This window comes from Streptosporangium oxazolinicum (genome assembly GCF_039537505.1).
In the GTDB taxonomy this organism is placed as follows: Bacteria; Actinomycetota; Actinomycetes; order Streptosporangiales; family Streptosporangiaceae; genus Streptosporangium; species Streptosporangium oxazolinicum.
In genome coordinates this window covers 56662-287347 of record NZ_BAABAQ010000004.1, presented here as the reverse complement: position 1 = coordinate 287347, position 230686 = coordinate 56662, and the positions used below count along the sequence as shown (strand labels likewise).

Sequence of the window (230686 nt, the reverse complement as noted above, 5' to 3'; positions counted from 1 at the left end):
ATCATCTCCTACCTGGTCAGCGCCTACTACTCCGCGGCCGTCCTGGTGCCCGACGCGCTCGGCATCCTGGAAGACGTCGAGATCGGCCACTGAGACGGGGCGAGCGATTCACACACCTTCGGACCGGCCGCTGAGCGAGGGAGAGCAAGCATGACGACCATCGAGACGTCGACGGGCGGGCGGTCCGCGGGTGAGGTGCTGGCCTGGAGCCGGGACATGGTCGGGGCGACCCTGCGCCCGGCGGCCGACACGCTGCCCGCCTCGATGAGGCGCATCGCCGGATACCACTTCGGCTGGTGGGACGAGAAGGGCAGGCCGTCCGCGACCGGCGGGGGCAAGGCGATCCGTCCCGCGCTCGCCCTGCTGTCGGCCGAGGCCGTCGGAGGTCCCGCCGTCGCGGCGCTCCGGCCGGCGGCGGCCGTCGAGCTGGTGCACGACTTCTCCCTTCTGCACGACGACGTGATGGACGGTGACCGGACCCGCCGCCACCGCCCCACGGCCTGGACCGTCTTCGGCGTCAGCCCGGCCATCCTGGCCGGTGACGCGCTGCTGACGCTCGCCTTCGACGTGCTCGCGACCGGAGGACACCCGGTCACCGCCGAGGCGACCAGGATCTTCAGCACCGCGGTCCAGGAGCTGCTGGACGGCCAGAGCGCGGACGTCGCCTTCGAGGAGCGCCGGGACGTCGGGCCGGCCGAGTGCCTGAGCATGGCGGTCGGGAAGACCGGGGCCCTGCTGGGGTGCGCCTGCGGACTCGGCGCCCTGTTCGGCGGCGGCGCCCCCGAGCAGGTCGAGCACCTCGTCGCCTTCGGCAGGGACCTGGGGCTGGCGTTCCAGCTCGTCGACGACCTGCTCGGCATCTGGGGAGACCCCGCGGCCACCGGCAAGCCGGTCCACTCGGATCTGCGCAGCCGTAAGAAATCCATCCCGGTCGTCGCCGCCCTGACGTCGGGCACCCCGGCCGGACGGGAGCTGGCCGGGCTCTACCACCGCGAGCAGCCGCTGTCGGACACCGAGCTGGTCCACGCGGCCAAGCTCGTCGAGGCCGCGGGCGGGCGGGACTGGACCCAGGTGGAGGCCGACGAGCTGCTCGCGCGGGCCCTGCGTCACCTTGAGGCCGTGGGCGCGCGGCCCCGGCCCGCTGCCGAGCTGGCCGCACTCGCCCGTCTCGTCACCCGTCGCGACCACTGACCGGCGCCGTGGTGCGTCGTGCTCGTCTTCCCGGCGGGGCGTTCAGACGAAGTCGCGCTCGTCTCCCTGACGGATCGTTCAGGCGAGGGCGGCCCGTGGCGCTTATCCGAAGCGCGCTCGTCACCCGCCGCGACCACTGACCGGCGCCGTCGTGCGTCGTGCTCGTCTCCCCGATGGGGCGCCCAGACGGAGGTGGTCCGTGGCGCTCGTCGTGCTCGTCCCAGTGGGGCGTTCAGACGAAGGCGCTCGTGCCGGTGATCGCCCGTCCCACGATCAAGGTGTTGATCTCTCGCGTCCCCTCGTAGGAGTAGATCGCCTCGGAGTCGGCCACGAACCGGCCGACGTCGTAGTCGAGGACGATGCCGTTGCCGCCCAGGATCTCCCTGGCCCATCCCACGGCCTCGCGCATCCGAGCCGTGCAGAAGGCCTTGGCCATGGCCGAGTGCTCGTCCTTGTAGACGCCCGCGTCCTGGAGCTGCGCGAGCCGCACCACCATGCCCAGCGAGCAGGTGACGTTGCCCAGCATCCGCACGAGCAGGTCCTGCACGAGCTGGAATCCCGCGATCGGCCGCCCGAACTGCTCGCGCGTTCCGGCGTACTCCAGCGCGAGCTCGTAGGCGCCCGTCATGCACCCCACCGCCTGCCAGGCCACGCCGCCCCGGGTCTGCCGCAGGATGGTGCCGGTGTCGCGGAAGCCGTTCGCCTTCTGCAGCCGGTTGGTCTCCGGCACCAGGCAGTTGGTGAGCGTGATGTCGGCGTTCTGGACCGTGCGCAGGGCTATCTTGTTCTCGATCTTCGTCGCGGCGAAGCCGGGCGTGCCCTTCTCCACCACGAATCCCTTGACCTGGCCGTCGGCCTCGTCCTTGGCCCACACCACGATCAGGTCGGCGAAGGTCGCGTTGCCGATCCAGCGCTTGGCCCCGTTGAGCACCCACACGTCGCCTTCGCGCCGGGCCGTCGTGCGCAGCCCCGCCGCGACGTCGGAACCCCCCTCGGGCTCCGTCAGCGCGAACGCCCCGATCTTCTCCATCGCCGCCATCGGCGGCAGCCACCGCTCCCGCTGCTCCTCCGAGCCCAGCCGGTCGATGCTGCCCATCGCGAGGCCGTTGTGGACGCCGAAGAACGTGCCCATCGACGGATCCACCCGGTTCATCTCCAGGACCACGAACCCGGTCAGCAGGCTGCGCGCCCCCCGGTAGGCCAGGCCCGCGATGTCGAGCTTGGCGAGCTCGGGAATCAGCTGGTGGGGGAAGCGGGCGTTGGTCCACGCCTCGTTCGCGATGGGCGCGACCTCGCGCGCCATGAACTCCCGTACCCGGAGCACGATCTCCTTCTCGTGCTCCTCCAGCAGTTCGGAGTAGTCGTAGAAATCACCCGTCGTCATCGGCGCGGCTTCCCTCCGGTCGTCGTACCCCTTCGCTGCCCGAAAGCCGGAGGATCAAGCGGGGTACGCCGGAAACGACGGAGGCCCGGGTCGCCCCGGGCCTCCGCGTCGGTCGCCGTCCGGCACCGTCCGGCCGTGGTGCGGCCTCAGGTGGGACTACCAGCGGCGGGTGTACACGCGCACCCCGTCGGACCGGCTGCGGCTCTCGGCGAGCTTGTCGGTGCCGTCGAAGATCGCGCGATACTCACCGCTGCTGTACGCGCGGGCCTTGGCGCGGAAGGTGCCGTTCCAGCCGGTGTCGGGGGAGGTCACGAACTTCCAGGTGTTGGAGCCGCGCTTGCGGAAGTAGATCTCCACCTCCTCGCCCCGCACGCCCTTCCAGCGGTCGTCGTCGACCTGGAGACGGCCGGTGAAGTAGACCCAGCGGCCCTTGCGGACCTTCTCGGGGCTCGCGGAGAACCGGTAGACGCGGGTCTCGGCCTTCTCGTCCTCGTGGACGACGGAGAAGTTGACCTCGTCGGTCACCTTCTTGCCGTCCTTGTCGTACGCGTCGGCGATCGCGACCCAGCGGCCCTCGAAATCGTTCTCGTCGAAGCTGGTGGTGAAGCGCCACAGGTCACCCTGGTGCAGGAGCCTGGGCTCCTGGGCGGCCTGGGTGCGGGCCTGGTCGGAGACCGGCCTGAGGCGCAGCTCCACGCGGGTGGCCTCGGTGGTGCGGACCTCGATGGTGACCCTCGTGTCGTCGTCTCCCTTCACGACGACCGGGTTCGGGCTGACGTTGTCGATGCGCACACTGAGAGCGACTCGCTCCGCGGAGGCCGTTCCCGCGGACAGGAGCAGCGGGCCGCTCACCGCCGCCGACAGCAGACCGATGGCGATTCGTTTCATCAAGACGCTTTCCTCTTCTCCCCGTTCTCGGAGGCGGCCAGGGTTGACCGTCCCCGTTCCATAAGACGGCACAGAAGCGACTGATGTTGCCTGAAGTCCGCAAAAAAGGGAGTTTAGATCTCCGTAAGGTAACGTTTTCCGGTGGGAATAGCCAGGTCAACCATCAATAATCGAGTCCCGGAAATTTTTTCTCCGACACATACGATATGTCCGATTTGTCGGGAATAAGGTTTGAGGGGGAGGGGGCCCGGTCCGCGACGAGTCGGAGTTATTAACCGGACTTAACGGACATATGGCGCGAGGCGCCGGGGTGTCCGCGGGCGGATAGCGTTCGGGTATGAGTGCCACCATCGTCACCAAGGATCTGGCCGCCGGGCACGGCGACCGAGCGCTTTTCGCCGGGCTCGACCTGGTGGTCGCCCCCGGCGACGTCGTCGGCCTGGTCGGGGTGAACGGCGCGGGCAAGTCCACCCTGATGCGGATCCTGGCGGGGCTGCTTCCTCCCGAGCACGGCTCCGTGCGGCTCAGCCCGCCCTCGGCGTCGGTCGGCTACCTTCCCCAGGAGCGCGAGCGTCGCGCGGGGGAGACGATCGCGGACTTCCTGGCCCGCCGTACCGGGGTGGCCGCCGCGCAGCGCGCGCTGGACGCCGCGACCCAGGGGCTGGTGGAGGGCGCCCCGGGCGCCGACGACGACTACGCCGTCGGCCTGGAGCGCTGGCTCGCCCTGGGCGGTGCCGACCTGGAGGACCGGGCCGGGGAGGTCGTCGCCGAACTCGGCCTCGCGGTGGAGCTCGACCGGCCGATGACGGCGCTCTCCGGCGGCCAGGCCGCGCGGGCGGGCATGGCCTCCCTGTTGCTCAGCCGCTACGACGTCTTCCTGCTGGACGAGCCCACCAACGACCTCGACCTGGAGGGGCTGGAGCGGCTCGAACGCTTCGTCACCGGCCTGCGCGCCGGGACCGTCCTGGTCAGTCACGACCGCGAGTTCCTGGCCAGGACCGTGAACCGGGTCGTCGAGCTCGACCTCGCCCAGCAGCTGATCAGGGTGCACGGCGGCGGCTACGAGGCCTATCTCGCCGAACGCGAGGTCGCCCGCAGGCACGCCCGCGACGAGTACGAGGAGTACGCCGACACCGTCGCCTCCCTCAAGCGGCGCGCGGGGATGCAGCGCGCCTGGATGGAGAAGGGCGTCAAGAACGCGCGGCGCAAGGCGTCCGACAACGACAAGATCGGCCGCAACCTCCGTACCGAGACGACAGAGAAGCAGGCCGCCAAGGCCCGCCAGACCGAGCGGCTGATCGAGCGGCTGGACGAGGTCGAGGAGCCTCGCAAGGAGTGGGAGCTCCGCATGGAGATCGCGGTGGCCCCGAGGTCGGGGGCCGTCGTCGCGACGCTGCGCGACGCCGTGGTCCGGCGCGGCGCGTTCACCCTCGGCCCGGTGAGTCTGCAGGTCGGCTGGGCCGAGCGGGTGGCGGTCACCGGCGCCAACGGCTCCGGGAAGTCCACCCTGCTGGCCGCGCTCCTGGGCCGGCTCCCGCTGGACGAGGGCGACGCCTCACTCGGCCCCGGCGTGGTCGTCGGCGAGGTTGACCAGGCGCGCGAGCTGTTCCTCGGCGACGAATCCCTGGTGGACGCCTTCGCCGCCGCCGTACCCGACATGGTTCCCGGCGACGTCCGCACGCTGCTCGCCAAGTTCGGGCTGCGTGCCGCGCACGTGCCGCGTCCGGCCGCCACCCTGTCGCCGGGGGAGCGGACCCGGGCCGCGCTGGCGCTGCTCCAGGCGCGCGGGGTGAACCTGCTCGTGCTCGACGAACCGACCAACCACCTGGACCTGGCCGCGATCGAGCAACTGGAGTCCGCGCTCGCCTCCTATCCCGGTACGCTACTGCTGGTCACCCACGATCGCCGGATGCTGGACGCGGTGCACACCACCCGGCGGATCCACGTCGACGGCGGCCGGATCACCGAAAGGTGAACGGGACGGCCACCCGGACCTGACTGCTGACGCAACTTTCGCAAGTCGCTGCAAGTAATTGCTTCTCTTGCCTTATAGTTTCATCATGACGCGACGGCTTGCAGAAGTGGCCAAGAAGGTCGGGATGAGCGAGGCGACGGTCAGTCGCGTGCTCAACGGGAAGCCCGGAGTGTCCGAGGCGACCCGTGAGGCCGTCCTCACGGCGCTCGACGTGCTCGGCTACGAGCGGCCGACCCAGCTGCGGGGTGACAGGGCACGACTGGTCGGGCTGGTCCTCCCCGAGCTGCAGAACCCCATCTTTCCCGCGTTCGCCGAGGTGGTCGGGGGTGCGCTGGCCCAGCAGGGGTTCACCTCCGTGTTGTGCACCCGGACCCTGGGCGGTGTCTCCGAGGCGGAGTACGTCGACCTGCTGCTCCAGCAGCAGGTGTCCGGCGTCGTCTTCGCCGGGGGGCTGTTCGCCCAGGCCGACGCCCCCCACGAGCACTACGAGCTGCTGCGGGAGCGGCGCCTGCCGACCGTGCTGGTGAACGCCGCGGTCGCGCACCTCGCGTTCCCGCAGGTCTCGTGCGACGACGTGGCCGCCGCCGAGATGGCTCTCGGCCACCTGCGGTCGCTGGGCCACGAGCGGATCGGCATGGTGCTCGGCCCCCCCGACCACGTGCCCTCGCGGCGCAAGCTGGACGCGGCGGACCTCGACCCCGAGTTCATAGAGCACACCATGTTCTCCCTGGAAGGGGGGCACGCGGCGGCCGCGCGGCTGATCCGCAGAGGCGTGACCGGCGTCATCTGCGCCAGCGACGTGATGGCGCTGGGCGCGATCAGGGCGGCCCGCAGGGCGGGGCTCTCCGTGCCCGACGACGTCTCGGTGATCGGCTACGACGACTCCGCGCTGATGAACTGCACCGACCCGCCGCTGACGACGCTGCGCCAGCCGATCGACGCGATGGGCCGGGCGGTCGTCGACCTCCTCGCGGCCCAGATAGACAAGGCGCTGGTCCCGGCCGACGAGTTGCTCTTCGAACCCGAGCTGGTGGTCAGGGCCTCGACGGGCCCGGTCAAGCGCTGAGAGGCCCGGCCGGGAGGCGTGTTCTTCGCCGGTGAGGGGGGGTGGGTGACACCGGCCCTTTCACCGGCCGGGTGACACCGGCCCCTTCACCGGTCGTCCCGGCGCCTCGGGCACGCGGGACCCGAGATGGCGACCGCCGCGACGCGGGACCCGCCTCCGGCCGCGTTCATGGATGATCTAACATCCCGCGTCGTTATCTTCCGAATTCGCATTCATCTGTTACCAACATATGTCACGAATAAGAAGCCAGTGTGTCCTTGGCTTCCTGAGCTGACACCCCGGCAGTGGCTCCGCGGCGGCCTCGAACCGGCTCGCGTGACGACCCGAGTTTTCCGGGAACTCCCCGAAATCGTGCCACGTGACCCCTTTGTCCCCTTCCGGGGCTTTGGTCGTCACAGGAACATCTCCGGGTCTCCCGTTTGCCGTTTTCGTCACTCTGAGTAGTTGGGGATCTCTTAGAGTTATCGCGACAAGTGTGGAAGATCACTCACTTGCCACCCCCCGAAGACATGTCTCGTCATTCGGAAGGAAGAGATCTTGCGTAAGAGATTCGTCGTGCTCACCTCGGCGGGCGTAGGCGCTCTGATGTTCATCCTGGCGGCACCCGCGGTGGCCGCCCCCACCGCCGACACCGTCGTCACGTTCTCCGTGGAGGCGGGAAGCCTGGACATCGTCGCGCCGGCCGGCCCGATCGATCTCGGCTCGGCTCCCCCCGGCGGCACGATCACCGGGCAGATCGGCCCGGTGTCGGTCTCCGACACCCGCGGTGGGGCCGACTCGGTCTGGACCGCGACGGTGTTCGCGACGGACTTCACCGACGCCGAGCTGACGATCCCCTTCACCTCCGTGGAATATTGGTCCGGGCCGGCGACGGCCACCTCCGGCGGCGGCGTCTTCATCCCCGGTCAGCCCACGGCGGACGACGCCGTCCCCCTGACGGGTACGACGCAGACCGCCATCCCGGCCATGGCCCACACGGGAGGCACGGGAGGCAGCACGGCGACGTGGAACCCCACGCTGATCGTGAACGTCCCCATCACGGCCCAGGTCGGCGACTACACCGGGACGGTGACACATCAGGTGGCGTAGCCGGATCGCTGGAACGCTGACGCTGCTGGCCGCGCTGTGTCCGGGCGTGGCCGGTGCGTCGGCCAACGCGTCGGCCGGTGCTTCGGCCGGCGCGAGCCCGGTCGCCGACGATCGCCGGGGCATGATCGGCGTCCGCCTTCTCGAAGCGCCGGTCAGTCGCCGCGGCGATCCTCGCGCGCTCTCCTACATCGTCGACCATCTCAATCCCGGCACCACCATCCGGCGAAAGATGGAGATCTCCAACACGTCCGGAAAACCCCAGCACGTCAGCCTGTATCCGGCCGCCGCCGACGTCGTCCGGAACAGCTTCAACGCGCCGCAGGGCCGCCCCCGGAACGAGCTGGTGAGCTGGATGTCGCTCGACCGCCACTCGGCCGACCTGCCGCCCGGCGGCACGTCGACCGCCCAGGTGACGATCAAGGTGCCGCCCGTCGCCTCGCGTGGCGAGCGGTTCGGCGTCGTCTGGGCGGAGGTCGCCGCCGAACCCGACGACCTCCACCCCGTGCGCGTCGTCAACCGGGTCGGGATCCGCGTCTACCTCGATGTCGGGCCGGGCGGGGAGCCACCGTCGGACTTCCGCATCGAGAGCCTGACACCCGCGCGCATCCCGGATGGGAGCCTGCAACTGCGGGCACTGGTCCGCAACACCGGCGAGCGGACCCTGGACATGAACGGGTCACTGTCGCTGACGGACGGCCCCGGCGGCCTGCAGGCCGGGCCTTTCCCCGCCGACCTCGGGGTCACACTGCTTCCGGGATCCATCGCCCCGGTGACCGTGACCATGGACGGGCGGATGCCCGACGGTCCGTGGAAGGGCAGGCTGGTCCTGATGAGCGGCATGGTGAAACGGGCGGTCACCGCCACCCTCACCTTCCCGGCGAAGGGCGAGGGCCCTTCCGTCGAGCCCGACGAGAACTACCTGCCCCTGGTGGGGCTGGTGGCCGGGCTGGTCGTGCCCGCCACCGCCCTCGGCGTCATGGTGCGCCGCAGGCGCAGGGCCGCCGCCCCGGTGAGCTGACGCTCCCGTCGAGGCGGCGGCCCGGTGGCCGTGCCGGGCGGGGAGATCCCGCCCGCCACTCACTTCGAGGTGTAGAGGACCTTCCAGCTGCCCGCGTACAGGCAGTTCAGGGAGGGCTTGGAAGCCTTGGCCTCGGAGCAGACCTTGAGCTCGACCTGGTAGAGGTCGTGCTGGGTGAACGTGAACGGCTTCGGGGTGCCGTACGAGCAGTCGACGACGCTGCGGTGCTTGAACGGCAGGTTCTTGCCGTCGGGGGTCCGGTAGGTGAGGCGGAAGACCGCCCAGCCGCAGGAGGGGCCCCTGGTCAGGTCGTAGACCTTGCCGGAGATCCTGCCCGTCTCGGCGGCGGGGATGACCGCGTGGTCCTCACCGGAGACGGTGAGCGATCCGTTCGCCTTGGCCTTCCTGCCGGGGGCGTAGTAGGTGCCCCACGGGCCGGCGTCCTGCGCGGCCGTCGGGCCGGTGGTCACCGGGCCGGTCGCCGCCTGGGCGGTCGCCGGTGCGATGGAGACGAGGGCGGCGGTGAGGGCGAATCCTGTGAGGAAGCGGCTGATCGTCATGGGAGGAGTTCCTTTCCGGCTGCGAGGACCACAGTGTGTGATGAACCGCTTTCAGCCGGGTTGACCGCTCCTGCAAACGAGTATCAGTCGCCTATCACGGGGAAGGGGGAGTCAACAGGAGGTAAGCAATGGAAGCGCTGGGAATCGACATCGGTGGGTCGGGGATCAAGGGTGCGCCGGTGGACGTGGCGATGGGGCGGCTGACGCGGGAGCGGCTGCGCATCCCCACGCCGGATCCCGCCAGGCCCGAGGCGGTGGCCGAGGTGGTGGCGCAGATCGTCAAGCACTTCGCCTGGGACGGGCCGGTGGGGGTGACCTTTCCCGGGGTCGTGGTCGACGGGGTCGCCAGGTCGGCCGCGAACGTGGACAAGGACTGGATCGGCACGGACGCGCAGAGGCTGTTCTCCAGGGCGACGGGGCTGTCGACGACCGTGCTCAACGACGCGGACGCGGCCGGGCTGGCCGAGGTGGCGGCGGGCGCCGCCAAGGGCAGGAGGGGCGTGGTGATGCTGCTGACCTTCGGCACCGGGATCGGCAGCGCCCTGCTCATCGACGGCCGCCTGGTGCCCAACACCGAGCTCGGCCACCTGGAGATCAGGGGCAAGGAGGCCGAGAAACGCGCCTCCGACCACGCGCGCGAGGCACACGACCTCGACTGGGACGAGTGGGCCGAGAAGGTGCAGGAGTATCTGGAGCACCTCGAGGCGCTCTTCTCCCCGTCGCTGTTCATCATCGGCGGAGGGGTGAGCAAGAAGGCCGACAAGTTCCTGCCGTTCATCAAGCTGCGCACCCCGATCGTCCCCGCCGGTCTCCAGAACGAGGCGGGCATCGTGGGCGCCGCCATGGCGGTCATGGAGTAGCGGCGGCTCCGCTCGGGGACGCGTTTTCACGCAGACCGGGGATCTTGCCCGGGTATGTGCTTTCACGCAGGTCGGTGGTTCTGCTCGGGTGCGCGTTTTCGTGCAGGGTGGTGGTTCCGGCCGGGTACGTGTTTTCGCGCAGGTCGGCGGTTCTGGCCGGGTAAGTGTTTTCGCGCAGGTCGGCGGTTCCGGCCGTGTACACGCTTTCGCGCAGGCGGCTCGGAAGGCCGGCGCGGGCGAGGACTGGCGTGAGCGAGGAGTGGCGCCCCTGCCCGGGGGCGCGCTTTCCACCGGTGGTCGGGAGACCGGCTCGCGCCCGGCGTGGGCGGTGCCGCCGGAAGGCTCCCGGGGCACCCACCGGCGGTTACCACGCACCGTCCGGGAGCGGCTTCGGAGAGGAGTCTGAAACTTTCATCCCGCCGGAAATCCGTTCGGTGAGGTCAGGGGCTGGGACGGTCCCATTCAGGGGCCCCCGACGTGCAACAAGCTGTACACATCCGTGAAACATCCGGACTATGGGAGCGCTCCCACCATCGTCCTGGAGATGATCACGAATGACAGTCAATCCGCGCCGCCATACCTGGCGCAACCGGGTGGCGACCATGGCGGCCATGCTCATGGCCGCCGCCGGTCTCGCCACCGGGCAGGCCGCCACGGCGCACGCCGCGGTCGCCTGCGACGTCGCCTACACCACCAACGACTGGCAGGGCGGATTCACCGCCAGCGTCACCCTCAAGAACCTCGGTGACCCGCTCACCAGCTGGACCCTGGGCTTCGCCTTCACCGCCGGGCAGACCCTCCAGCAGGGCTGGTCGGCGACCTGGTCCCAGTCGGGCACCCAGGTCACCGCGAGGAACCTCTCCTGGAACGGCGCCCTCGCCACCGGCGCCTCCACCAGCCTCGGCTTCAACGGATCGTCGACCGGGAGCAACCCCAAGCCCACCGCCTTCACGGTCAACGGCGTGACCTGCGGCGGGCAGCAGCCGGGCAACCAGCCCCCCACGGTCAGCCTGACCAGCCCCGCCTCCGGCTCCTCCTACCAGGCCGGTGCCGCCGTGCCGCTCGCGGCGACCGCGAGCGACGACGGCTCCGTCAGCAAGGTGGAGTTCTACGTCGACGGCACGCTGGTCAACACCGACACCAGCGCCCCCTACTCCTACTCCGCCACCGGTCTGGCGTCGGGCTCTCACACCGCCAGGGCGAGGGCCTACGACAACGCCTCCCCGGCGCTCTCCACCGAGACCGCCGCGGTCCCCTTCACCGTGGGCGGCGGCACCTCGACGCCGTCGATCGTCGCCTCCCCGACCTCCCTCAGCGTCCCCGAGGGCGCTTCCAGGACGGTCGGTTTCCGGCTCAGCCAGGCGCCGAGTGGCAACGTCACCGTCAACCTGACCAGGACGGGTGACACCAGCATCACCATCGCGCCCGCCACGCTGACGTTCACCACCGCCAACTGGAACACGGCGCAGAACGTGACGGTCTCGGCGGCCCAGGACAGCGACCAGGTCAACGGCACCGCCACCATCGCGGCCACCGCCACCGGCCACACCGCCGCCTCCGTCGCGGTGACCGAGGCCGACGACGACGGCGCCCCGCCGAACGGCGAGCACGTCGACAACCCGTACGCCGGAGCCGACGGCTACGTGAACCCCGACTGGTCGGCCAAGGCCGCCGCCGAGCCGGGCGGCAGCGCGGTCGCCAACATCTCCACCGGCGTGTGGCTGGACCGCATCGCCGCGATCGCGGGCTCCTCCTCGGCGATGGGCCTGCGCGCCCACCTGGACGAGGCCCTGGTGCAGGACGCCGCCAACGGCAGCAGGCCGCTGACGATCCAGTTCGTCATCTACAACCTGCCCAACCGCGACTGCTCGGCGCTCGCCTCCAACGGTGAGCTGCTCATCGCTCAGAACGGTCTGAACCGCTACAAGACCGAGTACATCGACCCGATCGCCGCGATCATGGGCGAGTCCAAGTACGCGGGCCTGCGGATCTCGACGATCATCGAGATCGACTCGCTGCCGAACCTGATCACCAACCTCAACGTGCCGAAGTGCCAGGAGGCCAAGGACAGCGGCGCCTACGTCGAGGGCGTCCGCTACGCCCTGAACAAGCTGCACGCGATCAGGAACGTCTACACCTACATCGACGCCGCGCACCACGGCTGGCTTGGCTGGGACACCAACTTCGGCCCGGCCGCCGACCTGTTCGCGAGCACCGTCTCCGGCACCACCGCGGGCTTCGACAGCGTGGACGGCTTCATCACCAACACCGCCAACTACTCGGCGCTGCGCGAGCCGCACTTCACCATCAACACCACTGTCAACGGCCAGAGCGTCCGCCAGTCCCGGTGGCTGGACTGGAACTTCTACGTCGACGAGCTCTCCTTCGCCCAGGCCTTCAGGACCACGCTGATCCAGAAGGGCTTCCGGTCCACCATCGGCATGCTGATCGACACCTCCCGCAACGGCTGGGGAGGCTCGGCCCGCCCGTCCGCCCCCAGCACCTCGACGGACGTGAACACCTTCGTCAACCAGTCGCGCGTCGACCGCAGGATCCACGCCGGAAACTGGTGCAACCAGAGCGGCGCCGGACTGGGCGAGCGCCCGCAGGCCAGCCCCGCCACGGGTCTGGACGCCTACGTCTGGATCAAGCCCCCCGGCGAGTCCGACGGCTCCAGCAGGGAGATCCCGAACAACGAGGGCAAGGGCTTCGACCGGATGTGCGACCCGACCTACGGCGGCAACGAGCGCAACGGCAACAACGCGAGCGGTGCCCTGCCGGACGCGCCGATCTCCGGCCGGTGGTTCTCCGCCCAGTTCCGCCAGCTGCTCCAGAACGCCTACCCGGCACTCCCGTAACCCACTGATCCCGGGGCAACCCGCCGATCCCCAGTCCAACCGCCGATCCCCAGTCCAACCGCCGATTCCGGGTCCCGCTCTCGCGGGGCCCGGGTGAGCCCCGGCGCGACGGCCCCGTCACCCCGACCCCGGGGGGCGGGGCCGCTTCCTTCTCCTCCGGGTTCGCCATCTCCTTTCCCCGGTTTCCCGCCGCCGTGGAAACCGAATACGGGGGCCGGGAGAAGGGACCGGGAGCGGGCCGCCGTACGGCCGGATATTGGGATGCGGTGGCGCGGCGACTCGGGCAGCATGGGCGGTTGGGCCTTCACACAGGGGCCTTCAGGTGTGCGGCCTCACCCGCGTCTTCACGACCGCGGGTGAGCCTTCGCGCGTGGGCCGAAAGTATCCTGGGTTCAGTATGGGAACGCCTTCTTTGACATCGCCTCTCTCCGAGCTGCACGCGCGTCTGCCCGAGCTCACTCTGCGTGACCAGCGGCGGCTTCGCCGCAGGCTCGACGGGGCTCGCAGGGTCAGGAACCGCGCCGCGCAGCAGAAGATCGCCGCGGAGATCACCTCCGACATCGAGCGGGCCGAGCGGCGCGTCGCCCAGCGCCGCGCCGGTGTCCCCGCGATCACCTATCCGGAGGCGCTGCCGGTCAGCCAGCGCAGGGACGACATCCTGGAGGCGATCCGCGACAACCAGGTCGTGATCGTCGCCGGGGAGACCGGTTCCGGCAAGACCACCCAGTTGCCGAAGATCTGCCTTGAGCTGGGCCGGGGCGTCAGGGGCCTGATCGGGCACACCCAGCCCCGCCGCATCGCGGCCCGTACGGTGGCCGAGCGCGTCGCCGAGGAGCTCGACACCCCGCTCGGCGACGCCGTGGGCTACAAGGTGCGCTTCACCGACCAGGTGGGCGACGGCACCCTCGTCAAGGTCATGACGGACGGCATCCTGCTGGCCGAGCTGCAGAGCGACCGCGACCTCGACCAGTACGACACGCTCATCGTCGACGAGGCGCACGAGCGCAGCCTCAACATCGACTTCATCCTGGGCTATCTCAAGCAGCTGCTGCCGCGCCGCCCCGACCTGAAGGTGATCATCACCTCGGCGACCATCGACCCCGAGCGCTTCTCCAAGCACTTCGGCGGCGCGCCGATCGTGGAGGTCTCCGGCCGGACCTACCCCGTCGAGGTGCGTTACCGGCCGATCGCCGAGGACGACGACCAGATCCAGGCGATCGGCAACGCCGTCGACGAGCTGTGCGCGGAGGGACCCGGCGACATCCTGGTCTTCCTCAGCGGCGAGCGGGAGATCCGCGACACCGCCGAGGCGCTGTCGAAGCGCAAGGACGCCGAGATCCTGCCGCTGTACGCCAGGCTGTCCGCCGCCGAGCAGCACCGGGTCTTCCAGCGGCACACCAACCGCCGGGTCGTGCTCGCCACCAACGTGGCCGAGACCTCGCTGACCGTGCCGGGCATCAAGTACGTGGTCGACCCCGGATTCGCCAGGATCTCCCGCTACAGCCACCGCACCAAGGTCCAGCGCCTGCCCATCGAGGCGATCTCCCAGGCCTCGGCCAACCAGCGCAAGGGCCGCTGCGGCCGCGTCTCCGAGGGCATCTGCATCCGGCTGTACGAGGAGGACGACTTCGTCACCCGGCCGGAGTTCACCGACCCGGAGATCCTGCGCACCAACCTCGCCTCGGTCATCCTGCAGATGACCTCGATCGGCCTGGGCGACATCGGGGCCTTCCCGTTCGTCGAGCCGCCCGACCAGCGCCAGGTCAAGGACGGCTACGACCTGCTGCTCGAACTGGGCGCCTTCGACCAGGCCAGGAAGATGACCCCGCTCGGCCGCAAGCTGGCCGGGCTCCCGGTCGATCCGCGCCTGGCCCGCATGGTGCTGGAGGCCGACCACAACGGCTGCGTCCGCGAGGTCATGGTCATCGCCTCCGCCCTGTCGATCCAGGACCCGCGTGAGCGACCGGCCGACAAGCAGCAGGCCGCCGACGAGAAGCACCGCCGCTTCGCGGACAAGGAGTCCGACTTCGTCTCGTACCTGAACCTGTGGGAATACCTTCAGGAACAGCAGAAGGAGCTGTCGTCCAGCGCGTTCCGGCGGCTGTGCAAGGCCGAGTTCCTCAACTACCTGCGCGTCCGCGAGTGGCAGGACGTCTACGGCCAGCTCCGCCAGATGTCGAAGACCCTGGGCGTCACCCTCAACGGCACCCCCGGTGACGAGCAGAAGATCCACGTCTCCCTGCTGTCGGGCCTGCTGTCGCACGTCGGCGTCAAGGACATCGACAAGAAGACCGCCGACGCCGGTGGCGGACGCCGTCCCCCGAACGAGCCGCGCAGGCCCATGACAGAGTACGTCGGCGCGCGCAACGCCCGGTTCGCGATCTTCCCAGGGTCCGCGCTCGCCAAGAAGCAGCCGTTGTGGCTGATGTCCGCCGAGCTGGTGGAGACCTCCCGGCTCTGGGCCCGGGTCAACGCCAAGATCGAGCCCGAGTGGGTCGAGCCGCTCGCCCAGCACCTGATCAAGCGCACCTACTCCGAGCCGCACTGGGAGAAGAAGCAGGGCTCGGTGATGGCCTACGAGAAGGTCACCCTGTACGGCGTCCCGATCGTGGTCCAGCGCAAGGTCAACTACGGCCGGATCGATCCCGAGCTGAGCCGGGAGCTGTTCATCCGGCACGCCCTGGTCGAGGGCGACTGGGAGACCCACCACGCCTTCTTCAGGGAGAACCGCAGGCTGCTCGAAGAGGTCGAGGAGCTGGAGGAGCGGGCCCGGCGCCGCGACATCCTCGTCGACGACGAGACGCTGTTCGACTTCTACGACCAGCGCGTCCCCGCCGACGTCGTCTCCGGGCGCCACTTCGACTCCTGGTGGAAGAAGACCAGGACCGGCCAGCCCGACCTGCTCAGCTTCGAGAAGTCGATGCTGATCAGCGAGACGGCGGGCGACATCAGCCGGCGCGACTACCCCGACGCGTGGCACCAGGGTGGCCTGCGCTTCCCTTTGACGTACCAGTTCGAGCCCGGCACCGACGCCGACGGCGTCACCGCGCACATACCGCTCGCGCTGCTCAACCAGGTCAACGTCGAGGGCTTCGACTGGCAGATCCCCGGACTGCGCGAGGAGCTGCTCACCGCGCTCATCCGGAGCCTGCCCAAGCCCATCCGGCGCAACTTCGTCCCCGCCCCCAACTACGCCAAGAAGGCCCTGGAGCGGGCCGAGCCCACCCAGGAGCCACTGCTCGCGGTGCTGGAACGCGAGCTGCTGAACCTGACGGGCGTCCAGGTGCCGCGCGAGGCCTGGCAGCCCGACCTGGTCCCCGACCACCTCAAGATCACCTTCCGGGTGATCGACGGGCGCAAGCAGAAGCTGGCCGAGAGCAAGGACCTGGCCGGGCTGAAACGGCGGCTCGCCCCCAAGCTCCGCCAGACCCTGTCCAAGGCCGCCGACGGCCTGGAGAAGTCCGGCCTGACCGGATGGACCGTGGGCGCGCTGCCCAGGACGTTCGAGCAGCGCAGGATGAAGGCCTACCCGGCGCTCGCCGACGAGGGCGCCACCGTGGCCGTACGGATGTTCGAGACCGAGGCCGAGCAGCGCCGGGCCATGTGGGAGGGCACCCGCAGGCTGCTGCTGCTCAACACCCCGTCCCCGGCGAAATGGGTGCTCGGCCGCCTCGGCAACCAGTCCAAGCTCGCCCTGAGCCGCAGCCCGCACGCCGGGGCCACCGCGCTGTTCGACGACTGCATCGCCTGCGCCGCCGACCACCTCATGATCGAGCACGGCGGCCCGGTCTGGGACGAGCCGGCCTTCGCCGCCCTGCACGACAGGGTCCGGGCCGAGTTGTTCGACACCACCGCCGAGGTGGTCGCCAGGGTCGAGGGCATCCTCAAGGTCTGGCACACCGTCTCCACCCTGCTGCCCGGGTCGCGCTCCACCCCCGCGATCGAGGACATCCGTGACCAGGTGGCCAACCTCGTCTATCCGGGTTTCGTCACCGACACCGGCTACAGGCGTCTGCCCGACCTGCTCCGCTATCTCAAGGGGGCCGAACGGCGGCTGGAGAAGGTCCACGACGACGCGTTCCGCGACGGGGAGCGGATGAACAAGGTGCACGACATCGAGGACGACTATCACGAGCTGGTCGAGAAGCTCCCCCCGGCCCGCCGCTCCGACGACGACGTCCGCCAGATCCGCTGGATGATCGAGGAGCTCAGGGTCAGCTACTTCGCCCAGACCCTCGGCACCCCGTACTCGATCTCCGACAAGCGCATCCGCAAGGCGATGGAGAAGCTCTGAGCCCCGGGACTACAGGAAGATCGAGGTGTCGAGGTCGAAGTCGACGGGGGAGGGGATCCGCAGCGGCTTGCCCAGCTGGACGCGTGTGACGGTCTGGTAGGCGCCGCCCTCCGGGTCGCTCATGACCGTGACCGCCGGACGAGTGGCGATCGGGTCGACGAGCAGCATGATCGGCACTCCGCCCGCCGCGTAGACGCGAGGTTTGTCGTCGCGGTCGACGCGCGCGCTTCCGGGGGAGACGACCTCGGTGACCAGGATCAATCCGGAAGATCGTAGCTCCAGGGTGCCCCAGCGCGGGCAGTCGGCGGGGGCGAGCACGAAGTCGGGGACGAGGCTGTCGCGCGGGCCGTCGATGCAGACGTTCACTCCGCCCACGTGGGCGCGCCACTCGCGCTCCATGACGACCGGCTGCAACGCGTAGGACAGGAGCGTCGCGCTCCAGCTGTGCTCGGGGGTGCCCACGGGGCTCACGATCAGGTTCCCGTCGATGACTTCGGCGCGAAAGCCGGGGGTGGGGGGCAGGGTCTCCAGGAGATCCCGCGCCGTGCGGGCGGGGGGCGTCTCCTCCGGGGGAACGTGCCGGGCAGGACGTCCCCGTGTCGTCGTCACCATGAAGTGTCTCCCTCCGTGTCCGAACAGACACTCTAAGTGTCACATGGTGGCCCGGCTGGATGCGAGGCATATGCCCCGTGGTTATGGATCAGCTCGGCGGCGACGTGGCGGACACGCGGGTGTACGGGGCACCCTCGTGTGAGGGGCGCTCCGCGATGGTCCCGGCCGGTGTCGTTCCGCCCGGGCGGGCTACGATCGACGGGTTTGCACGGGAGGGGAGGCATCGTGGTCCGGGCGCTGGTGTTCGACGTGGGCGAGACGCTGATCGACGAGACGCGCATCTGGTCGCGCTGGGCCGACCGGCTGGGCGTGACCCGGTTCACCATGCTCGGCGTGCTGGGCGGCATGGCCGCGCTCGACAGGTCGTTCGAGGACGCCTTCCGGCTGCTGCGGCCCGGTTTCGACGTCGAGGCCGAGCAGGAGGCGTGGAGGCGCGACGACCCGGACGGGCTCCGCGTCAACTTCGACGCCGACGACCTCTACCCGGACGTGCGGCCCGCCCTGGCGGCGCTGCGCGACCTCGGCCACGAGCTGATCATCGCGGGCAACCAGCCGCCGCAGGCGCGCGACGCGCTCGCCGCGATGGACCTGCCCGTCGACGCGATACACACCTCCGACGGCTGGGGCGTCTCCAAACCGGCCCCGGAGTTCTTCGCCAAGGTCGTCGCGGTGTCGGGACGCGAGCCCGGAGAGATCCTCTACGTGGGCGACCGGCTGGACAACGACGTGCTTCCCGCGCGGGCGGCGGGCATGCGGACCGCGCTGATCCGCAGGGGTCCCTGGGGGCACCTCCACGCGGAGCGCCCCCGGGCCGCCGAGGCGGACCACGTCGTCGACGACCTGCACGCCCTGGTCGCGGCCCTCGCCCGCTGACCGCCGTACGACGGGAAGGTCAGGGGGCGCCCCACCGCGCGCCGACCCCGGCGCCCGGCCGTACCGAGGAGAGGACCCTGACGCCCAGTCGCACCGAGGAGGGGATCCCGGCCGGGGTCGTGCCCGGTGGTTCGCGGCCGGTGGTTCGCGGCCGGTTCGCGAGCCGCCGGGGTTCCCAGGGAGCCGAGGGTGCCGTCCGGTGGGTTCGTGAGGTGCCGGGATCCCCGACGGGGATCTCAGACGTCGCGATACTCGATGTCGGGTTCGATGTGGACGGCGCGCTCCTCGGTGGACAGGTCGCCGTCGTCGGGGCCGACGTCCGAGGCGTACTCCTCGGACGTCTCGTCGGGGCTCAGCCCCTCGTCCGGCGCCACCAGGCGGGTGTCCTCGCGCGGGGCCCGCTCGCGGTCCGGTGCCTCGCGCCGGAGGCGCTCGTCGAGGGTGTCCCGGTGCTCGTCGTCGTGTTCGACGATCTCGTGGTGGAGACCGAGGTCGTCGGTCCACTCCTCGACCTCGACCGCCTGCTCGTCGCTCAGACCCTTACGGTCCGGGGGTGTTTCGGTCATACCGCGGCCCTACCCGTTTTGTCGCCTTAAATCCCAGGTCGGATATCCCGGGGCCGTGACCGGGATTCTCAGCCGCCGGTGCCAGGAAGGCCGCCCGGCAGGTAGACGGGGCGCTGGTTCCCGCGGGCCAGGCGCCCCGCGGCGAGGCGCGGCGCGATGTGCGCGGGCAAGAGGGGAGCCGCGGTCTCCCAGGGCAGGAACGCCACCTCGTCGAGCTCCTCGACCTGCGGCCGGATGCGGGCGGGGTCGTCCAGGACGCCGCCGTCGAACATGAAGTTGATCAGTGCGCGGGGGCGGTCCCCCTCCGCCGGTATCCAATGGACCACGAGCAGCTCGCCCGCCTTGACGGAGACGCCGAGCTCCTCGGCCACCTCGCGCATGGCGCCGTCGTGGGGCGCCTCGCCCTCCTCGACGATCCCGCCGGGGAAGTTCCAGCCGGGCCGGTAGTTGGGCTTGACCAGCAGGACACGGTCCTCCGCGTCGGTGAGCAGCATGCAGGCCGAGACGAACGCGGTGGGCAGGGTGGCGTACCAGTCGGCGGGGTCGGAGTAGAGCTCGCTCATTCCCGTCACGCTACCTTCGCGGGCGGCCGGTCGAGGGCGGGACCCGCCGACGCGTTCCGCCCGCGCAGCCCCTCGCTCAGCCGAGCTTCCTGACCAGGAGTTCCATTTCCAGGTCCTCCCGGTGCGGCACGCCGACGCTCTCGTCCTCGTAGGGGAAGGGGATCGTCTCGCCGGTGCGGGTGTAGCCGCGGCGCACGTACCAGGCCAGGAGCTCCTCGCGCACCGAGATCACCGTCATGCGCATCTCGTTCACGCCCCAGGTCTCGCGGGCGAAGCGCTCGGCCTCGGCGAGGACCGCCCTGCCGAAGCCGCCGCCCTGCAGGGTGGGGCGTACGGCGAACATCCCGAAGTACGCGTGTTCGCCCCGGTGCTCCACCTGGCAGCAGGCGACGATCTCGTCGTCCACCTCCATGACGATCATGCGATTTTCCGGTTTTCCCAGCTCGGCGGTGACCCTCGCGGTGTCCGTCCGCCGACCGCTCAGCAGGTCCGCCTCGGTCGTCCATCCGGCCCGGCTGGACTCCCCCCGGTACGCCGAATCGACCAGGAGCACCAGCGTGGGCACGTCCGCGACGGTGGCCACGCGGAAGGTCGGCCGCGTGGTCCGGGAGGGGCGGTTCATGTGCGTGATCCTCTCAGCGGGCGGTGAGATGCGCGCGGATATCGAGTCGCCTGATCCTATGAATCATAGTCAAACGGGCTTTTTGTCCGGATTTTTCATACCGGGCTGAGGGTGCGGCGAGGCCGTGAGAAAGGCCCGGCCCGCGCGATACAGGACTCGCGCGGGCCGGGCCGGGGAAACGCCGTGGACCCATGCCCGGGTCCGGCGGCGGTTTAGCTCACTCGGCCGCCTGGAAGGCGCGGCCCGCCGGGGTGGCGACGCCGTTGCTCCGGAACAGGCCACTGTTGGGCTCGGTGTCGGAGGAGGGCAGTCCGAACCAGGCGAAGCGCTGCACGTACGGCAGGGAGTTCAGCATCTTGATGGACTCGGTGACGAAGGCCGCCTGCTGCGCGTCCGTGGGGAAGCGGACACCGTTCGAGAAGTCGATCAGGGCGTACTCGGTGAGCCAGATCGGCTTGCGGTAGCGCTCGTACACGGCCTGGATGTACGACTTGAGCTGGCCGGTCGCCGCCTCGGCGCGGAAGTCGCCGCCGTACCAGTGCAGCGTGATGAAGTCGACGCGGAGGTTCCTCTGGGCCGCTCCGGTCATGAACCGGTCCAGCCAGCCGCCCGCCCGGTCACCGCCCCAGGCGACGGCGGGGCTGCCGACCTTCAGGCCGGTCGCGGTGAGCTTCGGCCACAGCGACAGCGCCTGGTCCACGGTCATGTTGGACTGGTCGGCGAAGTCCGGCTCGTTGAAACCGAGCAGGTAGGGAGAACCGGCGTTCTTCGCCTGGGCGAGGTTCTGGTCGGTGACGCTGGCGGCCCCCCAGATCATCGGGACGAACTCCGTCCCCTGGGGAGTGGTGACGCCGTTGTGGTTCGTGGACCACGTGTAGTACCAGTTCGCGCCGGAGGCCTGGAGGGCCGCGCTGACGTTGGGCGCCTGCCACACGCCCACGCCCTTCTTGCCGGAGGCTCCCGTGGGGGGAACCTCGGGGACCGGCGTGGTCGGGGTCTTGCTGGGGGTGGCGCTGGGAGTGGAACTCGGGGTCTTGCTGGGCGTGGCGCTGGGGGTGGGGTCCGGGGTGCGGCTCGGGCTCGACGTCGGCGTCGGCCTGGTCGGGGTGGCGCTGGGAGTGGGGGTGGCCGAGCCCTTGCCGAAGACCTGGAACTCCCAGAGCGAGACCCCGTACTGGGTGGAGCGCTGGGTGGCGTAGAGCCGCACGTACCGGCCGGTGGCCGACACGTTGAGGGTCTGCACACCGCCCTTGCCCGCGGTCGTGCTGTGGATCGTCTCCCACTGGCCGCCACCGGAGGAGGTCTGGATCCGGAACGCGGTGGCGTAGGCGCGCTCCCAGTTCAGCACGATCTTGTCGATCGCGGTGGACTTGCCCAGGTCCACCTGCAGCCACTGAGGGTCACTGAACTTGCTGGACCAGCGGGTGCCGCTCTTGCCGTCGACCGCGGCCGCGGCGGACAGGTCGCCTCGCTCGATCGAGGAGGCGACAGCGGCCTGGCCCTGCGACAAAGGGGTCTCGGCCGCGCTCGCGGGGAGGGCTCCGTTCACCACGGAGGCGCCCATGACGGCCACGAGGGCGCCGACGAGCGCGGCGCGGCGTACCTGACGACCTGCCGTGCGACCTGCTGCGGTACCGCGCGGAACAGTCTCACTCATATGGATGAGGTCCTTCGTACGGGGAGTAGAGATCGGACATTGTCGACGTACCGGAGGAGGCATGCCAGGTGGGCCGGATCGCGGATCTTCTGTCGGTCGGGTCCGGTGCCGGACATATGCGCTCCTGTACAGGAGACAGGCGGGCGTGCCGGGGATAACAGAAATTCGAAAAAAGAACGTCATGAGTTTTCGCCGCCGCTGTCGGTCGCACCCTCCGGGGTGAAGGCGGGAGGGGACCTTCTGGGCCCGCCCGGATGGGTCGGCGATCCGAGCGTCTCGGGCCACGGGAAGTTATCGTCGATAACAGGACGTGGGGAGGCGATGATGCGACACACGCGTGCCACGGTGATGCGTACGGCGCTGCGGCTGCTCAACGAGGTCGGGCTCGACGGCCTGACCACGCGCAGGCTCGCGCAGGAGCTCGACGTGCAGTCACCCGCGCTGTACCGCCACTTCGGCAGCAAGCAGGAGTTGCTCGACCACATGGCCGCGACCATGGTCGAGGACGCGTTCGCGCACCTGGCCCGCCCGGCGCCGGATCAGGACTGGGCCGACTGGCTCGCCGAGCGGGGGCGGGTGCTGCGCCGGAGCCTGCTGTCCTGCCGCGACGGCGCGCGGCTGCACATCGGCGCCCGGCCGGTCGGGAACCAGGACGTGGTCTCCGACTCCGTGATCGAGGTGCTCGGCGAGGCGGGCTTCCCTCCGGCACACGCCCGGCGGGTGGCCCTGGTCATCAACCGCTACACCCTCGGGTGGATCGTCGAGGAGCAGGCGAGCGCCGACCGCCCGGTGCCGGGGGAGTCCCGCGAGACGGCCGACGCCGACTTCGAGTACGGGCTGAGGACGATCCTGGCCGGTGTCCGCGCGAGCCTGGACGGTGAGACACGCTGACGCTGACGCGGCCCCGGTCGCTCTTCCGATGTCCGGCGGCCATGCTGTGCGTCATTCGGCGCCGACGCACTCTGACCAAGGACCGAGTCGCACGGCACCGAACGGTCACCCGGAGCCACCAAATCTTCGCCGTACGAAGGAGACATGGCTGGTCAACCTCTGGGACTTCTTGTTCCGGGTTGCTCGGGTACTTGTCGGCACTATGTGACGTTGTTGCTGACCTGCCCCAGTACGTCAGAAGTTCAAGTCAGGTCGTGAGCAGCAGACCCTTGACTCTGTGCATCCAACGCGTGACTCTTGGGGCTCATGAGCGTAGACCAGGAGGGCGAAATCTCGTGCAATCCTACGATGATGGAGACGGTCTCTCTCTTACCTTCTACTGCAAGGACCCAGAATCCAATCAGGACAACGAGTGTGAGACGTTCTATCGGACCGATCGGGGGTCTTGGCTCGTACAGGTCAAGAAGCGCGGCCCCGGGGTAGGGGCGCAGCTCATCGGCCTCGGGGAAGATGAGACATTCGGGGAACTCTCCGAGCGCACCGTGAACGCGTTCGTCCAAAAGTACGTGAGGGAGCACTATGGAGTTGATCTCCCCGAAGGAACGGGCTGATCTGGTCAACGGCATCAGCCGGGAAGCGCTCCACGTCGAGACGCGCGACAACTACGGCATAGACGCTGATTTGTTCGCCAACTGGCGGGCAGGTGACCGTGAGGAGGTCCCTCGCGTCCTCAAGCCGTGGTGTGACCGGGTCAGGGCTGGGGTTGCGGAGGGGAAGATATACCGCCGCGTGTGCGTGGTGTCGGAACCTCTCTCGGCCTACCAGCGGTGGTGTTTCGAGGCGACGAACGGCCTCAAGGCCGAGGCCGGGGAAGACCTGCGTTGGGTGCCGCGACGGCTGACCTCCCCGTTGAGCCTGCCGGGGAACGACTTCTGGTTGCTCGACGGTGAGACGGTCGTGTTCAACGTCTTTGACGGAACGGACAAGCGCGCCGAGATTCAGCTCTACCGTGACCCTGCCATCGTGAAGCACTGTGCCGACGCCTTCTCGGCTCTGTGGGACCTGGCCATCCCGCACCGCGACTACCGGCCCGCCTGACAGCGTCCCGTCCTTGTCCGAACAAGATCAAGTACAAGCTGCCCGTAAGGCGTTCGGGCGGAGGCTTCGCGGCCTGCGCCTGGACGCCAACCTCAACGGCCGTCAGCTCTCGGCGCGATCCGGGATGCGCGACTCCAAGATCTCCCGGATCGAGCTGGGACGGCAGAATCCCACGGAAGCCGACATACGGGTTTGGTGCCGTGCCTGCGATGCGGAGGACCAGGTCCCCGAGCTGATAGCCGCGCATCGGCAGATCGACGAGATGTGGGAGGAGCACCGGCACGCGATGCGGGCCGGGCTCAAGCAGCAGAGCGAGCGGATCAAACCGCTCTACGAACAGACCAAGCTGATACGCGCTTATGAGCCTCAGACCGTCCCCGGCTTTCTGCAGAGGCCGGGATACACGCGAGCCGTGATCGAAGACGTGTCCCGATTCCACGGGCTGACCGACGACGTAGATCAGGCCGTCGAGGGGCGGCTGAACCGTTTGCGCGTCCTTGAGTCCGGCAAGTGCATGTTCTCGTTGGTCATCGAGGCCGGGGCGCTCTATGCCCAACGGGGCAGTGTCGCTGTGATGTTAGACCAGCTCGACTACGTCGAACGTGCGGCCGGCTTCGCGAATGTGGCGCTGGGCATCATTCCTCTTGGCCGACTTCGGACCATCTGGCCGGGGGAAGGGTTCTACGTCTATGACGAGTCGCTGGTTCGCAGCGAGCACTGGACCGGGGGTTACCGCGCCAGGCGTCCCAGCGAGATAGCGACATACCTACGGATCTTCAAGTTGTTGCAGTCCCAAGCCGTCTACGGTGACTCCGCACGAGCGGAGATAGACGCCGCACGGAGGTTGCTGCAATCTCGGGAAATTTCCTAGCCCCGGTTCTGGCTGGACTCCTACCGTCTGGGTTATGGCGTCCGGACAGACAGGGACCTTCGCCGGGAGGCGAGAGGACGACGAAACAGCGAGCCCCGTGGGGCGGGAACCTTCTGAGATGTTGGGTGATCTCGCGCGGCTGGTCAGGGCGCGAGGTGTTCGAACGTCGATCATTCACTATGTGGAGCTTCACCTTCGCGGCCACCGGCCGCTCCCGTTTCCGCGAGAAGACCGCTTCGAGCTGGTCACGCATAGCCGCGATGGCTGGGAGGTGGCGAGCGTGACCGTGGGAGGTCGCTCCGGCTGCTTCGTGGTCTCGCTGCCCTCAGTGGGGATCACGACCCAGCTGGTGAACGCCGACCAGCCGCACGCGGTGGTGGACCTGATCCTCGCCGCGCTGCCGAAGGTATCGGAGTCCGATGTGGTCGAGGAGTCAGACGGCACTCTTGGGGCACGCCGCATCTGGTGAATCAAGTTCCCCGGTAGGGCAATCCTTTCCCCGGATGGTCCATACCCGACCGCCGCCCTACCGGAGTCGCCCCCTGGTTGCTCGGTGCGTTCCCACGCCACCATCTCTCGCCCCTCGTGGAGGGCGAGGGAGCAGCCAGGGGGCTCAACGCCGAAAGTCGAATTATCTGTCGGTTTCTCCCAGCCAGACGAGATCGGAGTGGAGCCGGTACGCGGCGCTGTCGGCGCTCCGCCAGCTGCCGAATCCCCGGGCGGTCACGCCGACGGTGGCGGCCTCTCCGCCCGGCAGCACCAGCCCATACGCCACCACCTCCGAGAGGCCCTCTCCATCGGGGTCGTCGAACTCCTGGACCAGCGCGAACATGCGAGGCAGGCCACCGGCCAGCGCCCGGACCTGCTGGCTCTCCTTGATCTGTACGGTGTAGCCGACAGTGGACGGCGCGAGAGCTTGATGAAGCTCAGCCAGGAGGTCTGGCAGAAGGGCTGGTGGGATGGGTACGCCACTGAGGTCGCCGGTGCGTTCGTCGACTATGTGTGGCTGGAGTCCCGCGCGGCCTGGATTCGCGCCTTTGACAACACACTGCTTCTCGGGTTGTTTCAGACGCAGGAGTACGCGCGGGCGGTGATCACGGCAGCGGAGTTCGGTGCCGAAAGACAGCAGATCGAGCGATGGGTCGAGTTGCGCATGACTCGCCAGGAGATCCTCCGAGGTGACGACCCTCCGCGCCTGTCAGCGATCATCGATGAAGCGGTCTTGCACCGTGAGGTCGGTGGTCGGGAATGTCAGATGGGGCAGCTACGCCATCTGATCGAGTGCGCCGCCCGGCCGAATATCGAGATCCGGGTGCTCCCGTTCAGTGCTGGTGCGCATGCCAGCCCGACAGGGGCTTTCCGAATCCTGGCGATGAGGAATCCCTATCCTGAGGTCGCCTATGCGGAGACCCCGAAGGGCGCTATTTACGTGGAATCCCCCGATGCTGAAAGCTTCGTGCTGACATACGATAATTTGCGGAAGCTCGCCCTCGGCCCTGAAGACTCGGCCGAACTCATCTCCGCAATAGCGAAAGAAATGCGGTGAACGCGATGCAAGAGCACAGCAAGCCCAGCTCCGGTGAACTAGCCGATGTGGCCTGGCACATCAGCACGAAGAGCGAGAACGGCGGCGGGAGCTGCGTCGAGGCTGGGCCGTTGGGCGACGGTAGTAGGCGGGTCGCCGTACGGCACAGTCACCGGCCCTGTGGTGAGGTGATTGTCTACACCCGCGCCGAGTGGGAGGCGTTCATCGGCGGCGTCAAGGACGGGGAGTTCGACTTCTCCGCCACCACGTGAAGTCCGCGACGGCAGAGGAGTTGTCGAGATGAACGCGATGGAAGGGCGCGAGGTGCCCGGCCCCGGCGAACTGGCCGGTGTCGCCTGGCGTATCAGCACGCGGAGTGAGAACGGCGGCGGGAACTGCGTCGAGGCTGGGCCGTTGGGCGACGGTAGTGGGCGGGTCGCTGTGCGGCACAGCCACCGGCCCGACGGTGAGGTGATCGTCTACACCCGCGCCGAGTGGGAGGCGTTCATCGGCGGCGTGAAGGATGGGGAGTTCGACTTCTCCGTGACGTGAGATGCGTGACGGCGGCCTGAGCCCGCCGTGGTGCGGGCAAAAGTGAAGCAGGCCGACAGGACTATGGCGCTGCCCGCACCGCTCACGTTCCGGCCCGGAGGCAGGCTCGACCGAGGAAGTGCGTTCACGCTCACCCGAAACTACGCACACCCGGGATTACGTGCCTCCGGAATATCGCCCCGAACCCCTCAGATACGGCATAGTGATGCCGCTCGGGAGCAACGGGCGAACGGCCGAGGTCGCGCGGGGGGTACGGGTGGAGATCATCGAGGGGCCGTCGGCCGGCGCCAAGCCGGATCGGCACTGCGTGGGTATTCGGGTGGTCACGCCGTTCCGTGGCATGTTCGCCGTCCGGGACGAGCTCATGGAGGAGCTGTACGGCTGGCTCGACGAGCGAGGCGTCGATTTCGGGCACACCTTCTTCCGCCTGCATGTAGTCGACATGGCCGGCTCGATGGACGTCGAGGTCGGCGTCGTCACCGAGAAGCCGGTCGAGGGCGACGGCAGGGTCTCCTCCGGCGTGCTGCCGGCGGGCCGGTACGCGACGCTGACCTACGTCAACCACGCTCGCCGGGCGAACCGCGCCCTGATCGAGTGGGTACGGGGGCAGGGCCTGACGTTCGACTGCGTGGAGAACCCGGCCGGCGACCGGTTCGGCTGCCGGTACGAGGCGTATCTCACCGACCCGAGGTCCGAACGGATGAAGACCCGCTGGCGCGTCGAGCTCGCCATCCGCCTGGCCGACGGGCCCTCCCGGGAGTCGCCCGGCGAGCCTTCCTAGGAAGACGTCCCGATCGCCGCGAGGACCACCGCTCGTCCACGCGTCGCCGCCCGCCGCCTCGCGGCCGAGTAAAGGGCCGATCGCTGGAACGGCTGTCATGAAAAGCGACGCTGCGGCCAGTCCCGCGCGCACGTGCGGATGCTGGTCTTATGCGCACATGCGGACCCACGCCGAAGCATGGTGCCCGATCGCGTTGGTGACCACTACGTCGATTCGCACATCGCGGCCGTGAGCGCGGCCGAGTCGCAGAACGTGGCCGGTGAATCTCGCTTTAGGACGCCGCCCCTGCTACCCCTGCAGGCGCATGGAGTGACGCCACCCTCTACTCACACGTCTCATCACGCGACGCTTGCTCTCGACCCGACCGGTGACACCTGCCCGCACCTGGTCGATGGCTTCGCTATTGACACCACTATGGCTTGGCGTCACGTCCCTGAAAGCGTCATTGGCACCACCGCGGCCTAGCGCCATGTCCGTGAAAGCGTCAGCCCGCCGACCGCGCTCGCCGACGACGTCTGAGAGTCCCGGTGTCGGGTTTCGCGGTCATCGGATCTGATTCCAGTGCCAGTCTTTCCGAGCCCAGCATATTCCGGGCCTTAAGTAGAAATTCATCTTCTTGTAACCCTTCTGGCATCATCATGATACCTGATTGGTTCTTTTGTGACGATGCGAGAAAGTGGTACAAGCTATCGCGAGAAGTAATTACGTTGAACTATTGATCGTTTCTGCAAAATATGATCAACTCGACATCAAGCTACCTATGAAACGAGGCTTCCAGTGCGATTATCCAAGCTTTCGGTGTTGCTACTTGTCCTCATGCTCACGGTCAGTAGTATGGCCACTCCGGCGCATGCGCTCACGCTCTTGTCGGACGTTCCGCCAAAGCCTGGCGAACAGGTCGAGAAGGAGCCCTTCAGCTACCTCTCGCCCGAGACAAGAAAAAGGATGGACGCGCAGGAACCGCTTCGGCGGGCAGCCAAGCCGATCATGAATGCCGTGCTTTCCAGCACGAAAGACCTGGGGTTCGCCGGGCTCAAGCTTGAAGACGGCTTTGTTCAGGTCTGGTGGAAGGGAGATGTTCCCGCCCACATGGAGCCGGTCCTTGCCAAGGCGCGGTTGAACGCTCAGGTGAAGGTGGGTTCGGCTCGGTTCTCACGGGAGGAGCTCAGGGAAACCGCAGCGGCGATAAGGAAAGACCTGGCCGACAATCCTCGCGGGCCACTCCATGCTGTCGGTGTGGAGTCTGACGGCAGCGGGGTCTACGTCGAGACCGAGAACGCACAAGCCAAGAGTGATCTCAGTAGGACGTACGACTCGCTTGGCTCTTCTGTGCCCATTGAGGTCAAGATCGCCGAGCGGGCGGTTCCCGCTGGACGTATGAACGACACCTCGCCGTTCTATGGAGGAATGCGTATTCTAAGTGACGACGGTGCGATCTGCACCGCGGGGTGGCCGGTGGCGGCGACGAACAATGCCGCCTTTCATTACCTGCTCACCGCAGGTCACTGCACCGGCATGTATACGAACTGGCAAAACGGCAATCGCTCCATGAACATCGGTCAGACGATCCTCGAAAGAGCCGACCACGACCTGGCGCTGATTCACGCCCCGAATGGCACGGGAAGGTATATGTGGGATGGTGGAGTGCCGGGAGGGTGGAACACCTCAGGCGAGTTCACGAAGCAAATCGCAGGTTGGGACCACGTGTATGAAGGACAGTGGCTCTGCCAGTCCGGGCAGACGAGTGGCGCGGTCTGCAGCTTCGAGGTCGTGACCAGCGGAGATTATGCCTACTGTGGTAATGACGCATACGGTAACTATGAGTGCTACTACGACCTGTTCCGCGCCAATCAGTTCTACGGGCAAGGGTCGCGCGGTGGCGACAGCGGAGGGCCGGTTTTCTATCCGAACACGGGAGGGCAGGTTCACCCGGTCGGTGTGACCTCCGGGGCGAGTTCGGGCAGCCTGATATTCCAGGACATATACACCGCGCTGGCGGATTTCCCGATACAGATGCGAACCTACTGACGATCCGAGAGCATGTACGACCGGTATTGAAAATCTGCTGGAAGTGATGATCTCACGGCATTGAAACCGGCACAGGATTGCCGTGCTGATCGACCACGACCCTTCCCTCCAGTGGTTGATCGATTCGTACGGTTACGCTTCTCTGTATCGCGAAAGCCGGCCCATCGCAGTCGGACCGCGCGGTAATCGGTTCACCGGTAAAGATCACTACGGCGGACTGGAGTTGACCGGCTTCGAAATGATCGCCCCCCGCTGGGCCGCAGGGGTCCGGGGCGGCGATCATTTCGAAGGAAAGTGAAGTTTTCGACGAGTCCAGAGAGACACCGTCGATCGCCGTCGATCGTCTTATTTGACCCAGGCGCCAGAACGCGTCAGGCGTCACCGCTGGCCAGCTCACGGACCCTCCCTTGTCCGTGTAGAAGCTCCATGAGGGAAGTGACAGCGAGCCCCTGTCCGTCATCCATTCCAATTGGTTCAGGCGTGCTTCGACGACGGTCGTGGCCTCGCCGGGTAACCGCCGAAGCTGCTCAGAAAGACGATCGAAAGCGTCTGTGGCTGATATCTGATTAAGTTTTACCCTGTCTCCGTGGAGGAGGACCTCCTGGCTTTCCGGCGGATCGTCAGACAGATTCGCCCGTAAAGTGAACCGTGTTGCCGGTTTGGCGTTACCCAAAGATTTGGGGAGATCGTCAATGATGACTATCGGACGTGGGTCGCGTGCGTATGGAAACTCGCGCCACTGATCCTCTGCCACGCGAGAATCGCCGACTCCTGATTGCCCGGAACAGGCCGACATGAACAGAATCGCAAAGCACAGCAGGATCGTTTTTTTGGTGGTGTGAATGTCACCCATGCCCGGAACGCTACTTCATGGTGAGATGTCACGCCAGTGCGGGATAAGTGACGGTGTATGTCACGGAACGCACACGGTGTCCCGCGATAGGAAGCTTTTTCATCCTGGGCGACGGCATTGCCCGTCCGGTTGTGGCTCTCCGCCCGTCTAGGCAACGTTCGCTGACGGCGGGATCCGGCGGACACCGGCCACGTGGTTTGCTGTCTGGATGAACGAAGCGCGGATCACTCTATATCTGGACAGACTTGGCGTCACCCGGCCCGCGAAGCCGGATGTCCAGGGCCTGCGAGTCCTGCAGCTCGCGCATTTGAGGGCGGTGCCGTTCGAGAATCTGAGCATCCATCTTGGCGAGCCGATCGCCCTCGAATCGGACGCGCTGTTCGACAAGATCGTCAACCGCCGTCGCGGTGGCTTCTGTTACGAGTTGAACGGGTTGTTCGCCGAGTTGCTGACCGCGCTCGGCTACCGGGTGACGCTGCTGGCCGCCCGGGTCTTCGGCGGTGGCGTGCCGGGGCCGCTCTTCGACCACCTGGCGCTGCGCGTCGACCTCGACGAGCCGTGGCTGGTCGACGTCGGGTTCGGCGACTTCTCCGACGGGCCGCTGCGGCTCGGCGAGCGCGCGGAGCAGAAGGACGGCGGGGGCGTGTTCCAGATCGGGCTCGCTCCCGGCGACCACGGCGACCTCGACATCGCGCACAACGGCGATCCGGGGTACCGGCTGACCGCCCGGCCCTACGAGCTGGCGGACTTCGTCCCGATGTGCTGGTGGCAGGCGACCTCCCCGCGGTCGCACTTCACCGGGTCGCCGGTCTGCTCGATGCGTACGGCACAGGGCCGGATCACGCTCCGGGACCGCAAACTGATCCACACCGTGGACGGCGAGCGCACCGAACGCGCCCTGGACGAGAACGAGCTCCTGCCCGCCTACCTCGACCACTTCGGGATCGCGCTCGACAGGGTCCCGTCCGCCGGAGCGTGACGCGCCCGGGTCAGGCCGAGGCGAGGGAGCGGTCGCGGTTGACGAGGGCGGCGTAGGGGCCGTCGGCCGCGAGGAGCTCGTCGTGGGTGCCGCGTTCGACGACGCGGCCGTGGTCGAGGACCACGATCTGGTCGGCGTCGCGGATCGTCGACAGGCGGTGGGCGATCGTGACGGTGGTACGGCCGTGCGACAGGGTGTCCAGGGCCTCCTGGACGGCGCGCTCGGTCTGGGTGTCGAGGGAACTGGTGGCCTCGTCGAGGATGAGCACGGGCGGGTCGCGCAGCAGGGTCCTGGCGATGGCCAGGCGCTGCTTCTCGCCACCGGAGAAGCGGTAGCCGCGCTCGCCGACCACGGTGTCGTACCCGTCGGGCATTGACGCGATGTGGTCGTGGATCCGGGCGGCCCGCGCCGCCGCGACGATCTCCTCGTCGGTGGCCGACGGCTTGGCGAACCGGAGGTTGTCGGCGATCGAGGAGTGGAACAGGTAGGTCTCCTGCGAGACCACGCCGACCGTCTCGGCCAGGGCCTCGAAGGTCAGGTCGCGCACGTCCACCCCGTCGATCGTGACCCGGCCGCTCGTCACGTCGTACAGGCGGGGCAGCAGGTAGCTCAGCGTGGTCTTGCCCGAGCCGGTCTCGCCGACCACGGCCAGGGTGGTGCCCGCGGGGACGGTGAGGTCGACGTCGGAGAGGGTCGGGGCCTCGCCGTAGGAGAAGTCGACGTGCTCGAAGCGGATCTCGCCGCGTACGGTCTCCGGGGTGCGGGTGCCGGGGTGGATGTCCACCGCCAGGTCCAGATACTCGAAGATCCGGCCGAACAGCGCCAGGGAGCTCTGCACGTCGACGCCGAGCCGCAGCAGCGACACGGCGGGCCGGAACAGGTTCATCTGGAGCGTGGTGAAGGCGACGACGGTGCCGATGGAGACGGCCGAGGTGAGCCCGGTGGCCCAGTAGATCACCGCGGGCATGGCCGCCATGACGATCTGGATGGTGGACTGCCGCCAGCGCCCGGCCATGCTGGAGCGGACCTCCAGGTCGGCGAGCTCGTCCGAGGCGGCCGAGAACCGCCCGGCCAGCTCGGGGCCTCGGCCCATCGTCCGGCCCAGCAGGATGCCGCTGATCGACAACGACTCCTGGACCATCGACGACATGGCGGCCATCTTCCGCTGCCGCTCGGAGGTGATCCTCCTGCGTTCCCGGCCGACCCTGCGGCTGATCCCGACGAAGAGGGGGAGCAGCAGCAGCGACACGATGGTCAGCCGCCAGTCCAGCACGAGCATCGCGATGATCGTCGCCACCACTGTGGTCAGGTTGGAGACCATCGAGGCCGCGGTGGAGGTGACCACCAGCTGCATGCCGCCGATGTCACTGGCGATGCGCGACTGCACCTCGCCGGTCCTGGTACGGGTGAAGAAGGCCATGGACATGCGCTGCAGGTGACCGTAGACGCCGGTGCGCAGATCGTGCATGACGCGCTGGCCGACCCCGGTGGAGATCAGCGTCTGGACGACGTCGAGCACGCTGGTGACGACGGCGACCGCGATCATGCCGAGCGCGAGCAGGGTGAGCAGGCCGGTCCTGCCGTGCGGGATGGCGTCGTCGAGCACCGAGCGGAGCATGAACGGCGAGGCCAGCGAGACGAGCGAGGACAGTCCGATGAGGGCGCCCACGACGGCGAGGCGGCCCCGGTAGGGACGGAACAGGCCGATGACGCGCCGCAGGGGTGCGCGGGGTTCGTCGTTCACGTCAGGTGTTTCGTGCCGTATGGCACTTTTGGTTCGTTCCTCCACGGAACTCCTTTCTGATGTTTGCTCAAACAGAGGTTACCTCACATTCATTCCCCGTAGCACTGGGATAAGTTCGGCGCTGTGGAGACGGAACTGGCCGACCTGGTGCACGGCGTCGGCCATCGACTGCGGCAGGGGTACGGTGAGCGGCTCGGCCCGCTCGGCCTGAGTCCCGGCCAGGCGCGGGCGCTTCGGGTCATCGTCGACTCCGAGCCGCCGCTGAAGATGGTGCAGCTCGCCGAGAGGCTGCGGATCGTGCCCCGCTCGGTGACCCCGGTGATCGACGCCCTGGAGGAGGCCGGGCTGGTCCGCCGCGAGGTCGATCCGGCCAACCGCCGATCCACGCTGCTGGTGGTGACCGGCGAGGGCCGCGAGCGGTACGAGCGGGTGCGCGAGGCGCGCAGGCGGGTGGCCGAGGAGCTGTTCTCGGTGCTCACCCCCGAGCAGCAGGACCGGCTCAGGGAACTGCTGGGCGCGGTCGACGCCCAGCATTAGGGCTGGATTCAAGAAGGTCGCGTCGGCTCAAGTCGGCTGCTCAAGTCGGCTCAAGAGGGACGCGCCGGTCCAGGAGGGCCGTGGTCAGGCCAGGCGCCTGGTCTCCGCGTCGCCACTCTCGGGCTCGGTCTCGGCCTCGCTCTCGTCGAGGCGCCAGCGGGGACTGCCGCCCACGAAGGTGGCCACGCACCGTCCCGGCCCCTCGTGGAGCAGGGCGGTGTAGGCGGTCCGCTCGTCGGCCTCCACGGCGAAGACGGCGAAGTCGGCCCGGCCGCCCCGTCCCAGGGAGCCCAGGCGGCCGGGGCCCTCGGCCATGTCCAGCGCCCGCGCGCCGCCCAGCGTCACCGCCTCGACCAGGAGCCGGTCGTGGCCCGGGGCGTAGGAGAGCGCGCGGGCGACCGACAGCGGGTCACCGCCCGTACGGGTGCCGACGGCGATCGCGCTCCCCCCGTCGAGGAGACCCTCCGCGGCGAACGGCGACGAGATGGCGATCACCGTGCCGCGGACCCCGAGGAGCTTGCGGTCGGCCTCGTCGAGGGGGCCGGAGATCGCGATGTGGCAGCCCGCGGTGAGCACCCCCACCTCGTCGAGGAATCCGACCGGGTGGCGGCCGGGCTCGGCGTGGAGCCGGAGCCCGAACGTCCGCGACAGGACGGCGAGGTCCTCCATGACGAGGGGGTCGGGGGAGTGGGCGGCGATGCCGATGACGCCCGGGTGGTCGACCTCGCGGATCGCGGTGATCAGCCGGTCGCGCCCCTCGTCCTCCCACTGTTCCTCGTTCTCGCAGCGGGTCTCCAGGTAGGTCACGCCGCCCAGCCCTGCCTCGCCGAGGGTGGAGGCGGCGTCGAGGTCCGCGGCGATACCTCCCGCCGCGGTGACGCCGTGGACGGAGGCCGGGGCGGAGGTCCTGTCGAGCCGGAGATGCGCGTCGATCAGTCCCGGTACGATCATGCCCGGCCAGTGGATCGGGGTCAGGAGGGGGTGGGCGGCCTCGATCTCGGCGCGTGGCCCGACCCGTACGATCCGGTCGCCCCTGACGACGATCGCCCCGTCCCTGACGGGAGGGCTCGCGACGGGCAGGACCAGAGGTGCGCAGTGGATGGAGACGACTGCCCGAGCACGCGTGCCGATGGTTCGACCGGCCCGCGTCGACATAGGCACTCCTGGATGTTCGTCCCTTTTGGAGAGGTTAAGGGGACGGGGCGGAGATCTCAAATGCATCTCCGGTAAACGTCTTCTCCACCTTCCTGACAGAAGATTGTTGATCTATCTGAAAACGGTCGATACCGTCTTTTAATGTGATACGACCCCCCAGGTTGCTGAAAGTACTGCTTGCCGCGATCGTGCTGATCCCCGTCGGTCTCACCGCCGTTCCCGCCTCCGCCGATCCCGCCCCCGAGCCCGAACACCCCTGGCGTCTGGACCACTGGCCCCGGACCCAGCCCTGGCAGCAGGACGCTCCCGAGGCCGGGACCGCGCGGCGCGCCGACCCGGGTGGCCCGGCACCGATCGACCCGCAGAACTGGAAGAACCCGGACCACATGACGTGGGCCGACTACCGCAAGCCTCCCGGCACCAACTGGGCCGACCCCGCGGCCAAGGGGTCCAAGCGGACCTTCCGCGGCGCGCTCGTCCTCGCCGACTATCCCAACCAGCCGTTCGTGGTCACCCAGCCCAAGGGGTCGACCGTCTTCAGGAACCCCAGCGCCGAGGCCCACGACATCCCCCGCGAGCAGGTCGCCCAGTTCTACAAGGACTTCCTCAACACCCCCAACGAGCTCAACCGGGGGCACACCATCCACGAGTACTGGATGGAGGACTCGGGAGGCCGCTACGGCGTGGAGCTGACCTCGTTCGGCCCGTACCGGATGCCGGGCAAGTCGCACGAGTACGCGATGGAGTTCCAGGGAGGCACGGCCTGCCCGTCCGGCGACACCTGCACCAAGAACATCAGGACCGACGCGCGGGCGGCGTGGGTCGGCGCCGTCGGCCAGGAGGTCCCCGCGGGCTTCGACTTCGTCTTCTACCTGAGCGCGGGGCAGGACGAGTCGGCCACCTGGCAGGAGTTCGGCCCGATCAAGTTCCCGACCAAGGAGGCGGTGACCGACGACTTCGGCCCGCCGGACCCGGCCCTGCCCAACTGGGCCAGGACCCGCTACGTGGAGTGGACGTCCTGGGCCTCGGCCTCGTCCATCTGGCCCAACGCCGGGGGCGGCTCCTCCACCCAGGCCGAGAGCTCCGGGCAGGGCGTCTACGCCCACGAGCTCAGCCACATCCTCGGCATCGGCGACAACTACAACAACCCGTTCGGGGTGCCACCGCGCCGGGCGTACACCGGCGTCTGGGAGATGCTCAGCCGGGGCAGCTTCAACGGTCCCGGCGGACCGCACAGCCGCTGGCTGATCCCGCCCACCTCGGGCGGCTCGATGGGCGCCCAGCACATGCTCCGCAACAAGATCAAGCTGGAGATGGTGGACGAGGCCAACGTGCTGCGCCTGTCCAGGGAGGCGCTGGCCGAATCGGGGCTCGTCGTGGCGAAGGTGACCGCCCGGGTGGCCCAGCCGGGACCCACCGGCCTGTCAGGGGTGAACATCGCCTTCGGGAACGGCGACCGCAGCCCGGCCTGTGACGTGAACGCCGACCCGTTCTGCGACGGCGGAGGCTACGACAACTACACCGTCGAGGTCGTGGACCGGATGGGCGCCGACTCCTTCACCCCCGACTCCGGCGTGTTGCTGGCCAAGACCAAGAACGAGGACCGGGCGCCCTTCGAGTGGGTCGTCGACGCCAACCCGCAGGACATCGGCATGACCGACTACGTGCTGCCGGACGGCACCGCCGTGCCCATCACGGTCGGCGACTACCGCCAGCTGGCGGACGCGCTCTTCCACGCGGGCACCGGCTCGGGCTCGGAGTTCGAGTACGTGGACCAGGCCAACCGGCTCCACTTCTACGTCCTCGACCTCAAGCGCGACCGCAAGGGCATCCTGTCGTACACGGTGGCGATCCGCTCCCTGGACGGCGCCGGGCCGAACAGGCGCGGTGTGAAGCTGCTCCCGTCCGTCGGCGTCCCCTCGGGCAAGGACCTGACGTCCTGCCGCTTCCCGCTGTTCAACACCGGCAGGGCCGCCCCGGCGCGGGGACAGCACCCCGAGGACGTGAGCGCCTACCTCAAGGGTGACGTCTACCGGCTGTCGGCGACCGTCGACGGCCGAGGCTGGACGGCTTCGCTGCCCAACGAACTCGCGACCGCCGACTCCGGGGGGAACACCCTGGTCACCGTGAACGCGCGACGCGGAGCGGGCGGCGGACACCTCGCCAAGGTGACCCTCACCGCCACCTCGGAGAGCGACCCGTCGAAGAAGGCCACGGCGACCTGCGTCGCGCTGGGACGCTAGCGCCGCAGGGCGGCGGGAGAACCGCGCGTGTCACCCGGGCGCCACGAAGCGCCCGGGTGACACGGACGGGACTCCCGTGAAAAAGGACCCCTGTGAAAAAGGACCCCGTGAAAGGGGACGTCCGCGACAACGGGTTCACCCACTGTTGGCCGTGCGAGCGCGCGGCCACCGGCATTGCGTCTGGTTGAATCAATCTTGAGAGAACGCGCCGGCCGGGCGGGGGCCGCGGGCGTGCCGTGGTCTTCTCCAAGGGGGGTGGATGGCCGGGCCGTCGAACGTGCCTGATCAGCGCGGTGCGAAACCGCCGAGACGGCGGATACCGCTGGCGGCGCCCGCCGCGGCCGGGGTCGCCGCGGCCGTGGCCAGCGTCCTGGCGACCTCGCTGGACGTGTGGGACCTGCCCACCGAGGCCAAGGTCGGCGTCACCGCGGTCGCCGGTCTCCTGGTCGGCCTGCTCACCTGGGCGACGACCGGCTCGCGGTCCGAGGAGCGGGGCGTCGGTGTCGCCGGAACGTCGTGGCGCCCGCCCGACCAGTGGCCGCCGGTCTCCGCGCACTTCACCGGCCGCACCGAGTCGCTGGCCGAGCTGCGCGAGGTCTTCGCCGAGCGCCGCCGCTCCCGGGACCACGCGGGGAGCGCCTCGCCGCTGGTCGTCTCGGTGTACGGCAGGGGCGGGGTGGGCAAGTCCGTGCTCATCGCCAGGTTCGGGCACGAGATCGCCGGAAGCTTCCCCGACGGACGCCTCTACGCCGACCTGCGCGGCGAGGTGGAGGCCCCGGTCGGCCCCGAGGAGGTGCTGATCGGCTTCCTGCGCGCCCTCGGCGTGCGGCTCACCACCGACCCGGGCGGCCTGGCCGAGCTGCGCACGCTCTGGCTGACCTGGACCAAGGGCAGGCGCATCCTGATCTGCCTGGACAACGCCCACGACGGCGACCAGGTCAGGGACCTGATCCCGGCCGAGCCCGGGTGCGCGGTCATGGTCACGTCGAGGCAGCCGCTGTTCCTGCTCAACACCTACGACAAGCGGCTGTCGGTGTTCAGCGAGGCGCAGGGCGTCGAGCTGCTGGCGCGGCTGGCCGGGGACGACAGGGTCGCCGCCGACCTGGAGTCGGCCCAGGAGATCGTACGGATGTGCGACCACCTGCCGCTGGCCATCAGCATCTGCGGCGGCCGCCTGGCCACCCGGGAGAACTGGACCCTGCGCCGTCTGGCCGACCGGCTGAGGGACGAGCGCCGCCGCCTCGACCAGCTGGAGATCGGCCGCAGGCTCGACAAGAGCGTGCGCGCCTCCCTGCAGCTGAGCTACGACGACTGCACCGGGCTCCAGCGCCGCCTGCTGCGCCTGCTCAGCATGGTCAGCGCCCCCGACGCGCCCGGCTGGGTGGCGGGGGAGCTGCTCGCCACCTCCGAGCCCGAGGGCGCCGACCAGCTGGAGGCGCTCATCGACGCCCAGCTCGCGGAGTGCTCGGGCATCGACCTCTCCGGGGTGATGCGCTACCGGCTGCACGACCTCGTCAAGATCTTCGCCCGTGAGCTGGCGCTCTCCGACGACGACGAGAGCCACCGCAGGGCGGCCGTCGAGCGGGTTCTGTCCGGCTACCGCCGCCGCGCGGAGGCCGCGGCCGTGGCCCGCTGGCCCCAGGACTGGGGGCGCAGGGTCAGGCCCGTCGGCGCGGAGTCCGCCCCGGTGGCGGTGACGCGGGCGCAGATCTCGGCGGCCGACTGGCTCAACGCCGAGAGGCTCACCCTGGTCGCCGTGATCGGCCAGGCCAGGAGCATGGAGATGTGGGAGCTGGCCTGGGGGCTCGGCCGGGCCTTCTGCTCGCTCTGCCACTCCCTGCGGGCCTACTGGTCCGACTGGCGGGCGGTCGCCGAGATCCTGTGCGAGGCCGCGGACCGGATGGGCGACCCGCGGGCGCTGGGCATCGCGCTGCTGGACCGGTCGGCGGTGGCGGGCGGGCAGGGCGGTCACCACAGCGCCACGGCGGACGCGGAGCGGGCGCTGGAGATCTTCACCGACCTCGGCGAGACGTGGTGGGCGGCGCGGGCGATGCGCACGGTCGGCATGTCCCTGTTCAACGACGGCCACCTCGACCGCGCTCAGGGGTACCTGATCGGCGCCATCACCGCCTTCAAGGGCGAGGACGACCGCTGGTGGGCGGCGAGGACCCAGCGCAACCTCGCCGAACTCCGGCTCGCCCAGCGCAGGCCCGAGGAGGCGCGGGAGTTGCTGGAGGACGCCCTGGGGGTGTTCGAGCGCGACCGCAACCGCTACTCGGAGGCGCAGACGCTGCGCGCGTACGGCGAGGTGCTCGGCGCGACGGCGAGGGGACTGCACGCCGCGGGCGACGCCCGCGCCGCGAGCGAGGACTTCGCGCGAGCCGGTTTCAGCCTGGACCGGGCCGCGGAGATGTTCCGGCTCCGAGGGGAACTGTGGGAGGAGGCCCGGTGCCTGCGCGCGGCCGGGGAGGTCGGCAACCCGGCCAACGCGCTGCGCGAGCTCACCTACGTGCGCCGGGCCACCGAGATGCTCACCGCGCTCGGCGACTCGTGGGGCGTGGCCAGGTCCGAGCTGTCGGCGGGACGTGCCCACGGGCGGCTCGGCCGTACGCGCGAGGCGCAGGAGTCGCTGCTGCGGGCGGTACGCGACTTCGGGGAGCTGGGCGACCGGTGGTGGATGGCGAGGAGCCTGCGCTACCTGGGGGAGGCCCACCTGGAGGCGGGCGACCGGCAGGCCTCGGTCTCGGCCCTGCGGCAGGCCCAGGACATCTACCGCAGCCTCGGCAACCAGGCGGGGATGGGCCGCACCCTGGAACTCCTGCGCCGCGCGGAGGGGTGAGAGCGTACACCGACTCCGGTCGCGCGCCGGTCCGGGAGGCGGGTGACGCGCGGGGGAGTCGCCGCGGGATCCGGGCCGGTCCGTGGCCGGGAGGGCAGGGGCGGGGTCCGCACGCCGCGCCAAGGCCGGGACACGGAAATCCGCGCGCCGTGTCCGTGCCGCGCGGGGGGAGGCCGGGGTATTCAGGAGTCGGTGGCCGTCAGCAGGTGCCGGGCGGCGTCGCGCGCCTCGTCGATGCTCTCGTGGAACAGCTTCTTGACCTGCTGGGCCTGCTCGGTCAGGTGCTCCAGCCCGGGGAGGGCCAGGGAGTCCTCCGCGGTCTCGGCGACCAGGGCCTCGTAGCGGGGGGTCCGTTCCGCGAGCACCTGGAGCTGCAGGTAGGCGCGGTAGACGCCGTCGGCCTTGCGGACCTGCCGGGCGTACTCCTCCAGCGTGCGGATCCGCCTGGTCAGCGAGAGCTCGGCGGTCTCCAGGGCCTTGACGTAGGGGGTGAAGGCCTCGGCCACCTCGGGCGGGGGCGTGCCCGGTACGAGCCGGTTGTGCTCGGCCCTCATGTCCGACAGCCGCACCAGCTTCCTGGCGATCCGCCAGGTCTGGTCGGGCAGGGTCACCGCGTTGTCGATCGTGTCGAGCAGGCGCGCCCGGTTGATCTCGGAGGAGAGGATCGTCTCCGTGGCGTCCTGCGTGCGGCGGAGCAGGTCGCCGCAGCCGCCGTCGAGGTCCTCCGGCAGGATGAACCGGTCCCTGTGCTCCATGGCCACCCGGACGCGCCGCCGCTCCCGGCGGCCCTCGGGGTCGTTGCCCAGGCCGCGTAGCGCGGAGAAGGAGATCAGGACGAGGACGGCGATGAAGCCTCCCGTGGCGCTCAGGCTCGCCATGAGCAGCAGGAGTCCGGCGATCGCCACCACCTTGACGGGGTCGGGCCCCCTGCGGCGGGGGATCTGCCCCAGCCGGGCCGCGCGCAGCGCCTGCGGGCTGGCGCGTAAGGCCGAGGAGATCGGGGCCGGTAGGGCCGGATCGATCAGCAGGTGCGGGGGACGTCTCCTCGGATCCACACGACCTCCAGGTGATGGGGTACCGGCGGGTCCTTCCACTGTCGCTCATGGAGGGAGAAATGACGCATTTACGGATGCCGTATGAGGACATCGGTAATTACGGAAACCGGCGTCGGGTGTTAACTGCCCACGCGTAAAGGGATGTATAAACTCCAAGATGATGAACGACTTCACGCGTTGGATCGATCTTGAAGGTGCCGTCAACGTCCGCGACCTCGGCGGGCTCGCCACGGTTGACGGCGGGACCACACGCTTCGGCCGGATCTACCGGTCGGACAATCTGCAGGGGCTGACCGGACGGGATGTCCGGCGGCTCGTCGCCGACCTGAAGCTCCGCAACGTCGTCGACCTGCGCTCGGGCCCCGAGGTGCGCCTGGAGGGGCCGGGGCCGCTCACCGAGGTGGCGGAGGTGAACATCCACCACCTCACCCTGTTCGCCGAGGGCGGCGTGCACACCGACGTCGAGGCCGACACCATCGAGGGCGACAAGGTGCTGCCCTGGACGGAGGAGCGGATCGAGGAGGATATCGCGGAGCTCCGGGTGACCGGGTTCTACTACGGCTACCTCCGCGACCGCCCCGACTCGGTCCTGGCCGCCCTGCGCGCCATGGCCCTCGACGACGGGGCCGCCATCGTCCACTGCGCGGCGGGCAAGGACCGCACCGGTGTCGTGTGCGCGCTCGCGCTCGAGGTCGCCGGTGCCACCCGCGAGGCGATCGTCGCCGACTACGTCGCCACGGGCGACCGCCTGGAGGGCATCCTGACGCGGCTGCGCTCCAGCGACACCTACCGCGACGACCTCGACACCCGCCCGGCCGAGGACCACCGCCCGAGGTCGGAGTACATCGAGCAGTTCCTGGGCGTCCTCGACGACCGGTTCGGCGGACCGCTGGAGTGGCTCGCCTCGCACGGCTGGAGCGAGAGCGACTCACGGATCCTCCGCGCCCGCCTGCGCGACTAGGGATTCTCCGGGAGGACGCGCCCGCCTGTTTGATCAGGGACTCTCCGGGAGGACGCGCCCGCCTGCGTGGCTAGGGGTTTTCCAGGACGACGACCCGGCGTTCGGCGGCCGAGCGGCGGGCGGCCTCCAGCACGGTGAGGGCCTCGACGACCTCCTCCGGGGCGACCGGTGGCGGGGCGCCCCGCGTGAGGCACGCCACCACGGCCCGGTAGAAGCCCGCGTAAGAGCCGGGCTCCGTGGGGACGGCGCGGACACCGTCACGGGCACCGCCGGGACCACCGGGACCGCCGACGTCCGCGCCGAGGGTGCCCCAGCGCTCGGGCGGCTCCTCGCCGAAGCCGGGGGAGGCGGGCGTCAGACCGGCGCGCAGCTGCTCCTCCTGCACGTCCAGGCCGTACTTCAGGTATCCCGCCCGCGAGCCCAGCACCCGGAAGCGGGGGCCCGGCAGGGAGGCGACCGAGCTCGCCCACAGGTGGGAGCGGGCCCCGCTCGCGTGGGAGACGGCGATGAAGGTGTCGTCGTCGGCGTTCACCCCGGAACGGCGCACGTCCGACTCGGCGTAGACGTCGACGGCCGGGCCGAGCAGCCGCAGGGCCTGGTCGACCAGGTGGCTGCCGAGGTCGTACAGCAGCCCGGCGACCTCCTCGGTCCCGCCCGTCTCGCGCCAGCCGCCCTTCGGCACCGGCCGCCAGCGTTCGAAACGCGACTCGAACCGGTTGACCTCGCCCAGCTCGCCCTCCGCGACCAGGTGCCCGAGCGTGAGGAAGTCGCCGTCCCAGCGCCGGTTCTGGAACACGGTCAGCATCAGGCCGAGATCGCGTGCCAGGTCCGCCAGTCCGCGCGCCTCCTTGGCGGTCGCGGCGAGCGGCTTGTCCACCACCACCGGCAGGCCCGCCTTCAGCGCGGCCTCCGCCAGCGGGACGTGCGTGCGGTTGGGGGAGGCGATCACGACCAGGTCGACGGAGTCCCACAGCTCGGCGGCGTCCCCGGCCACCCGCGCGCCGTATTTGCCCGAGACCTCGGCGGCCCGCCGCGGATCACCGGTGACCACCGCCGACAGCCGCAGCCCCGGCGTCGTGGAGATCAGCGGGGCGTGGAAGAACGCCCCGGCCACCCCGTACCCGACGAGGCCGACGCGCAGGCCGGTCATCGCGCGTCCAGGGCGTCATGGACGTACCCGGCTCCGTGTGCGGCGGGACCGACGCGGAGATCAGTCACCGCGCCGCTCGTCACGCTCGGCCAGGAACGCCTCGAACTGGGCGGCGAGCTCATCACCGGTCGGCATCTCCGAGGGCTCGGCCATCAGGCTCTCGCGCTCGGAGCCCGCCGCGAACGCGTCGTACTGCTGCTCCAGGCCGGTGATGGCGGTGGACAGCTCCTGGGAGGCCTGGATCTGCTCGGCGATCTCGGCGTCGGTCTTCTCCGCGGCCTCGCGCAGGCCCTCCAGCGGGAACACCAGCCCGGTGCTCTTGGTGACCGCCTCCAGCGCGGTCACCGCGGCCGACGGGTATTCGGCCTGGGCGAGGTAGTGCGGGACGTGCACGGCGTAGCCGAGGGCGTCGCGTCCCTTGTCGCCGAGCCGGAACTCGATCAGCGCGGCCACACTGCCGGGCACCTGGACCCTGCCGAAGGCACTGCTCTGGCCGGTGACCAGCTCGGGGCGGCTGGCGTGGCCGGTGACGCCCAGCGGGCGGGTGTGCGGGACGGCCATCGGGATGCCGTGGGTGGTCACCAGCCTGCCGACGTTCAGCCGGGTGGCCAGCGTGTCGACGGCGGCGGTGAACAGCTCCCACTCGCGGTCCGGCTCGGGGCCGCTGAGCAGCAGGAACGGGGTCCCCGTGGTGTCGTGGGCCAGGTGCAGCAGGAGCTCGGGACTCTCCAGGGCCACCCACCGGTCGGTGTCGAAGGTCATGGTGGGCCGCCGGGAGCGGTAGTCCAGCAGACGGTCCACGTCAAAGGTCGCCACGACCCGGTGCTCCAGCTCGTCGAGCAGGTGGGCGATGGCGAGCCGTCCGGCGGCGCCCGCGTCCACGAACCCGTCGAAGTGGTAGAGCAGCACCGGATCGGTCAGCTCAGGGACGTCTCCGCTGAGCCGGTAGAGATCCGTCGGGTCGAACACCGTTTTCCAGCCTTTCGTCGGTCGTCTCTTCAGCTCAACCCGTATGGGGTCCGCTGAATTCCGCCTGCCCTCGGCGATCACACGGCACCCTACCGGGGCACAATGGGTCACATGCAGCCTGACCCTGAGCTTGAGGAGTTCGCAACCCGTCTGTTCGATCTGGCGAGGACCGGCGAGACGGAGCGGCTCCGCGCCTACGTCGAGGCCGGGGTCCCGGCCGATCTCACCAACGACAGGGGCGACACCCTGCTCATGCTCGCCGCCTACCACGGCCACGCCGAGACGGTCCGGGCGCTGACCGAGCTGGGCGCCGACCCCGGCAGGGCGAACGACCGGGGGCAGACACCACTGGCGGGCGCGGTGTTCAAGAAGGAACCCGCTGTGATCAGGGCACTTCTGGAGGCCGGGGCCGATCCGGACGCCGGTACCCCCTCGGCGGCGGACGCGGCCCGGATGTTCGGTCAGCACGAATACCTGAAATGGTTCGAGAGATAACTCAGAAACCACGATATCCAGGTGTTTCCTGACGTATAGGAAAACGGGCGTCCTTCGGCCATCCTTGGGGAGTGGGAACTACTACTACGCGTAGGTCAGGCCTACCTCTCCGCATCCCCCCGTTACCCTGTCCCTTCCCCAGCGAGGTCAACCCCCACGTCGAGCGGGTCAACGCCGAGACCCTCGACTGGCTCGTGGACACGGGCATCCTGGAGGATGCCGAGACCGTCGAGCGCTACCGCCAGGCCAAGTACGGCTGGCTGGGGGCCCGCACGTATCCCTATGCCGAACACCACACGCTTCGCCTGGCGACCGACTGGTGCGTGTGGCTGTTCGCCTTCGACGACGCCTTCTGTGAGTCGGGCCGCGGCGCCGGTGAGATAACCCGCGCCCTGCCCCGGCTGTTCACCGTCCTCGACGACCTGGAGGCCGGGGAGGAGGTCGACGACGTCTTCGCCAGGACGCTCCTGGAGATCAAGACCAGGATCTCCACGTACGGCGGCGACGACCAGCTCGACCGCTGGCGCACCGTTACCAAGGACTACCTCTTCGCCCAGGTGTGGGAGGCCGCCAACCGCGAGGCCGACGTCGTGCCGCAGGTGGACGACTACATCTTCATGCGGCGGCGCACCGGCGCCATGCTCACCGTCTTCGCCCTCATCGACGTCGCCAGCGGACGCAGCCTCACCCCCGAGGAGTGGCGCCACCCCGACGTCAAGGCGATCACCGAGAGCGCCAACGACGTCGTCGTCTGGGACAACGACATCATCTCGTACGCCAAGGAGAGCGACAGCGCCAACTCGCGCAACAACCTGGTGAGCGTGCTCTCCAGGCACCGGGGCTACTCGCGGCAGCAGGCCATGGAGACGATCGGCGCCATGCGCAACCGGGCCATCGCCGACATGGTGGCCCTGCGTCCCTCGCTGGAGGCACTCGGCTCCGAGGCGGTGCTCGCCTACGTGCGCGGCCTGGAGTTCTGGATCAGCGGCAGCGTCGACTACTCGCTGACCAGCTCCCGCTACACGGCCGCCTGGCAGCCCGAGACGCCCAAGCCCCCCGCCGCCGAATGACACTCACCCCTGAAGGACCTGACCGTCCTCGTGGTCTCCGAGCGCGAGGACGATCAGCTCCTCCAGGTTGAGCCTCCTGCCCTGGGCGAACGCCTTCTCGTGAGCCTCCTCGCCGAGGATGCGCTTGCACTCCTTGATGCAGCGGTCGTGCTCGGAGTTGAAGAACGGGGAGCCCAGCTGCGGCATCCCGAAGGTGCGCCAGTTGGCCTGGCCGCCGCCCATCAGCCGGGCCGCGAGCGCCGCCTGGCCGTCCTCCAGCGCCTGCTTGGCCACCACCTCGATCGCCAGGCCGATGCCGAGCACGTCGTGGAAGTAGCGCTTGAGCCGGAGCGCCTCACGCGCGTTCGACATGGCCTCGGGGGAACGGCCCATCGCCTGGTACACGCTGGCGAGCGCGTAGATGGCGTAGGAGCGCAGCCACAGCTCGCCGCGCTGGGTGCAGACCGCGATGCAGTCGCGCAGCAGCACCTCGGCCTCGGCCGGCTCGTTCTGGATGAGCAGCACCATGGACAGCTCGACGATGGAGGGCAGCAGGCCCGGGTTGAGCTCGCGCCCGCTCTTGTGGAACTCGATCGCCACGCCCAGCAGCGCGCTCGCCTTCTGCAGGTCGTTCTGCAGGAACGCGGCCGTGCCGAGCATCTTGGTGGCCAGGATGACCGCGCCCGAGTCGCCGACCCTGACGGCGTCGGAGCTGCACTGCTCCGCGGCCTCGATCGCGCCGGTGATGTTTCCCTGCGCGCTGTTGATGTAGGACAGCACCCACAGCGCCTTGCACCGGTCGGGACTCGGCTGACGCGCCAGCTCCAGGGTCTTCTCCAGATAGAGCCTGCCCTCGCGGGCCAGCCCGCAGGCCACCCACATGAACCACAGGGAGGACAACAGCTTCAGCCCCGACTGCACCTCACCGGGGTTGCTCAGGCAGTGGTCGAGCGCGACGCGGATGTTGTCGTGCTCGTGGCGCATCCTGACGTACCAGTAGACCTGGCGGGCGCCCGACCAGGCGTCCTCGCTCCGCTTGGCCAGCTGCAGGTAGTAGTCGCGGTGCCTCTCCCTGATCACGGCGGTCTCGCCGAGCTTGTCCAGCCACTCCTCGCCGTACTGCCGCAGGGTGTCGATCAGCCGGTAGCGGTGCCCGGAGGGGGTGCCGTCGCTCAGCAGGATCGACTTCTCCACCAGGCTGGAGATGAGCTCCATGATGTCCTCGGAGGGGAGGCTGTCGCCCGAGCAGACGTAACGGGCGGCGTCGAGCTCGAAGTCTCCGGCGAAGACCGACAGCCGCGCCCACAGCAGCCGCTCGGCCGGCTCGCACAGCTCGTGGCTCCAGCCGATCGCGGCCCGCAGCGTCTGGTGCCTGGGCAGCGCCGTGCGGCTCGCCCCCGCGAGCAGGCTGAACCGGTCGGCGAGCAGGCCGAGGATCTGCTCCACCGACAGGGCGCGCATCCGGACCGCGGCCAGCTCGATGGCGAGCGGTATGCCGTCGAGGCGGCGGCAGAGCTCCGCCACCGGGCCGATGTTGTGCTCGTCGAGCATGAAGTTGGGCACCACCGCGCTCGCCCGCGCGACGAAGAGCTGCACCGCCTCGTTGGTGAAGACGTCCTCGCCGGGGGAGTCGCCGGGGACGGCGAGCGGCGGGATGGTGACCGTGTGCTCGCCCCTGGCGTTCAGCGACTGGCGGCTGGTCGCCAGGATGGTCAGCCCCGCGGCATTGCCGAGCAGGTCCTCGAAGAGGGCGCCGCACGCGTCGACCAGGTGCTCGCACGTGTCGATGATCAGGAGGATCTCACGGTCGCCCAGCCACTCGACCAGCGTCTCGTCCGCCGAGCGGGCGGACTGGTCGGCGATCCCGAGGGCCGAGGTGATCGTGTGGCGGACCATCCCCGAGTCCTGGAGGCGGGCCAGGTCGGCGAACCAGACGCCGTCCTTGAAGTCGCTCCGCATCTGGTGCGCGATCCGCAGGGCGGTGCGGGACTTGCCGACGCCTCCGATGCCGGTCACCGTGACCAGGCGGTGCTCGCCCAGCCGCTGCCGGAGTGTGCTGAGCAACCTGGTGCGCCCCACGAAGCTGGTCAGCTCGTTGGGCAGATTGCCGTCTCGCCGCCATCCTGCTGGCGTTGTCATGGCGCCTCACGGGGGGATAGCCGGAACCTGCCACCGCATCGTACCGTCTGGGCCCCTGCCTGTCCCTGGCGTCGCGACGCGCGAGAGCGGGCTTTCCCGGAGGAAACGGGCTTTCCTCCGGGCCCTTCCCCGGGCAGCCGGGAGGCTCTCCACCTTTCTCCGGGAGGGGGGAGACACGGGCCGCGCGGGGGGCCGGTGGTGGCTAGCATGGGGCGCGTGACAGTGCGCGAACCCGATGACCTGCGTCCCGTCGACCTCGCCGACGACGGGCTGCCGATCCTGCCCGACCAGACCGCCGACGACACCGATCTCGGCTGGAACGAGTGGCGCGAGGCCGACGACGACGCCCGCCTGATCGAGGAGCGCCCTCCCCACTGGGGGTGACCCCGAGAGTCCGCGCCTCGCCGCGTGCCCGGCCTTTCCGGGGATGCGGCCTTTTCCGGTACGGCGTACGCGGTGCCGGGTACGCGGCACCGGGTCCTCACGTCCCTAAAGGCCGGATCCCGCCGGTGGGCGTCCCGTTAGGAGACCACGTCCTTGGCGCGGAAGCGGCGGAAGGCGAACGCGATCAGGATCGCCGAGTAGGTGACGGAGACGGCCACCCCCTTGAGCATGCCGTCGTACTCCGGCTGGGGGGCCAGGGCGTCCAGCCACGCGGTGTTCCAGAACGTCGGCAGAAACTCCCTGAGCCAGCCGAGCGCCTCGACCGCCTGCAGGATGTTGCTCACGATCACCAGGCCGACCGCCCCGCCGACCGCCCCCAGCGGGGAGTCGGTGCTGACGGAGAGCAGGAAGGCCAGGGCCGCGACCACGAACTGGCTGACCAGGGCGTAGCCGATCACCACCCCGAACCGGGGCAGCACGTCCAGGGCGGCGATCGTCTCGCCGGTCCCCGGCACCCGGACGTCGTTCCACCCGAAGGCGAGGGTCCCGGCGAGCAGGGCCATCACCGGCAGGCAGATCACCGCCGCCGCCGAGTAGCCCATCGCGACGATCAGCTTCTGCCGCAGCAGGCGGTCGCGCGGGATCGGGGCGGCCAGCAGGTAGCGCAGTGACGACCAGCTGGCCTCGCCGGCCACCGTGTCGCCGCAGAACAGCGCCACCGCGACGACCAGCAGGAAGCTCGCCGACACCGACAGGGCGAACGCCGCGAAGTTCAGCGCGCCCTCGGTGGCCAGGTCGGAGATGCGCAGCGTGGTGGTCGGCTGCCCGGACCCGGCGCCGACCTTGAAGGCGATCACCAGGATCCACGGCAGCGCGAGCAGCAGGCCGAACATCACCAGCGTGCGGCGCCGCTTGAACTGCCGGACGATCTCCACGGCGAGCGGCAGCGTGCGTCCGGGCGCGTACCCGCGCGCCGAACCGTTCTCCGCGACGCCGCTCTCCGTATCTCCGTTCCGTATGGGGCCGTCGCCCGTCGCGCCGGTCATGGTGCCACGGGCACCGTCGGTGTCGCTCACGCCTTCTCTCCGATCAGGTCCAGGAAGACGTCCTCCAGGCGGGTGCCGGAGCCGTTGACCGGGGTGCGGCTGCTCAGCAGCTCGGCCACGGTCCCGGCCGTGACGAGACGTCCTCGGTGCATGACCACCACGTGACTGCAGGTCTGCTCCACCTCGGCGAGCAGGTGGCTGGAGACGATGACCGTGCGTCCACCCCTGGCGTAGCGGATCAGGACCTCGCGCATCTCGCGGATCTGGGGCGGGTCGAGACCGTTGGTGGGTTCGTCCAGGACGAGCAGGTCGGGCAGGCCGAGCATGGCCTGCGCGATGGCGAGGCGCTGGCGCATGCCCTGCGAGTAGGTGCGGACGGCGCGCTCCAGGGCCTTGCCGAGCCCGGCGATCTCCAGGGCCTCGGTGAACCGGGCGTCCTCGGCGGGCCGGCCGGTCGCCTTCCAGTACAGCTCCAGGTTGTCGCGGCCGTTGAGGTGCGGCAGGAAACCGGGGCCCTCGACGAACGAGCCGAGCCTGGACAGGACCGGGGCGCCGGGCGCCACCCGGTGACCGAAGATCCGCACCTCGCCGCCGTCGGGTCTGATCAGGCCCATCAGCATGCGCAGGGTGGTCGTCTTGCCCGCCCCGTTGGGGCCGAGCAGGCCGAGCACCTGGCCGTGCTCGACGGTGAACGACAGGTCGTTCACCGCGAGCTCGCCGTTGCGGTACGCCTTGGTCAGGCCGTGGATCCGCAGCGGCACGGAGTCGAGCTCGGGGTCGTGCTCGTCGGCGGGGCGGCGGCGCCCGGCGAGCAGCAGGGCCGCCGCGACGGCGAGGGAGAGCAGCGGCAGTGCCCAGATCCACCAGGCCGGGCCGGTCGAGGGGGCGCGCAGGGTGGCGTAGGTGGGGACGGTCACGGCCGGTGAGACCAGGGCGACCTGGTAGACGGCCGGGGTCGCGGGGGTGCTGTAGCCCAGGTCGGTGGTGGTGAACGCGACGCGCAGCCGGTGCCCGACGTCGAACCTGTGGTCGATCGCCGGGAGGGTCACCGTGGCCTCGCCCGAGCCGCTCTCGGGGATCGCGATCCTGACCGGGGCGACGAGCCCCTCGGGCAGGATCGGCGCCTGGGTCGCGCCCGCGACGTCGTACAGCTTGGCGAACAGCGTCACCTCGTCCGACGCGCCGCCGTCCGGACGCGTGCCGCTCCCGGCCTCGCCGCTCTCCGCGCCGTCACCCGGCGCGCCGTCGCCCGCGTCGCCCGCAGCGGGGGACCCGGACCGTTCGGGCGTCACCCGCACCCGTACGGTCGAGCTGCCGGTGACCTGGAGCGGGGCGGTGAGCGGGGCGGAGTCGAAGGTGGCGCTCTGGCCCGCCATGTCGATCGACAGGTTCGCGGTGGCTCCGCCGCCGAGACCGCCGAAGCCGGGGACCGCGGAGATCGAGGAGGGGGAGCCACCGGGCGGGTTGGCCACCTGCTGGGCGGACCCGCTGAGCGGCACGGAGGTCTGGCCGGTGCCCGACAGTCCCGGATAGCGGCCGGCGACGGCGTGCAGCTGGACCGGGCGCCGGGTCCCGGGGTCGCGCCCGCCGTCGCGGGTGACGGTGAAGGAACCGGCCGCCCGCCCGGCCCCCTCGTCGTTCTTCAGGTAGCGGTCGAACCAGCCGAGCGTCTTGTCGTGCAGCCAGTCGACCTCGCCGTTGCCGCCGTCGTGGCCGCCGTCGAACCAGGCGACCTCCACCGGGGCGCCGGTGGCGGCGATCGCCCTGGCGTTGGCGTCCGCCTGGCCCAGGGTGAACAGCGAGTCGCGCTGTCCCTGGAGCAGCAGCGTCGGAACCTTGATCCTTCCGGGCACCGAGATCGGGCTGGACCTGCGCAGCGTCTCCACCGCGTCCGCCGTCGCCCGGCCGCTCTCCGCCACCTTCTGGTACATGTCACAGATCTCCGGCAGGAACCGGCCGCACCGGACCTCCTCCGCGGTGAGCGGCCGGGGCTGGGCGGGCGGCGGCTCGTCCCTGTCTCCCGCCTCTCCCGCGCCCCCGCTTCCGCCGAGGGCGGCCAGACCGGCCGCGCCCGGCGGGCCCGCGGTGGGGCCGCCCCGGCTGAAGAACAGCCCGGCCCACATGCGTTTGAACACCCCGCTCTCCGGGCCCTGCCCGGTGGCGTTGGGGAACAGCGCGTCGGCGAGGTCGTACCAGGTGATCTGCGGGGCGATCGCGTCGATCCTGGGGTCGTGGGCGGCGGCCATCAGCGAGATGGCCCCGCCGTAGGAGCCGCCCGCGACGCCCACCCGAGGGTCGCCCGCCGCGTCGAGCCGGACCTCGGGCCGCCTGGCGACCCAGTCGACCAGCTGGCGCACGTCCTTGACCTCGTAGTCGGGGGAGTTCAGCGCGATCTGTCCCGAGGAGCGGCCGAAGCCCCGCGCGGACCAGGTCAGCACGGCGTAGCCGTCCTGGGCCAGCCGTACGGCGGCGTCCCTGACGCTCCGCTTGCTGCCGCCGAAGCCGTGCGCGAGCAGCACCGCGGGGGCCCTGCCACCCCCGGCCGGGGGGAAGAAGCTCGTGTCCAGCGTGACCCGCTGGTCGTCGCCGGGGCCGTCGACCACCGTGATCATCTGGTTCTGGGGCCGTACGTCCGGATCGGACGGCCACACCAGCCAGGCCGCGACACCGACGATCAGCACGGCGGCCACGGCGATCCCCGGGACCCAGGCGGCCCGTTTTCCCCCACGTTGCATGACGAGAGCCTACTGATTCGAGCTGAGAGGCTCCTGAGACCGTTCTCAGGAGCGTTCTTGCCGGTCAGACGCCGGGGCCGAACACGAGGGATTACCCACGTGGGAAAAAGGGAGAGCCATCCCGATGCTCAGGGTTGTCCCCGATTGCGGAGCGAGGTAAAGGAGCGGCATCATTTCGACGCGTGAAGCCAGTAGAGAGCCTCCGAAGAAGAGCCACTCCCGTTATCGAGTGGGCTCTGCCGTATTGGACACGCGGGAAGGCCGGCAGGGAGACCCCGGAGGATCTGTTCAGGCTCCTCTACCTCGGGTGGCTGGTGGCTTTCTCGTTCAAGGTGCTCGGGGCGTCCTGGGACGTTTCCTGGCATTTCAAGTGGCTCCGTGACGACCTCGCCCCGCCGCACCTGCTCAACAGCGTCGGCACCGCCATCGCCCTCGCGCTCACGATCATCCACGTCTACACCGGTTACGGCGTGGACAGGCTCGCGCAGCGCCTCATCACCTGGGGCACGGGCGTCTTCCTGGTCGCGGTCCCGCTGGACCTGATCAACCACCGGATCAACGGGCTCGACATCACCTCGTGGAGCCCGTCCCACCTGATGCTCTACATCGGCACGCTCTTCATGGTCTGCGGCGTGATCCGGGGCTGGTTCGTGCGGGCGGTGCCGGGACGGACGCGCACGCTGGTCCTCGGCGGGCTCTTCGTGTTCCTCTTCGAGAACGTCTGGTTCCCGGAACAGCACCAGGAGTACGGCGTGTACAGCATCGCCGCCTGGGACCGGGGGACGCCGGAGGCCGAGCCGATCCTGATCAAGTTCGCCGCCGACCAGATCGGCCTGCCGGTGGACGACAGGGCCGTGGCGCTCCACTTCGCGCTGCCCGTGCCCGACCAGCTCTACCCGCTCTACGCGGTGATGGCCGCCCTCATGGTGGCCGTCTACGCCCGCGCGATGATCGGCCGGATGTTCTCCGCCACCGCCGTGGTCGGCGTCTACGTCGTCTTCCGCACCCTGATCTGGCCGCTCCTGGCCGTGGCCGATTTCCCGCGCTCGGCGATCCCTGTCTTCCTGATCGCCGGGGCGCTCGCCGTCGACCTGGCGTTCCTGATCAGGATGCCCGTGGTCAGGGCCCTGGTCGGCTCCCTCGGCGCGACCCTCCTCGTCGACCAGGCGCTGCGCTTCCAGCACGAGCTGTTCATGGCGCCCCCGCTGGTGCCCCCCGCGACCATGCTGGTCGGGGGGGCCGGGCTCGCCGTCCTGTGGCTGGCCGCCGAATGGTCGTTCAGCCGTCACACGCTACGGGCTCAGGACAGGGAGGCGCTGGTCAGAGCCACCGCGACCCCGTAGGCGAGTCCCATCACGGTGATCTCGGCCGCCGCCCACGCGACGACCGCCGTCGCCCGCCGCTCCGCGATGTGCGGCAGCAGGCGGAAGCGGATGTGGGCGGCGAACGGGATCAGCAGCGCCACGCACGCGACCTTGGCCAGCACCAGCAGGCCGTACTCGTTGGTCAGCAGAGCCCCCGGCAGCTCCACCCCGGGGGTGAGGGCCATCGTGGCCAGGCCGTTCACCAGCCCCGAGAGGCCGACGACGACGAGCGCCAGGGTCGCCAGCCTGGAGAACGCCGGAAGCACCCTGGACAGCAGCTTGCGGTCTCCGGCGACCAGCAGGACGATCGTGAGCAGGCCGCCGGTCCACGCCGCCGCGCCCATCACGTGCAGCTCCATCGAGATCATGATGGGGTCGTGCCAGACCGAGTCGACCGCGTGGCCGGTGACCGGGATCGGCAGCAGCCCGAAGAGGGCGATCACGATCCGCAACTCGGCCGGGACCTTCTCGCCGTACCGTACGGCCAGCAGCCCGATCCCGGCGTAGGACAGCGCGCAGGCGGCGCTGAAGAGCATGCCCTGCCCGGCGCCGACGCTGTCGACGTACTCGGCGATCATGCCGGGGGTGGGGATCAGGCCGGGGTTCAGCTCGGCCGTCTGGAACACGATGACGACCAGCGCGAGCAGCGCCCACGCCCAGGCGAAGGTCACGGCGAGCGGCCGGGCCCGGCGCATCACCGGCTCCGTGCGGTCGGGGTCGTCGAACCCGAGCAGCTTCGGCAGCAGGCTGAGCCCGACCACCGCCACCGCCGCCAGGTCGAGCAGCACCCGCAGCACCGGCAGCCCGTACTCCACGAGCGGCCCGGGGATGGCGATCCCCGGCACCGCCTCCTGGCGGGAGAGCGCCGTCGCGGTCAGCACGGCCACCAGGGCCCCGGACACGAGCCCGCCGACGACCAGCCTTCCGACGGTGCCGGTCTCGGCGGCCCGCTCGGCGGTCACGGTCATCCCGCGCCCCCCTGCTCCCTCGTACGGCGCATCGCCACCACGGTGGCCCCGCCCAGCAGGACGATGGAGCCCGCGATCCACAGCACGGCCATCCCGGCCCCGCCGTTCTGCGCGGCCTCGGCGGCCTGGGCGCCCAGATCGGGTCCCTGCGGGGCGGCGGCGGAGGAGGCCACCGGGGCGGAGGTGGCGGGAGCCTGGGCGGAGGCGCCCTGGCCGGGGGCGGTGAGGGTGAAGGTGATCTTGTTGGAGACCGGATGACCGTCGGAGGAGAGGATCCGGTAGCCCACCGCGTACACCCCGGCGGGGCCGAGGGGCTTCACGCCGACGCTGACCTTCGTCCTGTCGACGGTCGTCTTCCCCTCCTCCCACCGCGCGCCGTCCGGGCCGATCACGCTGATCTGCGCGAAGCCCTGCCGGACGGGCTGGTCGAAGGTGAGTGTGATCTTCTCGGGCCCGGTGGTCAGCTCGGTACCGTTCCTGGGATCGCTGCTGATCAGCACGTTGTGGGCCTGCGCCGGGGCGACCGCGCCGAGCAGCGCGGCGGACGCGAGCAGCAGGACCGTGAGTAGCCGCCTCACCGGTCGTGGCCTTCCTTTGGGATCGTCATGACGGATGCCATGCTCCCACCTCGGCCTTCCGCCCGGGAATCGCGTTCGGGGAGGGGGTCCGTCAGGGGGCGAGGCGCCCCGGCGGGGGTGGGGGCTTACGGGGGGTGGGGTCAATGACCAAGAGGATGACAAACATTCAAAAAATAGAGAATATGCCGATTTATCTGGTAAGAGGCTGCAAGGGGTAGTTTGTTGAGTTTTATCGCGCTGGAAAACACGCGTGAAACCTTGACGAATTCGGCGCGTGATCCTTAGCCTCGCTTCAAGCGGCGTACCGATTCACCGTGTTCACGCATGGTGGAGAGGCCGCCGTACCCGCGCGGTACGCAGGCGGACGTGTGGTCGGGACACGTCGCGCCGGGGCCGTTCGCACACCTCGGCGCCGGAGCCCTACCGCGCCGCGCGCGTCCTCGACGTCAGGGGACGCCGGTGGCGTCGGTGATCGAGCCACGAGCCTTCCTGGTGGAACGCCTGGCCGGGTACGAGATCCCGAACGGGTCGTCGTCGGTGCCCTGCCCAGGAACCTGTCAGGAAAAGTCATCAAAAGGGAGTTGCGGGGCCTGTTCGAGGCCGCCGCGACAGGCCGGACGGAAGGCATCTGAAATGTCGTCGCCGCTGACAGAGCAGTGGGTAGGGGCGTCCTTGGCCGCCACCCGCGTCCGGGACTCGGCTGTCACCCGCGTCCGGGACTTGGCCGTCGCCCGCGTCCGGGAAAGCACAGGCGCCGAGCTCTCCCACTGGGCGTTCACCGGCTCCGCGCCCCTCACCGGTTCCGCGACCCGCGCGGGCTCCCCGTCCCCCGGGGGCGTCGTCGAAGAGATCGGCCGGACCCGATGACGGCCGGTCTCGCGCGGCTGAGCGCGACGTCCGTGGAGTTCACCGGCGCGCGGGGCGGCGAGTCGCCGCTCAGCTGGGGCCAGCTGGCCATCTGGCGGCTTGTCCGGTGGCTGGACGACGACGACCCGTACTTCAACATGCCCTGGGTGCTGCCCGTCTACGGCAGGCGCGACCTCGACACCGTCCTGCGGGCCCTGCGCGTGCTCGTCGAGCGGCACGAGACGCTGAGGACGACGTACGAGGAGACTCCCGGCGGGCTGGTCCAGCGTGTGGCACGCCGGGGCCGGTTCACCGTCGAGGTGTACGACGCGGGGGAGGCCAGGCCGGTCGCCGCCGCCAGGGAGCTCTCCGCCCGGCTGGCCGTCACCGCGTTCGACTACGCGGCCGAACTGCCGTTCCGCTGCGCCGTCGTGACCGTCGACGGCCGTCCCAGGACGGTGGCCCTCACCCTGTCCCACCTGGCCGTGGACGGCGGGACCCTGGACGTGCTGGCGCGCGACTGGCGGGACCTGCTCGCCGGTGGCGAGATGCCCGCCCCCGCCTGGCAGCCGATGGACCAGGCCGCCTTCGAGCGCGAGGGAGCGGGCGCCGCCCGTGGCGAGCGGACGCTGCGTCACTGGCGCGCGGTCCTGGAGAGGGCGCCCCTGACCATGTTCGACTTCCCCCGCACGGCACCGGAGGAGCCGAGGTTCGTCAAGGTCGGCATGGAGTCGGCCGCCGTCGCGGCGGCGGCCGAGGCGCTGGCGGCGCGCTGGTCGGTCAGTACGGCCAGCGTGCTGACCTCGGCGAGCGCGGTGCTGCTGGGCGCGCTCACCGGCCACCGCGAGGTGGCCATGCAGCTCGTCGTGGCCAACCGGCACGATCCCCGGGTCGCCGCGATGGCGGGCAGCGCCGTGCAGGACGGGATCTTCGTTCTCACCCTGCCGGAGGGGACGTTCGCCGACGCCGCCCGCGCAGGGCACCGGCAGGCGCTGACCGCCTACCGGAACGCGCACTACCACCCGTACCGGATGATGGCGCTGCGCGAGGAGGTCGGCCGCGAGCGCGGGAGGCCCGTCGACCTGTCGGCCTACTTCAACGACACGCGGACCGTCGGCCACTGGCCCCACCTGCCCGCCGTGGAGCCACCGGGCGACCCCGCCGCGATCGCCGCCCTCACCGGGAGCACCAGGACCTTCCACGCCGGATCCTGGCCCGAGGTGGACGCCACGGCCCTGTTCGCCACCGGTACCGCCACCAACACCTGCGAGCTGTACCTGATGGCCGACACCTCCTACCTGCCGCGTCCCACGGCCTACGCGCTGCTGCGCGGGCTGGAGACCCTGCTGGTCGCCTCCGTGGCCGGGGACGTCCCGCTCGACGAGGTCCCCGGGCTGTGCGGCATCGTCCCGGTCGAACGCCCCGCAGGCCAGAACGGGTCCTCCGCCGGTTCGCCCGGCATCGGCCCGGTGAAGGTCGTGGGCGATCCCGGCGTGCCGGGACCGAGGGAGGTGGCCGATGACCACGTCTGACCATGTTGGTACGGCGCGCCGTGCTGCCGAAGCCGCTTGAGGGGACGCGAGAGCGGGAGGAGGGCGGCGAGGTTGTCGATAGGGGCCGTCGGCAGGGACTGTCGGCGGGGCGGGGAACGGCGTAGCATCGCACGCCTCACGTGATCGGGCGCCTGCTCGCTCGTCCTCGCGACGGTTCCTCGCAGCGGTTCCTCGCGACGGTGGGCCGGGAAACTCCGGACCGTGAGGGCACCGAGCCGTGAAGATCGTGAAGATGCCGGACCACGAAGACGCCGAGCCACGGAGATGCGAGGTTTCATGAGCGTCGTCCAGCCCGTCCCCGACCCGCGGGCACTCGCCGAGCCGACACACAGGGTGGGCCCCTGGTGGGTGGCAGGCATCTCGCTGGCCAATCTGGCGCTCTGGATGGCCTACTTCGGGCCGCTCCAGGTGCTGCTGCCCTCGCAGGTGGCGTCGATCGACCCGGTGGGCAAGGAAGGGTCGCTGGCGCTGGTCACCGGGGTGGGAGCCGCCGTCGCGATGCTGTTCAACCCCGTCGCCGGAGCGCTGTCCGACCGTACGGCCGGGCGCTTCGGCCGCAGGCACCCGTGGTCGCTGGGCGGGGCGCTGGTCGGCGCGGGGGCGCTGGTCCTGCTGGCGGGTCAGGGCTCGATCCTCGGCGTGGTGGCCGGATGGTGTCTCGCGCAGGCCGGGCTCAACGCGATGCAGGCCGCGCTCGGCGCCGGGGTGCCCGACCACGTCCCGGTCGGCCAGCGAGGCGAGGTCTCGGGCTGGATCGGGATCCCCCAGTCGCTCGGGGTGGTGCTCGCCGTGGTCCTGGTCACCATGGTCGCCACCACCACCGAATCCGGATATTTCCTGATAGCGGCGCTGATCCCGCTCTGCGTGCTCCCCTTCGTCCTCACCACCCCCGACCCCCGTCCGGCGGCCAGACCACCCTTCGAACCCGGTGCCTTCCTGAGGGGATTCTGGATCAGCCCCCGCGCCCACCCGGACTTCTTCTGGGCCTGGCTGACACGTTTCCTGATGCAGCTGGGCAACGCCGTCGCCACGCTCTACCTGCTGTACTTCCTCACCGACGCGGTCGGCTACGAGCGGCTCTTCCCCGGCGAGAGGGCCGAGGACGGCCTGCTCGTGCTGATCCTGATCTACACCGCGGCCGTCGTGCTCACCACCGTCGTCGCCGGTGTCGTCTCCGACAGACTCGGCCGCCGCAGGGCGCTGGTCACGGCCTCCGGCCTGATCAGCGTGATCCCCGCGGTGATGCTCGCGTTCTGGCCGCAGTGGCCGGTGGCGACGGTCGGCGCCGCGATCATGGGGGTCGGCTTCGGCATCTACCTCTCGGTCGACAACGCCCTGGTCACCCAGGTCCTGCCCACCGCCGAGGGGCGCGCCAAGGATCTCGGGGTCATCAACATCGCCAACTCGGGCCCCCAGGTGCTCGGCCCCGTCATCGCCGGTCCCATCGTGGCCGGTCTCGGCGGCTACCCCGTCCTCTACCTGACCTCGGCGGGCCTCGCCCTCCTCGGCGCCGTACTCGTCTGGAGGATCCGCTCGGTCCCCTGAGCGCCGGGCTTCCGTCGCCCGTCCCGGCGGAAAGGTCGGTGGGGGTATGAGGTCCCTCGTGCCGGTGTGGCGTCCTTCACTCAGCGTTGTATCCATACCACCCCCGATCCGCTCGGTGACCCTTTGGTCGCCGAGGGTGATGGAACCCTTCGGGTATGGCAGTGGTAGCTCCCCGGCCCGTCCTGGGAATCGTGCTCCTGATCTTCGTCAGTGCCGCCTGGGGATCGGCTTTCCCGCTGATGAAGGACCTCATCGTCCGCATGCCCGTGGCGGACCTTCTCACCGAGCGGTACGGCATCGCCACCCTCGCGCTGCTCGCGCTCCGTCCGAGATGCCTGCGGGGGCTGTCGGAGGGCACCTGGCTGACCGGCATCCTGCTCGGCCTGCTGTTCGGCGTGGGTCAGACGGCCTCGGCGGTCTCGCTGCACGATCTGCCCTCGTCGGTCTCGGGGTTCACGGTCGGCTCGTACGTGGTGATCACCCCGATTCTCGGGCTGTTCCTGCTCGGGGCCAGGACCCCGGGCCGCGTCTGGGCCTCGGTGGCGCTCGCCATGGCCGCGATGACGGTGTTCACCCTGATGAGGGGTGCGGAGGGTGACATCGCCCTGCCCGCGCTGGCCGCCACCCTGTTGTCGGCGGTCCTGTACGCGGCCCACACGCTGGTGCTCGGCAACTCCGCCGAGGCACGGCAGAACGCCTACGCGGTCACGGTGATCCAGCTCGGCACCATCGCCGTCATGACGGGCGTCCTCGCCGCGCCGGGCGGCCTCACCCTGCCCTCGGGGCCGGGTGACTGGGCGATCCTCGGCCACCTGTCGATCGTCGCCTGCGCCCTGGGCTTCCTGGCCCGCTCCTGGGGTCAGCTCCACGTCTCGCCGGTGTCCGCCGCGGTGATCCTGTCGGCCCAGCCACTCTGGGTGACCGTCCTCGCCGTGGCGCTGTACGGGGAACCGCTCACCACGGGCGTCTATCTCGGTGGGGGGCTGATCGCCCTCGCCATGCTCCTGGTCGTACTGCCCAGGGGAGTGCTCAGCTTAGTTCGGCGGGGGAGAGGCCCAGTTCCGCCGCCGCGGCCGTCCGGATGAACTCGGTCATCCGCGCCCGCGAGAGCACCCGCCGGTGCACCGTCACCTGCGTGGAGAGGCCGTCGATGAGGGACATGACCCGCCAGGTCACGCCCTCGGGGTCCGCGCAGGTGAAGATCCCGGCCTCGACGCCGTCGTCGATGATCGCGCGGAGTGCCTCCTTCCACCGCATGTCGATCCTGCGGGACGTCTCCTCAAGCTCGGCGTTGCGTATCGACTCCGCCCAGGCGTCGATCCACAGGGCCCACGACTTGGACTTCCCGCTGGGCGGGTAGAACCTGAGCAGGGCTCGCAGCCGGTCGAGGGGGGAGCCGCCCGACTCCTCCACCTTGCCGAGCGCGTCCAGGTTGAGCTGGGCGGCGTAGGAGAAGGCCTGGGCGAACAGCTTCTCCTTGGTCTCGAAATGGTAGAAGAGCAGCGCCTGGCTGACCCCGGCCGCCTGGGCGATGTCCGCGGTCCGCGTGTGACCGAACCCCTGGGCCGCGATGACATCGCAGGCGGTCCGGAGCAGATCTTCACGACGTAATCGCCCAAATCCCCTTGCCACAAGGGAACACTAGCGGGTCAGGGATCGTCGTCCAGGCCAGGGGGCAGGGGTTGGCGACCGCCGTCAAGGCCCGCGCCTGGGGGACGGGACCGCGGTCCGGAGTCACGTGCGGAGGGTGGGACCGTCGTCCTGGATGGGATGTGCGGCGAACGGGGAACGCGGTCAGGCGCCAGGTGTGGGAGGGCGGGGGGCGCCGTCCGGGCCGGGGTGCAGGGGGATGCGCAGGACGAACCGGGCACCCCGCGCGCTGTCCTCCAGCCTCAGGACGCCGCCGTGCGCGAGGGCGATCTCCCTGGCGATGGGGAGCCCCAATCCCGTGCCTCCCGCGTCCCTGCTGCGGGAGGCGTCCAGCCGGGTGAACCGCTGGAAGACCAGTTCCCGCTGCTCGGGCGCGATCCCGGCGCCGTCGTCGAGCACCTCCAGGACGGCCGCCTCGCCCTCCCGGGCCACCCTCACCGCGATCCGGGAGGCGGCGTGCCGCTCCGCGTTGTCCATCAGGTTCGTCAGCAGCCTGACCAGGCGGAGCCGGTCACCGGTGATCGCCACCCCGGGCTCCAGGTCCCTGCCGACCGGGACGCGGCGCCCGCGCCTCTCCAGCTCCTCACCGGCCAGCGCGCCCAGGTCGATCCGCTCGTACCGGGCGGGAACGCCGGAGTCGAGCCTGGCCAGTGTCAGCAGGTCCGCGACGATCGCCTGGAGCCGGTCCAGGCTGTCGAGCATCGCGCGGGTCTTCGGCTTCCAGTCGACGTCGTCGGGATAGCGCAGCGCCTCCTCCAGCTGGGCGCGCATGGCGGTGAGCGGGCTGCGCAGGTCGTGGGAGGCGTCGCAGGTGAACCTGCGCTGCTGTTCGGCCGACGCCTCCAACCTGTCCAGCGTCTGGTTGATCGTCTCGGCCAGTTCCTTGATCTCGTCCCGCGCGGCCGAGACCGGTACCCGGCGCCCGAGGTCGGTCGCGGTGATCTCCTCCAGCTCGCGCCTGATCGCCCTCACCGGTGTGAGGGCTCCCTTCGCCGTACGGTAGGTGCCGGCCGCCGTCATCGCCACGATCGTCAGGGAGGCGCCGACGAGGAGGGCGAACAGCTCCGGGTGGACGTACCAGGGGATCTGGCCGGCGGCGGCGTAGAGGATCCAGTCACCTTCGTCCTGGTAGATCCGGAAGGCCACGACATCCAGGCACCTGCCGGGGTACTGGGGGATGCCGCAGACCTCCTCGTCCCTCCTGACGCTCGTCGAGGAAGGGGTGAAGTGCGCCATCCGGGGGGCGCCGACCAGGTTGGGGGTCGACGCCACCACCTTGCCGTCCGCGTTCAGCAGTTGCATGCCGTCGGTCTTCCCCAGCGGTACCACCGCGGGCAGTTGCCCCCGTTTGGCCAGGTGGACGGTTTGCAGCGCGGCGCCCGCCGCCTCCTCCGTCTTGAAACCGCCCGCCAGGCCGTAAACGGAGAATGTCGCGATCGCGATGAGGGCGGTCCCCGACACGACGGTCATGGCGACGGCGGCCAGCGTCAGCCGAAGCCGTACCGGCCACCTGCTCCCCGTGAACACTTCACTCCCCAGACATCCGGTAGCGGCACCAGGCAGATTAATTACCGTTCTAAGGTGATTAATGGCCAAGGAGCCGTAGATATCCACATACCTCGGCTTGTGGAGTGCTGCTCTGTACGGTCAATCCGGTGCCGGTCGCACAGGTGAGCGGTGGTTCGGGCGGGGTGAACCCTTGGGGGGGCCGACGCTGGCCCGGGGCTCCGCTGAAGGTCGCCCCGGCGCGTCGTGATGACTTTCCGTCTTTTCGCATATCGAAGAATTAGGGTATTTCACGGGTTTGACCAAAACCTCAAACGCGAACTCCGGTCAATGCAACGGAGTGCCGTCCGGGTGGCACGACGCGGACGCCGTCCCGCCCCACCGGGCTCGCTCAGGCGGGCCTGCCCAGCTCGGCGCGGAACAGCCGGTGCACGTTCCCTCCGATGATCTTCACGATCTCCTCGTCGGCGAAGCCGTGCTTGAGCAGGGCGTCGGTGACCAGGGGCAGCCCGCTCGGGCCCGCCAGCCCCGGCAGGGCCGCGAAGGGGTCGACGCCGTAGTCCATCTCGCAGCACGGGGGAGTCACGTCGTGCAGGACCTCGCGGACGAAGTCGGGGCCGAGTCCCACGTGGTCGATCCCGCCGACGCTCGCGACGTGCTCGATGTGGTCGACCAGCCGGTCCAGGGTGTACTCGGCCGGATCCTCCGCGAGAAGGGCCGCCAGGAAGTTGACGCACACCACGCCGCCGGTCGCGGCGACCGCGCGGATCTGGTCGTCGGTGAGGTTGCGGTGGTGGTCGCGCAGCGCGCGGGCCGAGGAGTGGGTGGCCATCACCGGCCGGGTCGCCAGCTCCAGCACGTGTTCCACCCCGGAGGCGCCCAGGTGGGAGATGTCGAAGACCATGCCGAGCCGTTCCATCTCCCGGACCGTCTCCACCCCCGCCGCGGTGAGCCTGCTGCCGGTGGCGTCCTCGCCGCTGCCGTCGGCCAGCGCGGTACGGCCCCAGTGCGCGATCGAGGCGACCCGCACGCCGAGCCGGTGCAGCGTCGGCACCAGTTCCACGGCGGCGTCCAGGCCCGGCATGCTCTCCAGCGCCAGGACCAGGGCGATCCTCCCCTCGGCGAGCGCCTCGTCGATCTGCGTGCCGTCCACACAAAGGCGTACGGCGTCGGTGTTGCCCTCGGCCAGCACGTGCGCGCACTCGATCATGCGCAGGGTCTGCCGGAGCGCGCCCTCGGGGCGATACTGGTCGTCGATGAAGACCGGCAGCACCTGGAGGTTCACCCCTCCCTCGCGCAGTTGTGGAAGCCAGCGCTCGCGGAAGAAGGACGCCCACCGCCGAGGGGGCCTGGCGGTGACGGCCATCAGCAGGTCGTTGTGGGTATCGGCGACCACGGAGTCGCTGTGGAGGTCGGCGGACACGGGCGGGCCCTTCTGCGTGGACGGCTCTCGTTCGCCACGACGGTATCTGGCCTCCCGGCCCGTCTCCTACCTCTCCTACCTCCGCGCCTCCCGCGTCTCCGTACGAGGCGCGGCGCGGGTCAGCGCGCGAAGTGGAAGGACTCCGGGCGCGGGGTCCTGGTGATGCGGCGGTAGGTGGTCGTCGTGCCCGGCCAGTTGTTGGTCACCCGGCCCGCCGCGTTCTTGTACCAGCTCGTGCAGCCCGCCTGCCAGACCATGCCGCCCATGGCCCGGTCGAGGCTCCGCCGCCAGGTGGCCATCGCCTCCGGCCTGACCTCCATCGGCCCGCGGGCGGCCAGGTACGGCAGGCAGCCCATGACGTACCGGACCTGGCACTCGATCATGAAGACGATCGAGTTGTGGCCGAGGTTGGTGTTGGGCCCGTACAGCAGGAACAGGTTGGGGAAGTGCGGCACGGCGATGCCCAGGTACGCCTCCGCGCCGTCCTTCCACTCCTCGGCCAGACGCCGTCCCCCACGCCCGGTGACCTGGATGGAGCCCAGGAATTCGGAGGTCTCGAAGCCGGTCGCGTAGACGATCACGTCGGCCTCGCGGAGCCCGGTCGTGGTCTCCACGCCGCCGGGGACGATCCGGGTGATCCCGTCGGTGACGACGTCCACGTTGGGGCGGGTCAGCGCGGGATAGAAGCCGCTGTCGATGACGACCCGCCTGCAGCCGACCGGGTAGTCGGGGGTGAGCCTGGCCCGCAGCAGCGGGTCGGGGACCTGCTCGCGCAGGTGCCGTAGGGCCCGCTCGCGCAGCAGGTCCGTGCTCCAGCCTCCGGCCAGGGCGGGGTAGAGGGCGTTCTCCGCGTACCGGTAGACCCATTCGCGGTAGGCGCGCTGCAGGAACGGCACGCGACGGAAGGCCGTCCGCACGCGGGGGGCGAAGACGGCGTCCGCCTTGGGGATCACCCAGTTGGGGGTCCGCTGGAAGACGTCCAGGTGACCGGCGACCTCGGCCACCCTCGGGATGAGCTGCGCCGCCGACGACCCGTTCCCGATCACGGCCACCCGCCCGCCGGTCAGGTCGACGGAATGGTCCCAGCGCGCGGAGTGGAAGGCCGCCCCGTTGAATGTCGACATTCCCGGAATGTCGGGTATCCGAGGTTGGCTGAGCTGTCCCACGGCCGACACCACCACGTCGAACAGCTCGTCCCCTGCCGAGGTGCGGACCCGCCACTTGCCCAGCGACTCGTCGAAGGTGGCGGCGACGACCACGGTGTTCGACCGGATGCGGGAACGCAGGCCGTACTTGTCGGCGCACCCCTCCAGGTAGCGCAGGATCTCCGGCTGCCCGGGATAGCGGCGCGTCCAGCTGGAGTATCTCTCGAAGGAGAAGGAGTAGAGATGTGAGGGGATGTCGCAACCCGCCCCCGGATAGGTGTTGTCGCGCCAGGTTCCCCCGACGTCGGCCCCCTTCTCGAAGATCGTGTACGAGCGGATGCCGGCCTTCTCCAGCCGGATGGCCATGCACAGCCCGCCGAACCCGGCACCGATGATCGCGACATTAGGCCTCATACGCACGCCCTCCGAAGGTCAGTACCCACTTACGCTAGGCGATCCACCCACGCCGGGGAAGCCACCGGAAGTCCTGGTGGAAGCTGCGACGGAGGCCATCGGGAAGCCCCTGCGGAAGCCATGAGGGAAGCCGGTGGTTGAGGCCATCGGAAGTTTCTGCGGAAGCCATGCCGGAAGCCATCGGAAGTCCCTGCGGAGGCCGCGGTGGAAGCCATCGGGAAGCCCCCGCGAAAACCATGCGGGAAGCCGGTAGTAGAGGCCGTCGGAAGTCCCTGCGGAGGCCATGCCGGTAGCCGGGCGGTGGAGGCCACCGGAAGTCCCTGCGGAGGCCATGGTGGAAGCCACCGGGGAAGCCGCTGTGACGAGCCGTCCGGGGTGGGCCGGTAGTCTGCGCACGTGCCTACGCTTGCCGAGATCGTCACAGAGCTGGAGTCCCGCTACGACCCGCGATGGGCGGAGTCGTGGGACGCGGTCGGGCTCGTCTGCGGGGATCCCTCCGCCGAGGTGCGCAAGATCCTGTTCGCGGTCGACCCGGTGTCCGTCGTCGCCGAGGAGGCCCTCGACTGGGGTGCCGACCTCATTGTCACCCACCACCCGCTCTACCTGCGTGGCACCACGAGCGTCGCGGCCACCACCTTCAAGGGCCGCCTGATCCACACGCTGATTAGGAACGACATCGGGCTCTTCACCGCCCACACCAACGCCGACGTCGCCGACCCCGGCGTCTCCGACGCGCTCGCCCGCGCCGTCGGCCTGACCGGCCCGCTCGTCCCCCTCAGCCCCGCCGCCGACGACCCCCGGCGCGGCCTGGGCCGTGTCGGCTCGCTGCCCGCCCCCGTCCCCCTCGCCGAGTTCGCCCGGCAGGCCGCCCGAGGGCTCCCCGCCACCGCGGGTGGCCTGCGGGTCGCCGGAGACCCCGGCCGCCCCGTCCAGCGGATCGCGGTCAGCGGCGGATCCGGAGACTCCCTCCTCGGGACGGCTCGCGCCGCCGGGGTGGACGTCTTCCTCACCGCCGATCTGCGCCACCACCCGGCCAGCGAGTTCATGGAGGCCTCCGGCGGCCCCGCGCTGATCGACGCGGCCCACTGGGCCACCGAGTGGCCCTGGCTCGCCGACGCGGCACACCATCTCGCGTCCGCGGCGGCCGCCAGGGGGATTACTGTTGAGACGCGCGTATCCGAGACGGTCACGGACGCCTGGAACACAACAGCAAAGTGCGAGGATTTCACGTGAAAGCAGCCCCTGCGGCCCAGAAGCGTCTGCTTGACCTGGCCGAACTCGACTCCGCGATCGACCGGCTGGCCCATCGTCGCCGCACGCTTCCCGAACTGGCCCAGATCGACGAGCTCTCCGGGCGCATCGCCCGCATCGCGACCCAGGTGATCGCCGCCGAGACCGAGTCCGGCGACCTCGCCCGCGAGCAGACCAAGGCCGAGGCCGACGTCGACTCGGTCCGCACCCGCGCCGAGCGCGACCAGAAGCGCCTCGACTCCGGCCAGGTGTCCTCGCCCAAGGACCTGGCGAGCCTCCAGTCCGAGATCGTCTCCCTGAAGCGCAGGCAGGGCGATCTGGAAGAGGTCGTGCTGGAGATCATGGAGCGCCGCGAGTCGGCCGACGAGCAGGTCACCAAGCTTGTGGCCGAGCGCGACGAGCTCGCGGGCACCCGCGGCACCGCCGAGGACCGCAGGGACGCCGCCTTCGCCGAGATCGACAAGGAGAAGGGCGAGCTCCAGGGGAAGCGCGCCGAGGTCGCCGAGGACATCCCGGCCGACCTGCTCACCCTCTACGGGAAGCTCAAGGAGCAGTTCGGGGTGGGCGCCGCGATGCTCCAGGGAGCCCGCTGCCTCGGCTGCCGCACGAGCCTGTCCATCGCCGAGATCAACCGCATCAAGGCCGCCTCCCACGAAGAGGTCATCCGCTGCGAGGAGTGCCGCCGGATCCTCGTCCGTACCGCCGAGTCCGGTCTGTGACCCCTGTGGCCTCTGTGACCTCGTACGTCGTCGAGGCCGACGGCGGCTCGCGGGGCAACCCGGGCCCGGCGGGCTACGGTGCCGTCGTCAAGGACGCCGCCGACGGCCAGGTGCTGGTCGAGACCGCCGAGTCGATCGGCACCCAGACCAACAACGTCGCCGAGTACCGAGGGCTCATCGCGGGCCTGACCTCCCTTCTCGCCCTCGCCGGTGACGGTGCGAAGGTCGAGGTCCGGATGGACTCCAAGCTGGTCGTCGAGCAGATGGCCGGCCGCTGGAAGATCAAGAACGAGGGCCTGCGCCCGCTCGCCCTGGAGGCCGCGGCCCTCGCCAGGCGCCTCAAGGTGACCTGGCGCTGGATCCCCCGCGAGAAGAACAAGGACGCCGACCGCCTGGCCAACGAGGCCATGGACGCCGCCGCCAAGGGCCGCCCCTGGACCCTCTCGGCCTCCGCTGCCACGTCTGTCGCGGGACCGGAAGCACCTGGCGGCCGGGCTTCCGGAGGCGGTGCCACCGAGAGCGGCGCGTCGGGTGGCCGAAGCTCAGGAAGCGGCGCGTCCGGTGGCCGAGGCTCCGGAAGCGGCGCCTCCGGAAGAGGTGCTCCCAGCGGCGATTCCCCCGCCACCCGCACCGCTCCCGCCGAAGACCTCCTTCTCTTCGACACCGGTGACCTCGGCGCCGGTGAATCCGGCGGTTCCGATGGAGAAGAGGGCGGCGGGACCACCGCCCCGAGGCGGGCGGCCGGTGCGGTCACGCGGGACCGGCAGGTGGAATCACCGGAGCGGTCGGCGCGGGCGGACCAGACAGAGCAGCTCGGTGAGGCGAGCCGGACGATCACTGCCACGGGGCCGGGTACCGGCTGGCGCCCCGCCACCTCCGTCGCGACCTCGCTGTACCTGCTCCGGCACGGTGAGACGCCGCTCTCCGTCGAGCGCAGGTTCTCCGGGCTCGGAGACCCGGAGCTCACGCCCAACGGCATCGCCCAGGCCGAGGCCGCCGCGGTCAAACTGGCCGGGAAGCCGTACGGCATCCAGGTGATCGTCAGTTCGCCGCTCAGGCGCGCCCGCGCCACCGCGGAGATCATCGCGGCCAGGGCCGGGCTTGAGGTCCTCGTCGAGGAGGGGCTGCGGGAGACCGACTTCGGAGACTGGGAAGGCCACACGTTCACCGAGATCCAGCGCCGCTGGCCCGACGAGCTCGCCGCGTGGCTGGCGGACCCGTCCGCCGCGCCGCCGGGTGGGGAGAGTTTCGGGATGGCGGCGCGGCGGGTCCAGGCGACCGGGGACCTGCTGGTCGAGCGTTACGAGGGAAAGACGGTTCTCGCCGTCTCCCACGTCACGCCGATCAAGATGCTGCTGCGGTTCGCGCTGCTCGCTCCCCTTGACGCGCTGTACCGCATGCATCTCGACCTGTCGGCCCTGTCCCTGATCGAGTATTACGCCGACGGCCCGGCGGTGGTGAAGGCGTTCAACGACACCTCGCACCTACGCTGAACCGGCGGTCTCACGTCCACGACAGACCTCGGCCGCGGGGGCGGTGAAACACCCGCTCCCCAGGACGGCCGGTACCCTCGCGGCGTGCGGAACCGGCCATCCCGCCGGTCGTCGGTGCTCTCATCGGTTCCCCCGGTGCTCGTCTGTTCCGTCTTGCTTGATCCATATTTCAGCGCAGCCGACTTGCCGTTCGGTTGGAGTCCACTTGGGAGCCGTTAGGCTTGGAACACGGCGGACGAGCCGGCCGGGCGGCCGCGTCGGGTCTCTTGTGAGGCTCGCCGAGGAAGGTCCGGGCTCCACAGGGCAGGGTGGTCGGTAACGCCGACCCGGGGTGACCCGCGGGAAAGTGCCACAGAGAACAGACCGCCTCGTCGCAGGACGAGGTAAGGGTGAAACGGTGGTGTAAGAGACCACCAGCGCCCACGGTGACGTGGGCGGCTCGGTAAACCCCACCCGGAGCAAGGTCAAGAAGGGGCGCTCTCCGGAGCGTCCCGCGCGCGACGCTTGAGGGCTGCCCGCCCGAGCCGTGCGGGTAGACCGCTTGAGGCCGACGGCAACGTCGGTCCTAGATGGATGGTCGCCCCTTCACGCAAGTGAAGGACAAAACCCGGCCTACAGGCCGACTCGTCCGCCTTACGACTCTCTGACCTGCATGGATGTGCCCTCCCGGCAAGATCCAGCAGCCGAGAGGGCACAAATCGGGCACAACGTCAGTGATCAAGGACTCCGGCGAACGCGTAGCGTCGTTGCCCGGATGCTTCGGGTTGAGCGTCATCACATGAGCGCCGGGCCGACTGACGGGCATCTCGAAGATCGATCCGCTTGCTGTGAGCGCGGTCAGCGGCATGGCTCGTTATCGAGCACCGCGCGTTCATGGACTTAGTAGGGCCGGGCGTGCAAGCTGCCCACCCCAGGACGCTGTGGGGCGAAGCAAGCCCGACAGCCTGAGCGCTTCCACCAGAGTGTCACCGACGACAGCGTCACACCTGTGGGGACATCTCTGATGTTGACCCCTATTTATTTACGTGACTAAGCGATTATCGGCCTGACCGATTCCCTTTACGTGTTACTTAATAACTTAATTGCCTATATGGGTGATTTGTAGTGAGGGTGCAGATCGGTCAAAGTCCACACAATGGCTAAGTTTGGCATTTATGTGACAAATAGCCATATGGCTCCTGATCGCCCAAGCGCGGGGGTACCCTTACACCTCCTACGAAGAGGAGGCTTGGCATGGCCGGGCGGAAGTTTTGGGGAAGATCGCGAGCTTTGATCGGTATCGGTATCGTTCTCTTTCTCTTGGCAATTTTCGCGTTATGGCCGACCTCTCTGGCTGGCAATCTGCTTCAAGAATGGGATGCGCGATCAAGTATTTATAGTGCAGGCATGGCGGCGCTGGGTCTCGCAATAACAATTTACGGTGTTATTCTCAACCGTCGGATGCTTCCAGACGTGGCTACAGTTGAACGTTTTATTTCACATTTCCTTGAGAAGGAATATGGCGCGAAGTCCTATCTTCGGGGAATAGCAGACCCCGAGCCTTTGGTGATCCAGTGGGCGCCGGCCGCCCTTCAGCACGATGTCACCTTTAATTCGTCTCAAATCGTTAAAGGCGGCCGTGAGCGCAACCTTTCCACCCTTGCGGCGGGGTTTCTCGAGTTGAAAGAAAGACAGTTGGTGATTCTAGGTGAGCCTGGTAGCGGAAAGAGCGTGATGTGCCTCCTGCTGGCGCTGGAATTACTCCGGGCGAGAGGCCGTGAAAGCGGAGATTCTCAGATTCCACTGGTAGTTTCGCTGATTGGTTGGCGACCGTCGCACGAAAAGGGCGCCCAGCACTCATTCGGTGTTTGGTTGGCTGCGCAGCTGGAAGCGCAGTGTCCGCAGCTTAGGCGGGATTATGGTACTCGTGCCGCCATCACTTTGGTAGAGAATGGTTGCATCCTGCCAATTTTTGATGGTTTGGACGAGCTTCCTGAGCAAACTCGATTGGAGGCTTTGAAGGTCCTGGCGAAATCCGGAGCCGAGGGGCTCCCGTTGATCGTAGCCAGCCGACTAAAGCCATATCAGAAGGCAGTGAAGTCTTCCAAGTTCATGCTCAAGCGCGCCGCAGTAGTGGAGCTGAAGCCGTTGCACTATACGGCGACATTGGAATTTTTGGCCGCTGGAGAGAAGCGATCAGGCCGCTCGCGTTGGGATCGGGTAGAGAATCGAATCAAAAGCGGACAAGGGCCGCTGGCCAGCGTATTGTCGTCACCCTTGATGGCCTATCTCGCGCGCACAGCCTACGAATCGCCTGGCAGTGATCCGGAAGATTTGGTGAACAAAGGCCGCGAGGAAGAGATCATCAAGCATTTGTACGCCAGCTACTTGCCGGCGTTGTATGGTGATAGCCGCCGGGCGATGCGTGCCCAAGAACATTTCGGTCTATTGGCGGCTCACCTCCAAGCTTCTAATAAAGCCATCGACCTGGCGTGGTGGCGACTCTTCCTGTTAGTGCCGAATGTTCGTCCTATAAGTTCAATCACGGTCGGCTCTTTCGGCATGATAGCGTTTTGGGCTCAGTATGGATTCTGGGCGGGATTAATTGTTTCTGCTTTGCTGGCCGCACTTTGGAGCGAGCTCATGAAAGGGAATCCTCCTAGGCATCTTTGGTTTGATGTAAGAAGAATTCTCGGCTCCCTGCTCGCGGGGGGAGTTGTAGGAGCTTTGGCCAGCCTGCTGGTCGCGACGGAGCTACGGCCCATCGTCATAGTCACGATTGGTGCGACAGTCGCATTCGTCACCCTGTCCATGCTTAGCATGGTGGCCCCCAAAGATTCCTCTGCGGTCGAGCCTCGGGATATCTTGGCAAACCAACGCGCACTAGTATTTGGCATAATTGTCTTCTTGGGCCTTGCTGCGAGTGTGCGCTCGGGCTTTCAATATGATGCGACGCGCGCGGTCATCGACGGTATCCAGACGTTTACCCTTGGCGGAACGGTCCTGCTGACAATGTTCGGCGCCTCCTGGATCACATACACAATCGCCAAGATCTGGTTGGTGGTCAGATGGCGCTTCCCGCTCAGGTTGTTAACGTTTTTGGAGGAAGCCCATGAGCTGGGTCTGCTTCGTAGGTCCGGACCCTTTTATCAGTTTCGGCATCGTGAGATACAGCTCTATCTCGCGGAGACACGTGCTCGCTGAGCCCATAGCAAATTGACTGCGAGGCCCGGACTGCCACACCAAAATGGGAGTCGACCATGCTTCGGCTTCATCAGGAAAGTAGGGCACGCACGACATCAGTGATGGAGAAGCACGTGAAGCTGACGTGGTGGCGGACCGAGACTATAGGGCGGGTTCGGTCGCTTGCTTGGACGTGTGATTGCCAGCCGACTGTCTATGAGTTGTGCGCGGCCGGAGGGCAGACGTTCATCCGGCGTCGGCGCCGAGGGGTGACGTGCGAGACGCCTCGGATGTCGACCGGCGCAGGGCACGAGCTGTGGGTGTCATTGCGCGCCGGGCTCGTTCAGTAGGACAAGCCGAGGGCTGGTTACAACCTTCTTTACGGGTTCAAGCCGCCGCCCTGCGGGCGCCGGCGGCGCGGTACGGCCTGGCACGGCCGGGCATGCGGCCTCTTCGGGCCGGTCCCGGCCGCGCCACCTCCCCGCGCCCAACTCAGGGACGGCGGTTCGGCCACGTCACCCAGACGAGAACGAGAACTCAGGGGAGCGTCGACAGGGTGCCGTACCAAGCGTCTTTGTGCAGGCAACACCTACGCGGAATTAGAACCCGGCCTACAGGCCGACTCGTCCGCTCTGTCTTCCTCTAATGGAGTGGATCGAGAGGGTTCTACCTGTTCAGGAAGACTCGGTGGGGTCGCTGGCCGACTCGTGCCGTCGTTCTTGCGCTCACCCTTTGAGGCTCGCCGCTCTGTGTTCAAGTTTTCTGGCGAATTCCGCCCAGGCGGCGGCGCTCTCCTTGACGGCCTGGCAGGCCAGATCCACGCAGTGCTCGGGAACCGCGTCGACCAGCTGTTCCCGATCCGGTGTGAGGGCGATACTCATGCTGAGCATGCGCAGGAGGAGCCGGCCGCGCTCCCCTGATCGCAGAGCCGGATCCTTGATCAAAATATGCAACGGCAATGTCCGGCGCTGGTCGCGTCCCGGTCCGGGGGAGCGCGACTCAGGGGTGGTCTCCGGGAGAGGAACACCGGAAGTGGCAGGCTGTTTCCGCGGTGCCGCATCGGGCCGCGTATCAGCGGATCGCGATGAGCTCGGCAGCGGACCTTCCCCACGCTTGAGACGCTCGCGGACGTCTCGCACTGTATTCGGTGAGATCCCTGCCTGTTTCGCGATCCGCCGGAGCGAGGCACGCGGCTCTTTCGCCATCAGCTCAGCGGCGCGGATCCGGCCCGCGGAACTGTCCAGCGGGCGGACACGGCCGTCATTCCCCAGCCGTGACGCAGGCTGAGCGCTCCCGGTGAACGCGGAACGACGAATGTTGCTCACCGTCCGGGCGGACAGTCCCGCGACCTTACCGACCATCCTGTCGGACCAGTGCGGGTGCGAGCGGACGATCCGGTCGGCGGCCGCCGCACGGTCGGCGGCGGACAGCGGCAGGCCGTGCGTGGTGTTCTCCTTGACGGCGATCACGAAGGCGTCGCGCTCGTCGCCGTCGAAAAATCGCACGCGTATGTTCTTGTCCCCACGCAGCATCGCCCCCCGCAGCCGGTGCATCCCGTCCACGACCCGCATCGTGGGCCGGTGCACGATCACCGGGGGCAGTACGGTCTCCAGGCTGGACAGCAGACGTACGTGCTGCAGGTCCTCTCCCGCGCTCCGCGGTGTGTCCGCCGAGAGCAGCGAGCGGACGGGGACAGTCTCGACGTCCGAGAGCCTGGAACGGTAGTCCTCATCCGATGTTTCCTCCGCGGTCTGGTCTGCGTGCAACGAGGCGGTTGTTCCAGCCCGGTTAACCAACCTGTTTCCCCTCCGACGAAGCCTTTCGCTTCCCGTTCCCGCCCTGGGCCGCCGACAGCTCGCCGGTTGCCCTTCCCCGTCCTGCGTACCATCCCAGATCGCACTCTCGGACTTGTCCTATCAATTATCTCGATCTTGTTCTGCATGACCTGTTATCGTAGGGATGCCGCGGTGAACCGTTACGCTGCGAAGCTGGTATGTGGCGCAAAGATGCTTTTGTTTGTACGGCCATCGGCGATGGGCGCCGGGAATCTCGGAAGAGCCCGGGACGTCGTACATTCGGATCCGTATTCCGGACGCGCCGAGCAGTCCGAGATCGCGGCTCAGCCGTCCGAGCTGGAGTCCCTACGGGGCGTTTGGGCGAGCACAACCGGGTGTATCCGGTGGTTTATCTTCCGGCTGAAACGCAGGTGCCCCACGTTCGAGTATCTCGATCAGATCGAGTGTGGAAGAGATCAATTACGCTGGTCGTCACCGCGTAGCGACCGGTGTCCACGTTCGGGATGGGGCTCCCGCGGGTCCATCGGCTCTGGAGGAGGACGGCGTTGCGATTCCGCGTGCTGGGACCGGTGGAACTGTGGCGCGATGGACATTCGATTACCGTCGTCGGCGAGAAACAACGGACGCTGTTGGCGGTGTTGGTCATGAACGCCGGGAGGACCGTCTCCCAGGATCAGCTGCTGACCGCGTTGTGGGGAGCCGATCATCCGAGCTCGGCTCGGAAACGTCTGCACAACTACGTATGGTCGCTGCGCCGCCTGCTGAGCGATTCCGACGCCTTGCCGCGTATGCCCACCGGGTACCGCCTGCGGATTTCCCCGGATGACTCGGATCTCGAGGTGTTCCTCACCACGACCTCGGAGGGCCGGCGGCTGCTGGCGGCAGGCGACATCCCGCAGGCGGCACAGCGGTTTCATCACGCGCTGGCGCTGTGGCGGGGTCCCGCTCTCACCGGAACCAATGCCGAATTGCAGGCGACCGAGGGAATCGCGCTGGACGAGCAGCGATTGACCGTTCTGGTCGAGCGGATCTCAGCCGACCTGGCGTTGGGCCGTCATGGCGAGCTGATCGGCGAGTTGCGCCGGTTGGTGGCCGACCATCCTCTGCACGAACCGCTGCGCGGGCAGCTGATGCTCGCGCTGTACCGCGTCGGCAGACAGTCCGAGACACTGACCGTCTTTCGCGATCTGCGCCGGGCACTCAACACCGAACTGGGCACCGAGCCGGGTCCGGAGCTTCAGCGGCTGCACCAGCGCGTCCTGGCGACCGACCCGGAACTTCACCTGACCGCGCCCGCCACCCCTTCAGAAGTCGAGCGAACGGCACCGCACACCACCGCAGACTCGACGGCGCCCGCCGATGATCCGTCCCCTGCCGTCGAGGTGACCGGGCTGTGCCAGCTGCCGCGGGCCATCGGTGACTTCACCAGCCGGGAGGATGAGATCGAACGGCTGGTGCAGGGGGCGGTCGAGGACACGGACTCGGCAGTGGTCATCGAGGCGATCGACGGAATGGCCGGCGTGGGCAAGACCGCCCTCGCCGTACACGTGGCCCACCGGCTGGCCACCCGTTTCCCCGACGGGCAGCTCTTCCTGGACCTGCACGGCCACACTCCCGGCCGACGGCCGGTCACTCCTCTCGAAGCCCTGCATACCCTGCTGCGCGCGACGGGCATGGCGCGGGAGAAGATTCCCGACGACCTCGAGGAGGCCGCCGCTCTGTGGCGGTCGGCGGCGGCCCGCCGCCGGATGCTCGTCGTGCTGGACAATGCCGCCACCGCCGGCCAGGTGCGGCCGCTGCTCCTGGGGCGGCCGGGCAGCCACATCGTGATCACCAGCAGGCGGCGGCTGGCGGACCTGGACGACGTCACGGTGCTCTCCCTGGACGTGCTGTCGCGGGCTGAGGCCGTCGCTCTGTTCACCCGGATCGTCGGCGTCGAGCGCGCCCACGCGGAACGGCGGGCGGTCGACGAGGTCGCCGCTCTCTGCGGATATCTGCCGCTGGCGCTACGGATCGCCGCCGCCCGGCTGCTCCACCGGCCCGCCTGGACGGTACGAGACTTGGCCACCCGGTTGGGCGACCAGCGGGGCAGGCTGCGGGAACTTCGTACCGGTGACCGCGACGTCGCCGCGGCCTTCACGGTGTCCTACGAACAGCTGACCGCCGTCCAGCAGCGGGTGTTCCGGCTGCTCGGCCTCATTCCGGGGGACGACTTCGACGCCCATGCAGCCGCGGCCCTCACCGGCTCATCCCTCGTGGAGAGCGAGAGTGTGCTGGAGGAACTGCTGGACGCCCACCTGCTCCAGCAGCACACTGCCGGCCGCTACGGCTTTCACGACCTGTTGCGCGACTACGCCCAGCAGACCTGCCGGGCCACCGAGTCCGAAAATGAGCGCGGCGACGCCGCGAATCGCCTGCGCGCCTACTATCTGGCCACCGCGACCCTCACCGTGCGGATCCTCGGCTACAGCGGCTATCACCAATCCCTCTCCGAGCCCGTGGCCTCAGCGGAATCGCCTGCCATCACCACCTCTGATCAGGCAGCCGCCTGGCTGGATGCCGAGCGCGGTAACCTCCTGGCAGCGGCTCTTGTCGTTCACGACGCCTGGGTCGTCGACATGTCCATGACCCTGTGGCAGTACCTCTTCTATCACGCGCACTACGGCGAGGCGTTGACCCTCCATCGTCATGCCTCCGATGTTGCCCAGCAGGTCGGCGACCAGAAGGCGCACATCCAGATGCTCATCAATCTAGGCATCACGTTCTGGAAGAACGCGCGGTACGAGCAAGCCCTCCAGCACCATCGGCAAGCACTTGACCTCGCCCACCAAATCGGTGATCGCGACATGCAAAGCCGCGCTCTGATCAATCTTGGCATCACCTGTGCGGTGATGGGGGATTACGAGAAGTCGAACGGCTATCTGGAGCGAAGCCTTACTTTATCGCGCGAAAGTGGAAATCGTCGGCGAGAAAGTCGTAACTTGCTGAACATCGGTAACAATTACGAGAGGATGGGGCGTTACCGCTTTGCCCTGCGTTATCAGGAACAGGCTCTGGCCTGCGCACGCGGTATTGAGGACCAGGCGACCGAGAGCCGGGCATTGGGCAGTCTCGCCTACACCTACAGCAGGTTGGGATTTTATGAGCTCGCGGTGAGCCACTCCCTGCCGGCGCTCACTGTTGCCCGTCAAACCGGTGATCGCGGTTGGGAGGCCGATATGCTGAACAACCTCGGAGTCGCCTACGTAGGGCTGTGCCGTTATCAAGAGGCCCTGTCCTGCTACCGGCAGTCCCTCGCGCTCAGCCGTGAAATAGGGAGTCGCTCCAGCCAGGCCGAGACATTGGGTGAACTCGGCAACTTCTATCTGCAGCTGGGCCGTTATTCGGAGGCTCAAGATCATCACCAGCAGGGCCTGGCCATGGTCGATGAAACAGGCGACCTCGTTACCAAAACCGTCGTTCTCAACGGCCTGGGGCAAGCCGCGTGCGCCACGGGCGATCCGGCCAAGGCTCTTGACTATCATCACCAGGCCCTGGCATTGGCCGAAAGCGTCGGCCATCTTCACGGGCAAGCCCATGCTCATCGGGGTATTGGCGATGCCCTGTACCGGACGAAGCACCCCAAGGCCGCCGAGTCATGGCAGCAGGCACTGGACATCTTCACCGAGATAGGCGCTCCCGAGAGAAAGAGCCTGAGAGAGTACCTCGCGACCAAGAACGGCATCGACAGCTTCCGGGCACTTCGCGGGCCTTCGATGCCCGACAACGCCCAACAGTGAGATGGAACATGCTCGCCTGATGGCCGGCCATCCACTGTGGTGTGGCGCGACAGTCGTGGTGCGGCATGACATGCAACGACAATTGGGCTTCCTGTCCGACGGTGAACGGTGTCGCGTGTTGCGGCAGGTAGACGGGTGCGGGCAACCCCGGGAAACACCCATCGGCACCACGATGCGCCACAGGTAGGTCACCGGAGCCGGTCCGACGGCGAACCCGACGAACCCGACGATCGCGACGGCGACGGCGCTCGGCCCGTGGCCGGAGTCGATTCGGACGCGTGCCGGTCCTCGACGGCCAGGCGCGGACGGTCGCCGGGGCGGCTGCTGTGTCGTTGGACAAGAAGTTGGACAGGAAGCTGAAAGCTGAAGACCGTGCCCGTGACCGCGCCGGGTGAGCCGGGGCGTGAGGCGGGTTCTGAACGCGGCGTACGCTCCGGGCGCCGCTTCCTGAACGCGGCCGACGCTCCGGACGCCGTGTCCTGAACACGACGGCCTGCGCTCCGGACGCCGCGCCCGGGACCCGATGTCCTCAAAGGACCCGAGGTCCGCGAAGGGCCCGATGTTCTCGAAGGGCCCGAGGTCCGTGAAGGATTCGAGATTCTCGAAGGGTCCGAGATCCGCGAAACCTTCGCGGGGTCTCGGTGAATAACATCCAATCTATCGTGCGCGGTCGTCGTCTCCGCGTGGCGGAATCATGCGACGTGGACATGCCGATGTGAGTTCAGGCTGCGGTTATCTCGTCGTGGTGACATCCAGGTTGCCTGGCAGGTTCGATCTCCGGTCAAGAGACATCGGATGTGGGGTCTTGTTTCGTCCTTGTTTCGGTGCTATTTCCTTGTCTACCCCCCTCGTTGATCGGAGGAATTTGTGTGATCAAGTTCCCGCGCTCCAGACTGGGCATCGCGCTGTTAGGTGTGCTCGCGATGCTCGCCGGTATGAACGCGCCCATCTCGGCGCAGGCCATGGCTCTGCCCGCGACCGACGACCTGACCCTGTGGTACAACTCGCCGGCCACCAACTGGGAGACTCAGGCGCTACCGATCGGTAACGGCCCGCTGGGCGCCAAACTCTTCGGTGGAGTGGCCTCCGAACAGATCCAGTTCAACGAGAAGACCCTGTGGACCGGTGGTCCCGGCGCCTCCGGCGGCTACAACCACGGCAACTGGACCTCCCCCCGCCCGGGGGCGATCGACAACATGCAGGCGCAGATCGACCAGAACGGCAGGATCACGCCGCAGACCGTCGCCAACGCGCTCGGCCAGGGCAAGACCAACTTCGGCTCCTACCAGACCTTCGGTGACCTGTTCCTCGACTTCGCCAACCCGCCGTCGAGCACCACGGGGTACCGCCGCGAGCTGAGCCTGCGCGAGGCCGTGGCCAGGGTCGGCTACACGGCGGGCGGCGTCGAGTACACCCGCGAGTACTTCGCCAGCAACCCCGGCAATGTGATCGTGGCCCGGATCTCGGCCAACCAGACCGGCCGGGTCTCCTTCACGTTGCGGCACACCTCACCGCGTACCGACAAGACCGTCACCGCCTCCAACGGACGGCTCACCATCCGCGGCCAGCTCGCCAACAACGGCCTGCGGTTCGACGCCCAGGTGCAGGTGGTCAACCAGGGCGGCACCAGGACCGACTCCGGAGACCGTGTCACCGTCTCCGGCGCCAACAGCGTCATGCTGGTGCTGTCGGCGGGCACCAACTACTCCGACAGCTATCCGAGCTACCGGGGCGCCGACCCGCAGGCCGGGGTCACCTCGCGGGTGAACACGGCGGCGGCCAAGAGCTACGACGAGCTGAAGGCCGCGCACCTCGCCGACTACAAGAACCTGTTCGACCGGGTGAAGCTGAACATCGGCCAGACGAACCCGACGGTGCCGACGAACACGTTGCGCAGCAACTACACCGGCGGTTCCTCGACCCAGGACCGCGCGCTGGAGGCGATGTTCTTCGCCTACGGCCGCTACCTGCTGATCTCCTCCTCACGGGAGAACGACATCCTCCCGGCCAACCTCCAGGGCGTGTGGAACAACGTCGTCAACCCACCCTGGGACGCCGACTACCACGTCAACATCAACCTCCAGATGAACTACTGGCCGGCCGAGCAGACCAACCTGCGCGAGACGACCAGGCCGTACGACAGATACGTCGCGAGCATGGTCGCCCCGGGCCGGGTGACGGCCACCAACATGTACGGAGCCCGAGGCTGGGTGGTCAACAACGAGACCAACCCCTACGGCTTCACCGGCGTGCACAACTACCCGCAGTCGTTCTGGTTCCCCGAGGCCGCCGCCTGGACGACCCAGCACATGTACGACAGCTACCGGTTCAACGGTGACGTGAACTACCTACGCAACACCGCCTACCCGGCGATCAAGGGCGCGGCCGAGTTCTGGCTGGACTTCCTGCACACCGACCCGCGCGACAACCGGCTCGTGGTCTCGCCCAGTTACTCCCCGGAGAACGGCGACTTCTCCGCCGGGGCCTCGATGTCCCAGCAGATCGTGCGCGAGGTGTTCACCAACGCGCTGGCCGCCGCCCGTACGCTGGGCGTGGACACCGCGTTCCAGAACGAGGTCAGCACCGCCCTGTCCCGGCTCGACCCGGGGCTGCGCATCGGCCGCTGGGGCCAGCTTCAGGAGTGGAAGACCGACTGGGACTCCCAGACCGACACCCACCGGCACGTCTCCCACCTGTTCGCCCTGCACCCGAGCAACCAGATCCTCCCCGGCACCGCCGAGGCGGCGGCGGCCCGCGTCTCCCTGAACGCGCGCGGCGACGGCGGCACCGGCTGGTCCAAGGCATGGAAGATCAACTTCTGGGCCCGGCTGCTCGACGGCACCCGCGCCCACAAGCTGCTCAGCGAGCAGCTCAAGTCCTCCACGCTGGACAACCTGTGGGACACCCACCCGCCGTTCCAGATCGACGGCAACTTCGGCGCGACCTCCGGGGTCGCGGAGATGCTCGTGCAGAGCCAGCACGACACCGTGCACGTGCTGCCCGCGCTGCCGGCCGCGTGGCCGACCGGCTCGGTGACCGGCCTGCGCGCCCGGGGCGACGTCACCGTGGACACCACGTGGAGCGCCGGGAAGGCCCAGTCGATCACCCTGCGCACCGGCAAGACAGCCCCGATCAAGGTCAGGACCGCCGCCGCAACCGGCACCTACCAGGTCAAGGACGAGACGGGCGCGACGGTCACCGCCACGCGTACCGGTGAGACCCTGAGCTGGAACGCCACCGCCGGGAAGACGTACACGGTCACCTTCCAGCCGGGCGGCGGCACCGGCGGTCAGACCGTCGAGGGTGAGGCGTTCACCTCGCAGTTCGGTGTGCAGCGGGCCGACCACGCGGGTGCCAGCGGTGGCGCCACGGTGGGCTACATCGACAACGGTGACTGGACGGCGTACTCGGGGGTGAACACCTCGGGGTTGCGGACCTTCAGCGCCCGGGTGTCCTCCGGGGGAGCCGGTGGGACGATCCAGATTCGGTCGGGGTCGGCCACCGGGACGTTGCTGGGGTCGGTGGCGGTGTCGCCGACAGGTGGTTGGGACACCTATGCGACGGTGTCCACGACGTTGAGCGGATCGGCTTCCGGGCCGTTGTATCTGGTCTTCGTGGGAGGTGCCGGCAACCTGTTCGACGTCGACACCATCACCGTCGGCACCGGCGGCCAGACCGTCGAGGGTGAGGCGTTCACCTCGCAGTCGGGTGTGCAACGGGCCGATCACCCGGGCGCCAGCGGCGGCGCTTCGGTGGGTTACATCGACAACGGCGATTGGGCGGCGTACTCGGGGGTGAACACCTCGGGGTTGCGGACCTTCAGCGCCCGGGTGTCCTCCGCCGGGGCCGGTGGGACGATCCAGATTCGGTCGGGGTCGGCCACCGGGACGTTGCTGGGGTCGGTGGCGGTGTCGCCGACAGGTGGTTGGGACACCTATGCGACGGTGTCCACGACGTTGAGCGGATCGGCTTCCGGGCCGTTGTATCTGGTCTTCGTGGGGGGTGCGGGCAGCCTGTTCGACGTCGACACCTTCACCGTCACGACATGAGATCCGTCACGAGGTGAGATCCATTACGACGTGAGATGACGTCAGTCCATCCCCGGGCGGGTGACCGTCCGGGGATGGTGCTGCCGGGCACCGCGCTCCTCGCGGTCGCCGTCACCCCGGCGCGCCGCGCGCCAGGCCAGCGCGGAACTGGCCACCATCGACAGCGCCGAGGGCAGCGTGACGGCGGCGACGCCGGTGACCTTCCGCCCGTTCGGCCCGGACGCGCGCTCAGGGGGCTCCATCGAGTGGTCGGACATGCGGCACCCTCCATAATTACCTTTATTTTTAGTAGGGAAACTTAGTATTTGTTCGCCCGTCGGGCAACGCGCCGATCATCTGTGCCGACGGCCCGGCCCCGTCCGGGGACGGCGGCTCGTCGTGCACGCGTCGGGTAGGGGGCGGCAGCGGAAAACCCTTTGCGTGGCGGAAGGAGTGGCCGACACACTCTCGGGGTGGTCGAGAGTACGCACATCGATGGGCGCGCGGGCATCGACGCGGGGCTGGTGAAGCGGCTGGTCACGACTCAGTTCCCGCGCTGGGGCGCCCTTCCGGTGACCCCGGTCGAGGCCGACGGGTGGGACAACCGCACCTACCGTCTCGGTGACGAGATGACGGTGCGTCTTCCCACCGCCGCCGGTTATGCCCCGGCGATCGACAAGGAGCATCGATGGCTGCCGGTTCTCGCCCCTTCGCTGCCGGTCGCCGTTCCCACGCCCCTGGCGAAGGGGGTGCCGGGCGAGGGATACCCGTTCGACTGGTCGATCCGCGGCTGGCTGGACGGCGAGACCGCGCGTCCTGACCGCATCGACGACCTGCCCGGATTCGCGGCCTCGGTCGCCGGCTTCCTTCTCGCCCTGTGGCGCGTCGACGCGACGGGCGGGCCTCGGGCGGGCGAGCACAGCTTCTACCGGGGCGCGCCGCCGGCTCACTACGACGACGAGACACGCCGCTCCATCGCCGCGCTGGACGGCCACATCGACACCACCCGGGCGTCGGCCGTGTGGGGCGCCGCCCTCAAGGCGGCCTGGTCCGGGCCGCCGGTGTGGTTCCACGGTGACATCGCGAGCGGCAACCTGCTGGTCAGGGATGGGAAGCTGGCCGCCGTCATCGACTTCGGGACATCGGGCGTCGGTGATCCCGCCTGCGATCTGGTGATCGCGTGGACGATGTTCTCCGGCGACAGCCGGGAGACCTTCCGCGACGCCGTCGGTCAGGATCCCGCGATGTGGGCGCGGGCTCGCGGCTGGGCCCTGTGGAAGGCCCTGATCAGCCTGGTCGCGGAGATCGACGGGGACGAGAGGAAAGCCGGAGAGCACCGCCGCGTCATCGACGAGGTCATGGCCGACCACGATCGTTCCGGCTGACTCCGCCGGGACCGGCCTCCCAGGGGCCGGGGGGCAGAGGCAGGCGGGAAAGGTCGTCGTCGCGGCTCGGACCGGCACCGCCGACCCGCTTCTTCCGACGGCGGTGGTCTCCACGGGCGTTGATGTACCGGCAATAGTCGATATATCGGCAATGAAGCCGCATCGAGGGCATATCGCATCAGCAGGGAGAGGTGGGCGATGTCCAAATGGCAGCGGTGTTTTCGCAAAGCGGGAGCCATGTCTGCGGTTCCGGCCCAGGTGACGACGCTGCGAAATTAGAATCCGGTTTATAGGCCGATTTGTCCGCCCTTGGCCCGCTTGACCGGTGCAGAATGCCTTGGATGATTGCCGGCTTCGTGATTATTCGTGGTGGGTACGGAGGCGACCGGCGCCCGCCCGAGGTGACCCCGGTCGGCGGTCACCCGGTGCGGCCGGCGGTCCTCAGCGCACTCACGCCGTCCGAAGCCGGCCCCCACCCCCCGCACAGAGTCGCGTGGCTCATGTGGTCCACTGGCCAGGGGGAAATGGAGGATGAGCGCTAGACGCGGAATCTCGATAACGACCCGCATCACCCTGTTCACCGGTGTGGTGGCGGTCCTGCTGTGCTCGCTGACGGCCGCGGTGCTCATGTTCGCCCTGAACCGTTTCGTCACCAAGTCCCTCATCGAGGAGATCACCGCGGCCGGTGGCCGGGTGGCCGCGCAGATGGAACAGGGCAGCCTGGAATACCCCCTGGCCCGGCGCCAGTCCCGCAAAGTCCAGGTCGTCGACGTGCGGGGCCAGGTCGTCGCCTCGACCCCGCAACTGCGGGGTAAGCCGCGCATGGCGAGGTTCCCGCCCGAGGGTGCGATGGCCGCCACCTCCGTCGTGTGCGGCGGGGTGTTTGCCCGGGGCGAGTGCGACATCGTGGTCGCGCAGCGGGCCCAGCGGGGGAGTGAGAGATGGACCGTCTACAGCGCCTCCCCGACGATCCCTCCGCTGGTCGATCCACGGGTGGCCACGGTGGCGGGGAGCGGCACGATGCTGCTCGCCGTGGCCATCACCTACCTCGGCCGACGGATCGTCATGGCCTCCCTCAGACCGGTGGTCGCCATCCGGGCCGAGCTCGACGAGATCAACGCGACCTCTCTCGATCGCCGGGTGCCCGCGTCGGACAGCGATGACGAGATCCACGATCTCGCCACCAGCGTCAACCGCACGCTGACCCGCCTGGAGACCGCCATGGAACGTCAGCGGCAGTTCACCGCCGACGCCTCCCACGAACTCCGGACCCCCGTCGCCGGGCTCCGCGCCCAGCTGGAGGAGGCTCAGCTGCACCCCGGCGACACCGACCTGGGTGATCTGCTCGCGCACTCGCTGGCCGACCTCGACCGGCTGCAGGCGATCATGACCGACCTGCTCCTGCTGGCCCGGCTTGAGGGGGGCGTCCCCAAGCCCGACGAGAGGGTCGATCTGGCGACGGTGGTGCGGGCGGAGGTCTCGCGGCGGACGGACCCCCGGAAGATGCGACTCCTGCTCGCCCCGGAAGTGCCCGTCGATGTCGTACCCGGCCAGATCGACCGCGTGATCACCAACCTGCTGGACAACGCCGAGCGGCACGCCAGGAAAACGGTGGTCGTCGAGGTGCGGCCGAACGGTGACAACGCCGAACTCATCGTCGACGACGACGGGGAGGGGATCGCCGAAGCCGACCGGGAACGGATCTTCGAACGGTTCACCCGGCTGGACGCGGCCCGCAGCCGTGACCGCGGTGGCACGGGCCTCGGCCTGGCCATCGCCCGGGGCATCGCCCACGCCCACCACGGGACGATCGAGGTCACGGCCTCCTCCGCCGGCGGCGCGCGCTTCGTCCTCCGCCTCCCCCTGGCCACCTCAAGCAACAACGACCGAGAACAGACTCACCACATCTCCTCGTAGCCGAGCCGACGTGGCCGAGCCGATCGCGATGATCCCGGGCGCCCCCTCGTACCCCGGGGAACCGGGTGAACCCGGACCCGGTCCGGCTCCCGCGCTCCGGGCATGCCCGGCGTAGGCGGGCGACGACGGGTGAGGGCCGGGCGACGGCGGGCGATAGCGGGCGACGACGAGGTGCGGGCGATGGCGGGCCTCGGCGAGCGGCGGTTGGGGCCGGGCGGCGGCGGGTATCGGCGGGTATCGGCGGGTATCAGCGAGGGCCGGGCGAGATGGGCCGGGGATATCGTGGAGGCGATAGCAACCCCGCAGCCCTCGGCGGTCGCGCTTCCGGCCTGTTCCCGGCGTCGACCACGGATCGGAGGTCCTGATCGTCGCTGTCACCGGCCTCGTGGAGATCGTCGCTGTCATCGGTCTCACGGAACCCGGCTCCGGTCTCGTGGGAGCTGGCTCCGTGCTCACGGGACCTGTCTCCGGTCTCATCGACCCCGGCTCCGTACTCACCGGAGCCGCCTCCGGTCTCACGGGACCTGCCTTCGGTCTCACCGAACCCGGTTCCGGTCTCACGGGGCCTGTCTCCGCTCTCATCGAACCCGGCTCCGCCGTGCCCGCGAGCGGGATGGCCGCCCTCACGGCGGCCGGGGTCGCCGCCGCCTTCGTCGGCGCGGGTCTGGTCGCCGTCCGCGTACGCCCACGCAACCGGGTCGGGCCGCTGATGATCGTCATCGGCCTGCTGTGGCTCCTCACCAAGTTCGCGCCCCTGCCGGTGACGGCGGGTGATGTCCGTACGGCGCTGGCGGGCGCGTGGGCGGCGGTGCTCGCGCATCTGGTGGTGGCGTTTCCCACCGGGCGCCTCACCGTGCCGGTGGCGCGGGCCGTCGTCGGGACGGCGTACCTGAGCGTGGCCGGGGTCGCGGTGCTGGGGATGAGCGGGCTCGCGCCGGGTGCGGTGGTCCGGGGCGCCGCGATGGCCGGGGCCGTGCTGAGCGGCCTGGCCGTGATGGGCCTGCAGGTGAGCCGCTGGCGGGGCAGCACCGTGACGCGGCGCCGGTCGCTCAATCCCGTGTTCGCCGCCGCCGTGGTGGCGACGGCGCTGTTCGTGACGCTGAAGCCGGTGATGATCGCCGGTGTCGAGGTGCGGGGCCTGACGCCGGTGATGCAGGCGGCGCTCGCCGCCGTCCCGCTGGCGTACGTGGGCGGCCTCCTGCGGCGGCGCGTCGACCGTGGCCGGGTCGCCGAGCTGGTCGTCCACCTCCGTGGCGTCTCGCGGCCGGTGAGCCTCCAGCGGGTCCTGGCCGAGGTCCTCCACGACCCGACCCTGGAGGTCGGGTACTGGGCGCCGGAGCCGGGCCGGTACGTGGACGTCGACGGCCGGGTCGTGCTGCCGCCGGAGGGCGGCGATCGCGTGGCGACACGCGTCGACCACGACGGCGCCCCGCTCGCGCTGCTGGTGCACGACCCGGCGCTGCTGGACAACCCCGAGCTGGTCGAGGCCACCTGTGCCGCCGCCGCGCTGGCCCTTTCGAACGAGCGGCTGACCGCCGACCTGAGGGCGCGGCTGCACCAGCTCGCCGAGTCGCGCGGCCAGGTCCTGCGCGCGGCCGAGACGGAACGCCGGCGGCTGGAACGGGACCTTCACGACGGCGTGCAGCAACGGCTCCTGTCCATCCCCATGACGCTCAGCCTGGCCGAGTCGAGGCTGTCCACCCATCCCGACCAGGCGCGGGCGCTCGTCGGCGAGGCGAGAACCACCTCGCTGGCCGTGCTCGACGAGTTGCGGGCCCTGTCGCAGGGCATCCACCCGCCGGTGCTGACCGAACGCGGCCTGCGCGGTGCCGTCCGGGAGCTGGCCGCGCTCGCCCCGGTGCCGCTGCGGCTGTCGTTCGAGCTCCCCGCGCCGTTGCCGGTGGAGGTCGAGACGACGGCGTACTACGTGGTCGCCGAGGCGGTGGCCAACATCACCAAGCACGCCGACGCGCGGCGGGCACGGGTGCGCGCCGAGCACCGGGACGCGCGGTTGCTGGTCGAGGTGTCCGACGACGGCCGCGGCGGGGCGGATCCGGCCCTCGGGTCCGGACTGCGCGGGCTCGCCGACCGGGTGACGGCCGCCGGTGGAACCCTCCGGATACACAGCCCCGCCGGTGACGGCACGCTGATCGAGGCGGTGCTGCCGTGCGGGTAGTCATCGCCGAGGACAACATGCTGCTGCGCGAGGGGCTCGCCCGGTTGCTGGCCGAGGGCGGTTTCGACGTCGTGTCGGCCGTCGCGGACTCCGTGGCGCTGCTGACCGAGGTGGCGCGGCACCGTCCGGACGTGGCCATCGTCGACATCCGCCTGCCTCCCACCCAGACCGACGAGGGGCTGCGGGCGGCCCGGGAGATCCGCCGGCGCCATCCCGGCACCGGGGTGCTCGTCCTGTCCCAGTACGTCCGGGTCAGCTACACGGTCGAGCTGCTCGACGACGGCGCCCGCGGCGTCGGGTACCTGCTCAAGGACAGGGTGTCCGACCTGGCGGGGTTCGCGGCGGCGGTGCGGCAGGTGGGCGGCGGCGGTTCGGCGTTCGACCCGATCGTCATCGACCAGCTGGTCGGCCGCCACGACCGCCCCGACGACCCGTTGCGCGCGCTCACCGGCCGCGAGCGCGAGGTCCTCGCGCTGATGGCCGAGGGCCGCACCAACCAGGCCGTCGCGGAACGGATCGGCATCGCGGAACGGACCGTCGAGAAGCACTGCACGAGCATCTTCGCCAAGCTCGGGCTGTCGGCGAGCGCGGACGACCACCGCCGGGTCCTCGCGGTCCTGCGCTACCTCAACACCTAGCCGGTCGCGCGGGGGGACGGTTAACCGCCCCCCGAGGGTGCGGCGGGCACGGTCCCGGCCGGGTGCTGCCCGGCTTCCGGCTCCGGCGGCGCCGTCGCACACTTCGAACGTCGGACGAGACAGCGTCGGACGAGACAGTGCCGGATCGAACGAAGCGGAGGGCGAATGCCCACTATGACGACCGGAAACGCGATGAGAATCGCCCGGTGGACGATCGTCGCGCTGACGGTGGTGATGATCTACTACTTCGTCACCTCGAACGCGATACGTTCCGGGAACCCGTTCCTGGTGCCCGATCTCATCCTCACCGTGCTTCTGCCTGCCTCGGCGGCCCTGCGGGGGCGGGTCGCCGTGCCGGCGATGATATTCGCCTTCGCCTGGGCGTCGGCCGTCTGGACGGTGTCGCTCTGCACGTACATCACACGCGGGGCCTTCGCGGACGGAGCGAACCACCTTCTCCTGATCTTCTCCAGCGTCCTGGCCGCGGGGCTGCTGGCGATCACCGCTCTCGGTCACGGCGACCGGGAGCGGGGGGAGGGGGTGAGGGGGAGGGTGTGAGAACGTCAGGCGCACCGCGCACCGCGTGCCGCTGACCGGGGCCGGTCCCCGGGTCGGCGGTCGCCCGACGAGACGACGACGGTGGCCCGGCTCTCCTCGCCGCCGCCCGTACGGCCGGTCGCGAGGACGTGGTGACCCAGCGGCCGTGAGAGCCGGAGACGGGTCCGCCCGCCCCGCGCGCCGGTGGGGTCCTGCGGTGTCCTGCGGGGCTCCATTCGGGGCGGAGTCAAGGTCCGTGATCTTCGGCGGCGCTCCCGATCGTGCTTCACTTCGTATCGGGGCAGGTCGTGCGTTGCGAAACACCGCAATGACTCATGACAGGCGCTGCAAGAACCTAAGAGGTAACCGCAGCTATAGAGCAAGATTACGAAACTATTTCGCAGGAGCCTTGTGGAACGAGGCATCGGAGTCCTACTGTCACCTCACCCTCGTGGCGTTCGCCACGCCCCGAGCGCTTCAGGTGTTCACCCCCCGAGAGAAACGAGCATCCGATGTCACGGAGCATCACAGGAGCTGTGGCGAGATGGACCGGCAGGCCGCCGCGAAGGGCGTCGGCGGCGGTCGCGGCGGTGATCGCGGCCTCCGTCGGCCTCGGCGTCGTACCCGGCGCCCCGGCCCTCGCGGGCGCCGGCACGGGTGGAGCCCCGGCCCCCGTGGTGACGCGCGCCGCCCTCGACCCGTCGCTCGTCGCGGGGCGGGGCGCCACCGTCGCCTTCGCCGAGCAGGAGGCGGAGAACGCCACGACGAACGGCACGGCCATCGGCCCGGACCGCGCCGCGTACACGCTGGCGGGGGAGGCCTCCGGCCGTAAGGCGGTGAGGCTGACGCCGGGGCAGCACGTCGAGTTCACGCTGCCGAAGACGGCCAACGCGATCACCGTGCGCTACAGCATCCCCGACGCTCCCAGCGGCGGCGGCATCACCGCGCCGCTGAACGTCACGGTGAACGGCGGGGGCAAGAAGGTGATGACCCTCACGTCGCAGTACTCGTGGCTGTACAACCAGTATCCGTTCACGAACGACCCGAACGCCGACCTGCTGCACCCCGACTGGTGGATCACCGAGTGCGCCTGCGTGCCCAGCGCCACGACGCCCGCACCGACGATCACGAAGCCGTTCCGCCCGACCCACTTCTACGACGAGCAGCGTCTCCTGCTCGGCAAGACGTACCGCGCGGGTGACAAGGTGCGGCTCACGGTCCCGGCCGGGAGCAACGCGGCGTGGACGATCATCGACCTGCTCGACTCCGAGCTCGTCGGCGCGCCGCACGTCAGGGTCGTCGCGGCGAACGTGCTGGCGTTCGGCGCCGACCCGCTCGGCAGGCGCGACTCCGCCGACGCGATCGACAAGGCGATCGCCTTCGCCAAGCGCAACCGTCTCAAGGTCTACATCCCGCCGGGCGTCTACCAGGTGAACCGCCACATCATCGTCGACAACGTGACGATCGAGGGCGCCGGCAACTGGTACACGATCATCAAGGGCAAGGAGGTCGCTCTCCCCGCCCCGGCCCCCGACGGCTCGGTGCACACCGGCGTCGGCTTCTACGGCAAGTACGCGGCGGACGGCGGCAGCAGGAACGTGCACCTGTCCGGCTTCGCGATCGAGGGTGACGTCCGCGAGCGCGTCGACACCGACCAGGTCAACGGCATCGGCGGGGCGCTGAGCGACTCGACCATCGACGGCCTCTACATCCACCGCACCAAGGTGGGCATGTGGTTCGACGGGCCGATGCGGAACCTGAAGGTCACGAACAACATCATCGTCGACCAGATCGCCGACGCCCTCAACTTCCACGGCGGCGTCACGGACTCGGTGGTGTCGAACAACTTCACCCGCAACACCGGTGACGACGGCCTCGCCCTGTGGTCCGAGAAGATCGCCAACGCGAACAACACGTTCGACCACAACACCGTGCAGACGCCGACCCTCGCGAACGGCATCGCCGTCTACGGCGGCACGGACAACACCATCTCGAACAACCTCGTCGCCGACCCGATCCGCGAGGGCAGCGGCATCCACGTCGGCTCCCGCTTCGGTGCCGAGGCGTTCGCCGGGAAGCTGTCGATCAAGGACAACACCACGGTCCGGGCCGGGACGTACGAGCTGAACTGGAACATCGGCCTGGGCGCCATCTGGCTCTACGCCCTCGACAAGAGCATCGAGGCGGACATCCAGGTGGTCGGGAACCACTTCCTCGACAACACCTACAACGCGATCATGCTGGTCAGCGACTGGGGCGTGAAGGACCTGTACTCGATCACGAACGTCCACTTCAAGGACATCAGGGTCGACGGCACCGGCACCTCCGTGGTCAGCGCCCGGGTGAAGGGGTCCGCCTTCTTCGAGAACGTGGACGCCCGCAACGTCGGCGCGGTCGGCGTCAACAACTGCGGTTCGTTCAACTTCCCGCCGACCGGCTCGGAGTTCTCGCTGACGGACCTCGGCGGCAACGACGGGGGTGGCACCACCGGGGCCTGGCTCGCCCCGTGGATGCTGCCGAACACCATCACCTGCGACGACCGCCCGCCGGTGGTCGCGCCGCCGGCGCCGTCCCCGTGGTGATCCTCCGCCACGGCGCGGTCCCGCGTCGTTGATCTGAGCTGATCCGACAGGCCGGCCGTCCGGGGACATCCCCGGGCGGCCGGCCGTTCTCGTGCCCGGTGAGACGCGCGTCTCCGCCGAAAGCCACCCTCAGGCGGCCCGCGATCCCGGACCATGATTCTTCCTGAACCCACTTGCGATATATCTCATTTGGCGGCAAGCTCGTACATAACGCGATACATCGTGTTATGTACGAGCCTTCGCGGACGGGGGTTCGGGAGGAATCCGGCGTGACCCGGCACACGGGGGCGGTCACGCGGGGGCGCTTCCGAGCCCGGCGGACCGGAGGCGATCGGTGGCCGGTCTCGAAAACGGCCCCCGGGCGATGCGGCGACATCGCGCCGGAGGCGGGCGGGTCCCCGGCGGAGGCGAAACCCGGCCCCGTCACACGGCGGAGCTCACGCTGCCGGTCGACGCCTCCGCACCGACGAACGCGGAGGTCTCCATCGAACACCTCCGCACCGACGAACGTGGTGGAGGTCTCCATGCGGGAAACACACTCCGACAACCTTGCGGGGACGGGCGGCGGGACGCGGCGCGAGGAGCGCGTGCCGGTGCTGGTCGTCGGCGCGGGGTACGCCGGGCTCAGCGCCGCCGCGCTCCTGGCCTGGCGTGGCGTACCGGTGACGCTGGTCGAGCGGCACGTGAGCACGTCCGTCCAGCCCAAGGCGTTCGGGGTCAACTGGCGGGCGCTGGAGCTGCTGCGCCCCGTCCCCGGGGTCGAGGAGTCGCTCGGCCAGATCTGGGAGGGCATCGGCGACGGGATGCGCATCGCCATCGCCTCCAGCCTGAGCGACCCGGAACCGAACATGATCGTCGATGGCCGCCAGGACGACTTCGGCTTCATGACCGAGATCACCCCGGTCGCCAGTGTGGGCGCGCCCCAGTCGCGGGTGGAGGAGCTGCTGCGGGACAGGGCGGAGAAACTCGGCGCCGACCTGCGCTTCTCCACCGAACTGGTCTCCCTGGAACAGGACGCCGACGGCGTGACCGCGCTGGTCGCCGATCGGGTGACCGGCGAGGAGACGAGCGTGCGCGCCGACTACCTGGTCGCCGCCGACGGCTACCGCAGCCCTGTCCGCGACCGCCTGGGCATCCCCACCACGGGCAAGGGCGATCTGGGCCACGCCTGCGTGATCATGTTCGACGCCGACCTCGGCGACCTGGTACGCGACCGCGAGGTCACCCTCTGGTACCTGCGGAACGAGACCTTCACCGGCGCCATCGTCACCGGAACCGGGGTGGACTCGCACGTGCTGAGCGTGAACTACGACCTCGGCGCGGGGGAGAGCGAGGCCGACTTCACCGAGGAACGCTGCCGCGACCTCGTACGGATCGCGACCGGGCTGCCCGCGCTCGACGTGCGCCTGCTCGACCGGACGAGTTACGGGATGGCCCACATCCTCGCCGCCCGCTACCGGCAGGGCCGGGTGTTCCTCGCCGGGGACGCGGCGCACACGATGCCGCCGACCGGAGGCCAGGGCGGCAGCGCGGCCCTCCAGGACGGCTGCGACCTCGCCTGGCGGCTCTGGCTGGTGATCTCCGGGCAGGCCGGTGCGGGCTTCCTGGACAGCTACGACGCCGAGCGGCGCCCGATCGGCGAGCTGACGGCCGACGCCCAGCTCGCCAACCTCGGGGTGCGGATGCCCCCGGCGATGCGGGTCGGCTACCCGGAACCGCTCGACGACCCCATCGCCGCCATCATCGGCTACCGCTACCACTCGGCCGCGATCCTGGCCGAGACCGGCGACGACGGCTCGCTCCTGGAGGACCCCCGCGACCCGACCGGCCGCCCCGGCAGCCGCGCCCCGCACGTCGTGCTCCGCCGCGACGACCGGCCGATCTCCACCCTCGACCTGTTCGGGTCCGGTTTCGTGCTGCTCGCCGGACCGCGTGGGGAGGCCTGGACGCGGGCCGCCCAGGTGGCGGCGGACTGGCTGGGCGTGCGGCTCACGTCGTACCGGATCGGCGGGGAGCTGGAGGATCCGGCCGGGGCGTGGCAGGGACGGTACGGCGTGGGCGGCGACGGCGCGGTGCTCGTGCGCCCCGACGGCTACGTGGCCTGGCGGGCGTCCGAGGCCGTCGCCGATCCCGAGGACGTGCTCGACCGCGTCCTCACCGCCGTGCTCGCCCGCTCGTGACGGGAACCGCGCGGTCGGCACGTGACCGGCCCGAGGCGTGAACACGTACGAACAGGGACGCGTACGAACAGGGACGCGTACGGACGGGGAGGGACGCGCTCGCCGGTGACCGGCGGCCGGGACGTCAGACGCCGTGGCGCATCGCCCTGGTGCCCGTCGCCAGGCCCACCGCGGCGACGGCGCAGGCGCAGAGCGTCCCGTACAGCACTGACATGTCCGCGAAAAGACCGGAGAACAGCGCCCGCTCCGCCTCGACGACGTAGGAGACCGGATTCAGCGCGGCGGCCACCTGGAGCCACTCCGGGCCTGAGTCCATCGGCAGCAGCACACCCGACAGCAGCATCAGCGGGAACATCACCAGCTGGGTGACCCCGTAGAACAGGTCGCCGCCCGGACTGGACGCGATCGCGAGGGCGAAGGAGAGCGCGCCCAGGCCGATCCCGAACAGTGTCAGCACCGTCAGACCGGCCAGCACGCCCGTGAGGTGCGGGCGAAAACCCAGCGGCACCGCGAGGACGATGATGAGCACGGCCTGGGCCAGCAGGATGGCGAACTCCTTCATCGCCCGGCCGACCAGCATCGCCGTGCGGTTCAGCGGGGTGACCAGCATGCGCTCCATCGAACCGCCGATCAGATCCACCAGCAGGGAGTAGCCGGCCATCATCGGCCCGGACAGGCACATCATGATCAGGATGCCGGGCACGAACCACTGCCACGGCGAGCCCTCGCCCTCGAAACTCCCCGTTCCCCCGAGCAGCGGGCCGAACAGGAACAGGAAGAGCAGCGGCTGGCCCATGGTGAAGAGGAGGCCGAGGGGTTCGCGCAGCACGGGGGCGAACTCACGGGAGAAGACGGTCGCGGTGTCACGGAGGAATCGCACGCTCACGGTACGACCTTTCTGGCCTTTCCGGCCGGTGGGGGGATGGGGGTGGTCAGGCGCCGCTCATGTCGTCCGAGGGCTCGCCGGCCCCGCCGGTCTCGTCGCTCTCGCGCAGGCTGCGGCCGGTCAGCGCGAGGAACACGTCGTCCAGCGTGGGACGGGCGGTCTCGGCGGTCTCGACCTTCACGCCGGACGACTCCAGCGACCGGAGATACTCCGGCAGCGCCGCGCCCGCGTGGGGCACCCGCAGCCGCACCGTCGTCCCGTCGACGGTGACCGCGCCGGGACCGGCGAGCCGCTCGGCGATCCCGGCGGCCCTCGCCGCCCCCGGCTCGTCGAGGACGGTGACCGTGACGCGGTCACCGGCCAGGTCGCCCTTCAGCCGCTCGGCCGTCCCGTCGGCGATGATCCGGCCGTGGTCGATGATCACTACCCGCTCGGCCATGCTGTCGGCCTCCTCCAGGTAGTGGGTGGTCAGGAAGAGGGTCGTGCCGTGCAGCTCGCGCAGCCGCAGGATGTGCTCCCAGATGTTGGCGCGGCTCTGCGGGTCCAGGCCGGTCGAGGGCTCGTCCAGGAAGAGCAGCTCGGGCCGGTGGATGAGTCCCAGGGCGATGTCGAGGCGGCGGCGCTGGCCGCCCGACAGGGTGCCGGGCTTGCGGGTGGCCAGCGATTCCAGGTCCAGCAGGCCGAGGATCTCGTCGGCCCGCTTGCGCGCCTCGGCCCGGCGCAGGCCGTAGCAGCGCGCCTGGGTCACCAGCTCGTCGCGGACGCGGAAGTTCTCGCCCGAGCCGTTCTTCTGGCCGACGTACCCGATGCGGGCGCGGACCCCCGCCGGATCCGACACGACGTCGCGACCCGCGACGATCGCGGTTCCCGACGTCGGCGGGAGCAGGGAGGTCAGCAGGCGCAGGCTGGTGGACTTCCCGGCACCGTTGGGACCGAGGAAGGCCACCAGCTGGCCCGCCTCCACATCGAGGTCGAGGCCGCGTACGGCGTCGACGCTTCCCTTCCTCACCGTGAATCGCCGGGTCAGCCCTCGGGCATGGATCATCGTCCCCTCCTCGGGGTGGGCGTGGGCGGTTGGCGGCATGCCGAAGAAACCCCTGGTCGGGGGCTCGGTTGGAGATGGTTCATCTTTGACCACGTCATCCGGGTTTGGCAAACGTGAAAGGTACATTCATGTTCTGCCTGACCTGCGGAAACGTGCTCTCGCATGCCGTGCCGTACGACCCCGCCGGCCTACGCCCGCGACCGGTCCGACCGCGCTGACGTGGGCTTTACCCGGATCTCCCGGAAGGGATGGAAAAAATATGGATTTTCCGCCGTGAACACGCCGGACCCGGGGACGGCCGACGGTCAGTTCCCCCCGGAACGCACGGGGACGTCGACGTGGCCGGGCTCTGCGGAACCGTCGCGGCGGCGCCGGAGGAGGCTGTCGAGCGCCCACGGGCCCGCGCCCAGCACGGCGATGAGCAGGAACGACCAGCAGAACATCGCCGACGGCTCGCCACCGTTGCGCAGCGGCAGGAGATCCTGCGGCAGGTGCACCACGAAGAACGCGTACGCCATCGAACCGGACGCGAGGATCGCCGCGGGACGGGTGAGGAGCCCGGCGAGAACGAGACCGCCGCAGAGCACCTGGACGAGCGCGGCCCACCAGCCGGGCCAGACCGCGAAGCCGACGGCCTCGCCGGTGACGGGGTTGCCGCCGAACACGCCGAACATCGACGCCGCGCCGTGGCAGAGGAAAAGGAAACCCGTCACCATGCGGAAGAGCGAGAGCACCGGCCCGTCGAATCGGTCGATCTTCATGGAATCCCCCTGTTTTCACGATGCGAGGCCGGGGCCCCACCCCAGCCTCGCATCGCCCCCGCCCGTGAACGCGGCCCCGCGCGCCTCCTGGTGATCCCCTGTCAAGATTTGGCGTCCAGGCGCGCTGAGCGCGCTCGCGCACGCCCTCGCGCCGCGGGGTGTCCCGTCGCGGGATCGTCAGTCGGTCCGGGCGCGGAGGCTCCGCGCCAGGGTGGGGATCATCACCGCCGCGGGGACGAGGTGCAGCCCGAGGAGGGCGGTGACGGTGGCGGTGTTCGCCCCGGAGAGGAAGGGCGGGACCAGCGAGATCACGGTCAGCGACACCGCCGTCCACACGAACCGCTCGGCGGGGCGAGCACTCCAGCGAAGAAGAGCGACGGCGATGACGACGCCCACGACCGAGAAGAAGCCGGTCACCACGGCGACCCCGGGCAACGGGATCGTCTCGCCACCATCGGGGACCTCGAAGTCGACGCCGACGGCCTGGGCGAGCGCGGCGGCGAGGGTGGTGGCCGTCATCGCCGCGAGCGTGGCGACGAGGCCGGTGCCGGCGAGCCCGCGGAGCCGGTGGGGGCGGCCGGTCCGGCCCGGTGCCGGGCCCGCGACGATTCCGGTGTCATTCATGCTGTTCATGTCATCCTCCATCGTTCGGTGACTGTCGTAGGGGTGTGCCGACCGGCGTGTGACGGCCTTGGCCCCGGGGGTGAGGATGCGCACCCTCGCCGTGCGACGGCCGGGGTTTCGCAGCGCGCGGACGCCGGTGCCGCGGAGCCAGAACCCGGCGTCGCGTCCGAGGACCGGGCCGGGCTCGCCGTCGCGCAGCTCCAGCTGCACCCGCCCGCGGGTGACGACGCCGAACGCGTCGCACCACTCGGCCGCGACCACCGCGACACGCGCGCCACCGCGCAGCGCGAGCGTCCGCACCGGGACTACTCCGTGCCGTCCGCCGGCAGGCGCTCCGGCAGCCCGAGCCTCGGGAACCGGTCGTCGTGGAACGTGACGATCTCGGTGATCGCCCCGCCGGTGACGCGCAGGACGTCGACCGTCAGCGGCAGGTACGCGCTCTCCCGCTTCCGCCAGAGGTAGAAGGCGACGGCGGGCTGCCGGTTCACGGAGGTGGGGACGGCGCGCAGGTTCTTCATGTCCTCGAAGCCGCTCGCGACCCAGTCGTTCACCACCGCGTCGCGGCCGACGTACAGGCCCGGCGTGGGCGGCATCGAGCAGCGGACGTCGTCTCGCAGCAGTGCGGCGAGCCCGTCGATGTTCGTGGCCACGCTGGCGTCGGTATAGCGGCGCACCAGCTCGCGCGTCCCGGCGTCCTCCTCGCCGCCGGTCCAGTCCTGCCGCTCGGCGGGCAGGTGCTCCCGCATGCCGGCGCGGGCCCGCTGCAGCGCGCTGTTCACGGAGTTGACGGAGTCCCCGAGGAGCTCCGCGACGTCCTTCGCCGGCCAGCCGAGCACGTCCCGCAGGATCAGCACGGCCCGAGGGCGCGGCGCCAGGTGCTGGACCGCGACCAGGTAGGCCAGCTCGATCGTCTCCCGCGCGACGGCGACGGCCTCCGGCTCGTCCGCGTCGCCCGCGGGCAGCTCGTCGAGCAGCCGGTCCGGGTAGGGCTGCAGCCACGGCACCTCGCCGCCGGTCGCGGGCTCCGGGCGGCACTTGGCGAGCAGGTCCAGGCAGGCGTTGGTGGCGATCCGATACAGCCAGGCCCGGAACGTCGAGCGCCCCTCGAAGGTCTCCCGCCGCCGCCAGGCACGCAGGAACGTCTCCTGCACGGTGTCCTCGGCGTCCTCGAACGACCCGAGCATCCGGTAGCAGTGCACGTGCAGCTCCCGCCGGTGCCGCTCCGCCAGTCCCGAGAACGCCGGCTCGTCGACCTCGTCCAAACCGCTCACGCCCAGTTTCTCCAGCCGCGTGTCCGCACTCATCACGTCATCCTTTCGCCTTGTCGTGTCCTGTTGTAGGTGTGACGGATACGGGCGCGACAACTCATCACCGGGGTCGGTCGGCGTGGCCGGTCCGGTGGCGGAGCACGACGCGCGGCACGGCGAGGAGGGCACGGGTACGCGACCGCCCGGCGCGTGCCGGGGTCGCCCGGTTCACGACGACGCGGCGGGCATGGGCGTACGGGCACGGCGAAGAGGATGGGCTTGATCTTGGAGGCGGGACCTGGCTCACCTGGGGAGACACGCGCCCGAAGGGGTTCGCTCCGGACGTCTTCTATACGGACCTTCCTGCTTGGACGGCCCCGGTCATGTCAGCGCCGCCCTGGTGAGCGGGGCCGAAGGATCCGCTGACAGGTCGAGGCGGGAGGGTTCGGCGCCCGCGGCGATCAGCAGGTCACCGACCGCGGCGATCATCGCGCCGTTGTCGGTGCACAGCGACGGCGCGGGGATGCGCAAGGTGATGCCCGCCTCGGCGCAGCGTTCCGCGGCGAGCGCTCGAAGTCTGCGGTTGGCGGCCACGCCTCCGACGACCACCAGGGTGTCCACCCCGTGCTCCCGGCAGGACCGGACGGCCTTCCTGGTCAGCACGTCGACGACGGCCTCCTGGAACGACGCGGCCACATCCGGCACGGCCGGGCCGCCCTGGCCGACGTGCCTGGCCACGGCACTTTTGAGGCCGGAGAAGGAGAAGTCGAAGCCGCTGTCGAGCATGGCGCGGGGGAAGGGGAAGGCGGTGGGGTCGCCGTCGCGGGCGGCGCGGTCGATGGCCGGGCCACCCGGGTAGGGCAGCCCGAGAATGCGCGCGACCTTGTCGAAGGCCTCGCCCGCCGCGTCGTCGCGGGTGTCGCCCAGGTGCACGATCGGATCGCGGGCCAGGTCGCTCAGGAGCAGCAGCGAGGTATGGCCGCCCGAGACGATCAAGGCGATCGACCGTGGCGGCAAAGGGCCGTGCTCCAGGGTGTCGGCGGCCACGTGCCCGGCCAGGTGGTGCACGCCGTACAGCGGTTTGTTCCAGGCCAGCGCGTAGGCCTTGGCGGCCGCGAGCCCGGTCTGCAACGCGGTCGCCAGGCCGGGCCCCGACGTGACGGCGATGGCGTCGACGTCGGACGGGGCGATTCCGGCCCGCTCGAAGGCGGTGCTCACGCATGGCACCATCGCCTCCAGGTGCGCCCGAGCGGCGATCTCGGGCACCACGCCGCCGAAGCGGGCGTGCTCGTCCATCGAGGAGGACAGCGCGGCGCCGAGGAGCCGGCCGTCCGCGACGATCCCGACGCCGGTCTCGTCGCACGAGGTCTCGATTCCCAGGACGATCGCCATGCCACCCTCTAATCGCGAGATATTTGCAACTACGAATGATAGGCAACAATGATGGGTGTTGTCGGCGGTTGCGGATTCTGGAGATGAACGATGCGAACAGCAGAGGTCAAGCGGCGTTTCCTGGCCCACTTCGAGGCGGCGGGCCATGAGATCGTCCCCAGCGCGCCGCTGCCCACCGACGATCCGAACCTGCTGTTCGTCAACGCCGGCATGGTGCCGTTCAAGCCCTACCTGCTGGGTCAGGTCACCCCGCCGTACCGGCGTGCGGCCAGTGTGCAGAAATGCGTCAGGACCCTCGACATCGAGGAGGTGGGCAAGACCACCCGGCACGGCACGTTCTTCCAGATGAACGGCAACTTCTCCTTCGGCGACTACTTCAAGGAGGAAGCCGTCCGCCTGGCCTGGTCGCTGGTCACCGCTTCCGTGGAGCAAGGTGGCTACGGCCTGGACGCCGACCGGATCTGGGCGACGGTCTACCACGACGACGACGAGGCCTACGAACTGTGGCGTGAGGTGATCGGGCTGCCCGCCGACCGCGTCGTGCGGCGGGGCAAGAAGGACAACTTCTGGTCCATGGGGGTGCCGGGCCCCTGCGGGCCGTGCTCGGAGCTGTACTACGACCGCGGCCCCGCCTACGGCCCCGAGGGCGGCCCGGAGGTCGATGAGGACCGCTACCTGGAGTTCTGGAACCTGGTCTTCATGCAGTACGAGCGCGGCGAGGGTACGGGCAAGGAGGACTACCCGATCCTGGGTGAGCTGCCCTCACGCAACATCGACACCGGTATGGGCCTGGAGCGGATGGCCACGCTCCTGCAGGGTGTCGACAACCTGTACGAGATCGACGAGACCCGCCCCATCCTGGACGCCGCGGCCGAGCTGACCGGCACCGTCCACGGCGCCCGCTCGGGCCGCGCCGCCCCTCAGAGCCACCCGGACGACGTGCGGCTGCGCGTGGTGGCCGACCATGTCCGCACCGCGCTCATGCTGATCGCCGACGGGGTGACCCCGGCCAACGAGGGCCGCGGCTACGTGCTGCGGCGCATCCTGCGCCGGGCGATCCGCTCGGTGCGGCTGCTCGGCCACGGCGGCCCGGTGCTGCCCCACCTGCTGCCGGTGGCGCGTGACTGCATGGCGCCCTCCTACCCGGAGGTGGCCGCCGACTTCGACCGCATCGCCTCCTACGCCTACGGGGAGGAGGAGTCCTTCGACGCCACCTTGAACCAGGGCAACACCGTCCTGGAACGCGAGCTCGGGAAGACGGCGACGCGGCTGCCCGGCTCCACCGCGTTCCAGCTTCACGACACCTACGGCTTCCCCATCGACCTGACCGTGGAGATCGCCGCCGAGCGCGGCCTGGAGGTGGACGTCGAGGCGTTCAGGCAGCTCATGAGCGAGCAGCGCGAGCGCGCCAAGCGCGACGCCCAAGCCAAGAAGAGCGGTCACGCCGACACCGCCCTCTACCGCGACCTGCTCGACACCCACGGCCCCACCGACTGGCTCGCCTACCAGAGCCTCACCGCCGAGGCGAGCGTACTGGCCCTCTTCCACGACGGGCGGCCGCTTCCCGCCGCGGCCGAAGGACAGATCGTGCTCGTCGTGCTGGACCGTACCCCCTTCTACGCCGAATCCGGCGGCCAGGACAGCGACGCGGGCACTTTGCGGGGCCCCGGCGTCGCCGCCGAGGTGCTCGACGTCCAGCGGCCGGTCAAGGGGCTGATCGTCCACCAGGTGCGCGTCACCGGCGGCGAGCTGGCCGTCGGCGCCCGCGTCGCGGCCACGGTGGACGCCGAGTGGCGGCTCGGCGCCCGCCAGGCCCACTCGGGCACGCATGTCGTGCACGCGGCGCTGCGCGAGGTCCTCGGCCCGGCGGCCCTGCAGTCGGGCTCCTACAACCGGCCGGGATACCTGCGACTGGACTTCTCCTGGCGGGGCGGCCTGTCGGCGGCGACCCGCGGCGAGGTGGAGGAGGTCGCCAACCTCGCGATCCGCCGCGACCTCGCGGTCGCGGCCCGGTACCTGCCGCTGGCCGAGGCCCGCGACATCGGAGCCCTCGCGCTGTTCGGCGACCACCTCGCCCGGCTCCTGGGCCGGGATCCGGGCTCACCGCGGTGAGCGACGTGCTCGGGGGAGGCGTCGACGTCACCGGATACGGACGCCAGGCGGGCCTTCGTCGGCCCCGGCGTCAAAAGCCCGTCCTCGGCGGCCCGCTCATCGGTTGCCGGTCGCTTCCGGTGGGGGTCCAGCGAGGGCCGTTCGGGGTGTCCGCGACCAGCACCCCGCCGCGCAGCAGTGCCGTGCGCAGCGCGTCCGCGAGGTCGTAGCGTCCCTGGCGGCGCAACTCGCCGCGCAGCGCGAGCACGGACTCGACCAGGGAGGCGACCAGATCCCCCGGACATGGGGAGTCCGAGCGGGCGCCCAGCTTCGTGATCAGCAGTCGCAGGCTCTCCCGGGCCTGCTCGACACCACCCTCGTCCTGTTCGGTGTCGGCACCCCAGCGGGCGATCTCGGTCTCCAGGTCGAGCACGGCCCGGACCGCGCCGGCGGCGTCGTGCCCGGCCAGCGCGGCGGCGAAGCGCTCCTCGCACGAGCGGGTCGTCTCTGCCAGGCTGACCTGGCGAGGTGTCGGCGAGATAACCGGCGGTGTGCCGTTCACCGTCGTCTCACCGCGGGCCAGGCGGCGGATCTCCTCCAGGTTCGTGGTCGTACCCGCGGGCAGGACGGCCTGGGAGCCGGGCCGGCGGATCGTCACGCGGCCCCGGCCGGCCACCAGCGCCTCCTCGGTGTCCAGGTCGACGATCAGCGCGGTGTGCTCGTCGATCCCCAGGACGGCGGCGCCCGGTGGCAGTTCGGGTTCCATCCGGGTCAGCCGCCGCTCGCCCAGATAGCAGTAGCGGGTGTCGTGGGTGCCGCCCTCGGTGTTGTCGTAGTGCGGGACGACCGCCACCGTGAGGCCGAGGACGCCCAGCAGGTCCAGGCCCGGCCGCCAGTGAGGAGCGGCGCCCACCTTGTAGATCTCGTACACCGGCACCGTCGCCACGCCCGCCGTGCAGGCGGCGGCCGAGGCCAGCACCGTCGCTCCCTCCCGCGCCCGGAGGCGGGCACGCAGGTCACCGGCGACGTGCGTCGCCGTCCACCGCTCAAGGGCGAAGGTGGGGCTGCCGGGGCCGGAGAACACCCAGTCGGCGCCCCCGACCTCGTCGCCCACCTCCACCTCCACCCCGACGCTGCGCGCGAAGTATCCCCGGGCACGAGCGGAGATGTCGGCCGCGTTCTCCTGGAACGCGTACGGAGTGTCGAGCAACACGGCTCGCGCTCCACCACCCAGCCGGCGGATCACCGAGCGATGGACCTCGACCATCGTCGGGCTCGTCTCGCCCGAGCCCATGAGCACCAGCACCCCAGGCCGTCCCGGCATCGGGCTCCGCCTCTCCGTCGTCCTGCGCCAAGCCACGCACAGGAACGCCCCGGCGGCAATAGCATCTCTGCGACAAAGATGTTGTTGCATAATCAGCGCAACAGTGCGGCCGGACGACGGGACACCATGTGAACGAGCGGCTCAGCCACCTCGTACCGGTATCGGTCGAGATCCTGTTGCTGCGAGCCGATCCGGTGGGTGCCTGGCACTACCGGCGCGTCGTGACGTCACTGGGCAAGGGGGAAAGCCCGGACGAGGCGGTTCGCCGCGCCGGCGGGGTCACCGCCGAGGCGACGTCCACCGTGGTGCACTCCACGAGCTGGCGCTACCGGCCCGAGGGCCAGGTCGTCCTCACCTACGCCGTCTGCCCCGACCCCGCCGCCCACCTGCCGGCGACCGCGCTGACGGATTTCCAGCTCGCCAGAGGGGCCACTCCCTCGGCGCCGTCCCCCGAACGCCTGCAGGTCGAGAACGTGGTCGCCCACGCCCTGCGGCACCTGGCCTTCCTCGTGCTGACCGACCCGGTCGTGGGCGAAGCCCTCACCCGCGACCCGGCCCTGGCCGCCGGCTTCGCCGCCCTACGGCGCGACGCCGTACCACTCGGTGTCGCCGGAGGACTACGACCCGCGCGAGAGCGGTGAGGACGCTCGCGTGAGCGCGAGTCCGTTCGCGGGCGCGGGGGCGGAGATTCGTAGAAGAAGGCGTGGGCGCCGGGTCAGTTCGCGGTGTTCTCCTGCTGGTAGGCCTGCAGCACCTGCTTGCGTCGCTTGGCCGGTAGGCGGTCGATGTAGAGGCGGCCCTCCAGGTGGTCGCTCTCGTGTTGCAGGCAGCGAGACAGCAGGCCGGTGCCCTCGACGGTGATCGGCGCGCCGGTGATGTCGAAGCCGTGCACGCTGGCGCGATCGGGCCTGGCCAGGAGGGCTCGCTGGCCGGGCACCGACAGGCAGCCCTCTTCCTCCTCGTGCAGCCTGCGATGTCCCACCTCGGGCACGATCAGGGTTGGATTCACCACGACGCCTTTGCGGAACTCCTCGCTGTCGTCGGGGCAGTCGTAGACGAACACCCGCAGGCCGACGCCGATCTGGTTGGCCGCCAGCCCGACGCCCCGTGCGGCGTACATGCTGGCGAACATGTCCCGCACCAGCTTCGCCAGGTCGGCGTCGAAGACGGTCACCGGCGCGCACGCGCGATGCAGGACCGGGTCACCGACGTGGCGAATGGGCAGTGCGGAGTCCTGGTCGACGGCGTGCACGATACGAACCCTCCCGGGCGGCGAATACTCTGCGAGTCAGATGCATCTGCATGTTATTCGCAAGAAGGTCGGCGGATGTCATGACCGAACAACCGCTGTCCGCCGTTCTCGTCCGGAGGGCGCTCCGGATTTCGCCCGGCAAGGAACTCCGAGCCGGGCGAGAAGGTCGGTGTGAGGGCCGGTTCCGGCCGCGTGGCCATCCTCCAGGACATGATCAAAAGCTGGTCAACGAGTGTCCCGGCGCGACATGATCAGTCGCTCGCCGCCCGCCAGGGCGACCGCTCGCCACCCTCGGGCGCGGTAGAGGCCCAGGGCCGCGGCGGCGCGGGTATGGGTGGTCAGCCAGCGTGTTCCCGGCACGGCGCGGGCGAGTACGGCGTCATGGAGCGCGGCTCCGAGCCTCAGCCCGCGCCGCCGCGGCACGACAGCCAGCTCCTTGAGCGTGAAGTCCGGGCCCGGCTCGTGACAGGCCAGCCTGGCCAGGCGCGAGCAGCGCACGCCGTAGGCGAAGCCGTACAGCTCCTCACCGTCCAGGGCCAGGGCGAGCACGAATCCGGGCCGCCTGCTGTCGGCCAGCAGCCGCGCGGCCACACCCCGCGCGGCGGGGTAGGACTCGCGCCAGGGCGGCAGGGTGAAGACATCACCACCGACGTCGGCGATGGCCGGCAGATGGCAGGCGACGGCTTCAGGACCGACCACCTGGATGTGGAAGGAGGCGACGCCCGGCCGTCCGGCCGGACCATTCACCCGGAAAGGACGGACGGCGGGCGTCGCGCTCATCGGGTCAGGCGCCCTTGGCCGCGTCGAAGCGGGCGATGACGTCGTTCCAGTTGATCAGCGACCACAGCTTCTCGACGTAGTCGGGGCGCACGTTGCGGTACTGCAGGTAGTAGGCGTGCTCCCAGGCGTCGAAGACCAGCAGCGGGGTGGTGTTGAGGCCGACGTTGCCGTGGTGGTCGTACACCTGCTCCACCACCAGACGCCGGCTCAGCGGCTCCCAGGCCAGGATGCCCCACCCGGAGCCCTGCACGGTGGCGGTGGCGGTGGTCAGCTGCTTCTTGAACGCCTCGAAGGAGCCGAAGTGCTCGGTGATCGCCTCACCGAGTGGGCCGTCGGGGCGGTCGCCGCCGTCGGGGGAGAGGTTCTGCCAGAAGATCGAGTGCAGCACGTGGCCGGACAGGTTGAAGGCGAAGGTCTTCTCCAGTCCGACCAGTCCGCCGAACTCGCTCTTGTCGCGGGCCTCGGCCAGCTTCTCCAGGGTGTCGTTGGCCCCCTTGACGTAGGCGGCGTGGTGCTTGGAGTGGTGCAGTTCCAGGATCTCCCCGGTGATCGCGGGCTCCAGCGCCGCGTAGTCGTAAGGCATGTCCGGAAGGGTGTAGTCACCCATGGGTGTCTCCTCTTCGGCTTCTAATGCATGTATCTCGCAACAACAATAATCATGCAACTGGCCGGGAGGGCGCGCGGCATGCCACAGCGGGTCTTCGGTCGTCCCGGCACTGCCGGCAGCGGCCGCGCAACACCTGGCCCGAGGGAGAGATCTCGAATCCGGTTCGCGCCATCAGGTTCGTCGCCGTCTGCGCCAGATCCTCGACGGCCACATCGGCCAGGACCCCGCAGCGCTCGCACAGGACGTGATGGTGCGGGGCCGCGGCGATGCCGAAACGCGTCTGCCCGGCGTACTCCACGCCGTGCAGGAGGCCGTGTTCGGTCATCGCCGTCACGTTGCGATAGACGGTGGAGATGCTGATCGTCGGCTGGGCCGCCGTCACCAGGTGATGCAGTCTGGAGGCGCTGAGATGAGTGGAGGACTCCACCAGGATGGACAGGATCATCATGCGGGGGATGGTCCGGCGCAACCCCTTGCCGCGCAGAACCTCCTCGAACTCGGCGACCGTGTGCTTCACCTCGACGTCTTTCATCTCGATGCCCTCCACCTCGATCGCGTCCGTACGGCGAACACGACCAGAGCGCCGCCGTCCGCTCACAGGGGCGCGCAACCCGGCTGCCAACGCCGGAAATCCGCTGACGAGACGCGACGGATACCTCGATGTGGACCGCCTTCCCGGAGCCCAGGGCAGCCCGCGGCCCACGCGTCCGAGCTTGCTGCCACCTTGACCGTCCCGCGATGAAGTTGCAAGTAGTCAGCTATTGCAACTTCTATGCAATTGAGCGAGCCTACGGATGATGCGTTCATCCATGATCGATCGTCGGCGATGACGCCCGAGCGGATCCGCCACGCCCGCGACCTGCCGCCCTGTCCCGCCCCTGTGGCGCCGGCTCCCCGATCGCCGCTACGCGACAACGAGGACCCGATGTCCCCCTGCTGGAGCCAAGACCTGCGGGAGTCAAGACCTGCGGGCCGACATCAAGGGCCTCAAGGAGCGTCTGGCCCGCACCGAGACGCGCGCCGAGCGCGCCGAGCCTCTGGCCATCGCCGACCTAATGCCACTTGCTGGCAATTGCAACATATGTGCAGAATGTGGTGTTTTCGTACACGATGATCAGTTGACCTCGCACCTCCGGAGACTCACCACATGAGCCGCCCGCCTCGTACCGTCCCGACCATTGCCGACACCGCGCCGTTGAAGGCGGTAACCCGATCATGAGAAAACTGCTCGTCCTGGCGGTGGCCCTGACGCTGACCGCCTGCTCACCGGCCCCCGCCACCCAGGAGATCGGTCCCAAAAGCGAGCGGGCGGCGCCGCTGGCCGGTTTCCCGGTCACGGTGGAGAACTGCGGGCGCAAGCTCACCTTCGACAAGCCGCCCGCCAAGGTGGTCACCGGTTACCACCCCTCCCTGGAGACCCTGCTCGCCCTCGACCTGGACGACCGGATCGCCGGGCGCACGAACTTCTCCGAGAGCCCGTTCCTGCCGGGGCAGCAGGAGCGGTACGCCAAGATCCCGGAGATCTCCGACACGATCATGCTGCCGCAGAAAGAGGTCATGCTCGCCCAGGGCGCGGACTTCGTCCTGGACAACGCGATGGCCAGCTTCGACGCCGCCGGCGGGTACGCCACCGTGGAGGAACTGGACGCGGCCGGCTCCCCGGTGTACATCCTGGGCGGCTGGTGCAGCCCCGAGGAGGTGCTGAAGTTCACCATCGACGACACCTACACCGACCTGCGCAACCTCGGCGCGATCTTCGGTGTCCCCGGCCGTGCCGACGCGCTGATCGCCGACCTTCAGGGCAGGCTCGCCGACGTCACCGAGCGCGTCGCCGGCCGCAGCCCGGTCAAGGTGCTGGCCACCGACGGCGGCAAGGGCCCGGTCAACGCCTACGGCGGCTCGGGCATCACCCACCAGATGATCACCGCCGCCGGCGGGACGAACGTGCTGGCCGACGTCAAGGGCGACTACACCGAGGTCAGCGCCGAGAAGGTCAGCGCGGCCCAGCCCGAGGCCGTCCTGGTCAGCGACTACGCGACCCTGCGTGGCGAGGACATGCCGAGCTCGCGGGCCAAGGCCGACGAGGCCTTCGCCATCGCCAAGAACAGCCCGGCCGCCAGGGACCGGCGCCACCTCGCGCTTCCGGTTGCGGCCCAGCACCCCGGCTACCGCAACATCCTGGCCATCGCCGACATCGCCCGCTTCCTGCACCCCGACGCCTTCACCCCGTGACCGGCGCGATCCGCCAAAGCCCGGCACGAACCGGGCCCGTGCCGAAGAAACGCCGCGCGAGCGGGTTCCTCCTGCTCGTCGCCGCGCTCGCCGTCGCCGTCGTCGCCTCGACCTGGCTGGCGGTGAGCATCGGCGCGGTGCACGTCGCCCTGCCCCAGGCCTGGGGCATCGTCGCCGACCGACTTCTTCCCGGCGCCCTGGCCGATGGGATACCGCGCACCTGGACTCCGGTGCAGGAGCAGATCGTGTGGGAGTTCCGGCTGCCGCGCGCGTTGCTGGCGCTCCTGGTCGGGGCCGGGCTGGCGGTGGTCGGGGCGGTGCTGCAGGCTCTGGTACGCAACCCGCTGGCCGACCCGTTCCTGCTCGGCATCTCCTCGGGTGCCTCGTTCGGTTCGGTGCTCGTGCTGGTCCTGGGCGCTTCGGCGCTGGGCGGGCTGTCCCTGTCGGCCGCCGCCTTCGCCGGATCCCTGCTCGCGCTCGCCCTGGTGTACGCGCTGGCGCAGCGCTCGGGCCGCCTCACCTCCTCCCGGCTCGTGCTGGCCGGGGTGGCGCTGGCCTACCTGTTCCAGGCCGCCTACAGTTTCGTCCTGCAACTGGCCCAGAGCGGCCGGGCCGCCCAGCAGGTGCTGTTCTGGCTGATGGGCAGCCTGGGCGGCGCCCGCTGGCACATGTTGCCGCTGCCGGCCGTCGTCCTGGCCGCCGGGGTGGCCTACCTGTTGTTGCAGCACCGCCCGCTGAACGCGATCGCCGCCGGGGAGGAGACGGCCGTCTCGCTCGGCGTGAACGTGCACCGTTTCCGCCTGATGCTGTTCGTGCTGACCTCGCTGCTGGTCGGCGTGCTGGTGGCCACCAGCGGCGCGATCGCGTTCGTCGGATTGATCGTGCCGCACGCCGCCCGGCTGCTGGTGGGCGCCGACCACCGCCGCGTGCTGCCCGTCACCGCCCTGCTCGGCGCGGTGTTCCTGCAGCTGGTGGACATCGCCGCGCGCACCGTCAACGCGCCGCAGGAGCTGGCGCTCAGCATCGTCACCGCCCTGTTCGGTGTGCCGTTCTTCCTGTGGCTGCTGCGCCGCCGCTCGGTGGACCGGGCGGTGAACCTCACGTGAAGCTCGACCTGAGCGGGGTGTCCGTCGCCCTCGACGGCCACCCGATCGTGCACGAGGCCGACCTGGTGGTCGACGACGGCGAGTTCGTCGGCCTGGTCGGGCCCAACGGCTGCGGCAAGTCCACCCTGCTGCGCTCGATCTACCGGGCGCTGCGCCCCTCGGCCGGGCTCATCACCGTCGACGGCGACGACGTACACCGGCTGCCCGCCCGCGAGGCCGCCCGGCGCACCGCCGTACTCGCTCAGGAGAGCCCGGCCGACCTCGACTTCACGGTGGCCGAGATCGTCTCCATGGGCCGCACCCCGTACCGGGCCGACGCCGCCGTCGACGAGGAGCTGTGCGCGCGGGCGCTGGAGCGCGTCGGCCTGGCCGGCGCCACCGAGCGGATCTTCGCCACCCTGTCCGGCGGGGAGAAACAACGCGTCCTGCTCGCCCGCGCCCTGGCCCAGCGGACCCGCCTGCTGTTGCTGGACGAGCCCACCTCCCACCTCGACATCCGCCACCAGCTGGAGATCCCGCACCTGGTACGCGAGCTGGGCATCGCCACCCTGGCCGTGCTGCACGACCTCAACCAGGCCGCCGCCTTCTGCGACCGCCTCTATGTGATGAACGCCGGCCGCATCGTGACCGGCGGAGCACCCGAGCAGGTCCTCACCCCCGACCTGATCCGCCAGGTGTACGGCGTGCGCGCCGTCCACCGCACCCAGCTCGTCTTCGAACGGCTCAAGGAGGAACGGTGATCTCCCGACTGCTGGCCCTGTCCCCGTCCATCCGGTGGCGCCTGGCCGGGCTCGTGCTGGTGTTGCTGTCCATCACGGCCACCTACGTCGGCCAGGGCGTGCTCGTCGCACAAGCCCTGGCCCGCGTCTTCGCCGGGCACGGCGCGGGCTCGATCATCTGGCTCGTCGCCGGGGTCGTCGCCCTGCAACTCGCCCGCAGCGTCGCGCTGACCGTACGCGAGCCCCTCGCGTTGCGGGTCTCGGGCGCCGTCAAGGCCGAGCTGCGCCGCCGCCTGACCGCCAAGCTGCTGCGGCTCGGTCCCGCCCACGCCCAGCGTGGACGCACCGGCTCCGCGCAGACCACCCTCGTGGACGGCATCGAGACCGCCGACGCCTACATCGGCAGGTTCCTGCCCCAGGTGATCGCCGCCGTCCTCGGCGCGGTCGCGGTGACCGCCTACCTGTTCACCCTGGACGCGCTGGTCGGCGCCGTCGTCCTGGCCTGCGCGCTGCTCATGCCGGTGTTGCCGCTGGTCTCCGACCGCGTGCTGCGAGATCGCAACGCGGCCTGGTTCCGCGGCTACAAGGGCCTGTACGCCGAGAACCTGGACGCGCTGCAGGGCATGGCCACCCTCAAGGCGTTCAACGCCAGCGGCCGTCGCGGCGCCGAGCTGGCCCTGCTGGCCGAGCGGTTCTGCCGCGACTCGATCCGGCTGATGGCCATCGTCATCGGCTACGTCGGCGGCGTGGCGTTCATCACCGGCCTGGGCACCGCCGTGGCGCTCGGCACCGGCGCGCTACGGCTGGCCGACGGCGCGCTGACCGTCACCGAACTGCTGCTCATCCTGCTGCTCACCGCCGAGAGCTTCCGCCCCCTGAAGGACCTGGAGGCGGCCTACCACTCCAGCTACAACGCCGTGCCCTCCCTCAGAGCCGTCTTCGAGATCCTCGACACCCCCGAACCCGCGCAGGGCACCACCCCGCCCGGCCTGACCGGACCCCCCTCACTGACCTTCGACGACGTCGTCTTCGGCTACCCCGGCCGAGAGCGCCCCGCCCTCGACCGCTTCACCCTCGACATCGCACCGGGTGAACGCGTCGCCCTCGTCGGACGCTCGGGAGCGGGCAAGACCACCGTCGCCTCCCTGCTGCTGCGCTTCTTCGACCCCACCTCAGGGCGGGTGAGCGTCAACGGCGTCGACGTCCGCGACCTGCCCCTCGACCGGCTGCGCGCCCTGGTCGCCGTGGTCTCCCAGGACACCTACCTCTTCCACGGCACCGTCCGCCACAACCTCGCCCTCGCCCGCCCCGACGCCACCGCCGACCAGCTCGAAGCCGCCGCCCGCGCCGCCCAGGCCCACGACTTCATCACCGCCCTGCCCGACGGCTACGACACCGTCGTGGGCGAGCGCGGCCTGAAACTGTCCGGCGGCGAACGCCAGCGCATCGCCATCGCCCGCGCCCTCCTCAAGGACGCCCCCATCCTCGTCCTGGACGAGGCCACCTCCGCCGTGGACGCCGCCAACGAGGCCGCCATCCAGCACGCGCTGGACACCCTGTCCGGCGGCCGGACCACCCTGATGATCGCCCACCGGCTGTCCACCGTCCAAGGCGCCGACCGCGTCATCGTCATGGCCGAGGGCCGCATCCAGGAGGCCGGGCCACCCGGCGAACTCCTGGCCGGCCACGGCGCCTACGCCCGCCTGGTCGCCGCGCAGAACGGAGCCGCCCGATGACCGCCACCACCACCGTCGCGCTCGACCCTCCCGGCGGGTCCCGGTTCCGGCCCCTGCTGGCGCTGCTCGGCCCGCACCGGCCCCTGCTGCTGATCGCGACCGCCAGCGGCATCGCCCACCACCTGGTCGTCCTGGCCTCCGCCGGCGTCGGCGCGTGGGTCGTCAGCCGCGCCATCACCGGAGCCACACCCGGCGACCTGCGCGGCGGCCTGATCGCCCTGGGCCTCCTACTGCCCTTCCTGGCCCTCACCCCGTGGCTGGAGTCCTACCTCGCGCACGTGGCCGCCTTCCGCGTGCTGGCCGACGTCCGCGGCCGCGTCTACGCCGCCTTCGAACGCCTCGCCCCCGGCTACCTCCTCCAACGCCGCTCCGGCGACCTCGGCTCCGCCGCCATCTCCGACGTCGAGCAGCTGGAACTCTGGTTCGCCCACACCCTCAGCCCGCTGATCAGCGCCGTCACCGTCCCCGTCGCCGCCCTCAGCGCCCTGGCCGTTTTCCACCCCGCCCTCGCCGCGGCCCTCGCCCCGGCCCTGATCCTGCTCGCCCTCCTGCCCGCCTGGCTGCGCAAACGGGCCGCCACCCAAGGGGTGAGGCTGCGCGCCGAGTTGGGGGAGTTCAACGCCGAAGCCGTCGACACCCTTCAGGGCCTGCGGGAACTGCTCACCTCCGGCGCCGGAGCCCGCCAGCTCGACCGCCTCGGCGAGCAGAACCGGCGGCTCCTGGAGGCCAAACTCGCCCACGGCCGCCGTTCCGGCCTCGAACACGCCGCCACCAACGCCGCCACCACGCTCGGCATGCTCGCCGTGCTCGTCACCGCCGCCCTGCTGACCTCGGCGGGCAGCCTGCGACCGGCGCTGTTCCCCGTCGCCGTCGTCCTGGCCGCCACCACCTTCGCCCCGGTCATCGCCGTCACCGACGTGGCCCGCGACCTCAACCTCGTCATCGCCGCCGGGGACCGCATCATGACCATCCTGAACACCCCCGCCCCGGTCACCGACCGCGTCACCGCCCCGCCTCCCGGCCCGATCGAGCCGCATGTGCGTTTCGAGGGGGTCCGTTTCCGCTACGGCCCCGACCTGCCAGAAGCGCTCGCCGACGTCTCCTTCGACATCGCCCCCGGCGAGACCGTCGCCCTGGTCGGCCGTTCGGGAGCGGGCAAGTCCACCTGCGCCAGCCTGCTGACGCGCATGTGGGACGTCACCACCGGCACGATCACCGTCGGCGGCCACGACATCCGCGACTTCCCCCAGGACGACCTGCGCCGCCTGATCACCCTCGTCCCCCAGGACGTCTACCTGTTCAACATCTCGCTGCGCGACAACATCCGCCTGGGCCGCCCCGAGGCCACCGACGAGGAGGTGGAGGCCGCCGCCCGCGCCGCCCACGCCCACGAGTTCGTCACCGGCCTGCCCGACGGCTACGACACCCTGCCCGGCGAGCTCGGCGCCCGCCTGTCCGGCGGCCAGCGCCAGCGCGTCGCCATCGCCCGCGCCCTCCTCAAGGACGCCCCCATCCTGATCATGGACGAGGCCGTCTCCAATCTCGACGCCGAAAGCGAGCAGGAGGTCGCCGCCGCCATGACCGAGGCCCGCCGCGACCGCACCACCCTGGTCATCGCCCACCGCCTGTCCACCATCCGCACCGCCGACCGCGTCGTCGTCCTGGAGGACGGCCAGGTCGCCGAAGCCGGCACCCACACCGAACTCCTCGCCACCCACGGCGCCTACACACGACTCCTCGCCACCCAGCTCACCGACTGATCACATCAAGCATCGCCAGGCGCCCGGGGGAGTCCCTGGTGATCCCACGGCAGGCAGCGGCGCCGACGGGTGGCCTGGTGCGTCACGGCGCCCAGGACGCCGCGGATCCGGGCGCGTCATCACGCGTTGATCGATGCCCATGGGAACTTCCGGTCTCCCGCCTCCGGCTATTTCCCGTGGACCGGCCCTTGGAGGGAGCACCGATGGAACGGCGGACGATGCTGACGGGCGGCGCGGTCGCCGGCATGGGAACGCTGACAAAGCGCTCGCCGCGGCCCGCCGGTCAGAGGTCCTTCCAGGACAGCGCGAGCGTGGTGTGACGCTTGCGGATGAGCAGGCCGCCGTCGGGCGGGTCACCCCGGTAGGCGTCGATGCGGAGCCCCGTCGTCATGGGCCGGTCCGCCATGTCCCACGCCTGGATGTGGGCGACCATCTCGCGCGCCAGCCGCACCCTGTCCGGTCCGTGGCCACGCGCGATCAGCGTCCCGTCCGGTGACGGCTCCAGCAGGCAGAGGTTGTCACGCTCGACGATGCCGACGGCCATCCGAAACCCCGTCATGTCGAGCGGGGGCGAGGCCAGCCACCCGGGCCGCGCCTCCGAGATCGTGCACCAGCGGGGCTCGTGCACCGCCAGCCACAGGCTCAACCCGTCGAGGAGCTGGGAGAGGCTGACGCTGATCTCGGTGGACAGCTCGACCACCGGCCCGTCGAGCGCCCCCAGCACGTCACCGATCTCGTTCGCCTCGGGCAGCGAGATCGACAGATCGGACTCCCGGTCCAGCATCAGGGTCGTCTCCGGGCCCGCGAAGGGGCCGCGCATCCGCATGAACCCGCAGGGCAGCACCGAGCGGCTCGTCCAGTGCCCGTTGTCCCGTTCCATCGCCACCGAGCGTTGCACCCCCCGCAGGTCCAGCGGGGCGACGAGACGCCCGCCGGGCGCGAGCTGCTCCAGCCACGCCGGGGCGAGATCCCACACGCCGACGGTGGCGATCACCCGGTCGTAGGGCGCCTCCGGCGAGAACCCCTCGGCGCCGTCGCCGCACACCAGCCTCACCTCGGGATGGCCCGCGGCCGCCAGGTGCTCCCCGGCCGGTGCCATCAGGTCGGAGTCGATGTCGACGCTCACGACCAGGCCCTCGGGACCCACCAGATGGGCGAGCAGGGCGGCGTTGTAGCCCGTCCCCGTCCCGATCTCCAGCACCCGCTGTCCCGGCTCCACGCCGAGCTGGTCGAGCATCAGCGCCATGATCGCCGGCTGGGAGGAGGAGCTGATCGGACGGCCCTCCGCGTCGCGCTTGGTCACGATCGCGTCGTCCTGGTAGACGTCCTGCGCCGCCAGGTCCGGCAGGAACACGTGGCGCGGCACCGCCCGCATCGCACCGGCCACGGCCTCGCTGCTCCCCCTCGTGCGTACCTGCGAGACCAGCTCTTCCCGTAACGCGTGCCACTCAGTCATCGCCGACCTCCGTGCCGTATGCGTAGTGCCCTGAGTTATATGCCCCCGCACATGTCGAACGTCCCCGCGACGCGCCCTCGCCCGACGCTCCGTGCCGGAATCGGGCGGGAAAGCGCGCGAGTCCCGGGGGCCGTGACGGTACCCCTCATACGAGGGTCGCGCAACGTCCGGCACGGCCCGCAATTCCCGGTCCCCACTGACAGAAGATGTCAGGAGAACGGCTCTGACCTGCCGGTATGAACGGCGATTTCGACCTCCCGCACGGCAGCCGGGACGTGATCAACCGCTGACGGGCCGGCCCCGCCGGGATCCGGCGGCGACCCGGCCGGAGCGCGCCGGAGACGGACTTCCGCATCGGCGGGTCCAGGGGAGGCGGCGCCGTTCCTCACCGGCGCGACTGGCGCGATCGGCGCGACCGGCGGGCGGATCGGCGGGTCCGGGTGGGTGGAGGGCGGAATCGGCCGCCCTCCACCCCCGGCCCTGGGAGCGTGGACCGCCGTCCGGCATTCGGGGGACGGAGCCGGACAGCCATGAATCTATGGGCCCACCAGCCCGATGTATGCGTAGAAATGCATGCTTACTGCAGGCAGAACTCGTTGCCCTCCGGATCGGTCATGACGGTCCAGTATTCGCCGTGCTCCTCCACCGTCCGCACCTCGACGGCCCCCAGGGCGGCGAGCCGTCCCGTCTCCGCCTCCACGAGCTTGCGGCGCTCCTCCAGCGGCGTGTCGGGCGAGCCGCCCACGTTGACGTCCAGGTGGACGCGGTTCTTGGCGGTCTTGCCCTCGGACACGCGCTGGAAGTAGAAACGGGGCCGCCCCTCGTCCGGGTCCACGATGGCCGACCGGCTGGAACGCCTCTCCTCGGGGATGCCCTGGGCCTTCTCCCACGCCTCCCAGCTGCCGAACCCCTCGGGAGGCGGCTGAAGGCGGTAACCGAGGGCCTCCGCCCAGAAGGCGGCGAGCGACGACGGGTCGTTGGCGTCGAAAGTGATCTGGATCTCCATGAAGCCTCTATGCCCACTCGGCGAGGATCCTGGCCTCCTTCTCGGGGTCGATGCCGTGCCCGCGGAACGACCGCTCCGCCGGGGGCACGTCGCGGAGCCACGCCCAGGTGTCGCGGACGGTCTCGGCGACCGGGCGGCAGCTCAGCCCGGCCGCGCGGGCCTTCGCCGACGACGCCAGCCAGACCCCGGCGAAATCGGGATTGTCCGGGGCCCAGATCGGGAACTCCGTCCACGGCCGCACCTCCCGGTCGAGCAGGAACCGGTCGTCGGCCCAGACGAACTCGGCGTCGGAGCCGGTCACCGCGCGGCACTCGGCGAGCCAGCCGCCGTAGGTGACGTTGCCCGGCACCCCGCTGGCGAGGAACCGGTCGGCCTTCCCCACCTCGGTGCGATCGAGGACGAACGCGGCGAGGTCGCGCACGTCGATGACCTGCATCGCGCGCTCCGGATCACCCGGCGCCAGGACCCGCCCGCCCCGGGAGATCCGGTCCAGCCACCACGGCAGGCGGCCCACGTTCTCGTACGGGCCGAGGATGAGACCCGGCTGGACGATCAGCGCCTCACCCTCGAAGCCCTCCTCCACCGCCCGCTCGCACCCCGCCTTGAGCGCGCCGTAGTCGCCGTCCTCCGGCCCCGCGTCCGGGGCGCACTCGTATCGCGGCGAGCTCTCGTCGCACCCCTTCACGGGGAAGTCGGCGAGCGCCGAGATGCTGGAGATGTACGTGTAGACGCCCGCCCGGCCGCTGAGCCGGCGCACCGACTCGCCGACCACCCTCGGGACCCTGCCCATGACGTCGACGACGGCGTCCCACTCCCGGCCCTCCGCCAGGCGGTCCAGGTCGGCCGGCACCTCGCGGTCGCCCCTGACCGCCTCCACACCCGGCAGGTCCACCCCGCTGCGCCCCCGGTTGAACGTCGTGACCTCGTGCCCGCGCCGCAGCGCCTCTTCCGTGATCGCCCGGCCGACGAAGACCGAACCACCGATGATCAGGATTCTCATAGCGCCTCATCCTTGGCGCCGTGCCGGGACGTGGCTACGGGCTTTCGCCCGTGGCGCAAGGCATCCGCTCAGAGCGGACGGCTCGCGATCGGAGGGTGCTCCAGCAGGTGCACCCGGGCGGTGCCGATGTCGAAGTACAGCCCGACCAGCTCCAGGTGCCCGGCGCGGAACAGCCGGTCCACCTGCGGATAGGTCCGCAGGTTCTCCAGTTGCTGGATCACGTTGACCCGGCAGAGGCGGTCCAGCGGCCCGTCGTCCTCACCGGCGCTCTCGCCCGCGATGAACCGCGCCAGCGTGTGGTTGCCGTGGCGCAGCCAGCGGCCGAACGCGGGCAGGCCCGCCGCCTTCTCACCCCCGCTGAGCAGCGCGGCCATCGCCCCGCAGCCCGAGTGCCCGCAGACCGTGATGGTGCGGACGTTGAGCGCGCTCGTCGCGTACTCGATCGTCGCCGCCACCGAGTCGTCCGCCGGTACCGAACCCAGCCGGGGCACCAGGTTGCCGATGTTGCGGACGGTGAACAGGTCGCCGGGACCGCTGGCGGTGATCAGGTTCGGCACGATGCGGGAGTCGGCGCAGGTGATGAAGAGATGCGAGGGCTCCTGCCCGCGGGCCATGTCGTGCAGGAGGGGACGAACCAGCGGCGCCGTACGCCGGTGGAACTCCCGCGCCCCGGCCAGCAGGTCCGGCACGGCGGGACTGTCGTCGCGGGGCGCGTGCCGGGCGGCGACCAGCGGCCCTCGGCCCGCCCGCTGCCCGTTCCGCCGGTGCGACCAGGGCAGCCACCACCGGTCGGGGGCGCGGGGCGGGGTCTTGGCGGGGAACACCCGGGCCCCGCTCGCCGCCATGGAGTACCACTCGTCGTGGATCTCGTCGATGTCCACGGTCCCGCCGCCGCGCTCGTGGTCGTTGCGCCAGTCGTGGATCGCCTCGAATGCCGCGTTGTCCATGAAGTCGATGTTCAGGTCGAGGTCGACCGCGGCCCCGGCGGGGATGGCCCGCAGCTCCGAGGTGAGCGTGGGCACCCCCAGGAAGGTGAGCGAGCCGCCGATCACCACGTGCCAGCGGCCGTCGGGCTCTGCCATGGCCCGTACGGTCACCCGGGTGAGGCGGCGCAGCGCGAACAGCGCGGCGAGGCCGAGACCGACCAGCACGCCCTCGGCGAGGCCGAGCAGCACCACCCCGGCCATCGTGACGACGTACACCGGGACCTCGCTGTGACCGCGCAGGTTGCGCAGATGCCCCATGTTGACCATCTGCACGCCGATGAAGACCAGCAGCGCGGCCAGCGCCTCCATCGGGATCAGCGCGATCATCCACCCCAGCCCGACCGCGAACAGCAGGATCCAGACCCCGTGCAGGATCGTGGACCAGCGGCTGCGGGCCCCGGCGCGGACGTTGGTGGTGCTGCGGACGATGACCCCGGCCACCGGCAGTCCGCCCAGCGCGCCGGTCACCATGTTGGCCACGCCCTGGCCGGTGAGCTCCCTGTCGAGGTCGGAGCGCCTGCCGTCGTGCAGCTTGTCGACGGCCACCGAGCAGAGCAGCGACTCCACCCCGGCGAGCAGGGCCACGAGCAGCACCGCCCCGATGATCCCGTGCCAGTCGCCCTTGGGCCAGACGGGGCTCGCCCAGGAGTCCAGGCTGGCCGACAGGTCGATCCGGGTGACCTCCCAGCCGAGCGCCCAGGCGGTCGCCGAGGAGGCGAGCAGGGCCGCCAGCGGCGCGGGGATGGTCCGCAACTGCTGCGGCAGGCGGGTCCAGGCGACCAGGACCGCGATGGTCAGCAGGCCGACGAAGACCGCGTGCGTGTGGTTGTGGATGATCTGCTGAGGCAGCTCGATCAGGTTCTCGATCGCCGAACGCTGCGGGCTCCCGCCGAGCACCACGTGCAACTGGGCGAGGGCGATCACCACGCCCACCCCGGCCAGCATGCCGTGCACCACGGCGGGAGAGACCGCCAGTGCCGAACGGGCGACCCGGCAGACCCCCAGCAGCAGCTGCAGGGCGCCCGCGAGCAGAGTGATCATGCAGGTGGCCCGCCAGCCGTACGTCACCACCAGATCGGCCACCACCAGGGAGAGCCCCGCCGCCGGCCCGCTCACCTGGACGACGGAGCCGCCCAGGAAACCCGCCACCACGCCGCCCACCACACCTGCGATGAGGCCCGCCGCCAGTGGCGCTCCCGAGGCGACCGCGATGCCCAGCGAGAGGGGCACGGCCACCAGGAAGACCACCAGGGAGGCGGGCAGGTCGTGCCGCAGCACGGAGGTGATGCCACCCGCTGTGAGAACACCGTCGCTCTTCGTGTCCGTCTCCATGGGGCAGACCCTACGGTGCTGCCCCTCGCCAACCGGGCGTTTACCCGAGGCTTTTACGGAGGACGGAAAGAATCAGCGGTAATAGTCGGGGTAGTCGGGCTCCTGAGCCCGGTGGTGGCTGCCCCGCGAACTCGCCCGCCCTCGCGCCTCGGTGCCGGTGGCCGCGGTCTCGGGGGCCGCCGGTGCCGTGCCGTAGAGCTCGCCGTAACTCGGCCAGCTCGCCGCGTCACTTCCGTTGGGAGTGCCGGGCTCCGGCCACGCGGCAGGGCTCGCCGGGCTGGCCTGCCGGGGCTCGTAGCCGTATCCGCCCCTCGCCGCCCCGCCCCGCGGGTCGGCGGGACGGTCCGGGGTGGGGGAGGTGGGGGAGAAGGTCCGGGAGGGACCGGTCGAGGTGGAGACCGCCTGGCTCGGACCGGTGATCGCGTCGTCCTCGATGGTGGCCCAGCCCGAGCTGACCTCGTACGAGCCCGCGGGCGGTGCGCTGTAGACCGGTGTCTGGTACGAGGAGTAGGAGGGGCCGGGGTCGTCGAGGATGTCGGCGGTGTTCGCCGCCGGCCAGCCTCCCGACGAGGGACTCGTGGCCTGGGCCCACGGGTTGTCCGCCAGGTTCTCGCCGGTCTTGGGCGGCTGCGGCGGGGTGCGGTGGGAGGCGGCGAGCGGGTCGGTCGCGGCGGGGAAGCCGCCGCTGGTCGTGGGACCCATGGGCGGCATCGAGGCTCCGCCGCCGCCGGGACGGCCACCGGCGGGGCCGGGGCGGGCGCCGGGGGCGCCGTTGCCGTTCGCCGGGGAACCGGCGCTGCTGGGCCGGGAGTTCGCGCCACGGCGGGAGTAGGAGCCGCCGAGCGGGTCGTTCAGCGGGTCGGGGCGGGACGGGCCGCCCTGGGCGGGCCGGGGTGAGCCGCCGCCCTGGGCGGACTGGGCCATCGGCTGCGAGGACGCCCTGTTGCCGCCGCGACGGGAACTCGCCCGCGAGGGGCGGGACTCACCGAAGGCGCCGGGAGTGGGGGCCGCGAAGGTCACGGTCTTCTGGTCGGCGAGGGAGGCGGCCGTGGGAGCCGGGTTCGGCTGGACCGGGGCGACCAGGTCGGACAGGCCGGAGGGCAGCGAGGCGGAGGCGATGGCGGGCTCGGGAGCGGCGGGCACGGCCGGGGGCCGCTGCGGGGTGCCGCGGGAGGGCTGGGGCCTGGTCGGCAGCGGGGCCTGCACGGTCACCGCGTCGGCGTCGGCCTTCTGGCCCTCCTGCTCGACGGGACGGCTCGCGCCCATCCGGGCTGCCAAGGACCCTCCGAAGCCGCCCTCGTCAGCCTGGAGCCGCGTCCAGTAGTCGTCGTCGTAGTCGTCCACCTGGCCGAACTCGTTCAGCCCGCGCTTGCCCCGGGAGCTCGGCGGGCGCGGCTGGCGCGGCGGCTTCGGCTCGTCGAACGGGGTGAGGTCGGGGGTGAAATGGTTCATCTTCGGTTCTCTGGTGGCGAAGTCGTCGCTGGACATGGTCGGAGTCAGCGCCTCCTTCTCCGCCATCTCCCGCAGACGTTCCGCGGGGAGCGCGCTCTCCCTGCGGTTCATCGACCGCATCCCCAGTGCCACGACGACGAGCACGAGGAGCACGACGGCGACCAGGCTTACTACGACCGCGATCATTGCACCACCCTCAAGGCCATGGCCTTACAGCGGCGCCGGTGAGATCGCGCGGCCATCGACGCGACCTGCCCCCATGCATCACCTGCGCTTGGACATTGGATCTGATTGTGTCGGACCACTATGAGCGTTGTCACACCCTAAGTGAAGAATTGGTAACCATTACTACCTCCGGTGTTTGGCCAGTCACTCGATGTGCGCCGCGGTGAGCCGTCCCCAGGCGATCGTCTTGTCCGCGATGCTCTTCAAGGTCTCGCTGAGGAGTGCCCCCTTGCGAAGGTCGACCTTGCCGTCGAGCGCGTAGACAGTGAAACGATAGTTCTCCTGGGCGTCGCACGGAGGGCTATAGCCCACCTTGCCGCTCGTCGTGCTTCCTTCGACAGCTCCCACCGGAACGCTACCCTCCGGTAGCTCGTTGGTGCGCGGATCGATGTCGAAAACGACCCAGTTCACCTCGCCACCCGTCCGGGAGTTGTTGTCCACCACGATCGCGACGGACTTCGTGCCGTCCGGCACGCGAGACCAGCGCAGCGGCGGGTTACCGGCCGAACCCTTGCATGAGTAGTCGGACGGCAGGGGGCCGCCGTCCCTGACCCGGGGACTGGAGACGCTGATCGGCTCCAGCTGCAGTCGTTCCGTCGAGGCCATGCCGCTCGCCATGCCGCAGCCTGAGGACATGACGACGAGCGCCGCGGCCACCGCCACTTTCGAGGTGTGCCGCGGGCGGCGCGTAGACGTTTTCGGCTGCCCCATGCCCGATGATGCTACGCGTGTCTGGAAGATGCGCAGACCGGATCGCGAGGTTCCGCAGCGGGAAAAAAGCCGGAAATCACGGGAAATCGAGGGACGGAAGGGGCTGGAGTGACTTCCAAAACGAATTTCGCCGGACCGCGCGGGGACCGGCGAATCCGAGGGCTCAGTCGCCGCCCAGCTCCCGGTAGGGCCTCCTGAGCAGGTCGACCAGCGGGATGTGCCGCACCTTGACCGCGGGCGGCTCAAGGGCCCGCAGCAGCAGGTCGGCGGAGGCTCCGGTCGCGTCGGGCCGGGGCCGCAGGCGGTTCAGGGAGACGGCGGGGGAGTAGAAGTCCCCGATCCGCTCGTCGAAGGTCCCTCCGCCGAGGTCTCGCCCCTCGGAGGGCCTGTCGCCGGATCCGGTGTCGTCCATGTCAGCTCACCGCCCCGGGACCGAGCCGGAACAGCTCGCGCAGCTGGTCGGTGGACAGGTCGGTGATCCAGTCTTCGCCGGTGCCGACCACGCTCTGGGCGAGGGCCTTCTTGCGTTCGATCATCTCGTCGATTCGCTCCTCCAGCGTGCCGAGGCAGATGAACTTTCTGACCTGGACGTTTCTGGTCTGGCCGATCCGGAAGGCCCGGTCGGTGGCCTGGTCTTCGACGGCGGGGTTCCACCAGCGGTCCACGTGGACGACGTGGGTGGCGGCGGTGAGGTTCAGGCCGGTGCCTGCCGCCTTGAGGGAGAGCAGGAACAGCATGGGCTCGTCGTCGCCCTGGAAGCGTTCGACCAGCTCGTCGCGTTTGCGTTTGGGCAGTCCGCCGTGCAGCCAGAGCACGGGCCGGTCCAGGTGGGCGGCGAGGTAGGGCTGCAGCAGGGCGCCGAACGCGGTGTACTGGGTGAAGATCAGGGCTTTGTCGCCCTCTGTGACGATCTCCTCGGCCAGCTCCTCCAGCCGGGCGAGTTTCCCCGACCGGCCCGCCAGTCGTGAGCCGTCCTTCAGCAGCTGGGCCGGGTGGTTGCAGACCTGTTTGAGCTTCGTCATGGTCGCGAGCACGTTGCCACGCCGCTCGATGCCGGTGGAGGCGTCGATCCTGTCCAGCATCTCGCCGGTCACCGCCCGGTACAGCTCCGCCTGCTCCGGGGTGAGCGTGCACCAGACCTTCATCTCCTGTTTGTCCGGCAGGTCGGAGATGATCGAACGGTCGGTCTTGAGCCGCCGCAGCACGAACGGCCCGGTGGCCCGCTTCAGCGCCGCGGTGGCGTCGGGGTCGCGCCGCGTCTCGATCGGCTCCTGGTAGCGGGTCCTGAACCGCTTGGCCGGGCCGAGCAGGCCGGGGTTGCAGAACTCCATGATCGACCAGAGCTCCGCCAGGTGGTTCTCCACCGGCGTGCCGGTCAGCGCCAGCCGGGTGCGGGCGGGAATGGACCGCACCGCCCTGGACTGCCGCGCCGAGCTGTTCTTGATCGCCTGCGCCTCGTCGCAGACCACCCGCTCCCACTCAAGTCCCGCGAGCGCCCGCAGGTCCCGCAGCGCGGTGCCGTACGTGGTGACGACGAGGTCGGCCTCCCGCACGGCCGAGGCCAGCTCCTCGTCGCGCCTGCGCGTGCCGCCGTGGTGGACGTGGACGCGGAGCGACGGGGCGAACCTGGACGCCTCCTTCTGCCAGTTGCCGATCAGCGACATCGGGCAGACCAGCAGCGTCGGGGCGGGCGTACCGGTCTCGCGCTCGGACAGCAGGAGCGAGAGGGTCGAGACGGTCTTCCCGAGCCCCATGTCGTCGGCCAGGACGCCCCCCAGGCCGAGCCCGGACAGGAAGCTCAGCCAGGACAGGCCGCGCTCCTGGTAGGGGCGGAGAGACCCGCGCAGCGCCCGGGGCGTGGCGACCGGGGTGAGGCGGCGGTCGGCCTCGCCGGAGAGGAGGTCGCCCAGGAGACCGTCGGCGTCGACCGCGATCAGCGGCAGCCCCTCGTCACCGCCCTCCACGACCTCGCGGATCACCTCGCCGACGGTCCTCTCGCCGTCGTCGCGCTGCTCGATCACCCTCAGGGCCGCCTTGACCTGCTGGTCGTCCAGCTCGACCCACCGGCCCTCGACCCGCACCAGGGGGACGCGGAGCCCGGCGAGCCCGGCCAGCTCCTCCGCGCCGATCGTGTGGTCGCCGACGGCGACGTCCAGCCGGACGCTCACCCGCCCGCCGAGACCGAACCCCTCGCCCCCGTCTCCGGTGAGCGCGCGGGTGGTCAGCCTCAGGCCCAGCCCCTGGCGGCCGGCCCAGGCCGGCAGCAGCACGCCGTATCCCGCCGCCCTGAGCAGGGGCGCGCCGTTGCGGAGGAACGAGAACGCCCACGCCGTCTCGACCGTCAGGGCGACCGGCTCGGGGTCGCGCAGCGCGACGTAGAGGTCGGGATGGAGGCGTACGGCCCGGCCGAGGTCGGCGCGGATCAGCTCCTCGGGCCGCTCGGGCAGCCACGGCGCCCGCTCACCGGCCCGGATCCGCTCGGCCGACAGGTAGCGGGCGGGCTCGCGGTCCCCGCGCTCCCGGCCGCCCTCACCCTCGCCGTTGTCGTCGCCGTCGTCCTCGTCTCTCCCGCCGCCTTCGCGCCCCAGGTCTCCCCGGGGCTCCCCGTCGCCTTCGTGTCCGCCGCCGGAGGCGCCGTTCAGGTCGTCCGCCGGGGCGAGACCGAACTCGACCCTCCAGGAGTCGCCGTCGCCCGCGGGCTCGATCAGCCGGAAGCAGACCCTGACCGGCCCGCCCAGCTCGTGTGCCGCGTCGAACCAGCCGGTCAGGGCCTCGCCGAGCGCCGCCGCCTCGTCCGGCCTCGCGCCGGGGAGTGCGGCGTCCTCGCCGGTCAGCGCGTACAGCCAGCGGTCGGGCAGGGCGGTCTTGAGGCCGGGACGGTTGCCGAGGATGAGCCGGTCGGGCAGTGACAGCCGCGCCGCGCCGTCGACGAGGCCGTCCAGCGCCTCGCCCAGCACCTCCCCCGGAGGTCTCTCGCGTGCCACCGCCCTGCACACCGGCGGCATCGCGCCGGCGAGGCCGGGCAGCGCGGCCAGGTCGGCGCCGGTCAGCACCGGGCGCCAGCGGGCCGCGTGAACGCCACCCTCCAGGACGAGCTGGGGCAGGATCCGGCCGCGCCTGACCAGGCCGCGAGCGTGCTCGGCGACCACGGCGAGGTAGCGGAGGGAGAGGGCGGGCTCCCAGGTGAGGTCCTCTGCGCCGCGTCCGCTCCCGGTGGCGAGATCGGGAGGGACGGGGCCGGGACCGGGGCCGAGATCCGACAGCGAGCCGAGCAGGCGGAGCGCTCCGGACGGACGGAACAGCAGGGCCGGGACCCGCCAGGCGGAGATCCTCGGACTCCGCGCCCGGCTCGCCAGGCCGGACTCGGGAGAGGGGATCGGGCCCGAGGCCGAGCCGGGGAGCAGGACGATCAGCTCCCCCTCGACGGCCGTGGTGTCCGGCGCGATCGTGACGGTCCCGGCGCTCGTGACGCCGGAGACCGGTGCGGCGGCGGGGACGCCCGTGACGGCCGGGACGCCCGGGACGGCCCCCTGAGGGGTCGTCCCGGGCTCGCGGGCCCCGCCCGCACCTCGGGGGAGGGCCCCGCCCGAAACTTCGCTTAGCGTCTGATTTAGGGCTTCGCCGGGATAATCATCAGAAATTCCGCGCAAGGCCGTGGCCAGCGCTGCCGTGGACGCCGCGAAGGGGTGCGGGCGGAGGGCGGCGCGGGAAACGGACGAGGGGATCCGGGCGGTGTCCTCCGCCCAGACCCCCACGAACCCATCCACCCAACCGCCGTGGACCACGAGCACCTGACCACCCCCGCGTTCTTCGTCATGTGGCGGGCGCCGCCCCCGAGCCCGGCCTGCTGACAGACTAGACGTGGCTGCGGAACGCGCGGATCGCCAGAGGGGCGAAGACGACGGCGAAACCCGCGGCCCAGAGCAGCGAGAAGAATGCGGCCTGGCCGACGTCGCCACCGATGAGAAGGCCGCGGATGGCGTCCGCCAGGTGGGTGACGGGGTTGATGTCCGACCAGGTCTTCAGCCAGGACGGGAAGGTGGCGGAGGGCACCAGCGCGCTGCTGGTGAAGGTCAGCGGCATCATCGTGGAGAAGGCGATCATCTGCACCTTCTCGGGACTGGAGGCTTTCAGGCCGATCAGCACCGACATCCAGGACATGGCCAGGGCGACCACGACCAGCAGGGCGAGGGCACCGAGCAGGCCGAAGACGCTGGTGGTCACCCGGAAGCCCAGCACCATGCCGAAACCGACCAGCAGGGCGAACGCCCACACCTGCTTGGCGGTGTCGGCGATGATGCGCCCCGACAGGGGCGCGGTGCGGGCGATGGGCAGGCTGCGCAGCCGGTCGAAGACGCCCTTGGTGATGTCGGTGTTGAGGCCGATGGCGGTGGACAGCGTGTAGAACAGGGCGTTCTGCACGAGCAGGCCGGGCAGGGCGAACTGCAGGTAGTCACCGGTCGACCCGGAGATCGCGCCGCCGAAGACGTAGGTGAACAGCAGCAGGAACATGATGGGCTGGATGCTCAGATCCAGCAGCTCCCACGGGTTGTGCTTGATCTGGACCAGGCTGCGCCAGGCCAGGGTCATGGTCTGCCGCAGCGTGGCCAGGGGGGTGACGCGCTTGGCGGCCACCTGCGGGATGGTCGTCGTCAGCGTGGTCATGCGAAGGCCTCTTCTTTCCGGGGGGTGCCCTCGTCGTCGGGGGTGCCCTCGTCGTCCGGCAGGTGGCCGGTGAGGGAGAGGAACACCTCGTCGAGGCTGGACTTGCGCAGCGCGAGCTCCGAGGCGACGACGCCCTGGTCGTCGAGGAGGCGCACGATCGCCGGGACGACGGCGGGGTCGTGGACGGGAGCGGTGGCCTTGCCCCCGTTGAGGTCGGGCGTCTCGCCCAGCACGCCGGCCATGATCTTGCCGACCAGCTCGAGGTGCTCGGCCTCCAGGGGACGCACCTCCAGGACCTGGGCGCCGGTGGTCGCCTTGAGCTGGTCGGAGGTGCCGGAGGCGATGACCTTGCCGTGGTCGAAGACGACGATGTCGTCGGCGAGTTGGTCGGCCTCCTCCAAATACTGAGTGGTGAGCAGCACCGTGACGCCGTCGGCCATCAGACCGCGCACCACGTTCCACAGGTCGGTGCGGCTGCGCGGGTCGAGGCCGGTGGTGGGCTCGTCGAGGAAGAGCACCTGGGGGCGGCCGACCAGGCTCGCGGCCAGGTCAAGGCGGCGGCGCATGCCGCCGGAGTAGGTCTTGGTGGCGCGCCCGCCCGCGTCGGACAGGTCGAAGCGCTTCAGCAGCTCGCCCGCGCGTGCCCGGGAGTCGGCACGCGTCATGCCCAGCAGGCGGCCGATCATCATCAGGTTCTCGACGCCGGTGAGCATCTCGTCGACGGCGGCGTACTGCCCCGTCAGGCCGATCAGCGAGCGCACCTGGTGGGCCTGGCGTGTCACGTCGTAGCCGCCGACGCTGGCGGTGCCCGCGTCGGGACGCAGCAGCGTCGCCAGGACGCGCACCGCGGTGGTCTTGCCCGCCCCGTTGGGGCCGAGCACGCCCAGCAGACGCCCCTGCGGCACGACGAGATCCACCCCGTCCAGCGCGAGGGTCTCCCCGTAACGCTTCACCAGGCCCTCGGCCTGGATCGCATAGGTCATCGTTCACGCCTTTCCGTAATCATCGGATCTCCAGCATGCCCTGCGCCACCGACACTTTTTCGACCTCCAACCGGCGTGGAGATGAGGAATCGCCGCCGGTTCGGTTCGCGCGGGGCCGTGCCGTCGAGGCAGCCGTCCGGAGCGCCCGTCTCCGGGGCCGCCGCGCCGCCGCCCCCCGGTGCCCGGGGGAGTCCCTTCCGTGACACGGCCGGAGCGCCCGCCATGACAAGAGCGTTTAGGCTGACAGCGTGAGTGACCGAGCCGATGAGCACAGCGCAGCCTCCGACGAGGCCGGGGCGGCCGGTCTGCCGGGCGGGCGCCGCGCAGGCGTTCCCGGGCGCGCCGGTGTCTCCCTGCGCGCCCCCGCCAACCCGGTCTCCCGCAAGGCCATCATGTTGTGGCTGCTGGAGGGATTGTTCTGGTCCGTTCTCCTGGCCGGGGGCTCCTTCTTCCTCGCCGGGTGGATCGACGAGGACCGGTGGCCCTGGCTGCCCGGCTGGGCGCTCGACAACATCTGGTGGCTGCCGTGGCTGATGGTGCTGCTCCTCGTCCCCGGCACGCTCATCGAGCCGTTCTGGCGGTACGCCGTGCACCGCTGGGAGTTCAGCGGGGACGTCGTGTACGCCCGTTCGGGGTGGCTCAGCAGGGAATGGGTGTTCGTCCCCGTCAGCAGGATCCAGACGGTCGACAAGGCGCAGGGCTGGTTCGAGCGCATGCTGGGCCTGGCCACGGTGGAGATCCGCACCGCCTCCCACGCGGGTTCGTCCACGATCAAGGGGCTTGAGTACGAGGTCGCCGCCAAGCTGGCCGAGGGCCTCGCCCGCCGCGCGGAAGAGCTCAGGGACGACGCGACGTGACCGAGTCCTCCCCCGACCGTCCACCGGCCGACCCTTCATCGACCGGCCGGCCGTCCGCCGATCCTCCACCCGGGGACCGGCGGCCGGTCGGCCGTCCAGCGGCCGGACAGACGCCCGGCGAGCACCCACCGGCCGGATCCGATCCGCAGGCCGGGCCGGACGGTCCCGAGGGGGGTGCCTGGACCGCGCCCGACGGAGGCACGCCGGAACCGCCGCGCGGCCAGGCCGGTGACAGGCCGGGTCCCCCGCGCGTGCCCGACGGTGGCGGGCCGGGCCTTCCGTATGTCCAGGGGGGTGCCGGGCCCGGTTTCCCGCGCGTGCCGGGTGTGCCGGGTGATGAGGTGGCCGGTACGGGAGCCGTACCGGCAGGGGCCCCGCCGGGGGAGAGGACGCCGACGGAGAGGCCCCTGAGGCTCAGCCCGAAGGTGCTGCTGACCGACCCGATCCGGATGCTGCCCTCCCTCCTCCTGCCGCTGGCCGGTGTCCTGTTCCTCGGCGGCTTCTCCCCCGGATCGTTCGTGTGGGCGGCGATGGCCGTCGTCGGCTCCGTCGCGTTCGCGGCCGTGCGCTGGGTCACCTTCACCTACCAGATCGTCGGCGACCGGCTGGAACTCACCCGGTCGCTGATCAGCAGGTCCGTGCGGACGATCCCGCTGGAACGGATCCGCGGCGTCGACATCAGCGCCCCGCCGCTGCACCGCCTGCTCGGCATCGCCGTCCTGCGGATCGACACCGGCGCGGGCGGCGCGGACAAGCAGGAGGGCGAGCTCGACGGGGTCACCGTCGAGGAGGGGGAGCGGCTCAAGGCCGTGCTGCTCTGGCACGCCCGTGCCCGGACGGCGAGACGTGTCCAGGCGCGCGGAGCGGCCTCGGTGGCCGGGGCCGCCTCCACCGCCGATTCCGGCTCTGACGAGCTCGCGTCCGGTGTGCCCACCAGGGTGCGGGAGGAGGCCGCCGGATCCTCCACCCGCCACGAGGTGGGCGACACGACCCCCGAGCGGGTGTTCTTCGTGATGCCGAGGAAGTGGCTCGCGTACGGTCCCCTCTCCGGCGCCTACCTGCTGACCCCGTTCGCGCTGGTGGCCGGTGCCGTGGGCCTCGCGTTCCAGTGGGGCAGCGAGTTCAGGATCGACAGGCGGGTCGTGCTGGGCGCGGGGGAGTGGATCTGGGAGCATCCGCCCCTGCTCATCGCGGCCCTCGTCCTGCTGGTCCTGGCCATGCCGGTGATCGCTGTGATCATGTACGCGGTGTTCAACTGGGACTTCACCCTCCGCGCCAGCGAGGGATACCTGATCGCGGGACGCGGTCTGGTCACGCGCAGGAGCGTGTCGCTGGAGCGGCGCAGGGTGCGGGGGTTCGAGTTCGTCGAGGGACCGGCCGAGCGCCGGGCGGGGGTCGGCCGCGCCTGGGCGATCGTGACCGGTCTCGGCGACTCGGAGACCCGGGGCCAGCTGATGCCCGTCGCCCCGAGGGACGTGGTGCTCGACGTGGTGGGCGAGGCGATCGGCCCGATCGCCACCGGGCTGCGGCCACATCCTCCGGCGGCGCGCAGGCGCAGGCTGTTCCGGGCGATCTTCCCGTGGCTGGTGATCGCCGCCTGCACGGTGCCGGCCGCCCTGCTGTGGTCCGGGTTCTGGTGGGCGCTCGCGGCGCCCGCCCTGTTCCTCGCGCTGCTGGGCGTTCCCCTCGGCCTCGACCGCTACCGTTCCCTCGGCCACACGTACGACGGGAGCCGCCTGTCGGTCCGGTCGGGGTCGCTGCGGCGTTCCCAGGCGGTGGTGGAGCGGCGGGCCGTGGTCGGCTGGACCCTGAGCCAGACCTGGTTCCAGCGTCGCGCCGGTCTGCTGACCGTGACCGCGGGCGTGGGCGCGGGCACCGGTGGGTACGCCGCCATCGACGTCGGCGAGGCGGAGGGTCCGGCCTTCGCCGCCGAGGTCACCCCCCGCTGGCTCACCCCGTTCCTCATTCCGGATATCCAAGACATCCCAGGCATCCCGGACGCCTCCGGAACCCGGGAGACCCCCACGTCCGGCGGGTCGCTCCCGCTCTGACGGCCGTCCGCGCACGAGCGGTTCCGGCGCCGACTTCCTTCACCCCGCGAGAGAGAACGGGGAGCGGTACCGGCTCCCCTCGTCCCGTGGGGGAGTGCGGGCAGCGGCGCCGACTTCCTCCCCGTGGAAGAGCGCGGGGAGTGGCCGGCATGCGACGAGGCGGGGGGCCGGTGTCCCGGTCACCCCCGCCTGGCGCGATGCGGTCGGATGCGGTCAGTCCTGGCGGCGAGCGCCGAACATGATCTCGTCCCAGGTGGGCACGGACGCGCGCCGTCCCCGGGACTTCTTGGCAGGCCGGGCCGGAGCCGGTGCCGGCTTCGGCGGCTCCGCGGGCTTCTCCGCCGCGGGCTTGTCGACCTTGGTCTCCTGCATGGCCCCCGTGTCCCCCTGTGTCTCTTGCCTGCCCGGCTCGGCCTTGGCCCGCTCGTCCACGCTGACGCGCGCCGCCGGTACAGCTATCGAACCCTCCTGGGTCGCTCCGGTCTCCGGCGCGGGTTCGGAGGCGGGGGTCTCCTTCGCCGCGACGGTCTTCGCCGCCTCCGCGGGAACCTGCTCGACGGCCTTTCCAGCCGCGGGGGACCGCTGGTCGGCGAGGTCGGACAGGACGGCGGCCGGAGCGGCCGCGACCGGCTCCGGTGTGGTCGCGGCGGGGGACGGCGAGGGTGGCGAGGACGGCGAGGGCTTCGTGCTCTCGGCGACCTCCGGGACCTTCACGACCTCCGGAGCCTTCACGACCTCCGGGATCTTCGCCGCCTCCGGAGCCTTCCCGTCCTCCGGGGCACTCGCCACGGCGGGCTCGGTCGAGGTCTCCGGTCCGGTGGCCGTTCCCTCGGGGGGAGTGGCCGGACCGTGCGGAAGGAGCTCCTCCCGTACGGTGGCCGATTCCCGTACGGTGGCGGATTCCCGCGCGGCGGGTGCCGGGTCCGGCGTGGTCACCGCGGGCGGCTCGGTCGCCGTCGCGGCGGGCTGCGGTGCGGGGACGGGTCGTGGCACGGCGGGTGCCGGGGACTCCGGCTCCGGCTCCGGCTCCGGGGAGGGAGACGGCTCGTACGCGGCCGGTGTGACCGGTTCGTACGCGGCCGGCTCATACGTGACGGGCCCGTGCGCCGCCGGTGCGACCGGCTCGTACGGGGGCGGGTACGGGGCGAGGGGCTCGGGCAGCACGGGCTCGGGCGGCCTGACCCGCGTGACGGGCTCGGAGCCCTGGGCCACGGGGGCGGGCTCCGGGGTCCTTTCCTGCTGGTAGCCGGCGGGGTCGGGAGCGCGCAGCGGCGGCACCGACACCCTCGGCGCCTCGTATCCGGGGGGGAGCGGGGGCATGGGCGGCTGCTGGTAGGCGGCCGGGGCCGAAGGCGCCGGGGGCGCGGCCGGCTCGGCCTGCGCGTAGGAGGCGGGCCGTGGCTGGGCCGGGGTCTCGTGCCGCAGGACCGAGGGGAAGGCCACCGGCGGCTGGTTCAGCGGCTCGGGTGCCAGCGGCGGCACCGGCGCGAGCTTGGCCACGCGCGGCACGAACGGCGTGACCGTGGTGTCCTCGAACGGCTCGACGTCCTCGCCGCTGGACAGCCGCAGGGCCTCGTCGTCGTGGGGCGTGATGTGGCGCCGGCGCGGGTCGAAGAGCCACTCGGCGTTGCGCGTGTGACCGTTCCACACGAACCCGAGCTTGATGCGCCACATGTTGTCGTCCCGTTTGGCGGAGTCCCACTCGATCTCGTCGGCGGGGACGCCACGGCGGGTCAGCCGCTCGGCGACCAGGTCGCCGAGGGTGGGACCGGGAGCGGAGTCGCCGGGCAGGCGTACGGCGCAGCGCTGCGCCTGCTGTGCCATGTACTCACGTTCCTGGAGCACGGGGCCCTCGAACCACCGCACGCGCTCGACCGGGATTCCCGCCGTGTTGGCGATCTCCTCCGCGGTCTCGCCGGCACGGATCCGGGCCTGGATCTCCTTGGGGCGCAACGGACTCTCCACTTCGATCTCGTACTGGCCGAGACGGGAGAAGTTGCCGCGGACGGCAGCACGGAGCCGGTCGTCGACGGGCAGCGTGAACCGGGTACCCCGGCCGGCTGTCGCCAGCACGAGATAGGTCCCGTCCTCACTCACCGCGACGAGTCGGAGCTCCTGCATGCGAGTCCCTTCGTCGTCGTGCTCAATCTTCCCCCGGACCCTTGAGTCTCTCGCGTGTGCCGGTTGCCTGCCAGCACCGTACCCGGCATGTCCGAACATCGCCTTCCTGGATGGGGCTCGCAGCGATGTGACGCCGGTCACATTTGCTCCATTCATCTAATTACAGGACACCGGTCTGGAGCAGCAACTTCGGGGTCCTCAAGGGATTCTCACGGATAACTCCGGGAACCGCTGCGGACTTCCACCAAGAACCGGGAGATGGCGGTGAGGCCGGTCCGCCGGTCCGGGGAGGATGTGCAGCGGTGGCGGCGTTGTGCGGGGGCCGGTCGTCGCGGTCCGTGACGACGGGGCGCGGTGGCGGCTGGCATGGGCGGCGGGAGAAGGTCATCTCCAGCGGACTCCCTCGGGGTCGAGCGGCGCGGGCGTCTGCGAATCTGCCCTTCGTACGCGCCCGGGGAACGACGGGACACGCGGACGCGTCACTCTTCGAGCGAGCCTTTGCGCCACTCTTTACCGGAAGCTGGTGAGAAGCGGCCGATTCGGGGGAACGCGGCCGTGCGGCGGGGGGCGGCCGGGTTCAGCCCAGGACGGTGTCGAGATGGTCGTTGGCGAAGGCGCGCCCCGGGTCCAGGGCGTCCCGTACCACCAGGAAGTCCTCGAAACGGGGATAGACCCCCGCGAGGTAGGACGCGTCGCGGGTGTGCAGCTTGCCCCAGTGCGGCCGGCCGCCGAGCCTCGTCATGATCTCCTCGACGCCCTCGAAGTAGGCGGGGTTCGGGGTCGGCCGGTAGACGTGGCAGGCGAGATAGGCGGAGTCCCTGCCGTAGGCGGTGGACAGCCAGGCGTCCGAGGCCGGGGTGACCCGCACCTCGACCGGGAAACTGATCTTCCAGTCTCGTCGTTCCAGCAGGTCGCGGATCTCGTGGAGGGCCCGGCCGAGGTGCTCGCGCGAGATGGCGTACTCCATCTCCAGGAAGCGCACCTCCCGCACGCTCGTGAAGATCCGGTACGAGGCGTCGATGTAGGCCGAGGTCGACAGCATCGCGGCCGAGAGCGCGTTGAGCCGGGGGATGGTGCCCGGGTGGCGTCCGCCGACGCCGCACAGCGCGCCGAACAGGGTGTTCTCCATGAACTGGTTGTCGAACCAGTGTTTCAGCGCGCCCGGAGGCCGGGGCGGTCCCGGGCTGCGGTTGTTGCGCTTGATCAGGCAGGCGTCGGTGTGCGGCATCCAGAAGAAGTCGAGGTGCTCGTTGCCGGTGACGAGCGTGTCGAGGGCGCCGAGGATCGCGGTCAGCGTCATCGGCCGCCGGACGCTGTGCAGCAGGAAGGCCGGTTCCACCCGGAAGGTCACCGCGGTCACCACGCCGAGCGCGCCCAGGCTCACCCTGGCGGCGTCGAACAGGTCCCGCTCGGCCACCCCGCGGATCCTTCCCTCGCCGTCGCCGCGGACCGTGACGATCTCACCGTCGGCGAGCACCATCTCCAGCGCCAGCACCTGGTCGGCCATCCCGCCGACGTCCCTGCCGGTGCCGTGGGTGCCGGTCTGGACGGCCCCGGCCACGGTCTGGGCGTCGATGTCGCCCATGTTGGCCAGGGCCAGGCCCATCCGGTGCAGTTCCCGGTTGAGGGCGCCGATCGTCGTACCCGCCTCGGCCGTCACCCAGCCGTCCCCGGCCGCGCGGATCCCGGTCAGCGCGTCGGGCCGCAGCAGGAGGCCGTCGGTCAGCGCCACCGGGCTGAACGAGTGGCCGGTGCCGGTCATGCGGACCCGGCGGCCCGCCGCGACGGCGTCCCGCACGGCCCGGGAGACCTCCTCGGCGCAGGAGGGCGCGCGGACCTCCGCGGGGGTGGCGGACTGGTTCCGGGCCCAGTTGCGGAAGGTGTGGAAGGTCTCGCCCATGTTCACTCCTGCCCCGCGGGCGGCACCCGGCCGTCCGGGGGCGCCGACGCCCCGCTCGCGGGGGAGTCCCGCCCACGGTCGGGTGGGCCACCGCCGGTTCGCGTTCGCGTGCCTCGCCAGCGAATATGAACGATACTCATGATTGCTGCCGGGTAACAGGGGTCCGCGGAAGGTGGGGTCCGATCACCGCGACCGGCGGCCTCGTACGAGCGAGCCGGGTGAGAACGCGGTCGCGCCGGTACGGCACCGGTGGCGAAGAGCTTTTGGCGGGGGCGCCGTCCTCGGCGCGGAGCGTCGTGCCGGTCGGCGTGGCGCCGTGCGCAGGCGTGAGCGGGATGGCTATTCTGGCCTGGCCGAACCCGTCCACCGGGCGTCCCGCCCGCGTGGAACCCGCCGACGATTTCGCCCAGAACCGCCGATCGGCACGTGATTTTCCGGCCAACGGCTCACGGCGCGGTCCGTTGGAGCTAACGTGAGCGCGGTGTCACGTCTTCCCGGGTTGCGGTTGTTCGTCCCAGTGATGGTCGCCCTGACCGCTCTCCTCGCCCTCGGTGGCGTCGCCCTCGCGATGATCAACGCCGGGCGCCCCGCCACTCCCGCGGCCTCCGGCGGGAGCACCGTCGTGGAGTCCCGCGTCCGGGACCTGTCGGCGATCGCGCCGGTGGCCAGCCCTCCCGCGGTCCCGATGGACTCGGCGAACCCCGACCCGAACCCGACCCCGGACGCCCAGGCCGGAGCCGACCGGGTCCCGCACGACCTCGCCTCCCAGGGGCCGACCCCCGGGCCGGGGACCGGGGAGACGGGCGCTCCCGGGCCCACCTCCACCCCGCCCCGGCTGCTGGTCATCTCCCCCTCGACGCTGACCGAGCAGACCAAGGAGGACATCTCCCGGCTCAAGTACGTCCAGAAGATCGACTCCTTCGACGGCGGGGCGGTCAAGGTGTCCGGGGTCGGGCTCAACCTCATCGCCGTCGATCCGGCCCGCTTCCGCGCGTGGGCCCCCAGGGCCGTCGCCGACCAGCAGAGGATCTGGGACGCCCTCGACCGGGGGGAGTTCGTCGCCGACAACGCGGCGGCCCGCCGCCTCGGGCTGGTCCTCGGCTCGGAGTACCAGGTGGACGGCGGCCCCCGGCTGCGGGCCGCGGCCTCCGCCGCGTTCGGCCTGCCCGGCGTGGACGGCATCGTGGGGCGGGAGACCGGCCGCAGGCTGGGCCTGCTGCCGGGGGTGGCGCTGCTCGTGCACGGCCCGGAGAAGGCCGCCACCGTCCTCAGGACACGGGTGGGCAGGCTGCTGAGCCCCGGTTCCCAGGTGGTCGCCGTCAGCGGCGCCCGTACGGTGAAGCCCACCCTGAAGCCCACGGTGAAGGCCGCCACCGGCGGGACGACGGGGACCGGCCGGGTGCGGCGGGTCACGGTCGGCAGGCCCGCCAGCTACCTGGAGCTCTACCGCAAGGCGGCCGAGGTCTGCCCGGGGCTCTCCTGGACGGTCTTGGCCGCGATCGGCCAGGTGGAGAGCTCGCACGGGCGCAACAACGGCCCGTCGTCCGCGGGCGCGCTGGGACCGATGCAGTTCATGCCCGCCACCTGGAAGGCCTACGGCGTGGACGGCGACGGCGACGGCGTCGCCGACATCTGGAACCCCTACGACGCGGTCCCCGGCGCGGCCAACTACCTGTGCGCCAACGGGGCGGGCCGGGGCGGCAAGAAGCTGGAGAAGGCCATCTGGTTCTACAACCACTCCTGGTCGTACGTCGCCAAGGTCATGGGCATCTCCCGCGGCTACGCCGCCACCTACCCCTGAGACCCCTGAGACCCCTGAGACCCCTGAGACCCCTGAGGCGCCTGCGATCCCCCGTGGCGGCGCGGCGGGGCCGGGCAGCAGGTGGCCGCGCACGCGACGGGCTCCGGCTCGGCGAGCAGCTCCCCGACCATCGAGACGAACCGAGGATGGGTCCCGGCCGTGGCGGCCCTGACCAGCGGCAGGCCGATCTTCCTCGCCGTCTCCGCGGCCTCCACGTCGAGGTCGTAGACGACCTCCATGTGGTCGGAGACGAAGCCGATCGGCACCAGGACCACCGCCGGGGCGTCGACCTTGGGCAGGTGGTCGCAGACGTCGGGCTCCAGCCACGGGATGTGCGGGGCGCCGCTCCGGCTCTGCCAGACCAGGTCCCACGCCCTGTCGCCGCCGCCACTCACCTCCGCGGTGACCAGCGCCGCCGCCCGGCGCAGCTGCGCCTCGTACGCGCCGCCGCCGGGTCCGGCCGTAGCGGCCATCGAGGTCGGGATGCTGTGGGCGGTGAAGACCAGCCGCGCGGAGTCCCGGAGCCCGGCGGGCAGCCGGTCCAGGGCCTCGCGGGTGTGGTCGGCCATCGCCGCGACGAACCCGGGGTGGTCGAAGTAGTGCCGGAGCTTGACGACCTCCGGGGCGCCCTCGACCGCGGCCCTGGCGAGCGCGATGTCGTCGATGTACTGGCGGCAGGCCGAGTACGAGCTGTAGGCGGCGGTGACGAAGGCGGCGGCCCTGCGCACGCCGTCGGACGCCATCCGGCGGAGCGTGTCCTCCAGGTAGGGGTGCCAGTTGCGGTTGCCCCAGTAGACCGGGAGGTCGATGGTCGGCTCCACGGCCGCGATCAGGTCGCGGCACTGCTGGTTGATCGGGCTGGCCCCGCCGAAGCGCTGGTAGTGCGCCTCGACCTCCAGCAGCCGTTCGCGCGGGATCCCCCTGCCCCGGACCACGTTCTCCAGGAACGGCATCACGTCGTCCGGTTTCTCCGGTCCCCCGAACGAGACGACGAGAAGTGCGTCGTAATTCCCCATGGCATTTATCAAACCGCATGCCCGGGTGTCCTCTTGCATGGCCACGTTGAGTAGTTCGTTATCAACAAGGTTTGTGGATGCATGTTCGGATGCATGTTCGGAGACGATCGCCGGGGTAAGTTCGAAACCGTGACCCCTTTTAACGACATCCGCGATTATGTCGGCGTGCCGCGGGTGGCATCCCTGCGGCTTTCCCCCGATGGAGCGCGCCTGGTCAGCGTGGTGCAGGCGCTTAATCCCGACGGGAGATCCTACGGGACCTCCCTGTGGGAGATCCCTCTCGACGGCCGCCGGCCGTACCGGCTGACCAGATCCGTCAAGGGTGAGGCCGGGGCCGAGTTCACGCGAGACGGCGACCTGCTCTTCTGCTCGCGCCGCCCCGACCCGACCGTCAAGGAGGCGGACGAGGAGGTTCCCGCGCTCTGGCTGCTGCCCGCGACGGGAGGCGAGGCCCGGCAGATCGCCTCCCGACCGGGGGGCATCGCCGGATTCGTGACCGGCGGCAGGACCGTGGTCTTCTGCTCCGACGTGCTCCCCGGCGACGAGGCGGGCGAGGCCGAGCGGCGCAAGACGCGCAAGGACGCGGGGATCAGCGCGATCCTGCACGAGAGCTACCCGGTGCGCTACTGGGATCACGACCTCGGTCCCGGAGAGCCCCGGCTGTTCGCGGGCATCCTGGGCGACGGCGAGCGGCTGACCGAGGTCAGGGACCTCACCCCGCAGCCGGGCAAGGCGCTGTCGAGCCACAGCGCGTGCGACGTGACGCCGGACGGCTCCACGGTCGTGACCACCTGGGGCGTGTCGATGCCGCAGGGCGAGCTGCGCTTCGAGCTGGTCGCCATCGACACGGCCGACGGCGGCGCCCGGCGCGTCCTGGCCGCCGCCGCCGACCACGACTTCGACGGTCCGGTCAGGATCTCCCCCGACGGGCGCCTGGTCGCGTGCGTCAGGAACAACCACGCCGACATCGACCAGATCCCCGAGAGCACCCTGTGGATCGTCGACCTGGCCACCGGGGCGGGCCACCCGGCGGGCGGCGGGCTCTGGCCGTCCGACATCGTCTGGGCGCCCGACTCCCGCTCGCTGCTCGTGGTCGCCGACGCCCACGGCCGCCGCCCGGTCTTCCGGGTCCCGGCCGACGGGTCCGCGCCGGAGCGGCTCACCCTCGACGACGCCGCGTACGGCTCGCTCAACGTCGCGCCCGACGGCGCCGTCTACGCGCTGCGCAGCGCCGTGAACGCGCCCGCGGCCCCGGTCAGGGTGGCACCGGACGGCACGGTGGAGAGGCTGGTCTCTCCCGTCCCGGACCTGGAGCTGCCCGGTACGCTCACCGAGGTCACCGTGACCGCCGACGACGGCGCGCAGATCAGGGCCTGGCTGACGCTGCCCGAGGGGGCCTCCGCGGAGAACCCCGCCCCCCTCCTGCTGTGGATCCACGGCGGCCCGCTGTCCAGCTGGAACGACTGGTCCTGGCGCTGGAACCCGTGGATCATGGCCCAGCACGGTTACGCCGTGCTGCTGCCGGATCCGTGCATGTCCACCGGTTACGGGCCGGACATGATCCGGCGCGGCTGGGCCGACTGGGGCCCGCGCACCCACGCCGACCTGATGGCGATCACCGACGCCGCCCTGGAGCTCCCCGAGGTCGATCCCGCCAGGACCGCCGCCATGGGCGGCTCGTTCGGCGGCTACATGGCCAACTGGGTCGCCGGGCACACCGGCAGGTTCAGGGCGATCGTCACCCACGCCTCGCTGTGGAACCTCGACCAGTTCGCCGGGACCACCGACGCGTCCATGTACTGGCAGCGCGAGTTCGGCTCCCCGGGCACCGTCCTGTACTCGAAGCTCTCCCCGCACCTGTCGCTGGAGAACATCTCCACCCCGATGCTGGTTGTCCACGGCGACAAGGACTACCGGGTCCCCATCGGGGAGGCGCTGCGCCTGTGGTGGGACCTGCAGCGCTCGGAGGTGGAGTCGAAGTTCCTGTACTTCCCCGACGAGAACCACTGGGTGCTCAAGCCCGGCAACGCGGTCGTCTGGTACGAGACCGTCCTGGCCTTCCTCGACCAGCACGTCCTCGGGCGCGAGTGGAAGCGCCCGGAGTCGCTGTCGTGAGCCGTCGTGGGCAGGAGCGGCGGGAGTCGTCGCGGGCCGGGCGCGGTGGGGGAGGACCCGGGGCCGGGGGAACAGGCGGGCATGGGGGAGGGCGGGTGCCGTCGCGGGCCCGCTGGAACGAGTGAGGGGTGGTGAGGAGATCGTGGACAGCGCCGTGACCTTCGGGCGGCTGGCGGAGGAGATCGCCAGGGAGGCCGGTGAGATGCTGCTGGCCAAGCGGCCGGCCCGGCCCGAGGTGCTCGTCACCAAGTCCAGCCCCACCGACGTGGTGACCATCCTGGACCGGGCCTCGGAGGAGCTCATCCGCGACAGGATCAAGGCGGTCAGGCCCGGCGACGCGATCCTCGGCGAGGAGGGCGGCTCCACCGGGGAGGGCAGGGTCCGCTGGATCGTCGACCCGATCGACGGGACGGTCAACTTCCTGTACGGGGTGCCCGAGTGGGCGGTCAGCATCGCGGTCGAGGTGGACGGCGAGGTGATCGCGGGAGTGGTCAACGTCGTGCCGCGCGGCGAGGTGTTCACCGCGGTCAGGGGCGGGGGAGCGTGGCTGGCCGGGGAGCGGCTGAGCTGCAACACCGGCGTACCGCTGGAGCGGGCGCTGATCGCCACCGGGTTCGGCTACGAGAGCGGGCGGCGCGAGGTGCAGGCCGAGGTGCTCCGTCACGTGCTGCCGCGCGTGCGCGACATCCGCAGGGGCGGCTCGGCGGCCTCCGACCTGTGCGCGGTGGCGGCGGGGCGGGTGGACGGCTACTACGAGCGCGGTCCCCAGTACTGGGACTACGGGGCCGGCGGCCTCGTCGCCACCGAGGCCGGGGCGAGGATCGGCGGGCTGGAGGGCAGACCGGCCGGTCCCGATCTCACCCTGTGCGCGGCCCCCGGCCTGTTCGAGGAGCTGCACGACCTGCTGCTCCCGCTCGACCCGGAACGCGACGCCTGACCTCCGGCTCCTCACCGGGGGGCGGGACGCGTGAGGAAGCCCCCCGGCGGTCGGCCGGGGGGCTTCTTCCCATCAGCGCTGAACGGGAACGCCGTTGTCTGTGGCCAGACGGCGGAGATCCTCGATCTCGGCGGTGAAGGTGTCGGCGAGGTAGTCGTCGCCGGAGGACCTGGCCTCCTGCAAGTTCCGATACGCCTGGTCGAGGCGGTGTTCGATTGTGGCGGTGAACTCGCCCATCTCACCTTCTTTCTCACGGGCTCGTGGGGACGGAAGATACCGCGATAGAGACTGGAACCGGCTGTACCCAGGGTGAACCTGACGCTAAACCTGTGTGTTTCCGACATCACATGGAGTGCCCGCTCTCGTGAGGGCCTTACCGTGTGCTTACAGGTGGTGAGGGGAGAATGAGGGGGCCGTCCAGGCGGCTGCTCCAGAGAATGTGACGGGAGGTGCCATAGGCCGTGCGAGTGCTTGTGGTGGAGGATGAGCGGGTGCTCGCCGACGCGATCGCGACCGGGCTCCGGCGCGAGGCGATGGCCGTGGACGTGGCCTACGACGGCGCGGGGGCGCTGGAGCGGACGGGGTACATCGACTACGACGTGATCGTCCTGGACAGGGACCTGCCCAAGGTCCACGGCGACGAGGTCTGCCGCCGCCTGGTGGCCTCCCGTACCGCGTCCAGGATCCTCATGCTGACCGCGTCCGGCGACGTCGACGACAAGGTGGAGGGGCTCGGGCTGGGCGCCGACGACTACCTGGCCAAGCCCTTCGTGTTCGTCGAGCTGGTGGCGCGGGTGCGGGCGCTCGGCCGCCGGTCCGCCCCGGCGCTGCCGCCGGTGCTGGAGCGCTCCGGGGTCCGCCTGGACCCGGGCAAGCGGCTGGTGACCAGGGACGGCGGGGAGATCGCGCTCACCAAGAAGGAGTTCGCGGTCCTGGAGGAGCTGATGCGCGCCGAGGGCGCGGTCGTCAGCCAGGAGGACCTGCTGGACAAGGCGTGGGACGAGAACATCGACCCGTTCACCAACGTGGTGCGCGTCACCATGATGACGCTGAGGAAGAAACTGGGCGAGCCTCAGGTGATCGAGACGGTGCCAGGGGTCGGGTACAGGTTGTGAGCGGTCCGGCAGGCGGGGGGGAGGAGCGCCCGACGTTCGTCCCGGTGGGTGAGAATCGCGAGTCCGTGCCGACCCACCCGATGATCAGCCCGCACTCCGAGCGGGGCGCCTGGAAGAGCGAGCGGCTGGAGTCCGGGCCCGCCGGTGAGGGGAAGCCGGGCGAGCGGCCCCCGCCGCCGACCGGCCCGCCCGCGTGGGACGGGCCGCCTCCGGTGGGCGCGGCCCCGGTCCCGCGGACCCCGCTGGACCGGCTGCGGTCGATCATGGACCGGCTCAGCATCCGGTGGCGGCTGACCATCACCTACGCCGTGCTGTTCTTCGTGGCCGGTGCCCTGCTGATGGCCGTGATCTACCTGATGGTGGGCTGGGCGCTCTCCGCGGGGTGGCCGCCTTTCCCGTACGACGAGCTGAGGGAGCTCGTGGGGCCGGAGGCGGCGGCCATCTTCAAGCAGCAGTGGTACTGGCAGCAGCACACCGCGATCTCCGGGGCGCAGCGGGAACTGCTGGCCCGCGCCCTGCTGGCCCTGCTGGGGGTCGGCATCCTGGCCGTCATCATCGGCTACATCGTCGCCGACCGGGCGCTCAAGCCCGTCCAGCAGATGACCGCCACGGCCCGCAAGCTGTCGGGCTCCACGCTCGCCCACGAGCGGATCGACCTCAAGGGGCCCGACGACGAGCTGAAGGAGCTGGCCGACACCTTCGACGCGATGCTCACCAGGCTCAACGTGGCCTTCGACACACAGCGAAGATTCGTGGCCAACGCCTCGCACGAGCTCCGCACCCCCCTGACGATCAACCGGACGGTCCTGGAGATCGCCCTGGGCGATCCGGAGGCGTCGGGTGACCTGAAGGCGCTGGGCCGCACGCTCCTGGAGGTCAACGCCCGCAACGAGCGTCTGATCGAGGGCCTGCTGCTGCTGGCCCGCAGCGAGCGCGAGCTGAGCGTGCGCAAGCCGGTGGACATGAAGGACGTGGCCGAGACCGTCGTCGACCAGCTCGCCACGCGGGCCGAGGAGGCCGGGGTCACCGTGATCCCCGAGCTTCGCGGCGCCGAGACCGTCGGTGATCCGGTGCTGCTCGAACGATGCGTGGCCAACCTGGTGGAAAACGCTATAAAACATAATCTCTCCGATTCCGGACGTCTGTGGGTCAGGACGGGAATGGTGGAGGGTGCGTTGGTTGTTCAGGTGGCCAACACGGGACCGCATGTGCCCGCGTACGAGGTGAACAGCCTTTTCGAGCCGTTCCGGCGGCTCAACGCCGACCGGGTCGACTCGGACAAGGGGGCGGGGCTCGGCCTGTCCATCGTCCGCGCGGTCGTGCGTGCCCACGGGGGCAATGTGACCGCCATACCCAGGGACGGAGGGGGTCTGGTGGTCACCGTGCGACTTCAGTCACGTTGATCCGGCGGGGGGCGTCTCGTTCACGCCGTACATGTGGTTGGATGTGCCGTCGAACACGGTGGTGCATGCCGCCGATGCTGTGGTTTACGCCATATTTGGCTAACCGTGGCCATTGGCAGTACGTCCCTCACGTGTAGGGAGGTTCAGTGACCATTCCGGCGGGGTACCGAAGCAGGAATCTCTCTGGCGGATCGGGCACAAGTCGTGCCTCTCGAACGTTACACACGCGCGAGTTAGCGCAGACAGATAGATGAGGGGGATGGAGCAGACCGATGGCTACCGATTACGACAGCCCACGCAAGACCGACGACGACCTCAGCGAGGACAGTCTTCAGGAACTGCAGGCCCGCCGTACCGACAAGTCCTCGGGCAGCATCGACATCGACGAGACGGATCTCGCCGAGTCGCTCGAACTGCCGGGCGCGGACCTGTCCAATGAGGAGCTCTCGCTCCGGGTGATTCCTCGTCAGGCCGACGAGTTCACCTGTGCGCGCTGCTTCCTGGTGCACCACCGCAGTCAACTCGCCGTTGAGAAGAACGGCCAGCAGATCTGCCGGGAATGCGCGGCTTGAGATGATTCCGATGGCCTGTCCGAGGTGTGCTCTTCCAGGTATGGGTAGGGCCTCAGGACAGCCTTGAGGAGGTTCCGAGACATGACGTCAGAGAACAGGCGGACCGGTGCCGCGCCGGACGACTCCACGGCCAAGGAGTCGGACGGCGCGCCTGACCACGCGGTGGCCCCGGGCGACGGTTCCGGCCGGAAGACGGCCGCGAACGGTGGCCCCGATCGCACGGCGGTCCCGGAAGGCGGCCTTGATCACAAGGTGACCTCGGACGGTGGCCCTGATCACACGGCGGTCCCGGACGGCGGCTCCGATCGCGGAGCGGCCGTGGACGCCGGCTCCGGCCGGGAGCCGGCCGAGAGCGACGACTCCGACCGGGAGGTGGCCGAGCTCGTCGGCAGGCTCGCCGAGCCGGGCGACATGGACGGGGCCGAGCGGCGACGGCTGCTCGGCCGTCTCACGCGGTCACTGGCGCGAGGGGCGAAGCGGGCCAAGGCGTCCGGGGAGAGCCGGGGCCGCTGGCTGACCGACGTGTTCATGGCCGTGGCGCCCCGCATCCCCATCCGCGACCTGCAGACCCTTTCCGAGCATCACAGCGGCCTCACCTCCGAGGCGCTCGCCGACGACCTGGTGCGCACCGCGACCAAGGCGACCATGACGGTCGGGGCCATCGGCGGGGCTGTCGCCGCCGCCGAGTTCGCCGCTCCCCCTCTCCTGCTCTCCGCCCCCGCCCAGCTCGTGGCCGAGACCCTCGTCGTGGCCGCGATCGAGGTCAAGCTCATCGCCGAACTCCACGAGGTGTACGGGATCCAGGTGCCGGGCACCGGCTCCCAGCGGGCGATGGCCTTCGCGATGGCCTGGTCCAAGCAGCGCGGTGTCGACCCCATGGCCCCCGGGACGATGACCGTCGCCCTGGGCACCGCGGCCAAGACCGCCCTGCGCAACCGGCTGATGCGCACCCTCGGGCGCCACCTCACCACCTTCGGCCCGTTCCTCACGGGCGCCGTGGCCGGGGGGATCCTCAACCGGGCCGCCACGAAGAAGCTCGGCGAGGTCGTACGGGCCGATCTGAGGGTCCACCGTGTCCTCCCGCCTGGCAAGTCATAGAAACCTCTCAAACGGGTAGTCAATTCAGTAAGCCCCCGACTACCTGGAGGAATCTGTGCTGGGCCGCAGCGCATTCGTGATCGTCGCCAACCGTCTCCCCGTCGACCGAGTCGGGGAGGACATGTGGCGGCGTAGCCCCGGCGGCCTCGTCACCGCGATCGCCCCCGTCCTGCAGCGCAGGGAGGGAGCCTGGATCGGCTGGCACGGCGCCCCCGACGAGAGCCTCGAACCCTTCGAGCACGACGGGATGCAGCTCGTCCCCGTCCCGCTGTCCGAATCCGAGGTCGAGCTCTACTACGAGGGCTTCTCCAACGCCACCCTCTGGCCCCTCTACCACGACGTGGTCGCCGCTCCCACCTACTCCCGCGTCACTTGGGAGGCCTACCGCACCGTCAACGAGCGCTTCGCCGAGGCCGCCGCGGAGGAGGCGGCGGAGAACGCCGTCGTGTGGATCCAGGACTACCAGCTCCAGCTGGTCCCGGCCATGCTGCGCAAGCTCCGCCCCGACCTGCGCATCGGCTTCTTCCTGCACATTCCCTTCCCGCCGGTCGAGCTGTTCTCCCAGCTGCCGTGGCGGCGCGAGATCGTCGAGGGCCTGCTCGGCGCGGACATGGTGGGGTTCCAGCGCCCCGGGGGCGCGTCCAACTTCATCCGGCTCTGCCGTCGCCTGCTCGGCCTGCAGCACCACAAGCACGAGATCCACGTGGGGGACCGGGTGGTGCGCGCCGGGGCGTTCCCCATCTCCGTCGACTTCGGTGAGCTCGACTCCCTGGTCAGGGAGCCGCACATCATCTCCCGGGCCAGGGAGATCCGCGCGGAGCTGGGCGACCCGGAGTGCCTGCTGCTCGGCGTCGACAGGCTCGACTACACCAAGGGCATCGGCCAGCGCCTGAAGGCGTTCGGCGAGTTGCTCTCCGAGGGGGCGATCAAGCCGGGCGAGGCGGCGTTCGTACAGATCGCCACGCCGAGCAGGGAACGCGTCGAGGAGTACATGCGGCTGCGCGACTCGATCGAGCTCCAGGTCGGCCGGATCAACGGCGAGCAGGGGGAGCTGGGCCAGCAACCCGTGCAGTACCTGCACCAGTCGTACGGCAGGGACGAGCTCGCCGCGCTCTATCTGGCGGCCGACGTGATGGTGGTGACGCCGCTGCGCGACGGGATGAACCTGGTCGCCAAGGAGTACATCGCCTGCCGCCACGACCTGCGCGGCGCGCTGGTGCTCAGCGAGTTCGCCGGGGCGGCCGACGAGCTGCGCCAGGCGTTCATGGTCAACCCCTACGACGTCGACGGCCTCAAACGGGCGATGCTGACCGCGATGCGGGCCACCCCGCACGACCTGTCGCGCCGGATGCGGTCGCTGCGCCGCAGGGTGTCCACCTACGACGTCGACCGCTGGGCCAAGGAGTTTCTCACCTCGCTGGAGTCCTCGGGGTCCCACGTGTCCCAAATGACCCAGATCCCCCCCGAAACCCAGGAAGTCCGGGAAACTCCCGACTCCTCGGGGGCCTCCTGACACCGGCGTCCCCGGTGCCGCCGTCCGCGCGACCGGGACCACCGCGCGGACGACGCGCGGGGTCCCGGTGGCGGGGAGGCGAAGGCGTCAGGTGGTGACGTCCCTGGCCGCGTCCTTCACGGCCTTCCACGCGTTGTAGCGCTTCCTGGCGGTGCGGGCGACCACGATCTGCGTCACCTGCATGCCGACCCCCATCACCACGGCGTAGCCGACCGCCTCACCGAGGCTGATCTCCAGGGACTCGTTGTCGACGGGCGGCTTCCTGCCGGTGGTCTTCTCCCAGGCGAATCCGATGGCCTTCTTCGCCCCCCACGCGGTGACGAGGCCCAGGAGGCCGCCGATGGCCCTCCACGCCATGTCCTGTTTCTCGGTCTTGTCGGCCATGTGGTCCTCCCGTTCGCGGTTCGCCCCAAGAACACTAGTCTCCCCGAGCGTCGCATCGCGTGAAGCCATACCATAGGGAGGCATGACACAACAGCGACCGCGCCCTGCGCCCATGCCCGAGAAACCGACTCTCGATGGCCTGGAAGCCGTATGGTCGGGCCGCTGGGAGAGCGAGGGGACCTACCGTTTCGACAGGTCGCGCACCCGCGAGGAGATCTACTCGATCGACACCCCGCCGCCGACCGTCTCCGGTTCCCTGCACGTCGGCCACGTCTTCTCCTACACCCACACCGACACCGTCGCCCGCTTCCAGCGCATGCGCGGGCGCGAGGTCTTCTACCCCATGGGCTGGGACGACAACGGCCTGCCCACCGAGCGCCGGGTGCAGAACCACTTCGGCGTGCGCTGTGACCCCTCCATCGCCTACGACCCCTCGTTCGAGCCCCCGGCCAGACCCGACCCCAAGCGGCAGATCCCGATCTCGCGCGGAAACTTCATCGAGCTGTGCGAGCGGCTCACCGTCGAGGACGAGAAGGTGTTCGAGGAGCTCTGGCGCCGCCTGGGCCTGTCGGTCGACTGGTCGCTGACGTACGCCACCATCGGCGACGCCGCGCGGGCCGCCTCCCAGCGCGCCTTCCTGCGCAACCTGGCCAGGGGGGAGGCGTACGTGGCGCAGGCCCCCACGCTGTGGGACGTCACCTTCCGCACCGCCGTCGCCCAGGCCGAGCTGGAGGACCGCGAGTGGCCCGGCGCCTTCCACCGGCTGGGCTTCGGCCTGTCGGAGGAGCAGCGGGCCAGGGGGTTCGGCGACCGGGTCTGGATCGAGACGACCCGCCCCGAGCTGCTGCCCGCCTGCGTCGCGCTCGTCGCCCATCCCGACGACGAGCGGTACCGGCCCCTGTTCGGCACCACGGTCAGGACACCGCTGTTCGGCGTCGAGGTGCCGGTGCTCGCCCACCACCTGGCCGAGCCCGACAAGGGCTCCGGCATCGCGATGATCTGCACCTTCGGCGACGTCACCGACGTCGTCTGGTGGCGCGAGCTCGACCTGCCCACCCGCGCCGTCATCGGCTGGGACGGCAGGCTGCTGCCGGACGCCCCCGAGGGCGTGCCGCCGGAGCCGTACGCGGAGCTGGCGGGCAGGACCGTGCACGGCGCCCGCGAGCGGATCGTGGAGCTGCTGCGCGCGTCGGGCGGCATGGAGGGCGAGCCGCGGGCGGTGCGGCGCGCGGTGAAGTTCTACGAGAAGGGCGACCGGCCCCTGGAGATCGTCACCACCCGCCAGTGGTACATCCGCAACGGCGGGCGCGACCTCGCCCTGCGCGACGCGCTCCTGACGCGCGGCGCGGAGCTGTCCTGGCACCCGCCGCACATGCGGGTCCGCTACGACAGCTGGGTGCAGGGCCTGGCGGGCGACTGGCTGATCTCCCGGCAGAGGTTCTTCGGCGTGCCCATCCCGGTGTGGTACCCCCTGGACGACGAGGGCGAGCCCGATCGCTCCGCGCCGATCGCGCCGCCGGAGTCCGCGCTGCCGATCGACCCGTCCACCGACGTCCCGCCCGGCTACACCGAGGACCAGCGCGGCAAGCCGGGCGGCTTCCTCGGAGACCAGGACGTCATGGACACCTGGGCGACCTCCTCGCTGACGCCGCAGATCGCCGGGGGCTGGGAGCGCGACCGGGACCTGTTCGAGCGGGTCTTCCCGATGGACCTGCGCCCGCAGGCCCACGAGATCATCCGGACCTGGCTGTTCTCCACCGTGGTCCGCGCCCACCTGGAGGGGGGCACCCTGCCCTGGAGCGACGTCGCGATCTCCGGGTGGATCCTCGACCCCGACCGCAAGAAGATGTCCAAGTCCCGGGGCAACGTGGTCACTCCGCTCGGCCTGCTGGAGCAGTACGGCTCCGACGCGGTCCGCTACTGGGCGGCCAGCGGCCGTCCCGGCACCGACACCGCGTTCGACACCGGCCAGATCAAGGTCGGCCGCCGCCTGGCCATCAAGATCCTGAACGCCTCCAGGTTCGTCCTGGGCCTGGGCGAGGGCGGCGGGGAGGTCACCGAGCCGATCGACCTGTCGATGCTGGCCCGGCTGTCGGAGGTGGTCCACGAGGCCACCGAGGCGTTCGAGGGTTATGACTACACCCGCGCACTGGAGCGGACCGAGCGGTTCTTCTGGGAGTTCTGCGACGACTACCTGGAGCTGGTCAAGGCCAGGGCCTACGACGACGCGAACGAGGGGAGCGACGAGAGCGCGGCGGCGCGTTCGGCGCACGCGGCGCTGCGCGAGGCGCTCGACGTCATGCTCCGGCTGTTCGCCCCCTTCCTGCCCTTCGTCACCGAGGAGGTCTGGTCCTGGTGGCGTGAGGGCTCGGTGCACCGGGCCGCCTGGCCCCAGATCGCCTCCGTGCGCGAGCGCGGAGGCGATCCCGAGCTGCTGCCCGTGGTGGCCGCCGTCCTCGGCCGGGTCCGCAAGGCCAAGTCCGACGCCCGCCTCTCCATGCGCGCGGAGGTCGCCCGGCTCACCGTCACCGGCGCTGGGGCCGCCCTCGTGCGCCGGGCGCAGGACGACCTGTGCGGCGCGGGCGTCATCGACGAGTTCGTGCTCCGCGAGGACGAGGGGGACCTGCTCGTGGAGGTCGCCCTCACCTGACAGTCCTGACAGTGAGGACGCGGGTGGACGCCTCCCGGTGGGATCCGGCTCGTCGCCCGGCCGACCAGGGGAGCGTCCCCGGGCGCGCACGCGAATCTGTCCTTCCCGTCGGGGAATCCTGCCGTACGGTCGAGGCAGCACAGCTGAGAGGAGGACGGGCATGCCGCCAGGATGTGGCAACTGCAGCTGCTACCTCGAAGACAGGGTGATCTCCCGCCCGCCGGACGAGCGCTGACCTCGGCCGGGTGAGAGCCCGCCCCTGACCGGGCGGGCGTCGACCCCGGCGGGGCGGGCGCCCGCCCCGGTGGGTGGGCGTCCACCTCCGCGGGGTGGGGCCGGTCCCCGAGGCACGCCGGGTGGCCCGGCCGCACGACCGGGCCACCGCTTTTCGTGTCCCGTCGGCAACCCCCGCGCATTTCCCTGCGCGGCGTGACAGTCTGAACACGTGATCTCCGATCGGGAACGCCTGACCAGCCTGGTGCCTCGCACGTTGCTGCGCATCGCGATGTGGAGCCTCTGCCTGATCATCATCGGCTGGGCGGTCTTCTACTTCGCCCAGTTCATCGCGACGCTGCGCATCGTGGTGCTGCCGGTGGCCATCGCGCTCCTGCTGACCGCGCTGCTGTTCCCGCTCACCCGGCGGTTCGGCAGGATGGGCATGCGGCCCATCTACGCGACCTGGCTCACGATGATCATCGCGCTCACCGTGCTCGGCGGCACCGGCTGGATCATCGGGGTGCGTGCCAACGACGAGTTCCCCGGCCTCGTCGACCAGGTGCGCGAGACGGCCAAGACCGTCGAGAACTGGCTCTACACCGGGCCCCTGCACCTGCAGCCGACCCAGATCACCAGCTGGGTCGACGAGATCGGCAAGCAGATCACCACCCAGCGCAACCAGATCACCCAGACGGTCCTCACCGGCGCCACGGTGGCGCTGGAGGTGCTGGCCTCCATCGTGCTGCTGCTGTTCGTGACGTTCTTCCTGCTCAAGGACGGCGACCGGATCTGGTCGTGGTTCCTCAAGGGCTTCGGCGGGGTCGCGCCCCGCGTCGACAGGGCGGGCCGGGCGGCCTGGGTGACGCTCTCGCACTACGTGCAGGGCACGGTCGCGGTGGCCGCCGTACACGGCGTGATCATGGGCATCGTGCTCGCGGGGATGGGCGTGCCGCTCTGGGCGCCGCTCGCGGTGCTGATCTTCCTGGCCAGCTTCATCCCCATCGTCGGCATCTTCTTCGCCGGTGCCGTGGCCACCCTGGTCACCCTCGGCGCCAAGGGCCCGATCTACGCGCTGATCTTCCTCGGCATCCTGGTGGTGGAGCAGCAGCTGGAGAACCACGTGCTCCAGCCGCTGATCGTCGGCAGGGTGCTGCACTTCCACCCGCTGGCGATCATCCTGGTGCTGGCGGTGGGCGGCATCCTGGCGGGCATCGCCGGGGCCGCCGTGGCGGTGCCGGTGGCCGCGGTGATCTACCGTGCGCTGCCGGAGCTCAGGGGTGACGCCCATCCGGCACTGCCACCGGTGCCACCGCCCCCCGCCGGACCAGGCGGCCCCGATCCCGGTGGGCCTCCCGGCCCCGGTGGTCCGGGCGCCGGTCCCGGTGGGCCTTCCGGTGGGCCTTCCAGTGGGCCGGAGCCGGCCGGTGCGGCGGGAAAACCGGTGAATGAGGAATCACCGCAGCCCAGGGGGTAACGTTCTGCCCCGTGACCCGTTCCGCCCTGACCACCCCCCCGCCGGACGCGATCCGTCCGGGCCCGCTTCCCGGCGCGCCCGCCCCCGGCACCCCGCTCGGCTCCCACTACAGCCGCTGCTTCGGCTGCGGTGACGAACACCCGACCGGCCTGCACCTGACCGCCCTCACCCCCGACGGGGTCACGGTGGTCGCCGAGTTCACCGTGGAGGAGACCCACCAGGGCGCGCCGGGCCTGGCGCACGGCGGCGTGCTCGCCGCGGCGATGGACGAGGTCATCGGCATGTCCGTGTGGCTCTTCCAGCGCCCCTACGTCACCGGCCGGCTGGAGACCGACTATCTCGCGCCGGTCCCGGTCGGCACCGTCCTGCATCTGCGAGCCTGGTGCGGCGGCATGTCCGGCAGGAAGGCGTACCTTGAGGCTGAGGGACGGATCGGTTCCCCGGACGGGCCGGTCGCCGTGCGGGCCGCGGCGCTCTTCGTCGAGGTGGGCATGGAGCATTTCGCCAGGCACGGCGACATCCAGAAGATCGCCGACGAGCACCACGAGTACGAGGTGAACCCGTGACCCACACCGTCGAGGTGTTGATCCACCGGCTTGACGCCGACCTGCCGCCGCCCTCGTACGCCCACCCGGGCGACGCGGGCGCGGATCTGCACGCCGCCGAGGACGTCGAGCTCCTCCCCGGAGAGCGGGCCGTGGTCGGCACCGGGCTGGCGATCGCCCTGCCCGACGGGTACGCCGCGTTCGTCCACCCGCGCTCGGGCCTGGCCGTCAGGCACGGCGTGACGCTCGTCAACGCGCCCGGCACCGTCGACGCGGGATACCGGGGCGAGATCAGGGTGACGCTGATCAACACCGACACCAAGAGCGCCGTACGGCTGCGCAGGGGAGACCGGGTCGCGCAGCTGGTGATCCAGAAGGTGGAGAAGGCGGTGTTCCACGAGGTGGACCGGTTGCCGGGTTCGGCGCGGGGCGCCGGCGGGTTCGGGTCCACCGGCCGCTGACAGGCGCCAGCAGGCGCTGACAGGAAGTGACGGACGCTGAGGCGGTGACCCCGGCGAGGTGGGCGGGATGACCGGCGGTGACCCGGGAGCGGGGCGCGCCGTCGGCCCCGGAGACCGCCCGCCGCGCCCGGCGGAGAACGAGTGACCAGTGAATCTTCAAGGAGCGTGAGGAAAGTGTTCGGACGTAGCCGTCGTGAGAAGGCCCCGGCCGCCAAGGCCGTGGCGGAAGAGGTCGAGCGGGTCCCGTCGCGGGAGTCGGGCCCGTGGGACGCGGACGAACCCCACCCCGAGCGGGAGCGGGTCGACCTCGGAGGCATGCGCCTGCCGGTCGATCCCGGTTTCGAGGTGCAGCTCAACCTGGCCGGGGACCAGATCGTCGGCGCCGTGGTCCTGTTCGACGGGAGCGCTCTGCAGGTGCACGCCTTCGCGGCGCCCAAGCGGAGCGGGATCTGGGACGAGGTCAGGGCCGAGCTGGCCGAGGGGGTCAAGGGCGCCGGAGGCACCGCCGAGGAGCGTGAGGGGACGTTCGGCGTCGAGCTGGCCGCCAGGATCCCGGCCGAGGGCGGCGAGCAGCCGGTCCGCTACATCGGGGTGGACGGGCCGCGCTGGTTCCTGCGCGCGGTGATCAGCGGCAAGGCCGCCGAGGACGCCGGGGTCGCCGCGACGCTGGAGGGTGTCGTCCGGGACATAGTCGTGGTACGCGGCGACGAGCCGATGGCCCCCAAGGAGGCGATCGAGCTCCGGCTGCCGCCCGAGGCCAGGCAGGCCGCGGAACAGCAGGCCGCCGGGGGCGAGGTGCCCGATCTCAACCCGTTCGACCGGGGGCCGGAGATCGCCGAGATTCGATGACGTGCCGGATCGCGTACGCTGGTTCGACCCGTGTGTGAAGGAGAGGTCCGTGGGTTCTCAGGAGCCGCATAAACAAGGCGGTTTGCGGGGATTCTTCCGTCGGCTCACCGCCGGTCAGGCCGAGCTGGAGGCCGACGAGCTTCAGCAGGATCTCGATCGTCACGGCGCCACGCCCATCGTCTCGTGCGGCGTGCGCCGCCGCTTCTGCGTGACCGGCACCCTGCGGACGGTGACGCTGCGTCCTCGCGGGGGCGCTCCGGCACTGGAGGCGGAGCTTTACGATGGTTCCGATGTGATCGACCTGATATGGCTGGGCCGCAGGAAGATCGCGGGTATCGAGCCGGGGCGCCTGGTGCTGGCGGAAGGGCTCGTCAGCGTGCAGGATGGCCGCAAAGTCATGTTCAATCCGCGCTACGAGCTGCGCCCAGCGGCCGGTGCGTGAGTAATCGACGATCACGAGACGGTGAGCGAGAAGATGACCACCACCGGCGAGACCGCCGCGCACGACACGGTCGAGGCCGCGATCCGCAGCCAGCTTGCCAAGGCCTTCGGCGGAGTGCGGGGCGTCATCGAGGCAGCCGTGCCCACCATCGCCTTCACCGGCATGTGGATCGCCACCTCGGACCTGAAGCAGTCCCTGATCGTCAGCATCTCGGCCGCGGTGCTGCTGCTCGCCGTGCGGCTGCTGCAGCGCTCGACGCCGCAGTTCGTGATCAACAGCCTGATCGGCATCGGCATCGGCGCGTTCTTCGCCTCCCGTACCGGCCAGGCGGAGGACGTCTTCCTGCCGGGCATCCTCTACAACGCCGGTTACTCCGTGGTGATGCTGCTGTCGATCGTCACCCGATGGCCGGTGGTGGGCTTCCTCATCGGATCCGTCACCGGTGACCCGACCGCGTGGCGCGCGGATCCGGCCGTGGTGAGGCTGTGCACCAGGCTCACCTGGCTGCTGATGATCCCGTGCGTGGTCCGGGTGGCGGTGCAGCTCCCCGTCTACCTGATCGGCCGGGACGACGCGGTCGCCGAACTGGGCATCCTCAAGATCGCGATGGGCTGGCCGCTCCAGATCGCGGCACTCGCCGCCATGGTGTGGGTCCTGGCCCGTGGCAGAACCCCGGTGCAGCCCGCGACCTCCTGACCGGCGGGCCCGTCCTGAGTTCCGCGGTCCTTCGCGGGAGAACCTCGGTGTGGCCCGCGACCTCCTGATCAGCGGGCCCGGCTACGGGTTTCGCGGTCCTTCGCGGTAGAGCTCCGGTGTGGCCCGCGGTCTCCTGATCGGCTGGCCGGGTCCCCGCCCCGGGTCTCACGGCCCTCCGCGCCTTCGCGGAGGGCTTTCCCGTACCCCCCGGAGGCCGGTCCTCTCGGGCCAGCCCGCCGGGTGCGGTGCTGGAGGACCGGCTCAGCGGGGCGTGCGGTGCGGGGACAGGAGCTCGGCCAGCTCCTCCTCGACCTCCTGACTGGCCACGAACATCAGCTCGTCACCGGCCTCCAGCGGGTCGTCGGCGGTGGGTACCAGCACCCGGCCCTCGCGCAGGATCGCGACCAGGGCGGTGTCGGTGGGCCACGGCACCGAGCCGGCGCGCTGGCCGACGACCGGCGCGTCCTCGGGCAGGGTGAGCTCGACCAGGTTCGCCTGGCCCTGGCGGAAGGTCATCAGCCGCACCAGGTCGCCGACGCTGACCGCCTCCTCGACCAGCGCGCTCAGCAGGCGCGGGGTCGAGACGGCCACGTCGACGCCCCACGACTCGTTGAACAGCCACTCGTTCTTGGGGTGGTTGATCCTGGCGACCACGCGCGGCACGCCGTACTCCGTCTTGGCGAGCAGCGACACCACGAGGTTGACCTTGTCGTCGCCGCTGGCGGCGACGACCACGTGGCACTCGGCCAGGCCCGCCTCGTCCAGCGAGGAGATCTCGCAGGCGTCGGCGAGCAGCCACTCCGCCCGCGGCACAGTATCGATCTTGATGGCCTTGGGGTCGATGTCGACGAGCAGGACCTCGTGGCCGTTCTCCAGGAGCTCGGCGGCGATCGACCGGCCGACCGCTCCCGCGCCCGCGATGGTGACGCGCATCAGTGCTCCTCCTCCGGCGCCCCGGACAGCACCTTGTTGATGCGGTCCATGTCGGCCTCGACCGCCATGACGTGCAGCACGTCGCCCTCCTGCACCACCGAGTCGTTCCTGGGCAGCAGGGTGTCGCCGATCCGGTTGATGAACGCCAGGCGGGTGCCCGCCGCGGCCTCCAGATCCCTCGTCGGGGTGCCGATCCAGCCGGGGTGGTAGGCCACCTCGGCCAGCACCACGCACCCGCTGGGGTCGCGCCAGAGCGGCTCGGCGCCCTCGGGCAGGACGCGGCGCAGGATCTGGTCGGCGGTCCAGCGGACCGTGGCCACGGTGGGGATGCCCAGCCGCTGGTAGACCTCGGCGCGCCGGGAGTCGTAGATCCTGGCCACGACGTTGTCCACGCCGAACGTCTCGCGGGCGACCCTGGCGGAGATGATGTTCGAGTTGTCGCCGCTGCTCACCGCCACGTAGGCGCCCGCCGCCTCGATGCCGGCCTCCTCCAGGACGTCCCGGTCGAAGCCGATCCCGGTCACCCTGCGACCCCGGAAACCCGCCCGCAGACGGCGAAACGCCTGCGGGTCACGGTCGATGATCGCGACCGAGTGGCCGCTGTCCTCAAGGATGTGCGCCAGGGTCGAACCAACCCGGCCACACCCCATGATCACGATATGCATGCTCCCCCGCCGGTCGCTGTGAGGCGGATCTTGTTCCCGATGTATTCAGCCAGTATGGACCGCCCCAGGAGTGCCGCGTGAGTGGGGCCGAGTAATAACGACTAGCATCTGCAGACGTGTCGAAGGTGACGGACCTTGTCAAACGCCTGTTCATCGGGCGGGCGCTGCGCAGCACACAGCTGCACGAGCAGCTGCTCCCCAAGCGCATCGCGCTGCCCGTTTTCGCGAGTGACGCCCTTTCCTCCGTGGCCTACGCCCCGCAGGAGATCCTGGTCATCCTCTCGCTCGCGGGAGTCTCCTTCTACCACTTCAGCCCCTGGGTCGCCCTCGCCGTCGTCGGGGTGATGCTCACCGTCGTGGCGTCGTACCGGCAGAACGTGCACGCCTACCCCAGCGGGGGCGGCGACTACGAGGTCGCCACCGTCAACCTCGGCCCGAACGCCGGTCTGACCGTCGCCAGCGCCCTGATGGTCGACTACGTGCTGACCGTCGCGGTGTCGGTCGCCAACGGCGTCGACTACGTGGGCGCCACCATCCCGTACGTCGCCCAGCACAAGCCGCTGGTCGCGATCGTGATCGTCGTGCTGCTCACCCTGGTGAACCTGCGCGGCATCCGCGAGTCGGGCGCGGCCTTCGCGATCCCCACCTACGCCTTCATGTTCGCCGTCCTCGGCCTGGTCGCGTGGGGCGGCTTCCGCGTCCTCGTCCTCGGTGACGAGCTGCACGCCCCCACCTCCGGGTACCAGATCGTCGCCGAGCAGTCCAATCTGACCTCCTTCGCGGCGGCCTTCCTGATCCTGCGCGCGTTCTCCTCCGGCTGCGCCGCGCTCACCGGCGTCGAGGCGATCAGCAACGGCGTGCCCGCCTTCCGCAAGCCCAAGAGCAGGAACGCCGCGAACACCCTGCTGATGATGGGCCTGGTCTCGGTGACCATGTTCGTCGGCATCATCACCCTGGGGCTGGCCTCGGGCGTCAAGGTCGCCGACCCCGCCGTCGCCTACCGCGACGTCCTGATCGACGGCAGGCCCGCCGGGCCCGGCTACTACCAGCAGCCGATCATCGCCCAGGTGGCCGACGCGGTCTTCGGCAACGGCTCGCTGCCCTTCTTCGTCATCGCCGCCGTCACCGCGCTCATCCTGTTCCTGGCCGCCAACACCGCCTTCAACGGCTTCCCGGTGCTCGGCTCGATCCTGGCCCAGGACCGCTACCTGCCCCGCCAGCTGCACACCCGGGGCGACCGGCTCGCCTTCTCCAACGGCATCGTGATCCTCGCCGCCGGGGCCTGCCTGCTGCTGTGGGGCTTCGACGCCGACGTCAGCCGCCTGCTCAACCTCTACATCGTGGGCGTCTTCGTGTCGTTCACGCTGAGCCAGATCGGCATGGTCAGGCACTGGACCCGGCACCTGAGGACCGAGAGCGACCCGAAGGTCCGGCACCAGATGTTCCGTTCGCGGACGATCAACTTCTTCGGCGGCGTCATGACCGGCGTGGTGCTGGTGGTGGTGCTGTTCACCAAGTTCACCCACGGGGCGTGGATCGTCTGCGTGGCGATGCCGGTGCTGTTCCTGATGATGAAGGGCATCCACCGCCACTACGAGAACGTGGCCGCCGAGCTCGCCGTCGCCGACGACACCCAGGTGGACGAGACGATGCTGCCCGCGCGCAACCACGCTGTCGTCCTGGTCTCCAAGATCCACAAGCCGACCCTGCGCGCCCTCGCCTACGCCCGCGCCACCCGGCCCTCCACGCTGGAGGCGGTCACCGTGGGCGTGGAGGGCCCGGAGGCCAGGGCGCTGCAGGAGGAGTGGGAGCGGCGCGGTATCCCGGTGCCGCTGAAGATGCTCGACTCGCCCTACCGCGAGATCACCCGGCCGGTCCTGGAGTACGTCAAGTCGCTGCGCCGCCGTTCCCCCCGGGACGTGGTGAGCGTCTACATTCCCGAATACGTCGTCGGCCACTGGTGGGAGCACATCCTGCACAACCAGAGCGCGCTGCGCCTGAAGGGCCGCCTGCTGTTCCAGCCAGGCGTGATGGTCATCAGCGTGCCCTGGCAGCTGCACTCCTCCGACCGGCTCAAGGGCCGCCCCGAGCCCTTCGCGCCGGGCGCCGTACGCCGTCCGCGCCAGGAGGCGGCACGGAACGAGGACGTCAAGGCATAACCTTTCGTGTGCGCTCCTGACGCGAGGAGGCTCGACCGACGACGAATTTCTCTTGGGGGCGACGGCCATGGCGATCGAACTGACGGTGGGACCGGTGGCGCACGGTGGCTGGTGTGTCGCCCGCCATGACGGCCGGGTCGTCTTCGTACGGCACGCGCTGCCCGGTGAGCGCGTCGTCGCCGAGGTCACCGAGGAGACCTCCCGGTTCCTGCGGGCCGACGCGGTCGAGATCCTGGAGCCCTCCGCGGACCGGGTGACCCCGCCGTGCCCGTTCGCGGGCCCCGGCCGCTGCGGCGGCTGCGACTGGCAGCACGCCTCCCTCGACGCCCAGCGCCGCCTGAAGGCCGACGTGGTGGCCGAGCAGCTCAAGCGCCTGGCCTCGATCGACTGGAAGGGCACCGTCGAGGAGGTCCCCGGAGCCCCGGACGGGCTCGGCTGGCGCACCCGCGTCCAGTTCGCCGTCGACCGCGAGGGCGGCCTGGGCCTGCGCCGCCACCGCTCCCACGACGTCGAGCCGGTGGACGCCTGCCTGATCGCCCACCCCGAGGTGGAGAACGTCGGCGCCGAGGTGATGAACTGGCGCAACGCCTCCTCGGTGGAGGTCATCGCCTCAACCACCGGTGACCAGGCGGTCGTGGTCGCCCCCAAGCCCCGGCGCACGGTAGCCGTCCCCGACCTCGACACGAGCGTGGCCGTCTTCGTCGACGAGGGCAAGGGCCGCAGCCGTGTCGTCCACGGCCGCAACCATCTCGTCGAGCGCGTCGCCGACCGCGACTTCCAGGTCACCGGCAGCGGCTTCTGGCAGGTGCACCCCGGCGCCGCCGCGACCCTGCTGGACGCCGTCCTGGAGTTCGCCGCCCCGCAGCCGGGCGAGTGGGCCCTCGACCTCTACTGCGGTGTCGGCCTGTTCGCCGCCGGGCTGGCCGAGGCGGTCGGCCCCGAGGGGGCCGTGTTCGGCGTCGAGTCCGAGTCCGTGGCGGTCCGTGACGCGGAGCGCAACCTTCGTGACCTGCCCCAGGCCCGTTTCGCCAGGGGACGCGTGGAGAACGCCCTCGACCGCTTCGGCATCGAGCGCGCGGACCTGGTCGTCGTCGACCCGCCCAGGGCGGGCCTGGGCCGCGACGTCGTCGACCAGGTGGCCACCCTCCAGGCGACCCGGATCGTGTACGTCTCCTGCGACCCGGCCACCCTCGCCCGGGACCTGGCCTGGTTCGCCGAGCGGGGCTACCGCCTCGCCGACCTGCGGGCTTTCGACGCCTTCCCGATGACCCACCACGTGGAGTGCGTGGCGCACCTGGTCAGTGAATCGATATAGCGCCTGACCTGGTGTTATGCAACAGGTCATGTTTCAGCGTGCGTCAGCGTTTTCCATGATCGTGCGCAGGAAATGCGCACGATCATGGAAGCGTGAGCCCATCACAGCGAGTAGACCGGTGACCCGACCGATACGTACCAGGGGGTAGGCCGGAAACCGCCAAACACGTAGGGTCCCGGTACGGCCGCGTAGGGGAGTCACTCTCGCCGCGCGGCCGAGCAAAGGCCCCCGCTCCACCGCGGGAGCCTTTCGCTATTCCAGCCGAATCTCCGCCGCGTCCCCAGGGAGCACCTCAACGCCCCCGTCGGCCCGCTCGATCACCAGGACCCAGACACCCTCGGCGAGGTCCAGTTCGGCCCCGGCGCCCGTGGGAGGCCGCGTAAAGATGCGCATCCCCGGCTCCGCCCCCACCACGGTCACCTCCGCCGCCCGCACGAACGTTCCCCGGCCAGCGACCGTGCGCACCAGGCCGAGCTCGGCGAGGTGGCCAATCGCACGGCGCACCGTATCGCGGGCGACGCCGTACTCCTGCTGGAGGTGCTTCTCGGACGGCAGGGGGCGCCGGGGTCGAAGGCGGCCGCTCTGGATATCGGCTCGGATGGAGTCGGCGACCTGGCGGTAGACGGGCGTCTCCGAGTGGTGATCTATCTCGCGCACGGCAGCACCGTATGGTGATCATCGTCCGGCCCTACGCCTGCATACCGACGCACGGCGGGCTATAGACAGATGTATGGACAGGTACTTAGTCCGTCCCGGTTCGCTACCTGATGGGACAACCGGCCCGCACCCCATCGCGTCTACTCTCCGCTCCCAATCCCTCACCAGGAGTCACTGTGCGGAGGGTCGTACCTATCGCCCTACTCGCTGCCCTCGTGTCCGGATGCGCTTCGAAAGTTGCCGCGCCCCAGTCTGTCCTCACCACTCCATCGAGGGAGACCAGCTCGACCACCGCCCCCACACCGTCGCCCAGCGAAACGGTCCTGACTCCTCAGGAGGTGGCGTACCTCAAGGCCCTCGGCAACGAGCCCGACGCCAGCGGGGCGATCACCTTCGACTCTTCGGTCATTGAGGAAGGTCGCGATATCTGCGGTCAGACCGAGGGGGATGCCGAGGGCGACTGGAGCGAGGGCGGCTTCAGCGGTCCGCCGACCCTTGACGCGATCATCGAGAACGAGTGGGACGATGCCGACTATCGGGCGGCGATCAAGCACCTGTGCCCGAAATACCTGCCGGTGCTGCGCAGGGCCCAGGGTGGGTTTCCCGATGGCGTCTACGAGGTCGGCAAGGAAATCAAGGCCGGAACCTACCGGACGACGCCCGGCCGGGTCACCGACTGCTACTGGGAACGCTCGACAGGCGCGGGGGACACGATCGCGAACGACTTCGTGAGCAACGCGCCGCGAGGCATCACGGTGACGCTCAGGCGAGGCGAGGGCTTCAAGAGCGAGGGGTGCGGCAACTGGATGCGCGCCAGCGTACGGGGAGGGTCCCTGGGGTGGGGGCGAATCGGCTCGGTCGCCGGTGCTCGACCGCACGTTCCCTTACCTGATCAACACCTCAGCAACAACCTGGAACCTTGCAGGTTGTCAAAATCATAAATAAATAGTGATCATTACTTAGGTTCCATGTGACAACAGTTCATTTCGGCAGGGACAAGCGTTGGGCTTGGCCCAGATCAGTGGAGGAACAATGAGAACGAAGATGCGGGCGGCAGTTGCTTTGGCCGCTGCGGCAGTCAGCTGTGCTGGCGCGCTCACATTGAGCCCAACTGCTCAGGCCTCAGAACCAGATCCTGTGACCGTCATGGGCGGATGCGGTTCGTTGACCCCCTGCGGGGAGGCCACGAATCTCACGCCCTGGGGGATGTACATCACCACCACCCTCGGGACGGGAAAGTCGGGCTACTGCGACGTGTGGAACAAGGATGGCGGCTCCACCGCTTCGTGGTGGCACGCGCCGTGTGACCAGCGGTACCTAGCACCGGGCGCCCACTACGGGGGCGGGAACATCGACGTTGACGCTTTCACGTTCAACGACCGGGGCTACTACATGACCTTCACCTCCCGGGTCTGGCACGCGGCGGGGGTCTGGACCAAGATTACGAACCTGCAGGAGGCAAGGTGCGACGACCGGAACGGCGTTCCGGAGTGCTGGATCAGCTGAATAGTCCCGAAGGTGCAATAGGGCCGGCCCCTAAGAACTCCTAACAGAGTTGCAGGTTGGTCATTCGTCGGAAGCAGATGATGGCGCATTCCAGGCGGAGGAACGCTTCGTGGATGTCGTCGCGGATTTCCCAGCGGATGCGTAGTCGCCGGAACCAGTGCAGTAGGGCGAAGGTTTGCTCGACGACCCAGCGGTATTTGCCCAGTCCGTCAAAGCCAAGGGGCATCTGTAACTGCTTTCGAACATGAGGTGCCGCACTCGGTGCGGCACCTCATGTTCGGTCAGCCTCGGGCCGCTTTCCACAGAGCCGTCTTGGCCGGCGTGCCGGTCGCGCACCGCCGCCCACCACGGGTGCCGGTTCATCGTCTCCAGCGCGGTCAACCGGGCCTCGCGCACATCGGCCCCTCCCAGTGACTTACAAGTGGGTTTGCAGAGGCTCTTGATTTGATCCTGCAGCACACAGCGATGGAAGGGGATTCAATGAGAACTCTCGTCAGGCGTACGGTGGCCCTCGCCGCCACCACCACTGCGGCGCTGATGATCGTCGGTTTTGCGACTGCGGGCACCGCCCAGGCCCAGCCGCGCGACCTCAAGTGGTACCCGTGCGTCATCGACGGCAAGCCGATGATGTGCTCCGACGGTCCTTTCTAGCACCCACCGGGACGTCCGCCGAAGTTGCAGGGCGAGCGTCCGGCCATGTTCAGAAGCCGAATCACCCCTGACGAAGCTGCCGCCTCTGCAAGGGCAGCGGAACCCGGTGAACGCGGAAACGCCCCCGCCCTCCAATACGGAGGGCGGGGGCATTCGTACGTTCGGACTCTCGGATCGGGCAAGCTCGGTGACGGCCGCCTCCCGGTCAGCCCGCTCTTGGCCCAGTGCGCTGAGGGCTTCGTTGAGGCGCGTTTCGACGTCGGCGATGTAAGCGCGAAGCGTCTCAATGCGTTCATCGACAGGGGCATCAGGTGTCCAGGCGTAACCGGACTTTTTGACCGTCATGCTTCCAGCGGCGCTACTTTCTTCCGCCATCCCTATCTGGATGATCTTCGTCGGGGGTTTGCGGAAGCGGTTGACTTGGATGCGAAGCCAGTTTGCGGAGGTTCGGAAGATCAGGCGAGTGCCGTCAGGTGCTGCGACGAGAGCACCGATTAGGGCGATGATGACGCCAACCACCTTGTTGACTTGAGCCAAAATAGCAGCTTCGGTCAAAACGCTTGGAGTATTCATTGATATCCAGGATGGCGATTGTTTGGGTGTGGCGTTGTTAGGTCGGGCCGATTTAAGAGGTGAGTTCGCTGTTCATCTGCCGTTGGAGCTTCTTGGCTGCCGCGTCCATGGCTTTACGGCTTACCTCTTGTTGCTGCTGGAGTTTGTAAGGGAGACTGGGGTCGTCGTCCTCTTCATCTTCTTCGTCGTTCTTACTTAGAACCTCCAGCATCTCGTGGTTATTTAGCAGATTTCCGACGTGCTGAAGCCACTCTGCGTACACGACTTGTGCAGCTTGAGAGCCATAGAGAGCCATCTTGGCGCTGGCGGCAACCTGTTCACCTGGGTCGGGAAGAGGTGGAGCTTTTTCTCCAAGGAACTTAACGACCGAAGTGAGCAGGCCGATAGACGTGGTTGTTCCTTCAACTGTCGTTAAGACGTCGAGATAAGCAGCGGCCTGGCGTGCTTCTCTCGCCTGCCTCAGGCCAGCAGAGGCGTTCTGCAAGGCCACTTGTTCGGCATGCTTGCGCCCTTGGTGGCCAGCCCACCATGTGAATACCACTCCGACGACGCCGGTTGCGCCGGTTGCTACAGGCGATACCCATTCCCATGCCATTGCCTCAGTATGGCCGGTCTTTAATCACTATGTGAGGCTGGCGAGGTCTACGCCCTCGAAGTTGTACGTGATCGCGATGTCGCCGCCGACCAGCTGCTTCACTGGGATGTCCAGGCCGAGGAGTTTCGCCCGGCGCTCCTGGATGCGCAGGAGTCGGTCGATCGCCGCGAGCACGAGGGCGTCGTCCGCCAGGGGCTCACCGCGGCCGTCGTCCACCTCGGCCGCGCCGTCGTCGTTGATGAACGGCTGCCCGAGACGCACGATCTTGCCGTGCGACACCACGTAGTGCCGGGCCTCCAGCACCCCGCGGGCGGCGCGGGCGAGCTCGTCGAGCTGCATCAGCTCCAGCTGGCGAAGTTCCTCGGCGGGTTCGGCGACGGTCTCCTTGAGGGCGCGCTGCACCGCCTCGTACGCGGAGGACTTGGAGGTGAGGCCGAGCTGGTCGGCGATCTGCTGGTAGGTGAGGTTCTGCGCGCGGAGTCGGCAGGCTTCGGCGTCGCGGGCGGCGACGTCGGGGTCGCGGTCGTAGCGGCCGTTGCCGCCTCTCACCTCGGACACGGCGATCCCTCCTCGGACTCCTGCCTCATGGTGCGGTATCAGAGCACTGATTACTAAGTGGAATCGATAACGACCAGGCGCGGAGGTGGGCGAGGGGTACGGTACCTGGCCAGGCGCGAGCGTTCCGCGCCGATAAATCATCTATGGGGGGATGTGCGTGACGGAGAAGTTCGAGGTTCCGCCTGAGGTTCTGGAGGTCTTCAAGGCGCTTCAGCGCGCGGTAGACGCCACGGTCGCGATGTTGGAGACGCGGTCTGTGGATAGGCATGTGACCCTGTTCGACGAGGGAAGGGCGACGGACAGCTTGTCCGTCCAGATCGTCAGCCCGGATGGAATTGCTTCGGCGGAGGCATCCGGGCAGGCCGTGGTCGCCAACCTGCCGATGCCGACGGTGGCCGAGGTGAGCATGGCCCGTGCGTGGCTGGAAGGGGCCAAGGCTCTGGGGCACTCAGCTGAAGCGCTCGCAGTGCTCGAAGGGCTGATGCAACTCGCTGAGCGAGTACATGGGCTGGTGGGATAAGACCAGGTCGTAGTGGCTCAGAGTCTCTGCGGAGGGCGCAGCTGGTTGCTCACTGGGATCTCAGGGTGGACGTACCGCCACGGCTCGTCATATCCCTCCTGAGTGCACGTCAGCGCCATCCGCAGGGGCAGAGTATGGACGTCCTGCTGCCACACATTTTCCGGGATCCGCTGTTCAGCGGAGGACTCGTCTCCCTGAGCAGCAGCTTGTGCGGGTAACCAACGGTCAGTGTGAACGGCTCGACTGTCCGGCCGCCTGAGGTCTGCCCTTTAAGTCCGCTCTTGAACTCGTACGGGCCTCGGACGTGGACGGCCAGCTCTTCCCGGGTCGCTCCTGGGGCAACTGGGTTCGCCCAGGGTTCACCGTCTTGGATCTCCAGGCGCTCGACTTTCGCTGCTTCCACTCCCTGAGGGCCGGTGAGAAGCAGCTCCAGCTCTGAGCCACCTCCCATTACGGGAATGCACGTGATGGAGATAACGGGTCGGTCATCGCGGTGACGGCGTTCTCGCTCGATCGCGGTCATGCTCTCTGCTGCCGCAGCCGATCGGCGGGCGGCCATCCACGACGCGGCCGACACGATGGTCCCAGCCACCAGGGCTATGCCCGCAATGACGGCCGACCAGTCTGTGGCATCCATCCGGACACTCTGCCACGGATTGCCCGGCATGTGAGATGTGGTGGTGCAGGCCGGGGTCAGGGGGCGATGTGGCCGAGGTGCCAGTAGCCGCCGCACGCGTAGGGCCGCATGTGCGTGCCGCGGTGCAGGGTGCGGCGGGCGGCCCGTCGGGCCTTGGCCCGGGTCTCGTAGCGGACCCGGCCGCAGTCCGGGCACCGGCCGAGGTTGAGGCGGGCGCTCGGATCGCTCACGGGGCAGCCGCCGGGGTGAACGTGCCGTAGGTCAGGCACTGGAACCCCGGCGGCGCCTGGTCCCGGCAGACCTGGCACTCAGCGGCGGACCTGAGGAAGTCGGCGGGTGTGAGGCCGAGGACGTGGGCGATCGCGGTGAGGTCGTCGACGTCCACCCGCCGCTCGGCGTGCTCGATGCGGCGCAGGCCCGGGACGGGGATGGGTCGGCCGAGCGCGGCCAGGCGGCCGGAGAGCTCGGCGTAGGTGAGGCGCTGGGCTTCCCGGTGCTGCTTGATGTTGGTGGCGACCCACCACGTGGAGTGCGTGGCGCACCTGGTCAGTGAATCGATATAGCGCCTGACCTGGTGTTATGCAACCCATCATGTTTCAGCGTGCGTCAGCGTTTTCCAAGATCTTCGCGCAGGAAATGCGCACGATCACGGAAACGCCCTGCGAGCGGTCCGGTCGCGGGGCGAAGGTCACCGGAATCGGGCAGCCCCGGGCGCACCAGCGCCCCGCCTTCCTCGGGCCGGTGGGGCGTCGTCATCAGGACCCGTGAAAACACTCGCGAGGAGACGCGCCACGGAACCGCAATATGGAGAACCGGTAACTCCTCGCCCTCGGCGATCCATGCTCACCTTGAGGTGCTCTCCCCACCAGACGGATTCGTGAGGAGCAACCCCCAGTGAAGATCCGCAGACTCCACGCCGCTGTCGTCCTCGCGGCAGCGGTGAGCGTCGGCGCCCTGGCCGGCGCCGCACCCGCTTCCGCCGTCAATCACACCAGCGCGTCCGAGCGCTGGGAGATTGTCTTCGGCCCCTATCCCACCTTGGAGGAGTGCCTGGCGGAGCGGGAGATCATGCTCGCGTACGGTGACCCGACCGGCCCCTGCCTGGGCTCCCCTTCGTTCGGTTACCGCTTCAAGGTCTACATCACCTGAGAGACCTCGACGAGAGGGCCGTTGGTAGGGCCAGATGTCGAATGCCCCGCCGTTCCCGTACGCCGTGGTGGAAACCTGAGGCGGCCCCGCCACCCGAAGGTGGCGGGGCGGCACTGGCGTGAGCCCGGCAACACCGAATCCTTCGCCACCACCCTGCGCCGCGCCCTGTTCCGCGTCTTTCCCGGCGCGCCGTCCGAAGGCCCGCGGGATCGGTGACCGGCAGCCGAGATATCGCTCAGCGGGTGAGGCCGACGCTGTGACAGCGGTCTCCACCGGAGAGCCGTCGGTGGTCCGATGGCGGTCCGACGGTGGGGCGGCGGTCCCACCGGTGACCCGGCGGTGTGATCGGTGGTCCTACCGGTGACCCGGCGCGCTCGCGTCGTGGACCAGCAGGGCGATCTGGACCCGGTTGTTGAGATCCAGCCGGGTCAGGATCCGTGACACGTGCGTCTTCACCGTCGGCAGCGCCAGATGCAGCTCCCGCGCGATCTCCGCGTTGGAGCGGCCGCGCCCGACCGCCAGGGCCACCTCCCGCTCCCGCTCGGCCAGCAGCGCCAGCCGGGCCCGCGCGGCAGCGGCCCGGTCGTCTAGCCCGGAGCCGTCGGCCACCTGCTCGATGAGCCGCCGGGTGACGGCGGGGGAGAGCACCGGATCTCCGGCGGCCACCGTCCGGATCGCCGTGACGATGTCCTGCGGCGGGGTGTCCTTGAGGAGGAACCCGGCCGCGCCGGCGCGCAGTGCCCGCAGCACGTGCGCGTCGGTGTGGAAGGTGGTCAGGACCAGCACCTCCGGGGTGCCGGGCCGGGCCCGGAGCCCCTCGGTGGCGGCCAGCCCGTCGACGCCCGGCATCCGGATGTCCATCAGCACCAGGTCAGGTTCGTACGCGGTGACCAGCGCGGGCACCTCGGCCCCGTCGGCGGCCTCCGCGACGATCTCGATGTCCGGGGCGCCGCCCAGCATCAGGCGCAGCCCGGCCCGCACGATCGCGTCGTCGTCGACCAGCAGGACGCGGATCACCTCGTTCCCCCCTCCTGGCCGCCGGACCTGGGACGTACGGTGGGCGCGAGGTCCGTCGTGGGCCAGGGGAGCCAGGCGCGCACCCGGAACCCGCCGTCGACGGGGCCGGCCGTCAGCTCACCGCCCGCCAGCCGGGCCCGTTCGGCCAGCCCGATCAGTCCCTGCCCGCCGCCCGTACTCCCATCCGTACTCCCACCCGCGCTCCCGCCCGCGCCGGAGACCGGAACGGGTCCCGGCGGCTGCGCGTTGCGGACCTCCACCGCCAGCCTGCCGGCCGGGTCGCCGCTCACCTCCACCGCGACCGCCGCGCCGGGCGCGTGCTTACGCGCGTTGGTCAGCGCCTCCTGCACGATCCGGTACGCCGTACGTCCCACCAGGGGCGGTGGCACCGGCCCGTCCGGCGGCCCGGTCAGCTCGATCCGGCCGCCCGTCGCCCGCGCCTCCGCCACCAGCCGGGCCAGGTCCGTCAGTTCCGGCTGCGGTCGCTCGCCCTCCTCCGATTCGGCCCGCAGTACCCCGATCACCTCGCGCAGGTCGCGCAGGGCCAGGTGGGCGCTCTCCCGGATCACCCCGGCGGCCCGCGCGATCTCCGGCCGGGGCGCGTCCGGGTTGAACTCCAGCGCCCCAGCGTGCACGCTCAGCATCGACAGCCGGTGGCCGAGGACGTCGTGCATCTCACGGGCGATCTCCTCCCGCGTCTCCCGCCGGGCCCACTCGGCCCGCAACTCCGCGTCCGCCTCGGCCAGTTCCGCACGCTCCCGCAGCGAGGCGATCAGTTGCTGCCGGGAGCGCCGGAACAGGCCCCACCCGATGGCCCCGGCGATCAGCGCGAAGTACGTCAGCGCCGATCCCACCCGTTCCTCGGGCAGCTCCGCCACCCGCCACAGGAAGACGGGCAGCGGGGTGAAGGCCAGCGCCACCACCCACGCCGTGACCCGCCACGGCCGGGTCGCGGCCACCGTGAACACCGCCACCATCGCCGGGCCGGTCAGGTAGTGCGTGAGGGTGCCCGCCAGCAGCAGCGCCACCGCCAGTGGCACCGGCCAGCGCCGCCGCAGGAGTACCGCCGCGCACCCCAGCCCGCCGACCACCTGGTCGACGTCCCGCCACACGGGATCGAGGTCCTCGGGAACCGGTATGGTCTGCGAGCTCACGGCGGCGAAGCAGGCGGCGAGGAGGAACAGCGCCACGTCGGCGACCCGGTCGCGGCGGGTGCGGTGGATACGGCGCATAATCCAGAAATTTACGCGGACCCCGCCCGCGACCGGGCATTCGTTCCGCGACCGGATACTTAAGTACGACGTCGAGCCCGCCGACGGCCAACCTCGGTCACCGCCCGGCCATCTTGAGCCCGATCCCGCGCCCGGCACCACACACCTACCGTCGGACCATGACCTCCACCACCCCGAAGTCCTTCCTCGCGGCCCTGTCCGGCCTGTTCTGCTTTGTTTTCGTCGTCGGTGGCGCGAGCGGCCTCCTGCACGAGTGGTTCGGCTGGATCCACTTCATGGGCTTCGTGCGCTTCCTCGTCCCCGGCGGCTACGAGATCTACAGCTACGTCGTCATGATCGTCCTCGGCCTAGCGGTGGGCGTGGCCGGTGACACCGTCGCCCGGCGGGGTCGCAGGTGACCGCGAGGGTGAGGTGTATCTCCCCAGCGGACACGAGCAGATCGGTCCGATCTGAGGGGGGCGACGCCAAGCGTGACTCGTGACTATGACGCCTCGGACACCCGGCCCGCCAGGGGCGGACGGCCTCACCGACGTGGGGCCGGTGAGGCCGCTCGCCCGGCCCCCGGCCACGAGAGCCCGGCCGCAGGAGAAGGGGAACGGCGGTGCCCGCCTTCGACGGGACCCACCCAAGATCCTGTCCGGGATCGGTGATAGATCGGTGAATCCGGCCGGCAGCCGGTCCCTGGAGGCCGCGTTCGCGGCCTCATCGTCCCAAGGCCCGATCGCGATCCACCGCCCCTTTCCGGTCGCCGGTGCCGGTGAACGGGCCGTGGCCTCCGAAGGCCAGGGCGGCGAAGCGCTCGCCGATCCTGCGGTGGCCGGCGGGGTCCGGGTGGAGCTCGTCGGGCAGCGGCAACTCGGCGTAGTCGGCCTCGCCGTACAGGGCGCGACCGTCCAGGTAGTGCAGGTTCGGGTCGTCCCGGTGCGCGATGAGACGGGTCAGCTCGTCGCGGATGACGGTGAGCGTGAGGCGTCCGTCCTCGCCATCCTGCGGGACGGCCACCGAGCGGAACGTCAGCCGCCCGCCGTCGAAGTGCGGTGCGATGGGGCCGGGGGTGTCCTCAAGGAAGGGACACAGGATCGGCGAGACGACCAGCAGGGGCGTGCCGGGGTGGCCTTCGCGGATGGTGTCGAGGAAGCCGTGCACCGCCGGGCCGAAGGCGCGCAGGCGCATCAGGTCGTGATTGACCAGGTTGATGCCGATCTTGACGCTGACCAGGTCCGCGGGGGTCTCGCGCATGGCGCGGGCGGTGAACGGGTCGAGCAGGGCGTTGCCGCCCAGGCCCAGGTTGATCAGCTCCACCCCGGCTCGGGTGGCGGCCAGCGCCGGCCAGGTGGTGCTGGGGCCGTCGGCGGCCGAGCCGTGGCTGATGGAGCTGCCGTGATGCAGCCACACCCGGCGGCCCCCGCCGGAGGTGGCCGTGAGCGGGGCGTCGGCGCGCAGCGCGACCAGCTCGGTGATCTCGCGCAGCGGCAGCCAGATCTCCACGTCCTTCTCGCGATCGGGCAGGCCGGTGAACCGGGTCGTCCGCTCGGGGGTGGGCGCGCCGGTGAAGCGGGCCGTCCTCTCCCGGACGGGCCGGCCGGTGCCGGTGCCGGTGACGGTGGCGGTGCTCCGGCCGGTCAGGTGGCCGTCGACGAGCAGGTCGTAGACACCGTCCTCCGGCTCGGGGAAGCCGGGATGGATGACCTTGGTCGGCAGCACGTCCAGCTCGATGACGGTGGCCCGGGTGCGGAAGGCCAGGCGTACCCCCGAGGGCTGGGCCTCCACGGAGGCGAGGTAGGCGTCGGGGAACTGGGCGCGGGCGCGGGCCGGCAGCCGGTGCGGCAGCAGGCCGTGGTCGGTGCGTTCCAGCTCCAGCGCGCCGCGTACGAGGTCGGGGGTGATGGGGATGTCGATCACTGGGTCACCTTCCGGAGGAACCCGGTCACGTTGGCCGCTGTCCTGTCGATCTTCTCCTCAAGGGTGAGCGACTCGGGCATCCGCCCGCCGGGTCCGACGTCCTTCTTGCCGCGCAGGTAGAGGGAACAGGCCAGGTCGGTGCAGATGTAGGCGCCCACGGAGTCGCCGTTGCCACCGGTGCGGCGGGCGGTCATCAGCGACACGCCGTCGCCGGTGTGCGTGGTCAGGCAGAGCGAGCACATGCTGCGCCGTACGTGCCCGGCATGCGGGGAGGCCCGCCGCAGCGCCACCCCGACCAGCCGGTCGCCGTGCTCGGCGACCAGGTAGGTGCGGCCGGGGGAGGAGGGGTCCTGCCAGCCGAGGAAGTCCAGGTCGTCCCACGGCCGGGCGTCAAGGTCCCTGGGGACGGCGAGACGCTTGACCTCGCCCTTGGTGCAGTTGACGAAAGAGGCACGGATCTCGTGTTCGGAAATCGCTCTCATAGCTGAAAAGCTAGCTCTAGTATGCTGAGACAGCAAACTATTAAGTTTTTTCCTAGGACTCCTAGGTAACCTAGGGGAGAGGATGGCGCGTGGCGCGTGCCGGAGTGACCGTCGAACGGCTGGCCGAGGCGGCGGCGGAGCTCGCCGACGAGGTGGGGCTGGCAAACGTGACCGTCTCGGAGGTCGCGCGCAGGTTCGGCGTGAAGGACGCGAGCCTGTACTCGCACATCAGGAACGCGCACGAGCTACGGGTCCGGGTGGCCGTGCTGGCACTGGCCGAGCTCGCCGACCGGGGCGCGGCGGCGCTGGCCGGCCGGGCGGGCAAGGACGCGCTGGTCGCCTTCGCCAACGTCTATCGCGACTACGCCAAGGAGCATCCGGGCAGGTACGCGGCGACGCAGGTCGAGCTCGACCCGGAGACCGCGAAGGCGAGCGCGGCGCGCCGGCACTCGGACATGACGCGGGCCATCCTGCGCGGCTACGCGCTGGCAGAGCCCGACCAGACCGACGCGGTCCGGCTGCTGGGCAGCGTCTTCCACGGGTTCGTGAGCCTGGAACAGGCGGGTGGCTTCCGCCATCACCCGCGCGGCGCGGACGAGTCCTGGAGCCGGGTGCTCGACACGCTCGACGTCGCGCTCCGTAGCTGGCCGACGGGTGCGGACGACGCCGACGCGAGCCGCACACCGTGACGGCGAGGGCACGAACGCGGCCGTGTGGCCGGACGTGGCCGGTGCCCGCCCCGCGCGAGCCGTACGCCGTGATGGCGGGCGCGCGAACGCGACCGCGCGGCTGGACGTGTCCGGTGCCCGCTCCGCGCGAGCCGGGTCCCCCTGCGTACGGGGACCGTGCTGACGATCGGGGTGTCGGACGGCGGCTACTCCCCTTCGTGCTGATTCCACGATCCGTGCGGCTCAGGCCCTGGTCAAAGCACCCCCTGAGGTGAGGAGCCGCCCGGGGACCCGCCTAACCTGGAATGACGAGGGGAGTACTTCCCAAGAGCCGATCCGGTCAGTACGGACGTTTCGCAACGTCCCCGGACGGCCGCCCGCAGGCGCAGGCGAAGGAGACCTCGAACAGCCGAGCGCGTTCGAGGAGGGTTCATGCCCGCCGAGACGATCCTGTCGGCAGCCGATCTCGAAACGATCGGCTCGCCGAAACTGTGGGCGATCACCGTGGCCGCTTTGGTGTCGCTGCTGGCCGCGGACTTCGCGGTGACCCGGCGCCCGCACGAGGTGCGGATGCGCGAGGCGGTGGGCTGGTCGATCTTCTACCTGGCACTGCCGCTGATCTTCGGCGTCTACGTGTGGGGGGCCTTCGGATCCGGCGTGGCGACGGAGTTCTTCACCGGCTACATGGTGGAGAAGTCACTGTCGGTGGACAACCTGTTCGTGTTCATGCTGCTGCTGTCGGCCTTCGCGGTCCCGGCCGCGCTGGCCCAGCGGGTCCTGCTGTACGGCATCATCGGCGCGCTGGTGCTGCGCGCGATCTTCATCGCCTTGGGGGCGGCCGTCCTGCAGAGCGGCACCTGGGCGTTCCTGCTGTTCGGCGGGATACTGATCGTCACCGCCTGGAAGATCCTTAAGGACGCACTGAGCGGGGAGGACCAGAAGGTCGACATCTCCGCCATGCGCTCGGTCCGGCTGCTGCGGCGCTTCATGCCGGTCACCGACGACTACCACGGCTCCCTCCTGACCGTCCGCCACAACGGCCGCCGCGCCCTGACCCCGCTGGCCCTGGCCATCGTGGCCGTCTTCGCCACCGACATCGTCTTCGCCGTCGACTCGGTGCCCGCGGTGTACGGCGTGACCGAGGACCCCTTCATCGTCTTCGCCACCAACGCCTTCGCCCTGCTGGGCCTGCGAGCGCTCTACTTCGTGCTCATGGGCGTCCTGACGAAACTGCGCCACCTCAACCACGGGCTCAGCCTCATCCTGGCCTTCATCGGGACCAAACTCGTCCTGCACTGGGCACACGGCATCTGGACATGGGTCCCGGAAATCCCCACCCTGGCCTCACTGGGGTTCATCATCGCCGTCCTGCTCACCGTCACGATCACGAGCGTGCACGCCAACCGCCGCGACGCCAAGCCCGCCCCCTCACCCGCCGAACGCGAACCCCGTTCGCGACCGGGACACTGACGGACAGGACCCGCCGGAGGTCCGTTCCTCCGGCGTACGCCCTCACCGAGCAGTCATCGGGAAGTCATCGGGCGCGGAGGGCAGAGCCCGCCGACGCGGAGTACCCGGTGACGTTCGCCCTCGGGACGCGCACAGGACGCTCACGCTCACGCCCGCGCTCATGCCCGCCAGCACCCCGGCGGGCACGCCCGAGCCCATCCCCACGAGCACGCCGACGACCACCCCCGTGACCAGCCGCGCGATCACGCCCACGGCTGAGAACACGGCCAGACGTACGATCACGCCCACGGCTACGTCTCGTCCGCCGGGCCGAGGCGCTCCTCCAGACGTTCGAGCCTGAGCAGGACGGGCCGCAACTCCTCGCGTACGGCCGCCGACAGGGCGCTCGCCGCGCCGGTGGGCAGGGCCGGGGAAGGGGCGGCGGCGCTCCGTGTCTGCGCGCGCAGGTGGACGTATCCGGCGAGGGCGGCCGAGACCGCGTGGCGGGTGAGCCGGTGCTCGGCACCCAGCTCCCGCAGGATGCGCCCGGCCGCCCCGTCCGGTTCGGCGATCAGCCCGAGAAGCAGGTGCTCGCAGCCGACGTAGTTGTGGCCGAGTGAGGTGGCCTCGGTGACGGTCATCTCCAGGGCCGCCGCCGCGGACCCCCCGAAGGTGAGCTCGGTCTCGGCGGCACCGGCCGTGGCCGCTGCGTCGAGGCCGAGCCGGTCCAGGCGACGGCGCACCTCCTCGGGGTCGATCTCCAGGGCGCCGAGAACCTGGAGCGCTAGGTTGCCCCCCTCGGCGAGCATGCCGCCCAGCAGGTGCTCGGTGCCGACCTCGGCCGCGCCCAGGGCCCTCGCCTGCTCCACCGCCAGCTTCACCACCTCCCGGGCCCTCGAGGTGAACTGGGTGAGGCGCGCCGTCAGGTCGTCGAGGTCGGGGGCGCCGAGCGCCGTCTCGCGGATGGCGGTCACCCGCCGTACGGCCTGCTCCAGAGCCCGCTGGCACACGGCGGAGACCGGCACGCCCGCCTTCTTCACCGCCTCGGCCAGCTCGTCCGGCAGGTAGATATTGATCTTCGGCATTGCATCTCCCCTATGGGGTTACAGGAGGGTTATAGCTCATTGATAACCCCAAAGGAGGCGCTTGTCCAGCGACTGTCCGTCTCCGTCTAGCGCGTCCTCCGTCTAGCGCGTCGCGCCGGTGAGGAAGCGGGTGATGCCGGGGGAGAGGGCGGCGCCCCTGGTGGAGAGCCATGCCAGGTGGTTGCGGCTGGTGAAGGCGGCGAGCCTGCGGGCCTCCAGCCGCGTGAGGTCGCCGGACCCGGCCAGTACGGGTGTCAGGGCGATCCGGTTCCAGGCGGCGCTCTCGCCCAGGGAACGGGCTATCTGCGGGTGCGCGGCGCGGACGGCCGAGGCGATCGGGCGCAGGCGGCCTCCGGATCCCGGGACGCTGTCGACGGGCGCGAGGAGGTTGACGGCGGCGATCTCGGCGCCCGCCGACCGGGTGGCCCGGAGCATCGCCTGGTCACCGGAGGACAGGCCGGTCCTCGTGACCGGGAGGGTGAAGCTCACCGTGAGGGAACGGCCCTCGCGGGCGGCCTCGCGCTGCAGGGCCGCGATCGCCCTGGCCCGCCGCAGCACGGTGGCCTCACCCGTCGGGGCGTGGACCTCGAAGTCGATGTAGGTGGCGTCGAAGGCGCCGATCGCCCGGCGGTAGGCGGCGGTGAGCCTGGCGAGATCGGAGCAGGCCGAGGCGAGCTCGCGCCCCGTGGGACCGCCGAAGGCGAGGCCCGCGTTCCCGCCCGCGGCGCGCAGCGGGGCGAGCCGGTTGGCGACCGGATTGCCGCCCTGTTCCTGGAGCCCGCCCCACTTGGGCACGCAGCCCTTCTGCCCGGCGGTGAGGTGGCCCAGCGTGAACCAGCGCACCTGGCTTCTCCTGGCCTCCCTGGACAGGTTGAAGCGCGGCTCGCGGACCGCGTCCACGAACGTCACGAACCCCGACGGGCGCGCGACCGCCGGTGTGGGCGACGGCTCGGCCGTTGTCGTTGATGCCGGGCCCGAGGGCGTCGCCCTCGGCTCGATCCGGTCGGCGGCGGCCCACTCGCCCTGCGCCCTGGGGGGCAGCAGCCAGATCGCGGTCCCGGTGCCCGTGGCGAGCAGGATCGAGGCGAGCACGACGAGGGGCCGGGGCGGAGTGCCGGGCTCGCGGGTCCGGCGGGTGTCGGGGCGGTCGGTCGCCACAGGCATGGGATCCCCTCCTCGACGGCCAAGGGGTGATCGCTATGAGTGGTCGATCCGCTACCCGTTGCGTCAGAGGGCAGAACGTTAGCAAGCGTTCCCGCCACGGCGCGGGCTTTCTGCGGATGCCGTCCGGAGTGCCCGGATAATGGTTCTCATGAAGTTGAGGATCTTCACTGAACCGCAGCAGGGTGCCACGTACGACGAGTTGCTGACGGTCGCGCTGGCCGCGGAGCGGCTCGGGTTCGACGCCTTCTTCCGTTCCGACCACTACATGCAGATCTGGCCCGGCGACCCGGGGCCCGGCTCCACCGACGCCTGGACGACTCTGGCGGGCCTGGCCAGGGACACCTCCACGATCCGTCTCGGCACCCTGGTCACGCCGGTCACCTTCCGGCTGCCCGGCCCGCTGGCGATCAGCGTGGCCCAGGTCGACCAGATGAGCCGCGGGCGGGTCGAGCTGGGCCTGGGCACCGGCTGGTACGACGCCGAGCACATCGCGTACGGTATCCCGTTCCCGCCGATCGGCGAGCGGTTCGGCCGGTTCGAGGAGCAGCTGGAGATACTGGTCGGGCTCTGGACCACGCCGGTGGGGGAGACGTTCTCCTTCGAGGGCGCCCACTACAGGCTGGCCGACTCGCCCGCGCTGCCCAAGCCCGCGCAGAGCCCGAAACCGCCGATCATCATCGGCGGCACCGGCGCCACGCGCACCCCGCGCCTGGCCGCCCGGTTCGCCGACGAGTACAACGTGCCGTTCCGCACCCCGGAGGACACCTCGGAGGCCTTCGACCGGGTCAGGAAGGCGTGCGAGGCCGAGGGCAGGGAGCCGATCGTGCTCTCCGCCGCGCAGGTCGTCTGCGTCGGTTCCGACGACGTGGAGATCGCGCGGCGGGCCGGGAGGATCGGGCAGGACCTCGCCGCGCTGCGCGCGACGGGCCTGGCGGGCACCCCTGCCGAGGTGGCCGAGAAGATCGGCCGGTTCGCCGAGCTGGGCGCCGAGCGGATCTACCTGCAGGTGCTGGACCTGGACGACCTCGACCACCTGGAGCTCATCGCGGACGAGATCCTGCCCCACGTGTAGGCCACGGTAGGCCATGGGCCTCGGCGTCACCGCTCACGGGCAGGCCGCTCCTCCCCGGTCCCTCCCCGGTGCCCACGGTCACCGTGTCATCGGCGACCCGGTGGACCGGCTCGGCGGGGAGGCGCCTGTCACCGGTGGACCGGCTCGGCGTGCGTGCGCGCCGCCCACGGGCGAGCCGGTCGCGGACCGGCTCGCACCCGGCCGCGAGCCGCCCCGGCGGGCGCTCGCGGTCCCGGAGCCCTTGATCCTGGCCGAACGAGCTGACCGGCGACGCCATCCAGGTCGACATCCAGGTCGACGCGGTGGTGGACCCGTTGCCCGCGGCGAAGATCGCCGAGTACGTGGAGCCGCGGCCTCGGGGCGCCCGGATCCGGTTCGGCACCGGCCTGGCGATCCGGGCCGGGGACGCCGCGCTGTCCGGCGGGCGCGGCGCGGCGTCCCCGGCCTGCGGGATCCCCCATTCGGGGACCTCCCGCGACGACCCGGACCGTGCCGTCCACGGCCGGTGGTCGTGCCGGGTGGATCCGGAACCGTCAGCCGATGGTCGTGTCGTGTTGGTCTGGGCCGTTAACCGATGGCCGTCCCGGTCGGCGTGCGGCACACTGAACCGGGTGTTGCTGACGATCTCCACCACCCTGCGACCCGCCACGGACCTCGGGTTCCTGCTGCACAAGCATCCCGACCGGGTCCAGGAGTTCGGGCAGTCGTACGGCGTGGCACGCGTCCTCTACCCCGAGGCGGGCGAGGAGCGCTGCACGGCCGCGCTGATGCTCGACGTCGACCCGATCCGCCTGGTGCGCTCGCGCGACCGGTCCACCCCCGACTACACGCTGGGCCAGTACGTCAACGACCGGCCCTACGCCGCGTCGTCGCTGCTGGCCGTGGCGCTGGCCGACGTGTTCCGCACGGCGCGCACCGGACGCTGTCACAGCCGTCCCGAGCTGGCCGCCGGTCCGATCCCGTTGGAGATCACCCTGCCCGTGCTGCCGTGCAAGGGCGGTCCCGAGCTCGCGCACCGGCTGTTCGAACCGCTGGGCTGGAGTGTCGAGGCGACCGCCCTGCCGCTGGACGAGGAGTTCCCCGAGTGGGGCGACTCCCGCTACGTGCGGCTGGTGCTGCGCGGGGAGGTCCGCCTGGCCGACGCGCTCAACCAGCTCTACGTGCTGCTTCCGGTGCTCGACGACGCCAAGCACTACTGGGTGGCCCCCGACGAGGTGGACAAGCTGATCAAAGCGGGCGCGTCGTGGCTGGCCGCCCACCCCGACCGGGGTCTGATCACCCGCCGCTACCTCGGCCGTCGCTGGGCCCTCACCCGCACCGCCTTCGCCCGCCTCGCCGAGATCGGCGACGACGTGGAGGAGGACCTCGAACCCCCCGTCGAGGAGGACCCCGCGGCCGACCCCGCCATCGAGGGCTCCGCCGGGGGAGACCCTGTCGAGGAGGGCTCCATCGAGGAGGGTTCCGCCGACGAGAGTCCCGTCGCGGGAAGTTCCGTCGGGGAAAGCGGGGAAAGCGGGGAAAGCACCGCCGAGCGGGGTTTCGTCGCGGGGAGCCTCGCGGCGGAGACCTCCGCCGTACCGGGGGACGGCCCCGTCGCGGGGGCGCCCCCCGGTACACCCGCCACCACCTTCGGCGGAACCGGCGCGCCGGACGAGGTCCTCCCGGCCGATGCCCCTCCTGCCGAGGGGGAGGCGCAGACGGGTGCCGCCAGGCGGCCACTGAACGCGCTGCGCCTGGAGGCCGTGCTCGCCACGCTGGACGGGCTGGGCGCGAGCACCGTCATCGACCTCGGATGCGGCTCCGGCCGCCTGGTCGGGGCGCTGCTCGAACGGCCCCGCCTCACCAGGGTGGCCGGGGTGGACGTGTCCGCCCATGCACTGGCGCTCGCGGCCAGGCGCCTGAGGCTCGACCGGATGCCCGAGCGCCGGAGGGAGCGGCTGGAGCTGTTCCAGGGCGCGCTGACCTACACCGACCCGCGGTTCGCCGGGTATGACGCCGCGGTGCTGATGGAGGTCGTCGAGCACGTCGATCCGCCGCGCCTGGACGCGCTGGAGCGGGTGGTCTTCGGAGCCGCCCGGCCGGGGCACGTGATCGTCACGACCCCCAACGCCGAGCACAACGTCCGCTACGAGTTCCTGAGCGGTATGCGCCACCCCGACCACCGCTTCGAGTGGACCCGCGCCGAGTTCCGCGCGTGGGCGGCGAAGGTGTGCGGCGAGTACGGCTACCGCGTCGCGTTCCTGCCGATCGGCGACGACGACCCCGAGGTGGGACCGCCCACCCAGATGGCCCTGTTCGGCCTCGCGGGCGCGGAAGAGCCCACGAGCGCGTCAGCCGCCCCCGCTCCCGGTCCAGGTTGCGGGAGTACGGAGGGCTCCACAGGCACGGAAGGGCTCGTGAGCACGGGAGGCACGGAAGGCTCTGTGAGCACGGGAGGTCCCGTGAACGCTGGTGGTTCCGTGAGCACGGAAGACACGGAAGGGCTCGTGAGCACGGGAGGTCCCGTGAGGGCGGATGGGCCGGTGGGCACGGGAGACGCGGGAGACGCGGGAGGTGGAGATGACTGAGATCGCCGTACCGGAGATGTCGCTGGTCGTGCTCGTGGGAGTGTCCGGTAGCGGCAAGTCGACCTTCGCCGCCAGGCACTTCGCGCCGACCCAGGTGATCTCCTCCGACTTCTGCCGGGGCCTGGTCGCCGACGACGAGAACGACCAGGCCGCCACCCCCGACGCCTTCGACGTGCTCCACTACATCGTCGGCACCCGCCTGCGGCGCGGGCTGCTCACGGTCGTGGACGCCACGAACGTCCAGTGGGAGGCGCGCAAGACGCTGATCGAGCTCGCGAAGTCGCACAACGTACTGGTCGACGCGATCGTCCTGGACGTGCCGGAGGAGCTGGCGGTCGCGCGCAACGAGACCAGGCCCGACCGGGATTTCGGGGCGCGCGTGGTCACCAGGCAGCGTAAGGACCTGCGCCGTTCGATGGGCAAGATCTCCCGTGACGGTTTCCGCCGGGTCCACGTGCTGCGCGGGGCCGAGGAGATCGAGGCCGCCACGGTCGTCACCGAGAGGGCGTGGACCGACAGGCGCGAGCTGACCGGCCCGTTCGACATCGTCGGCGACGTGCACGGCTGCCGCGCCGAGCTGGAGGCGCTGCTGCGCGACCTCGGCTGGGAGGTCGACCCCGGCGGTGCGGGCGCGGTGCACCCCGAGGGCAGGACGGCGGTGTTCGTCGGCGACCTGGTGGACCGGGGGCCCGACTCGCCGGGCGTGCTCCGGCTGGTCATGGGCATGGTCGCGGCCGGGACCGCGCTGTGCGTGTCGGGCAACCACGAGCAGAAGCTGGCCCGCGCGCTCAACGGCCGCAAGGTCAGGGTGGCCCACGGCCTCCAGGAGTCGCTGGACCAGCTGGCCGCCGAGCCGGAGGGGTTCAGGCGGGAGGCGCTGGCCTTCATGGACGGGCTGATCAGCCACTATCAGCTCGACGGGGGCAGGCTCGTCGTCGCCCACGCCGGGCTCAAGGAGGACTACCACGGCCGCGCCTCCGGCAGGGTCCGCTCCTTCGCGCTGTACGGCGACACCACCGGCGAGACCGACGAGTACGGCCTGCCGGTGCGCTACCCCTGGGCGCGCGAGTACCGGGGCCGGGCCATGGTCGTCTACGGCCACACCCCGGTTCCCGAGCCCGAGTGGATCAACAACACGATCTGCCTGGACACCGGGGTGGTCTTCGGCGGGCGGTTGACCGCGCTGCGCTACCCGGAGCGGGAGATCGTCTCGGTGCCCGCCGAGCGTGTCTGGTACGAGCCGGTCAAGCCGCTGACCGCCCCCGGCCACCGCGACCCCGGCCTGCTCTCCGTCGACGACGTGCGGGGCACCCGCCACATCGAGGTGCGCCACGGCGGTGGCCGCATCAAGATCCGCGAGGAGAACTCGGCCGCCGCGCTGGAGATCATGAGCCGGTTCGCGGTCGACCCGCGCTGGCTGGTCTACCTTCCGCCGACGATGGCGCCACCGGAGACCTCCCGCCTCGACGGCTACCTGGAGCACCCGGCCGAGGCGTTCGCCGAGTTCGCGGCGGCCGGGGTGACCCGGGTGGTGTGCGAGGAGAAGCACATGGGCTCGCGGGCGGTGGCCGTGCTGGCCGCCGACCCGGAGGTGGCGGCGGCGCGGTTCGGGATCGTCGACGGCACCTCCGGGGCGGTCTACACCCGTACCGGGAGGCCGTTCTTCGCCGACACCACCGAGCTGGTCGACAGGCTCAGGCGGGTGTGCGCGCCGCTGATGGAGGAGCTGGGGTCCGGCTGGATCGCCCTCGACTGCGAGCTGCTGCCCTGGTCGGCCAAGGCCGAGGGGCTGATCCGCGGCCAGTACGCGTCGGTGGGTGCCGCGGCCCGCACGGTGCTGCCCGAGGCGATCACAGTGCTGGAGGCGGCGGCCGGGCGCGGTTTGGATGTGGGCGATCTGTTGGACCGCACCCGACGCCGCTCCACCAACGCTGCCCGTTTCAGGCAGGCATATGCACGTTACTGCTGGCCTGTCTCCGGGCTGGAGGGCCTTCGCCTGGCACCGTTCCAGATCCTCGCCTGCGAGGGCCGGGCGACCGCGATCCAGGAGCCGCACTCCTGGCACCTGGACCTGCTGTCCCGGCTCGACGACCCGCTGATCGCGCCGACCCGGCACGTGTTCGCGGACCTGACCTCGCCGGAGTCCACGGAGGCGGCCACGGACTGGTGGACGGTGCTGACCGCCGAGGGCGGCGAGGGCATGGTCGTCAAGCCGCTGGACCGACTGGACGGGCAGAGCCGGGTGCAGCCCGGGATCAAGGTGCGCGGGCGGGAGTACATGCGGATCATCTACGGTCCCGACTACACCGAGAGCCTGGACGTCCTGCGCCACCGGTTCCTGGGCCGCAAGCGCTCGCTCGCCCTGCGCGAGCACGCGCTGGGACTTGAGGCGCTCTCCCGGCTGGCCGAGGGGGAGCCGCTGTGGAGGGTGCACGAGGCGGTCTTCGCCGTGCTGGCCCTGGAGTCCGAGCCGGTCGATCCCCGCCTGTAGTCCCCGACCGTGGTCCCTGCCCGTGGTCCCTGCCCGTGGTCCCTGCCCGTGGTCCCTGCCCGTGGTCCCTGCCCGTGGTCCCCGGCGGCCGGTCCCGCCGACGCCGGGGACCACGGGCGGGGAACGGGAGAGCAGGGGGCGAACACCCGGGAAGATGGGCTAGGTTCGCCTCGTGCCGTCCCAGGACCAGGAAAGTACCCCGCCCGCGCGGGCCACGGCCCGGCCGACCCGCGCCGAGATCGAGGCGGCCGCGGAGACGACGATCGAGGACGTCCTCGGGCCCTCGCTGGACGTGCTGTTCTGCGGGATCAACCCCGGCCTGTACTCCGCGGCCACCGGCCACCACTTCGCCCGCCCCGGCAACCGCTTCTGGCCCGCGCTGTACCGCTCGGGCTTCACCCCCCGGCTGCTGTCCCCGGCCGAGCAGGACCTGCTTCCCTCGTACGGGCTGGGTATCACCAACGTGGTGCGACGGCCCTCCGCGCGGGCGGCGGAACTGTCCGCCGAGGAGTTCCGCGCGGGCGGAGAGCGGTTGGTGAGGCTGGTCGCGGAGGTCCGGCCGAAGGCGCTGGCGGTGGCGGGGGTGACCGCCTACCGGCAGGCGTTCGGCGTGCCCAAGGCCGTGATCGGGCCGCAGGGGTCCCGGATCGGCGGCGCGGCGGTGTGGGTGCTGCCCAACCCGAGCGGCCTGAACGCGCACTGGACGCTGGACGGGATCGCCGGGGAGATGCGGCGGCTGCGGGAGTCGCTCGCCTGACCGTCCGGTGCGAGCGCGCGGCGGGTCGCGCTCGCCCGGAGCCGATCGGAGACGGAACGGAAGCGGATCAGAACGCGGCCGGGGGGCCGACCCGGCCGGAGCGCATCCTGGAGCGTCCCCGCCCCCGGCGGAGCATGGCCAGCACCGCCATCACCAGCCAGGCGAAGAAGATGAACTTGAGCACCCCGAACCCGCCGATCAGCACCCCGGCCACCATCACCAGGATCACCAGGGGGAAGAACGGCGGCCCGCCGCGGTGGCCCATGCGGTGGTGGCTCCAGCCCGGGTGGTGACGGCGGCCTCCGGGCCGGTGGTGGCCCCAGGGGTGGGTGTGCGCGCGGTGCCCCCGGCCCGGACCCCACGGCGCGTCCGGACCCCACGGTCCCCCACCGGGACCCCAGGGGGCTCCCGCGCCCCAGGGACCCCAGGTGTTCTCGGACTCCTCCGGCCGGGGGTCGCGCGGGCCGGGAAGGTCCGCGCTCACCCGGGCCAGCTCGCCGCCCGTCCGCGCGGACAGGGTCAGTTCGAGGCGCTCGTCGAGCTCCTCACGGGTCAGGCGGCCCTGCACGTAGTGCTCGCGCAGGGACTCCATCGCCGCGTCACGCTCGGCGTCTCCGATGCGGAGGTCGTCTCGGGGGGTCATGGTCGGGTCACTCCTCGCCGGTGTCGCCGGTGTCGCCGTCGGCCAAGATCTGGTAGAGCCTGCGGCGCGTCTCGACCAGGGTCTGCTTCGCCTGCCGGATCTGCGTATCGCTGCCGGTCTGCAGGATCTGGAGCATGGCGAACCCCGACTGGCGGGTGATGTCCATCAGCTCCCAGGTGCTGTCGTCGACCTCGGGCGTCATCTCCTCCCACGGGGCGCGCACCTCCTCGGGGTGCTCGGCCACGTAGGCGCGCCCGGCGTCGGTGAGGCTGAAGGTCTTGCGTCCCTCGTTCTCCTCGGACAGGACCAGGCCCTCGTCGGTGAGCTGCTGCAGGGCCGGGTAGACCGCTCCCGGGCTGGGCTTCCAGCCGCCCTCGCTGCGCCGCTCGATCTCCTGGATGATCTGGTAGCCGTTGTGCGAGGACTCGGTGAGCAGGGCGAGGATCGCGGCGCGGACGTCGCCGCGCTTCGCCTTGCGCCCGCGCCCGAACGGCGGCCCGCCGAAGGGGCCCCCGCCGAACGGGCCTCTGCCCCCCCTGCCGCCCCGGCTGAAGTCCCAGGGGAACCCGCCGCCGAAGGGGAAGGGGCCGCGGTGACCGCGGTGCCGGTGCCCGTGCGGCCCACCCTCGTGGTGCTCGTGGTGCGTGTGGTGCGGCGCGCGGGGGCCGTGCTCCGGGCCGCCCTCGTGCCATCCGGCGGCCATCTGCCGCCAGGCCTCCCTGGCCGCGCGCTTCATCTCGCGCCTGACCTCCGGGGACCCGAATCCGGCCCAGGGGCCGCCCATCGCGTTGGACGATGTCATTTCGTTACCTCCATGCCGCGATCGTCTTTTGATCGCTCTCGATGCTTCAAAGATATATCGAGAACATTCTGATGGCAACCTCATGTCACGAAATAGGGGTTCTGGGGTGTATATGATCGTTAGAGGTTTTTGGGAGTACGCCTCCCCCCTCTCCGTCGAGTCCGTACGCCGTTGAGCTGGGACTTTTCCGCGAGCGGGCCGGAGTGGCCGGGGCGGCCGGGCCTGCGACGGAGGGTCGAGGGGCTCGTCTCGCCGCCCTCCGGGCCCCTTTCGCGGCCCGTCACCGAGAGTGAAAATTCGTTACCCTACGTAGAAGTGAGGCAGATCACGTAATTCTTGCCGGATTCTGGAACAAGTGCTGAGACCTGCACGTTACAAAGGACGTGGACGGGATTCGTTCCGCACCGGAAGGGCTGGGGGGTGCTTTCGGTGCGGAACGGTCCCGTCTGTCGTTTCCGCACGTCCCCGCTTGATCGCGACCCTCCCGGATGCGCGTCCCGGCCCGCCGGTGAAGACGCCCGGAGGGCTTCCCGAGGCGACGCCTCCCGGTCGACGTCCCAGGCACCATTCGCCCGTTCCATCCGTTCCGCATTCATAGGAAGATGCGGATGGCAGTCACCTTTTCGTGAAGGGACGGGGAGATCGAAGCGGACCGTCGTCGCCCTCGGGCGACCCTGGAACCGGCTGGAAACGATCAGCGCTCGCGCGCCGGGGCCATCCCGCCCCCGCGACACGCCGATGGGGTGAAATGGCACGGTCCTCCATCAGGGGGAGGCTTTGACGTACAGTCTCCCGGGGTGATCTTGATGGGGGTGTTTGACCGATGATGGGGCATACGCACGCGCTAACGGGTGCGATTGTCTGGCTGGGGGTGGCTCCCGCGCTGGCCGCGCTGCCCCTGCTGACCGAGACGTCCAGGTTCATCGAGACCGGTGTCATGGTCAACGCGCTCAATCCGGCCGAGTTCGTCGCCGGGGCCATCATCTGCGCCGGTGCCGCGATGCTGCCGGACCTCGACCATCCGAGTGCGACGATCGCGCAGACGTTCGGGCCGGTCACCTGGGCTCTGAGCAAGGCGGTCTCGTGGCTCGCCGGGGGACACCGCAACGCCACCCACTCGCTGGCGTTCGCGATCGGCATGGGCTTCGGCGCGCACTACCTGGCCAACACCTATCCGATCGGCCGCGACATCCTGGTGATCCTGCTCATCGGCCTGGCGCTGCGGTCGATCGGCATCGGCATCCCGGGCAAGAAGTTCGCCTCGGCGATGCTCAACATCGGCATGACGGCCGGGCTGTTCGTGGTGTTCCGCAGCGACAATGTGGAATACGCCTGGCTGGGGCTGGCGGTCGCGATCGGTTGTGTCACCCATGTCCTGGGTGACTGCTGCACCGAGAAGGGCTGCCCGGTGCTCTGGCCGATGCGGCAGAAGTGGCTGCTGCCGTGGAAGATCGGCATCAAGACGGGCCGCGCCTTCGAGCAGAAGTTCCTCGCCCCGGTGCTTTCCGTCGTCGTTCTCGGGCTGCTGTACCTCCGTCTCGCTCCACAGTGATCATACTGGTGAGTAATTTGATGTCGAGATACCCGGAGGGATATCTTGATGTCGAGACATCCGCTGCAACATGTGCTGAGTGACCTGGAAGTTAGGCAGACCTAACAGGTCAGGGCGCTCGGGCGGTGCGGCAGGATTCAATCGCGCCCTTTGTGCCGGCGCGCCAGACATCAGGTGATGAGGGAGGCGACCCGTGTCCGCGAACAGCTTTGGCAGCCGTGACACGCTCCGCGTCGGTGACGCGGGATACGAGATCTACCGGCTGGACGCCGTGGAGGGCTCGGGGCGTCTCCCGTACAGCCTGAAGATCCTTCTGGAGAACCTGCTCCGTACGGAGGACGGCGCGAACATCACCGCCGACCACATCCGCGCGATCGGCCAGTGGGACCCGGAGGCCGCCCCGAACGTGGAGATCCAGTTCACGCCGGCCCGCGTGATCATGCAGGACTTCACCGGCGTCCCGTGCGTCGTCGACCTGGCGACCATGCGCGAGGCCGTCCGCGACCTCGGCGGCGACCCCGCCAGGATCAACCCGCTCGCCCCGGCCGAGATGGTCATCGACCACTCGGTCATCGTCGACTTCTTCGGTGGGAACGACTCCTTCCAGCGCAACGTCGACAGGGAGTACGAGCGCAACCGCGAGCGCTACCAGTTCCTGCGCTGGGGCCAGACCGCCTTCGACGAGTTCAAGGTCGTCCCGCCGGGCACCGGCATCGTGCACCAGGTCAACATCGAGCACCTCGCCCGCGTCGTGATGGTCCGCGACGGGAAGGCGTACCCCGACACCTGCGTCGGCACCGACTCCCACACCACCATGGAGAACGGCATCGGCGTCCTGGGCTGGGGCGTCGGCGGCATCGAGGCCGAGGCCGCGATGCTCGGCCAGCCGATCTCCATGCTCATCCCGCGCGTGGTCGGCTTCAAGCTGACCGGCAGGCTCCCCGCCGGGGCCACCGCCACCGACCTGGTCCTCACGATCACCGAGATGCTCCGCAAGCACGGCGTCGTCGGCAAGTTCGTGGAGTTCTACGGCGACGGCGTCTCCAGCGTGCCGCTGGCCAACCGGGCCACGATCGGCAACATGAGCCCCGAGTTCGGCTCGACCTGCGCGATCTTCCCGATCGACGGCCAGACGACCGACTACCTCACGCTGACCGGCCGCCCCGCCGAGCAGGTCGCCCTGGTCGAGGCCTACGCCAAGGCCCAGGGCATGTGGCTCGACCCCGAGGCCGAGGAGCCGGTCTTCTCCGAGTACATCGAGCTGGACCTGTCCACGGTCGTCCCGTCGATCGCCGGTCCCAAGCGGCCCCAGGACCGCATCGCGCTGTCGGACGCCAAGAGCGCCTGGCGCGCGGCCGTCAAGGACTACGTGTCGAGCGAGCAGGGCCCGCTCGACGAGGCGTCCGGTGAGTCGTTCCCCGCCTCCGACCCCCCGGCGGTCTCCCGTCAGGGCAACGGCGACAAGCCGCACCCGGCCGGTCTCAACGGCGAGCGCCCGCACAAGGTCGTGCGGGTCACCCTCGCCGACGGCACCGACTTCGAGATCGACCACGGCGTGGTGACCATCGCCGCGATCACCAGCTGCACCAACACCTCCAACCCGTACGTCATGATGGGCGCCGCGCTGCTCGCCAGGAACGCGGTCGAGAAGGGCCTGACCCGCAAGCCGTGGGTCAAGACCTCCCTCGCCCCCGGCTCGCAGGTCGTCACCGGCTACTTCGAGCGCTCCGGCCTGCAGCCGTACCTCGACAAGATCGGTTTCAACCTGGTCGGCTACGGCTGCACCACCTGCATCGGCAACTCGGGCCCGCTGCAGGAGGAGATCTCCGCCGCCATCCAGGAGAACGACCTCGCGGTCACCGCCGTGCTGTCGGGCAACCGCAACTTCGAGGGCCGGATCAACCCCGACGTCAAGATGAACTACCTGGCCTCGCCGCCGCTGGTCGTCGCCTACGCCCTCGCGGGCACCATGGACCTCGACCTGAACACCGAGCCGCTGGGGACGGGCTCGGACGGCGAGCCGGTGTTCCTCGCCGACATCTGGCCGGCGCCCGAGGAGATCGCGGCGGTCGTCGCCTCCTCGATCGACCAGGAGATGTTCCTGCACGACTACGCCGACGTGTTCAAGGGTGACGAGACCTGGCGTTCGCTGCCGATCCCGACCGGCAACACCTTCGAGTGGGACCCGGACTCGACGTACGTCCGCAAGGCCCCCTACTTCGAGGGCATGCCGTCCGAGCCGGAGCCGGTGACCGACATCTCCGGGGCCCGGGTGCTCGCGAAGCTGGGCGACTCGGTCACCACCGACCACATCTCCCCGGCGGGCGCCATCAAGGTCGGCACCCCCGCCGCTGACTACCTGAAGGAGCACGGCGTCGGGGTCAAGGACTTCAACTCCTACGGCTCGCGCCGGGGCAACCACGAGGTCATGATCCGCGGCACCTTCGCCAACATCCGGCTGAAGAACCTGCTGCTCGACGGCGTGGAGGGCGGCTACACCCGCGACTTCACCGTCGAGGGCGGCCCGCAGTCCTTCATCTACGACGCCTCGGCCAACTACCAGGCCGCCGGCATCCCGCTCGTGGTCCTGGCCGGCAAGGAGTACGGCTCGGGCTCCTCGCGCGACTGGGCGGCCAAGGGCACCGCGCTGCTCGGCGTCCGCGCCGTCATCGCCGAGTCCTACGAGCGCATCCACCGCTCCAACCTGATCGGCATGGGCGTGCTGCCGCTGCAGTTCCCCGAGGGGGAGACGGCGCGGTCGCTGGGCCTGACCGGCGAGGAGACCTTCGACGTCGTCGGCGTCGAGGCCCTCAACGAGGGCGGCGTCCCGCGGACCGTGACGGTCAGGGCCGACGGCAAGGAGTTCCAGGCGGTCGTGCGCATCGACACCCCCGGAGAGGCCGACTACTACCGGCACGGGGGCATCATGCAGTACGTCCTGCGCTCCCTGCTCGCCAAGAGCTGAGCAGGGGGGCGGGGCCGCACGTAAGCCTCGCCCGCATGGGGGCACACCCCAGACGAGAACCGCCCGGTGGGACACCATCCCGCCGGGCGGTTCCGTGTTTTCCAGGCTTTTCGAGGACACCGAGCGGCGGGGTTTCCAGGAGCTTTCGAGAGGGCCGGGACCCGGGGGCACCGAGATCGCGGAGCCGCCGGGGTTTCCGGGGGGCGTCGCGGGGGAAAGGGGCCGCGGCCGGGTGAAAGAGCGCCGTACCGCGCCGGAAACGGGCAGGTCAGAGCCGCGATCCCCGGAGCGGCGGGGGTATCGGGAGGGTAAAGGGCCGGATGGCCCCGAGGTGGTTAAGAGCGCGTTTCTGGATTGTTACCGGCCACAACAAACTTTACCTCTGAGGGGTCTGGCGCTCCAGGCCAACGGCGGAATACGTTGCCGCAAACAACATTCAACGGAACGGTGAGCCGAGACCCGGCACAGCCGTACCCGCGAATTCGGCATGCCGCACGTCCGTACCCCCCACTTTCGAAGAAAGGACCCGTGCACCATGCGCAAGGGGATCCTCAGCCTTACCGCCGCCGCCGCGGCGATGACCCTCGGCCTCACCGCTTGCGGGAGCGACAACCCTGACACCGGTGCCCAGACCAGTGCGGCCCCCGCCGAGAGCACGGCGGCCGCCGCGGGCAAGGTGGGCGTCATCCTTCCCGACAGCAAGTCCTCCGCCCGCTGGGAGACCGCGGACCGCAAGTACCTGGAAGAGGCCTTCAAGGCCGCGGGTGTCGCCTACGACATCCAGAACGCCCAGGGCGACAAGACCCAGTTCCAGACCATCGCCGACCAGATGATCACCAACGGGGCCACGGTCCTGATGATCGTCAACCTTGACAGCGGCACCGGCAAGGCCGTGCTCGACAAGGCCAAGGCGCAGGGCGTGGCCACCATCGACTACGACCGCCTCACCCTCAACGGCGGCGCCCAGTACTACGTCAGCTTCGACAACACCAAGGTCGGCACCCTGCAGGGTGAGGGCCTGGTGAAGTGCCTGACCGACAAGAAGGCCGAGAAGCCGATCGTCGCCGAGCTCAACGGCTCGCCGACCGACAACAACGCCACGCTGTTCAAGAACGGCTACGACGGTGTGCTCAAGGCCAAGTACGACTCCGGCGACTACGTCAAGGGTCCCGACCAGTCGGTCCCCGACTGGGACAACGCCCAGGCGGGCACGATCTTCGAGCAGATGCTCACCGAGCAGCCGAAGATCGCCGGCGTCCTGGCCGCCAACGACGGTCTCGGCAACGCCGCCATCTCGGTCCTCAAGAAGAACAGCCTGAACGGTAAGGTCCCGGTCACCGGCCAGGACGCCACCGTGCAGGGCCTGCAGAACATCCTCGCCGGCGACCAGTGCATGACGGTCTACAAGGCGATCAAGAAGGAGGCCGACGCGGCGTCCGCGCTCGCCATCGGCCTGGCCAAGGGCGAGAAGCCCGCGGCGACCGGGACGGTCAAGGACACCGAGAGCGGCGCCGACGTGCCCGCCGTCCTCCTCGACCCGCAGCCGATCTTCTTCGACAGCGTCAAGGACGTCGTCGCCGACGGCTTCGTGACCAAGGACGAGCTGTGCACCGGCGAGTTCGCCGCCAAGTGCACCGAGGCCGGAATCCAGTAGGGCGTGGAGGGCGCGGCCGGTCGTCCCCCGGCCGGCCGCGCCCTCGCGCTCGATCGCGGCACACCCCACCCTGTGACGCCGGGAGACGCGGCAGGTGAGCGTCTCCCGGCGACGGCGACAGGGCAGGACGCCGCCCGCAGGCGCCCGACCCGCGCGAGCTTCGCCGCGCGAAATGAACACAGGGAGCACAACCCCATGACCCCCGCACTGGAACTCCGCGGGATCGACAAGAGTTTCGGTCCCGTACAGGTCCTGCACGACGTCTCCCTCTCCGCGTACGCCGGAGAGGTGACCGCGCTGGTCGGCGACAACGGCGCAGGCAAGTCCACCCTCGTCAAGTGTGTCGGCGGCATCCACCCGATCGACTCCGGCGAGTACTTCTTCGACGGCAAGCCCGTCCAGATCGGCAGCCCGCGCGACGCGGCCGACCTGGGCATCGAGATCGTCTACCAGGACCTCGCGCTCTGCGACAACCTCGACATCGTCCAGAACATGTTCCTCGGCCGCGAGCACAGGCGCGGCATCGTCCTCGACGAGGACACGATGGAGGAGATGGCGGCCAGGACCCTGGAGAGCCTGTCGGTCAGGACCGTCAAGTCCATCCGCCAGCTCGTCGCCAGCCTGTCCGGCGGCCAGCGCCAGACGGTGGCCATCGCCAAGGCCGTGCTGTGGAACAGCAAGGTCGTCATCCTCGACGAGCCGACCGCCGCCCTCGGCGTCGCCCAGACGGCGCAGGTGCTGGAACTCGTCCGGCGCCTGGCCGACCAGGGCCTGGCCGTCGTCCTCATCTCGCACAACATGAACGATGTTTTCGCGGTGTCCGACCGGATCGCCACCCTCTACCTGGGCCGGATGGCCGCCCAGGTCAAAACCTCGGACGTCACCCACGCGCAGGTCGTCGAACTGATCACCTCTGGCCGCAGCGGGGACCTCGGCCTCACCAACGGAGTCACCGTATGACCGCCACGATTTCACCGAAGACCGTGCACGAGGCACCCTCGATCAGGACGAACGTCCGAGGTTACGCCGAGAGGGTACGCGGCGGCGACATGGGCGCGCTGCCCGCGGTGTTCGGCCTCGTGGTGCTCTGCACGATCTTCGCCATCCTGAGGCCCGCCTTCCTGACCTCGGGAAACTTCGCCAACCTCTTCACCCAGGGCGCCGCGGTCACCGTGATCGCGATGGGCCTGGTCTTCGTGCTGCTCCTCGGTGAGATCGACCTGTCGGCGGGTTACGCCAGCGGCGTCTGCGCCGCGGTGCTCGCGATCATGCTCAGCGACCAGGGGCTGCCCTGGTACGTGGCGGTGGGCACGGCGATCCTCACCGGGGTGGTGATCGGCACCGCGATCGGCTCCATCGTCGCGAAACTCGGCATCCCGTCGTTCGTGGTGACGCTCGCGGCCTTCCTGGCCTTCCAGGGACTGGTCCTGCTGCTCGTCAAGGGCGGCACCATCGTCGCCATCCGTGACGAGACCATCCTCTCGATCGCGAACAAGAACCTCCCGCCCACGCTGGGCTGGATCCTGCTGGCCGTGGGCGTCGCCGCCTACGCCGGGCTCCAGCTGCTGCGCTCCCAGAAGCGTGCCGCCCGGGGCCTGACCGCCGACCCGATCTCGCTCATCGCGGTCAGGGTCGGCGCCCTCGCGCTGCTCGGCGGCCTCGCCGTCTACTTCCTCAACATCGAGCGCAGCCGCAACGCCGCCGTCGTCTCCCTGGCGGGCGTGCCGCTCGTGGTGCCCATCATCGTGGTCCTGCTGCTGATCCTGACGTTCGTGCTCCGCCGCACGGCGTACGGGCGCCACCTGTACGCGGTCGGCGGCAACGCCGAGGCCGCGCGCCGGGCGGGCATCAACGTCGACCGGATGAAGATCAGCGCCTTCGTGATCTGCTCCTCCATGGCCGCCGTCGGCGGCGTCATCGCCGCCTCGCGGGCCAGCTCCGTCGACCCCAACACCGGCGGCAGCAACGTGCTGCTCTACGCGGTCGGCGCCGCCGTCATCGGCGGCACCAGCCTGTTCGGCGGCAAGGGCCGGGTGCTGGACGCCATCCTCGGCGGTGCCGTGGTCGCGGTCATCGAGAACGGCATGGGCCTGATGGGCTACAGCTCCGGTGTGAAGTTCATGGTGACCGGTTCGGTGCTGTTGCTGGCCGCCATGGTGGACGCGCTGTCCCGCAAGCGGGCGGCCGCCACTGGTCTAAGGTGATCAGCGACTCCGATTCACCGAAGGAACACCACGCCATGCGGGCAGGCCCCTCCCAAGAGGAGATCAGGCGTCACAACCTTGGGGCCCTGCTCCGGCACGTCCATCTGAGCGGGCCCACCTCGCGTGCGGAGCTCACCAACCGGATGGGCCTCAACCGCAGCACCATCATGGCCCTCACCGCCGACCTGACCGCCGCCGGGCTGGTCAGGGAGGAACTCCCCAGGGAGACGGGCAGAGCCGGGCGTCCGTCCCTGGTGGTCCGCCCCGAGTCGGCGCGGGTCTACGTGTTCGCCCTCGACGTGGGCGTCGACCGGCTGGTCGCCGCCCGCGTCGGCCTGGGCGGCACCATCCTCGACCGCCGCGAGACGGTACGGCGGCGCGGGGACTTCTCGCTGGAGGAGATCGTCGGCCCGCTCGCCGCCTTCGCCCGGCAGATGCACCGCAGGACACGGCCCGACACGGTGTGCGTCGGGGTGGCGGCGGCCTTCTCCGGGGGAGTGGGCCGAGGCGACGGGGTGATCAGGTTCGGGCCCAACATGGTCACCGTGGACGACGTGCCGTTCGCCGACGAGATGACCCGCCGGCTCGCCTTCGGCCTGCCGGTCACCGTCGGCAACGACGCCAACCTCGCCGCCCTCGCCGAGCAGACCCGGGGCGTCGGCGTCGGCTGCCGCGACCTCGTCTATCTCCACGGCGACGTCGGCATCGGCGGGGGAGTGATCGTCAACGGCCAGCTGCTCGGCGGCCACCTGGGTTTCGGCGGCGAGGTCGGGCACATGATCGTCAACCCTGACAAGGGCCGCCTCTGCGGGTGCGGCTCGCACGGCTGCCTGGAGGCGGAGGTCGGGGAACGCGCCCTCCTGGAGGCCGCGGGCCGTTTCGGCTCCCGGGTCGGCAGGGACGCCGTCCGCGCCGTGGTCGACGCCGCCGACCGGGGAGACGTCGTCGCGCAGGCGGCCCTGAGCCGCGTCGGCGACTGGCTCGGCCTGGGCGTCTCCAACCTCGTCAACCTGTTCAACCCCGAAATGGTCGTCTTCGGGGGCACGCTCAGGGAGATCTACCTCGGCTCCGCCGCGCAGGTCCGCAGCCGCCTCACCCTCGACGCCCTGCCCCCGTGCCGCGAGCAGCTGCGCCTGCGCACCTCGGCCCTCGGCGACGACGCCACCCTCGTCGGCGCCGCCGAACTGGCCTTCTCCCAGGTCCTCGCCGACCCCCTGGAAGTCCTCGCCCGCGCGGGCTCCTGACCCTCCCGCGCCATCCGGCGACGATGAGGGGCTCACCTCGCGGGTGTGAGCGGGGATGCCCTGCTCCGCGATGATTCGTGGTCCGCGATGATCTGGGTTCTGGGGGACCCGCATTCCGTGGTGATCCGTGTTCTCGGACGACCGGCGTTCCGTGGTGATTCGCGGGACGTCGCGCTGTCGGCACCCGAGGTCGTGGGTGCCGACGGTGGTGCGGACTGTTACTTGACGAGACCGGCGACCACGTGGCGCAGCTCGACGTGACCGGCCTTGAGCTCGGCGACGTCGCCCTCGACACGCTTCATGGAGAGCTCGAGGTTGCCGACGGAGCGCTTGACCACCGAGATCTCCTCGCGGAGCTCGGCGTGACCGGTGCGCATCTCAGCGCGGAGTTCGTCCTGTCCGGCCCTGAGTTCGGTCATCTCCGCGCGGAGGCTGTTCTGCCCGGTTCGGAGTTCGTCCTGCCCGGCCCTGAGTTCGGTCATCTCCGCGTGGAGGCTGTTCTGCCCGGTTCGGAGTTCGTCCTGCCCGGTTCGGAGTTCGGTCATCTCCGCGCGGAATCCGGTCATCTCCGTGCGGAGTTCGGTCATCTCCGTCCAGAGGTTCGTCGTCACCGTTCGCAGGTCGTTCAGGACCTCGAAGATGCCTGCGTTGATCACCTTGCTCTCCTGGCTCTGCACGCGGAGCGCGGCGACGTCCGTTTCCAGGACGCGCAGGCGGATGTCAGTCGTGTCCAATCGTCTTTCTCCTTGCCTTTGTACCAGCGGGGGGACCGAGCCTGGTTCCGTGGCGTGGAGGGCGCTCACGGGGAGGGTCGTTCAGGTGGCGTCGCCAGGTTACTGAATGTCATGAGCTCGTCGCTACTCGTGGTCGCGTTTTGGGGGAGATCGCTCGTGCCGGTTGGGGATGGATCCTGCCCCTTCCGGAGGACGTGGCTCACCCCGGGTGGAAAAGAACGACCACCCGTCGCGCGTCCGTGGGGCGGCGGCGGGTGGTCGCGGGAGTCGGGGGTCAGCTGACCCGGGACTCGGGGGCGGTGAAGGTGTTGCAGGAGCCGGGGGTCTCCTGCTGGAAGCCGCGGGTCACTCGGTAGGCGATGTTCTTGGCCGTGCCGTGGGTGGCCGTGCTGTAGGCGGCGTTCAGGACGTACCTGAAGTCCGACTCGCGACGGTTGAGGGAGGGCCAGATGCTGCCGATGAAGGCAACGCTCAGGCACTCGGCCTGGAGCTCGATCTTGCGCAGCTCGGCGAGCACCTCCTTGTCGTTCCTGTATTTCCGGGAGTTGAAGGCCGTCATGATCCCGGAGAGCTACTGGACGTGGTGGCCGCACTCGTGCGCCAGGGTCTGGAACAGGAGCAGCTCAATCGCCTGGGAGAGGATCCCCTTGCTGGGATAGAAGGTGATCTTCTTGTTCGCCGGGCAGTGGACCGCCTGGGCGCCCTTGGGGAACCTGCCGCAGCCGGTCGGGACGCCGATGCGCGCGGTGACCGCGAACCTGGGCTTGGAGAACGGCGGCTTCGTCTTGGAGAACTGGTACTCCCAGCCCCCGTTGAGGCAGTCCGGGGCGAAGCTGAGATAGGTCTCGGCGGTCTCCAGGTCGTCGTTGTAGACCGGCTGCTCCGGGCAGGCGTCCGGTTCGAGCTTGCCCGTCTTGTATATCGGGTTGGCGGTCAGGGCGGCCTTGCCCGTGGGCACCGGCGCGAGCCGCTCGGTGGTGACCGCCGCGCCCGCCGTCCCGGTGAGCAGCGTGCTCACGAGCACGCCGGAGAGCAGTGCGATAAGGGGGATACGTATGATTCTCAACCCCAGGGGAGGTTGAAGGGGGGGTAAAGCCGATATGCGGCCATGCTCGGGAAGCATGGCCGCATATCGGGGTTCGTGCCGGAAATCAGGAAATCAGGAAATCAGGGGGTCAGGGGGTCAGGGGACGCGAGAGGGCGCGCGTGGGCGGTGTCGAAGATCAGGCGACGCGGCCGGAGGGGGCCGTCCAGGTGTTGCATCCGGACGGGGAGCCCGCGTTGTAACCGCGCTCCATCCAGTAGGCCTGGCTGCGGCCCTTGCCGTGGTCGTTCTTGGGCCAGTTCTTGTGCCCGTTGGCATTGACCCAGCTGACCATCGCGTCCCAGTGCGCGGGCTCGACCGGCAGGTCCTCGGAGATCTTGCGCAGGAAGGCGGAGCCAAGGCAGTCGGCCTGCAGTTCGAGGCGGCGGGAGAAGGCCAGTTTGGTGGACGAGGAGGCGCGCCAGATGCTGCTGCCGTAGTAGTCCATGATGCCCGCGAGGCGCTGCACGTGGTGGCCGTACTCGTGGGCGATGAACTGGGCGTGGTTGGCCGGGAAGGCGTTCTTCAGGACCTCACGCGTGACGCCGATGTAGATGGTGCGGTTGCTGGAGCAGTACAGCCCCCCGGCGCTGCTGGGCCACCGGCCGCAGGGGGTGTTCACCTTGGTGGTGGAGAAACGCAGCCTGGGCTGGGAGAACGCCAGGTTGGTCTTCCTGAACTGGGTCTTCCAGGCCAGGTTCAGGCAGCGGATGATCTTGGTCACGAAGGTCCGGTAGGAGGCCGCGCTCCCCGCGCGGATCTGTCCGGCCTGGCAGCGCATGGTGGGCAGGGTGCCGGTGCGGTAGAGGGGGCTGGCCGTCGCGGCGGCCCGGCCACGCGGCGGCGCCTGCTCCCTGGCGGAAGCGGCGGAGCCGGCGGAGGTGGCGGAGGTGGTCGTGCCCGACGTCGTCCCGGTGACCGGCGCGACCTGCTGCGAGGCTGAGGTCGCGGCGGTCCGCGAGGCGGACGCGCTGGCTGTGCCCAGGCCCGTCACCAGGGCAAACGTCAACGAGACGGCAACAAGCGATGATAGTTGCCCAAAGGGGAGAGTTTTCATGGTGGGGCAAAGGTTATTGCAAGTGTGGATAAAACGTGCAGAATCGCCGCCCCCGAGGGTTGCGTCCCCCATCGCAACTAGACTCGACGTGACGTTGACTGGACAGAGGGGATGATTCCGTGAGCGAGCGGACCGGGCAGCCTGGAAATCTTCTGGAATCGGTCAAGGGCCCAGGGGACCTCAAGCGCCTGGCGGCGGACGAGCTACCGGTCCTCGCCGCCGAGATCAGGGATCTCCTGATCGCCTCCACCGCCCGCAGCGGCGGCCACCTGGGTCCCAACCTCGGCGTCGTCGAGCTGACGATCGCGATGCACCGGGTCTTCGACTCCCCTCACGACCGCATCCTGTGGGACACCGGCCACCAGGCGTACGTCCACAAGATGCTCACCGGCCGGGCCGGGCGGTTCGACACGCTCCGTCAGGAGGGCGGCCTGTCGGGCTACCCGAGCCAGGCCGAGTCCGAGCACGACATCATCGAGAACTCCCACGCCTCGACCGCGCTGTCGTACGCCGACGGCCTGGCGAAGGCGTACCGGCTGCGCGGCGAGGCGGACCGCACGGTCGTCGCGGTGATCGGGGACGGGGCGCTCACCGGCGGCATGGCCTGGGAGGCGCTCAACAACATCGCGGCGAGCAAAGACCTGCCGCTGATCATCGTGGTCAACGACAACGGCCGCTCCTACTCGCCGACCATCGGCGGCCTCGCCTCCCACCTGGCCTCCCTGCGCACGAACCAGCGCTACGAGGACGTGCTCGACTTCGTCAAGGGCAACCTGACCAGGGTCCCGGTGGTCGGCGCCCCCGTCTACGACGCCCTGCACGGCGTCAAGAAGGGCCTCAAGGACGTCCTGGCCCCGCAGGTCATGTTCGAGGACCTCGGCCTGAAGTACATCGGGCTGGTCGACGGCCACGACGAGCAGGCCGTGGAGGCCGCGCTGCGCAGGGCCCGCGACTTCCGCCGCCCGGTCATCGTGCACGTGCTCACCAAGAAGGGCTTCGGCTACTCCCCGGCGGAGAACCACGACGAGGACTGTTTCCACTCGCCGGGCGTCTTCGACCCGCTCACGGGTGAGGAGAAGCCGAAGCCGCACGGCTGGACCAACGTCTTCGGCCAGGAGATGGTGCGGCTGGGCGCGGAGCGGCGCGACATCGTGGCGATCACCGCCGCGATGCTCGGCCCCACCGGCCTGATCCCGTTCTCCGAGGCCTACCCCGACCGCCTCTACGACGTCGGCATCGCCGAGCAGCACGCGCTGACCAGCGCCGCCGGACTGGCACTCGGCGGCCTGCACCCGGTGGTGGCCGTCTACGCCACCTTCCTCAACCGGGCCTTCGACCAGCTCCTGATGGACGTCGCCCTGCACCGGCTCCCCGTCACGGTCGTGCTCGACCGGGCGGGCGTCACCGGCGACGACGGCGCCAGCCACAACGGCATGTGGGACCTGTCGATCCTGCAGGTCGTCCCCGGCCTGTCGATCGCCGTCCCCCGCGACGAGCCCCGTCTGCGCGAGCTGCTCGCCGAGGCCGTGGAGATCGACGACGGCCCGAGCGTCGTGCGCTACCCCAAGGGGGCGGTGGCCACCGAGATCGAGGCGGTCGGCCGCCTCGGCGAGATGGACGTGCTGCGCGCGGGCGACCCCGACGTGCTGCTCGTCTCCGTGGGACCGATGGCCGAACTGTGCATGGAGGCCGCCGACCTGCTCGACGCCCAGGGCATCTCCGCCACGGTGGTCGACCCGCGCTGGGTCAAGCCCCTGGACGAGGCCCTGACCGCGGCCGCCCGCGTCCACAAGCTCGTCGTGGTGGTCGAGGACAACGGCCGGGTGGGCGCGGTCGGCGACGCGGTCGCCCGCATGCTGCGCGACGCCGACGTGGACGTCCCGGTCCGCACGTACGGCATCCCGCAGCGCTTCCTCGACCACGCCAAGCGCCCGAAGATCCTCGGCGAGATCGGCCTGACCTCGCAGGACATCGCCCGCCAGATCACCGAGGCGATCGCGAAGCGCTCCCCGGTCCTGGAGAACCACCCGACCCGCTGACAGCGCCGCCCGGCGTCCGCCCGACCGTGCGAGCCTCCGCCTATCCGAGGACCCTCCCGCTCGCGTCGTCGGAGCCGGTCGTGTGACCGGAGTCGGTCGTGCGAACGGAGTCGGCGGCGGCGCCAGTGTTGTCGGCGTCGCCGGTGTCACCGATGTCGCCGACGTCGTCCCCGCCCGCCGCCTCCCGTGGCGGGCGGGCGCGGTAGTTGATCACGACGAGGCCCGCGACCACGACCGCCACGCAGGTGAGGATCGGTACCAGCAGGTGCCGGTTCTGCCGCAGGACCTCACCCGCGAGGGTGCCCAGCGTCAGGTAGACGGTCACCCACACCGCGCTGCCCGCCAGGACCCAGCGGATGAAACGCGGGTACGGCATCCTCAGGGTCCCGGCGACGATCGGGATGAGCGAGCCGACCATCGGCAGGAAACGGGCGGCCGCCAGTGCCGGGCCGTACCCCGCGCCCGTGGCCAGTTGCTCGGCCCGCGACCAGCGCCGCTCGCCGATCCGGCGCCCGGCCCCGCTGCGGCGCAGCCGCGACCCGTACCGGCGGCCGACGAGCCAGCCGCCGGTGGCGTACAGGACGCACCCGGCGCACCCGGCGAGTGCCACCGCCGCGATCTCCCACGGACCCGCCAGCGCCGCCCCCGCCACGAGGATCGCCGCGACACCGGGTATCAGCGAGCCGGCGAACGCCAGCACCGCGAGAAGTACCGAACCGACCAGGTACGGAGACGACGACTGCAGCATGTCCAGGAGCATGACCCCAGGATCGCGGCCGTGAACGGCGGCCGGCATCGGGGACCTCCCCCCAAACAACCCCGAGTTCGCCGTTCGGTCCTCGATCTGCGGGGAATGTGACCTGGAACACAGAACCGGCGGTCGAGGAGGGGCCATGAGCGTCTTACGCGTCAAGTCGGTGGAACAGTCGATCTCGGACACCGAGGCGCCGGAACACCGGCTGCGCAAGGACCTCAGCGCGCTGGACCTCACCATCTTCGGTATCGGCGTCGTCATCGGCACCGGCATCTTCGTGCTCACCGGCCGGGTCGCCAGGGAGATGGCCGGTCCCTCGGTGGCCCTGTCCTTCGTGGTCGCCGGTGTCGTCTGCGCGCTGGCGGCGCTCTGCTACGCCGAGTTCGCCTCGACCGTCCCGGTGGCCGGGTCCGCCTACACCTTCGCCTTCGCCACCCTCGGTGAGTTTCCCGCCTGGATCATCGGCTGGGACCTGATGCTGGAGATGATGCTCGGCGCCGCGGTCGTCGCGGTCGGCTGGTCGGGATACCTGACCTCGCTGCTGTCGTCCCTGGGGGTGACACTGCCCGGCGCGATCGCGGGGGAGGGGGCGGTGTTCAACCTGCCCGCCGCGCTGATCGTGCTGATCCTCACCGCGATCCTGGTCATCGGGATCAAACTGTCGTCCCGGTTCAACCTCGTCATCGTCACGATCAAGCTCGCGGTGATCCTGCTGGTCGTCGTGGCCGGGCTGTTCTTCGTCAGGGCCGCCAACTACTCCCCGTTCGTCCCGCCGTCGAAGCCGACCCCCGCCGTGGAGGGGCTGGCCGCGCCGCTGATCCAGGTGCTGTTCGGGATCAGCCCGGTCGCGTACGGGGTGCTGGGCATCTTCAGCGCCGCGGCGATCGTGTTCTTCGCCTACATCGGCTTCGACGTGGTCGCCACCGCCGCCGAGGAGACGCGCAACCCGCAGCGGGACCTGCCCATCGGCATCCTGACCTCGCTCGGCGTCTGCACGGTGCTCTACGTCGCGGTCTCCCTGGTCGTCGTCGGCATGCAGCCCTACAGCAGGCTCAGCGAGGCCGCGCCGCTGGCCGACGCGTTCAAGGCGGTCGGCCAGATCTGGGCCGCGTCGCTGATCAGCGTCGGCGCCCTGGCCGGTCTGACGACGGTCGTGATGATCCTCATGCTGGGCATGTCGCGGGTGATGTTCGCGATGTGCCGCGACAACCTGCTGCCGCGCGGGCTGGCCAGGGTGCACCCCAAATACCGGACCCCGTACATCATCACGATCATGATGGGTCTCGTCGTCGCGGCCCTGGCCGGGCTGGTGCCGCTCGCCACCATCGCCGAGCTGGTCAACATCGGCACGCTCTTCGCGTTCGTGGTGGTCTCGATCGCGGTGGTCGTCCTGCGCCGCACCCGTCCCGAGCTGCCGAGGTCCTTCCGCACCCCGCTGGTGCCGCTGGTGCCGATCCTGTCGGTGCTCGCCTGCCTCTACCTGATGCTCAACCTGCCGGTGGAGACCTGGCTCAGGTTCGTGGCGTGGATGCTGCTCGGGATCCTGATCTACTTCGGGTACGGCTACCGGCACAGCAGGCTGTCGGAGCGCTGACGGCTCCCCCGCCACGGGAGGACGGGGGAGCCGTACGAGAGGACGTCAGGCGGGGACCGAGGCCACGCCCGGCGGCAGGAAGCGCGGCTCGGCGATGCCGGTCCGGTCGAGGTACGGGGTGACGCCGCCCAGGTGGAACGGCCAGCCCGCGCCGAGGATCATGCACAGGTCGATGTCCTGGGGAGCCGAGACCACGCCCTCCTCCAGCATGAGGCGGATCTCCTCGGCGAGCGCCCGCAACGCCCGCAGCCGCACCTCCTCGGCCGTCGACGGGGAGGTGCCGCCGGTGAAGAGGGCCACCGCCTCGGGGTCGAGGGAGAAGTCCGGCGCGTAGACGCCCGGCTTGCCCGCCGAGACCAGCCGGGCGAGGTTCTCCGACACCCCGTAGCGGGCCGGGAAGGCCTCGTGCATCGTCTCGGCGACGTGCAGCGCCACGGCGGGGCCGACGAGCTGCATCAGCGCGAACGGGGTCATCGGCAGGCCCAGCCCGTCCAGCGCGTGGTCGGCGACCTCCAGCGGGGTGCCCTCGTCGACGGCGCCGATGACCTCGCCCATGAAGCGCGTCAGCAGCCGGTTGACCACGAACGCGGGCGCGTCCTTGACCAGCACGGACGACTTCTTCAGCGACCGGCCGACGGAGAAGGCCGTGGCGAGCGTCGCGTCGTCGGTCTCCGAACCCCGCACGATCTCCAGCAGCGGCATCACCGCGACCGGGTTGAAGAAGTGGAAGCCCACGACGCGCTCCGGGTGGCGCAGCCCCGAGGCCATCTCGGTCAGCGACAGCGAGGAGGTGTTCGTGGCCAGCACGCACTCGGCGGAGACGACCTCCTCCACCTCGGCGAACACCTTCCGCTTGACCTTCATGTCCTCGAACACGGCCTCGATGACGAAGTCGGCGTCGGCGAACGCGTCCTTGGTCAGCGAGCCGGTCACCAGGGACTTGAGCCGGGTGGCCTGGTCGGCGGAGACGCGTCCCTTGCCGAGCAGCTTGTCCACCTCGGCGTGGACGTAGCCGACGCCCTTGTCCAGCCGGTCCTGGTCCAGGTCGGTGAGCACCACCGGGACCTCCAGGCGGCGGGCGAACAGCAACGCCATCTGCGAGGCCATCAGGCCCGCGCCGACGACGCCGACCTTGGTGACCTTGCGGGCCAGCGCCTTGTCCGGGGCGCCCGCGGGCTTCTTGGCCCGGCGCTGGACCAGGTCGAAGGAGTACAGGCCGGCGCGGAGCTCGTCGCCCATGAGGAGGTCGGCCAGGGCCTGGTCCTCGGCGTCGAACCCCTCGTCGCGTGAGGCGGTGCGGGCCAGCTCCACCAGCTCCAGCGCCCGGTACGGGGCCGGGGAGGCGCCGTGCAGCCGCATGTCGAGCAGGAAGCGCGCGTCGGCGACCGTCTTGGCCCAGTCGTCCCCGGTGTGGTCGGTGCGGGAGACCGTCACCTCGCCGCGCAGCACCTGCGCGGCCCAGCGCAGCGACTCCTCCAGGAAGTCGGCGGGCTCGAACATCGCGTCGGCGACCCCGAGCGCGAACGCCTCCCTGCCCTTGATCATGCGGTTCTGCGCGAGCGGGTTCTCGACGATCAGCTTGACGGCCGCGGCCGGGCCGATCAGCCGGGGCAGCAGCTGGGTGCCGCCCCAGCCGGGGACCAGGCCGAGGAAGCACTCGGGCAGCGCCACGGCGGGCACGCCGGAGGAGATGGTCCGGTACGTGCAGTGCAGCGCGACCTCCAGGCCGCCGCCCATCGCCGCGCCGTTGACGAACGCGAACGACGGCACGTCCAGCTCGCCGAGGCGGCGGAACACGTCGTGCCCCAGTTTGCCGATCCGCAGCGCCTGGTCCCGCTCGGAGACCAGCGCGGCGCCCTTGAGGTCGGCGCCGACGGCGAAGACGAACGGCTTGCCGACGACGCCCACGGCCGCCAGGTCGCCGCGCCCGGCGACCGCGTCCAGGGCCTCGCCCAGCGAGGTGAGCCCGCCGGGGCCGAACGTCGACGGCTTGGTGTGGTCGAAGCCGTTGTCCAGCGTGATCAGGGCCATGACGCCCGCCCCGTACGGCAGCTCCACGTCGCGGACGGCCGCCCGGGTGACGACCTCGTCGGCGAAGATCTCCGCGATGTCGGTGCCGCTGCCGCCGGTACCCGTCTTGATGTCCGTCACTTCTCGCCCTCCCAGCCGAGGTTCTCCCAGATGACCGTTCCGCCCATGCCCAGGCCCACGCACATCGTGGTCACGCCGTAGCGGACGTCGGGGCGCTCGCCGAACTCGCGGGCGAGCTGCGTCATCAGGCGCACCCCGGAGGAGGCCAGCGGGTGGCCGAAGGCGATGGCGCCGCCGTAGGGGTTCACCCGGGGGTCGTCGTCGGCGATGCCGAAGTGCTCCAGGAACGCCAGCACCTGCACGGCGAACGCCTCGTTGATCTCGAACAGTCCCAGGTCGGAGATGGAGAGCCCGGCCAGGCGCAGGGCCCGCTCGGTGGACGGGATCGGCCCGACGCCCATCACCTCGGGGTCCACGCCCGCGAAGGCGTACGAGACCAGGCGCATCTTCGGCGCGAGGCCGAGCTCCTCCGCGACGTCGGCGGCGGCCACGACGCAGCCGGTGGCGCCGTCGTTGATGCCGGAGGCGTTGCCCGCGGTGACCCGGCCGTGCGGGCGGAACGGGGTCTTCAGCCCGGCGAGGGCCTCCAGCGTGGTGCCGGGACGCGGAGCCTCGTCGGCCGTGGCCAGCCCCCAGCCCTTCTCCGCGGACCTGGTCGCCATCGGGACCAGGTCCTCCTGGATCCTGCCGTCGGCGTACGCCTTGGCGACCTTCTCCTGGGAGGCGAGGGCGAAGGCGTCCGCGCGGTCCTTCGTGATGGAGGGGTAGCGGTCGTGGAGGTTCTCGGCGGTCATGCCCATGACGAGGGCGGAGCCGTCCACGAGCTGCTCGGCGAGGAAGCGGGGGTTGGGGTCGACGCCCTCGCCCATGGGGTGGCGGCCCATGTGCTCGACGCCGCCGGCGATGGCGACGTCGTAGGCGCCGAAGGCGATGCCGCCGGCGACCGAGGTCACCGCGGTCATCGCGCCCGCGCACATGCGGTCGATCGAGTAGCCGGGCACGGTCTTGGGCAGCCCGGCCAGGATCGCGGCGGAGCGGCCGAGGGTCAGGCCCTGGTCGCCGATCTGCGTGGTGGCCGCGATGGCCACCTCGTCGACGCGCTCGGGAGGCAGATTCGGGTTACGCCGGATCAGCTCGCGGATGACGCGGATCACCAGGTCGTCGGCGCGCGTCTCGGCGTACAGGCCCTTGGGGCCCGACCTGCCGAACGGTGTGCGCACACCGTCGACGAATACGACGTCACGAGAGGAAGGCACGGGTTCGCTCCTCGTTGCTGGATGGCTTCCCCACCATGCTACTCGTCAGTAACAACGCTTGGCGCGGCCGGGCGTGCGGGAGGTGGGTAAGTTGTCCCCAGGAGTGTGCGGGCTTACGCCCCACCTCGCGGGCCGTGCCCGGGGTGCGGGGCGAGGGGGAACGCGGGGGGAACTCCGATAGACGTTGGAAAACGGTTTCCGGGAGGTTGCCGGTGGTCACGCTCGAGGATGTCGCCCGGCACGCGGGCGTCTCGCTCGCCACGGCGTCGCGGGTGCTCAACGGCAGCACCCGGCAGGTGGGCGCCCCGCTGCGGGCCAAGGTGGAGCTGGCCGCCGCCGAGCTGGGATACCGCACCAACGTGGCCGCGCAGACCCTCGCCAGGGGTGCCAGCAACGTGATCGGCCTGGTCGTCCACGACCTCACCGACCCCTACTTCGCCGCGATCGCCGACGGGGCCATGCGGGTCGCCGAGAGCCAGGGGCTCATGGTCATGATCGGCACCACCCACCGCGACCCCGAGCGGGAGATCGCCTACGTCTCGACGCTCAACGCCCAGCGGGTCCGCGCCGTGCTGCTCGTCGGCTCCCGGGTCACCGACCCGGAGACGACCCGGCGGCTGCGGACCGAACTCGACCACTACCGGGCGTCCGGGGGCCGGGTCGCCTGCGTGGGCCAGGACCTGCTCGGCGTCGACACGGTGGTGCCGGACAACCGCCGGGGCGCCGCCGAGCTGGCCCGCGCCCTCGCCGGGCTGGGGCACCGCGACTTCGCGATCCTCGCCGGGCCCGACTGGCTGATCGCGCCCAGGGACAGGGTGGAGGGGTTCACCGGCGCGATCGAGGAGCTCGGGCTGCCCGCGCCGCGCGTCCTGCACGGTTCCTTCGACAGGGAGGGCGGCTACGCGGCGGCCACCCGGGTGTCCGGGGTCACGTGCGTCTTCGCCGTCAACGACGTGATGGCGGTGGGCGCCCTGGCCTCCTTCAGGGACCGGGGCGTCCGGGTGCCCGGCGACGTCTCCGTGGCCGGTTTCGACGACATCCTCACCCTGCGCGACCTGGTTCCCCCGCTGTCCACCGTACGGCTGCCGCTCGCCGACATGGGCGCCCGCGCGCTGGAGATGGCCCTCGGCCCGTCCGAGGGGGGCAGGGCCGAGGCCGTGACCATGACCGGCGAGGTGATCCTCCGGGAGAGCACCCGCGGCCCGGGGTGACACTCCGGGGGCGTCCGCGGTCCGGGGCGACACGGCTTCGTCGCGGCGGGCCGGTGGCGGGGGCGTGGCGAGCCCGTCACGGCGAACGCGTCAGGGCGACGCGGCGCGACAGGCGGCCCGGACCCCGGTGGGGGTCCGGGCCGATCGCGTCGTGGGGATACGCGGGGCGAGCAGGGTGGGGCGGGGCGGGGGTCAGCGCATGCCGGGAACGGGGTTTCCCTGCTCGTTGACCGGCGGGACCATGATCTGCCCGCGCAGCCAGCGGATCGTCCTGATGACCCCGTCGCCGTAGCCGGGGGAGTGCTGGCGGCCCCGGCCGAGCTGCCGGGAGACGTCCTCGGCCGCGCTCTCCTCCATGCCGAGGTTGAGGCCGGTCGGCCCGTGGATGGGGCGGGGCGTGTTGCGGACCGGGGATTTCCTGCGGGTGCCGAGCACCCATTCACACACGGCGATGGTGCCCGCGCACCATTCCTTCTCCCACTCGCCCGCGGCGTTGGGCCTGCCCTGGTGGGCCAGCTCGGCGATCCTGCCGATCTCGGCCTCGGTGCGCAGGATCACACCGCGCCCGCCGACCAGGTGTCCCCAGCCGTCCGAGGAGCGGCGGCCGGGGATGGGCAGCCCGTCCTTGGCGCCGATCAACCAGTTCAGGGTGCTGATGACCCCGTCGGCCGGCACGATCCGGCCCTCGCGCGGAACCCGCTCGGCGGCGTCGATCTCGGCGCGCGCCTCGGCGAGGGTGGGCGGGGATCCCGAGGAGGGGCGACCGCTGATCGGTGCCTGCTCCCGCTTGCCCAGGGCCCAGAGGATCGCCTCTCCCTGGCCGGAGGGGGCCGAGTCGGGGTTGGCGGCCTCCCACTCCCTGATCGCCTCCAGTACGGCCATCACATGTTCCGGCGGCCGCTGTATGGCGGGGCTGGCTTCGCTCTCTGCGGTCGTCATACCCCTACCGTACGAGTACCCGCCGTGCCGCTTCACCGTGAAGCGGTAATCCGGGCCCGGCGAACGCGTTTTCCTCCCCGCTGGAACGGTCCCCCGCCTCGAAACGCCGTGGCGGGGATCCGCGGGTCAATCTCCGACGAACTCGGCGAAGGCGGCCTTCACCCTGGCCAGGATCTCGTCGGGGTCGGCGGCCCACACGTCGGCGTTGAAGATCTCCACTTCGACGTCCCCCGTGTAGCCCGCCTCGGCCACCGCGCGGGTCATCGGGCCGAAGTCGATCACACCGTCACCCATGATCCCCCGGCCGAGCAGGACGTCGGCGGGGAGCGGCGACAGGAAGTCGCACACCTGGTAGCTCGCGATCCGGCCCGAGGCCCTCGCGATCTGCTCCAGCACCCGAGGGTCCCACCACACGTGGAAGGTGTCGACGACGACGCCCACCCGCTCGGAGGGGTGCGCCTCGGCCAGGTCGAGTGCCTGGCCGAGAGTGGACAGCACGGCCCGGTCGGCGCAGTACATCGGGTGCAGCGGTTCGAGGGCGAGCCGCACCCCGCGCTCACCCGCGTACGGGGCCAGCACGGCCAGCGCCTCGGCGACCCGCTCCCGCGCGGCGGGCAGGTCGCGGGAGATCGTGCCCGGCGGCTCGCCGGGCACCACGCCGGGCAGCCCGCCGACCACCATGACCAGGCAGGCGGCGCCCAGCGTCGCGGCCTCGTCGATCGCCCTGCGGTTGTCGTCCAGGGCCTCGGGGCCGCCGGAGGTGAGGAACCCGCCCCGGCACAGCGACGACACCCGCAGCCCGGCGTCCGCGACGAGCTTGACGGTCTCCTCCAGGCCCTGCGCGGCGACGTCCTGCCGCCACAGGCCGATGGCCTCGACGCCGTGCCGCACACATCCGTCGACGGCCTCGGCGACCGACCACCGCCTCGTGGTCCACTGGTTCAGCGAGAGACGGCTCGTACGCGCGCTCACAGGCCGTTCACCGCCAGCAGGGAGCGCATCCGGGAGACCGCCAGCTCGGGGTCGGCCAGCAGCCCGGCCCCGTCGGCGAGCCGGAACACCTCGGCCAGGTGGGGCAGGGAACGGGCCGCCTGGGCACCGTTGACCATGGTGAAGGCGTCCTGGTGGCCGTTGAGCCACGCCAGGAAGACGATGCCCGTCTTGTAGTTGTACGTCGGGGCCTCGAAGATCTTCCGTGAGAGCGGGACCGTGGGCTCCATGATCTCGTCGTAGCGGCCGAGGTCGCCCGCGTCGAGCGCCTCCAGGGCCGAGGCGGCGGCGGGAGCGATCGCGTCGAAGATTCCCAGGAGGGCGTGGCTGCCCGATTTGATGAGCGAGGGATAGTTGAAGTCGTCGCCGGTGTAGAGCCGCACGCCCTCGGGCAGCGCCGCGCGCAGCCCGATCTCGTGCTCGGCGTCCAGCAGTGAGACCTTCACCCCGTCCACCTTCGCCGCGTGGTCGCGGATCAGGGACAGGAACGACGCGGTGGCCTCGGGCACGTCCCGCGAGCCCCAGTAGCCCGCCAGGTTCGGATCGAACATCTCGCCCAGCCAGTGCAGGATCACCGGGCGGTCGACCTGGGAGAGCAACTCGCCGTAGACCCGGTGGTAGTCCTCCGGGCCCCGCGCGATCGCGGCCAGCCGGCGGCTCGCCATCACGATGACCCCGGCGCCCGCGTCCCGCACGGTCTCGATCTGCTCGGTGTAGGCCGCCACGACCTCGTCCAGGGTCCGGGCGTGCGGGGCCTGGTCGGTGCCCGCGCCGCAGGCCACCAGCGCCGCCGGGTCGCCGAAGGTCTTCGCCTCGGTGGCGCTGCGCCGGATCAGCTCGCGGGTGGCCGCCCAGTCGAGCCCCATGTTGCGCTGGGCGGTGTCCATCGCGTCGGCGACCCGCAGCCCGTACGACCACAGGTGGTGCCGGAAGCGCAGGGTGGCGTCCCAGTCGACGGCGGCGGGGGAGCCCGGGGTGTTGTCGCCGAGCGGGTCGGCGACCACGTGGGCGGCGGCGTAGACGACGCGGCTCGCGGCGGGGCCCGCGGGCCTGGTCCAGGTGACCGGCTCGCGCAGGGTGTGCTCCCCGCCGGGCAGCGCGATTCTCGGCGCGGCCATCACGGCTCCACCGGCAGGCGGCGGCCCTCGGCGGAGGAGCGCAGGCCCAGCTCGGCGAGGCGGACGCCGCGCGCGCCCGAGGCGAAGTCGTAGGGGAAGGGCGCGTCCTCGGCCACGTGGCGGACGAACCGCTCCCACTGGATCTTGAAGCCGTTGTCGAACTCCGTGTTGTCGGGCACCTCCTGCCAGCCGTCCCTGAAGCGGGCGGTGGCGGGCAGGTCGGGGTTCCAGACCGGCTTGGGAGTGGTGGCGCGGTGCTGGATCCGGCAGTCGCGCAGGCCCGCGACGGCGCTGCCGTGTGTGCCGTCCACCTGGAACTCCACCAGCTCGTCGCGGTTCACCCTGACGTTCCAGGAGGAGTTGATCTGCGCGATGATCCCGCCCTCCAGCTCGAACACCCCGTAGGCGGCGTCGTCGGCGGTGGCCCGGTAGCGATCGCCCCGCTCGTCCACCCGCTCGGGGATGTGGGTGACGGCCTGGGCGTAGACCGAGGTGATCCGGCCGAACAGGTTCTCCAGCACGTAGGCCCAGTGCGGGAACATGTCGAGGACGATGCCGCCGCCGTCCTCGGCGCGGTAGTTCCACGACGGGCGCTGCGCGTCCTGCCAGTCGCCCTCGAACACCCAGTAGCCGAACTCGCCGCGCACCGACAGGATCCGGCCGAAGAAGCCGCCGTCGATCAGCCGCCTGAGCTTGAGCAGGCCGGGCAGGAAGAGCTTGTCCTGCACGACGCCGTTCTTCACGCCCCTCGCGGTCGCGGCCTCGGCCAGCGCCAGCGCGTCCTCGTATGTCTCGGCGGTCGGCTTCTCCGCGTAGACGTGCTTGCCCGCCTCGATCGCCGCGAGCACGGCCTTCACGCGGGCCTGGGTGATCTGGGCGTCGAAGTAGATCAGGTTGGTGTCGTCGGCGAGGGCGGTGTCGAGGTCGGTGGTCCAGGACTCGACGCCGTGCTCCTCCGCGAGCCTCCGCAGCTTCTCGGCGTTCCGGCCCACCAGCACCGGCCTGAGCAGGACCCTCCCACCGTCCGACAGTGTCACGCCGCCCTGCTTGTTGATCGCCAGGACGGAGCGGACCAGGTGCTGGCGGTAGCCCATGCGGCCCGTGACACCGTTCATCACGACGCCGATGCTTCGCGGGGACATCTTTCTCCCACCTCCAAGGAAAGCGCTTTCCTTTTCACCGTACGACAGCCGTCCCACCTGCGGCAAGTGTCGGAGGGAAGGAGGTTCGCGGTGGGGCGCGCGAGCCCCGGCGGCGGCCGGTCCGGGAGTGGCGCGCGCCCCTCCCGTGGTGCGGGACCGGTAAGCTCCGATCACCGATCGTCCGGAGGTGGAGGCAGGTGTCGGCCATCCGGCTGCTGGTGCTCGGGGCCGTCCGCGAACGTGGCCGGGCGCACGGTTACCAGGTGCGTGGCGATCTGGAGAGCTGGGGCGCGCACGAGTGGTCCACGGCCAAGCCCGGCTCGATCTACCACGCGCTCAGGCAGATGGCCAAGCAGGGGCTGCTGCGCGCCCACGAGATGGCGCCGAGCGCCGCGGGCGGGCCGCCGCGCGTGGAGTACGAGCTCACCGACGAGGGTGACGCGGAGTTCCTGGGCATGTTGCGCACGGCCCTGGCCAGGCACGACCAGAAGATCGACGAGCTGACGGCCGGGGTGGGTTTTCTCACCTGCCTGCCCAGGGAAGAGGTGATCGCGCTGCTGAGGGAGCGGCTGGCGGCCCTCGACGGCTGGCGTTCGGAGGTCGCCCGCCAGTGGTCGTCCGAGGAGGCCGACTCCCAGGAGTGGGAGCCGATCGCCGAGATCATGCGGCTCTGGACGCACTTCTCCGGCAGCGGCGCCGAGTGGACCCGCGGGCTGATCGAACGCCTGGAAAAGGACGCGCGCACGTCCTGAGCGGGGTCGCGCCGATGATGACGGCGGGGCGTTCCCGCCGGGGGTGTCTCCGTGCGCGGGTGCTTCCGTGCGGGCGTTCGCGTGTGGGTGTTCACGTGCTTGCGCGGTTCCGCGCGTGGTCATTTCCGTGCGGGGCGTTCGCGTGCGGGCGTTTTCGTGCGGGTGTTTTCGTGCGGTGCGCGGTAATCCGGGAGGCGCGGCCCCGCCGTCGCCGCTACACTCGAACCCAGCTAGTAAAATTTGACTACCGCTCAGCCGGAGGAGCCAGATGGCCGACGAGATAACCGTGCCGATCCTGCCCTGCCGATCGATCGACGAGGTCGAGGAGTTCTACGTCGCGCTGGGTTTCACCAGGACCTACCGCCAGGTCCGCCCCAACCCGTCCCTCGGCCTGCGGCGGGAGGACATCCACCTGCAATTCTGCGGCATCCCGGGTTTCGTCGCGGAGGACTCCTACGGCAGCTGCATCGTCAGCGTCCCCGACACCGGGGTTCTCTTCCACGCCTTCGCCGAGGGCCTGCGATCGGCGTACGGCAAGCTCCCCGTCTCCGGGATCCCCCGGATAACCAGGCCGAGGAAGCGGAAGAACGCCGACGACCTCGCCGGGTTCACGATCGTCGACCCGGGAGGGAACTGGATCCGCGTCTTCCCCTCGTCCAAGGACGCGTCGTCCAAGGACGCGAGCCAGGAGGAACCTCCGGCCGGCAAGCTCGCCACGGCGCTGCGGAACGCCGTCGTCGTCGGCGACTCCAAAGGCGATCACCGGCAGGCCGCCAAGATCCTCGACGGCGCGCTGGCGCGAGCGGGGGACGCGCCGGACGCGGAGCTCGTCGAAGCGCTCCTCTACCGCGCCGAGATAGCCCTGACGCTCTCCGACCGCGAGCGGGCGGGCGAGCTGCTGGCCCGCGCGCGGGCGATCCCCCTGGAGGCCGCGGAGCGGGAGCGGCTGGCCGAGGCGCTGGCCGGTGCCGACGACCTCGAGGCGATCCTGTCGTCCGGCTGAGCCCCTCCGGGACCGGCCCGCCGGGTCCCGAAGACCTGCCGGGCCGGGGCCCGCGGAAGGCTCTCCTGTCGGCCGGAGGAGCTCCGGAAGGGTTCTCCCGTGGCCGGTCGAGCCCGGAGCGACCCCGGCGTTTTTCGAGGAAACTCCGGTGTTTACGGGATCTTCACGACGCGTTCGCGGGGAGAAGGACGGCCCCCGAGTGTCCCCGCGTCGTGTCGTCGCAGATCAAGCACGTCCGACGTTGGATCAGGGCAGTATCCGACCAAGCGTGTCCTGACTCGTCGTCAAAGCATGACATTTCCGCATTTGTCATGAGTTGAGACGTTCCGTCTGTCCTCCTCTCGCCGTGCCCAGACCCCCCGACTGGCCGAGGTGGAGCGACAGAAGGGGCCACTCGTGAAACGAGTCGTCACCGGGATCTCCGCCACCCTCACGGCAATCCTCCTCACCGCCTCCCTGACAACCGGGACGGCGTCGGCGACCCCGCCCAACATCCCCTCCGCGGCCACCGCCGCGAGCAGGCTCGCGACCCTCACCGTCGCCGCCGAGACGAACCAGTCCTCCTACAACCGGTCGCTGTTCAACCACTGGATCACCATCAGCGGCGCCTGCAACACCAGGGAGACGGTGCTCAAGAGGGACGGTACGGGAGTGGTCGTCGACTCCAGCTGCGCGGCCACCTCCGGCCGCTGGTACTCCCCGTTCGACGGCGCCACCTGGACCGCCGCGAGCGACGTCGACATCGACCACATGGTGCCGCTGGCCGAGGCGTGGCGTTCGGGCGCCTACGCGTGGACCAGCGCGCAGCGCCAGTCGTACGCCAACGACCTGGGCGGCCCCGAGCTGTGGGCGGTGACCGACAACGTCAACCAGACCAAGGGCGACCAGGACCCCTCGACGTGGCAGCCGCCGCTGGCGAGCTTCGACTGCACGTACGCCAGGGCGTGGATCCAGGTGAAGTACTACTGGAAGCTGACCCTGCAGAGCTCGGAGAAGAGCGCCCTTCAGGGCATGCTCGCGAGCTGCTGAGCGCCTCGTCCGGCGGCCGTGTCGATCCCGGTCCTCCCGTCGCGGCACGGTGAGCGTCCCGCCGTCCTCCGCGGGCGGCGGGCGCCCCGGGCCCCGCGCGAGAACGGCGAGTGTCCCGTCTCCTCCGGGTGAGAGGACGGGACACTCGCCGTTTCACGTGACGGGAGATCCCCGGATCCCGCGCCCCGGCTCAGGGGTGGGGGCGGGACCGGGGACCTCCCGTCACGCGCCGGTCAGGCCGTACGGCCAGGGAGGGAAGAGGTCACGGGGCCGCGATGGTGTACGTCGCGCCCGCCTGGGTCGGGAAGGTGATCACGTTGTTGGTCACGGTGTGGGCCACCGTGCCGCCGCCGACCCGGTTGACCACGATCGTCTGGCCGGGCCAGGGGTGCTGCAGGCGCACCTGGCGGCCCGCCTCGCTGGTGATGTCGACGTAGGTCACGCGCCCGCCGGAGAACGCGCCGGAGACGACCAGGGCGTCCTTCTCCCGCAGCTTGACGAAGCTCGCGTTCCTGTTCGACGGCCAGACGGGGAACACCCGCATGACGCCGCCGTCACTCTGCAGCATCAGGTTGTTGACCGCCTCGATCGCCCCGGCCTTCTCGGTCCCGTGGTTGGGGTCCCGGATGAGCAGGTTGGCGTCCATCTTGGTGCTGATCTGGTTCTTGAGCCTGTCGATCAGGCTCTGGGCCGGGTAGCCCACCCGCGCGGCCTGGGTGAACACCTTGGGGAAGCTGTTGTCCTGGCCCCAGGAGTTCATCGCGTCGAGCGTGTCGATCGCGGTCTGCCGGTCGGCCGCCGGGGAGTTGATCCCGAGGGCCTCGCCGGGGTGGACGAACTCCAGGTTGACGGTGTTGTCGCCCGGCCGGATGGCCCGGCCGTCGCTGAGCGTGCCCGGGTCGGCCAGCGCGTAGACCCTCTTGCCGTTGTGGGTCGTGGTCGGGATCGGCGCCAGGCGCTGCAGGATGTTCGTCCAGGTGGCCCGGTCGCCCGCGTCGACGCCGAGCTCCGTGCTCGCCTCGATCAGCGTCGACAGCAGGTTCCGCAGCAGCCCGAGGTCGGCGCTGGAGTTGCGTCCCCAGGTGCCCTCGTGCGGCCCGCCGTAGAGGTTGTAGCGCTGCGCCCCGGCGTCGTAGTCCAGGTAGTGCTGGAAGAAGGCGGCGACCTCCTTCATGAAGGGGTACGCCTTCGACGTCAGGAAGGTCCGGTCCCTGGTGTAGTCGTAGTAGGAGATGTACTGCGAGACGGTGAACAGCGAGTTGACCACCTGCTGGTGGTAGTTGTCGTCGGCGGTGGCGCCGAAGGGCGCGATGCCGACGGGGAAGAGCACGCCGCTGGGCACGCCGCCGCTGGGGAAGCGGGCGCCGATGTAGTCCGGCTTGACCCGCCTCAGGTCCTGCTGCGCCCGCCGCCTGGCCTCGGGCAGGTAGGCCTGCACCAGGTCGTAGTACGGCAGGGCGAGGTCGGTCCTGTTGCTGGAGTAGACGCCGTAGAAGTTGGCCATCCAGTTGTAGTTCAGGTGCATGTCACCGCTGAACTGGGGCGAGTCGGTGGTGGCCCAGACGCCGTAGAGGCCGGGGGCCGTCTTGCCCGCGCGGCTGGAGGAGCCGATCAGGTACAGCGATCCGTAGTAGTACCTCTCCAGCACGTCGTCGTTGAGGTCGACGTACGACTTGAGCCAGTACTGCTTCCACCACTCGACGTGCGCGTTGTACTGCGTGTCGAGCGACCCGGCGCTCTGGCCGTCGGCCAGCGCGCGGGCGGCCGGTGCCGGGTCCGCCGGGTTCTGGCCGCCACCGGCGACGGCCGTCACGACGCGGACGGTCTGGCCGGGCGCCAGGTCGAAGACCGTCGTCGCCGCCGCGCCCGAGGCGGTGGGGGTCCCCACCGGGTTCGCGCCGATCAGCCGGGTGGCGAGGGAGGCCCGGGAGACCCACCTCGACCCCGAGGGGGTCTGGCGCGTCGCCCACGTCGTGGTGCCCGAGACGCCCGCCGTGTTGGTGAAGCCCGTCCTGGGGGCGGGCGATCCGGCGGAGGTCTGCGCCTTCAGCCGCACGGTGGAGGAGCCGAGCGACTGGATCTGGGTGACCACGAGGTTGTCGTTGGCGCCGGTCCAGGTCTTCATGGCCACCGGCACGCCGCCGATGGTCATCGAGGTGTCGACCTCGCCCTTGAGGATGTTCTGCTCCTCGAGGAACGGCCCGGACGGCTGGGTGGGCCCTCCGGCCCCGTACAGCTCGATCTGGCCGATGCGGGCGCGGGGGTTGGCGGTGGAGTCCGGGGTCGTGCCCTGGGTCGGCTCGGTGATGTTCAGCCGCACGTAGCGGGCGCTGACCGAGGCGATCGTCCGGTCGCTCACCGCGCCGGTGTTGCCGGTCACCGTGTCCACGGTGGACCAGGTGCTGTTGTTGGAGCTCACCGAGACGGTGAAGTTCCTGGTGTTGTTGGCCGTCTCGGCGGGCCGGGCGGCGGAGTCGTGCCTGACGACGTAGCGGGTGAAGGTCTTGGCGGATCCCAGGTCGAGGGTGATCGTCTGGGGCTTGCCGACCTCGGAGACCCAGCCCTCGTACCCGGAGCCCCAGCCGCCGTTGACGGCCCGGCTCGGCGGGAAGCTCGGGTGGGAGCTCGACGCCGTCGCCGAGGCGCCCAGCGCGAGGTTGCCCGAGGAGCCCGTGCCGCCGTTGGGGGAGATGGAGACCGAGCCGAGGGAGACCAGGGAGGGGTTGGGGTTGCCCGCCCAGAAGTTGCCCTTGGTGATGTGGAAGGTCTTGAAACCGTCACCTCCTGCGGAGGTGACGCCGACGTCGCCGTTGCCGAGCAGGGCGGTGCTCGGCACGGTGTTCGACACGGCGCCGGTGTACGCCTGGTTGGTCCATCTGCCCTTGATGCCGGAGAGCAGCTGCTGGACCTCGGTCCACTGCTGGGCGGGGGAGGGGGGCGCGGCCTGGGCCGGGGTGGCCGTCACGAGCGTGGCCGCGAGCGCGGCGGCCAGCGCGGCGGCGAGGAGGTGTCTGAGACGGGGTTGCCTTGTTCCGCTCACGGGGGGTGTCCCTTTCGTGGGAGTGCGGTGGCTTTCTTGATGCTTCTGCTGGTCCCGGGGTCGTCGCCGCCGGGCCGGTGGCGGTGTGTACGGGTCTGTGGCGGCTCCTGTTCTGCCCGGGTCAGTGCCGGTGGGTGTGGTCGGGTTGCCGGATGTCGCCGGGATGCTCGAAGCCCGGCAGGAGGACGGCCCTTGCGCACCGCGCGTCCACCCACAGCGCGAAGCTCCGGCGGCGCCCGGCCTCCAGCAGGTCGGCCCTGATGCGCGGGGCGGCCCGCTGGAGCGTGACGGTCCCCGCCTGGAGCGGGCCCGTGACGAAGGTGTGGCGCTCGATCGGGCCCACGACGGCGCCCTCGGGCGCCGCGAACAGCGCCCTGTCGATCGCCTCGGCGAACTCACCCTGGCGCACCAGGTAGCGGCGCCCGCCGTTGACCGGCCGGTCGTCGTGGTGGTGGGTCACCATGCGGGCGGGACGGCCCCGGTACCTGTCCTGGTTGGCGGCGTAGTAGGCCGCCACCTCGCGGTCGCCGACGGTGACGCCGGAGGTCATCTCCCGGTAGAGGGCCTGCGCGAGCGGACTGGCCGCCAGGACGGCGGCCAGCACGCTCCCGAGCTCCAGGCGCGCGGTGGCGTCCAGCTCCAGCGGGGGCTCCGGGGGCTCCGGGGGCTTCGAGGGATCGCAGGCCGCGCTCAGGCCGCGCCGCGCCGCCTCGTCGGCGACGACCTGCTCGGTGACGAGCAACTGGACGGCCCAGCGGCGCAGCTGGCGGCCCTCGGTCGTGCCGTCGGCGGGCAGCAGGGGGCCGCGCGGCCCCGCCCGCAGCAGCCGGACACGCTCCTCGACCCGGGCCACCGTCACGGGCGTCTCCCCGACCCAGGCGGCGACCGGGGACGTCTCGTGGACGTGCGCGGTGGTCGCGTGCGTCTGGTGGGCGTGCGCGCCGGTCACGGGCGTCGCGTGCGTGTGGTGGGCGTGCGCGGCGGTCACGGGCGTCTCCCCGGTGCGGGCGGTCGCGGGCGTCTCGTGGAGGTACGCGGCGGTCATCCGTCCTCCCGTACGAGCAGTGGCACCGCCGGGGAGTACGAGAGCCCGCCGAACCACATGCACTTGAGCAGCACCCACCACGACCCCGGCCTGGCGCCCGGTGGTACGGCGACGTCGATGTGGAGTTCCGTGCCGCCGCCCGCCGCGACCGCGAGGGGGTGGGACGACGTCCGTACCGCGTCCCACGTCCCCCACGGGCTGATCACCTGGGCCTCGCCCCTGATGTCGAAACCGGCGTGGTTGCGCAGTACGGCGGTGAGCCGCCCGCTCCGTCCCGGCGCGAGGGTGAGTCCCTCCCCGGGCAGCTCGACCTCCAGCAGCCCGGCCCGCCCGCCCGGCGCCGGCCGGCCGTGGCCGTCCACGAAGACGACGTCCTCGTGCACCTGGCCGCCGTGGGTGAGCTGCGCGGCGATCACGTGCGGCCCCTCACCGGCGTCCGGGGCGGGGGTGACGTCCACCTCGAAGGAGGTCCAGCCGCCGGGGCCCAGCAGCACCGGCCGGTCGCCGGGGTCGGCGTCCCAGCCGGGCGGGGTCACGATCCTGAGGTGGCCCTCGGCGTCGGCGTCGACGAGGTCGGAGGCGAGGGTCACGCTCAGCCGGGAACCGGCCCCCGGGTCGCCGGACGGCCGCAGGCTGACGCTCATCGGCTGGTAGCCCAGCGGCGCCGATCCCCGGTTGTGCAGCCAGTATCGGGAGAAGACCGGCTGCGCGGCCTCGGCCGAGGGGCCCAGCGCCCCGCCGGGCGCGCCCAGGTCCGCGGAAGCCTCCGTGACGGTCTCAGTGGAAGCCTCAGGAGAGACCAGGTGCGCCGCGGAGACCGGATCGGGGACCTGCGGCTGCAGGGCGTACGTCGTGACGCCGCTGGGACCGAGTTCCCCGTGCAGGACGCCGTCCAGCGTCTTGGCCGCGCTGCCCTCCACCTCCAGCACGTCGGCGACGGCCGCCTGGACGAACGGGACGTGCGACCTCAGGCGCAGGGTGGTGTGGCGGCCGTGCGGCTCGTACAGCCGCGCGCTGACGCCCCGGCGGGGGTCGGCGGCGCGCCCGCTGCCGTGCGCCGTCGGGTTGCCGCCCGCCTTGAACGCGGCGAGGACGGCCGCGCCCTGGGGTTCGACCGAGAGCAGCGACGCGGAGGCGGGCAGGGCGCCGGGGTGCGCGTCCTCGACGACGGCCCGGAGCGGGTGGTTGAAGTCGTGCGCCCTGGCCACCAGGCCCGTGTCACGCCAGTCGCCCCGGCCACCGGCCAGCGCGTAGTCGAAGGAGTGGCTCCAGTGCTGGAGCTGGAACCCGCTGCCGTCGGGCGTCGTGCGCCTCGGCGGGTCGATCCAGACCCCGGAGGGCCAGCCGGTGCACGAGCGCATGAGCGACAGGTGCATCCGCCCCTCGGTGTCGACGGCGAAGCCGGGCACCCCCCGGTTCAGCACGGCCACGGTGTGGTTGTCGAGGAAGCCCTCTCCCGACAGCTCGCGCGGCTGCGTCACCTCGATCTGGGAGTCGGCCAGGTCCGCGACGACCCCGGCCAGCGCCTCCTCGACGTCGTGCGCCGCGATGACGAGCACCGGCAGGTCCGCGGGGGCACGCAGGTCGGCGTCGGGCCGGAACAGCTCGGCCGGGCCGCGGCCCGCAGGGATCCACAGCAGCGCCCGCCCGCCGGTCGCGAGCTGCCGGTCGAACTCCTCGCGGTAGCGGTCACCGGCGGCCTCCAGGACGGCCGCGGTGAACGCGTTCTCCCCAGGGCCGCCGACGGCGATCCGCACGTCCGGCAGGTTCGAGTCGAACGCCAGCAGGCCGTAGCGGTTCCCGCCCGCGTACGAGCAGGTCGAGGTCACCCCCGACCGCGCGAGACCGACGGCCAGGGCCCGCCCGAGCCCGGCGGTGTCGTCCTCCTCGGGGACCACGATCTCGGCGATCCCGATGGCGCGCGACCCCGTGGAGACCCCGTCGGCGTCGCGCAGCGCGACCCTGGCCGCCGAGCTCAGCCCGAACCACTGGTAGGCCGGGTTGTCGAGGGTCCACGGGTGCCGGGCGGCGTCGACGTCGGGGTGGGCGAACGGGCGGCCGACGACGGCGTGCCCCACCTCGGAGACGGGGAGCGCCCCGGGGACGGCGCACGGCCAGCGCAGCCGCACCAGCTTGTCGTCGCCGTCGAAGGTGTCGACGTGGGTCACGCAGTCCACCCGGTCGATCCCGTGCCACAGCGTGACGACCTGGGTGTAGGTGAGCGGCCCGACCGCCCCGGTGACCGTGACCCGCCGCCCGGCCGGTGACTCCTCGGCGACGACCGTGTGCGCGGGGGCCGAGGCGGAGCCGACGGACGTGCCGTTGGGGATCAGGTGCCAGGGGCCCTCGCGGAAGGCCGGGTGCTCGGAGTACTCGTCGTACACCACGATCTCGTTGCCCAGCCCGCCCGGGGTGAGCAGCTCGCGCCCGGTGGCCAGGTCGACCAGGCTCCGTACGGCGCCGCCGCGCTCGGGGTCGACGGTGAGCCGGTGGTACTCGTTGGCGATGGTGAGCGTGTCGACCGGCCGCCACCCCCGGGGCTCGTCCGCGACGGTGATCCCGGCGGGCCCGGTGACCAGCCGGTAGGTGCGGTAGCCGACCGAGGGCACCCCGGCGGCGACGAACACCACCTCGGCGGTGCCGTCCCCGAGGTGCTCGACGACCGAGGGCACGGCCTCGCCCGCGTCGTCGACGACGCCGTGGAACGGGGCGGGCACGGTGACGCGGACCACGTCGGTGCGCGTCCAGGCCAGGGCGTTGAACACCGTGACGGCGCGGCCCTCGCCCCGGGTGTCGACGCGGGCCGACAGGTGCCGCAGCGCGGCGTCGTGGACGGTCAGCGACAGGTCGAACGCCTCGCGCCAGCCGGCCAGCAGGTCGAGGTAGACCTGGTCGGACTCGGTCCCGGTGATCGCGTCGTGGTGCGCGCCGTAGACGAGCTGGCGCCAGGCCTTGTCCAGCGCGGCCTCGGGGTAGGCGGCGTCCCCGGCCAGGCAGGCCAGCGTCGCGAACTTCTCCGCGTCGAGCAGCAGGTTCTCCGCGGCCCGCTGCGCGAGCTTGGTGTCGATGTAGGAGACGTCCTTGCCGGTATAGATCGGGTTCATGTCGCGCGTCTGCGGCGACAGCCGCCTGCCGGTGGCCGCCAGCTCCGCGGTGACCGCGGAGAAGAAGTCGCGGGGCAGCGCGCTCACGAACCGGGGCCAGGTGTAGCGGGCGTTCCAGTCGCGGTGGATCGCGGTGACCCACTTGTTCGGCGGGCTGTAGTCGGTGCCGACGGGCAGCAGCACGTTGCGGGTGGCGGCCACCGTCTTCATCCGCAGGAACAGCCGGTAGACCGACTCCTCGGCGGCCGGGAGGGTCTCCGCGGAGTCCATCGACCACCCGGCGCTGTAGTGGGCGGCCATGTAGCTGGTCAGCAGGCCCCGGCCGCTCGGCGAGATCCACTCGAACTCGCTGCGGAACTGCATGCCCGCGGGCTCCGCCTGCGGGGTGTCGTACGTGCCCATGGTCAGGCTGGGCCCCCACTGGTGGAAGGGGCCGCGCGCCCAGGAGCTCGACGTCAGCCCGGCGTCGGCCATCAGGCCGGGGAACTGCGGGTCGTGCCCGAACGCGTCGAGCTGCCAGGCGGTGGCGGGGTCGCCGCCGAGGATGTCGCGCTGGAAGCCCATGCCGTAGACGGCGTTGCGGATCGTGGTCTCCGCGCCGGTGAGGTTGGTGTTCGGCTCGTTGTAGGTGCCGCCCATGATCTCCAGGCGGCCCTCGGCGATCAGGTTCCGGACGACCTGGCGGTTCTCCGGGAAGGTGTCCCAGTACGGCTTGAGGTAGTCGACCTCGGCGAGCACGAAACGGTAGTCCGGGTCGCGCCGGGCCAGTTCGAGGTGCGCGTCGATCAGGTGGAAGCCGGTGAACTGGAAGCTCATCCGGTCGGGCTGGGCGCCGGGCAGGGCGTCCCACTCGCTGGTGTATCCGGCCTGGGTGTTCCACCACACCGGGTCGTAGTGGAAGTGCGACACCATGTACACGGTCCAGCCGGGCTCCGCCACGGTGAGCGTGCCGGACGCCACGGCCCGCTCACCGCCCGCCGTCACCTCGACGGCGACCTCGACCCGCGTGCCGACCGGCGCGTCCGTACGCACCGGCACCTCCAGGACCTCCGCGCCCCCGGAACCCGCCGCCGAGGGCGGCGCCGACAGCGTCGTCAGCGTGCCGCGCGCCCCTCCGGTGACCGTCACCTCCAGCCGCCCGGACGGGGCGGCCCCGGCCGTGCGGACACGCAGGATCTGGCACGGATCGCCTTCCGGGCCGGTGAAGAGCTCGGTGGACTCCACGGAGCCAATCGTCAACATTCAGCGCCTTTGCATGGTCGGGACGGGGGAGGGCGTGCGCGTACGGAGGCGGGTGTCCGGGGGCTCCTCAGCCCTTGATCGCCCCGCCGGTGAGCCCCTTGACGAAGCTGCTCTGCAGGGCCAGGTAGAAGACGAGGATCGGCAGCGTGGCGAGGAACATGAAGGCGAAGACCGAGCCGAAGTCCGACTGGTGCTCGCCGATCGCCCGGTAGACGCCGACCGTGACGGTGGTGCCGCTGTCCGGCCCCAGGACGATCAGCGGGGTGAGGAAGTCGTTCCAGATCCACACGCCGAGGAAGATCAGGACGCTCGCCGAGGCCGGGCGCAGCAGCGGGAAGACCACCTGCCAGAAGGTGCGGAAGGTGCTCGCGCCGTCGAGCCTGGCGGCCTCCTCCAGCTCCAGCGGGACCGACTTGACGAACCCCATGAAGAGCAGCACCCCGAACGGCACGTAGTAGCCGAGGTTGACCAGGATCAGCCCCGGCGCCGTGCTCATCAGGCCCAGCGTCCGCAGCACCATGGTGATCGGGGCGAGGATGACCGGCGAGGGGATGAGCAGGCCGCACAGCAGCGTCACCATCACCACCTTGGCCAGCAGGTGCCTGGAGCGGGCGATGTAGTGGCCGAGCATCGCCGACAGCACCGTCAGGATGGTGATCGAGATCGCCGTCACCGCGATGCTGTTGACCAGGCCGTACACGAACAGGTTGTCCGGGCGCGACAGGACGGCGGCGATGTTGTCCATGGTCGGCGGCGACGGCAGGCCCGCCGGGTCGGGCACGATGTCCGCGCCGTGCTTGAAGACGTTGACCAGCACCAGGTAGAGCGGCATGAAGAACACCGCGCTGACGAACAGGGCGACCACCGGGCGCAGCCAGGGGACACGGGTGTCGTTCACCGGGTCACCTCCCGTCGTTGCAGCACGCGGAGCACGAACACCGAGACGCACGCGACCAGCACGAGCATCACCGCGGCCATCGCCGAGCCGTAGCCGACGCGGTTGCCGTTGAAGGAGGTCTGCACCACCTGGAAGGCCATGGTGGTCGTGGTCCCCGTTCCCGGCCCGCCGTTGGTGATGACCTGGATCTGGTCGTACGCCTTGAACCCGGTGATCAGCAGCATCACCGTGTTGATGGTGAGCGCCGGGGCGAGCATCGGCCAGGTGACGTTGCGGAACCGGGCCAGCGGGCCGCACCCGTCGATGGCCGCCGCCTCCTGCAGCTCGCGCGGCACGCCCTGCAGCCCGGCGAGGTAGACCACCACGCAGAAGCCGAGCATCTGCCAGGTGATGACCCACGCGATCGTGTAGAGCGCGATGCCCGGGTCGGACAGCCAGCCGGGCGGGTCCTCGACACCCAGGCCGCGCAGCGCGGAGTTGAGCAGGCCGTCGTCGGTGAGGACGACCTGCCAGATGACGCTCACCACCACCGAGCTCAGCACCACGGGGGTGAAGAACACCCCGCGCAGCGCGACGTAGAGCCGGGTGGGCCGGTCGAGCAGCTGCGCGATCAGCAGGCCGCCCACGTTGGCCAGCACCATCACGATGACGGTCACCACGATGGTGTTCGCCAGCGCCCTGAGGAACTCGGCGTCGTCCAGCAGCTCCATGTAGTTGCGCAGCCCCACCCACGTGGTCGGCGGGTTGAACGGGTTGCGGTTGGTCAGGCTGTAGTACGCCGTCATGCCGATCGGCACCAGGACGAACAGCAGGTACGCCAGCAGGCCGGGAAGGGCGAACAGGGCGAAGGTGGTGATCCTGCCGCTCACCAGCCGCCGGCCGCGCGGTGGCCGGCGGCGGGTGGGGGCGGGGGCGAGGGTGAGGCCGTCCGGGGAGGGCGGGCGGTGCGCCGCGGGAGGGTCCCCGCCGCGCACCCCGTGTCGCGTGTCTGTCATGGCGCTACTGCGTCGCCTTCGCCCACTGGTCGTCCAGGTAGGCCGTGAACTCGGAGGTCGGCTTCTCGCCGGTGATCAGGTCCTGGACCGCGACGGCGGTCTTGTCGGCCAGGCCGGGGGGCAGCGAGCCGTCCCCGGTCTCCTGGGAGAAGGCGTTGACGATGGCGTTCTCCGCCATGCCCCGCTCGTAGATCTCGACGGTCGCCTTGTAGACCGGGCCCATGTCCGCCGGGGGCTTGTAGCCCTTGATCGCCGGGATCGAGCCGTCGGCCTTGACGAAGGCGTCGTTGTTCTGCTGGTCCTCGTCGAAGGCGAGCGCCCACTTCTTGGCCAGGTCGACGTTGGCCGCGGTGGCACTGACGGAGGTGCCGCCGCCGGTGAAGGTCGGCACGACGAGGGAGCCGTCGTCGGAGGGCCAGGGGAAGGCGCCGATCTCGAAGTCGGGCTTCTTGTTGTCGGCCGAGGTCGCGAACCAGGAGCCCATGGGGTACATGGCGCCCTTGCCGTCGCGGAAGGCCTGCTCGGTGTCGGCGTACGAGCGGCTCAGGCCCGCCGGGTCGATGTAGCCCTGCTTCGCCAGGTCGGCGATCTTCTGGGCGGCCGAGGTGAAGGCGGGGTCGGTGAACTTCACCGAGCCCGTGGCCCGCTGCGTCAGCCAGTCGGGGGTCTTCTTGTAGACGTCCGTGGCGACGGTGCCGGTCAGCGGATACATGTCCGCCCAGGTGTCCGCGCCACCGCCGCCGACCACGAACGGGGTGATCTTCTTGGCCTTCAGCTTGGCGGAGATGTCCAGCATCTGCTGGTATGTCGTCGGCGTCTCGGTGATGCCCGCTTCGGCGAACTGGGTCTTGTTGTAGTAGACCACCGGGATGACCTGCGTGTTGTACGGCAACTGGTAGATCTTGCCCGCGACGGCGCCCGCGGTCGGCGCGACGAAGTTCTTGAGCTCGTCGGCGGTGAAGGCCGCGAACTTGCCCGCCTCGGCGAAGCCGGCCGGGTTGACCGACTGGAGGATGTCCGGGAGGTTCCCCGAGGCGTCCAGCTGCTTGGCGTAGCCGGTCCGGTCCACGTTCGGCGTCACGAGCTTCTTGATGGTCACGCCGGGGACCTTCGCGGACGCCCGCGCGATCGCCGCGTCCCAGAACGCCGCGTCGAGGTTCGGCGTCTCGAACACCAGGAAACTCAGCGTGACGTTTCCGCCACCGGCGGCGGGCTTCTCCGCCTCGGCACCCATGCCACACCCGCTCACGGCGAGTAGTGTGACCAGGCCAACTGCTATTGATCTACGCAAAGCGCAGCCCTCCTTGCTCCGGCGTCGAGTGTATGAGCCGGAGGCGAGATAACGTTATCTCGAAGGGTAGGGTGTTACCGCCAGGTTTCAAGAGGTGACTTCGCAACGAGTTAGTCACGTCGGGTGGATGAACACGAGGGTGGCCGATCGGGCCGATCCTCCCGATGATGGGAGCCGGTGGAGACTCGTGACAGGCTCGTGGGGGCCTGCCGGGGGCGCCGACGGCGCTGAGGGCGCCATTGGCACGGAGGGGATGGGGTCACTGTGAACGGCAAGCGCCGCGGTCGCCGGCCGACGATGGTCGATGTGGCGCGAGAGGCGGGGGTGGCGCTGCGCACCGTCTCCCGCGTCGTCAACCAGGACCCCACGGTGGGCTCCGACCTGGCCACCAGGGTCCACGCCGCCATCGCGAGCCTGGAGTACCAGCCGGACGAGCGGGCCCGCCAGCTGCGCCTGGGGGTCACCGGCACCCTCGGGGCGGCCGTCCGGCAGCTCTCGCACGTCAACCCCGTGCTCCAGGCCCTGGAACGCTCGGCGCGCGCTGCCAAGCTCATGGTGCTCGCCGCCTCGACCGAGGACGACGAGCAGCTGGAACGCGACGTCGTGATGTCGATGTGCCGGCGCCGCTTCGACGGGATCATCCTCGAACCCATAGGGAGCGGGCACGACTACCTGGTCCCCGAGCTGGACGCGGGCCTGTCGCTCGTCGCCGTCGACCGGCCCGTCCACGGCCTCGACGTCGACTGCGTGATCTCCGACAACGTCGCGGGCATCGAGCTCGCCTTCGAGCACCTCGTCCGGCACGGCCACGAGCGCGTCGCCTACATCGGCGACGACGAGCGCATCTTCACCGGCCACGAGCGGGCCGCCGCCTTCCGAGGCTGCCTCGCGGCGCACGGCGCCCCCGCCGAGGGGATGGTCCACCCCGGCAGGATCGAGCCGGGCCGGATCGCCGCGGCGGTGCACACGGTCCTGTCGGGACCGTCCCCGGCGACCGCCGTCGTCACGGGGAACGCCACCACCAGCGTCGAGGTGCTGCGCTGCCTGCGGGGCGGCTCCGAGCGCGTCGCCGTCGTCGGGTTCGACGACTCCGAGCTCGCCACCAGCCTGCGTCCCGACCTGACCGTGGTCGCCCAGGACGCCGCGACGATCGGCGGCACCGCGATCGACATGCTCCTGGCCCGCATCGCCGACCCGGGCCGTCCGGTCCGCCGCGTGACGGTGCCGGTGGAGCTCATCGCCCGGGGGTCCGGGGAGTCGCCCCCCGGGGCGTGACCCTCGCCCTACCGTCACCCCCGCTGCCCGCTCTCGGGGGCGCGACGCCGTCGGGAGAGCTACCGCATCGCTTTCATGACATTCGGCGGTATCGCGTGCCCACCGAACTCCGCACCGAATTGTGTTCCCCGCGAAAGGGCCGGTACCGAGACGGTACGGACGAATGTCGCGGGTCCTTTCGCGGTCGCGCGGAAAGCCCCGGAAGTGCGCGCCCGGCGCGTGTCGAGCCGGACACGAAGGGTAGTCGTTCTTCGAGGGATTCCCCGCGGGGACGGACGTGAAGACGGCGATTCGTGAAATCCAGGTGGAGGGCTTCGGATATGGAGACGGGAAAGCTCACGGAGGTATTTCTGGACAGTGCCTACGAATCGGTCGGGCGGGCGCGCCGCGAGACGCGCGAGGCCCTCGGCCGGGACCACGTCCTCCTGCCGGATGTCGTCCAGGTGGTCTCGGAGTTGCTGGCGAACGCCGTGGAGCACGCCGACCGGGGCCTGGTGGACGACCTGATCGGCCTCACCCTGACCGCCACCCTCGACTCCGTCCGCGTCGAGGTCTCCGATCCCGGCTCCGCCTCCCGCGCGCCGCACATCCCGCTGGACCAGCCTCCCGGGGCCAGGCGCGGTCGCGGCCTGCTCATCGTCGACCGGCTCTCCGGCGGGCGCTGGGGGACCCGCGAGCACGGCCGTGGACTGGGCCGGACGGTGTGGTGCGCCATCCCCTACGTGCGGCCGGAGCATGCCGGGGACGAGAACGACGAGGCGGAGCGATCCCCGCTCCGGGCGCTCTCCGCGACCTGCCGCCCCTGAGGAGATCTGGAACGTTCCGCATCCCGGAGACCCGGGCCGGGGCGGACGTGCCCGGCCTGGCCTCGGGGCGGAGCGAGAAATGATCTACTTTGTAAAGGGCGGGGGTCTCATGCGCCTCACACCTGGCCCTTGATCTCCAGGCGGAGCAGGGCCTTGGCGATCGGGTGGGCGGTCAGCCCGATCTGCCACTCCCTGGCACCCAGCTCGCGCAGCCGGGCGATCACGGCCTCGTCGTCGATGACCGGGGGTGGCTCCCAGGTCAGGCGGCGTACCGCGTCGGGCTGGATCACGTTCTCCGCGGGCATGTGGTGCTCGTCGGCGAGCGCGGCCACCACGGCCCTGGCGGCGGCGAGCCTGCGGGCGGCCACCGGGTCGCGGTCCATCCACCGGTTGGCCGGCGGCGGCCCGTCGCCGGGGGTGCTGGGCTGCGGCAGCTCCGAGTCGGGCAGCGAGCGGGCGGCGCCGATCGCGGCCAGCCAGTCGCGCAGGTGCCGCCGGGCGCTGCGGCCGGTGAACGGGGGGATGTCGGTGAGCGCCTTGGTGGTGCGGGGCAGCTCCAGGGCGGCCGTGACGATCGCCGAGTCGGGCAGGACCCGGCCGGGGGCGACGTCGGACTCGCGGGCGAGCCCGTCGCGGAGCGTCCACAGCTCCCGTACCACCGCCAGCCCGCGCAGCGAGCGGACCTTGTGGATTCCGGAGGTGCGCCGCCACGGGTCGGAGCGCGGGGCGGGGGCCTTGTGCGCGAGCACGGCGGCGAACTCCTCCCGCGCCCACGCCAGCTTGCCGCTGGAGGCCAGCTCCTCGTACAGGACGTCGCGGAGCTCGATCAGGACCTCGACGTCGAGCGCGGCGTAGCGCAGCCAGTCTTCCGGCAGGGGGCGGGTGGACCAGTCGGCGGCCGAGTGACCCTTCTCCAGCCTGAATCCGAGGACGTTCTCCACCATCAGGCCGAGCCCGACCCGCTCGTAGCCGAGAAGCCGGCCCGCCAGCTCGGTGTCGAACAGCTCGCGGGGGTGGAAGCCCACCTCGGCCAGGCACGGCAGGTCCTGGGAGGCCGCGTGCAGCACCACCTCCGCGTCGGCCAGCGCCGCGTCGAGCTCCGACAGGTCGGGGCAGCGTATGGGGTCGATCAGGGCGCTGCCCGCGCCGGCGCGGCGCAGCTGGACCAGATAGGCGCGGCCGCTGTAGCGGTAGCCGGAGGCGCGCTCGGCGTCGACGGCGACGGGGCCGGTGCCCTCGGCGAAGGCGCGCACCACGCGCGCGAAGGCGGCCGGGTCCTCGACGACGGGTGGGATTCCCTCGCGAGGTTCCAGCAGCGGGACTACGGTCGTCTCATCGGTCACGTTCTGAAGGGCTCCGGATCTTCGCGACGGCGCGGCGGCAGCGCCGCCACGTCGGGTGGCAGGGGTGGTATGCCCGCGGCGAGGCACATCAGGTCGCACCAGGCGGCGACATGGCCGGAGAGGTCCTCCTGCAGCGGCGACCAGGACGCGCGCAGCTCCAGCTCGGTGGTCACCGGGTCGTCGGCCTTGTTGCCGAACCCCTCGGAGACCGCCCGGGTGACGGTGCCTCCGGCGGCGGCGTAGCCGGCGTCGTGCGCGTCGAGCGACTCGGTGAGCCAGCTCCACGCGACGGGGCCGAGCAGCGGGTCTTCGGTGATCTCCGGCTCCATGTCGGCCCGCACGTAGGCGACGAGCCGGAACTGGCCGTCCCAGCCGCGCTGGCCGTCGGGATCGAAGAGCACGATGAGGCGGCCGACCGCGAGCTCGTCGTCGTCGCGGTACACCGACGCGCCGATCGCGGCCGAGTAGGGGGCCAGGCGCTGTGGGGCCGGGATGTCCTCCAGCTCGATCTCGGGCCTGACCTCCGCGGGGCGCATGCTCGCCACCGCGCGCCTGAAGGCGGCGGGAGCGGGCGGCGCGTCACCGACGGTCATATCGGAAGCGTAGGTCGAAACTGATCGCATGGGGACCACTGGGGTGTGTGTAGGAGCCATTGGAACCGATCAAGCCGCTGCCGGCGACCTGCGGAGGGCGGGGGCGACCCCGCCGGTGGGCACTCCCAGGAGGGGCGCGTGACCGTACCCGGCGCGGACCCGTCCGGCACCGGCCCGTTCCGGGCGTTCGTCCCGGCCGTGAGCGCCGGGGTGGGGGCGTCGTTCGGGAACCCGCCCGCGGGCGTAGGAGGCACGGTGCTCACCGCGACGTTCGGGTGAACTCCACATGGTGGACATCGCACGGGCCTTTCGTCGGGTCGTGGTCCGACGTTGGCACGTCGCGCCGACATTTCCGCGCAGCGTGCTCGGCGTGTCCCCAAAGTGGTGCGGGAATCGATGCCGCGCGGTGACTTGGCGAACATTTGGACCAGCCGGGGGCCGGGCCAGGATCGCCGATGGGAGGAACTGTACCCGGAAACATGATCGCTTCGCTCCGCGTGATGTCACCTGCCGCGTGCCAACATCGGATTTCAGTGGACGAAGCTCTCAAAACCGGTAAGACACGATCATTGTCATCACTTGGCAGTGTCCGGGTGGTGTGACGTGCCATCTCATTGAATAGCCGGTGATTTCGGATCGATCTCCTCCGTCGTCGGCCGTGGTGAGCCGACCGGTCTCCCGGCATGGCACCCTGGTGGGGTGACTTCCGAGCTCGCCGACTCCGTTTTCCTGCGCGCCTGCCGCCGCCGGTCCGTCTCCCACACGCCGGTGTGGTTCATGCGCCAGGCCGGTCGCTCGCTGCCCGAATACCGGGCGCTCCGCGAGGGGGTGCCGATGCTCACGGCCTGCGCCACCCCCGAGCTGGTCGTGGAGGTCACGATGCAGCCGGTCCGCCGCTACGGCGTGGACGCGGCCATCCTCTTCAGCGACATCGTCGTCCCGCTCAAGGCGATCGGCGTCGACCTCGACATCAAGCCCGGCGTCGGGCCGGTGGTGGCCGCGCCGATCAGGGACGCCGAGGCGGTCAGGACACTGCGCCCGATCGAGCCGGACGACGTCTCCTACGTCACCGAGGCCGTCCAGGGACTGACGAAGGAGCTGGGCGCGACTCCCCTCATCGGGTTCGCGGGGGCGCCGTTCACATTGGCGTCCTATCTGATCGAGGGCGGCCCCTCCAAGAACCACGACCACACCAAGGCCATGATGTACGGCGAGCCCGAGCTGTGGCACGCCCTCATGGACCGGCTGACCGAGATCACCCTGGGCTTCCTGCGCGTGCAGCTCGCCTCCGGGGCCTCCGCCGTCCAGCTCTTCGACTCCTGGGTCGGCGCGGTGTCCCGCGACGACTACCGCGAGTTCGTCCTCCCCTACACCAGCCGGATCTTCGAGGGCCTGGCGGATCTGGACGCCCCGCGCATCCACTTCGGCGTCGGCACCGGCGAGCTGCTCGGCCTGCTCGGCCAGGCGGGGGCCGACGTCGTGGGCGTCGACTGGCGGGTCCCGCTCGACGAGGCCGCCTCGCGGGTCGGTCCGGGCAAGGCGCTGCAGGGCAACCTGGACCCGGCGATCCTGCTCGCCCCGTGGGAGGTCGTCGAGCGCCGGGCGGGCGAGATCCTCGCCCGCGCGGCCGGGACCGAGGGCCACGTGTTCAACCTGGGGCACGGCGTGCTGCCCGGCACCGATCCCGACCAGCTGGCCCGCCTCACCGACTTCGTCCACGAGGCCTCGGCTCGCTGATCGGCCCGCGCGCCCGGGGCGTTCACCCGGGGGCGCCGCTCCTTCCCGGGTTCATGGGGACGGGCCCCTCGTCCTCGTCATCCGTGTCGTCGTCCGGCCCGGGGTCCCTGGGAGCGGAGGCGAGCGGCTTGTCGCCCCGCCCGCCACGGCGCAGGCGGAGCACGAAGGTCGCCGCGAGCCAGATCAGGCCGATCAGGACCAGCCAGGGGAGCAGCACGCCCAGGAGCGTCAGGCCGATCTTGACGGCGGCGACGAAGGCGCTCCATCCCGTCTCCAGGCCGCCGAGGAAGCCGGACGGTTCGTCGTCCTCCTCCGGGATCACCGTCGCCGGGCCGACCAGGTTCAGCGTCAGCGTCGCCACGCTCGTCTGTGAGGCGAGGGTCTTCTGCCTGGCCTGCAAAGACTCCAGCTCGCTCTCGCGGTTGGAGACCTCCCGCTCGACCTCGAGCACCTCGCCGATGGTGTTGGCCCGCTTCAGCAGCGTGCGCAGCGAGTCGAGGGCGGCCCTGGCCGACTTCAGCCGGCTCTCCACGTCGGCGACCTGCTCGGTGACGTCCTCGGTGTTCTGCCGCAGCGACTCGCGGGTGCCCAGGTCCTTGCCCAGGCGGTCGAGCGTGCCGGGATAGTTCCCCGGCGGGATCTTGAAGACCAGTGTCGCGGAGCCCTCGCCGCCGGAGTGGGCGTCCGACCTCTCCATGGCCAGGTAGCCGCCCGCGGTGGTGACGATCTGCCGGGCCCTGTCGGCCGCGGAGGTGACGTCCTTGGCCCTGACCGTCATCTCCGCCGTGTAGACGATCGCCCGGTCCTGGGGGGCCACCTTCACCTGGGCGGTCTTCTGGGCGTCGCCCTGGGGGGCGGAGTCCCTGGCCGAGGCGTCCTGCGGGGCCGTCTCGGGCAGGGCCGCCCGTGCGCTGGAGGCGGGGGCGCCGCCGGAGGACGCGCTCTCCACGTCGGCGCCGCCCCCGCAGGCGGACACCAACAGCGCCAGGCCCACCAGGGGAGCCGCCAGGCGCGGACCGTACCGGAATCTGCTCATGAACCTCATGACGCCGGGTTCGGCGGAGCGGTTCGGCGAGAGGCAGTCACGATGGCGTCACGTTCTCCGCGCCGCCGGGTCACGGGGCGCCGAGGGCGCAAGGCGGGATACGCGGGCGGGAGGAGGGGGCGATACGGTCGGTAGTCATGGAAGGCAAGCGGAGGCACGTGGTGGTCGTCGGCGGCGGGATCGCCGGACTGGCCGCCGCGTGGCACCTGCGGCAGCGCGGCGAGCACCTCAGGGTGACCGTCCTCGACGGCGCCTCGCGGGTCGGCGGCAAGCTCCACGCCACCGAGGTGGCGGGGGTCACGATGGACGCGGGGGCCGAGGCGATGCTCGCCCGGCGGCCCGAGGGCAGGGAGCTGGCCGAGCTGGCCGGGCTGGGCGACGAGCTGAGGCTGCCCGGCACCATCCGGGCGGGCATCCTGACCAGGGGCGCGCTGCGGCCCATGCCGCAGGGGCACGTCATGGGCGTCCCCTCCGACGTCCTCGCGCTGGCCAGATCGGGCATCCTGAGCCCGGGGGGCCTCGCCCGGGTGCCGCTGGACCACCTCCTCCCGGCCACGCGCATCAGCACCGACGTGTCGGTGGCGGCGTACATCCGGGCCAGGATGGGCGGGGAGGTGGTCGATCGGCTCGTCGAGCCGCTGCTCGGCGGCGTCTACGCGGGCAGGGCCGAGTGGCTCTCGCTGGACGCGACCATGCCGAAGATCGCCATCGCGGCCAGGTCCGAGCGGTCGCTGCTCGCCGCGGCCAGGGAGATCGCCGCCGACGCCCCCAGGGACGCCGGGCCCGTCTTCACCACGCTGCGCCGGGGGATGGGCAGCCTGCCCGGGGCCGTCGCCGCCGCCTCGGGGGCCGAGATCAGGACCGGCGTCACGGTGCGGGAGCTGCGGCGGACCGAGGACGGCTGGCTGCTGGTCACCGGTCCCGTCCCCGCGCCGGAGATCGTCGAGGCCGACGCGGTGATCATCGCCGTTCCCGCCCCCGCGGCGAGCCGTCTGCTCGCCCGGGAGGTGCCCCGGGCCGCCGCGGAGCTGGGCAGGATCGAGTACGCCAGCATGGCGATCGTCACCCTCGCCTACCCGCGCGCGGCGTTCCCCAGGCCGCCGAGCGGCAGCGGCTACCTGGTCCCGGCCGTCGACGGGCGGCCGATCAAGGCCGCCACGTTCAGCTCGGTCAAGTGGCCGCACCTGACCGAGAGCGACCCCGGCCTGGTCCTGCTGCGCTGCTCGATCGGCAGGATCGGCGAGGAGGCCCTGCTCCAGCGCGACGACGCGGAGCTGGTCGCGCTGGCGATGGCCGAGATGGCCGAGGTCATGGGCGTGCGCGGACTGCCCCGCGACTCGCGGGTGACCCGCTGGGGAGGGTCCCTGCCGCAGTACGAGGTGGGCCACCTCGACCGGGTGGCCCGCATCCGGGCGTCCGCCGCCGACCAGCCGGGCCTGGCCCTGTGCGGCGCCGCCTACGACGGCCTCGGCATTCCCGCCTGCGTCGCCACCGCCCGTACCGCGGCGGCCCGGATTCTCGACCACCTGGATCCCGCGAGAGAATGGCAGAACAGCACCGATTCGTTGACAAAGGGGTGACGATGACGGACGCGAACCCGCGGCCCAAGGCGCGCGACCTGAACCAGGTGATCCGCTACACGATGTGGTCGGTCTTCAGGATGAGGGAGCGCTGCCCGGGGCACCGCGAGGGCATGGCCGCCGAGGTCGAGGAGCTCATGGCCCAGATGGGGCGCAAGGACGTGGTCACCCGCGGCCTGTACGACGTGGCGGGCTTCCGCGCCGACGCCGACTTCATGTTCTGGTGGCACGCCCCGACGGCCGAGGACCTGCAGGAGACCTACTCGCGCTTCCGCCGCACCGGCCTGGGACAGCTGACCGAGCCGGTCTGGTCGGCGATGGCGCTGCACCGCCCGGCCGAGTTTAACAAGTCACACATCCCGGCCTTCCTGGCCGAGGAGGAGCCTCGGGGGTACGTGAGCGTCTACCCGTTCGTGCGCTCCCTGGAGTGGTACCTGCTGGACGACGCCGACCGCCGCCGGATGCTCGCCGAGCACGGCAGGATGGCCCGCGAGTACCCCGACGTGCGGGCCAACACCGTCGCCTGCTTCTCGCTGAACGACTACGAGTGGATGCTGGCGTTCGAGGCCGACGAGCTGCACCGCATCGTCGACCTGATGCGTGTCCTGCGCGGCGCCGAGGCCCGGCGGCACACCCGGGTGGAGATC

189 protein-coding genes, 1 other RNA gene and 2 pseudogenes (2 of these 192 running past the window's edge) are annotated in these 230686 nt (G+C 70.5%); 102 read left to right on the top strand and 90 right to left on the bottom strand.

Going from position 1 to position 230686, the window contains the following annotated elements:
- Positions 1–93 carry the 3' end of a family 2B encapsulin nanocompartment shell protein gene (locus ABD817_RS14195; RefSeq protein WP_344918343.1) on the top strand. Its footprint begins 1293 nt before the window's first position, so 93 of the gene's 1386 nt are visible here — the last part of the coding sequence; its start codon lies beyond the left edge, outside the window; the stop codon is at positions 91–93.
- 57 nt (positions 94–150) lie between these two features.
- Positions 151–1191: a family 2 encapsulin nanocompartment cargo protein polyprenyl transferase gene (locus tag ABD817_RS14190; protein WP_344918342.1), complete on the top strand. Its 1041-nt coding sequence runs from the start codon at positions 151–153 to the stop codon at positions 1189–1191.
- 232 nt (positions 1192–1423) lie between these two features.
- On the opposite strand, the gene ABD817_RS14185 is transcribed toward ABD817_RS14190, so the two are convergent.
- Complete coding sequence (locus ABD817_RS14185) at positions 1424–2575, bottom strand: acyl-CoA dehydrogenase family protein (RefSeq protein WP_344918341.1); 1152 nt, start codon at positions 2573–2575, stop codon at positions 1424–1426.
- 156 nt (positions 2576–2731) lie between these two features.
- Positions 2732–3463 (bottom strand): hypothetical protein, encoded by a 732-nt coding sequence (locus ABD817_RS14180; RefSeq protein WP_344918340.1) that lies wholly within the window; start codon positions 3461–3463, stop codon positions 2732–2734.
- A gap of 337 nt (positions 3464–3800) precedes the next feature.
- On the opposite strand from ABD817_RS14180, the gene ABD817_RS14175 reads away from it, so the two are divergent.
- The 4 genes from ABD817_RS14175 to ABD817_RS14160 all read left to right on the top strand — a co-directional run bounded on the left by ABD817_RS14175 (position 3801) and on the right by ABD817_RS14160 (position 8611).
- Positions 3801–5438 carry an ABC-F family ATP-binding cassette domain-containing protein gene (locus tag ABD817_RS14175; RefSeq protein WP_344918339.1) on the top strand — a complete coding sequence of 546 codons (1638 nt, stop codon included), beginning with the start codon at positions 3801–3803 and terminating at the stop codon, positions 5436–5438.
- An 85-nt stretch (positions 5439–5523) separates the two neighbouring features.
- Entirely contained in the window at positions 5524–6504 is a 981-nt protein-coding gene (locus ABD817_RS14170; RefSeq protein WP_344918338.1) for a LacI family DNA-binding transcriptional regulator, read from the top strand.
- Between the two features lie 537 nt (positions 6505–7041).
- Entirely contained in the window at positions 7042–7593 is a 552-nt protein-coding gene (locus ABD817_RS14165) for a hypothetical protein (RefSeq protein ID WP_344918337.1), read from the top strand.
- A gap of 46 nt (positions 7594–7639) precedes the next feature.
- A complete protein-coding gene (locus ABD817_RS14160; RefSeq protein ID WP_344918336.1) occupies positions 7640–8611 on the top strand; it encodes a hypothetical protein in 972 nt (323 codons plus the stop codon).
- 59 nt (positions 8612–8670) lie between these two features.
- Here the strand turns inward: ABD817_RS14160 and ABD817_RS14155 are convergent, their stop codons facing one another.
- Entirely contained in the window at positions 8671–9171 is a 501-nt protein-coding gene (locus ABD817_RS14155; protein WP_344918335.1) for a hypothetical protein, read from the bottom strand.
- A 128-nt stretch (positions 9172–9299) separates the two neighbouring features.
- Between ABD817_RS14155 and ppgK the strand changes: the two genes are divergently transcribed.
- The 3 genes from ppgK to hrpA all read left to right on the top strand — a co-directional run bounded on the left by ppgK (position 9300) and on the right by hrpA (position 17183).
- Positions 9300–10031: a polyphosphate--glucose phosphotransferase gene (gene ppgK / locus ABD817_RS14150; protein WP_344918334.1), complete on the top strand. Its 732-nt coding sequence runs from the start codon at positions 9300–9302 to the stop codon at positions 10029–10031.
- 554 nt (positions 10032–10585) lie between these two features.
- Positions 10586–12889, top strand: a complete 2304-nt coding sequence (locus tag ABD817_RS39575; protein ID WP_425583344.1) for a glycoside hydrolase family 6 protein — start codon at positions 10586–10588, stop codon at positions 12887–12889.
- Between the two features lie 397 nt (positions 12890–13286).
- On the top strand, positions 13287–17183 hold the full coding sequence (gene hrpA, locus ABD817_RS14135) for an ATP-dependent RNA helicase HrpA (protein WP_344918333.1): 3897 nt from the start codon (positions 13287–13289) through the stop codon (positions 17181–17183).
- Positions 17184–17192: 9 nt separating this feature from the next.
- Here hrpA and ABD817_RS14130 read toward each other — a convergent pair whose 3' ends face one another.
- On the bottom strand, positions 17193–17795 hold the full coding sequence (locus ABD817_RS14130; RefSeq protein ID WP_344918332.1) for a Uma2 family endonuclease: 603 nt from the start codon (positions 17793–17795) through the stop codon (positions 17193–17195).
- A 225-nt stretch (positions 17796–18020) separates the two neighbouring features.
- On the opposite strand from ABD817_RS14130, the gene ABD817_RS14125 reads away from it, so the two are divergent.
- On the top strand, positions 18021–18668 hold the full coding sequence (locus ABD817_RS14125; protein ID WP_425583358.1) for an HAD family hydrolase: 648 nt from the start codon (positions 18021–18023) through the stop codon (positions 18666–18668).
- A 236-nt stretch (positions 18669–18904) separates the two neighbouring features.
- On the opposite strand, the gene ABD817_RS14120 is transcribed toward ABD817_RS14125, so the two are convergent.
- The 4 genes from ABD817_RS14120 to ABD817_RS14105 all read right to left on the bottom strand — a co-directional run bounded on the left by ABD817_RS14120 (position 18905) and on the right by ABD817_RS14105 (position 22076).
- The gene (locus tag ABD817_RS14120) at positions 18905–19234 is read right to left on the bottom strand and encodes a DUF5709 domain-containing protein (protein ID WP_344918331.1); all 330 of its coding nucleotides are present in this window, start codon (positions 19232–19234) and stop codon (positions 18905–18907) included.
- Positions 19235–19302: 68 nt separating this feature from the next.
- Positions 19303–19797 carry an NUDIX domain-containing protein gene (locus ABD817_RS14115; RefSeq protein WP_344918330.1) on the bottom strand — a complete coding sequence of 165 codons (495 nt, stop codon included), beginning with the start codon at positions 19795–19797 and terminating at the stop codon, positions 19303–19305.
- A gap of 76 nt (positions 19798–19873) precedes the next feature.
- Positions 19874–20419: a GNAT family N-acetyltransferase gene (locus ABD817_RS14110; protein WP_344918329.1), complete on the bottom strand. Its 546-nt coding sequence runs from the start codon at positions 20417–20419 to the stop codon at positions 19874–19876.
- 217 nt (positions 20420–20636) lie between these two features.
- Positions 20637–22076, bottom strand: coding sequence for a glycosyl hydrolase (locus ABD817_RS14105; RefSeq protein ID WP_344918328.1), 1440 nt, complete (start codon positions 22074–22076; stop codon positions 20637–20639).
- Between the two features lie 324 nt (positions 22077–22400).
- On the opposite strand from ABD817_RS14105, the gene ABD817_RS14100 reads away from it, so the two are divergent.
- The 5 genes from ABD817_RS14100 (at position 22401) to ABD817_RS14080 (ending at position 25405) form a co-directional block, all read left to right on the top strand.
- A complete protein-coding gene (locus tag ABD817_RS14100) occupies positions 22401–22967 on the top strand; it encodes a TetR/AcrR family transcriptional regulator C-terminal domain-containing protein (RefSeq protein WP_344918327.1) in 567 nt (188 codons plus the stop codon).
- Between the two features lie 335 nt (positions 22968–23302).
- Positions 23303–23578: a hypothetical protein gene (locus ABD817_RS14095; RefSeq protein WP_344918326.1), complete on the top strand. Its 276-nt coding sequence runs from the start codon at positions 23303–23305 to the stop codon at positions 23576–23578.
- Entirely contained in the window at positions 23547–24065 is a 519-nt protein-coding gene (locus ABD817_RS14090) for a DUF6879 family protein (protein ID WP_344918325.1), read from the top strand. The genes ABD817_RS14095 and ABD817_RS14090 overlap by 32 nt, the downstream gene beginning before the upstream one ends.
- 13 nt (positions 24066–24078) lie before the next feature.
- Positions 24079–24936 carry a helix-turn-helix domain-containing protein gene (locus tag ABD817_RS14085; protein ID WP_344918324.1) on the top strand — a complete coding sequence of 286 codons (858 nt, stop codon included), beginning with the start codon at positions 24079–24081 and terminating at the stop codon, positions 24934–24936.
- Positions 24937–25216: 280 nt separating this feature from the next.
- Positions 25217–25405, top strand: a complete 189-nt coding sequence (locus ABD817_RS14080; protein WP_344918323.1) for a hypothetical protein — start codon at positions 25217–25219, stop codon at positions 25403–25405.
- Positions 25406–25567: 162 nt separating this feature from the next.
- Here ABD817_RS14080 and ABD817_RS14075 read toward each other — a convergent pair whose 3' ends face one another.
- Positions 25568–25768, bottom strand: coding sequence for a hypothetical protein (locus tag ABD817_RS14075; protein WP_344918322.1), 201 nt, complete (start codon positions 25766–25768; stop codon positions 25568–25570).
- Positions 25769–25855: 87 nt separating this feature from the next.
- On the opposite strand from ABD817_RS14075, the gene ABD817_RS14070 reads away from it, so the two are divergent.
- The 5 genes from ABD817_RS14070 (at position 25856) to ABD817_RS14050 (ending at position 29822) form a co-directional block, all read left to right on the top strand.
- Positions 25856–26482 carry a DUF5753 domain-containing protein gene (locus ABD817_RS14070; protein WP_344918321.1) on the top strand — a complete coding sequence of 209 codons (627 nt, stop codon included), beginning with the start codon at positions 25856–25858 and terminating at the stop codon, positions 26480–26482.
- Positions 26483–26487: 5 nt separating this feature from the next.
- On the top strand, positions 26488–26733 hold the full coding sequence (locus ABD817_RS14065; protein WP_344918593.1) for a DUF397 domain-containing protein: 246 nt from the start codon (positions 26488–26490) through the stop codon (positions 26731–26733).
- A gap of 28 nt (positions 26734–26761) precedes the next feature.
- Positions 26762–27013: a DUF397 domain-containing protein gene (locus tag ABD817_RS14060; RefSeq protein WP_344918320.1), complete on the top strand. Its 252-nt coding sequence runs from the start codon at positions 26762–26764 to the stop codon at positions 27011–27013.
- A 205-nt stretch (positions 27014–27218) separates the two neighbouring features.
- Positions 27219–27794 (top strand): GyrI-like domain-containing protein, encoded by a 576-nt coding sequence (locus ABD817_RS14055; protein WP_344918319.1) that lies wholly within the window; start codon positions 27219–27221, stop codon positions 27792–27794.
- 834 nt (positions 27795–28628) lie between these two features.
- The gene (locus ABD817_RS14050) at positions 28629–29822 is read left to right on the top strand and encodes a S1 family peptidase (protein ID WP_344918318.1); all 1194 of its coding nucleotides are present in this window, start codon (positions 28629–28631) and stop codon (positions 29820–29822) included.
- A gap of 52 nt (positions 29823–29874) precedes the next feature.
- Here ABD817_RS14050 and ABD817_RS14045 read toward each other — a convergent pair whose 3' ends face one another.
- Positions 29875–30675, bottom strand: coding sequence for a hypothetical protein (locus tag ABD817_RS14045; RefSeq protein ID WP_344918317.1), 801 nt, complete (start codon positions 30673–30675; stop codon positions 29875–29877).
- A gap of 208 nt (positions 30676–30883) precedes the next feature.
- Between ABD817_RS14045 and ABD817_RS14040 the strand changes: the two genes are divergently transcribed.
- Positions 30884–31654 carry an arylamine N-acetyltransferase family protein gene (locus ABD817_RS14040; RefSeq protein WP_344918316.1) on the top strand — a complete coding sequence of 257 codons (771 nt, stop codon included), beginning with the start codon at positions 30884–30886 and terminating at the stop codon, positions 31652–31654.
- A 10-nt stretch (positions 31655–31664) separates the two neighbouring features.
- Here the strand turns inward: ABD817_RS14040 and ABD817_RS14035 are convergent, their stop codons facing one another.
- Entirely contained in the window at positions 31665–33398 is a 1734-nt protein-coding gene (locus ABD817_RS14035; RefSeq protein ID WP_344918315.1) for an ABC transporter ATP-binding protein, read from the bottom strand.
- Between the two features lie 123 nt (positions 33399–33521).
- Between ABD817_RS14035 and ABD817_RS14030 the strand changes: the two genes are divergently transcribed.
- A complete protein-coding gene (locus ABD817_RS14030; protein ID WP_344918314.1) occupies positions 33522–33935 on the top strand; it encodes a MarR family winged helix-turn-helix transcriptional regulator in 414 nt (137 codons plus the stop codon).
- An 84-nt stretch (positions 33936–34019) separates the two neighbouring features.
- Here ABD817_RS14030 and ABD817_RS14025 read toward each other — a convergent pair whose 3' ends face one another.
- Positions 34020–35090, bottom strand: coding sequence for an amidohydrolase family protein (locus ABD817_RS14025; RefSeq protein ID WP_344918313.1), 1071 nt, complete (start codon positions 35088–35090; stop codon positions 34020–34022).
- 161 nt (positions 35091–35251) lie between these two features.
- On the opposite strand from ABD817_RS14025, the gene ABD817_RS14020 reads away from it, so the two are divergent.
- Both ABD817_RS14020 and ABD817_RS14015 read left to right on the top strand, forming a co-directional pair.
- The gene (locus ABD817_RS14020) at positions 35252–37333 is read left to right on the top strand and encodes a M6 family metalloprotease domain-containing protein (protein WP_344918312.1); all 2082 of its coding nucleotides are present in this window, start codon (positions 35252–35254) and stop codon (positions 37331–37333) included.
- A gap of 259 nt (positions 37334–37592) precedes the next feature.
- A complete protein-coding gene (locus ABD817_RS14015) occupies positions 37593–40172 on the top strand; it encodes an NB-ARC domain-containing protein (protein ID WP_344918311.1) in 2580 nt (859 codons plus the stop codon).
- Positions 40173–40354: 182 nt separating this feature from the next.
- Here the strand turns inward: ABD817_RS14015 and ABD817_RS14010 are convergent, their stop codons facing one another.
- Positions 40355–41227 (bottom strand): hypothetical protein, encoded by an 873-nt coding sequence (locus ABD817_RS14010; protein ID WP_344918310.1) that lies wholly within the window; start codon positions 41225–41227, stop codon positions 40355–40357.
- Positions 41228–41387: 160 nt separating this feature from the next.
- Between ABD817_RS14010 and ABD817_RS14005 the strand changes: the two genes are divergently transcribed.
- Positions 41388–42188, top strand: coding sequence for a tyrosine-protein phosphatase (locus tag ABD817_RS14005; RefSeq protein ID WP_344918309.1), 801 nt, complete (start codon positions 41388–41390; stop codon positions 42186–42188).
- 70 nt (positions 42189–42258) lie between these two features.
- Here the strand turns inward: ABD817_RS14005 and ABD817_RS14000 are convergent, their stop codons facing one another.
- Entirely contained in the window at positions 42259–43338 is a 1080-nt protein-coding gene (locus ABD817_RS14000; protein ID WP_344918308.1) for a Gfo/Idh/MocA family oxidoreductase, read from the bottom strand.
- A gap of 60 nt (positions 43339–43398) precedes the next feature.
- Complete coding sequence (locus ABD817_RS13995; protein ID WP_344918307.1) at positions 43399–44307, bottom strand: proteasome assembly chaperone family protein; 909 nt, start codon at positions 44305–44307, stop codon at positions 43399–43401.
- 102 nt (positions 44308–44409) lie between these two features.
- Here ABD817_RS13995 and ABD817_RS13990 point away from each other — a divergent pair, with 102 nt between their 5' ends.
- Both ABD817_RS13990 and ABD817_RS13985 read left to right on the top strand, forming a co-directional pair.
- Positions 44410–44802 (top strand): ankyrin repeat domain-containing protein, encoded by a 393-nt coding sequence (locus ABD817_RS13990; protein WP_344918306.1) that lies wholly within the window; start codon positions 44410–44412, stop codon positions 44800–44802.
- A gap of 71 nt (positions 44803–44873) precedes the next feature.
- Complete coding sequence (locus ABD817_RS13985; RefSeq protein ID WP_344918305.1) at positions 44874–45872, top strand: 4-epi-cubebol synthase; 999 nt, start codon at positions 44874–44876, stop codon at positions 45870–45872.
- Positions 45873–45875: 3 nt separating this feature from the next.
- Here the strand turns inward: ABD817_RS13985 and ABD817_RS13980 are convergent, their stop codons facing one another.
- Positions 45876–47990 carry an ATP-binding protein gene (locus tag ABD817_RS13980; RefSeq protein WP_344918304.1) on the bottom strand — a complete coding sequence of 705 codons (2115 nt, stop codon included), beginning with the start codon at positions 47988–47990 and terminating at the stop codon, positions 45876–45878.
- A 216-nt stretch (positions 47991–48206) separates the two neighbouring features.
- Here ABD817_RS13980 and ABD817_RS13975 point away from each other — a divergent pair, with 216 nt between their 5' ends.
- Positions 48207–48374 carry a hypothetical protein gene (locus ABD817_RS13975; RefSeq protein WP_344918603.1) on the top strand — a complete coding sequence of 56 codons (168 nt, stop codon included), beginning with the start codon at positions 48207–48209 and terminating at the stop codon, positions 48372–48374.
- A gap of 137 nt (positions 48375–48511) precedes the next feature.
- Here the strand turns inward: ABD817_RS13975 and ABD817_RS13970 are convergent, their stop codons facing one another.
- Positions 48512–49450, bottom strand: a complete 939-nt coding sequence (locus ABD817_RS13970) for an ABC transporter permease (protein ID WP_344918303.1) — start codon at positions 49448–49450, stop codon at positions 48512–48514.
- Complete coding sequence (locus ABD817_RS13965; protein ID WP_344918302.1) at positions 49447–52155, bottom strand: alpha/beta fold hydrolase; 2709 nt, start codon at positions 52153–52155, stop codon at positions 49447–49449. The genes ABD817_RS13970 and ABD817_RS13965 overlap by 4 nt, the downstream gene beginning before the upstream one ends.
- Positions 52156–52469: 314 nt before the next feature.
- Between ABD817_RS13965 and ABD817_RS13960 the strand changes: the two genes are divergently transcribed.
- Positions 52470–53498 carry a hypothetical protein gene (locus ABD817_RS13960; RefSeq protein WP_344918301.1) on the top strand — a complete coding sequence of 343 codons (1029 nt, stop codon included), beginning with the start codon at positions 52470–52472 and terminating at the stop codon, positions 53496–53498.
- Here the strand turns inward: ABD817_RS13960 and ABD817_RS13955 are convergent.
- Both ABD817_RS13955 and ABD817_RS13950 read right to left on the bottom strand, forming a co-directional pair.
- Positions 53456–54487, bottom strand: a complete 1032-nt coding sequence (locus tag ABD817_RS13955) for a copper resistance D family protein (protein ID WP_344918300.1) — start codon at positions 54485–54487, stop codon at positions 53456–53458. The two genes, ABD817_RS13960 and ABD817_RS13955, sit on opposite strands and share 43 nt — an antisense overlap.
- Positions 54484–55065, bottom strand: coding sequence for a copper resistance CopC family protein (locus tag ABD817_RS13950; RefSeq protein ID WP_344918299.1), 582 nt, complete (start codon positions 55063–55065; stop codon positions 54484–54486). Before ABD817_RS13950 ends, ABD817_RS13955 begins: the two co-directional genes overlap by 4 nt.
- Before the next feature lie 863 nt (positions 55066–55928).
- Between ABD817_RS13950 and ABD817_RS13945 the strand changes: the two genes are divergently transcribed.
- The 3 genes from ABD817_RS13945 to ABD817_RS13935 all read left to right on the top strand — a co-directional run bounded on the left by ABD817_RS13945 (position 55929) and on the right by ABD817_RS13935 (position 60094).
- Positions 55929–57443: a condensation domain-containing protein gene (locus ABD817_RS13945; protein ID WP_344918298.1), complete on the top strand. Its 1515-nt coding sequence runs from the start codon at positions 55929–55931 to the stop codon at positions 57441–57443.
- Between the two features lie 297 nt (positions 57444–57740).
- Positions 57741–59009 carry an MFS transporter gene (locus ABD817_RS13940; RefSeq protein ID WP_344918297.1) on the top strand — a complete coding sequence of 423 codons (1269 nt, stop codon included), beginning with the start codon at positions 57741–57743 and terminating at the stop codon, positions 59007–59009.
- A 155-nt stretch (positions 59010–59164) separates the two neighbouring features.
- Positions 59165–60094: a DMT family transporter gene (locus ABD817_RS13935; RefSeq protein ID WP_344918296.1), complete on the top strand. Its 930-nt coding sequence runs from the start codon at positions 59165–59167 to the stop codon at positions 60092–60094.
- Here the strand turns inward: ABD817_RS13935 and ABD817_RS13930 are convergent.
- The 4 genes from ABD817_RS13930 to ABD817_RS13915 all read right to left on the bottom strand — a co-directional run bounded on the left by ABD817_RS13930 (position 60039) and on the right by ABD817_RS13915 (position 65147).
- Positions 60039–60641, bottom strand: coding sequence for a TetR/AcrR family transcriptional regulator (locus ABD817_RS13930; protein WP_329084072.1), 603 nt, complete (start codon positions 60639–60641; stop codon positions 60039–60041). The two genes, ABD817_RS13935 and ABD817_RS13930, sit on opposite strands and share 56 nt — an antisense overlap.
- Before the next feature lie 162 nt (positions 60642–60803).
- Complete coding sequence (locus ABD817_RS13925; RefSeq protein WP_344918295.1) at positions 60804–62186, bottom strand: sensor histidine kinase; 1383 nt, start codon at positions 62184–62186, stop codon at positions 60804–60806.
- Between the two features lie 370 nt (positions 62187–62556).
- Positions 62557–63588 carry a dipeptidase gene (locus tag ABD817_RS13920; protein ID WP_344918294.1) on the bottom strand — a complete coding sequence of 344 codons (1032 nt, stop codon included), beginning with the start codon at positions 63586–63588 and terminating at the stop codon, positions 62557–62559.
- Between the two features lie 119 nt (positions 63589–63707).
- Positions 63708–65147: a flavin-containing monooxygenase gene (locus tag ABD817_RS13915; protein WP_344918293.1), complete on the bottom strand. Its 1440-nt coding sequence runs from the start codon at positions 65145–65147 to the stop codon at positions 63708–63710.
- Between the two features lie 396 nt (positions 65148–65543).
- On the opposite strand from ABD817_RS13915, the gene ABD817_RS13910 reads away from it, so the two are divergent.
- From ABD817_RS13910 to ABD817_RS13890, 5 genes are all read left to right on the top strand, one after another.
- Positions 65544–66380: a Nif3-like dinuclear metal center hexameric protein gene (locus ABD817_RS13910; protein WP_344918292.1), complete on the top strand. Its 837-nt coding sequence runs from the start codon at positions 65544–65546 to the stop codon at positions 66378–66380.
- Positions 66377–67117, top strand: coding sequence for a zinc ribbon domain-containing protein (locus tag ABD817_RS13905; RefSeq protein ID WP_344918291.1), 741 nt, complete (start codon positions 66377–66379; stop codon positions 67115–67117). The genes ABD817_RS13910 and ABD817_RS13905 overlap by 4 nt, the downstream gene beginning before the upstream one ends.
- A gap of 5 nt (positions 67118–67122) precedes the next feature.
- Positions 67123–68610 carry a histidine phosphatase family protein gene (locus tag ABD817_RS13900; RefSeq protein WP_344918290.1) on the top strand — a complete coding sequence of 496 codons (1488 nt, stop codon included), beginning with the start codon at positions 67123–67125 and terminating at the stop codon, positions 68608–68610.
- A gap of 236 nt (positions 68611–68846) precedes the next feature.
- An RNA gene (rnpB, locus tag ABD817_RS13895) (RNase P RNA component class A) lies at positions 68847–69241 on the top strand.
- Positions 69242–69879: 638 nt separating this feature from the next.
- Entirely contained in the window at positions 69880–71793 is a 1914-nt protein-coding gene (locus ABD817_RS13890) for an NACHT domain-containing protein (RefSeq protein WP_344918289.1), read from the top strand.
- 704 nt (positions 71794–72497) lie between these two features.
- Here the strand turns inward: ABD817_RS13890 and ABD817_RS13885 are convergent.
- Positions 72498–73538: a ParB N-terminal domain-containing protein gene (locus ABD817_RS13885; RefSeq protein ID WP_344918288.1), complete on the bottom strand. Its 1041-nt coding sequence runs from the start codon at positions 73536–73538 to the stop codon at positions 72498–72500.
- 575 nt (positions 73539–74113) lie between these two features.
- Between ABD817_RS13885 and ABD817_RS13880 the strand changes: the two genes are divergently transcribed.
- Together ABD817_RS13880 and ABD817_RS13875 are read left to right on the top strand one after the other, a co-directional pair.
- A complete protein-coding gene (locus ABD817_RS13880) occupies positions 74114–77347 on the top strand; it encodes an AfsR/SARP family transcriptional regulator (protein ID WP_344918287.1) in 3234 nt (1077 codons plus the stop codon).
- 869 nt (positions 77348–78216) lie between these two features.
- Positions 78217–81396 carry a glycosyl hydrolase family 95 catalytic domain-containing protein gene (locus ABD817_RS13875; RefSeq protein WP_344918286.1) on the top strand — a complete coding sequence of 1060 codons (3180 nt, stop codon included), beginning with the start codon at positions 78217–78219 and terminating at the stop codon, positions 81394–81396.
- Positions 81397–81437: 41 nt separating this feature from the next.
- Here the strand turns inward: ABD817_RS13875 and ABD817_RS13870 are convergent, their stop codons facing one another.
- Positions 81438–81653, bottom strand: coding sequence for a hypothetical protein (locus tag ABD817_RS13870; RefSeq protein ID WP_344918285.1), 216 nt, complete (start codon positions 81651–81653; stop codon positions 81438–81440).
- A gap of 195 nt (positions 81654–81848) precedes the next feature.
- On the opposite strand from ABD817_RS13870, the gene ABD817_RS13865 reads away from it, so the two are divergent.
- The 7 genes from ABD817_RS13865 (at position 81849) to ABD817_RS13835 (ending at position 92790) form a co-directional block, all read left to right on the top strand.
- On the top strand, positions 81849–82760 hold the full coding sequence (locus ABD817_RS13865; RefSeq protein WP_344918284.1) for an aminoglycoside phosphotransferase family protein: 912 nt from the start codon (positions 81849–81851) through the stop codon (positions 82758–82760).
- 531 nt (positions 82761–83291) lie between these two features.
- Entirely contained in the window at positions 83292–84677 is a 1386-nt protein-coding gene (locus ABD817_RS13860) for a sensor histidine kinase (RefSeq protein WP_344918283.1), read from the top strand.
- Positions 84678–85125: 448 nt separating this feature from the next.
- A complete protein-coding gene (locus ABD817_RS13855) occupies positions 85126–86853 on the top strand; it encodes a sensor histidine kinase (RefSeq protein ID WP_344918282.1) in 1728 nt (575 codons plus the stop codon).
- The gene (locus ABD817_RS13850; RefSeq protein WP_344918281.1) at positions 86844–87491 is read left to right on the top strand and encodes a response regulator transcription factor; all 648 of its coding nucleotides are present in this window, start codon (positions 86844–86846) and stop codon (positions 87489–87491) included. Before ABD817_RS13855 ends, ABD817_RS13850 begins: the two co-directional genes overlap by 10 nt.
- 192 nt (positions 87492–87683) lie before the next feature.
- Complete coding sequence (locus ABD817_RS13845; protein ID WP_344918280.1) at positions 87684–88049, top strand: hypothetical protein; 366 nt, start codon at positions 87684–87686, stop codon at positions 88047–88049.
- A 515-nt stretch (positions 88050–88564) separates the two neighbouring features.
- Positions 88565–90610: a glycosyl hydrolase family 28-related protein gene (locus ABD817_RS13840; RefSeq protein WP_344918278.1), complete on the top strand. Its 2046-nt coding sequence runs from the start codon at positions 88565–88567 to the stop codon at positions 90608–90610.
- Positions 90611–91134: 524 nt separating this feature from the next.
- Positions 91135–92790: an FAD-dependent monooxygenase gene (locus ABD817_RS13835; protein WP_344918277.1), complete on the top strand. Its 1656-nt coding sequence runs from the start codon at positions 91135–91137 to the stop codon at positions 92788–92790.
- 124 nt (positions 92791–92914) lie between these two features.
- Here the strand turns inward: ABD817_RS13835 and ABD817_RS13830 are convergent, their stop codons facing one another.
- From ABD817_RS13830 to tsaD, 6 genes are all read right to left on the bottom strand, one after another.
- Positions 92915–93676, bottom strand: coding sequence for an ABC transporter permease (locus ABD817_RS13830; RefSeq protein ID WP_344918276.1), 762 nt, complete (start codon positions 93674–93676; stop codon positions 92915–92917).
- A 46-nt stretch (positions 93677–93722) separates the two neighbouring features.
- Entirely contained in the window at positions 93723–94721 is a 999-nt protein-coding gene (locus ABD817_RS13825) for an ATP-binding cassette domain-containing protein (protein ID WP_344918275.1), read from the bottom strand.
- 305 nt (positions 94722–95026) lie between these two features.
- Positions 95027–95482, bottom strand: a complete 456-nt coding sequence (locus tag ABD817_RS13820) for a DoxX family protein (RefSeq protein WP_344918273.1) — start codon at positions 95480–95482, stop codon at positions 95027–95029.
- A gap of 177 nt (positions 95483–95659) precedes the next feature.
- On the bottom strand, positions 95660–96406 hold the full coding sequence (locus ABD817_RS13815) for a DUF6069 family protein (RefSeq protein WP_344918272.1): 747 nt from the start codon (positions 96404–96406) through the stop codon (positions 95660–95662).
- Positions 96407–96411: 5 nt separating this feature from the next.
- Entirely contained in the window at positions 96412–97410 is a 999-nt protein-coding gene (locus tag ABD817_RS13810; protein ID WP_344918271.1) for an RNA polymerase subunit sigma-70, read from the bottom strand.
- A 324-nt stretch (positions 97411–97734) separates the two neighbouring features.
- Positions 97735–98745, bottom strand: coding sequence for a tRNA (adenosine(37)-N6)-threonylcarbamoyltransferase complex transferase subunit TsaD (gene tsaD, locus ABD817_RS13805; RefSeq protein WP_344918270.1), 1011 nt, complete (start codon positions 98743–98745; stop codon positions 97735–97737).
- A 90-nt stretch (positions 98746–98835) separates the two neighbouring features.
- Between tsaD and alaS the strand changes: the two are divergent.
- Positions 98836–100812: pseudogene (gene alaS / locus ABD817_RS13800) on the top strand (alanine--tRNA ligase); the annotation flags it as partial.
- A 115-nt stretch (positions 100813–100927) separates the two neighbouring features.
- Here the strand turns inward: alaS and ABD817_RS13795 are convergent.
- A complete protein-coding gene (locus ABD817_RS13795; RefSeq protein WP_344918269.1) occupies positions 100928–102160 on the bottom strand; it encodes a hypothetical protein in 1233 nt (410 codons plus the stop codon).
- Between the two features lie 128 nt (positions 102161–102288).
- Between ABD817_RS13795 and ABD817_RS13790 the strand changes: the two genes are divergently transcribed.
- Positions 102289–102801: a hypothetical protein gene (locus ABD817_RS13790; protein ID WP_344918268.1), complete on the top strand. Its 513-nt coding sequence runs from the start codon at positions 102289–102291 to the stop codon at positions 102799–102801.
- 74 nt (positions 102802–102875) lie between these two features.
- Here the strand turns inward: ABD817_RS13790 and def are convergent, their stop codons facing one another.
- From def to ABD817_RS13770, 4 genes are all read right to left on the bottom strand, one after another.
- Complete coding sequence (gene def / locus ABD817_RS13785; protein WP_344918267.1) at positions 102876–103412, bottom strand: peptide deformylase; 537 nt, start codon at positions 103410–103412, stop codon at positions 102876–102878.
- A gap of 225 nt (positions 103413–103637) precedes the next feature.
- Complete coding sequence (locus ABD817_RS13780) at positions 103638–104192, bottom strand: GNAT family N-acetyltransferase (RefSeq protein WP_344918266.1); 555 nt, start codon at positions 104190–104192, stop codon at positions 103638–103640.
- 4 nt (positions 104193–104196) lie between these two features.
- Positions 104197–104799 (bottom strand): superoxide dismutase, encoded by a 603-nt coding sequence (locus tag ABD817_RS13775; protein WP_344918265.1) that lies wholly within the window; start codon positions 104797–104799, stop codon positions 104197–104199.
- Positions 104800–104848: 49 nt separating this feature from the next.
- On the bottom strand, positions 104849–105331 hold the full coding sequence (locus tag ABD817_RS13770) for a Fur family transcriptional regulator (RefSeq protein WP_344918264.1): 483 nt from the start codon (positions 105329–105331) through the stop codon (positions 104849–104851).
- A 683-nt stretch (positions 105332–106014) separates the two neighbouring features.
- Here ABD817_RS13770 and ABD817_RS13765 point away from each other — a divergent pair.
- Genes ABD817_RS13765 through cydC form a run of 5 tightly spaced genes read left to right on the top strand, consistent with a single transcriptional unit; the run spans position 106015 to position 112352 of the window.
- Complete coding sequence (locus ABD817_RS13765) at positions 106015–107031, top strand: ABC transporter substrate-binding protein (RefSeq protein ID WP_344918263.1); 1017 nt, start codon at positions 106015–106017, stop codon at positions 107029–107031.
- Positions 107032–107069: 38 nt separating this feature from the next.
- Positions 107070–108137 (top strand): FecCD family ABC transporter permease, encoded by a 1068-nt coding sequence (locus ABD817_RS13760; RefSeq protein ID WP_344918262.1) that lies wholly within the window; start codon positions 107070–107072, stop codon positions 108135–108137.
- Positions 108134–108877 (top strand): ABC transporter ATP-binding protein, encoded by a 744-nt coding sequence (locus ABD817_RS13755; RefSeq protein ID WP_344918261.1) that lies wholly within the window; start codon positions 108134–108136, stop codon positions 108875–108877. Before ABD817_RS13760 ends, ABD817_RS13755 begins: the two co-directional genes overlap by 4 nt.
- Entirely contained in the window at positions 108874–110592 is a 1719-nt protein-coding gene (locus ABD817_RS13750) for an ABC transporter ATP-binding protein (RefSeq protein WP_344918260.1), read from the top strand. The genes ABD817_RS13755 and ABD817_RS13750 overlap by 4 nt, the downstream gene beginning before the upstream one ends.
- Positions 110589–112352: a thiol reductant ABC exporter subunit CydC gene (gene cydC / locus ABD817_RS13745; protein ID WP_344918259.1), complete on the top strand. Its 1764-nt coding sequence runs from the start codon at positions 110589–110591 to the stop codon at positions 112350–112352. The genes ABD817_RS13750 and cydC overlap by 4 nt, the downstream gene beginning before the upstream one ends.
- Before the next feature lie 283 nt (positions 112353–112635).
- Here the strand turns inward: cydC and fxlM are convergent, their stop codons facing one another.
- From fxlM to ABD817_RS13695, 10 genes are all read right to left on the bottom strand, one after another.
- Positions 112636–113808, bottom strand: a complete 1173-nt coding sequence (fxlM, locus tag ABD817_RS13740; protein WP_344918258.1) for a methyltransferase, FxLD system — start codon at positions 113806–113808, stop codon at positions 112636–112638.
- A gap of 577 nt (positions 113809–114385) precedes the next feature.
- Positions 114386–114814 (bottom strand): VOC family protein, encoded by a 429-nt coding sequence (locus ABD817_RS13735; protein ID WP_344918257.1) that lies wholly within the window; start codon positions 114812–114814, stop codon positions 114386–114388.
- 7 nt (positions 114815–114821) lie between these two features.
- Complete coding sequence (locus tag ABD817_RS13730) at positions 114822–115814, bottom strand: NAD-dependent epimerase/dehydratase family protein (protein ID WP_344918256.1); 993 nt, start codon at positions 115812–115814, stop codon at positions 114822–114824.
- 68 nt (positions 115815–115882) lie between these two features.
- Positions 115883–118132: a SulP family inorganic anion transporter gene (locus tag ABD817_RS13725; RefSeq protein ID WP_344918255.1), complete on the bottom strand. Its 2250-nt coding sequence runs from the start codon at positions 118130–118132 to the stop codon at positions 115883–115885.
- Positions 118133–118204: 72 nt separating this feature from the next.
- The gene (locus ABD817_RS13720; protein ID WP_344918254.1) at positions 118205–119770 is read right to left on the bottom strand and encodes a hypothetical protein; all 1566 of its coding nucleotides are present in this window, start codon (positions 119768–119770) and stop codon (positions 118205–118207) included.
- A gap of 183 nt (positions 119771–119953) precedes the next feature.
- On the bottom strand, positions 119954–120520 hold the full coding sequence (locus ABD817_RS13715; protein WP_344918252.1) for a YbhB/YbcL family Raf kinase inhibitor-like protein: 567 nt from the start codon (positions 120518–120520) through the stop codon (positions 119954–119956).
- Between the two features lie 163 nt (positions 120521–120683).
- Positions 120684–120932: a hypothetical protein gene (locus ABD817_RS13710; protein WP_344918251.1), complete on the bottom strand. Its 249-nt coding sequence runs from the start codon at positions 120930–120932 to the stop codon at positions 120684–120686.
- Position 120933: 1 nt separating this feature from the next.
- Positions 120934–124311, bottom strand: coding sequence for an SNF2-related protein (locus ABD817_RS13705; protein ID WP_344918250.1), 3378 nt, complete (start codon positions 124309–124311; stop codon positions 120934–120936).
- Between the two features lie 64 nt (positions 124312–124375).
- On the bottom strand, positions 124376–125185 hold the full coding sequence (locus ABD817_RS13700) for an ABC transporter permease (RefSeq protein WP_344918249.1): 810 nt from the start codon (positions 125183–125185) through the stop codon (positions 124376–124378).
- Entirely contained in the window at positions 125182–126168 is a 987-nt protein-coding gene (locus ABD817_RS13695; RefSeq protein WP_344918248.1) for an ATP-binding cassette domain-containing protein, read from the bottom strand. The genes ABD817_RS13700 and ABD817_RS13695 overlap by 4 nt, the downstream gene beginning before the upstream one ends.
- Positions 126169–126416: 248 nt before the next feature.
- Here ABD817_RS13695 and ABD817_RS13690 point away from each other — a divergent pair, with 248 nt between their 5' ends.
- Together ABD817_RS13690 and ABD817_RS13685 are read left to right on the top strand one after the other, a co-directional pair.
- Positions 126417–127025, top strand: coding sequence for a PH domain-containing protein (locus ABD817_RS13690; RefSeq protein WP_344918247.1), 609 nt, complete (start codon positions 126417–126419; stop codon positions 127023–127025).
- 326 nt (positions 127026–127351) lie between these two features.
- Positions 127352–129076, top strand: coding sequence for a PH domain-containing protein (locus ABD817_RS13685; RefSeq protein ID WP_344918246.1), 1725 nt, complete (start codon positions 127352–127354; stop codon positions 129074–129076).
- Between the two features lie 213 nt (positions 129077–129289).
- Here ABD817_RS13685 and sepH read toward each other — a convergent pair whose 3' ends face one another.
- Positions 129290–131197, bottom strand: a complete 1908-nt coding sequence (sepH, locus tag ABD817_RS13680; RefSeq protein ID WP_344918245.1) for a septation protein SepH — start codon at positions 131195–131197, stop codon at positions 129290–129292.
- A 577-nt stretch (positions 131198–131774) separates the two neighbouring features.
- Entirely contained in the window at positions 131775–133097 is a 1323-nt protein-coding gene (locus ABD817_RS13675; protein ID WP_344918244.1) for a D-arabinono-1,4-lactone oxidase, read from the bottom strand.
- A gap of 481 nt (positions 133098–133578) precedes the next feature.
- On the opposite strand from ABD817_RS13675, the gene ABD817_RS13670 reads away from it, so the two are divergent.
- A complete protein-coding gene (locus ABD817_RS13670) occupies positions 133579–134898 on the top strand; it encodes a lytic transglycosylase domain-containing protein (protein ID WP_344918243.1) in 1320 nt (439 codons plus the stop codon).
- Here ABD817_RS13670 and ABD817_RS13665 read toward each other — a convergent pair.
- Positions 134889–135914: a ferrochelatase gene (locus ABD817_RS13665; protein ID WP_344918242.1), complete on the bottom strand. Its 1026-nt coding sequence runs from the start codon at positions 135912–135914 to the stop codon at positions 134889–134891. The two genes, ABD817_RS13670 and ABD817_RS13665, sit on opposite strands and share 10 nt — an antisense overlap.
- Positions 135915–136007: 93 nt before the next feature.
- Between ABD817_RS13665 and ABD817_RS13660 the strand changes: the two genes are divergently transcribed.
- Entirely contained in the window at positions 136008–138029 is a 2022-nt protein-coding gene (locus tag ABD817_RS13660) for a S9 family peptidase (RefSeq protein WP_425583336.1), read from the top strand.
- 142 nt (positions 138030–138171) lie between these two features.
- Positions 138172–138966 carry an inositol monophosphatase family protein gene (locus ABD817_RS13655; RefSeq protein WP_344918240.1) on the top strand — a complete coding sequence of 265 codons (795 nt, stop codon included), beginning with the start codon at positions 138172–138174 and terminating at the stop codon, positions 138964–138966.
- A gap of 72 nt (positions 138967–139038) precedes the next feature.
- Here ABD817_RS13655 and ABD817_RS13650 read toward each other — a convergent pair whose 3' ends face one another.
- The gene (locus ABD817_RS13650) at positions 139039–139203 is read right to left on the bottom strand and encodes a hypothetical protein (protein ID WP_344918239.1); all 165 of its coding nucleotides are present in this window, start codon (positions 139201–139203) and stop codon (positions 139039–139041) included.
- Between the two features lie 224 nt (positions 139204–139427).
- Between ABD817_RS13650 and ABD817_RS13645 the strand changes: the two genes are divergently transcribed.
- The 5 genes from ABD817_RS13645 (at position 139428) to ABD817_RS13625 (ending at position 144667) form a co-directional block, all read left to right on the top strand.
- Positions 139428–140081, top strand: coding sequence for a response regulator transcription factor (locus ABD817_RS13645; protein ID WP_344918238.1), 654 nt, complete (start codon positions 139428–139430; stop codon positions 140079–140081).
- 80 nt (positions 140082–140161) lie between these two features.
- Positions 140162–141484: a sensor histidine kinase gene (locus tag ABD817_RS13640; protein WP_425583357.1), complete on the top strand. Its 1323-nt coding sequence runs from the start codon at positions 140162–140164 to the stop codon at positions 141482–141484.
- A 272-nt stretch (positions 141485–141756) separates the two neighbouring features.
- Complete coding sequence (locus tag ABD817_RS13635; RefSeq protein ID WP_030914836.1) at positions 141757–142056, top strand: DUF4193 domain-containing protein; 300 nt, start codon at positions 141757–141759, stop codon at positions 142054–142056.
- A gap of 81 nt (positions 142057–142137) precedes the next feature.
- Positions 142138–143154: a hypothetical protein gene (locus tag ABD817_RS13630; protein ID WP_344918236.1), complete on the top strand. Its 1017-nt coding sequence runs from the start codon at positions 142138–142140 to the stop codon at positions 143152–143154.
- A 55-nt stretch (positions 143155–143209) separates the two neighbouring features.
- Positions 143210–144667, top strand: coding sequence for an alpha,alpha-trehalose-phosphate synthase (UDP-forming) (locus ABD817_RS13625; protein WP_344918235.1), 1458 nt, complete (start codon positions 143210–143212; stop codon positions 144665–144667).
- Positions 144668–144754: 87 nt separating this feature from the next.
- On the opposite strand, the gene ABD817_RS13620 is transcribed toward ABD817_RS13625, so the two are convergent.
- Positions 144755–145051, bottom strand: coding sequence for a DUF4235 domain-containing protein (locus tag ABD817_RS13620; protein ID WP_344918234.1), 297 nt, complete (start codon positions 145049–145051; stop codon positions 144755–144757).
- A 112-nt stretch (positions 145052–145163) separates the two neighbouring features.
- Between ABD817_RS13620 and valS the strand changes: the two genes are divergently transcribed.
- From valS to ABD817_RS13585, 7 genes are all read left to right on the top strand, one after another.
- Entirely contained in the window at positions 145164–147701 is a 2538-nt protein-coding gene (gene valS, locus ABD817_RS13615) for a valine--tRNA ligase (RefSeq protein ID WP_344918233.1), read from the top strand.
- 445 nt (positions 147702–148146) lie between these two features.
- Positions 148147–149391 carry an AI-2E family transporter gene (locus tag ABD817_RS13610; protein WP_344918232.1) on the top strand — a complete coding sequence of 415 codons (1245 nt, stop codon included), beginning with the start codon at positions 148147–148149 and terminating at the stop codon, positions 149389–149391.
- Positions 149392–149402: 11 nt separating this feature from the next.
- A complete protein-coding gene (locus ABD817_RS13605; protein ID WP_344918231.1) occupies positions 149403–149957 on the top strand; it encodes a PaaI family thioesterase in 555 nt (184 codons plus the stop codon).
- Complete coding sequence (gene dut / locus ABD817_RS13600; protein ID WP_344918230.1) at positions 149954–150397, top strand: dUTP diphosphatase; 444 nt, start codon at positions 149954–149956, stop codon at positions 150395–150397. Before ABD817_RS13605 ends, dut begins: the two co-directional genes overlap by 4 nt.
- Before the next feature lie 174 nt (positions 150398–150571).
- Complete coding sequence (locus ABD817_RS13595; protein WP_344918229.1) at positions 150572–151246, top strand: DUF3710 domain-containing protein; 675 nt, start codon at positions 150572–150574, stop codon at positions 151244–151246.
- A 49-nt stretch (positions 151247–151295) separates the two neighbouring features.
- Entirely contained in the window at positions 151296–151688 is a 393-nt protein-coding gene (locus tag ABD817_RS13590; RefSeq protein ID WP_344918228.1) for an OB-fold nucleic acid binding domain-containing protein, read from the top strand.
- A gap of 33 nt (positions 151689–151721) precedes the next feature.
- On the top strand, positions 151722–152384 hold the full coding sequence (locus ABD817_RS13585; protein ID WP_344918592.1) for a DUF3159 domain-containing protein: 663 nt from the start codon (positions 151722–151724) through the stop codon (positions 152382–152384).
- Between the two features lie 261 nt (positions 152385–152645).
- On the opposite strand, the gene ABD817_RS13580 is transcribed toward ABD817_RS13585, so the two are convergent.
- Positions 152646–153317, bottom strand: coding sequence for a potassium channel family protein (locus ABD817_RS13580; protein WP_344918226.1), 672 nt, complete (start codon positions 153315–153317; stop codon positions 152646–152648).
- Positions 153317–153982, bottom strand: a complete 666-nt coding sequence (locus ABD817_RS13575; RefSeq protein ID WP_344918225.1) for a potassium channel family protein — start codon at positions 153980–153982, stop codon at positions 153317–153319. Before ABD817_RS13575 ends, ABD817_RS13580 begins: the two co-directional genes overlap by 1 nt.
- 116 nt (positions 153983–154098) lie before the next feature.
- Here ABD817_RS13575 and ABD817_RS13570 point away from each other — a divergent pair, with 116 nt between their 5' ends.
- Both ABD817_RS13570 and ABD817_RS13565 read left to right on the top strand, forming a co-directional pair.
- The gene (locus ABD817_RS13570) at positions 154099–156141 is read left to right on the top strand and encodes an APC family permease (RefSeq protein WP_344918224.1); all 2043 of its coding nucleotides are present in this window, start codon (positions 154099–154101) and stop codon (positions 156139–156141) included.
- A 67-nt stretch (positions 156142–156208) separates the two neighbouring features.
- On the top strand, positions 156209–157456 hold the full coding sequence (locus ABD817_RS13565; protein WP_344918223.1) for a class I SAM-dependent RNA methyltransferase: 1248 nt from the start codon (positions 156209–156211) through the stop codon (positions 157454–157456).
- Between the two features lie 252 nt (positions 157457–157708).
- Here ABD817_RS13565 and ABD817_RS13560 read toward each other — a convergent pair whose 3' ends face one another.
- Complete coding sequence (locus ABD817_RS13560) at positions 157709–158113, bottom strand: GntR family transcriptional regulator (RefSeq protein ID WP_344918222.1); 405 nt, start codon at positions 158111–158113, stop codon at positions 157709–157711.
- 338 nt (positions 158114–158451) lie between these two features.
- Here ABD817_RS13560 and ABD817_RS13555 point away from each other — a divergent pair, with 338 nt between their 5' ends.
- The gene (locus tag ABD817_RS13555) at positions 158452–159054 is read left to right on the top strand and encodes an Rv1352/Rv1906c domain-containing protein (protein WP_344918221.1); all 603 of its coding nucleotides are present in this window, start codon (positions 158452–158454) and stop codon (positions 159052–159054) included.
- 265 nt (positions 159055–159319) lie between these two features.
- Positions 159320–159619: a hypothetical protein gene (locus ABD817_RS13550; RefSeq protein WP_344918220.1), complete on the top strand. Its 300-nt coding sequence runs from the start codon at positions 159320–159322 to the stop codon at positions 159617–159619.
- 40 nt (positions 159620–159659) lie between these two features.
- Here ABD817_RS13550 and ABD817_RS13545 read toward each other — a convergent pair.
- Positions 159660–159827, bottom strand: a pseudogene (locus tag ABD817_RS13545) (hypothetical protein); the annotation flags it as partial.
- A 272-nt stretch (positions 159828–160099) separates the two neighbouring features.
- On the opposite strand from ABD817_RS13545, the gene ABD817_RS13540 reads away from it, so the two are divergent.
- On the top strand, positions 160100–160270 hold the full coding sequence (locus ABD817_RS13540; protein ID WP_344918219.1) for a hypothetical protein: 171 nt from the start codon (positions 160100–160102) through the stop codon (positions 160268–160270).
- A 625-nt stretch (positions 160271–160895) separates the two neighbouring features.
- Here ABD817_RS13540 and ABD817_RS13535 read toward each other — a convergent pair.
- A complete protein-coding gene (locus tag ABD817_RS13535; RefSeq protein WP_344918218.1) occupies positions 160896–161438 on the bottom strand; it encodes a hypothetical protein in 543 nt (180 codons plus the stop codon).
- 27 nt (positions 161439–161465) lie between these two features.
- Positions 161466–161996, bottom strand: a complete 531-nt coding sequence (locus ABD817_RS13530; RefSeq protein WP_344918217.1) for a hypothetical protein — start codon at positions 161994–161996, stop codon at positions 161466–161468.
- A 157-nt stretch (positions 161997–162153) separates the two neighbouring features.
- On the opposite strand from ABD817_RS13530, the gene ABD817_RS13525 reads away from it, so the two are divergent.
- On the top strand, positions 162154–162516 hold the full coding sequence (locus ABD817_RS13525) for a hypothetical protein (protein WP_344918216.1): 363 nt from the start codon (positions 162154–162156) through the stop codon (positions 162514–162516).
- A gap of 109 nt (positions 162517–162625) precedes the next feature.
- Here the strand turns inward: ABD817_RS13525 and ABD817_RS13520 are convergent, their stop codons facing one another.
- From ABD817_RS13520 to ABD817_RS13510, 3 genes are read right to left on the bottom strand one after another with little or no spacing between them, the layout of a single operon-like run.
- The gene (locus ABD817_RS13520) at positions 162626–163153 is read right to left on the bottom strand and encodes a hypothetical protein (protein ID WP_344918215.1); all 528 of its coding nucleotides are present in this window, start codon (positions 163151–163153) and stop codon (positions 162626–162628) included.
- A 56-nt stretch (positions 163154–163209) separates the two neighbouring features.
- Entirely contained in the window at positions 163210–163383 is a 174-nt protein-coding gene (locus ABD817_RS13515) for a hypothetical protein (RefSeq protein ID WP_344918214.1), read from the bottom strand.
- Complete coding sequence (locus tag ABD817_RS13510; protein WP_344918591.1) at positions 163380–163658, bottom strand: helix-turn-helix domain-containing protein; 279 nt, start codon at positions 163656–163658, stop codon at positions 163380–163382. Before ABD817_RS13510 ends, ABD817_RS13515 begins: the two co-directional genes overlap by 4 nt.
- A gap of 389 nt (positions 163659–164047) precedes the next feature.
- Here ABD817_RS13510 and ABD817_RS13505 point away from each other — a divergent pair, with 389 nt between their 5' ends.
- On the top strand, positions 164048–164302 hold the full coding sequence (locus tag ABD817_RS13505) for a hypothetical protein (RefSeq protein ID WP_344918213.1): 255 nt from the start codon (positions 164048–164050) through the stop codon (positions 164300–164302).
- 354 nt (positions 164303–164656) lie between these two features.
- Here ABD817_RS13505 and ABD817_RS13500 read toward each other — a convergent pair whose 3' ends face one another.
- Together ABD817_RS13500 and ABD817_RS13495 are read right to left on the bottom strand one after the other, a co-directional pair.
- Positions 164657–165319 (bottom strand): response regulator transcription factor, encoded by a 663-nt coding sequence (locus ABD817_RS13500; RefSeq protein ID WP_344918212.1) that lies wholly within the window; start codon positions 165317–165319, stop codon positions 164657–164659.
- Positions 165316–166551, bottom strand: a complete 1236-nt coding sequence (locus tag ABD817_RS13495) for a sensor histidine kinase (RefSeq protein WP_344918211.1) — start codon at positions 166549–166551, stop codon at positions 165316–165318. Before ABD817_RS13495 ends, ABD817_RS13500 begins: the two co-directional genes overlap by 4 nt.
- Positions 166552–166709: 158 nt before the next feature.
- On the opposite strand from ABD817_RS13495, the gene ABD817_RS13490 reads away from it, so the two are divergent.
- Positions 166710–166949, top strand: a complete 240-nt coding sequence (locus ABD817_RS13490; RefSeq protein ID WP_344918210.1) for a hypothetical protein — start codon at positions 166710–166712, stop codon at positions 166947–166949.
- Positions 166950–167253: 304 nt separating this feature from the next.
- Here the strand turns inward: ABD817_RS13490 and ABD817_RS13485 are convergent, their stop codons facing one another.
- Together ABD817_RS13485 and ABD817_RS13480 are read right to left on the bottom strand one after the other, a co-directional pair.
- Complete coding sequence (locus ABD817_RS13485; RefSeq protein WP_344918209.1) at positions 167254–168453, bottom strand: GDSL-type esterase/lipase family protein; 1200 nt, start codon at positions 168451–168453, stop codon at positions 167254–167256.
- Positions 168450–168935, bottom strand: a complete 486-nt coding sequence (locus tag ABD817_RS13480; RefSeq protein ID WP_344918208.1) for an FBP domain-containing protein — start codon at positions 168933–168935, stop codon at positions 168450–168452. Before ABD817_RS13480 ends, ABD817_RS13485 begins: the two co-directional genes overlap by 4 nt.
- A gap of 89 nt (positions 168936–169024) precedes the next feature.
- On the opposite strand from ABD817_RS13480, the gene ABD817_RS13475 reads away from it, so the two are divergent.
- Together ABD817_RS13475 and ABD817_RS13470 are read left to right on the top strand one after the other, a co-directional pair.
- Positions 169025–169624 (top strand): TetR-like C-terminal domain-containing protein, encoded by a 600-nt coding sequence (locus ABD817_RS13475; RefSeq protein WP_344918207.1) that lies wholly within the window; start codon positions 169025–169027, stop codon positions 169622–169624.
- Positions 169625–170035: 411 nt separating this feature from the next.
- Positions 170036–171073 carry a TerC family protein gene (locus ABD817_RS13470; protein ID WP_344918206.1) on the top strand — a complete coding sequence of 346 codons (1038 nt, stop codon included), beginning with the start codon at positions 170036–170038 and terminating at the stop codon, positions 171071–171073.
- A gap of 42 nt (positions 171074–171115) precedes the next feature.
- On the opposite strand, the gene ABD817_RS13465 is transcribed toward ABD817_RS13470, so the two are convergent.
- The 3 genes from ABD817_RS13465 to ABD817_RS13455 form a co-directional block, all read right to left on the bottom strand.
- On the bottom strand, positions 171116–171361 hold the full coding sequence (locus ABD817_RS13465) for a hypothetical protein (protein WP_344918205.1): 246 nt from the start codon (positions 171359–171361) through the stop codon (positions 171116–171118).
- Positions 171362–171363: 2 nt separating this feature from the next.
- Positions 171364–172137 carry a Clp protease N-terminal domain-containing protein gene (locus ABD817_RS13460; protein ID WP_344918204.1) on the bottom strand — a complete coding sequence of 258 codons (774 nt, stop codon included), beginning with the start codon at positions 172135–172137 and terminating at the stop codon, positions 171364–171366.
- Positions 172138–172239: 102 nt separating this feature from the next.
- Positions 172240–173301 (bottom strand): glycoside hydrolase family 18 protein, encoded by a 1062-nt coding sequence (locus ABD817_RS13455; RefSeq protein ID WP_344918203.1) that lies wholly within the window; start codon positions 173299–173301, stop codon positions 172240–172242.
- Positions 173302–173449: 148 nt separating this feature from the next.
- Between ABD817_RS13455 and ABD817_RS13450 the strand changes: the two genes are divergently transcribed.
- From ABD817_RS13450 to mug, 4 genes are all read left to right on the top strand, one after another.
- On the top strand, positions 173450–174373 hold the full coding sequence (locus ABD817_RS13450; protein WP_344918202.1) for an LLM class F420-dependent oxidoreductase: 924 nt from the start codon (positions 173450–173452) through the stop codon (positions 174371–174373).
- Positions 174374–174675: 302 nt separating this feature from the next.
- Entirely contained in the window at positions 174676–176940 is a 2265-nt protein-coding gene (locus ABD817_RS13445) for a 3' terminal RNA ribose 2'-O-methyltransferase Hen1 (protein ID WP_425583333.1), read from the top strand.
- On the top strand, positions 176933–179431 hold the full coding sequence (locus ABD817_RS13440) for a polynucleotide kinase-phosphatase (RefSeq protein WP_344918201.1): 2499 nt from the start codon (positions 176933–176935) through the stop codon (positions 179429–179431). Before ABD817_RS13445 ends, ABD817_RS13440 begins: the two co-directional genes overlap by 8 nt.
- Positions 179432–179603: 172 nt before the next feature.
- Complete coding sequence (gene mug / locus ABD817_RS13435) at positions 179604–180188, top strand: G/U mismatch-specific DNA glycosylase (protein ID WP_344918200.1); 585 nt, start codon at positions 179604–179606, stop codon at positions 180186–180188.
- Between the two features lie 67 nt (positions 180189–180255).
- On the opposite strand, the gene ABD817_RS13430 is transcribed toward mug, so the two are convergent.
- Together ABD817_RS13430 and ABD817_RS13425 are read right to left on the bottom strand one after the other, a co-directional pair.
- The gene (locus ABD817_RS13430) at positions 180256–180831 is read right to left on the bottom strand and encodes a DUF1707 SHOCT-like domain-containing protein (RefSeq protein WP_344918199.1); all 576 of its coding nucleotides are present in this window, start codon (positions 180829–180831) and stop codon (positions 180256–180258) included.
- Positions 180832–180838: 7 nt separating this feature from the next.
- Positions 180839–181633 (bottom strand): PadR family transcriptional regulator, encoded by a 795-nt coding sequence (locus ABD817_RS13425; protein ID WP_344918198.1) that lies wholly within the window; start codon positions 181631–181633, stop codon positions 180839–180841.
- Between the two features lie 823 nt (positions 181634–182456).
- Here ABD817_RS13425 and ABD817_RS13420 point away from each other — a divergent pair.
- From ABD817_RS13420 to ABD817_RS13395, 6 genes are all read left to right on the top strand, one after another.
- Complete coding sequence (locus ABD817_RS13420) at positions 182457–183185, top strand: metal-dependent hydrolase (protein WP_344918197.1); 729 nt, start codon at positions 182457–182459, stop codon at positions 183183–183185.
- 193 nt (positions 183186–183378) lie between these two features.
- Complete coding sequence (gene acnA / locus ABD817_RS13415) at positions 183379–186150, top strand: aconitate hydratase AcnA (protein ID WP_344918196.1); 2772 nt, start codon at positions 183379–183381, stop codon at positions 186148–186150.
- A gap of 535 nt (positions 186151–186685) precedes the next feature.
- Complete coding sequence (locus ABD817_RS13410) at positions 186686–187804, top strand: sugar ABC transporter substrate-binding protein (RefSeq protein ID WP_344918195.1); 1119 nt, start codon at positions 186686–186688, stop codon at positions 187802–187804.
- A 195-nt stretch (positions 187805–187999) separates the two neighbouring features.
- Positions 188000–188764, top strand: a complete 765-nt coding sequence (locus ABD817_RS13405) for an ATP-binding cassette domain-containing protein (protein WP_344918194.1) — start codon at positions 188000–188002, stop codon at positions 188762–188764.
- Complete coding sequence (locus tag ABD817_RS13400) at positions 188761–190008, top strand: sugar ABC transporter permease (RefSeq protein ID WP_344918193.1); 1248 nt, start codon at positions 188761–188763, stop codon at positions 190006–190008. The genes ABD817_RS13405 and ABD817_RS13400 overlap by 4 nt, the downstream gene beginning before the upstream one ends.
- Positions 190009–190043: 35 nt before the next feature.
- Positions 190044–191252, top strand: a complete 1209-nt coding sequence (locus ABD817_RS13395; RefSeq protein ID WP_344918192.1) for an ROK family transcriptional regulator — start codon at positions 190044–190046, stop codon at positions 191250–191252.
- Positions 191253–191470: 218 nt separating this feature from the next.
- Here the strand turns inward: ABD817_RS13395 and ABD817_RS13390 are convergent, their stop codons facing one another.
- From ABD817_RS13390 to ABD817_RS13375, 4 genes are all read right to left on the bottom strand, one after another.
- On the bottom strand, positions 191471–191986 hold the full coding sequence (locus ABD817_RS13390; protein WP_344918191.1) for a hypothetical protein: 516 nt from the start codon (positions 191984–191986) through the stop codon (positions 191471–191473).
- Positions 191987–192260: 274 nt separating this feature from the next.
- Entirely contained in the window at positions 192261–192545 is a 285-nt protein-coding gene (locus ABD817_RS13385; protein WP_344918190.1) for a neutral zinc metallopeptidase, read from the bottom strand.
- A 12-nt stretch (positions 192546–192557) separates the two neighbouring features.
- On the bottom strand, positions 192558–193052 hold the full coding sequence (locus ABD817_RS13380) for a neutral zinc metallopeptidase (protein WP_344918189.1): 495 nt from the start codon (positions 193050–193052) through the stop codon (positions 192558–192560).
- A 157-nt stretch (positions 193053–193209) separates the two neighbouring features.
- Positions 193210–194079, bottom strand: a complete 870-nt coding sequence (locus tag ABD817_RS13375) for a neutral zinc metallopeptidase (protein ID WP_344918188.1) — start codon at positions 194077–194079, stop codon at positions 193210–193212.
- Between the two features lie 167 nt (positions 194080–194246).
- On the opposite strand from ABD817_RS13375, the gene dxs reads away from it, so the two are divergent.
- A complete protein-coding gene (gene dxs / locus ABD817_RS13370) occupies positions 194247–196166 on the top strand; it encodes a 1-deoxy-D-xylulose-5-phosphate synthase (protein WP_344918187.1) in 1920 nt (639 codons plus the stop codon).
- Positions 196167–196206: 40 nt separating this feature from the next.
- On the opposite strand, the gene ABD817_RS13365 is transcribed toward dxs, so the two are convergent.
- On the bottom strand, positions 196207–196926 hold the full coding sequence (locus ABD817_RS13365) for a DedA family protein (RefSeq protein ID WP_344918186.1): 720 nt from the start codon (positions 196924–196926) through the stop codon (positions 196207–196209).
- Between the two features lie 133 nt (positions 196927–197059).
- Between ABD817_RS13365 and ABD817_RS13360 the strand changes: the two genes are divergently transcribed.
- A complete protein-coding gene (locus ABD817_RS13360; RefSeq protein WP_344918185.1) occupies positions 197060–198514 on the top strand; it encodes an amino acid permease in 1455 nt (484 codons plus the stop codon).
- Between the two features lie 45 nt (positions 198515–198559).
- On the opposite strand, the gene ABD817_RS13355 is transcribed toward ABD817_RS13360, so the two are convergent.
- Positions 198560–200665 (bottom strand): 3-hydroxyacyl-CoA dehydrogenase NAD-binding domain-containing protein, encoded by a 2106-nt coding sequence (locus ABD817_RS13355; protein WP_344918184.1) that lies wholly within the window; start codon positions 200663–200665, stop codon positions 198560–198562.
- Positions 200662–201861 (bottom strand): thiolase family protein, encoded by a 1200-nt coding sequence (locus tag ABD817_RS13350; RefSeq protein ID WP_344918183.1) that lies wholly within the window; start codon positions 201859–201861, stop codon positions 200662–200664. The genes ABD817_RS13355 and ABD817_RS13350 overlap by 4 nt, the downstream gene beginning before the upstream one ends.
- 212 nt (positions 201862–202073) lie before the next feature.
- Here ABD817_RS13350 and ABD817_RS13345 point away from each other — a divergent pair, with 212 nt between their 5' ends.
- Positions 202074–203072, top strand: a complete 999-nt coding sequence (locus ABD817_RS13345; protein ID WP_344918182.1) for a LacI family DNA-binding transcriptional regulator — start codon at positions 202074–202076, stop codon at positions 203070–203072.
- Positions 203073–203264: 192 nt separating this feature from the next.
- Here the strand turns inward: ABD817_RS13345 and ABD817_RS13340 are convergent, their stop codons facing one another.
- From ABD817_RS13340 to ABD817_RS13325, 4 genes are all read right to left on the bottom strand, one after another.
- Positions 203265–204011, bottom strand: coding sequence for a hypothetical protein (locus ABD817_RS13340; protein ID WP_344918180.1), 747 nt, complete (start codon positions 204009–204011; stop codon positions 203265–203267).
- A 126-nt stretch (positions 204012–204137) separates the two neighbouring features.
- Positions 204138–204983 carry a sugar phosphate isomerase/epimerase family protein gene (locus tag ABD817_RS13335; RefSeq protein ID WP_344918179.1) on the bottom strand — a complete coding sequence of 282 codons (846 nt, stop codon included), beginning with the start codon at positions 204981–204983 and terminating at the stop codon, positions 204138–204140.
- Positions 204980–206119: a dihydrodipicolinate synthase family protein gene (locus tag ABD817_RS13330; RefSeq protein WP_344918178.1), complete on the bottom strand. Its 1140-nt coding sequence runs from the start codon at positions 206117–206119 to the stop codon at positions 204980–204982. Before ABD817_RS13330 ends, ABD817_RS13335 begins: the two co-directional genes overlap by 4 nt.
- A complete protein-coding gene (locus ABD817_RS13325) occupies positions 206119–207261 on the bottom strand; it encodes a Gfo/Idh/MocA family protein (RefSeq protein ID WP_344918177.1) in 1143 nt (380 codons plus the stop codon). The genes ABD817_RS13330 and ABD817_RS13325 overlap by 1 nt, the downstream gene beginning before the upstream one ends.
- Positions 207262–207458: 197 nt before the next feature.
- On the opposite strand from ABD817_RS13325, the gene ABD817_RS13320 reads away from it, so the two are divergent.
- From ABD817_RS13320 to ABD817_RS13310, 3 genes are all read left to right on the top strand, one after another.
- Complete coding sequence (locus tag ABD817_RS13320) at positions 207459–208013, top strand: PadR family transcriptional regulator (protein ID WP_344918175.1); 555 nt, start codon at positions 207459–207461, stop codon at positions 208011–208013.
- 268 nt (positions 208014–208281) lie between these two features.
- On the top strand, positions 208282–209016 hold the full coding sequence (locus tag ABD817_RS13315; protein ID WP_344918174.1) for a VOC family protein: 735 nt from the start codon (positions 208282–208284) through the stop codon (positions 209014–209016).
- Positions 209017–209412: 396 nt separating this feature from the next.
- Entirely contained in the window at positions 209413–210045 is a 633-nt protein-coding gene (locus ABD817_RS13310) for an HNH endonuclease family protein (RefSeq protein WP_344918173.1), read from the top strand.
- 262 nt (positions 210046–210307) lie between these two features.
- On the opposite strand, the gene ABD817_RS13305 is transcribed toward ABD817_RS13310, so the two are convergent.
- The 6 genes from ABD817_RS13305 to ABD817_RS13280 form a co-directional block, all read right to left on the bottom strand.
- Positions 210308–213085 (bottom strand): discoidin domain-containing protein, encoded by a 2778-nt coding sequence (locus ABD817_RS13305; RefSeq protein WP_344918172.1) that lies wholly within the window; start codon positions 213083–213085, stop codon positions 210308–210310.
- 121 nt (positions 213086–213206) lie between these two features.
- Entirely contained in the window at positions 213207–214130 is a 924-nt protein-coding gene (locus tag ABD817_RS13300; RefSeq protein WP_344918171.1) for a DUF7158 domain-containing protein, read from the bottom strand.
- Positions 214127–218458: a glycoside hydrolase family 38 N-terminal domain-containing protein gene (locus ABD817_RS13295; RefSeq protein WP_344918170.1), complete on the bottom strand. Its 4332-nt coding sequence runs from the start codon at positions 218456–218458 to the stop codon at positions 214127–214129. The genes ABD817_RS13300 and ABD817_RS13295 overlap by 4 nt, the downstream gene beginning before the upstream one ends.
- Before the next feature lie 85 nt (positions 218459–218543).
- Positions 218544–219374, bottom strand: coding sequence for a carbohydrate ABC transporter permease (locus tag ABD817_RS13290; RefSeq protein WP_344918169.1), 831 nt, complete (start codon positions 219372–219374; stop codon positions 218544–218546).
- Entirely contained in the window at positions 219371–220369 is a 999-nt protein-coding gene (locus ABD817_RS13285) for a carbohydrate ABC transporter permease (RefSeq protein WP_344918168.1), read from the bottom strand. Before ABD817_RS13285 ends, ABD817_RS13290 begins: the two co-directional genes overlap by 4 nt.
- A gap of 4 nt (positions 220370–220373) precedes the next feature.
- Entirely contained in the window at positions 220374–221618 is a 1245-nt protein-coding gene (locus ABD817_RS13280) for an ABC transporter substrate-binding protein (protein WP_344918167.1), read from the bottom strand.
- A 348-nt stretch (positions 221619–221966) separates the two neighbouring features.
- Between ABD817_RS13280 and ABD817_RS13275 the strand changes: the two genes are divergently transcribed.
- Together ABD817_RS13275 and ABD817_RS13270 are read left to right on the top strand one after the other, a co-directional pair.
- Positions 221967–222935, top strand: a complete 969-nt coding sequence (locus ABD817_RS13275) for a LacI family DNA-binding transcriptional regulator (RefSeq protein ID WP_344918166.1) — start codon at positions 221967–221969, stop codon at positions 222933–222935.
- Positions 222936–223255: 320 nt separating this feature from the next.
- Complete coding sequence (locus ABD817_RS13270) at positions 223256–223741, top strand: ATP-binding protein (protein ID WP_344918165.1); 486 nt, start codon at positions 223256–223258, stop codon at positions 223739–223741.
- Between the two features lie 116 nt (positions 223742–223857).
- On the opposite strand, the gene ABD817_RS13265 is transcribed toward ABD817_RS13270, so the two are convergent.
- Both ABD817_RS13265 and ABD817_RS13260 read right to left on the bottom strand, forming a co-directional pair.
- Positions 223858–225084: an HRDC domain-containing protein gene (locus ABD817_RS13265; protein WP_344918164.1), complete on the bottom strand. Its 1227-nt coding sequence runs from the start codon at positions 225082–225084 to the stop codon at positions 223858–223860.
- Positions 225081–225677 (bottom strand): DUF3000 domain-containing protein, encoded by a 597-nt coding sequence (locus ABD817_RS13260; protein ID WP_344918163.1) that lies wholly within the window; start codon positions 225675–225677, stop codon positions 225081–225083. Before ABD817_RS13260 ends, ABD817_RS13265 begins: the two co-directional genes overlap by 4 nt.
- A gap of 138 nt (positions 225678–225815) precedes the next feature.
- Between ABD817_RS13260 and ABD817_RS13255 the strand changes: the two genes are divergently transcribed.
- Both ABD817_RS13255 and hemE read left to right on the top strand, forming a co-directional pair.
- Complete coding sequence (locus tag ABD817_RS13255; RefSeq protein ID WP_344918162.1) at positions 225816–225956, top strand: hypothetical protein; 141 nt, start codon at positions 225816–225818, stop codon at positions 225954–225956.
- A 420-nt stretch (positions 225957–226376) separates the two neighbouring features.
- Positions 226377–227414, top strand: a complete 1038-nt coding sequence (gene hemE, locus ABD817_RS13250) for a uroporphyrinogen decarboxylase (RefSeq protein WP_344918161.1) — start codon at positions 226377–226379, stop codon at positions 227412–227414.
- A 22-nt stretch (positions 227415–227436) separates the two neighbouring features.
- Here the strand turns inward: hemE and ABD817_RS13245 are convergent, their stop codons facing one another.
- Positions 227437–228450: a DUF4349 domain-containing protein gene (locus ABD817_RS13245; protein ID WP_344918160.1), complete on the bottom strand. Its 1014-nt coding sequence runs from the start codon at positions 228448–228450 to the stop codon at positions 227437–227439.
- A 146-nt stretch (positions 228451–228596) separates the two neighbouring features.
- Here ABD817_RS13245 and hemG point away from each other — a divergent pair, with 146 nt between their 5' ends.
- Both hemG and hemQ read left to right on the top strand, forming a co-directional pair.
- Positions 228597–230039 carry a protoporphyrinogen oxidase gene (hemG, locus tag ABD817_RS13240; RefSeq protein ID WP_344918159.1) on the top strand — a complete coding sequence of 481 codons (1443 nt, stop codon included), beginning with the start codon at positions 228597–228599 and terminating at the stop codon, positions 230037–230039.
- 2 nt (positions 230040–230041) lie between these two features.
- Positions 230042–230686, top strand: partial view of a hydrogen peroxide-dependent heme synthase gene (gene hemQ / locus ABD817_RS13235; RefSeq protein WP_344918158.1) — the 5' portion only. 57 nt of this gene lie beyond the right edge of the window; the window shows 645 of its 702 coding nt (coding positions 1–645); the start codon lies at positions 230042–230044; the stop codon falls past the right edge of the window.

Coding starts and splice junctions, on each gene's coding strand:
- ABD817_RS14190 (WP_344918342.1), top strand. CDS start 151: ATGACGACCATCGAGACGTCGACGGGCGGGCGGTCCGCGGGTGAGGTG.
- ABD817_RS14185 (WP_344918341.1), bottom strand. CDS start 2,575: ATGACGACGGGTGATTTCTACGACTACTCCGAACTGCTGGAGGAGCAC.
- ABD817_RS14180 (WP_344918340.1), bottom strand. CDS start 3,463: ATGAAACGAATCGCCATCGGTCTGCTGTCGGCGGCGGTGAGCGGCCCG.
- ABD817_RS14175 (WP_344918339.1), top strand. CDS start 3,801: ATGAGTGCCACCATCGTCACCAAGGATCTGGCCGCCGGGCACGGCGAC.
- ABD817_RS14170 (WP_344918338.1), top strand. CDS start 5,524: ATGACGCGACGGCTTGCAGAAGTGGCCAAGAAGGTCGGGATGAGCGAG.
- ABD817_RS14155 (WP_344918335.1), bottom strand. CDS start 9,171: ATGACGATCAGCCGCTTCCTCACAGGATTCGCCCTCACCGCCGCCCTC.
- ppgK (WP_344918334.1), top strand. CDS start 9,300: ATGGAAGCGCTGGGAATCGACATCGGTGGGTCGGGGATCAAGGGTGCG.
- ABD817_RS39575 (WP_425583344.1), top strand. CDS start 10,586: ATGACAGTCAATCCGCGCCGCCATACCTGGCGCAACCGGGTGGCGACC.
- hrpA (WP_344918333.1), top strand. CDS start 13,287: ATGGGAACGCCTTCTTTGACATCGCCTCTCTCCGAGCTGCACGCGCGT.
- ABD817_RS14130 (WP_344918332.1), bottom strand. CDS start 17,795: ATGGTGACGACGACACGGGGACGTCCTGCCCGGCACGTTCCCCCGGAG.
- ABD817_RS14120 (WP_344918331.1), bottom strand. CDS start 19,234: ATGACCGAAACACCCCCGGACCGTAAGGGTCTGAGCGACGAGCAGGCG.
- ABD817_RS14115 (WP_344918330.1), bottom strand. CDS start 19,797: ATGAGCGAGCTCTACTCCGACCCCGCCGACTGGTACGCCACCCTGCCC.
- ABD817_RS14110 (WP_344918329.1), bottom strand. CDS start 20,419: ATGAACCGCCCCTCCCGGACCACGCGGCCGACCTTCCGCGTGGCCACC.
- ABD817_RS14105 (WP_344918328.1), bottom strand. CDS start 22,076: ATGAGTGAGACTGTTCCGCGCGGTACCGCAGCAGGTCGCACGGCAGGT.
- ABD817_RS14100 (WP_344918327.1), top strand. CDS start 22,401: ATGCGACACACGCGTGCCACGGTGATGCGTACGGCGCTGCGGCTGCTC.
- ABD817_RS14090 (WP_344918325.1), top strand. CDS start 23,547: ATGGAGTTGATCTCCCCGAAGGAACGGGCTGATCTGGTCAACGGCATC.
- ABD817_RS14075 (WP_344918322.1), bottom strand. CDS start 25,768: ATGTTCGCGCTGGTCCAGGAGTTCGACGACCCCGATGGAGAGGGCCTC.
- ABD817_RS14070 (WP_344918321.1), top strand. CDS start 25,856: ATGAAGCTCAGCCAGGAGGTCTGGCAGAAGGGCTGGTGGGATGGGTAC.
- ABD817_RS14065 (WP_344918593.1), top strand. CDS start 26,488: ATGCAAGAGCACAGCAAGCCCAGCTCCGGTGAACTAGCCGATGTGGCC.
- ABD817_RS14060 (WP_344918320.1), top strand. CDS start 26,762: ATGAACGCGATGGAAGGGCGCGAGGTGCCCGGCCCCGGCGAACTGGCC.
- ABD817_RS14055 (WP_344918319.1), top strand. CDS start 27,219: ATGCCGCTCGGGAGCAACGGGCGAACGGCCGAGGTCGCGCGGGGGGTA.
- ABD817_RS14050 (WP_344918318.1), top strand. CDS start 28,629: ATGGCCACTCCGGCGCATGCGCTCACGCTCTTGTCGGACGTTCCGCCA.
- ABD817_RS14045 (WP_344918317.1), bottom strand. CDS start 30,675: ATGGGTGACATTCACACCACCAAAAAAACGATCCTGCTGTGCTTTGCG.
- ABD817_RS14040 (WP_344918316.1), top strand. CDS start 30,884: ATGAACGAAGCGCGGATCACTCTATATCTGGACAGACTTGGCGTCACC.
- ABD817_RS14025 (WP_344918313.1), bottom strand. CDS start 35,090: ATGTCGACGCGGGCCGGTCGAACCATCGGCACGCGTGCTCGGGCAGTC.
- ABD817_RS14015 (WP_344918311.1), top strand. CDS start 37,593: ATGGCCGGGCCGTCGAACGTGCCTGATCAGCGCGGTGCGAAACCGCCG.
- ABD817_RS14005 (WP_344918309.1), top strand. CDS start 41,388: ATGAACGACTTCACGCGTTGGATCGATCTTGAAGGTGCCGTCAACGTC.
- ABD817_RS14000 (WP_344918308.1), bottom strand. CDS start 43,338: ATGACCGGCCTGCGCGTCGGCCTCGTCGGGTACGGGGTGGCCGGGGCG.
- ABD817_RS13990 (WP_344918306.1), top strand. CDS start 44,410: ATGGGTCACATGCAGCCTGACCCTGAGCTTGAGGAGTTCGCAACCCGT.
- ABD817_RS13980 (WP_344918304.1), bottom strand. CDS start 47,990: ATGACAACGCCAGCAGGATGGCGGCGAGACGGCAATCTGCCCAACGAG.
- ABD817_RS13965 (WP_344918302.1), bottom strand. CDS start 52,155: ATGCAACGTGGGGGAAAACGGGCCGCCTGGGTCCCGGGGATCGCCGTG.
- ABD817_RS13955 (WP_344918300.1), bottom strand. CDS start 54,487: ATGACCGTGACCGCCGAGCGGGCCGCCGAGACCGGCACCGTCGGAAGG.
- ABD817_RS13945 (WP_344918298.1), top strand. CDS start 55,929: ATGACGGCCGGTCTCGCGCGGCTGAGCGCGACGTCCGTGGAGTTCACC.
- ABD817_RS13940 (WP_344918297.1), top strand. CDS start 57,741: ATGAGCGTCGTCCAGCCCGTCCCCGACCCGCGGGCACTCGCCGAGCCG.
- ABD817_RS13935 (WP_344918296.1), top strand. CDS start 59,165: ATGGCAGTGGTAGCTCCCCGGCCCGTCCTGGGAATCGTGCTCCTGATC.
- ABD817_RS13915 (WP_344918293.1), bottom strand. CDS start 65,147: ATGAGGCCTAATGTCGCGATCATCGGTGCCGGGTTCGGCGGGCTGTGC.
- ABD817_RS13870 (WP_344918285.1), bottom strand. CDS start 81,653: ATGTCCGACCACTCGATGGAGCCCCCTGAGCGCGCGTCCGGGCCGAAC.
- ABD817_RS13860 (WP_344918283.1), top strand. CDS start 83,292: ATGAGCGCTAGACGCGGAATCTCGATAACGACCCGCATCACCCTGTTC.
- ABD817_RS13845 (WP_344918280.1), top strand. CDS start 87,684: ATGAGAATCGCCCGGTGGACGATCGTCGCGCTGACGGTGGTGATGATC.
- ABD817_RS13835 (WP_344918277.1), top strand. CDS start 91,135: ATGCGGGAAACACACTCCGACAACCTTGCGGGGACGGGCGGCGGGACG.
- ABD817_RS13825 (WP_344918275.1), bottom strand. CDS start 94,721: ATGATCCATGCCCGAGGGCTGACCCGGCGATTCACGGTGAGGAAGGGA.
- ABD817_RS13820 (WP_344918273.1), bottom strand. CDS start 95,482: ATGAAGATCGACCGATTCGACGGGCCGGTGCTCTCGCTCTTCCGCATG.
- ABD817_RS13810 (WP_344918271.1), bottom strand. CDS start 97,410: ATGAGTGCGGACACGCGGCTGGAGAAACTGGGCGTGAGCGGTTTGGAC.
- tsaD (WP_344918270.1), bottom strand. CDS start 98,745: ATGGCGATCGTCCTGGGAATCGAGACCTCGTGCGACGAGACCGGCGTC.
- ABD817_RS13795 (WP_344918269.1), bottom strand. CDS start 102,160: ATGCCGGGACGGCCTGGGGTGCTGGTGCTCATGGGCTCGGGCGAGACG.
- ABD817_RS13780 (WP_344918266.1), bottom strand. CDS start 104,192: ATGAGCGCGACGCCCGCCGTCCGTCCTTTCCGGGTGAATGGTCCGGCC.
- ABD817_RS13775 (WP_344918265.1), bottom strand. CDS start 104,799: ATGGGTGACTACACCCTTCCGGACATGCCTTACGACTACGCGGCGCTG.
- ABD817_RS13770 (WP_344918264.1), bottom strand. CDS start 105,331: ATGAAAGACGTCGAGGTGAAGCACACGGTCGCCGAGTTCGAGGAGGTT.
- ABD817_RS13765 (WP_344918263.1), top strand. CDS start 106,015: ATGAGAAAACTGCTCGTCCTGGCGGTGGCCCTGACGCTGACCGCCTGC.
- cydC (WP_344918259.1), top strand. CDS start 110,589: ATGACCGCCACCACCACCGTCGCGCTCGACCCTCCCGGCGGGTCCCGG.
- fxlM (WP_344918258.1), bottom strand. CDS start 113,808: ATGACTGAGTGGCACGCGTTACGGGAAGAGCTGGTCTCGCAGGTACGC.
- ABD817_RS13735 (WP_344918257.1), bottom strand. CDS start 114,814: ATGGAGATCCAGATCACTTTCGACGCCAACGACCCGTCGTCGCTCGCC.
- ABD817_RS13730 (WP_344918256.1), bottom strand. CDS start 115,814: ATGAGAATCCTGATCATCGGTGGTTCGGTCTTCGTCGGCCGGGCGATC.
- ABD817_RS13725 (WP_344918255.1), bottom strand. CDS start 118,132: ATGGAGACGGACACGAAGAGCGACGGTGTTCTCACAGCGGGTGGCATC.
- ABD817_RS13720 (WP_344918254.1), bottom strand. CDS start 119,770: ATGATCGCGGTCGTAGTAAGCCTGGTCGCCGTCGTGCTCCTCGTGCTC.
- ABD817_RS13715 (WP_344918252.1), bottom strand. CDS start 120,520: ATGGGGCAGCCGAAAACGTCTACGCGCCGCCCGCGGCACACCTCGAAA.
- ABD817_RS13710 (WP_344918251.1), bottom strand. CDS start 120,932: ATGGACGACACCGGATCCGGCGACAGGCCCTCCGAGGGGCGAGACCTC.
- ABD817_RS13700 (WP_344918249.1), bottom strand. CDS start 125,185: ATGACCACGCTGACGACGACCATCCCGCAGGTGGCCGCCAAGCGCGTC.
- ABD817_RS13695 (WP_344918248.1), bottom strand. CDS start 126,168: ATGACCTATGCGATCCAGGCCGAGGGCCTGGTGAAGCGTTACGGGGAG.
- sepH (WP_344918245.1), bottom strand. CDS start 131,197: ATGCAGGAGCTCCGACTCGTCGCGGTGAGTGAGGACGGGACCTATCTC.
- ABD817_RS13675 (WP_344918244.1), bottom strand. CDS start 133,097: ATGGGCGAGACCTTCCACACCTTCCGCAACTGGGCCCGGAACCAGTCC.
- ABD817_RS13665 (WP_344918242.1), bottom strand. CDS start 135,914: ATGGGGAATTACGACGCACTTCTCGTCGTCTCGTTCGGGGGACCGGAG.
- ABD817_RS13660 (WP_425583336.1), top strand. CDS start 136,008: ATGTTCGGAGACGATCGCCGGGGTAAGTTCGAAACCGTGACCCCTTTT.
- ABD817_RS13650 (WP_344918239.1), bottom strand. CDS start 139,203: ATGGGCGAGTTCACCGCCACAATCGAACACCGCCTCGACCAGGCGTAT.
- ABD817_RS13640 (WP_425583357.1), top strand. CDS start 140,162: ATGATCAGCCCGCACTCCGAGCGGGGCGCCTGGAAGAGCGAGCGGCTG.
- ABD817_RS13635 (WP_030914836.1), top strand. CDS start 141,757: ATGGCTACCGATTACGACAGCCCACGCAAGACCGACGACGACCTCAGC.
- ABD817_RS13630 (WP_344918236.1), top strand. CDS start 142,138: ATGACGTCAGAGAACAGGCGGACCGGTGCCGCGCCGGACGACTCCACG.
- ABD817_RS13620 (WP_344918234.1), bottom strand. CDS start 145,051: ATGGCCGACAAGACCGAGAAACAGGACATGGCGTGGAGGGCCATCGGC.
- valS (WP_344918233.1), top strand. CDS start 145,164: ATGCCCGAGAAACCGACTCTCGATGGCCTGGAAGCCGTATGGTCGGGC.
- ABD817_RS13585 (WP_344918592.1), top strand. CDS start 151,722: ATGACCACCACCGGCGAGACCGCCGCGCACGACACGGTCGAGGCCGCG.
- ABD817_RS13580 (WP_344918226.1), bottom strand. CDS start 153,317: ATGCGCGTCACCATCGCGGGCGCGGGAGCGGTCGGCCGGTCGATCGCC.
- ABD817_RS13575 (WP_344918225.1), bottom strand. CDS start 153,982: ATGCATATCGTGATCATGGGGTGTGGCCGGGTTGGTTCGACCCTGGCG.
- ABD817_RS13565 (WP_344918223.1), top strand. CDS start 156,209: ATGGCGATCGAACTGACGGTGGGACCGGTGGCGCACGGTGGCTGGTGT.
- ABD817_RS13550 (WP_344918220.1), top strand. CDS start 159,320: ATGTACATCACCACCACCCTCGGGACGGGAAAGTCGGGCTACTGCGAC.
- ABD817_RS13540 (WP_344918219.1), top strand. CDS start 160,100: ATGAGAACTCTCGTCAGGCGTACGGTGGCCCTCGCCGCCACCACCACT.
- ABD817_RS13535 (WP_344918218.1), bottom strand. CDS start 161,438: ATGGCATGGGAATGGGTATCGCCTGTAGCAACCGGCGCAACCGGCGTC.
- ABD817_RS13520 (WP_344918215.1), bottom strand. CDS start 163,153: ATGGATGCCACAGACTGGTCGGCCGTCATTGCGGGCATAGCCCTGGTG.
- ABD817_RS13495 (WP_344918211.1), bottom strand. CDS start 166,551: ATGCGCCGTATCCACCGCACCCGCCGCGACCGGGTCGCCGACGTGGCG.
- ABD817_RS13490 (WP_344918210.1), top strand. CDS start 166,710: ATGACCTCCACCACCCCGAAGTCCTTCCTCGCGGCCCTGTCCGGCCTG.
- ABD817_RS13480 (WP_344918208.1), bottom strand. CDS start 168,935: ATGAGAGCGATTTCCGAACACGAGATCCGTGCCTCTTTCGTCAACTGC.
- ABD817_RS13470 (WP_344918206.1), top strand. CDS start 170,036: ATGCCCGCCGAGACGATCCTGTCGGCAGCCGATCTCGAAACGATCGGC.
- ABD817_RS13460 (WP_344918204.1), bottom strand. CDS start 172,137: ATGCCGAAGATCAATATCTACCTGCCGGACGAGCTGGCCGAGGCGGTG.
- ABD817_RS13455 (WP_344918203.1), bottom strand. CDS start 173,301: ATGCCTGTGGCGACCGACCGCCCCGACACCCGCCGGACCCGCGAGCCC.
- ABD817_RS13450 (WP_344918202.1), top strand. CDS start 173,450: ATGAAGTTGAGGATCTTCACTGAACCGCAGCAGGGTGCCACGTACGAC.
- ABD817_RS13440 (WP_344918201.1), top strand. CDS start 176,933: ATGACTGAGATCGCCGTACCGGAGATGTCGCTGGTCGTGCTCGTGGGA.
- ABD817_RS13430 (WP_344918199.1), bottom strand. CDS start 180,831: ATGACCCCCCGAGACGACCTCCGCATCGGAGACGCCGAGCGTGACGCG.
- ABD817_RS13425 (WP_344918198.1), bottom strand. CDS start 181,633: ATGACATCGTCCAACGCGATGGGCGGCCCCTGGGCCGGATTCGGGTCC.
- ABD817_RS13420 (WP_344918197.1), top strand. CDS start 182,457: ATGATGGGGCATACGCACGCGCTAACGGGTGCGATTGTCTGGCTGGGG.
- ABD817_RS13410 (WP_344918195.1), top strand. CDS start 186,686: ATGCGCAAGGGGATCCTCAGCCTTACCGCCGCCGCCGCGGCGATGACC.
- ABD817_RS13405 (WP_344918194.1), top strand. CDS start 188,000: ATGACCCCCGCACTGGAACTCCGCGGGATCGACAAGAGTTTCGGTCCC.
- ABD817_RS13400 (WP_344918193.1), top strand. CDS start 188,761: ATGACCGCCACGATTTCACCGAAGACCGTGCACGAGGCACCCTCGATC.
- ABD817_RS13395 (WP_344918192.1), top strand. CDS start 190,044: ATGCGGGCAGGCCCCTCCCAAGAGGAGATCAGGCGTCACAACCTTGGG.
- ABD817_RS13385 (WP_344918190.1), bottom strand. CDS start 192,545: ATGACGGCCTTCAACTCCCGGAAATACAGGAACGACAAGGAGGTGCTC.
- ABD817_RS13365 (WP_344918186.1), bottom strand. CDS start 196,926: ATGCTCCTGGACATGCTGCAGTCGTCGTCTCCGTACCTGGTCGGTTCG.
- ABD817_RS13360 (WP_344918185.1), top strand. CDS start 197,060: ATGAGCGTCTTACGCGTCAAGTCGGTGGAACAGTCGATCTCGGACACC.
- ABD817_RS13340 (WP_344918180.1), bottom strand. CDS start 204,011: ATGACGACCGCAGAGAGCGAAGCCAGCCCCGCCATACAGCGGCCGCCG.
- ABD817_RS13330 (WP_344918178.1), bottom strand. CDS start 206,119: ATGGCCGCGCCGAGAATCGCGCTGCCCGGCGGGGAGCACACCCTGCGC.
- ABD817_RS13325 (WP_344918177.1), bottom strand. CDS start 207,261: ATGTCCCCGCGAAGCATCGGCGTCGTGATGAACGGTGTCACGGGCCGC.
- ABD817_RS13315 (WP_344918174.1), top strand. CDS start 208,282: ATGGCCGACGAGATAACCGTGCCGATCCTGCCCTGCCGATCGATCGAC.
- ABD817_RS13300 (WP_344918171.1), bottom strand. CDS start 214,130: ATGACCGCCGCGTACCTCCACGAGACGCCCGCGACCGCCCGCACCGGG.
- ABD817_RS13285 (WP_344918168.1), bottom strand. CDS start 220,369: ATGACAGACACGCGACACGGGGTGCGCGGCGGGGACCCTCCCGCGGCG.
- ABD817_RS13270 (WP_344918165.1), top strand. CDS start 223,256: ATGGAGACGGGAAAGCTCACGGAGGTATTTCTGGACAGTGCCTACGAA.
- ABD817_RS13260 (WP_344918163.1), bottom strand. CDS start 225,677: ATGACCGTCGGTGACGCGCCGCCCGCTCCCGCCGCCTTCAGGCGCGCG.
- ABD817_RS13245 (WP_344918160.1), bottom strand. CDS start 228,450: ATGAGCAGATTCCGGTACGGTCCGCGCCTGGCGGCTCCCCTGGTGGGC.
- hemG (WP_344918159.1), top strand. CDS start 228,597: ATGGAAGGCAAGCGGAGGCACGTGGTGGTCGTCGGCGGCGGGATCGCC.